Source organism: Rhizobium sp. BG4, assembly GCF_016864575.1.
Taxonomy (GTDB): domain Bacteria; phylum Pseudomonadota; class Alphaproteobacteria; order Rhizobiales; family Rhizobiaceae; genus Rhizobium.
Map to the genome: position 1 here is coordinate 229,661 of NZ_CP044126.1, position 230,686 is coordinate 460,346.

A 230,686-nucleotide genomic window follows, 5' to 3' on the forward strand; every position below is an offset into this window, starting at 1 on the left:
GACGCCGAGGCCGCTCTGAAAAGTGCCGAAGTCAGCGTCGACCAGATATACCGGACGCCCAGGCATAATCACAACGCCATCGAGCTGCATGCCGCGACCGTCGCCTGGGATGGCGAGCATCTGCGAATGCACGATGCCAGCCAGCTCCTGGATCTGACCGCCGGGCAGCTCGCCGACATCTTCGGGATCGACCCGCAGAATGTGCACGTCACATCGCCCTATGTCGGCGGCGGGTTTGGCGGAAAATGCCTGTGGGACCACCAGATCCTTGCCTGTGCGGCAGCGAAGCTCGCCGGGCGGCCGGTGCGCATTGTGCTCTCCCGCGAAGGCGTCTTCCGTCTTGTCGGCGGGCGCACCGTCACCGAGCAGCGTGTCGCGCTCGGCGCCAAGGTGGATGGGACGCTCGACGCCCTGATCCACACCGGCATCGTCGCGATGACGCTACACAATTCCTGTCCCGAGCAGTTCACCTTCCCGGCCCGTCATATGTATGCGGCCGGATCCTTCCGGCTCGCGCAGGAAGTGGCCGACATGGATATGCTCGCCAACACCTTCATGCGCGCGCCCGGCGAATCCGTCGGCACCTTCGCGCTGGAATCGGCAATCGACGAGCTGGCAGAGAAGCTGAAGCTCGACCCGATCGAACTCCGCCGCCGCATCGAGCCCAAAAGGGACCCGACCAGCGGCAAGCCCTTTTCATCGCGGCGCCTCATTGAATGCTATGAGAAGGGTGCCGAGAAATTCGGCTGGAGCGGGCGCAGTATGGTGCCGCGCCAGAAGCGCGACGGCGAATGGCTGATCGGCATGGGATGCGCAACCGCGACCTATCCCTATCACCGCTTCCCCGGCGGCGCCGTGAGGATGCGGCTGACGGCCGAGGGCAAGGTGACGGTTTCCACTGCTGTCCACGATATGGGCATGGGCACGGCAACCGCCCAGGCCGAGCATATCGCGCTCCGCCTCGGCATCCCATTCGAGGACGTGACCTTCGACTATGGCGACAGCACCCTGCCGCGCGGCGTGATCGCTGGCGGCTCGACGCAGACGGCGTCGATCGCAGGCGCGGTGATCGCGGCCACGGAAATCTTCGTCGACGAACTGCTGAAGCTCGCCGGAAACGACTCGCCGCTTGCCGGCCTTTCGCTTGCCGAGGTCGAGCCGAGAGACGGTGGTATCGGCCATCGCGACGAGAAAGGACGCTTCGAATCCTATCCGTCGATCCTGCGACGCGCGGGGAGGGACGAGCTTGTCGTTCAGGGTGAAGCACCGCCACCGGCGGAAATGGAGGCCTTCTCCATGCACTCCTACGGCGCGCAATTCTGCGAAGTCAGGGTCAGCGAAATCACCGGCGAAACCCGCATATCGCGCTTCCTGGGCTCCTTCGACGCCGGAGTGATCCTCAACGCCAAGACGGCGATCAGCCAGTTCAAGGGCGGCATCATCATGGGGATTGGACTGGCGCTGACCGAAGAGACCAATTTCGACGAACGCTACGGCCGCGTCGTCAACGCATCGCTCGCCGAATATCACGTGCCGGTGCAGATGGACGTCCCCGAGATCGACATCATCTACACGAACGAGCCCGACCCGCAGGCGCCGATGGGCGCCCGCGGCATCGGCGAAATCGGCATCACCGGCGTCGCCGCCGCCGTCGCAAATGCCGTCTACAACGCCACCGGAAAGCGCATCCGCGATCTGCCGATCACCCTGGACAAGCTGCTGTAGGCAGCTTGTCCAGGCTTTTTAAAGTATCTGACAGTTCCGCTGCGGCAGTTGCCGGGGAGGGGTGTGAGACGCTAATGATATCTGCATGTTGGATAATATCGATGAGCGTCTCGGCGCACGGGTGAGAATTGAGCGGGAACTGCGCGGCTGGTCTTTGACGGAGCTGGCGAAGCGGTCGAGCGTGTCGCGGGCGATGATCCATAAGGTCGAGCGTGGCGAGGCGAGCCCGACAGCGATGCTTCTGGCGCGGCTTGCGGGTGCGTTCGAGATGAGCATGTCGACGCTGATGGTGCGTGCCGAGATGCAGGAGGGGATGCTGCTGCGCAAGGGCGAGCAGCCCGTCTGGATCGATCCCGTGACCGGCTATGCGCGTCGCCATGTCTCGCCGCGGTCGGCGACGCCGATCGATGTCATCAATATCGATTTCCCGCCCGGCAAGGAATCGTCCTTCCCTGCGGCGTCCTATATCAATCGCAAGCACATCATCTGGGTGCTCGATGGCGAACTGGTCTTCCTCGAAGGCGAGGCGCGCCATGAGATGAAGGAAGGCGACTGCCTGGAACTCGGGCCGCCGAACGACTGCACTTTCCGCAACGAGAGCGACCGGCCCTGCCGCTACGCGGTGATCGTGCTACGCGATTCCTGATCGAGCGGTCCTGATTTTCCAGGCCGCCTGAAGGCGGAGCATGTCTATCCGCAACTTTCTTGTGTGTTCCGTACTCTTATAGTGGCGGCTTTGCGTCGCCAGGCGAAGCCTTTCTGCCCGCGTTCTGGCGTGCTTGTGCAGTGTTGCCGGCGTTCTGCGGCGTGATCACACTTTTCAGAAAATTCCTTGACATAGATCAATCGCTCATCATAGTGACACAGAAAGTCCAGTATGGTGGACAGATAGAGCGAACATTTACGAGGGGGAGCCAATAAATGCCTCGCCAAATCCATCTCAACGCATTCGATATGTTTTGCCCGGGTCACATCCAGCAGGGGATGTGGACGCATCCGCGGGATCAGTCGGTGCGCGTCAATGATCTACAATATTGGACGGAATACGCCCGCAAGCTCGAGGCCGGCCTGTTCGACGGCATCTTCTTCGCCGATGTGGTCGGCGTCTATGACGTCTATGGCGGCAGCCCGGACGCGGCGGTGCGCAGCGGCGTGCAACTGCCGGCCAACGATCCGACGATCCTCATCCCGGCGATGGCCGCGGTCACTAAAAACCTCGGCTTCGGCGTCACCTGCAACCTGACCTACGAGCAGCCCTTCCTGTTTGCCCGGCGCATGTCGACGCTCGATCATCTGACCGGTGGGCGCATCGGCTGGAACATCGTCACCGGCTATCTCGACAGCGCGGCGCGCGCCATCGGCCTGCAGGGCCAGGTCGCCCATGACGACCGCTACGATCTCGCCGACGAATATATGTCGCTGGTCTACAAGCTGTGGGAAGGCTCCTGGGATGACGACGCCGTTGTCATGGATCGCGCCAACGCGGTCTTTGCCGATCCGAGCAAGGTGCGCGTCATCCATCACGAGGGGCCGCAATACAAGGTCGATGCGATGCATCTCTGCACGCCGTCGCCGCAGCGTACGCCGGTTCTCTATCAGGCAGGTTCTTCGCCACGCGGCCGCGAATTTGCCGCGGCCCATGCGGAATGTGTCTTCGTCAACGGCCAGAAGAAGGAAGATGTCCGCGGCATCACCGACGACATCAAGGCGCGCGCCGTTGCAAAGGGCCGCTCGGCCGATGACGTTAAGCTGTTCCTCGGCGCCACGCTGGTGCTCGGCAAGACGACAGCCGAAGCGCAGGAGAAATTCGAGGAATACAAGCGCTATGTCAGCTCCGAAGCGGCACTGGTGCATGCCGCCGCCTCGCTCGGCATCGACTTCTCGAAATATGACATCGACGAGCCGATCGAGACCGGCAAGAGCCAGGCGATCACCTCGAATGTCGAGATCATGAACAAGGCTGCGGGTCCGAAATGGACGCGCCGCAAGCTCCTGGAGCAGATGGTGCTCGGCAGCCGCCAGGCGCCCTGGGTTGGCTCGGCTGAGGAAGTGGCGGACACCCTTATCGGCTGGAGCGAGGAAACCGGCGTGGCAGGCTTCAACCTGTCACGCACGGTCGCCCCCGAAAGCATCGACGATGTCGTCAACCTGCTGATCCCGGTGCTGCAGGAGAAGGGCGCCTACAAGACCAGCTATGCCGACGGCACCTATCGCGACAAGCTGTTTGGCCATGCGCGCCTGCCATCGACACATTCGGCCGCGCAATATCGCGGCGGCGTAGCCGCCCGCTAAGGCTTGCAGGGATCTGGAGGAGGATTGAACGTGGTCGACAAATCCGCGTATCGCGATGCCATGGCCGGCCTGGCGGCCGCCGTCAACATCATCACGTCGAATGGCGAAGCCGGTCTCGCGGGTTGCACGGTTTCGGCCGTCTGCTCGGTGACCGATGAGCCGCCGACGCTGCTCGTCTGCATCAACCGTTCGAGCGCCAATAACGAGATCATCCGCAAGAACGGCAATCTCTGCGTCAACGTGCTCTCGGCCGAGCAGAAGACGGTCGCCATGCAGTTTGCGACCAAGGGTCTGTCGATCAGCGAGCGGCTGGCCTGCGCCAGCTGGGGCACTCTCGAAACCGGCGCTCCGGCGCTGGACGGCGCGGTTTGCGCCATCGATTGCGAGGTCGATTCCGTCTCCGAAGTCGGCACGCATACCGTCTTCTACTGCCGCGTGAAGGCGGTCCGCAACCAGCTCGACCGTGACGGGCTGATCTATTTCGGCCGCGACTTCCATCGGGTCGGCAAGCCTGCTCCGGCTGCCGAGGCGAGGGCCTGATCCGATGAGCGGGCGAACGACACCCCCCGGCGCCAACCCGCTCGCCGCGCCAGGCACTGGCAAGGCTCTATCGTTGGCACTGATCCTCGCCGCGCAGGTGGCGGCGATGAGCGTCTGGTTTTCTTCGAGCGCGGCAATCGCCGGCATCAAGCAGCATTATACGATCGGCGCCTCGCAAGAGGCGCTGCTGACGACGGCGGTACAGATCGGCTTTGTCGCCGGGACCATCGTCTCAGCCCTGCTGTCGCTCGCCGACCGTTTCGACCCAAGGCGGCTGTTTGCGCTCTGCGCCGCGATCGCCGCGGTTGCGACCGCCTGCCTGATCTTCCTGCCGCCGACCGGTGGCGCGGTGATCCTGCTGCGCTTTCTGACGGGCGTCTGCATGGCGGGCGTTTATCCCGTCGGCATGCGGATGGCGGCGACCTGGGCCAATCGCGATCTCGGCCTGCTCATCGGCCTGCTGGTCGGGGCGCTGACGCTGGGTTCGGCAAGCCCGCATCTCTTGGCTGCGACCGGCGATGTCGAGTGGCGGGCGATCTATGGTGTTGCCTCAGCTTCTGCTCTGGCAGCAGCGGTGCTGATCGGCTTCGTCAAGCTCGGCCCGAACATTCGCCGTGCCAGCGCGGTCGACATGAGCAAGATCGCCCAGAGCTGGCGCCGCACGTCGCTCAGGCGCGTCAATCTCGGCTATCTCGGCCACATGTGGGAGCTCTACGCCATGTGGGCATGGCTGCCGGTCTTCCTGCACCAGTCCTTCGCCGATCGCGGCATGGAAAATTCGGATGCGAAGGCGGCGTGGCTGACCTTCGCGGCCGTCGCGGTCGGCGCAGTCGGATCCTGGTTCGGCGGCATGCTTGCGGATCGCCGGGGGCGTACCTTCGTGACGATCACGGCCATGGCCGCAAGCGGCATCTGCGCAGCGCTGATCGGCTGGCTCTATGCCGCGCCGCTCGCCGTGCTGATCCCGGTCGCGATCATCTGGGGCATCACCGTGATCGCCGATTCCGCACAGTTTTCGGCATCGATCGCCGAGCTTGCCGAACCAAGCTCGGTCGGAACGCTGCTGACGGCGCAGACCTGCGCGGGATTTTTGCTGACCATGGCCAGCATTCATCTGGTGCCCGAAGTGCGGGATCTCTTCGGCTGGCCCGGCGCCTTCACCATGCTGGCAATCGGCCCCTTCGCCGGCTGTATCGCCATGTGGCGATTGCGGCGGGATCCGGAGGCCAGGCTGCTCGCCGGCGGGCGGCGCTAGAGGCCAAACACGACATCACAAGAATTACCGAACCATCTCTCAGGAGGAGAGGGGTGCGGGAGCAATCCGCCGGAAGAGCGGGACAATCGACCAGTCGCTTCATAGAGGATGGAACATATGCGACCCATACATTTACTTAGTCTGATACCGATCTGCGGGGTTCTCGTTGCCCCGTTCTTTCTGAACCAGGTGAAGCCGTTCATTCTGGGCATGCCCTTCATGCTTGGATGGTATTCGCTGATGCTGGTGGCGACTTCGATCGTCATGGCCTGCATCTATTTCTCCGACAAGGCATCCGGCGCCCATGCCAGCGATGCAGCTGAAGGAGAGCGGAAGTGAACAGCGCCCTTTTCTTCATTTTCGGCATCCTCATCGTCGCCCTGGTGCTCGGCCTTCGTGCCCGCCGCGGCAAGGACATGAACCTCGAGCAGTGGACGGTCGGTGGCCGCGGATTCGGCGCCATGATCATCTTCCTGCTGATGGCAGGCGAGATCTACACCACCTTCGTCTTCCTGGGCGGCAGTGGCTATGCCTATGGCAAGGGCGCGCCGGCCTATTACATGCTGGGCTATGGCAGCCTGTGCTTCGTGCTTTCCTATTGGCTGCTGCCGCCGATCTGGCGCTATGCCAAGGAGCGCAAGCTCATCTCGCAGCCGGATTTCTTCGCGGCCAAGTATGAGAGCCGGTCCTTCGGTGTTCTCGTCGCCGTCGTCGGCGTCGTGGCGCTGATCCCCTATCTCATCCTGCAGCTCAAGGGTCTCGGCATCATCATCAACGTCGCCTCCTATTCGGCGATCTCGTCGACGCAGGGCATCTGGATCGGTGCCGTGATCGTTGCCGCCTATGTCTTCGTCTCCGGCATCCATGGCTCGGCCTGGACCTCCGTCGTCAAGGACATCCTGGTGATGTCAGTCGCCGTGTTCCTCGGCCTTTACCTGCCGTACCACTATTATGGCGGTATCGGCGCGATGTTCGAGGCGATCGATCAGGCAAAGCCCGGCTTCCTGGCGCTGCCGGAAAGTGGCCAGAGCTCGACCTGGCTGGTCTCCACCGTGCTGCTTTCGACCCTTGGCTTCTACATGTGGCCGCATATGTTCACCGCAACCTTCGCTGCGAAGCGGGAAGATGCGCTGCGCAAGAACGCCTATGTCTTGCCGATCTACCAGCTGATGCTGCTGTTCATCTTCTTCGTCGGCTTTGCCACCGTGCTCCAGGTTCCCGGCCTGCAGGGCGGCGATATCGACCTGGCGCTGTTCAAGATCTCGCTGCAGACCTTCGACCCCTGGTTCGTCGGCGTCATCGGCGCTGCCGGCGTGCTGACGGCCCTGGTGCCGGGATCGATGATCCTGGTGACGGCGGCGACGCTGGTGGCCAACAACATCTATCGCCCGCTGCGTCCGCAGGTCAGTGAAGCCCATGTCGGCTTCGTTGCCAAGCTGATGGCGCCCTGCGTCATGCTGGTTGCGGTCTATTTCACGCTTGGCGGTGGCGATACGATCGTCGCGCTGCTGCTGATGGCCTATGCCTTCGTCACGCAGCTCTTCCCGGTCCTGCTGGCGAGCCTGATGCGCAACAACCCGGTGACGCGCACGGCTGCCTTCGCCAGCGTCATCGTCGGTGAGGCGACCGTTGCCTGGGTCACGCTGACGAAGAGCACGGTTGCGGCGCTCTTCCCCTTCCTGCCGACGCCGCTGGCCGATCTCAATGTCGGCATCGTCGCGCTCGTCCTGAACGTCGTCACGCTCGTCGTCGTCACGCTCCTGACCCGCAATCTGCAAGGCAGCCAGACGCCGCGCGTCAAACAGGCCTGATCGAACGGCCGCGGGGTTTGCGCCCCGCGGTCATTTGCCTTTCCGGCGGCCATGCGCCGCCGTCTCTTTTCAGTTCCATTTCCTGACGGTTTTGCCATGACGATTTCCTTCGATCCCGATCGCATCGAACTTCCCCTCGGCCACTGGATCGGCGACAGGCTTGTCTCTGGCGCACCGGAGATCGAACTGCTGCGCCCGTCCGACGCCGTCAGCTATGCGATCTGCCCGATCGCCAGTGCCGATATCGTCGATCAGGCCGTCTCGACGGCAAAGAGCGCACTGAGATCGAGCGGCTGGGCTACATGGCGTCCGCGCCTGCGCGCCGAGGCGCTGCATCGCTGGGCCGATCTGATTATCGCCGAGGGCGAAAAGCTCGGGCGGCTGGAATCCCTTTCCTCGGCGCGTCCGATCGCGCAGTCCGTATCGATCGATGTCGCGGTGACCGCCGAGCAGATCCGCTTCTTCGCCGAAATGGCCGACAAGGAGGGCGGAGACGTCGTGCCGACGGACGGCAACCATCTCGGCATGATCCTCAGCGAGCCCTATGGCGTGGTCGGGGCTATCACCCCCTGGAACGTGCCGCTCTCGATGGCCGGCTGGAAGATGGGACCGGCGCTCGCAGCAGGCAACGCAATCGTGCTGAAACCGTCCGAACTGACGCCATTCTCGACACTCTATCTCGCGGAACTGGCCGTTCGCGCCGGTATACCGGCCGGCATCGTCAATGTCGTGCTCGGGGACGGTCCGACGACCGGCGCCAGCATCGTCGCGCATCCCGATATCGCCAAGGTGAGCTTCACCGGGTCGACCGTTGCGGGTGGCGCGATCATGAAGACGATCGCCTCGTCGCAGATCAAGCCAGTGACGCTGGAGCTTGGCGGCAAGAGCCCGCAAGTGGTCTTCGCGTCTGCCGATCTCAAGAAAGCCGCCGGCTGCATCGCGCGCAGCATTCTCCTGAACGCCGGGCAGACCTGCGTCGCCGGTACGCGGGTGATCGCCGACCGGCGCATCGCGGAGCCACTGCTGGCAGCGCTCACGGAGGCGATGTCCACGCACCGCGCCGGGCCGACCTGGGACGCTGAAAGCGACTATTCGCCGGTCATTTCCGAACGTCAGCTGCAGCGCATCGAAACCATCGTCGATGCCTCGATTACAGGTGGCGCCGAATGCGTCATCGGTGGCAAGCGAATGGAACGGCAGGGCTATTTCTACGAGCCGACGATCCTTGCGAACCTCGCCGCGAATTCGCCGGCGCTCGCCGAGGAGATCTTCGGCCCGGTACTGACGCTGCAGACTTTCGACGACGAAGAGGAAGCCTTCGCGCTCAGCGATCACCCCTCCTACGGCCTTGCCGCCGGTGTCTACACGACGGACCTGTCGCAGGGGTTGAGAGCGGCGAAGCGGATCGAGGCGGGCACTATCTGGGTCAACCGCTACGGCCGCTCGCGCGACCACATCCTGCCGACCGGCGGCTACAAGAGCTCCGGCATCGGCAAGGACCTCGGCAAGCAGGCTTACAAATCGAACCGCCGCCAGAAGAGCGTGCTGATCGAGCTTTAGGGGAGGGGCGAAGATGACGGCGGATGTGCAGGAGATATTGGCCGGGTTGATCGGTTTTCCGTCGGTCGTCGGCACACCCAATGCGGCAATCGTTTCCTATGTCAGGGACTATCTTCAGGCCTTCGGCGCGAGCGTGCATGTCCTTCCCGGACCGGAAGGTGACCGGTCCAACCTGTACGCCAGTTTCGGCCCTGTGGAGCGGCCGGGACTGATCCTGTCGGGCCATATGGACGTCGTTCCGGCAGAAGGTCGGACATGGTCGTCCGATCCCTTCACGCTCCGCGTCGAGCAAAACCGTCTATACGGACGGGGAACGAGCGACATGAAAGGATTTCTCGCGGCAGCGATGTCGATCGTGCCCGAAATAGCCGCCATGCGCCTCGACCGCCCGCTGCATTTCGCCTTCTCTTACGATGAGGAAGCGGGCTGCCGTGGCGTGCCGCATATGATCGCCGCGATACCGTCGCTCTGCGCCTTGCCGTCCGGCTGCATCGTCGGCGAACCGAGCGGTATGGCGCCGATCCTTTCGCATAAGGGCAAGGCGGCGGCGCGCATCTCGATCAGGGGAACGGCAGGCCATTCCTCGCGCCCCGATCTCGGCCGTAATGCGATCCACGCGCTCGCCAGCGTGTTGTCGGAGGCCGTCCGGCAATCGGAGCGGCTGGAACAGGCCGATCAGAACATGTTCTTCGCGCCGCCTTATTCGACACTTCAGGCTGGAATCGTCAGCGGCGGCGTGGCGCTCAACGTCATCCCGGAACATGCGCGGCTCGACATCGAGGTACGCGCCGTACCGGGCATCGAACCCTCCGCGCTTTTACAGCCTGTGCTGGCCGCGGCATGCGAGATCGAGGCGACGGGCTTCGAGGTAGCAACGGAAACGATCTCCGATTATCCGGGCATGGCGCTCCCGGTAGATAGCCCACTCGCCGCGTTGGTCGGCGATGCCTCAGGCGTGGCAGCCGTCCCGGCGGTGAGCTACGGAACCGAGGCCGGCCTCTTCGAGCGCGCCGGCATTCCCGCAATCATCTGCGGCCCCGGCGACATCGCCCGCGCTCATAAGGCCGACGAATTCATTCTGACGTCGGAACTCGAAGACTGCCGCCGCATGCTTCTCAACGTCGCCGCCAGCCTGCAGGGCTGAACGCTTTTTCGCGCCACCATATGGGTCGGCGCGCCATCCCCAATTCATGAACCAATTCTTTCGTCACCGCCCTTGACGGCGAAAGATTCTTACGGAATGCTAAGATGTCAGACCAATTTAAGGTCGACTGCCTGATAAAGAAAAATGGGGAACCATGAAGGCAAATGTGGGCGACAGGCCGGTAATCCGGCCGCTTCCGGCGATCGATCGTGCGCGTCAGGTGACCGAGGCGCTGGCGCATTACGTCGAGGATGCAAAGCTGAAGGCGGGCGACCGGCTTCCGGCCGAGCGCGAGCTGATGTCCGCCCTTGCCGTCGGACGTTCGACCATTCGCGAAGCCATCCGCCACTTCCAGGCGCTCGGTGTCATCGAGACCCGGAAGGGCAGCGGAACCTATCTACTGAAACCGGTTTCGAAGGCGACCATTCACGTTCCGCTCTCGTTCGAGGGCGCCAATCTGCGCGATGCCTTGCTGCAGACGCTGGAAGTGCGCCGCGGCATCGAGTGCGAGGCGGCAATGGTCGCGGCCCGCAAGCGCACGGCCGAGGATGTCGTCAACATCGAGACGAAGCTCAACGAGATGGAGCGCGTCCATATCGCCAAGGGCACATCGGGCCCTGAGGACCTCGCCTTCCACATGGCGGTCTACGATGCCACGCATAATCCGATGTTCGGCCAGCTTCTGGAACAGATGCGCGAGACCTTCGTGCGCTTCTGGTCGCATCCTTTCGACCGGCAGGACTTTGCCCGCCGCTCGTTTCCCTTTCACCGTACGCTTTTCAACGCGATCGCCGCTCAGGACCCCGAAGCGGCGCGCTGCGAAACATTGAAGATCCTCGACGTCGTCGAGGAAGACATCAAGGAAATGTCCAAATGACTGACGGCTCCGAACCGTTCGATTTCGCTTCGCTGATCACCGCTCATGACGACGGCAATTTCGCCGAGGCCGTGGTGCCGCCGATCTTCCAGACGTCGCTGTTCACCTTCTCCGGCTACGACGACATGATCGCCTCCTATCGCGGCGAGAAGGTGCGGCCGATCTATACGCGCGGCCTCAACCCGACGGTGCGCATGTTCGAGGAGATGCTGGCGAAGCTCGAAGGCGCCGAAGACGCGCTCGGTTTTGCAAGCGGCATGGCGGCGATCTCGTCCGCCGTCCTGAGCTTCGTCGAGCCGGGCGATCGCATCGTCGCCGTCAAGCATGTCTATCCCGATGCCTTCCGCCTGTTCGGCACCATCCTGAAGCGCATGAAGGTCGAGGTCACCTATGTCGACGGCCGCGACGAGGAGGAAGTCGCCAAGGCACTTCCGGGCGCCAAGGTCTTCTACATGGAAAGCCCGACGAGCTGGGTGATGGAAGCCCATGATGTCGGCGCACTGGCGGCTCTTGCCAAGAAGCATGGCGTCGTCACGATGATCGACAACAGCTGGGCAAGCCCGATCTTCCAGCGGCCGATCACGCTGGGCGTCGATATCGTCATCCATTCGGCTTCGAAATATCTGGGCGGCCATAGCGATGTCGTCGCCGGCGTCGTTGCCGGTTCGAAGGAGATGATCGCTCGCATCAAGGCCGAGGCCTATCCCTATCTCGGCGGCAAGCTTTCGCCCTTCGATGCCTGGCTGTTGATCCGCGGCCTGCGCACCCTGCCGATCCGCATGAAGGCCCACCAGACGGCGGCGATGACGGTTGCCCAGCGCCTGCAGGCGCTCGATTGCGTCGAGCAGGTCTGCCATCCGGGCCTCGCCAACCGCCTGCCTTCGGGCCTCAACGGCACGTCGGGCCTCTTCTCCTTCATCTTCCGCGAAGGCGTGGACATCCGCACCTTCGCCGATCACCTCAAGCTCTTCAAACTGGGCGTGAGCTGGGGTGGACATGAAAGCTTGATCGTACCGGGCGAGGTCGTGCTTCAGCAGAAGGCACAGCCGAATTCCGCGCATGCCTTTGGCATTCATCCGCGGTCCGTACGCCTCCATGTCGGCCTCGAAGGAACCGAGGCCCTGTGGACGGATATCGAAGAGGCGATCGCCGCCGCTTCGTGACGACAATAGTGAGAGAAACACCTTCAACAAAAGGGGAACTGAGCATGAAAAGACTTATAACCGCTACGCTCTTCGCCACCATGATGGCAGGAACGGCCTTCGCCGACACGACGCTGAAACTCGTCGAAGTCATCACCAGCCCGGAGCGCACCGAGACGCTGAAGTCGATCGTCGGCAAGTTCGAAGCCGCCAATCCGGGCACCAAGGTCGAGATCATCTCGCTGCCCTGGAACGAAGCCTTCCAGAAGTTCGCAACCATGGTTTCGGCCGGCGATACGCCTGACGTCATGGAAATGCCGGACACCTGGCTGTCGCTCTACGGCAATAACGGCATGCTCGAAAGCCTCGAGCCCTATCTCGCCAAGTGGGAACACACCAAGGACCTGACACCCCGCGCCCTCGAACTCGGCCGCGACGTCAAGAACACCGCATACATGCTGCCCTATGGCTTCTATCTGCGCGCCATGTTCTACAACAAGAAGCTGCTCGCCGAAGCCGGCGTCAAGGAACCGCCGAAGACGATGGAGGAGTTCACCAAGGCTTCCGAAGCCGTCTCCAAGATCTCCGGCAAGTACGGCTACTGCATGCGCGGCGGCCCGGGCGGCCTGAACGGCTGGATGATCTTCGCCGCCTCGATGGCCGGCTCCAACAAGTATTTCAACGACGACGGCACCTCGACCATGAACAGCGAAGGCTGGGCCAAGGGTCTGGAATGGATGGTCGATCTCTACAAGAAGGGCTATGCGCCGAAGGATAGCGTCAACTGGGGCTTCAACGAAGTCGTGGCCGGCTTCTACTCCGGCACCTGCGCCTTCCTCGACCAGGATCCGGACGCGCTCATCGCCATTGCCGAGCGCATGAAGGCCGAAGACTTCGGCGTCATCCCGCTGCCGAAGGGCCCGGATGGCAAGTCCTTCCCGACCATCGGCTATGCCGGCTGGTCGATGTTCACGACGAGCCAGAACAAGGATCTGTCCTGGAAGCTGATCGAAACCCTCGAAAGCCCGGATGGTAACATCGAGTGGAACAAGAAGATCGGCGCTCTGCCGGCCTATACGGCAGCCGAGAAGGATCCGTTCTACGCCGGTGACCAGTTCAAGGGCTGGTTCCAGGAACTCGCCGACAAGGACACCGTCCCGACCGTGATGCCGACCTACCTCGAAGAATTCGCCTTCTTCAAGGACTCGCTGGCGATCAAGACCTCGCAGCAGGCCCTCCTCGGCGACATCTCGCCGAAGGACCTTGCCGACCAGTGGGCTGATTACCTGACCAAGGCTCAGCAGAAGCATCTGGCGAAGTAAATCGGGTGGGCTCCGAACCCGGAGCCCCCTCATCCGCTTGCCGGCACCTTCTCCCCGCCGGGGAGAAGGGGTTTTGCGGGAACCTCTCCGTTCCCTTCTCCCCTCGGGGAGAAGGTGGCCCATCGGGCCGGATGAGGGGCCGCGTGCGCAGCAGGTTAATGGTGTAAACACACGGAAAGCCGACCACCGATGACTATGACCGCCGATACGCTCGATAGGCGCCGCGACCGCAGGCCGTGGCTGAAGCGTCTCGCCGATGCCTCGGAACCCTATCTCTATAGCGCCCCTTCGCTGATCCTCATCATCGGCGTGATGATGGTGCCGCTGGTGATCGGGATCTCCTATGCGTTCCGCGACATCCAGCTCCTCAATCCGTTCTCCGGCGGCTTCATCGGGCTCGAGCATTTCCGCGACCTTTCCAAGGACGCCGCCTTCTACGGCGCGCTCAAGAATACGCTGTGGTGGACCGGTGCTTCCGTCATCCTGCAGTTCGTCTTCGGCCTGATCCTCGCCTTGCTGCTCGACAAGCCGTTCTGGGGCAGGGGCATCGTCCAGGCGCTGGTCTTCCTCCCCTGGGCTGTGCCGTCCTTCCTCGCCGGCCTCAACTGGGCCTGGCTCTTCAATCCGGTCATCGGCCCGATCCCGCACTGGCTCTATGCGATGGGCCTGATGAGCGAGCCGGGCAATATCCTCTCCGACCCGCAATATGCGATGTGGGGGCCGATCATCGCCAATGTCTGGTGGGGCATTCCGTTCTTCGCGATCACGCTGCTTGCCGCCCTTCAGGCGATCCCGCGCGATCTCTACGAGGCCGCCTCGATCGATGGCGCCGGCTGGTTCCAGCGTTTCGGCTCGATCACGCTACCGTTCCTGGCGCCGACGATCGCCATCACCGTGCTGCTGCGCACCGTCTGGATCTCGAATTTCGCCGACCTGATCGTCGTCATGACCGGCGGCGGCCCGGCGGACCGCACCCAGATCGTCGCGAGCTACATCTTCACCCAGGCCTTCAAGCGGCTGGATTTCGGCTATGCCTCAGCGATCGCGCTCGTCCTGCTCGCGCTTCTACTTGCCTATTCCATGCTGATCATCCTGCTGCGGCAGACCCTGCTGAACAAGGATTGAGACCATGAAGCGATCCGTCATCCCCACTATCGCGCATCGTCTGGCAATCCTTTGCTACATCCTCTTTGCGCTCTTCCCGCTTTTCTGGCTGCTGAAGGTTTCGGTGACGCCGAATGATCTTCTCTATTCCGAGGGCGTTCGCATGTGGCCGTCGCGCACGACCTGGGAGCACTATTCCTTCGTCCTGCAGCACAGCGCTTTTCCGACCTTCTTCAAGAACAGCCTGATCGTGTCGGCCTCGACGGCGATCACGGTTACGATCTGCGCTTCGCTCTCAGGCTATGCGCTGTCGCGCTTCAACTTCCGGGCCAAATACTGGATCGTGGCGCTGATGCTGCTGACCCAGATGTTCCCGCTCGTCATGCTCGTCGCGCCGATCTTCAAGATCCTGACGCCGCTGCATCTGACGAACAGCCTGACGGGTCTGGTGATCGTTTACACCGCCTTCAACGTGCCCTTCGCCACCTTCCTGATGCAGTCCTTCTTCGACGGCATTCCGAAGGATCTGGAGGAGGCGGCGATGATCGACGGCGCGACGCAGTTCACGGCGTTTCGGCAGATCATCCTGCCGCTGACGCTGCCCGGCATAGCGGCCACGCTCGGCTTCGTCTTCACCGCGGCATGGAGCGAGCTGCTCTTCGCGCTGATGCTGATCAACGGCAATGATGCGGCGACTTTCCCGGTCGGGCTTCTCACCTTCGTTTCGAAATTCTCCGTGGATTTCGGGCAGATGATGGCGGCAGGCGTCATGGCGCTCATTCCGGCCGGTCTCTTCTTCCTGCTCATCCAACGTTATCTTGTGCAGGGCCTGACGGCCGGCGCGGTCAAGGGTTAAACACATGGCATCGATCGATATCCAGAACGTCAAGAAGGCCTATGGCCACGTGCAGGTCCTGCACGATGTCGACCTCAAGATCGGCGACGGCGAATTCGTCGTCCTCGTCGGCCCATCCGGCTGCGGCAAGTCCACGCTGCTGCGCATGATCGCCGGCCTCGAGGACATTTCCGGCGGTGAAATCCGCATCGGCGGCAATCGCGTCAACGAGCTGCATCCGAAGGACCGCGACATCGCCATGGTGTTCCAGTCCTACGCGCTTTACCCGCACATGAACGTCGCGGGCAACATGAGCTACAGCCTGAAGCTCCGGAAGACGGCCAAGGAGAAAATCGCCAGCGCCGTGGGTTCGGCCGCGTCGAAGCTCGGCCTCGATCCGCTGCTGGAGCGCCGCCCAAAGGCATTGTCCGGCGGCCAGCGCCAGCGCGTCGCCATGGGCCGCGCAATCGTGCGCCAGCCGAAGGCCTTCCTGTTCGACGAACCGCTGTCGAACCTCGACGCGCGCCTGCGCGAACAGATGCGCGCCGAAATCAAGAAGCTGCATGGCGATCTGAAGGCAACCTCAATCTACGTCACCCACGACCAGATCGAAGCGATGACGCTCGCCGACCGCATCGTCGCCATGCATGGCGGCGTCGTGCAGCAGGTCGGCAGCCCGCTGGAACTTTACGACCGCCCAGCAAATCTGTTCGTCGCCGGCTTCATCGGCTCTCCGGGCATGAACTTCCTCGACGCGACCTATGAGAATGGCGGCGTGAAGCTGAAGGACAGCACGATCGTCCCGCTTTCTGCACCGCTATCCGTTGCCAACGGCGCAAAGGTCACGCTCGGCATCCGCCCCGAGCATGTCGTCATGTCATCCGATGGCAACGGCATGAGTGCCGATGTCGAACTCATCGAACCGACCGGCTTCGGCATCATCCTGCACCTGTCGCTGCACGGCCTGCCGTTCAAGGTCTTCACGCTGAACCGCGAGGCGCTCTCGGCCGGCCCGAAGGTCAACGTCACCTTCCCGGCGCAGCACCTGCATGTTTTCGACGAGGCAGGCAACCGGGCGAGCTAACTCGCCCGGGACACTTTAGCTCCGTAGACCCGGCGCTTCCTGGCCGGTGCGCTCGACATATTCCGTATAGCCGCCGCCATACTGGTGGATGCCGTCAGGGGTCAGTTCCAGGACGCGGTTGGAAAGCGCTGCGAGGAAGTGGCGGTCGTGCGAGACGAAGAGCATGGTGCCTTCGTAATCGGCGAGCGCCTTGATCAGCATTTCCTTGGTGTCGAGGTCGAGGTGGTTGGTCGGTTCGTCGAGGACGAGCAGGTTCGGCGGGTCGAACAGCATCTTGGCCATGACCAGGCGGGCCTTTTCGCCGCCGGAGAGAACGCGGCACTTCTTCTCGACGTCGTCACCCGAGAAGCCGAAGCAGCCGGCCAGCGCGCGAAGCGGTGCCTGGCCGGCGAGCGGGAAGGAATCCTCCAGCCATTCGAGGACGGTGCGCTCGCCATCGAGCAGGTCCATGGCGTGCTGGGCGAAATAGCCCATCTTGACGCTGGCGCCGAGCGCGACGCTGCCCTGATCGGGGTCAGTCGAACCGGCAACGAGCTTCAGGAGCGTCGACTTGCCGGCGCCGTTGACGCCCATGATGCACCAGCGTTCCTTGCGGCGGACCATGAAATCCAGGCCTTCGTAGATGCTGCGGCTGCCGTATTTCTTATGGACGTTCTTGATGTTGATGACGTCTTCGCCCGAGCGCGGAGCCGGCAGGAATTCGAAGGCGACCGTCTGGCGGCGGCGCGGCGGCTCGACGCGTTCGATCTTGTCGAGCTTCTTGACGCGGCTCTGTACCTGCGCGGCATGCGAGGCGCGGGCCTTGAAGCGCTCGATGAACTTGATTTCCTTGGCAAGCATCGCCTGCTGGCGCTCGAACTGCGCCTGCTGCTGCTTCTCGTTCTGCGCCCGCTGGTTTTCGTAGAAGGCGTAGTCGCCCGAGTAGCTGTTGAGCGAACCGGCGTCGATCTCGATGATCTTGGTGACGATGCGGTTGAGGAATTCGCGGTCGTGCGAGGTCATCAGCAGCGCGCCGTCGAAATTCTTCAGGAAATCTTCGAGCCAGATCAGGCTTTCGAGGTCGAGATGGTTCGACGGTTCGTCGAGCAGCATCACGTCGGGACGCATCAGCAGGATGCGGGCGAGCGCCACGCGCATCTTCCAGCCGCCGGACAATTTGCCGACATCGCCGTCCATCATTTCCTGCGTGAAGCTCAGACCGTCGAGCACTTCGCGGGCGCGGCCTTCCAGCGCGTAACCGTCGAGCTCTTCGTAGCGGGCCTGCACTTCGCCGTAGCGCTCGATGATCGCGTCCATCTCGTCCATGCGGTCGGGGTCAGACATGGCGGCTTCGAGATCGCGCAGTTCGGCGGCGACTTCGCTGACGGGGCCGGCGCCTTCCATGACTTCCGCAACGGCGCTGCGGCCGGACATCTCGCCGACATCCTGGTTGAAATAGCCGACGGTCATGCCCTTCTCGACGGAGATCTGACCTTCATCCGGCGTCTCGTCGCCGGTGATCATGCGGAACAGCGTCGTCTTGCCGGCGCCGTTCGGTCCGACGAGGCCGATCTTCTCGCCCTTGTTGAGCGCGGCGGATGCCTCGAGATAGAGAATGCGGTGGCTGTTCTGCTTGCTGATATTTTCGATGCGGATCATGGGAAAGCGGGTACCTGATAAGAAGCTGCGGCGCGCTTATCATGCGCCGCAGCATTTGTCGCGGTTTTCCTTCGTCAGGAGCCTTAGAAGACCTGGCGAAGGATGATGAAAAGCACGAAGGCGATGGCGATCGAAGCCGGCAGCGTCACCACCCAGGCCATCAGCATGTTGCGGACCGTCGACCATTGGAGCCCCGAGCCATTGGCGGCCATGGTGCCCGCAACGCCTGACGATAGAACGTGCGTCGTCGAGACAGGCAGGCCAAAATGGTCGGCCGCGCCAATCGTCGCCATGGCGACGATTTCGGCGGCAGCACCCTGACCGTAGGTGAGATGCGTCTTGCCGATCTTCTCGCCGACGGTCACGACAATGCGCTTCCAACCAACCATGGTGCCTAGCCCAAGCGCCAGCGCCACGGCGACCTTCACCCAGAGCGGGATGAACTTCGTCGCGTTGTCGACGGCCTTGTGGTAGTTGGTGACAGCCTGCAGGTCCGTTGCGTCCATCGGCAGGAGCTTCTGCTTGTCGATCAGCTTCAGCGATTCACCGATGAGATAGATGTCGTTGCGCACATTGCCGACGAGATTGGTCGGAACCGCTTCCAGCGTCGGGAAGGCGGCGACTTCGGCGCTCGTCTGGTGGATATATTGCTGCAGGGCAGGCGTCGTCGCGTCCGTCCAGGTCTTTGTCTTCACCGCATTGCTGACCTCGGCCTTGTAGTCGGTCACGGTCACGCCCGGCTTTACATATTTGCCGAGCGCGGTTTCGACCTGGGCTGAGGCCTGCTTGTAGGCTTCTAGGTAGTTGACGTCAGGCGTGCGGTTCAGCGCGAAGGCCGTCGGAACCAGACCGATCAGGATGAGCATGATCAGGCCCATGCCCTTCTGGCCGTCGTTGGAGCCATGGGCGAAGCTGACGCCCGTGCAGGTGAAGATCAGGATTGCCCGGATCCAGAGCGGCGGTGGCTGGTTGCCTTTCGGCTCCTCATAGAGCTCCTTCTTGCGTACAAGGAACTTCATGACGAGGAGAAGCACGGCCGAGAGAGCGAAGCCGATCAGCGGAGAAATCAGCAGCGACAGGCCGATATTGGTTGCCTGCGACCAGTCGACACCGCTGGTGGCGCTTCCCGCCGGGGCGAGAAACTGGTTGGCGAGGCCGACGCCGATGATCGAGCCGACGAGCGTGTGCGAGCTGGAGGAGGGCAGGCCGAGATACCAGGTGCCGAGGTTCCAGAAGATCGCCGCGATCAACAGCGCGAAGACCATCGCAAGGCCCGATCCCGAGCCGACCTGCAGGATGAGCTCCACCGGCAGAAGTGCCAGAATGCCGAAGGCGACGGCGCCCGTCGATGTCAGCACGCCGAGGAAGTTGAAGAAGCCGGACCAGATGACGGCGAGCTCGGCGGGCATCGAGCGCGTGTAGATGACGGTGGCGACGGCGTTAGCCGTATCATGGAAGCCGTTGACGAACTCGAAGCCGAGCGCGATCAGCAGCGCAAGGCCAAGCAGGATCCACGGAACCGCGGAGGCTTCGGTCAGATCGCGGCCGAGCGCATAGGCGACATATCCAAGGCCGCAAAGAAGAATGACGAGAAAGACCGGCACGAACCACTTGCCTGCACTCGACGAATGCAGCGGGTGCTTACCGGACTCAGGCAACAGGTGATCGGGGGCAATATCAGCCATGTCCTTGTCCTTTCATGGAAAAGCAACCAAAACTACGTCCGCCCCGTGAACCTTGCGTGACACAACTTTGCGGCATCTCCGGCGGCCTTCCTCGCGCGGCTCGCATTGTCACATTACTGTCGTCAAACCCTGTTGATGTGGCGCCGATCAGAGGGACAGGACCATGACTCAGGAAGAAATCGACCAGCTCCGCCGCATCAAGGATGAGATTGCAGACAGTTTCGACGAGGAACTGGAAATGCAGATGGAGGAGGACCGGCTCGACGAGCTGGTCGCCGAAAACATGCCTGGCGGCCTTGAGGATGTGCTCGACCGCAAGACCTATTTCCGCGAGCTCTTCCGTCTCCAGCACGAGCTGGTGAAGCTGCAGGACTGGGTGCAGCACAAGAAGCTGAAGGTCGTCGTGCTTTTCGAAGGCCGCGATTCAGCCGGCAAGGGCGGTGCCATCAAGCGTGTCACGCAGCGTCTGAACCCGCGCGTCTGCCGCGTCGTCGCACTTCCAGCGCCGACCGAGCGTGAGCGGAACCAGTGGTATTTCCAGCGCTATGTCCCGCATCTGCCGTCGGCAGGCGAAATGGCGCTCTTCGACCGCAGCTGGTACAACCGTGCCGGCGTCGAGCGTGTGATGGGTTTCTGCACTAAGGATGAACTCGACGAGTTCTTCCGTTCGGTTCCGGAATTCGAGCGCATGCTGGTGCGCTCCGGCATCATCCTCGTCAAATACTGGTTCTCGATCACCGACGAGGAGCAGGAGTTCCGCTTCCGCATGCGCATCCAGGATCCGCTGAAGCAGTGGAAGCTGTCGCCGATGGACCTCGAAAGCCGCGTGCATTGGGAAGAATACACCAAGGCCAAGGAAGAGATGCTGGAATATACCCACATCCCCGAGGCGCCGTGGTGGGTCGTTCAGGCCGTCGACAAGAAGCGCGCCCGCCTCAACATGATCAACCACCTCTTGAAGCAGATCCCCTATGAGGACGTGCCGAAGGATCACATCGTCCTGCCGCCGCGCGTACGTCACGACGATTACTCGCGCGTTCCGGTTCCGCCGGACATGTATGTTCCGGAAGTCTATTGAATGTGAGAGCGGGCGGTCTTGCCGCCCGCAGCCGTTGCGGATGCTCGCGACAAGCCCGAGCATGACGGCGTAGAGGGGTCAGTCCTTCCGGAACAGCTTCCAGCGCGTCGGCCGGAAAGCGATATGCTTGCTGTCGAGGACCTCGGTGTGCGAGGGCGGAACTTCCAGCTCGATATGCTGATGCGCGGTACCGATATCGATTTCGATATGCCGTGTTCCGGCAACGCGGCGGCTGGAGGCCAGCTTGCCGGGAATGCCGCCGCGATTTGCGTCCAGCAGTTCGATGTCGTGCGGGCGGAAGTAGAGCTGGGCCTCGCCATCAGGCTCCCCATCCGCCTTCAGGCCGAGCGTGCGGCCCTCGAACAGAATGTCGCCATTGGCGATCTTTACGTTCAGACAGTTGGACTGGCCGACGAAGCCGAAGACGAAGGGTGAGTTTGGCCGGTCGTAGACTTCATCCGGCGTGCCGACCTGCTCGATCGCACCCTGGCTCATGACGACGACGCGGTCGGCGAGTTCCATCGCCTCGTCCTGGTCGTGGGTGACGAAGACGGTCGTATGGCCGGTGCGGTCATGGATTTCGCGAAGCCATTTGCGCAGGTCCTTGCGAACCTGGGCGTCGAGCGCGCCGAAGGGCTCGTCGAGCAGCAGCACGTTCGGCTCGACCGCCATGGCGCGGGCGAGCGCTACGCGCTGGCGCTGGCCGCCGGATAGCTGCGCCGGATAACGCTTCTCAAGGCCGGAAAGCTGCACGAGGTCGAGCAGCTCGAGCGCCCGCTTGCGGATCTCGGCCTTCGGCGGACGGCGCGCGCCGCTGCGGACCTTGAGGCCGAAGGCGACATTGTCGAGCACCGTCATGTGGCGGAACAGCGCGTAATGCTGGAAGACGAACCCAATATTGCGCTGCTGTACCGTCTTCTTCGAGGCATCTTCGTCGCCGAAGAACACCTTGCCGTCGGTCGGGCTTTCGAGGCCTGCGATCAGGCGAAGCAATGTCGTCTTGCCGGAACCGGAAGGGCCGAGCAGCGCGATCAGCTCGCCCGAGCGGATATCGAGCGAAACGTCATGCAGGGCCGGAAACCGGTCGAATTCCTTGCGTATGTTTTGAACGCGAACTTCCATTCTCAATCCTTCAGTGCCGCCGGCTGGCGGCGATTTCCGCGCTGTATCGCATTTCGAGCAGCGTCTTCAAAACAAGGGTCACAAGGGCAAGCAGGGCAAGCAAGGTCGCGACGGCGAATGCGCCGGTGAAATTATACTCGTTGTAGAGGATTTCCACCTGCAGCGGCATGGTGTTGGTCTGGCCGCGGATGTGGCCGGAGACGACCGAGACGGCGCCGAATTCGCCCATGGCGCGCGCGTTGCAGAGCAGCACGCCGTAGAGCAGACCCCATTTGATGTTCGGCAGCGTCACATGCCAGAAGGTCTGCCAGCCGCTGGCGCCGAGCGACAGCGCCGCCTCTTCATCCGCTGTCCCCTGTTCCTGCATCAGCGGGATCAGCTCGCGGGCAACGAAGGGGAAGGTGACGAACATGGTGGCGAGCACCAGACCCGGAACGGCGAAGAGGATCTTGATGCTGTGGGCATCGAGCCACTTGCCGAGATAGGTATTGGCGCCGAACAGCAGCACGAAGACCAGGCCCGAAATAACCGGCGAGACCGAGAAGGGCAGGTCGATCAGTGTCGTCAGGAACGCCTTGCCCTTGAACTCGAATTTGGCGATCGCCCAGGCGGCGGCAACGCCGAAGACCAGGTTCAGCGGCACGCTGATACCGGCGACGATCAGCGTCAGCCGGATCGCCGAGAAGGTTTCCGCATCCTGCAGCGCCTCGAAAAAGGCGACGACGCCCTTGCGGAAGGCTTCGACGAAGACTGCCGCCAGCGGCAGGAAGACCATCAGCAGCAGGAAGAGCAGCGACAGGACGATCAGGCTCCAGCGCGCCAACCGGCTTTCGGTGACGACGGAGCGGACTTTGGGAGCGGCGTTGGCCGTATCAAGCGCCATGTCCGTACCTCCGTCTGCGCCAGCTCTGGATCAGGTTGATGACGAGCAGCATGGTGAACGAGATGATGAGCATGACGGCGGCGATCGCCGTGGCGGCCGCGTAATTATACTCTTCGAGCTTGATGACGATCAGAAGCGGCGCGATCTCGGACTTGAACGGCAGGTTGCCGGCAATGAAGATGACCGAGCCGTACTCGCCGACGCCACGGGCAAAGGCGAGCGCAAAGCCCGTCAGCACTGCCGGCGCAAGGCCGGGCAGCAGGACGCGGGTGATCGTCTGGAAACGGTTGGCGCCGAGCGTCGCCGCGGCTTCCTCCACTTCCCTGTCGATTTCTTCCATGACCGGCTGGACTGTGCGCACCACGAAGGGCAGGCCGACGAAGATGAGGGCGACGACGATACCGGCGGGGGTGAACGCGATCTTAATACCGAGCGGCGTCAGGAACTGGCCGATCCAGCCGTTCGGCGCATAGAGCGTCGTCAGCGCGATACCGGCCACTGCCGTCGGCAGCGCGAAGGGAAGATCGACCATGGCGTCGATGATGCGCTTGCCGGGAAAGCGGTAGCGTACCAGAACCCAGGCGAGGATGACGCCGAACACGGCATTGATGCAGGCGGCGATGAAGGCGCCGCCGAAGCTGATGCGAAGCGCATTGACCGTACGCGGATCGAGCGCGATCGACAGGAATTTCTCCCAGCCGAGCTCGCTCGAGCGCCATGCAAGGCCCGATAGCGGGATAAGGATCAGAAGGGTGAGCCAGGTCAAGGTTAAGCCGAGCGCCATTCCGAAACCCGGAATGACACTCGGCCGCTTGAACCGCCACCGCGCGTGGCTATGTGCGTTCATGAACTCTATTATTGGGCCGGCTTGTAGATCTGGTCAAATACCCCGCCGTCGGCGAAGAACTTGGGCTGAGCTTCCTTCCAGCCGCCGAAGTCGTCGATGGTGGCGAGCTTCAGGTCGGGGAACCGGGCGATGTCGGCCTTGTCGGCGGCTTCCGGCTTGATCGGACGGTAATAGTGCTTGGCCGCAATCTTCTGGCCTTCGTCCGAATAGAGATAATTGAGGTAAGCTTCGGCAACCTTGCGGGTGCCCTTCTTGTCGACATTGCCGTCAACGATCGCGACCGGCGGATCGGCGCGGATGGAGAAGCTCGGGGTGACGATCTCGAACTGGTCGGGGCCGAGTTCTTCGAGCGAGAGATAGGCTTCGTTTTCCCAGGCAAGCAGAACATCGCCGAGACCGCGCTGGACGAAGGTGGTGGTGGCGCCGCGCGCACCGGTATCGAGAACCGGAACATGCTGCAGAAGCTTCGTCACATATTCCTGTGCCTTGCCTTCATCGCCGCCATTTGCCTGCTTGGCCCATGCCCAGGCCGCCAGGAAGTTCCAGCGGGCGCCGCCCGAGGTCTTCGGGTTCGGGGTGATGACCTGGACGTCGTCCTTGACGAGATCGCCCCAGTCCTTGATGCCCTTCGGATTGCCCTTGCGCACCAGGAAGACGATCGTCGATGTGTAGGGCGTCGAGTTGTTCGGGAACTTGGTCTTCCAGTCGGTCGGGATCTTGCCGGTCGCCTTGGCGATGGCGTCGATATCGCCTTCGAGAGCGAGCGTCACGACATCGGCTTCGAGACCGTCGATAACCGAGCGGGCCTGTGCGCCGGAGCCGCCGTGGGAGGCTTGGATGGTGACCGCTTCACCGGTATCCTTCTGCCACTTGGCAGCGAAGGCGGCGTTGAAATCCTTGTACAATTCACGCGTCGGGTCGTAGGACACATTGAGAAGCTGCTGGTCGGCGAATGCCGGCGCAACGGCGCCGATTGCTACGCTGCCGGCGAAGACCGCGGCGGCGAGAAGCCGTGTGATCCGAGTTGACTGCATGAAAACCTCCTTCGTTTCTGCGTAAACTCTATCAACTTGGTCGTATAATGAAACGAAAGTTCTTCCGTTTAAAGAGCTGCTTTCTGGAATGTCGTTTCATTTACATTCAGTTTCTGAAACGGACGTACCGGGCTTGACCTGCAGACCGGCCATACCTCGCGGTGTGCCAATAATGGCACACGGTATGAGATAGATGTCAGGGAAATGAAACAAATACGGTCACTCGCCCGATCGCTTCCTACATGAGGCCTTGCCGACTGCAACTGCGGCATTGCCCCACCCTGTCGAAGGGATCGATCGACATGCATATCAAGACCGTCCTGTTTGCCTCCGCCGCGGCCCTTGCTGCTGTTTCCGGCGCCCATGCTGCCGACGCCATCGTCGCGGCAGAACCCGAGCCCGTGGAATATGTCCGCGTCTGCGATGCCTATGGCAGCGGGTATTTCTACATTCCGGGTACCGAGACCTGCCTCGCGATCGGCGGTTACCTCAGAAGCGAAGTCCGCTTCGGCGATGCGGCCAACAATGACGAGGACTGGAGCTTCTTCAACCGCGCCCAGGTGACCTTCAGCTCGAAGAGCGACACGGAATATGGCACGCTGACCGGTGTCATCACCTACCGCATCGAATATCAGGGTGGTGAAAGCGATCCGACGCTCGACGAAGGCTATATCGAGCTCGCGGGCTTCCGCTTCGGCAAGCAATATAGCTGGTGGGATGACGATGCGACCGGCGAGACCGACATTCTCGCCAGCAACGAGACGACGATGAACTCGATCCGCTATCAGTATGAGAGCGGCGACTTTGCTGCCGGCATCTCGCTCGACGAGATCGGTACCAACTACATCCACTCGGAACCCGGTTCTTTCGGCGGCAACGATCTCGGCATCGCCAGCCAGGTCTCCGGCAAGTTCGGCGCCGTGACCGGCTACCTGCTCGCAGGCTATGACACCGATGAGAACAACGTCGCGATCCGCGCCATCGCCTATGCCGATCTCGGCCCCGGCACGCTCGGCCTCTATGGCGTCTGGACGAGCGGCATCAACTATTACTACGAAGCATCCGAATGGACCGTCGGCGCCCAGTACGAATACAAGCTGACCGACAAATGGGCGGTGACGCCGGGGTTCCAGTATTTCGGCAATGTGATTGCCGATGCCGATGACGACGGCGTTGCCGATGGCGGCGGATACAGCAACCGCGATGCCTGGGCGGCCGGCGTGACCGTCGACTACAAGGTTGTCGAGGATCTGAAGGCCAAGCTCAGCCTGCAATATCGCGATGAAGACGACGGCGATGACGGCATCTTCGGCTTTATGCGTCTGCAGCGGGACTTCTAACTAGGGCCGCGAGTCCGCGATGAAATCGGAATAAAGCTCGTCGGCGCTGCGCGCCTTGCGCATCGATTCCAGCACGCCCGGCGCTTGCAGGCGCCGGGCGATGGCGGCCAGCACATTGAGATATTCGCCGCGATTGTTCTCGCCGAAGAGCAGCATGAAGGCGATATCGGTCTTGATGTCGTCGATCGCCTCGAAATCGAGGGGATGGGCGAAGCGGATGAGCAGTCCGCGCGGGCTCGTCATGCCGGGGATCGCCGCATGCGGAACGGCGATACCGTTGCCGATCCCCGTCGAGCCGAGGCTTTCGCGGCTTTCGAGCGCGCGGATGATCGGCTGCTCCTCGATAGCGAAGGCCTTGCCGGCCTTTTCCGCCATGGCCTGCAGAGCGCGCCACTTGGTTGCTGCGGAAACGCCGATGAAGGTGTGTTCCGGCAGGATGATATCAGCGAGATTCATGTCATTTCCATAGATGTTCGCAGAAGCGGCGGGACCACTCAGTCCGGTTCCCGAAGCCGGTAGCCGACCCCGGTCTCCGTCGTAATATAGTGCGGCTGGTCCGGAACCTGCTCGACCTTTTGCCGCAGCTGCCGGACATAGACGCGCAGGTACTGCACATCGGCCGCCGGCCCCCAGACCTGCTTCAGCAGGAACTGGTGGGTCAGCACCTTGCCGGCATGCTGGGCGAGCACGCGCAGAATGTCATACTCCTTCGGCGACAGCTTGATCTCCTTGCCGTCAACCTTGACGATGCGCTTGACGATATCGATCGACAGCCCGCCGGTCTGGAAGATCGCCTTTTCGCCCTGCTGCTGCAGCCGGTGGCGGAGCGCGACGCGGATGCGGGCACCGAGTTCGGCAATGCCGAAAGGCTTGGTGACATAGTCGTCGGCGCCGGTTTCCAGCGCCTTGACGATCCCGGCTTCGTCGGTGCGGCTGGAGAGGATGACGACGGGCATGGTCAGGCCGTCATCGCGCCATTCCTGCAGCAGGTCGTGGCCCGGCGTATCCGGCAGGCCGAGATCGAGAACGACGAGGTCGGGGAGATCATCGACCACGGATTGCCGCGCCGCAAGGGCGTTTGCCGCTTCCTGCACTTCGTAGCCCTGTGCCGTCAGACCGACGCGCAGCAGCTTGCGGATGGGAGGCTCGTCGTCGACGACGAGGATCTTGATGGGCGAACCGCTCATTTGAGTTCATCCAGTTTGAGACTATCGGTTGGTCTTGGAAGCCGGATGGTGAAGACCGCGCCTGAGCGGTCCTTCCGGTTTCCGGCAGTGATGGCGCCGCCCATCGCCTCGATGAAGCCGCGGCAGATGGAAAGCCCGAGCCCGGTTCCGGCGCGCACCTGGTCGCCTTTGCGGACACGGTAGAAGGTGTCGAAGATGCGGTCGAGATCGCCTTCGGGAATGCCGGGGCCTTCGTCGGAGATTTCGAGCGCAACGCTGAAGGCATCCGCGGAGCCGCGGATGCGGATCGTCGAGCCCTCGGGGGCATATTTGGCGGCGTTGTCGAGCAGATTGAAGAGCACCTGCTCGAAAAGCACGGGATCGACCTTCACCATGGGAAGATCGCCGGGGATGTTCATCTCCGTTCGGTGCCGCTCGAGGATCTTGGCGGCGCGACGCAGCGCGCTTCCGGCGATATCGCCGGCATAGTGGAGCGCGTAATTCGGCTCCATGGCGCCGGATTCGATCTTGGTCATGTCAAGCAGGTTGGCGATGAAGCGGTTGAGGCGCTCCGATTCATCAACCACGGTGGAGAGGAGATCGTTGCGGTCCTCCTCCGGCATCGAGCTCAGATAGTCGCGAAGTGTTCCGGCCGCGCCGAGAATGGCGGCCAATGGCGTTTTCAGGTCGTGCGAGATCGAGGTCAGCAGCGCCGAGCGCAGCCGGTCGGCTTCCGCGGCCAGCTTCGCGCGGTCGACATCGGCGACGAGCTGGACGCGCTCGATGGCGAGTGCCGCCTGATCGGCGAGCGCATCGAGCAGCCGCTGCTGCTCCGGCGTCAGCAGCGGGCCGTCGCGGCGGTCGCTGTCGAGGCCGATGACGCCGACGGCGGTGCGGCCGGTCCGCAACGGCACGTAGAGACGCCTTGCGCCGGGCAGGGTATCGGCGCCGCGGCCGGCCGCGTGATTGTGCTCCCAGGCCCAGCGCGCAGCGGCGATATCGGCATCGTCGAGCGTATCGTCTGGCGGATAGCCGGCCTTGACGGCAATGCCGCCGTCTTCCGGCAGCAGCAGGACGACGCGGACCTTCAGCATCGATGCGATCTGGAAGGCGGTCGCCCAGAGCACGTCGTCAAGCGTGCCGGTTCCGGCAAGCTTCTTGGAGAAGAGATAGAGGTCCTCTGTCGTGCGCGCTCTCTGGCGGGCAGCGGCTGCCTGGCGCTGCACTGTTGCCGTCAGGTTCGAGGCGATGATGGCGACACCGAGGAAGAAGAACAGCGCCAGCACGCTTTCGGGGTCGCTGATCGTCAGCGTATAGCGCGGCGGCAGGAAGAAGAAATTGAAGGCGAGGGCGCTGATGATGCAGGTGTAGAGCGCCGGGCGCAGGCCATGGAGAACCGCCGAGGTCAGTACCGCCATCAGGAAGACGAGGGCGAGGTTGCGGACATCGAGCACCTGATCGAGCACGACGCCGACGCCAAGCGCGATCGCTACATAGGCCGTCGCCAGCACATAGGCGCGCAGATCGAACAGCGGCGCCGTCGGGGCGGCCTTGATGCCGCGTTGGGCGGTCTGCTCCTTCTCGTTGCCCGATATGACATGGACGCTGATATCGCCCGCCTGACGGATCAGCTGGTCGGTCGCCGAAGGCTGCAGCCATTCGCGCCATGTCGGCTTCTTCGGCGAGCCGATGACGATGTGGGTGACATTGTTGGCGCTGGCATGACGCAGCAGCTCTTCGGTGACTTCGCGTCCGGGCAGCGTCAGTGCCTCGCCGCCGAGCTGTCCGGCAAGCCGCAAAGTGGCGGCGATATTGTCGCGCTGCTCTTCCGAAAGGCTGATCGAGCGGTTGGTCTCGATATAGACGGCCGACCAGGGCGCGCGCAGCCGCGAAGCCATGCGGGCGGCATAGCGCACCAGCGAGGCCGAGCGCGGATGATGATCGATCGAGACGAGCACCCGCTCGCCTGCAGCCCACGGGCCGGGAATCGCATGCGCCTGCATATGGGTCAGTAGCTGGTCGTCGACGCGCTGGGCCGTCTTGCGCAAGGCGAGCTCGCGTAGCGCCGTCAGGTTGCCCGGCGTGAAATAGTTGGTGAGCGCCCGCTCAGCGGTGCGCGCCACGTAGACCTTGCCGTCATGCAGCCGCTTGATCAGGTCATCAGGCGTCAGGTCGATGATCTCGATATCGTCGGCCATGTCGATCACCGAGTCGGGCACCGTCTCACGCACGCGGATGCGGGTGATCTGCGAGACGACGTCGTTCAGGCTCTCGACATGCTGGATATTGAGTGTCGTATAGACATCGACGCCGCGGTCGAGCAGCTCCTTGACGTCGAGATAACGTTTCGGATGGCGGCTGCCCTGGGCATTGGTATGCGCCAGTTCATCGACGAGAACGAGATCGGGTTTTCGCGCCAGGATGCCGTCAAGATCCATCTCCTCCAGTTCCTGACCGCGATAGGCGACCTTGACGCGGGGGATGATTTCGAAACCGGCCAGCAGCGCCTGGGTTTCCTTGCGCCCATGCGTCTCGACGACACCGATCACCACATCCATGCCGTCGGCGATCTTGGCGCGGCCGGAGACCAGCATCTCGTAGGTCTTGCCGACGCCGGGGGCGGCGCCGAGGAAGATTTTCAGACGGCCGCGCGTTTCCCGTTCGGCGCGCTCAAGGAGAGCGTCGGGGGAGGGTCTGGCATCGGTGTCACGACTGTTGTCGGGCATGCGGGCGGTCTTTCTTTGCTGTCCGCGCAAGCGGCCCCTCATCCGACCCTTCGGGCCACCTTCTCCCCGTGGGGGAGAAGGGAAGTCCGCGCCGTTGCCGCTCCTCCTCTCCCCTCAGGGAGAGGGTGGCCGAGCGTAGCGGAGGCCGGGTGAGGGGGCTGCTCGCGCCGACATTCATCGTGTCATAGGTGCATCAAGCGCCATATTCAACGCAAGCACATTGACAACAGGCTCACCCAGGAACCCGAGCTCACGCGCCTCAACGGCCGCATCCACCAGCGCCTTGACCTTGGCCTCATCCATCCCCCGCGCCTTCGCGACGCGCGCCACCTGGAAATAGGCGGCCTCCGGCGAGATATGCGGGTCGAGACCGCTGCCCGAAGCCGTCACGAGATCGATCGGAACGTCGGCGGCGGGATTGCTGGCCTTGGCGGCCTCATAGTCGGTCTTGACGCGGTCGATCAGCTTCTGGCTGGTCGGGCCGAGGTTGGAGCCGGAGGAGGCGGCGGCGTTGTAGCCGTCGCCGGCGGCCGAGGGGCGGCCGTGGAAATATTTGTCGCTCGTGAAGGCCTGGCCGATCAGCGAGGAGCCGATCACGGTGCCGTCCTTCTCGATCAGGCTGCCATTCGCCTGTTTCGGGAAAAGCGCCTGGGCGGCACCCGTCATGGCGATCGGGTAGAGAAGGCCGGTGATCGCGGTGGTAGCGACGATCATGACGATTGCGGGACGAAGTTCTTTCAACATGGATTGTACTCCTTAAGCGAGACCGATGGCCGTGATGACCATGTCGATCGCCTTGATGCCGATGAACGGCACGACGATGCCGCCGAGGCCGTAGATCAAGAGATTGCGGGACAGCAGCGCGCCGGCGCCGATCGCCCGGTATTTGACGCCCTTCAGCGACAGCGGGATCAGCGCGACGATGATCAGCGCGTTGAAGATGATCGCCGAGAGAATTGCGCTCTGCGGGGTTGCGAGGCCCATGATGTTCAGGACGCCGAGCTGCGGGTAGAAGGTCAGGAACATCGCCGGGATGATGGCGAAATACTTGGCGATGTCGTTGGCGATCGAGAAGGTCGTCAGCGCCCCGCGGGTCATCAGCAGCTGCTTGCCGATCTCGACGATCTCGATGAGCTTCGTCGGATCGCTATCGAGGTCGACCATGTTGCCGGCCTCGCGAGCCGCGACCGTACCGGTGTTCATGGCGACGCCGACATCGGCCTGGGCGAGCGCCGGGGCGTCGTTGGTGCCGTCGCCGCACATGGCGACGAGCTTGCCCTTGGCCTGCTCCTCGCGGATCAGCGACAGCTTGTTCTCCGGCGTTGCCTGGGCGAGGAAATCGTCGACACCGGCTTCGGCGGCGATGGCGGCAGCGGTCATCGGGTTGTCGCCGGTGATCATGACGGTGCGGATGCCCATGCGGCGCAGTTCGGCGAAACGTTCGCGGATGCCGCCCTTGACGATATCCTTGAGCTGGATGACGCCGAGCAGCTTGCCGTCACGGGCAACGGCGAGCGGAGTGCCGCCGGCCTTGGCGATCTCGTCGGCGATCGCCTGAAGCTCGCGGATGACATCGGTTTCCGGTCGCAGCGCGATCGCGGCATTGCCGTTCGACGGCGCATTGTTGGCACCGACATAGGCGAGCACCGCCTCGACGGCGCCCTTCCGGATCGAGGAACCGCCGACATCGACGCCGCTCATGCGGGTCTGCGCTGTGAAGGGCACAAAGGTTGCCTGCAGGCTACCCATATCACGGCCGCGGATCGCATATTTCTCCTTGGCGAGAACGACGATCGAGCGGCCTTCCGGCGTCTCGTCGGCAAGCGAAGCGAGCTGGGCCGCATCGGCCAGTTCCTGTTCTGTAATGCCACGGACCGGGCGGAAGCTGGTGGCCTGGCGGTTGCCGAGGGTGATCGTGCCGGTCTTGTCGAGGAGCAGCGTATCGACGTCACCGGCAGCTTCGACGGCGCGGCCGGACATGGCGAGCACGTTGAAGCGGACAAGACGGTCCATGCCGGCAATACCGATCGCCGAAAGCAGCGCGCCGATCGTGGTCGGGATCAGTGTTACGAAGAGCGCGACCAGCACGATGATCGGGATCGAGCCACCGGCATAGGCCGCAAAGCTCGGTATCGTCGCGGTGGCAAGAACGAAGATCAGCGTCATGCCTGCGAGCAGGATGTTGAGGGCGATCTCGTTCGGCGTCTTCTGGCGCTCGGCACCTTCGACCAGTGCGATCATCCGGTCGATGAAGGTGGAGCCGGCAGCCGCGGTGATGCGGACGCGGATCACATCCGACAGAACCTGCGTGCCGCCGGTGACGGCCGAGCGGTCGCCGCCGGATTCACGGATCACGGGAGCGGATTCACCGGTGATCGCGGCCTCGTTGACGGAGGCTACGCCTTCGACAACTTCGCCGTCCGACGGAATGATGTCGCCGGCTTCGACGAGAACGAGATCGCCGACCTTCAGGCTGGTGCCCGGCACCATGCGGTAGCCGGAGCCGTTATTGGCCGTCAGGAGCTTTGCCTGCGTTTCGGTGCGGGCCTTGCGCAGCGAATCCGCCTGCGCCTTGCCGCGGCCCTCGGCGACGGCTTCGGCGAAGTTGGCGAAGAGCACGGTGAACCAGAGCCAGAGATTGATCTGGAAAGAGAAGCCGAGATTGCCGCCGCCGGTCGCGACGTCGCGGAGGAAGAGAACGGTGGTCAGCGCTGAAACCGTCGCCACCACGAACATCACCGGGTTCTTGGCCAGGGTGCGCGGGTTGAGCTTGGTAAAGGCGGCGCCGATCGCCGGGATGAGAATGCGACTATCGAGGATACTCGCGGATTTTGCCTGGCTCATAAGAGACTCCAGCTTGAAAGAGTAAGGCGGAACCGGTCTGTCCGGTCAGCCATGAAACAGTCTGAGAACGGCGGCCACGACGAGGATGGCCGCCAGCAGCACAAGGATCGCGTCGGTCGCGCGCAGGGTCTTGCGTGCCCCACGCTCCGGTTGCCCGAAGCGTGGGTGGATCGACTTACGGAAGGCGTGACGGATGATCATCGGCGCGCCTCAGAAGGTCTGGCCCGCGGTCATCAACAGATGCTCGACGACAGGACCGAGTGCCAGTGCCGGCATGAAGGTCAAGCCGCCGACGATCAGGATGGTGCCGACGAGCAGGCCGACGAACAGCGGACCGTCGGTCGGGAAGGTGCCGGCGGAGGCCGGAACGGTCTTCTTGGCGACCAGCGAGCCCGCGATCGCAAGGGCAGGGATGATGACCAGGAAGCGGCCCATCAGCATGCCGATGCCGAGTGTCACATTGTACCAGGGCGTATTGCCGGTCAGGCCGCCGAAGGCGGAGCCGTTATTGGCCGCAGCCGAGGTATAGGCGTAGAGGATCTCCGAGAAGCCATGCGGACCTGCCGTGCCGACGGAAGCGACCGCCGAGGGCAGCACGCTGGCGATGGCGACGAAGACCAGCATGGCGAGCGGCAGGCAGAGAATGGCGAGCACGGCCATCTTCATCTCCTTCGCCTCGATCTTCTTGCCGAGATATTCAGGCGTACGGCCGACCATCAGGCCCGCCACGAAGATGGCGATGATGATGAAGAGAATGATGCCGTAGAAGCCCGCGCCGACACCGCCGACGATGACCTCGCCGAGCTGCATGTTGATCAGCGGGATCAGGCCGCCGAGCGCCGTGAAGGAGCCATGCATGGCATTGACCGCGCCGCAGGAGGCCGCCGTGGTGATGACCGCGAAGAGCGAGGACATGGCGATGCCGAAGCGGACTTCCTTGCCTTCCATGTTGCCGCCGCCGAGACCGAAGGCGTGCATCAGCGGGTTGCCCGCAGCTTCCGCCCAATAAGTGATGGCAACGCCGACGATAAACAGCAGGCCCATCGAAGCGAGGATCGCCCAGCCCTGGCGCTGGTTGCCGACCATGCGGCCGAAGACGTTGGTAAAGGCCGCGCCGATCGCGAAGATCGACAGCATCTGGATCATGTTCGAGATGTTGTCGGGGTTCTCGAAGGGATGGGCCGAGTTGGCATTGAAGAAGCCGCCGCCATTGGTGCCGAGCATCTTGATGGCAAGCTGCGAGGCGACCGGGCCGAGCGCGATCGTCTGCTTGGCGCCTTCGAGCGTCGCCGCATCGACATAGGGGCCAAGCGTTTGCGGCACGCCGAGCCAGACATAGATGAGCGTCAGCACGATGCAGAACGGCAGCAGGACGTAGAGCGTGGCGCGGATCATATCGACCCAGAAATTGCCGATCGCCTTGCCCGAAGCGCGCGAGAAGGCGCGGATCAGGCCCATGGCAATCGCCATGCCGGTTGCCGCGGACACGAAGTTCTGCACCGTGAAGCCCATCATCTGGGTCAGATACGACATGGTGCTTTCACCGCCGTAGTTCTGCCAGTTGGTGTTGGTGACGAAGCTGACGGCGCTGTTGAAGGACAGTTCCGGCCCGACGGCCGCCATGCCGGCGGGATTATAAGGCAGGACCGCCTGCAGTCGCATCAGCGCATAGAGGACGAAAACGCCGAAGAGGTTGAAGAGCAGCATCGCGAATGCATAGGAGGTCCAATGCTGTTCTTCGCGCTCGCTGGTGCCGGCAAGCGCGTAAAGTCCCCGTTCCACCGGAACGAGGACCGGCGAGAGAAGCGTGCGCTCGCCCGAGAAGACGCGGGTCATGTAGCCGCCGAGCGGTTTGACGAGCGCAATGAGGATCCCGCAGAAGACGAGGATCTGTAGCCATCCGTTGAGTGTCATGGGAGGAACTTTCGAGTACCCGGCAGCTGATCAGAAGCGCTCGGGTCGGATAAGGGCGTAGGTGAGATAGACGGTGAGGAACACGGTCACGGCGCCGCTCAGGATATAGTCGAGGGTCATAGCCATCTCTCCTGTCACAGCCGGTCGCAGACGCGCGTATAGGCAAAGCACAGTCCAAAAAAGACGATCGCAGTGCCGAGCAAAATGAGATCCATCATCGATGTTGACTCCTGATGTTCTGGTTGGAGTCAGACAAGACAAGGGCGCCAATCCGGGGGATCGGCACCTTTAGACTTTCTGGCATGGAGACGATCTTGCGATCTCTCGGGCCTGAATATCTGCCGATGCGCATAAAGGTTCGAGACGCGCGAGAAGGCGCCGATATAAAAATCTTATAAATGCCTTTATACGGTGAGACGTGAGCATTTCATCGATTGATGAGCAAAAGCTGAATTGCGGCGATTGAAATCCGCACGGCCGCAGTCTTATAGTCTGCACCAACGGCGCGGCTGAATCGTAAGCGCCACAGGGAAGGAAACTGCCATGACCAAAGTCCGTGCTCTCGTTCTGGAGCGCCAGCATGAGCTTGCGCTTCGCGATATCGATCTGCCGATGGACACCGGCCCCGGTCAGGTGAAGATCAAGATCCATACGGTCGGCGTCTGCGGTTCCGACGTCCACTATTATACGCATGGCAAGATCGGCCCCTTCGTCGTCAACGAGCCGATGGTGCTTGGCCACGAGGCGGCCGGTACGGTCATCGAGGTCGGCGAAGGCGTCACGCATCTGAAGGTCGGCGACCGCGTCTGCATGGAGCCCGGCATTCCCGATCCGAACTCCAAGGCTAGCCGCCTCGGCATGTATAATGTCGACCCGGCCGTGAGCTTCTGGGCGACGCCACCGGTTCATGGCGTGCTGACGCCCGAAGTCGTTCACCCCGCGAACTATACGTTCAAGCTCCCTGACAATGTCAGCTTCGCCGAAGGCGCAATGGTCGAGCCTTTCGCCGTCGGCATGCAGGCGGCCTCGAAGGCGAAGATTGCGCCGGGCGACACCGCTGTCGTCCTCGGCGCCGGACCGATCGGCACGATGGTGGCGATTGCGGCACTCGCCGGCGGTTGCTCGCGCGCCATCGTCGCCGATCTGGCGCAGCCGAAACTCGATATCGCCGCGCAGTATCAGGGCGTCATCCCGGTCAATATCCGCGAGAAGAACCTGGCTCAGGAAGTCGCGCGACTGACGGATGGCTGGGGTGCCGATGTGATCTTTGAATGCTCCGGCTCGCCGAAGGCCTGGGAAACGATCATGGACTTGCCACGCCCGGGCGGCGTCATCGTCGCTGTCGGTCTGCCGGTCAATCCGGTGGGTTTCGACATTTCGACCGCCTCGACCAAGGAAATTCGCATCGAGACCGTCTTCCGCTACGCGCACCAGTATGAGCGCTCCATCGCGCTGCTCGGCTCCGGCCGTGTCGACCTGAAGCCGCTGATCTCGGAAACCTTCACCTTCGAAGATTCCATCAAGGCCTTCGACCGCGCCGTCGAGGCGCGCCCTGATGATGTGAAGCTGCAGATCGTTCTCGGCTGAACGTGAAGCCGGCGGATTGCTCAGCCGTTCGCTGGAAACTCCACGATCGCCGTGCCATAGGGCGCGAGCACAATAGCGACGCCTTCGGCGACGGTCGCGGAGATATCGACGCTCAATTCCTGAGGCGTGATGTTCACGAGGCAAAGGGCGTTGCCCGCGGCCTTCTCGACGGTGAAGCCGAGAACCTGTGATGGTGCTGATGACTGGCATTCATGCCAGCGAAGCCCGGCCATGCCGGCAAGTGCCTTGACCGTGTGAAACAGCGAACGAACGGCGCCCGGTTCCGAAGGCTCGTTCTCGCCGGCGATCAGGCCGAAAGGCCCGGTGAGCGCCGAGAGCGTCAGGCATTCGAGATCCGCATCAATCACCTGCGCCGCATAGGCAAGCGCGAAGGCTTCGGCGAAGCGGCCGTTGTGGCGCGGATCGGTATTGGCCATCGGAATGCGCTTGCCGCCGGGATTGTCCATCGTCCGGCTGCCATAGGGGTTCTGGCGCATCGGGATGGTCGAGGGGCCGATGCGATAGGGTTTGTCGTCATAGATCGCACGCACCGAGCGGGTGATGAAGGGCAGCGCTTCCAGCGTCTGCATGACGCTGAGATCGTCGGCCGCATGGACGATCGGGTTGGTACAATGGGTAATGAAATCGAGATTTTCGGGCGGCACGCGCTTGCGGTTCAGCTCGGTGAAATAGCTGAGCATGCCGCCGCCGAGCCGGGCATTCGGGAAGGCGGCGAGCGCTGCGGCATAGACCTCTTCCAGCGGCGGGCATTCCGGCCACGTGCTGCCGGGCGGCGTCGATTGGCGGTCGACGGCGGGCGAGACGACGACGGCATCGGGGGAGAAGCCGGCCGCCGCCATCTCAGCCGCAATCGTGGCGGCTTCCTCTGCCGGTGACGCCGTGCAGGGCAGGGCGATTTCCAGCGTCGTGCTGCCGCGATGGATCTTTGCCAGCGCCGCAAAATCGGCGAAGGCCGCAGGGCCGTGGCCCGCGAGCGGATCGAAATGAAATAGCAGTTCCTGCGGGCCGATTTCGGCAAGGCGCGCGGCGGCCGCGAGTGTCGCCTTGGCCTCTCCGGGTGTTACGATCAGGCCGATCGAGGGCATCACTCCGGTCTTTTCGCCCTTGGCAATGGTCACCGGCTTCGCCTCGGCCGCCTGCGCTACGGCGGCTGGCCTGCTGTCGCTGATCGACAGGACGATCCGCTGGGTCTGCCGCTCGTTGGCAGGGATCTGATAGGGCCAGGGAAGGGCGAGCGGACGAACATAGGTCTTGTAGGAGGCATCGGACCAGTTGCGCTGGTCTTCCATCTCGAACGTGTCGCCCTCCATCAGGCACCTGGCGCTGACGCCGGAGGTCGCGCTATGGCTGATCGCCCGCATGTCCTTGAAAGGCTGCCAGGGGTCGATCTGATCGGGGAAGCGGGTCTCGACGATACGGCCGTCGACATGTTCGACACTTGCCGGCGTGCCCGCGATACCGACGATCGGATGGAGGATGCAGAAGCCGCAGCGGTTGGTTTCGAAGCCGGTTGGTGAGAGGGCCTCGGCGGCGAAGGTCAGCTCGCTCTCGCTTGCGTCGATCCGCACGGCAATCGCCAGCCTGCTGGCATCGGCGCCATCGCAATGGGCGGTGTAGCCGACCGAGAAGCTGTCGGCAACCTGCTTGATCGCGAGACCTTCTATCAGCGGGCTGTAGGTGCCCCAGTCGCGGTCGCGCACCAGATAGGAGATCGCCCGGAGCACCTCGATACCGTCATAGCGGATGGAGCGCAGATGGCCGTTTGCTAGGTCGGCGGTGAGCCGCCCGGCCGTCAGCGTGACGGGACGCTCTTCGGCCTCATGCGTGCCATAGAGGGCGAAGGCGTCGGTCGTCATTTCAGCATGGCCTCCACATCGACGGTCTTGCCGGTCGCAGCACTTTCATAGGCCGCCTCGACAAGCGCGAAGGTCTTGAGATTGTCGGCGCCCGATGTTGCGGGTTCGCCGCCATTCTTCAGCCGCTCGACCCAATGATCCTGGATCGCGTAGACGCTTTCCTGAATGTTGTGCCAGGGCCGAGAAGCCCAGGAGAGCAGCTGCGGTGAAGCGTCGGAAACGATGGTGCCCGCTGCATTGGTCACCTCGAGACGGTAACCGGTGGAAAGACGGATCGTACCGTCGCTGCCGTCGAGCTCAATTAGCGTCTCGGGAAAGGGCTCGGTGCCGAGCTTGGTCGCGTAGCTGACGTCTACGACCGAGGTCGCGCCGCTCTCGTGATCGAGCAGGATCGTCGCGACGTCCTCGCCCTTGATCTTCGGATTGACCCGCTTGGTGCGGGCCGTTAGCGTCTTGACGTCGCCGAGGATGAAGCGGGCGATATCCAGCGTATGGATGCCGAGATCCTCGATGATAAAGCGCTCGCCTTCGGCCAGATAGGGCTGACCGGAGAAGACGTCATAGCCCGAGCGGAAGGAGAAGCGGCCCCAGAAGGGCGTGCCGATCGCCTTGCTGTCGAGGAGGCGGCGCACCGCCTGGATCGGCGTCTGCCAGCGGAAATTCTCATGCACCATCAGCGGAATGCCGGCTTCGCGGCAGGCCGCCACCATCGCCTTGGCGTCCGCCAGCGAAAGCGCAAACGGCTTCTGGCAGATGACGGGTACCTTGTGCCTTGCGGCCATCTCGACCAGCGGACGGTGGCTCGGAACCGTGGTTGCGATATCGACGAAATCGAAGCCGCCGGCGGCGAAAAGCTCGCTGGCGTCGGAGTAGCGACGCTCTATACCGAACTGGTCGCCGACGGCCTTCAGCCGGGCCGGATCGCGGTCGCAGATCGCCACAATCCCGGCTCCTTCGACATCGCGCCATGCATGCATCTGGTTGACAGCGAAAAAGCCGCAGCCGATCAGGGCACCCTTCAATCCGGTCATATCAACCTGCCTTTGCCATCTGCATGAGGGTAACACGCTGCTGCAGGCGGCGCTGCGCCTGGTCGACGACGACGGCGATGATGATGACGAGGCCCTTGATGACCATCTGCCAGAAGGACGATACGCCCATCATCACCAGTCCGTCCGAGAGAATACCGATGACGAAGGCGCCGATGATGGTGCCGCCGATGGTGCCGCGTCCGCCCGACATCGAGGTGCCACCGAGAACGGCTGCCGCGATGGCGTTCAATTCGAAGCTTTCGCCGGTCGCCGGATGCGCCGCCATCAGTTCGGAGGAGATGACCACCCCGACGATCGCGGCGCACAGGCCGGAGAACATGTAGACGAAGATCTTCACGAGATCGACCCGGATGCCCGACATGCGCGCCGCCCGCTCATTGCCGCCGACCGCGAAGATATGGCGGCCGATCGGCGTGGAGCGCGCGACATAGGAGGCCACGAGCGCCAGCACGATCAAGATCCAGATCGACACTGGCAGGCCGAGAATGCGGCCGGCGCCGAAGAAATCGAATCCTGTCGTCGCATATTCGGGACGTCCGACGAGGTTCGGGAAGGTCTGGCCGTCGGAGGAGAGCAGCGCCAGGCCGCGGGCGATATAAAGTGTGCCGAGCGTCGCGATGAACGGCGCGACATTGAGCTTGGTGATCAGCAGGCCGTTGATCAGGCCGATGATGAGGCCGACCGCGAGGGTGATCAGCACGATCTCGAAAAGATTGAAGAAGATCGTGTAACCGATCGGCAGTTCGATGCCATAAAGGATCAGGCCGCCGGCGACCATGCCGCAGAGGCCGACGATCGAGCCGACGGAGAGATCGATGCCGCCGGTGATGATGACGAAGGTCATGCCCATCGCCAGGAAGGCGTTCAGCGCCACATGCTTCGACATCAGGATCATGTTCGCGGTCGAGGTGAAGTTCGGCGCGAAGATTGCAAAGAAGATGATGACGGCAAAGAGCGCGATGAAGGTTCTGAGCTTCATCAGCGTCAGAAGTGCGGAGCCGTTGGCGCCCTTTGGCGCGAGTGTCGTTGTTGCCGCCGTCATGACGCGATTTTCCCCTGGTGTCCGTGTCCCTTGGCCGAAGCCGCGATAATGGCATCTTCCGTCGCTTCGTCGCGGTCGAAGACCGCGATCAGCCGGCCGTTGCTCAAGACGGCGATGCGATCGGAAAGCGCCATGACCTCTTCGAGGTCAGAAGTCGAAAACAGGATGGCGAGCCCGTTGGCTGCCAGCCGCCGCATGGTTCTGAAGACATCGGCCTTGGCGCCGACATCGATACCGCGGCTCGGCTCGTCCATTAAGAGAACCCTCGGATTGGTCATCAGCGCCTTGCCGATCACCACCTTCTGCTGGTTGCCGCCGGACATCGAGGTAACCTCGAAATCCGGATTGGGTGCCTTGATCGAGAGATCCTTGATCGCCTCGGCAATGGCATTCTTCTCTGCCGTAGCGCTGATATGGAAGAAGCGGGCGAAGCGGCCCAGACTTGCGAGCGTGAGATTGCTGGCGATGGAGAGAACCTGCACCAGGCCCTCGCGCTGGCGATCCTCAGGGATCAGCGCAAGGCCGCGGCGGATGCGGCGGGTCGTATCGCGGGCGCGCACTTCCTCGCCGTCGATGAAGATCTTGCCGGTCGAATGCATGTGGCGGCCGATGACGCATTCGAAGAATTCGCTGCGTCCGGCGCCCATCAGGCCGTAGATTCCGAGAATTTCGCCTGATTTGACCGAGAGCGAGACGTGATCGACCGCAAGGCCGCCCGTCGGGCGCGGCAGCGAGATATCCTCGGCGCGGAACATCTCCTTGCCGACGGTGTGATTGACCGACTTGGCGAAATCCTTGGCATCCGAACCGATCATCGAGCGGACGATCCATCGGGTGTCGATATCCTTGACCATCGCCTGGCCGGTGATCTGGCCGTCGCGCAGAACGGTGATGTAGTCGCCGATCCGCATCAGCTCTTCGAGGCGGTGGGAGATGTAGACGATCGCCACACCCTGCGCTTTCAGCTCGGCGATGACCTTGAAGAGGATCTCGACTTCGGCCGCCGAAAGCGCCGAGGTCGGCTCGTCCATGATCAGGATGCGAGCGTCGAGCGACATCGCCTTGGCGATCTCGACCAGCTGCTGCTGGCCGATCGGCAAGTCTTCGACCATGGTTTCGGCGTCGATCCCGGCGTCGAGGCGCTTCAGGAAGCCGTTGGCCTTCTCCACCTGCGCCTTGTGATCGATGCCGAGTACGCCGCGGGTGATCTCGCGGGTCGCAAAGATGTTTTCGGCAACCGTCATGTTGGCGAAGAGGTTCAGCTCCTGGAAGATCATGCCGATGCCATGCGCCTGCGCATCGGCCGGGCTGTCGAAGGAGACCTGTTCGCCATCGAGGATGATCTTGCCGAGCGTCGGGCGCTCGACACCGGCGATGATCTTCATCAGCGTCGACTTGCCGGCGCCGTTTTCACCGACGAGCACATTGACCGCACCACGGCGCAATTCGAGATTGGCGCGCTTGACGGCGACGATACCCGAATAGACCTTCGAGACGTCGTCGAGGCGCAGGATGATATCGTTCTTGGCGGCGTCATCCGTCATGGGGCCACCGTCAGTTCCGAGGGAGTGACCAGCGGCAGGTCGCTGCCGGATGGCAACGGGAAGGCGCCGACAACGGTCACGGTCTTGCCGGTGATTCCGTCACGCGGAATGGCCGAGAGGAAGGCGGTATTGGCCTTCTCGTTGAAGGCCTTGCCGAACTGGGCCCATTCGATCTGGTTTTTGAATTCATTGAAATTGACGAAGTCCAGCGTGTCACGGAGTGCAGTGCCGCGCAGCGCCGGGCCGATCTGCACTTTTGCATCCGCCTTGCCGTCGCCATCCGCGTCGACGTCGAGTGTCGCGGCGCGCGACTGCGTGTCGGCGGCCACGACCTTGCCGGTGAATTTCACCGCATAGGTCCAAGGAGAGCTCGCCTGCTTCTTCGGGTTACCGTATTTCTCGCCGGCCTGATCGGCACCGGCAGCGACCGCCGCCACGACATCCTTCAGCTCACCGGCGCGCTTTTCGAAATAGGGCACTGCCTGCGACTGCCAGATCGCCTCGACCTTGGCATTCGGATCGAATGCATCCTTTGCAGCCGCCGCGGCCTTTTCCTCGGCAGTCGGCGTCTTGATGATCTTGCAGCCAGGCAAAGCCGCCGCCACGAGAGCGGCGATCAGGGCGCCCCTGATCCTCAACATGCTGTGAACCTCGAAATGATGTGAAATAGACCGCAGAGGGTCCGGTCTCCCGAACCCTCTGCCGCTGTTTTATGCCGATTACTTCGCCAGAGCGAAGGTTTCGAGCTTGGAAGCGTTGTCAGCGTTGATGAGAACGCAATCCATCAGCTGCTTTTCTTCCTTCGGCGTCGTCTTGTTCTTGATGTAGGCGTCAGCCTGCTCGACGGCCATCTGCGCCTGCGCGTATGCCGGCTGCAGAACGGTGGCCTTGATGCCGCCTGCCTTGATGGAGTCGCGAACGTCGTTCGAACCGTCGAAGCCGACGACGATCACGTCCTTGCGGCCGGCAGCCTGCAGAGCGGCAATCGCGCCCATGGCCATCGTGTCATTGCCGGAGATGACGCCCTTGATGTCCGGGTTGGCCTGAAGGATGGTTTCCATCTTGGCGTAGGCTTCGGTCTGGCTCCAGTTGGCCGACTGCTTGGCAACCGACTTCAGATCCGGATAGTCGTCGATGACGTCATGATATCCCTGCGAGCGGATGCCGGCATTGGTGTCGGATTCCTTGCCGACGAGCTCGACATAGTTGCCCTTCTCGCCCATCAGCTTGACGAATTCCTGCGCGCCGAGCTGCGCACCCTGATAGTTGTTGGACACGATCTGGGCGACGGCAACGCCGGTGGCGTTGATTTCCCGGTCGATGAGGAAGGACGGGATACCGGCGTCCTTGGCCTTCTTGACGGCAGCAACCGAGGCGTCGGCACCGGCGTTGTCGAGGATGATGGCCTTGGCACCGCGGCCGATCGCCGTGTCGATCATTTCCGACTGCTTGTTGGCATCGTCGTCATGGGTCATGACGAGCGCTTCGTAGCCGAGTTCCTTGGCCTTGGCTTCGGCGCCGACGGCCTCAGCCTTGAAGAACGGGTTGTCATGGGCCGGCGTGATGATGGCGATCAGATCAGCCGAAAATGCCGGCATGGCAACGCCGAGCGAAAGGGCGCCGGCGAAGGCAGCAAGGGTCAGTCTACGTGTAAAAGTCATGGTTTCTCCTCCCGAGTTTGACGCATGGGCCGGACCACCCCGGCCCGACCAGAATTCATGCGATATTCCATTGCCGGACCGTCTCTTGGACTCCCCACCGGGCCGGCGATGCGGCAAGACCTGAGCCTTGCCGCGGCATTGTCAGGTGATGCGCCGGATGCTTTCGGCGATCTCCTGAGGTTCGAAGACCTTCTTCCAGTCGTCGCGCATCAGCGCGGGGATGCCGAACTCGATCGCCTTGTTGCAGGCATCCGAGAACACGCCGTCGACTTCCTTGAAGATGACGGCGCCGAGCACGTTCATGTGGCCGAGCAGGAAGTCGCGGGCGGCTTCAGCCGGAACGCCGCGGGCAACGCATTCGTCCATCGCCTGGCGCATGACGACGAGCAGCGAGGCGCAGACGGTTTCCGAAAGGCCCGGCTCCAGCATCGCCATCTGATCGACGGTGACACGGTGCGAGCGCATGACCGGCGCCCAGATGACCTTGGCGATTTCCTCGCCGAGCGCGTAGGCGCCTTCCGGCCCCTGCATCAGCGCCGAGACGATGTGCTGCTTGGCGAACAGACCGCCGAAGTGATCCTTCTTCGCCTGCATGTCCGTCTCGTCGTTGAAGATCGGCGGATGGCAGGGATGGGTGACGAAATAGGTGAGATCGGCGCGCTCCGGCAGATGTCCGGCGAAGGGGGCGGCGGCGTCGAGAGCGACGACCATCGTGCCCGGCTTCAGCTTGTCGACGATACCGGCTGCGACCTTGCCGATCGCCGTATCGGGCACCGCGAGAATGACGACCTCTGCACCGGCAAGACCTTCATCGGGACCGACGCAATCGATACCGAGATCGTTCTTGAGGCGTGCCTTGCCGGCGTCGCTGACCTCCACATGGCGGACATCGAAGCGGGAACCTTTGAGATTTTTGGCGAGCCGGTAGCCCATTTTGCCACCAGCGCCGAAGAGGGCAATTGCAGTCATGTTTCCTCGCCTTTCGATTTTTCTATCAGCTAGCTCAACTGGTATGATGAGTCAATCACTATAGCAGTTTATATCAACATTTCAGTGGCCGTCAGGCCCTGCGTCCATCGCGAATCTGCGCGAAATAACCGTCCGAGCCGACCTGGCCGCCCTTGAGGGCGATCTGCAGGCCGTTGGTCGGTTCGTGCGCGCCGTGCGCCGTGCAGAGCGGCGAGCCCGGCGTCTGCGGCAGAGGCAGCAGCGTCGTCAGCGCCTCGACACGCAACTCACTCAGTGCGTGGCTGGACGTATCGCCGCCGGCGATGACGGCGCGCGTCAGCTTCTCGGCTTCGACAAGACGGCGCAGAATGATGCCGAGGCGGATGCCCAGGCGGTGGCGCGCTTCGGGGATGCGGTCGATCTCGGTGCCGCGATCGGCTGAGGGGCCGAGGGCGGTATGCAAGATGACGCTGCGGCCGGATTTCAGCGCCGACAGGCCCGAGGCAACGGCGCTTTCGATCGCCGCATCGCCGCTTTCGCCGACCAGCGCCAGGGGATCGACGGGAATGGCGTCGAAGCCGCTCTCCGTTGCATTGCGGATCTGCCGTTCCGTCGTCGGCGAGACACTGCCGGAGACGACGGCAAGACGCTCCACCGCGCCGGGCAGGGGAAACTCAACCTTGCCCGATGTCAGCCCTTCGCGTTCCCAGGCATGGAGCAGGGCGTATTGAATGCCCGACGATCCCGCAACGAAGAGGCCGCGATCGCCGCGCAGGCGCCAGACCTGCTCTCCGGCAATCGCCTGCGAAGCCGGTCCATCGACATCGACAAGCAGGATGCCGGGTTTGTCGGCGAGCAGCGCGTCGATACCTGCTGTTGCGTCTCCGGCGGTCATCGCCAGATCGGCAAGCCGGATCGGCAGGCTGGTCTGGGCGGCAAGATGTACGGTCAGGTCAGCCTCGGCCATCGGCGTCACCGGATGGCGGCTCATCACCGGGTGGCGGTCGATGCGGTAGACCTTGCCCTGATAGGCGGCGAAGAGATGCCCGAAGGCCGTGTAGCGCTTCAGCTGCGGCGCGCCGACGATCACGGGCACGCAGTCCTGTTCGAAGGTTTCCCGACCGATCTCGATCGCCTTGCCGATATTGCCGATTTCGGGGCTGGAATCGAAGGTCGAGCAGACCTTGTAATGGCAGATCGCCGCCTCGAGGCTCTTCAGCCAGGCGAAAGCAGGGCCGAGATTAGCGGACATCCATTGCGGCGTCTGGCTGCGGCTGGTCCCGGCGATGCCGATCGCCTGGCAATCGGCGAATTTGGCGAGCATTTCGGCACTCGGGACGCCGAGGAACAGAGCCGTCTTCACGCCATTCGAGGCGAGCGCCTCCATGACATCGGTGGAGCCGGTGAAATCGTCGCCGTAATAGCTGAGGAGCAGCTTGCTCATGACTCTCACGCGCCCTTGCCGTCAGCGAATTTGGCAATCGATGCGGCGAGTTCGGGGTGGTCCTTGGCATAGACATCGAGCGGGATATCGGCGACCGCCGCCTGCCATGCCTGCTGCACGGCGCGCACGCCGGCTGCCGGTCCGCCCGGATGGCTGACGATGCCGCCGCCGCAGAGATAGAGAAGGTCGGTCGTGCGGCCCGTCCGCTGATAGGTCTCCGGCGCCTGACCGCCCCACTGGCCGGAACCGGCGACAGGAAGCGGGCAATCGGCGGCGTCGAAAAGCGGCGTGCTGACGGCCTTGAAGGAGGCGACGAAGCTTTCGTCCGGCTCCCAATATTTGACGCGAATGCCGTTTATCTGGAACTGGTCGACGCCGAGCAGGCGCCAGAACTGCTGGTAAACCCTGAAATCCATGCCGGTCGCCGGGTTGCGGGTCAGGATATCCCAGCCGTTGCGATGCGCATGCAACACCAGACCGGAGCGCTTGCGCAGGAAGCTCATGCCGCCGAAGCCGATCGAGTTGATATTGACGACAGCGCAATTGCCGCCGGCCTTCAGGACGAGGTCGTGATTGCGCATCATCTCGTCCGGATCGGCATGCGAGATGCCGAACGCATACATCACCTTCTTGCCGGTCTTCTGCTCGTGATCGAGGATCAGCGGCATGATCGCCTCGACGCGATCCTTGAGCGGCGAGTAGGCCGGGCTCATCAGCTTCTCGTCGTCCTTGATGAAATCGACGCCAGATTGGATCAGCTCGCCGACGAGCTCTGCCGTCTCGTGTGGACGCAGACCCAGCGCCGGCTTGACGATGGTGCCGATGATCGGGCGTCCCTCGACGCCGGTCAGCCTGCGGCTGCCGGGAATGCCGAATTGCGGGCCGGGATGCGCGCCCTTGAATTCCGGGGGAAGCTTCAGATCGACGATGCGGATGCCGGTCATGCCCTTGATCGAATAGACGCCGCCGATGGCGATCGTCATCAGCGCCGAGAGATCGGTGCCGATCGCATCGAGCGGAAAGGCGATATCGACATCGGCGCGCTTGAGCGGCCCGTGCCCTTCGGCAACCTCCGGCCAGCCCGGCGCCTTCGCATCCTGAAGCGGGCGAATCGCCAGCACCCGGGCCGCGACCCGCGCCTTCAGCTCCTCCGTCTCGCCGGGAACCGGAACGAAGGTGCCCGTGGACTGGTCGCTGGCGATCTTCTCCGCCATGGCCTCGATGCTGCCAGGGGTTTCGATGCGATAGGTAAGGGTGATCATGCTCACGTCGGTAATGCTCCTCGGGCCAAGACCGGCATCTTGGCGTCACTCATTAACTGGTATAATGAGTATTCCAATTTGCGCAATCGGAAAGTTTCGATCCGAGCGCAAATGAGCCCATCGCGGCCTTTGTCGCGGCGGCGCAAAATGCTAAAGGGAGGGGAGTTTGAGCCAGCGAGACATCATGACCCAACCAATCGAGCAAATCGTTCGCCGGAAGCTTTCCGACGAGGTTTTCGACAGGCTCGAACGCATGATCACCTCGGGCGAACTGAAGCCCGGTGATGAAATGCCCTCCGAGCGCGTGCTGATGGAGCGTTTCGGCGTCGGCCGTCCGGCGATCCGCGAAGCGATGCAGTCGCTGGCGGGGATGGGGCTCGTCAACATTTCCCACGGCGAGCGCGCCAAGGTTTTGAAGCTGACGGCGAAATCGATCTTCCAACAGGTCGATCTGACGGCGAAGATCATGCTGTCGCAATCGGCGGACAGTCTGGAAAACCTGAAGAGCGCCCGTATCTTCTTCGAGCGCGGCATGGCGCGAGAGGCCGCCCAGCGGGCGAGCGAGGCCGATATCGCCGAATTGAAGCGGATCATCGAGCGCCAGCGCGAATCGCTCGGAAATGCGGAGGATTTCATCTCCGCCGACATGCAGTTCCACACCCGCATCGCGCAGATATCGGGCAACCCGATCTTCGGCGCCGTCAGCGAGGCGATGCTTGCGTGGCTGCGCGAATATCACACGGAAATGCTGATCTGGACCGGCAAGGAGAAATTCACGCTGGTCGAGCACGAAGAGATCGTCGAACGGCTTGCGGCCCACGATGCCGACGGTGCAGAATCGGCGGTGCTGAAACATCTCGAACGCTCGAGGGCGCTCTACACGAAATAGGCAGCCGTCCGCCTGGGAAGAGGGGCGGCGGCATGCATCGAAGGAGGATCGATGACGGTCAAGAAGATCATCAACAACGGCGCCGATGCCGTTGACGAAATGCTGGCGGGCATTCTCGCCGCCCATCCCAATCACCTGAAGCGCGTCGAAGGCACGGCCCGTTCGGTCGTCGCCGTCGATGGCCCGCGCCAGGGCAAGGTCGGCCTGGTGATCGGTGGGGGCTCCGGCCACGAGCCGAGCTTCGTCGGCTTCGTCGGCCGCGGCCTCGCCGATGGCGCGGCGATCGGCAATGTCTTCGCCTCGCCGCCGCCGGATCCGGTCCTCGAATGCGCCAAGGCCGTCAATGGCGGCGCCGGCGTGCTCTTCATGTACGGCAACTATGCCGGCGACGTGATGAATTTCGACATGGCGGCCGAAATGGCGGCGATGGAAGATATCGAAGTCCGCACCGTGCTGACGACCGACGACGTCGCCTCGGCTCCGCGCGACCGGAGAGCGGATCGCCGTGGCGTGGCGGGCAATGTCTTCGTCTTCAAGATCGCAGGTGCTGCCGCCGACCGGATGATGGATATCGATGCCTGCGAGGCGGCAGCCCGCAAGGCCAACGACCGCACCTTCACCATGGGCGTGGCGCTCGGCCCCTGCTCCCTGCCGCAGACGCGCAAGCCGAATTTCGAACTCGGCGAAAACGAAATGGAAATCGGCATGGGCATCCATGGCGAACCCGGCGTCGAGCGCGGTCCGTTGAAAAGCGCCAACGAGATCACCGACCAGCTGCTCGACAAGATCCTGCCGGAAATGAATGCCGCGCGTGGCGATCGCGTTGCCGTGCTGGTCAACGGCCTCGGCGCGACGCCACTGATGGAACTCTACATCATGACGGCCCGCGTCAAGGAGCGGCTGGATGGCGAAGGTCTGAGGATCCACTCGACGCTGGTCGGCAACTATTGCAGCTCGCTCGACATGATGGGCGCCTCGGTGACACTGATGCATCTCGACGACGAGCTGCAGACCCTTCTCGACCACCCCTGCGATTGCGCCATGTTCCGGAGCGGCCGCTGATGGCTGAAATCACCGCACAGGACCTGCGCGCCATGTTCTCGGCGATCGCCGTGACCATCGCCGAAAACCGCGATCGCCTCAGCGAACTCGACGGCGTCATCGGCGATGCGGACCACGGCATCACCATGGAACTCGGCTTCTCGACAGTGAAGACGGCCCTCGCCGCCAACGAGGCCGAAACCGATCTCGGCGCCATCTTCAACCTCGCCGCCAAATCCTTCCTCAACGCCGTCGGGGCCTCCTCCGGCCCGCTCTACGCGACCGCCTTCATGCGCGCCGGAGCGGTGCTGAAGGGCAAGACGGCGGCCGGCGACGAGGACATGGTCAAGACCTTCGGGGCGATGGCCAAGGGCATCGAGGACCGCGGCAAGGCGGTGCCGGGCGAGAAAACCATGGTCGACGCCTGGCGGCCTGCGGCAGATGCGGCGGAAGCCGAGTTTGCGAAGGGCGCGACGCTGGCGGCCTGCCTCAAGGCCGCGGCGGATGCGGCAAGCGCCGGGGCGGAGGCGACGAAGTCGATGCTGGCGACCAAGGGTAGGGCGTCGCGACTGGGCGAGCGGGTGCTCGGGCATGCCGACCCCGGTGCGGTTTCGGCGGCGCTGGTTGTTGCGACGATGGCGGAGAGTTTGGGGTAATGGTTCCGGGCGTGTGCCCGTGTGCCTAATGCTGCCGACGTTTGCTCCAGGCGCGCAACCGCCAACTCCTCCCTCATTCCTGTGCTTATCATAGGAAACCAGCCACGGCGCGTCTGCGCCGTGAATGAATCCATAGAGTGAGACGAGTCTTCTGCCGCGCCAACGCGCGGCTGGTGGATCCCTGTGACGGGGACAGGGATAAGGGAAGAACTGCACCCGGAGCCCCCTCATCCGGCCCCGCGGGCCACCTTCTCCCCGCCGGGGAGAAGGGAAGATGAGGGTCGGCCCACGCCAGCTTCCCCTCTCCCCTCGGGGAGAGGGTAGGGTGAGGGGGCTCCGGGCACAGCAGTCCTTTCAATTCCCGCATGGGGCCTTCGGCTTGACGATAAGCGCACGCGTCACAGGCGCGGGTGCCTCATCGCGAAGGCGCCCACCCAAAAAACTCACCGCGCGTTATACTTCGCGTCCAGCTCGTCCATCGCCTTCACATTCCCGGCAGACCGGCCGTTCTCATCGAACGTCTGGGCCAGAAACGCATCGGCAATCGACTTCGCCAGCTCGGTACCAATGACCCGGGCGCCCATGGTGATGATCTGGGCGTTGTTGGAGAGGGCCGCGCGCTCGGCCGAATAGGTGTCGTGGGTGAGTGCGGCGCGGATGCCCGGGACCTTGTTGGCCGAGATGCAGACGCCGATGCCGGTGCCGCAGACGAGGATTGCCTTGTCGTAGGTGCCGTCGAGAACGCCCGACGCGACACGGTCCGAGAGATTGGCGTAGAAGGGGTCGGCGCCGCCGTTGGTGCGCGATACTTCGTGCACCTCGAAACGGTCCTTCAGATGATCGGCCAGAACCTTGGCGAGACCTTCGCCGGCGCTGTCTCCTGCAATGGCAAGCTTCATTGTCGTTCTCCTAGAGTTTGGCGGCGCATTTTGCGAGAATGTCGAGGTAGCCTTCGACATTCCAGGCCGAACGGCCGATGAAGAGCCCGTCGATATGCGGGCTCGAGATCAGTTCTTCGCAGTTTCCGGGGTTGACCGATCCGCCGTAGAGGCAGGGGATCTTGCGGCCGAGGGCCTCTTCGGCGACCGCGATGATTTCCGCCTGACGGGCGTCGGCATAGTCGGCCGTTGCCGGGATGCCCTTTTCGCCGATCGCCCAGACGGGCTCGTAGGCGAGCAGGATCTCGGCGGATTTCTGGTCGCCCGAGAGCTTCGAAAGCGCGCCGCGCACCTGTGTGGCGAGAATGTCGGCGGCCTTGCCGCTTTCGCGGTCTGCCAGGGTTTCGCCGATGCAGATCAGCGGGATCAGGCCGTGGCGGACGGCGGCTTCGGTCTTCAGGCCGACGGTCTCGTCGGTCTCGCCGAAATGTTCGCGGCGCTCGGAATGGCCGAGTTCGACGATATCGAGGTTGCAATCCTTCAGCATCACCGGCGAGACCTCACCGGTCCAGGCGCCCTGGTCGGCCCAATGCATGTTCTGGGCGCCGACCTTGACGGAGGTCTCGGCGAGCATCGCCTTGACCTCGCGCACGGCCGTGAAGGGCGGAATGACGAAGCGCTGGATGCGCGGATCGCGGGCGGCATCGGCAGCTTCCAGGCCGCGGGCAAACTGCTGCGCCTCGGCGAGCGTCTTGTTCATCTTCCAGCTGGTGCCAACCCAGAAGCGCGGTTTTTCGGTCATGTCGGGTCCTGTTCCGATGCAATGGTGAGCGTTATGCCCGCCTGTACGAATTCCTCGATGACAGCAGCGTCCGGCGCGCTGTCGGTGATCACGGCGTCGAAATCGGCAAGATCAGCCATGACATGCAGCGCCGTGTGGCCGATGCGCTGGTGATTGACCAGCAGGCAGGACCTTGCCGAAGACGTCATCATCGCCCGCTTGGTGCGGACCACGTTGTCGTCCATGTGATAGGCGCGCCTGCCGCTGACGGCGGGCGTCGAGATGAAGGCGATATCGGCCCTGAGCTTCGACAGCGCCTCTTCGGTGACGACGCCGAGATAGGCGTTGAACTTCGCCGAATAGATGCCGCCGAGCGCGATCAGCGTGATGCCCGTTTCTGCCTTCAGCCGCTCCATGATCGCCGCGTTGTTGGTGATCACGGTCAAAGGCCGCTTCTGCAGCAGCATTTCGCCGAGCACCGCAGCCATCGATCCGTCATTGACCATCACGGTCATGCCGGGTTCGACGAGCTCCAGCGCGCTCTTGGCCATCGCAACCTTGGCCTCGTGGCCCTGGCGCTCGCGGATGCGGAAGTCGCTTTCGAACTGCGTTCCGGCGTCGATCGTCGCGCCGCCTCGCACCTTTCGAAGCACGCCCGCCTGCTCGAGATCGTCGAGGTCACGATGGATCGTCATCTTCGAGACGATGAAGCGGTCGGCAAGATCGTCGAGATCGACGGTCTTGTTCTCGACGAGCAGATTGACAATCAGCTGCTGCCGTTCCTCGCGCTTCATTCCGGTCTCCACCCATCTCCTGATGTTAAGATAACGGATAAATCGTGATAATCAACATTATTTGTGTTATTTTGCGATCAACTCTTGTTGCCAATCACATCATTTCAACAGTGTCTGCGCTGTGCGTTCATCGGTGATCAGGCCGTAAAGGCGGTGGCTTTTCAGGATGGCGCGGATGGCCGGAACCTTCGACTGCCCGCCGGCAAGCGCCACGAGCCGCTCGTCTTTGGTTTTCGGGAAGGAGGCGGAGAGCGTGCGCGCCGTCAGCGCCGTATCCAACATGTCGCCATCGGCATTGAAGAAATGCCCGAGGATTTCGCCGACGCCGCCGGCAGTCGCGATATCGTCGATCTCGCTCGGCTCGACCATACCCGAGAGCACCAGCTGCGCATCGGCATCGACAGTGCCGAGGCCGACGAGCTTCAGGTCGGCATTGTTGGCGAGGTCGAAGACCTCCTTGACGGCGCGCTGCGCTTTCAGCACCTCGCGGTCGTCGCCTGTGTTGGCGAAGAAGGGGACGGGCATGACATAGGCCTGCGTTCCCGTCTTCTCGGCGATGCGGTGCATCACGTCATAGGGATTGGCGCCGTAGTTGCGCGTCAGGCCTCCCAGCAGCGAGACGAAGCGCAGGTTCTTGGCGCCGACTCGCGGCATGTACTGGACGGCGGCCGACAGGGTGCGGCCGTGGCCAAGGCCGATTACCTTGTTGTCGCCGCGCTCGATCTCGCGCTTCAGATAGCCGGCACCGGCATGGCCAAGCGCGCGCAGCGGCAGGCCTTCCTCGCCGAGATCGGGGGCCACTTCGCAATATTGCAGGCCGTAGCGCTCCGAAAGGCGGGCCTCCAGCTCGACGCATTCGACGATGTCGCCGTCGATCGTCACCTTGACGACGCCGTCGGCGACCGCGCGGGCAATCAGCCGGTGCGCCTTGACCGAGGGCACGCCGAGACGGCGGGCGACATCGGATTGCGTCAGGCCTCCGGCGTAGTGCAGCCAGGCAGCGCGTACCGCAAGCGTATCATCGGCGTCCGTCATTGCGGCTCCCTTTGAAACAAGTCCCTGCAACTGTCACGTTGCGATATCTCCAGCCTTTTACGGATCTCTGCCTCAGATGTTCAAGTCGTCTATGCCGGTGTCGATGTAAGGCGCCCAGAAGGCGACGCTCTCGGCGATCTGCGGGATCACTTCGCGGTCGTTCGGCTCGCGTTCCTTGAAGGAAAGCTCGAGGCAGATCTCGTTGTTGACGGCCCCACCTTCTGCGAAAGCCTTCAGCAGCGGCGCCGGCTGGATCCGGCCCTTGGCGTTGAATTCGGCGGTGAACGGCCGGTGGCCGCCCTTGTCCATCAGGCTCTGCTTGATGTGGATGATCGGCGAGACCGGCGGGACGGCGCGCGCCCATGCATAGGGATCGAAATCATCAGGGTTGGCAGAGGTGACGTCGCCGTGGTCGATATCGGCCATCATCCACATCGGGATCGCCATATTGGCCGCCGTCAGCCGCTGCTGCAGCGAGAGACATGCGGCGATCGTCTCGCCGAACTCGCGGCCGATGCTCATCGGCTCCCAGAAAACATAGGAAAGACCGGCGGCGCGGCCATGGTCCGCGACTTCGGCCCAGCTGTTGATGGCGATCTTGATCAGCTCCTCGCGCTTGGCGGGATCGTCGAAATCCCGGTAGGTGAAGATCGCGAATTGCGTGCCGACGGAATCGCCGCCGAGATCGGCGGTGATATCGGCGAAGGTCTTGAACCAGTCGATGTAGTAGCGGCGGACATCGGCGTCCGGATGGCCAAAATGATTGAGGCGGCCATAGGGGCCGGTCATGCCGGAAGTGACGCGAACGCCGGTGCGCCGCAGCGCCGAATTCATGCTCCGCGTCAGGCGGCGGATGACGGGCGCCTGCCAGCTCGGATTGATGAATTCATGGGTCAGCTGCAGGTCGCGGATCTTCAGGTCGCGCGCGACGGTATCGATCAGATCGTCGGGGTCAGCGAAGCGGTTGACCAGCGGATTGGTGTTGAGCGAAAGCGTCAGCGGCATCTTGACCTCCCTCAGGCAGCGGCAAGGCGGGAGGAGGCGAACCAGTCGGCAAAGGCTGCGCGTTCCGCTTCGCTCATATGCAGGTAATGCTTGGTGCGGCGATAGAGAATGTCTTCGGCCGTTTCCGCCCATTCGGTCGCCACGAGATAGCGCGCTTCCGCCTCGTAGAACTGCCCGCCGAAATGGCGGCCAAGGCCTTCGAGGCCCGTCGCGCCGGCGACGACGTTCTTCGTCCGGGCGCCGTAGAGGCGGCCATAGTGATGGACGAGCTTGCGCGGCATCCAGGGGTAGGTATCGCGCAGGCTGTTGGCGAAGGTTTCGTAATCTGCATTGGGGATTTCGCCGCCGGGGAGCGGCGCCGACTGGGTCCAGTCCCCGCCCATGTTCGGAAAGATATGCTTGAGGCGATGCAGGCCGCGCTCGGCAAGCTCGCGGAAGGTGGTGATCTTGCCGCCGAAGACATTGAGCAGCGGCGCGCCGCCGGTTTCATCGAGATCGAAGACATAGTCGCGGGTCACGGCGGATGGATTGCCCTTGCCGTCGTCGAAGAGCGGGCGCACGCCGGAGAAGCTGTGCAGCACGTCCTGACGGCGGAGCTTCTCCTTGAAGTAGCGGTTCACGGCCTTCAGCAGGTAATCGATCTCTGTTTCGTCGGCGGAGACGTCCTCGGCGCGGCCCTCATAGGCGATATCGGTCGTGCCGATCAGCGCCTTATCGCCCTCGTAGGGGTTGATGAAGATGACGCGCTTGTCGTGGTTCTGAACGAGATAGGCATTCGAGCCGGCCCAGAATTTCGGGACGATGATGTGGCTGCCCTTGACGAGGCGCACGTTGCGGGCCGAGTTCGATCCGGCGACACGGTTGATGATGTCGGTGACCCAGGGACCGGCGCAATTGACCAGACATTTGGCCCTGAAAGTGCGCGTCTCGCCTGTCGTGCTGTTCTTGGTGACGACAGTCCACGCACCATTCTCGCGCCAGGCGGAGACGGCAGGCGAACGGGTCAGCACGATCGCACCTTTTTCGGCGGCGCTGACGGCGTTCAGAACGACGAGGCGGGCGTCATCGACCCAGCAGTCGGAATATTCGAAGCCGCGCTTGTATTGATCGAGGATCGGCGTTCCCTCGGGATCGCGCAGTAGGTTGAGGGTGCGCGTGCCCGGCAGCTTCTTGCGGCCGCCGAGGTGGTCGTAGAGGAAAAGGCCGAGCCGCACGAGCCACGCCGGGCGATCCTGCGGGCTGTGGGGCAGCACGAAGCGCATCGGCCAGATGATGTGAGGCGCGGCATTCAGCAGAACCTCGCGCTCGATCAGCGCTTCGCGCACCAGGCGGAACTCGTAATATTCGAGATAGCGCAAGCCGCCATGCACGAGCTTGCCGGAGCGCGACGACGTGCCCTGCGCCAGGTCGTCCTTTTCGCAGAGCGCCACCTTCAGTCCGCGGCCGGCCGCATCGCGGGCGATGCCCGCGCCATTGATGCCGCCGCCGATGACGAAGAGGTCGAGGGTTTCCGGTTCGGTCATGTCATGCTCCTTCGATGCTTCTGCATCAGAACTTGAGTTACGCGCCTGGCCTCGCAGCAGTGGCGAGCTTGTCCCAGGCGGGCGCCATGGCCTGGCGCACGTCCGTGTAGGCGGAGAAAAGGCGATCGAAGCGCGCGGCTTCGGCGGCATCCGGGATTTCGGGCTCGCCGAGCAGCGGCGTCACCCAGTCGGCAATGCAATCGTCCATCGTGGCGTAGACGCCGACCGCGACCGCAGCCATCATCGCCACACCGGCTGCACCGGTCTCTTCGCGCCGGGACTGGCGGATCGGCGCGTTGACGGCAGCAGAAAGCGAGCGGCGCAGTCCGAGCGAGCGGGTTGCGCCACCGGTGATGCGCAGTTCTTCAGGCATCGCCCCCATCGCCGCGTAGCAATCGCGGGTCGCAAGGCCGAGGCCCTCGACGACCGAGCGGACGAGATCCGGAAAGCCGTGACGGGTGGAAAGGCCCGTGAAGCCTGCCCGGGCATTGGCGTTGACGAAAGGCCCGCGCTCGCCGGCCTCCGAAATATAGGGGTGGTATAGCACCGACCCCGGCTTGCTTTCGGCAAACCAGCCGTCGATCCGGGCGATCAGGTCAGAGTGCGAAACGGTCTTCCCGGCGTCTGCCATCAGGTAAGCGGCAATCTCCAGAATCCAGTCGATATTGATCGTCGAGCCCATATTCGTCTGTACCTGGGTGACAATGCCGGGGATCGGCAGGGCGATGACATAGCCCGTGCCTTCGCTGTTGAGATGAACGTCGGCCACCGCCTTGGCGCGCATGTGGACGCCGGTGGAGCCGATCGTCGAGCAGGCGGCATTGCGCCCGCTGCTGCGCACACCGGCGCCAAGCGCCGTCATCACCATATCGACATAGCCGAGGCAGACGGGCGTTCCCGCAAGCAGACCGCAGGCCTTGGCGGCTTCCGCCGTCAGGGGATGGCTGACTTCCGTGCCGTCGATGATCTCAGGCAGAAGATTGCGGCGGCGCTCGAGGCCGAGCGCATCGATCACGACGCTGTCGTATTGGCGCGTCCGGAAATTGCCGAAGGTGAAGCTCGCCTCGGAGGGATCGGTGGCGCGGATGCCGGTGAGATTGAGATAGAGCCAGTCCTTGCAGTGCAGGGCGGCTTCGCTTCGGTCGAGGAGTTCAGGCGCGACCTTGTCCATATGGGCGAGCTGCGCGCCCTGCTGGCAAGTGTTGAGGCCGGTGCCGGTCGCTTCGAAGCGGGCGCGGTTGTTTACTCCGCCGGCAAGCCGGGTCACCGTCGAGGCGGCGCGGGCATCGAGCCACAGCCAGGCGTCAGCAACAGGCGCATTGTCGCGGCCGACGAGCCAGGTGCCGTCGCCCTGTCCGGTCACGGCGATCGCGGCAGTGCGCGCGGCGAGATCGGCGACCTTTTCACCTAGGCCGCGCAATGCGCTGGCGCAGTCCGTCCAGGTCTGGGCGAGGGATTGCGTCGCCGAGCCATCGTCGCCGGTCGCGTACTTGTTGCGCACGGAAGCGGTTGCGATCTGCCGGCCTGCGAGATCGAACGCCACCGCCTTGATCACGGATGTTCCGGCGTCGATCCCGATGATGATGTTCTGGGTCGATGTCATTGCAGACTATCTCGCCAATGCTGCGAACGCCGCGACGGGCAATACGCGCGTCCAATCCATCTCAAGTCCTCCCGATCGGCCTTTCACGAGGGAACAATCCCCCAGCCGCATCATTTGATCCGCATGCCGCCAGCGGCAAGCCGCGGCCTCTGCAAATGCCGGATCGAATATTTGCCGAAACCTCCCATAGGCCTCATCGCAAAACATAACATAAAGATATCACTTTGCCAGCAAGATTTTTCTGGTCATGAAAAATTTTTCAGATAAAATGGATGACATAGGAATTTAGAGCGTCGGCTCCGGCCAAGTCTCGATGAGCGCACGATCAGCCAGTACACAGCTGATGGAAATTCTTATTTTTCATTTCTATACAGATACTTACTGAACGTAACGACTTTGGGCTTTTTGTGCGCCTGCCACATCAGTTTGCTGCGATGCAGCGCGATAAAAACCATGTGAGAGTCTGGTTAGGCAAGCATGTGCTGATAAAATGGCCGTTGACATCTGTTAAAATTCATAACATTGTTTCCGGCATAAATAACACAGTTCTATCACGGAAGCTCACTTCCGGATGGAGATTGCAGGTTCCGGCGGCTGGAGGAGACAAGCGCCGGCTCTCTGTCGAGGAGGCTTCCAATGCTGATTTTCATCGCGCCCTGCGTCGTCGCAGACTGCCCGCCGGTTCTTCAGCCGGCCAGCCGTCCTGCCGCGGCACGGCTCCGATCGTAATCGCACCCAGCCCCTCCGCTTCACCATCTCCTGGACAAAGGCCGTCACGACATGAGTACACAGCCCGATTATGCAGCCCCCAAGCCCGGCAGCGGCAATCTGAAGCTCATCGTCAGCGCCGCATTCGCGGTCGTCGTCATCGGCGCCATGGCGCTCGACACCACGGTCGTGAAGATCGGCTCGGCAAACGATGTCCGGCAGCAGGCCTTTTCGCCTGAGACCTTCGGTAGCGCGCAGTTCCCGAAGATCCAGGCTAATGTCGAGCAGCGCGCTGTCGCAGCCGCCGAACTGGCAACCGCGATCGCCGCCGACAAGAAGGCCGCGAGCGAGAAATACGGCACAGCGACAAGCACCGGTCCGGTCATTCCGGTGACCCTGACCGGCACCTTCGGCGCCCGCAAGTCGAACACCAATGAAATGAAGATCGACGGATTGCCTCCCGAGACGGTGGTCCGTGTCCAGACCGGTCCCGCGGTCAACGGCACGGACCTCCGCGATGCCACCGGCGAGATCGAATTCGGCCAGTTCACCAACCAGATCCAGTATCAGGATGCCGGATCGGCCATCAACAACGAGATGAAGAAGACCGTGCTTTCCGGTCTCGATCCGGATCAGCTGGACGGTAAAACCGCGACCGTCGTCGGCGTCTTCAAGCTCATCAACCCGAAGAACTGGCTGATCACGCCGGTGAAGGTCGAGGTCAAATGAGCCAGCCGCTGCGCAATCCCGGAACCCAGGGCGAGGTCGTGCTCGCCGCCCGAAACATCGCTAAGTCCTATGGCAATGTTCACGCGCTCAAGGGCGTGAACTTCGATATCCATCGCGGCCAGGTGACGACGCTGTTCGGTGAGAACGGTGCCGGCAAGTCGACGCTGATGAAGATCCTTTCGGGCGTGGTGCAACCGACCTCCGGCGAGATCGTACTCGACGGTTCGCCGATCAGCTTCGCGTCCTCGACCCATGCCCGCGAATGCGGCATCTCGATCATCCACCAGGAACTGAGCCTGGCGCCTAATCTCAGCGTCCGCGACAACATCTTCATGGGCCGCGAGATCATCAAGGGCGGTGTCGTCGATTTCGCCGAGGAAGAGCGCCAGACCCGGGCGCTGATGGAAGAACTCGAAGAGGATATCGATCCGCTGACGCGCGTCGAGGACCTCCGCCTCGGCCAGCAGCAGATCGTTGAGATCGCCCGCGCGCTCTCGGTCAATTCCCGCATCCTGATCATGGACGAGCCGACATCTGCGCTGAGCGCCACCGAAGTCGAAGTTCTCTTCAAGGTCATCCATGACCTGACGGGCCGCGGCGTCTCGATCGTCTATATCTCGCACCACCTCGAAGAGGCGCTGCAGATCACCAATCACGCCGTCGTCCTGCGCGACGGCACGATGACTGCCTATGCCGAGCGCAAGGATATCGACCTCGAATGGATCGTCCGCAACATGGTGGGCGAGAACTTCGACCTCGGCAGCCCGCCTGAAGGACACCAGTTCGGCGAAGTGGCGCTGTCGATCGAAGGCCTGACCGTTCCCGGTCCCTCGGGCGCCGCCTATAACGCTGTCGATCGCATGTCGCTGAAGGTGCGGGCCGGCGAGGTCGTCTGCATCTACGGACTGATGGGGGCAGGGCGCACCGAGCTTCTGGAATGCGTCGCCGGACGGCTGCGCTCCAGCGGCGGCCGCGTTCTGCTCGAAGGGCAGGATGTCGGCGCCCTCAGCATTGCCGGGCGCATCGAAAGCGGCCTCGTCCTCGTTCCCGAAGACCGCCAGCGCGACGGCCTAGTGCAGACCATGACCGTCGGCTCCAATCTGTCGCTTGCCAGCATTGGCGCCTTCACCAAGGGCCTTTTCACATCCGGCCGCCGCGAGCGCGATCTCGTCACCGAGTCGATCCGACGCGTACACGTCAAGACCGACGGCGGCGAGGCGGCAATCGGCTCGCTCTCCGGCGGTAACCAGCAGAAGGTCGTCATCGGCAAGATGCTGGCGACGGAACCCAAGGTCATCCTGCTCGACGAACCGAGCCGCGGCATCGATATCGGCGCCAAGGCCGAAGTCTTCAAGCTGCTCGCCGAGCGCGCCAAGCAGGGCCTCGCGGTCATCTACTCGACGTCGGAAGTCAACGAGTGCCTGAGCATCGCGCATCGCATCATCGTCATGCACCGCGGCCGCATTTCGGCAGAGTTCGGCTCTGACGTCACCAAGGAAAAGATCATGGCCGCCTCCGGCGAGTCCATGGTCGCGCACTAGCCCGGAATTATGGAGCACTGATTATGTCAGTCACAAACGTCACCGAGAAGAAGTCAGTTTCGAACGGGCAGAAGCGGAACACCAATATCGTGCGCCTGATCCTGGAAGGACGCGCGTTCTTCGCGCTGATCGTCATCATCGCGGTCTTCTCCTTCCTGTCGCCCTACTATTTCAGCCTCAACAACTTCCTGATCATGGCCTCGCATGTGGCTATCTTCGGGATCCTGGCGATCGGCATGCTGCTGGTCATCCTGAACGGCGGCATCGACCTTTCGGTCGGCTCGACGCTCGGCCTTGCAGGCTGTATCGCCGGCTTCCTGATGCAGGGCGTCACACTCAGCTATTTCGGCGTCATTCTCTATCCGCCGGTCTGGGCCGTCGTGGTGCTGACCTGCGCGCTCGGCGCGGTGGTCGGCGCGGTCAACGGCGTGCTTGTCGCCTATCTCAAGGTGCCTGCCTTCGTCGCCTCGCTCGGTGTCCTCTATGTCGCCCGCGGCATCGCCCTCCTCATGACCAACGGCCTGACCTACAACAATCTCGGCGGCCGTCCCGAACTCGGCAATACCGGCTTCGACTGGCTCGGCTTCAACCGCCTTGGCGGTGTGCCGATCGGCGTCATCGTTCTTGCGGTCCTCGCCATCGTCTGCGGCATTGTGCTCAGCCGCACCGCCTTCGGCCGCTGGCTCTATGCATCGGGCGGCAACGAGCGCGCTGCCGACCTTTCGGGTGTTCCGGTCAAGCGCGTCAAGATCATCGTCTATGTGCTCTCGGGCGTCTGCGCCGCGATCGCCGGCCTGGTGCTGTCCTCGCAGTTGACCTCCGCCGGTCCGACGGCGGGCACCACCTACGAACTGACGGCGATCGCAGCCGTCGTCATCGGTGGCGCGGCACTGACGGGCGGACGCGGCACGGTGCGCGGCACCATGCTCGGCGCCTTCGTCATTGGCTTCCTGTCGGATGGCCTCGTGATCATCGGCGTCTCCGCCTACTGGCAGACCGTCTTTACCGGTGCGGTGATCGTTCTCGCCGTCCTGATGAACAGCATCCAATACGGCCGCCGGGTCAAATCGTCCTAACGGCTGAAACCGAACTTATCCACGACGGCAGGCCTCTGGCGCAAAGGCCGATTGGGGAAAGCACCGCCGGATCATCGGCACCAACTGAGCTCACTAATGGGAGAGAGACTATGTTTAAGAAAGGCATGCGCATTCTTCTGGCCGCCGCGGCTGTCGCACCGATCCTCGTCAGCAGCGCCTGGGCAGCAGGCCAGATGACGATCATCGTCAACGACCCGTCCAACCCCTACTGGCTGACGGAAGGCAACGTTGCCAAGGCAACCGCTGAAAAGCTCGGCTACACGGCTTCCGTCAGCGCCCACAAGGGTGACACCAACACCGAGAGCAACCTGATCGACACGGCTATCACCAACAAGTCGGTCGCGATCATTCTCGACCCGGCAAACGCTGACGGCTCCGTCGGCGCGGTGAAGAAGGCCGTTGCCGCCGGCATCCCGGTCATCCTTGTCAACGCTGAAATCAACCAAGAAGGCCTGGCGAAGGCGCAGCTCGTTTCCAACAACGCCCAGGGTGCCGCCCTTGGTGCGCAGCAGTGGGTCGAAGCTGTCGGCGACAAGGGCAACTATGCCGAACTCTTCGGCGCCCCCTCCGACAACAATGCCGCAACGCGCTCGAACGGCTATGAAACCGTGCTGTCGCAGTACCCGGACCTGAAGAAGGTTGCCAAGGAAGTTGCCGATTGGGACCGCACCAAGGGTCACAACAAGATGCAGTCCATGCTGCAGGCAAATCCTGACATTGTCGGCGTCATCTCCGGCAACGACGAAATGGCCCTCGGCGCCATCGCAGCGCTGAAGGAAGCCGGCAAGCTCGCCAACATCAAGGTCGGTGGCTTCGACGGTTCGCCGGATGCTGTTGCCGCGATCAAGGCAGGCGAACTGCAATACACCGTCCTCCAGCCGGTTGCGATCTTCTCCGAAGAAGCCGTCAAGCAGGCCGACAACGTCATCAAGAACGGCAGCACCGGCGCCAAGAGCGAAAAGCAGCTCTTCGATTGCCTGCTGATCACCAAGGACAATGTCGATAAGTACACCGGTCCGTTCGTTCTCGAGCCGTAATCGGTCGGGCGCCCGCAAGGGCGCTCTCCAAGCCGGGCGGCATCCACCCGCCCGGCTCCCCGCATGCCTGAAACGGTTGCCCGCGGGATAAGCCGCCCGTTCCGTTTCGCCATTTTGCCTTGGCACGGCAATCACTGTACGAAGCTGGTATCCAGAATTCAGCGACAGGGGTGACCCGTGACACAGAAGACCAGCCAGGGCGAAGATCTGTTGGAGCAGCTTACGAGCGACAGCCGGCAGACGCGCCAGATCGCGCGCCGCCGCATGATCGCAGAGGCCGTGATGAGTGAAGGCTCGATGCGGATTGAAGACCTGACCGACCGTTTCGGCATCAGCCTGATGACGGCGCATCGCGATGTCGATGAGCTCGTCAGCCGCGGGCTGTTTCGCAAGACGCGCGGCATCGTGACGGCCGCCGCCACCAATCTCATCGAATCCAGCGACGTCTATCGCTCCAACCGCCAGGCGAGCGAAAAGAAGCTGATCGCCGAGGCAGCAATGCAATTCGTCGAGCCCGGCCAGGCGATCTTCTTCGACGATTCCACCACCGTCCTGCAGATGGCAACGCATCTGCCGTCCAGGGTTCCCGTCACCGCGATCACCAATTCGCTGACGCTGATGAATGCGCTGACCGGCATGCACGACGTGACGCTGCTGGCGCTGGGCGGGCAATATTACAACTGGTGCAACGCCTTCATGGGCCGCATGACGATCAGCGAAATCAAAGGCTTGCGCGCGGACGTTGCCTTCATTTCGATGTCGGCGATCAGTGACGGCACCGTGCTGCACCAGTCGCCGGAGACCGTCGATACCAAGCGCGCCATGTTCGACTGTTCCGTCAAACGCATCCTGCTTGCCGATCACACCAAGTTCGAACGGCGGGCACTTCACAGTTTCGCAGCACTGGACGAGTTCGATGTCGTCATTGTCGACGACAAGACCAATCCCGTGCATATCGACCGCATGCGGTCCAAGGATATCAACGTGGTGGTTGCCCGGGGTGCCCAGGGGCGCTCGTAAGGTGGCTTGCCCGTTGCACAAACGAGGTAAGGGCGAATGCCGAGTCTGCTCGGGATCGATAGTGGCCTGACGGTCACCAAGGCCGTCATTTTCGACATCGACGGCACGCCGCTCGCAGTCAGCAGGCGCCGCGTCACCCAGTTCATGCCGAAGGCGCGCCATATCGAGCGCGATATGGAGGAGCTCTGGACGGCGACCGCCGATGCCATCCGCGAGGCGATCGCGCTGAGCGGCCGGCCGGCGAACGACATCCAGGCGATTTCCGCCACGGCGCATGGCGATGGCATCTATCTCCTCGATCACGACCAGAAGCCGCTCGGCCGCGCCATCCTCTCGCTCGACAGCCGGGCAGGAGAGATCGTCGATCGGTGGGAAGGCGAGCTGGCGGATGCCTCGATAGAGCTGACCGGCCAGATTCCGCATGTCTCGGCACCCTCGGCACTGCTCGCCTGGATTCGTGAAAACGAGCAGGAGCGGTTTCAGCAGATCGGCCACTTCATCAGCTGCAAGGACTGGCTGCGCTTCTGCCTCACCGAGATCATCGGCACCGACCGTACCGAGGCCAGCACCTCCTTCACCAATGTGCGCACGCAGGATTATAGCCAGGACGCGCTGAAGCTCTTCGGTCTCGAAGCGCTCGTTCACGCCCTGCCGCCGGCCTCCCGCTCCGACCAGATCGTCGGGCGGGTAACACGCGAGGCGGCGCTACGGACCGGCCTTGCCGAATGCACGCCGGTCGTCGCCGGATTGCATGATGTCACCGCCTCGGCGCTAGGCGCTGGGGGATACGGGCAGGGCGTCGTCGCCGTCATCGCCGGGACCTATTCGATCAACGAGACGCTGTCTTCCGAGCCGCGCGTCGACAGGCGGTGGTTCTGCCGCAACGGCATTGCGCCCGGCATCTGGAACAGCATGTCGATCTCGCCGGCCTCGACCGCGAATTACGACTGGTTTCTCGATACGCTCTGCGCCGGCGAGCGGGCACAGGGCGGCGCGATCCACGCGCTGCTGGCGCCGGAAATCGACGCGGCCTTCGAGCGCCCGTCGACCGCGCTCTTCCACCCCTATCTCTTCGGTTCGCCCTATGGCGCCGCAGCCAGCGCGAGCTTCTTCGGTCTTGGCGGCTGGCACGATCGCGGCGACATGCTGCGCGCCGTCCTCGAAGGTATCGCCTTCAATCACCGTATCCATGTCGATGCGCTGCGCGATGGTTTTTCCTTCGATCGGGCGCGGCTCGCAGGCGGCGTGTCGCGCAATCCGACCGTGGTGCAGATGTTTGCCGACGTGCTCGGCATGCCCGTGACTGTGACCGAGACCGATGAGGCAGCGGCCTGGGGTGCGGCGCTTTGCGCCGGATCGGGCGCCGGAATCTATGCCGATCCGCAAGCCGATCCCCGTGACATAGCAAGCATCGCCAGGACCTGCGAACCGGATGCGGTACGCAGCGCCGATTACGAGAAGCGCTACCAGGTATTCCGCGAAATCGCCGAGGCGATGACGCCGCTCTGGCCGAAGATTGCCGGCCTCGCACCCGCCAACTTGGCAAACTGACAAGACGAATGCCGGCGCTCCCAACCGGCGATTTAGGATACGACCATGACAGCCGACATGCAGCAGCGCTTCTCGCACCTAGGAGAGGGCGATATCGACGTCCTGATCATCGGGGCGGGTATCAATGGCGCCGGACTTTTCCGCGATCTCTCGGCGCAGGGCATCAACTGCCTGATCATCGACAAGGGCGATTTCGGATCCGGCACCAGCGCCGCGCCCTCGCGCCTTATCCACGGCGGCCTGAAATATCTCGAGACAGGCGAATTCGGCCTCGTGGCGCAATCGACGCTGGAGCGCAATCTCCTTCTCAAGAACGCGCCGCATTGCGTCGAGCCGCTGCCGACCTTCATCCCGGTCTTCTCCTGGACGCGCGGCATCTGGGCGGCCTTGCGGACGCTGTTCGGCTCGAAGACGGCGCCGCGCAGCCGCGGGGCCGTGCTGATCAAGATCGGCCTCGGCCTTTACGATTTCTTCGGCTCGCGCGACCGTGTCATGCCCAAGCACCGGCTGATCCTCAAGAGGCAGGCGCGCAAGGAAATGCCGCATGTCACACCGGCGATCGTCGCGGGCGGCATCTATTACGACGCCAAGATCAGCCGCCCGGAGCGGCTTGTCTATGAACTGGTCAAGGATGGCTGCGATGCCAATCCGAAGAGCCTGGCCGCCAATTTCGCGATACTGGATTCCGTCGAGGAGGGCCGGCTGACATTCCGGCAGGCTGACGGGTCGAGCTTCGCCGTGAAGCCGAAGCTTGTGGTCAATGCGGCTGGCCCCTGGATCGATCACGTCAATACCGCGCTCGGGGCGCCGTCACACCTGATCGGCGGCACCAAGGGCTCGCATATCCTGCTCGATCAACCCGAACTGGTACGCAGCCTGAACGGCCACATGATCTATTTCGAGGCCGACGACGGCCGCATCTGCCTCGTCTACAGCTATCTCGGTCTGGCGCTGGTCGGCTCGACCGATATCCCGGCCGATGACCCTGACAATGTCCTCTGCGAGGAGCCGGAGACGGATTATTTCCTCGAAAGCGTCCGCTCGCTGCTGCCGACGCTGCGCTTCGACCGCGACCAGATCGTTTACAGCTATAGCGGCATCCGCCCGCTGCCCGCCTCCGATGCGACGGCACCGGGCCTGATCAGCCGCGATCATTCCGCGCCGGTGAAGGAGCCGGAAGGCAACCGCCCGTTCCCGATCGTCTCGCTGGTCGGCGGCAAGTGGACGACGTTCCGCGGCTTTGCCGAAGAAGTCGCCGATACCGTTCTCTCCCGGCTGCAGCGCGACCGCCGGGAATCGACGCGCTATCTGGCGATCGGCGGCGGCAAGGGCTTTCCTGCCGATGGTGAGAAGCGCGGACACTGGATCAAGGATTTGGCCGCGAAGGGCGGCGTGACGATCGAACGCGCCGACGAATTGCTGAGCCGCTACGGCACGACGGCTGCGCCGATCCTCACATTCGCTTCGGTTCAGTCTGACGACACGAGACTGACCGGCGCGCCGCGCCACAGCTTCAGGGAGATCGACTGGATCGCCAGAAGCGAGCTTGTCGTCCACCTCGCCGATATCGTGCTTCGCCGCACGACGCTGGCGATCGAGGGGCGGCTGACGATCGAGGGGCTGAGAGAAATCGCCGGTATTGCCGCCGCAGCTCTCGGCTGGGATGCGGCGCGGACGGAAAGCGAGATCGCCGACGTCACCGGTCAATTGAGCCGCTTCCACGGCCAGACGCTGACGAGCACCGCGCCGGCTGCCGGCCGCGAGAAAACCCCGCGCCCGGCTTCAGGCTGACTTTGCTCAAGAGCCAACGCGCCGGTGCCATTTCCGGCGCGCTAGCTTGTTTCATGCGATCAGAGAGCTGTGACCGCCAGGTTGCTGCGTGCCTCGAGGATTGCCCGGCAGGCATTGGCAGCCTCCTGGCCCTTGATCACGAAGTGGTTCATGAAGAACTCGATATGGGCTTCGCTTTCCTGGAAGTGATGCGGCGTCAGAACTGCGGAGAGAACCGGGATGCTGGTGTCCAGCTGGACACGCATCAGGCCGTCGAGAACGGTGCCCGCGACGAAATCGTGCCTATAGATGCCGCCATCGACGACGAAGGCGCAGCCGAGGACTGCGGCATATTTGCCGGTGCGGGCGAGCGTCTGCGCGTGAAGCGGGATTTCAAGGGCGCCGGGAACGTCGAAAATCTCGACATCGGCGGCGTTGCCGCCTTGCGCCTGCCACGTCGAAACGAAGGAATTCACACACTGGTCGACGATACCGGCATGCCAGCGGGCACGCACGACGGCGATCTTGATGCGCTGGGGTTTGGTTGCGATAGTCATGTCTCTGCCTTTCAAGGGTGCCATTTCTGGCGGTTGCGTCGAGCCGCGAAGCGGCCCAATTCTCCCTTGGGCGAACAGCACTGCACACCTCTCGCGCGGAAAGGTGCTGCCTGCATGCTCTCTTCCATCCGGACTATACCGTCGGCTCCGGCCTCTCACCGGATCTGCTGACCTTCCATTTGCGGAAGCGCTCGCGGGCTCCGGGTTTCCCCGATACCGCCGGTGGGGAATTTCACCCCGCCCTGAGAACAGCGCGAGATAAATCCAAATCTGGCATGGATGCAAGTCCGGAAACGGCGTCAGATGACCTGTTTGGTCAAACAGGCTTGAGATCGCCGATGATGGTCGGAATGAGCTCCGACACGGTCGGATGGATCGGCACCGACCATTGCAGGACCGGGAAGGTGGTTCCGGCATTCATGGCGTCGATGATCCCGTGAATCGCCTCGTCGCCCTCGATGCCGAGGAAGGCGGCACCCAGGATTTCCTGCGTCTCCGCATCGGCGACGATCTTCATGAAGCCCTTGGTCTCGCCCCGCTCATTGGCGCGTCCCACGCGGCTCATCGGCCGTTTCGAGACGGCGATCTTGCGGCCGGAAGCACGCGCCTGCTTCTCCGTCATCCCGGCCCGGCCAAGCGGCGGGTCGATATAGAGTGCATAGGCCGGAATGCGGCTCGACACCTTGCGGTCGCCGCCATCAAGCAGATTGGCGGCTGCGATCTCGAAGTCGTTATAGGACGTATGCGTGAAGGCGCCGTGGCCGTTGCAGTCGCCGAGCGCATAGATGCCCTCGACATTGGTCATCAGCCGCTCATCGACAGTGATGAAGCCGCGTTTGTCGGTCGCGACACCTGCCTTGTCGAGACCGAGATCACCGGTATTCGGCGTGCGGCCGGTGGCGACGAGCACATGGCTTGCCTTGATATCCGGCTTGCCGGAAATCGAGACGGTGATGCCGTCACCCGCCTTGGCGAAAGCGATGTTCTCCGCTCCGGTATGAACGGCGATGCCTTCGGAAGCGATGATCTCCTCGATCGCATCGGAGACATCCTCGTCCTCGCGCGAGGCGAGTTTCGGGCCGCGCTCGATGACCGTCACCTCGGCCCCGAAGCGGCGATACATCTGTGCGAATTCGAGGCCGATATAGCTGCCGCCGATCACCACGAGATGGCGGGGCAGGGTATCGAGCTGGATGATCGAGGTGCTTGTCAGATAGTCGACATCGGCGAGGCCCGGAAAATCCGGAATGGTCGGCCGGGCGCCGACATTCAGGAAGATCTGCGGCGCAGTCAGCACCTCGCCATTGACCTCGACGGTCCTGGCGCCGGTGAATGTCGCGTGGCCATAGATCACCTCCATGCTCTTCATGCCGGAGAACCAGCCGGTCAGCCCGTTGCGGGCGTTCATCGTCACGGTTTCGGCGCGCTTGCGCACCACCTTCATGTCGATCCCGATCGGACCCGAAATCTTGACGCCATAGTCGCCGCCGGTGCGCGCCACATGTGCGGCGCGGGCGCTGGCAACCAGCGTCTTCGTCGGCATGCAGCCCGCATTGACGCAGGTGCCGCCGAGATATTTGCGCTCGATCAGCGCCACTTTCATGCCCTTCTCGGCCATGCGGGCAGCGAGGAAGGGGCCGGCCTGACCGGCCCCGATGAAGATGGCGTCGTAGGTCTTCATGCGACGGCCGATACGATGAGGACGGCGCCGACGATGGCGACTGCGTCTTCGATGAGGGCCGCCGGTGTATCCCTGCCGAAAATGGCCGCGAGCTTGCCGCGGGCAGCAGCACCGCCCAGCGTGCCCACGACCGCGCCGACCACACCGGCAATCAGGCCGCCGACGAGCGAACCGCCGGAGGCGCCGATCGTGGCGCCGGTCAGCGCCCCATGATGAGGCGGGCGCCGAACTGCATCGGCACCTTGCGGCTCGGCGTCGTCGGCAGCTGGTCGGTGATCAGCTCGACGGCGGCGAGCACCGTGAATATCCACGGCGTCCACTTGTAGCCCATGAAGGCAAGCGGGGTCTGCGATACGTCGAACCAGCCGAGAGCCGCGCCCCAGGCAACGGCGGCGGGTGCAGTCATGGCCCGAAGGCCGGCAATGATCCCAATCAAAAATGCAAGAAATAGAAGCATGCGAGGGTCCCCTTCCTCTGCGACTGCCGAAACGGCAAAGCCAGCGTGGCACAAAGCTCTACCGGTTGCAATTGGGGGTGGACGGCTCTACCGGCCGAGTGCCTGCAGCGCCTCTTCGGCGGCGCGAAGCCCGCTTTGATAGGCGCCGTGGGCCGTCGAAAAATCCGTCTGGTGCGTTGCTTCGCCGGCAAAAAATACCCTGCCGTCATAGGGCTTTGCCAGCTCGAGGCGGGCATCGGCCTGGCCGGGCAGGGCGTGGCTATAGCCGCCGCGGATCGAGGGCGTATTCGCCCATTCCGAAGCTGCGAGCGGGCGCAGCTCGTTGCGGATACCGGAGCCGAAGATCGCAGCCAGTTCATCCATCGCATGCGGGAAGGCACCGTCCGGATCGGTTGCGACGGCGCGTGCTCCGGCTCCGCCGAGAAAGACCTCGATGACGGGTTTGCCGAAGGGGCGGATATAATAGGTGCCCGTCTTCGGATCGCGCGGATTGCCGAGGACATGGCTCTCGGCTTCGAAGCTGTTGCCGCCGGTTATTTCGAAATAGAGCTTCTCGTTATTGCCGAGCGGCAGTTTTCCTGCTGCCTCGCGCCACGGATCGAGCGGCGAAGGCATCCGAATAAAGCCGTCCGCAAGCACATTGGTGGATACTGCGACGATGACCGCCTTCGGCCTCACGGCGCCCTGCGCTGTCTGCAGCGTGACACGGCTTCCATCGAGCGCAATCGACTGTACCGGTGTGCCGACATGCAGCTCCACCGACGCCGGCATGGTCGAGGCGACAAGCGCGCCGTAGCCGGTCTCGACCCGCCAGTTATACTCCGTCGAGGCCTCGTCATAGGCGGCATAGTCTTTAGTGGAAATCCGCTCCAGCTCGTCGCCGCTGATATAGCCGCTCAGCGCCTGCAGATAGGCGAGCCAGGGTTCGCCGGGCTCCACCGCGTCGATGGCGCAATCGCTTGGCGGCGGCGCATCGGCGACACGCTCGCTCCAGCGGGCAAAAGCGGCGCGGGCAGCCTCACGCTCGGCCTGCGGAAAGCCGAAGTCGCGATCCTGCCGGTGCCAGGCGCTCGGCTTGCGATCGACTGAAATCCCGGCTTCCTCGGCAATCCGCGTCCAGGGATTGCGGTCGCCGGAATGCAGCCAGCCGCAGCCGAGATCGAGCGCTGCAACAGGCGTCTGCAACGTCCAGGCACGGCCGCCGATGCGGGGCAGGGCTTCGAAGACGGAAACCGAGAGGCCGCTTGCCACAAGCCTTCTTGCTGCGCCGACGCCCGCGGCGCCCGCTCCGATGATGGCAATATCCGGTTCTGAATTCATGGGGCAAATAGACTCGAACGATGTCGCATCATGCGCCTTCTGTCAGGCAGCAGGCAAGCCGCCTGACGGCCTCGCCGGTACGCCAAACTATCAGCCGCTCTTGCGCCCGGCCTGCACGGCAAAGGGCGGAATGAATCGGGCATCCGGCCAGATGACGGCTTCGCGCAGGAAATCGATGACGGCGCGCACGCGCGGCGCCTGCTTCAGGTCCTGATGGCAGGTGATCCAGTAGCTGCGGGTCAGATCCACCTCCTCGGGCAGCACGCGCTCAAGCTCCGGATAGCGGCTGGCGAAGAAATAGGGCAGCACGCACAGCCCCAGCCCGTTACGCGTCGCCGTCAGCTGCGCGAAAATGCTGGAGCTCTGAAATTGCGGCCGGATGCGTGGATGGACATCGCCAAGATAATCCAGGCCCGGGGCAAAGATCATCTCCTCGATATAGCTGATGAACGGATGCGACAGCAGATCCTCGCGGCTGAAGACCGGGGCGCTGGCGGCGAGATAATCCCGCGATCCATAGACCTGCAGATGATAGTCGGTCAGCTTCTCGGCATAGTAGGGGCCGCCCTTCGGTTCATCGAGCACGACGCTGATATCTGCCTCCTTGCGCGACAGCGACATGATCTGCTGGATCGTGACAAGCTCGAGCGACAGATGCGGATGCCGCTCCGCAAACTGCGGCAGCACGGTCGCAAAAAAGAAATTGGCGAAGCCCTCCGGCGCGCTGAGGCGCACGACACCGCGCTGCGCCATCGCGCCAGTGGCGAGGTCGGCGCGCAGCCGCTCCGTCTCCTGCTCCATCTTTTCGGCGGTCTCGACGAACCGGTTGCCCATCGCCGTCAGCACATAGCCGCGCGGATTGCGCTCGAAGAGCTTCACCTTCAGCGCAAATTCCAGCCGGTCGATCCGCCGCGACACCGTCGCGTGACTGGTCCGCAACTGCCGCGCCGCCGTCGACAGCTGCCCGGTTCTGGCCACCGCTAGAAAAAACTGCAGGTCGTCCCAAGTAAACTGCGAGGAATTGGTCATTGGGCTCCGTGTCGGTCTTAGCCTTTGGTCTAATGCCGGTTGCTGCGGCGTGCCGCCGCGAGGCCGGATTCAGTGCTTTTGGTACGGTTCTGTGCAAAAATGAACAGATACTGTTTGGAATTATTTGTAAACGCTTGGTTGCCTCATCGGAAAAATTCCGTGATCGTGGGCGTTGAGTGGCTGTCTTGAGGAGGACGGCTCGTCAAATTTGAACAGACTCGCAATCTGCCAATCTCTGGGAGGAGAGACATATGCGAAAGAGCTTCATTGCATCCGTTGCATTTCTTCTGGCAAGCAGCACGGCCGTCTTCGCGCAGAGCGCGACGGTTTCCGACGGCAAGGTCAAGATCGGCATCCTGAACGATCAGTCCGGCGTCTATGCGGACTTCGGCGGCAAATCGTCGGTCGAGGCCGCCAAGATGGCGGTCGAGGATTTCGGCGGCAAGGTTCTCGACATGCCGATCGAGATCGTCGATGCCGACCACCAGAACAAGCCCGACGTCGCATCGAACATTGCCCGCCAGTGGTACGACACCGAGCAGGTGGATGCGATCATGGAGCTGACGACATCCTCGGTGGCGCTCGCCGTGCAGGCCGTCGCCAAGGAAAAGAAGAAGATCGATATCGTCACCGGTGCTGCGACCACCGACCTCACCGGCAAGGCCTGCAGCCCCTACGGTTTTCATTGGGCCTATGACACGCATGCTCTCGCAGTCGGCACCGGCGGTGCGCTCGTCAAGCAGGGCGGCGACAGCTGGTTCTTCCTGACGGCCGACTATGCCTTCGGCTATTCGCTGGAGCAGCAGACCGGCGATTTCGTCAAGGCGAATGGCGGCACGATCGTCGGTTCGGTGCGCCACCCGCTTTCGAGCCAGGATTTCTCGTCCTTCCTGCTGCAGGCGCAGTCTTCGGGCGCCAAGGTCATCGGCCTTGCCAATGCCGGCCTCGATACCGCAAACGCCATCAAACAGGCGGCCGAGTTCGGCATCGTCCAGGGCGGCCAGCGCCTTGCGGCTCTGCTCTTCACCCTCGCCGAAGTCCACGGCCTTGGCCTCGAAGCAGCGCAGGGCCTGACGCTGACCGAAGGCTATTACTGGAACCTCGACGACAAGAGCCGCGAATTCGGCAAGAAGTTCTTCGACCGCACCGGCAAGATGCCGAACATGATCCATACCGGCACCTATTCGGCCGTGCTGCAATATCTGAAGGCCGTGCAGAAGGCCGGCACCGACGAGACGGAAGCGGTCGCCAAGCAGCTGCATGAAATGCCCGTTGACGACGTCTTCGGCCGCGGCGGCACAGTCGGCGCCAACGGCCGCATGATCCACGACATGTATCTCCTGCAGGTCAAGAAGCCTGACGAGAGCAAGGAGCCGTGGGACTACTTCAACGTGCTCGCCACCATTCCCGGCAAGGAAGCCTATATCGATCCCGCCAAGAGCGGCTGTGATCTGGTGAAGTGATCCATGGCGGTTTCCGCACCAGTGACTGACACGAAGCCGCGGGTGGTTCTTTCCGCCCGCGGCCTGAGACGGGATTTCGGCGGCTTCACTGCGGTGAAGAATGTCGATCTCGATATCCATGATGCCAGCGTCCATGCGCTGATCGGCCCGAACGGGGCGGGCAAGACGACCGTCTTCAACCTGCTCACCAAGTTCCTGCAGCCGACGGCGGGTACGATCACGCTGATGGGCACCGATATCACCAAGACGCCGCCCGACCGGGTGGCGCGCATGGGGCTCGTGCGGTCCTTCCAGATTTCAGCGGTCTTTCCGCATCTTTCCGTGCTCGACAATGTGCGGGTCGCGCTGCAGCGGCCGAACAATCTGTCGACGCAGTTCTGGCGGCCGCTCTCGGCCCTCGATCAGCTGACCGGACGGGCCGAGCAGCTCTTGGCGAGCGTCGGCCTCTCCAAGGAGCGCGATGCGATCGCCGCCGATCTTTCCTATGGCCGCAAGCGCGTGCTGGAGATCGCCACGACGCTGGCGCTCGATCCCAAGGTGCTGCTGCTCGACGAGCCGATGGCCGGCATGGGGCAGGAGGATGTCAGCGTCGTTTCCGCCATCATCCGCGACGTCGCCCGCGATCGCGCCGTGCTGATGGTCGAGCACAATCTCTCCGTGGTCGCCAATATCTGCCAGCACGTCACCGTGCTGCAGCGGGGCGAGATCCTGGCCGAGGGCGATTACGCAACGGTCAGCCAGGATCCGCGTGTGCGCCAGGCCTATATGGGCTCGGAGGAGGGCTGATGGCGGCACTGCTCGAAATTCAGGGGCTGAACGCCTGGTATGGCGAAAGCCACATCCTTCATGGCATCGACATGACCGTCGGCGAGGGCGAGACGATCACCATCCTCGGCCGCAACGGCGTCGGCAAGACGACGACGCTGCGGACGATCACCGGCATCGTGCGCGCCCGAAAGGGAAAGATCAGCTTCGCCGGGACCGACATGATGCAGGTGCCGCTGCACAAGACGGCGCATAAGGGGATCGGCTTCGTTCCCGAGGAACGCGGCATCTTCTCGACACTGACGGTCTCGGAAAATCTGCTGCTGCCGCCCGTCGTTGCCGAAGGCGGGATGACTGTTGACGAGATCTACGAGCTCTTCCCGAACCTCTACGAGCGGCGGGCAAGCTCCGGCACCAAGCTTTCCGGCGGCGAACAGCAGATGCTGGCGATCGCCCGCGTGCTGCGCACCGGCGTGAAGATGCTGCTGCTCGATGAGCCGACGGAAGGATTGGCGCCCGTCATCGTCCAGCGCATCGGCGAGGTGCTGAAGACGCTGAAGCAACGCGGCATGACGATCCTGCTCGTCGAGCAGAACTTCCGCTTCGCCAGCCGCATCGCCGACCGCTTCTATCTGATGGATCATGGGCAGGTGGTCTCCGAATTCCCGGTCGGCGAACTGCCGCAGCGGATGGATACACTGCACAAGGTTTTGGGGGTTTAGGTTATGGTTGCGTTCCTGATCAAGACCCCTCCCCAACCCCTCCCCATCAGGGGGAGGGGCTTACTTTGCCTCACCGCTGAGATTAGATTGAGTCGAGCGTGTGCCACACGTCTTCTCCCCCTTGTGGGGGAGATGGCCGGCAGGCCAGAGAGGGCATTTCATCCCGCAGGAATGAGGAGATCGCCCCATGACCATGATCTTCGGCATCCCCCTACAGGCATTTCTCGGCCAGCTGCTGATCGGCCTGATCAACGGCTCCTTCTACGCTCTCCTGAGCCTCGGCCTCGCCATCATTTTCGGCCTGTTGCGCGTCATCAACTTTGCCCATGGCGCGCAATATATGCTCGGCGCCTTCGTCGCCTATCTCATGCTTGCCTATGGCGGTATCGGCTATTGGCCGGCGCTGATCCTGGCGCCTGTCGTCGTCGGTTTGTTCGGCGCCGTCATCGAGCGGTTGTTCCTGCGGCGGCTCTATGATCTCGATCCGCTCTATGGCCTGCTCTTCACCTTCGGCATGGCGCTGGCGATCGAGGGGACGTTTCGCTATCTCTACGGCTCCTCCGGCCAGCCCTATGCGACGCCCGCAGCACTCGCCGGCGGCACCAATCTCGGCTTCATGTTCCTGCCGATCTATCGCGGCTGGGTGGTCATCGTCTCGCTGGTGATCTGCATCGGCACTTGGCTGCTGATCGAGAAGACCAAGCTCGGCGCCTATCTGCGTGCCGCCACCGAAAACACGACGCTGGTGCAGGTCTTCGGCGTCAACGTTCCGCTGCTGCTGACGCTGACCTACGCGCTCGGCGCCGGTCTTGCGGCCTTCGCGGGCGTCTTGGCGGCGCCGATCTATCAGGTCTCGCCGCTGATGGGATCGAACATCATCATCGTCGTCTTTGCCGTCGTGGTCGTCGGCGGCATGGGCTCGATCATGGGGGCGATCGTCACGGGCTACGTGCTCGGCATTGCCGAGGGCCTCACCAAGGTGTTCTATCCTGAGGCGTCGAACATCGTGATCTTCGTGATCATGGCGATCGTGCTTCTCATCCGGCCTGCGGGCCTCTTTGGCCGGGATGCGTGACATGACTGACATCACCGAAACCATCCGCACGGAAAAGAGCCGGACCGCACTATCGGTTCAGGCCGGGTTCCTAGTCATCGGCCTGCTGCTTCTGCTACTCGCGCCGTTCTTCTTCTATCCGATCTTCCTGATGAAGCTCCTGTGCTTCGCGCTCTTTGCCTGTGCCTTCAACCTGCTGCTCGGCTATACCGGGCTGCTCTCCTTCGGCCACGCGACCTTCTTCGGCGGCGCGGCCTATTTCACCGCCTATACGGTGAAGGAATGGGGCCTGCCGCCGGAGCTCGGCATTCTCGTCGGCGTCGCGGGCGCGGCGTTCCTCGGGCTGATCATGGGCTATATCGCGATCCGCCGGCAGGGCATCTATTTCGCAATGATCACGCTGGCGCTTTCGCAGATGTTCTTCTTCTTCTGCCTGCAGGCGGAGTTCACCGAGGGCGAGGACGGCATCCAGTCCGTGCCGCGCGGCCATCTTCTCGGCTTCATCGACCTGAACGACTCCACGAACATGTATTTCTTCGTCCTCGCCGTCTTCATCATCGGTCTCCTCATCATCTGGCGCTTCATCAACTCGCCCTTCGGCATGATCCTGAAATCGATCCGCGAAAACGAGCAGCGAGCGGTATCGCTCGGCTATTCCGTCGCTCGCTACAAGCTCGGCGCCTTCGTCATGTCGGCGGCGCTTGCCGGGCTTGCGGGGGCGGTCAAATCGCTGGTCTTCCAGTTCGCGACGCTGACCGATGTCGCTTGGCAGATGTCGGGCGAAGTGATCCTGATGACGCTGCTCGGCGGCATCGGCACGCTGATCGGGCCGATCTTCGGGGCCGGGCTCGTGGTGACGCTGCAGAACTATCTCGCGACCTCGGAATTTCCTGTGACGATCATCACCGGCGTCGTCTTCATGGTCTGCGTGCTGATTTTTCGGCGTGGTATCATCGGCGAGTTCTACGCGTCGCGGATCGGCCGCAGGCTGGGCTTTGTCTATCGCCGCTGAGCGGCCGGTGCTGAAGATGGATCGCTACGACTATATCATCATCGGCGCCGGCAGCGCGGGCTGCGTGCTGGCCAACCGGCTGTCTGAGGACCGCAACAATCGCGTCCTGCTGTTGGAGGCCGGTGGCAACGACAACTACCACTGGATCCACATTCCGGTCGGCTATCTCTACTGCATCAACAACCCGCGCACCGACTGGTGCTTCACGACGGCGCCCGAGGACGGGCTGAATGGCCGGGCGCTCAACTATCCGCGCGGTAAGGTGCTCGGCGGCTGCTCGTCGATCAACGGCATGATCTATATGCGCGGCCAGGCCCGCGACTACGATCTTTGGCGGCAGATGGGATGCCCGGGCTGGAGCTGGGACGACGTGCTGCCCTTCTTCCGCAAGTCGGAGGATCACTATCGCGGCAAGGACGAGATGCACGGCGCCGGCGGCGAATGGCGGGTCGAGAAGGCGCGGGTCAAATGGGCGGTTCTCGATGCCTTCCAGCAGGCCGCGAAGGAAGCAGGCATTCCCGTCACCGAGGATTTCAATCGCGGAACGAACGAAGGCTCCGGCTATTTCGACGTCAACCAGCGCTCCGGCATCCGCTGGAATGCCACCAAGGCTTTTCTCCGCCCGGCGATGAAGCGCGGCAATCTCAAGGTCATGACCAAAGCGCAGGTGCGCCGGCTGCTGATCGAAGAGGGCGTGGTCACCGGCGTAGAGTTCCAGCATGGCGGCACGGCCAGGCAGGCCTATGCCTCGAAGGAAACGATCCTTTCGGCCGGATCGATCGGTACGCCACATATACTGGAACTGTCGGGCATCGGCCGGGGCGACGTGTTGCAGAATGCAGGCATCGACGTTGTCAGCGAAGTGAGGGGCGTCGGCGAGAACCTGCAGGATCACCTGCAGCTGCGGCTGGCCTACAAGGTAACCGGCGTTCCGACGCTGAACGAGAAGGCGACGAAGCTGATCGGCAAGGCGGCGATCGGGCTCGAATATTTGGTGCGCCGCTCCGGCCCGATGGCGATGGCACCGAGCCAGCTCGGCATCTTCACCCGCTCGGGACCGGACAAGGAGACGCCCGATCTGCAATATCATGTGCAGCCGGTCTCGCTCGACAAGTTCGGCGATCCCGTCCACGCCTTCCCGGCGATCACGGCGAGCGTCTGCAATCTGCGGCCCGAGAGCCGCGGTTCGGTGCACCTGTCGAGCCCGGATTTCGCCATGCAGCCGACGATCGCGCCAAAATACCTCTCGACGGAACGCGATCGCGACATAGCTGTCAGATCGATAAAGCTGACGCGGCGGATCGTGGCACAGCCTTCTTTCGCTCGCTTCCACCCGGAAGAGTTCAAGCCCGGCCCGTCCTACCGGAGCGATGAGGAACTGGCGCAGGCGGCGGGCGATATCGGCACGACGATCTTCCACCCCGTCGGCACCTGCCGGATGGGTGGCGATCGCGAGAGCGTCGTCGATCCGCGACTGAAGATGCGGGCGCTCGGGCGGCTCCGGATCGCCGATGCCTCGATCATGCCGTCGATCACCTCGGGAAACACCAATTCGCCTGTGATCATGATCGCCGAAAAGGCGGCGGCCATGATCCTCGAAGACAACAGATAGGAGACACCAATGGCACGGATCGCGTTCATCGGCCTCGGTAATATGGGCGGCCCGATGGCTGCCAATCTCGTCAAGGCCGGCCATCAGGTGACCGGCTTCGACCTCGCGGCAACGGTGCTGAAGGCGGCGGAAGAGAGCGGCGTGAAGCCTGCCAGCCATGCCAGCCAGGCCGTCAAGGATGCCGAGATCATCGTCACCATGCTGCCGCAGGGCAAGCATGTGCTGACCGCCTGGGCCGATATCCTGCAATCGGCGGCACAGGGTTCGCTGGTCATCGACTGCTCGACCATCGATGTCGAGAGTTCGCGCAAGGCGCATGATCTTGCGAAGGCAGCCGGCTGCCTGTCGCTCGATGCGCCGGTCTCCGGCGGCACCGGCGGAGCGACGGCGGGGACGCTGACGTTTATGGCAGGCGGATCAGATGAGAGCTTCGCCAAGGCAAAACCGATCCTTGAGGCGATGGGCAAAAAGATCGTCCATTGCGGCGAGGCGGGAGCCGGGCAGGCCGCCAAGATCTGCAACAACATGATCCTCGGCATTTCGATGATCGGCGTCTGCGAGGCCTTCGTGCTTGCCGAAAAGCTCGGTCTCTCGCATCAGGCGCTGTTCGATGTCGCATCGACGTCATCGGGCCAGTGCTGGTCGATCAATACCTATTGCCCGGTTCCGGGGCCGGTGCCGACATCGCCCGCCAACAACGAGTACAAGCCGGGCTTTGCCGCCGCTCTGATGCTCAAGGACCTGCGGCTGTCGCAGGAGGCAGCGCTCTCGAGCGGGGCATCGACACCGCTCGGCGCCGAGGCAGCGCAGCTTTATGCCTTGTTTGAAAAGCTCGGCAATGGCGGAAAGGACTTTTCCGCCATCATCGAGATGTTCCGCAACAGGGACTGATTACTGCGTCAGCGACAGGTGCATCCTGGCATCGCCGAGTGTCGTGTCGAGCTCGCCGCCCGAGGCAAGCTCGATCGCGCCGCAGAGCGAACCGGTGGTGATGACTGCGCCGGAACGCAGCGAGCTGTCCGGCCGGAACGTATCGTTGGCATAATCGACCAGCCAGGTGAGCACATCGACCTTCACATGCTGGGCCGTCGCATCATAGATCGGCTGGCCGTTCAGCGTCACCTTCAGCGGCGTGCCGGTGCAGGTATCGAGGATCGATCGCGGCAGCACCGGACCGAGCACGTAGCCGAGATTGGCAAGGCGGTCTGCGAGGAAGAGCAGCGGAGAAATCTTGTTGCCCTCGGCGACCGCCGTCCACGACAGCTCGACACCGAGATAGGCATCGGCAACGGCATCGGCGATCTCGGCGCGGGTGTATTTGCCGCCGCTGCGGATCGGCAGATCCTTGCCGAGGCGCACCGCGATCTCCGCTTCGTACTTCATGCCCGCGACCCAGGGGAGCTTCGCGCCCGATACGGCTTCGACATAGGGATGCAGCGGCGCCGTTACCGGCTGATTGTCCGCCGGCATCGCGACCTTCCAGGCATTGCTGCGAATGCCTTCCTCGGCCGAAAGAAAATTCTGCGCATCCATGGCCTGGCGATGGTCGCCGGGCAGCGGGAACTCCGCGGTGGAGGCCTGCTTGCCGGCGTTGCGAAGGCTGCGAAGCTTGGCCGCAAGGGCGCGCGGATCAAAGGCTGAATCTGTCATGGTATTTCCTCCACCTGATGTGTGCGCGCAAACTAAACGCCTGAGATAGATGGGGTAAAGCGCGCCCTTGGAAAGACTGTTATTCCGTCAGCGCATACCAGGCGGTGCGATAAACCGCGAGCCCGGCGATATCGGACGGCGCGAAACGCGTTTCCTTGGTCGGCGCCGGCTTGACGCCCGTCAGCAGCGAAGCGCCCTGACTGGTGCCGGTCGAGCCGGGAAGTGCGATGACTACGCGCTGCGTCAATGCTGCCACGAGCTTGAGATAAAGACCGTTCGTCGAGAACGGTCCCTCGACGATCACGGGCCCTTTTGCGCCGATCAGATCGAGGCAGGCTTGGCTCATCAGCGCGAGATAGAGACACGCGGCCGCGTTGCGCTCGGCAGGGCTCGCCGCATCGGCATTGATCCATTGCCTTTCGCGACCAGGGAAGGGACCGGAACCTGGCGCGACATTGGGAAGCAGCATGATCTTGCCGGAGACGACGGATGGCAGGGCAGCGATCGCGTCTTCCTCGGAAACCTTGCCGATCTCGGCCGAAAGTATCTCGAACTCACGCCCGCCCATGAAGCGGGAGGAGGGGACGGCGCGGCCATACGCATCGACATTGGCCAGCGCATCGCGCTTTGCATCGAGATGTTCCAGATCACCACCGACGCCGAAATTGACCACCCAGGTGCCGGTCGAGACGACGGCGAAGGGCGCTTCGCGGGCGACCAGATGCGGCAGCAGCGAGGCGTTGGAATCGTGGATGCCGCAATAGACCGGGACGGAGATACCGATCTCCTCGGCAATCTCCGGCAGCAGCAGGCCGAGCGCATCGAAGGCCGAGCGGATCGGCGCCATCAGATCGCGAATGCCGAGTGTATCGACAAGCGTCGAATATTGCCCGGTCTTCGGGTTCCACAGATCGGTATGGCAGCCGAGCGACGTCGCCTCGTTGGCGGCAACGCCGGTCAGCCGCGCTGCCCAATATTGCGGGTAGGTGACGATGGCGGCGACCTTTGCGAACTCCTCCGGAAAGGCCGTCTTCTGATAATGCAACTGCGCGCCGATATTCAGGCCCATCGTCTGGCGCGGCGAATAGGTCTCGGCGAAGGGCGGGCGGAGCGCGGTATAGGCGTCGCGGATTGCGGCGGGATATTCGTGTTCGTAGTCGAGCACCGGCATGGCCAGATTGCCACCGGCATCGAGAAGGGCCGCCGATGCACCATGGGTGGTGATCGAGATTGCCTCGAAACCCGGCTCCCTGGCGAAGCGCCGGAAGGCATCGAGCATGAAGGACCAGAGCGCTTCGACATCGTAATGCGGATAGACCCCGTCCTTCAGAACGGTATTCGCCATCTTGGCGGAGGCGATCTCGGCGCCGGTTTCGGCGTCGAGGACGACGACCTTGGCGTTGGTCTTGCCGATATCGAGAACGGCGATGCGGCGGTAGCTGCTCATGGCATATGGAAGACGGTGACGAGATCGCTTTGGACGGGCGAATTGTCGGGGTTACTAGCCATGATGTCGGCCATATGCGCCCACCACTTCTTCATCACCGGATGCTCCGGCAGGCTCGCCATCGTGTGATCGGCCGGGCGCGTCAGCACGCCGAACAGCGTGTTGGTCTCGCGGTCGAGATGGATCGAGTAATCGCTCGCGCCGGATTTATGCAGGAGATCAACCAGTTCCGGCCAAATCTCGTCATGCCGCTTGATGTATTCGGCTTCCATGCCCGGATTGAGCTTCATCTTGAAGGCGTGTTTCTGCATGGTCATTTGGAGCTCATCAGCTTGATGCGGCGGGCGATGATCGGGATGGCGATGGTGATGATCAGGAGCAGGCCGATGAAGATCGACATGACGATGCCGGGAACATTGAGCAAGCCAAGGCCGAAGGTCACCAGACCCATGACGAAGGCGGCGATAACGACGCCGCCGATCGTGCCGGAGCCGCCGAGGATCGATACGCCGCCGAGCACCACCATGGTCACCACTTCGAGCTCCCATCCCTGGGCGATCGAGGGGCGCGTCGAGCCGAGGCGCGAGGTCAGGCAGACGGCTGCGATGCCGCTCATCACGCCTGTCAGCACGAAAAGGATGAACTTGATGCGCTCGACCGGGATGCCGGAGAAGCGGGCGGCGAACTCGTTATTGCCGATCGTGTAGATCTGGCGGCCGAAATTCGTGGCATGCAGCAGGATCGCGAAGGCAATCGCCAGCACGATGAACAGCACGAATTCGAACGAAAACACCCAGAAGACATAGCCCTGGCCGAAATAGGCGAAATCGGCCGGATACTTGCCGTAGGCCTGGTCGCCGAGCACGATATAGGAAATGCCGCGGAACAGGCTCATCGTGCCGATGGTCACGACGATCGACGGCAGTTTCATTACCGAAACGAGGAAGCCGTTGAAGATGCCGCAGAGGAGGCCGGTTCCGATGCCGATCAGCACGATGACGGGCGTTCCGAAGCCTGCCTGAACGGCTGCGCCCATCGCCGTCGAGGCAAGCGCGATGATGGCGGCGACGGAGAGGTCGATTTCACCGGCGATGACGAGCAGCGCCATGGCAAAGGCGATCATCGCCTTTTCGGTGAAGTTGAAGGTCGCATCCGAGAGGTTCCAGGCATCGAGGAAATAGGGTGACGCCACGGAATTGAAGATGAAGATCAGCACGGCGACGCCGAAGAGCAGGACTTCCCAGCTCGACATGATGCGGCGCAATGGCGTGCCCAGACGATCGGGAATGACGCGCTTTTCAGGCGCTGCTGACGAAACGGTGCTCATGCTGCCACCTCTGCTGCTGCCTTGTCCCGCAGGATGATGCGACCGCGATTGCGTTCGCGGCGGGCGTTGAAGACGACGGCGAGGATGATGACCGTCCCCGAGATCGCCATCTGCGTGAAGGGCGAGATGCCGATAACGGGAAGGGCGTTCTTGATGACGCCGAGGAACAGCGCGCCGAGCACCGTGCCGATGACCGAGCCGACGCCACCAGCAATCGAGATGCCGCCGATGACGCAGGCCGCGACGCTGTCGAGCTCGAAACCGTTGGCGATATCGACATAGGCTACGGCATAGCGCGAGACCCAGAGATAGCTGGAAAGGCCCGCCAGCGCGCCCGAGAGCACGAAGGCGAGGAACTTCGTCCAGCCGGTATCGATCCCGGCATAGACGGCAGCCGTCGGATTGCCGCCGGTCGCATAGGCCGAGCGGCCGAACTGCGTGTATTTCAGGAGCATGTACATCAAGAGCACGATGATGATGCCGACCCAGCTCAAGACCGGCAGGCCGAGGATCGGCTCGCGCGGGACGGAGAGGAAAGTCGGCGTCATCTGATGGGCGTTCACCCAGGCGCCGCCGGAGAGGACGAAGGCCATGCCGCGATAGATCGTCAGCGTACCCAGCGTCACCACGATCGGCGGTATTTCGAGCGCCCAGACGAGGAAGCCGTTGATGGCGCCGAGTGCGGCGCCGATCGCGATCGCCGCGACGATCAGCACAATCAATGGGATGCCGGGATAGGCGGCGTTCAGCATGGCGATCGCCATGCCGGTAAAGGCAAGGTTGGCGGCGACCGAGAGGTCGATCGATTTCGTCAGGATGACGGTCATCTGCGCCAGCGCCAGGATGATCAGGATCGAAGTATCGTTGAAGATGCCGGCGAGGTTCGACGGCGTCGCGAAATCGGACGCGCGCGTCGAGAAGATGCCGATCATCACGACTATGATGACGAAAAGCAGGGTTTCGCGTTTTCTGATCAGTCTTGCCATGCTTTTACCTCACGCATTTCCGGTCGCCGCGCGCACCAGCACTTCCGGCGAGAGTTTGTCGCGGTCGTAGAGACCGGCCGAAAGGCCTTCCTTCATCACCAGCACACGATCGGACATGCCGATAATCTCCGGCAGTTCCGAAGAGATCATGATGATCGACAGGCCCTCGGCCGCAAGCTCGCTGATGAAGCCATGGACGGCGGCCTTGGAGCCGATATCGATGCCCTTGGTCGGCTCGTCGAGAATGATGACCTTCGGCATGGTGGCCAGCCACTTGCCGATGACGACCTTCTGCTGGTTGCCGCCCGAAAGCGTGCCGACGGGCACTGAGAGCGCGGCCGCGCGGAGATCCAGCCGCTCGGCATATTTGCGGGCGAGGGCGAATTCTTCCGCGGCCTTCAGGAAGCCCTTGCGCGAGGTTCGCGTCAGCGACGGCAGGGTCATGTTCTGATAGATCGGCATCGGCAGCGCCAGGCCATGGCGGCCGCGTTCTTCGGGCACATAGACGATACCGGCGCGGATCGCATCGAGCGGCGAATTGATCGACAGTTCCTTGCCTTCCAGTGTCAGGCGGCCGGAGAGCGGCTTGGTGATGCCGAACAGCGATTGGCTGAGCTCCGAGCGGCCGGCGCCGATCAGGCCGTAGACGCCGAGGATTTCGCCCTTGCGGAGCGTGAAGGAAATGTCGCGGAATTCTGTACGGTGACAGTATTTCTCGACGCTCATGACCGGAGCGCCGATCGCCACGTCGATCTTCGGGAAGGCGTTCTCGACGTCGCGGCCGACCATCATCTTGACGATCGTATCCTGCGGCGTCTCCTTGAGACGCCCGGCACCGACCGCCTTGCCGTCGCGGAAGACGGCGAAATTGTCAGCGATCTCGTAGAGCTCGTCGAATTTGTGGCTGATGAAGAGGATCGCCTTGCCCTTGGCCTTCAGGCCCTGGACGATACGGAAGAGATCGTCGATTTCCTTGCGCGAAAGGGCGGCCGTCGGCTCGTCCATGATGACGATCCGGGCCTCGATCGACAGCGCACGGGCGATCGCCACCAGATGGCGCTGCGCGATCGAGAGGTCCTTGAGGCGGATCGTCGGATCGATATTGCTTTCCAGCGAGATCAGCAGCTCCTTCGAGCGCTCGTTCATCGCCTTCCAGTCGATGGTGCGGAAGCGGGTTTTCGGCGCATGGCCGAGAAAGATGTTTTCGGCAACCGTCAGCTCGTCGAAGAGCACGGTTTCCTGGTGGATGGCGGTGACGCCTGCGTCGATCGCGGCCTGCGCGCTCGTAAAGCTGACAGTCTGCCCATCGACGATAATCTCGCCTTCGTTCGGGCGATAGATGCCGGTGAGGATCTTGACGAGCGTCGACTTGCCGGCGCCGTTTTCGCCGATCAGCGCCGTGACCTTGCCCGGATAGAGCGCAATACTGACATTATCGAGCGCCTTCACGCCCGGGAATATCTGCGAAATGCCGCGCATTTCGAGAATGGCGGGCGCGTCATCGGGCCTTGTGGCCTGGACTGGTTCTTGAAGGGCAGTCGTCATCAGCAAAACCATGAAGAAAGAGAAGCCCGGCGGCATGGAGCCGCCGGGTGTCCGGATGTTTTCGTAGGATCAGAAGACCTTGGAGAACTGGTCGATGTTCGAAGCGTTGTAGACGAACGGATCGGACATGGCGGCTTCGCCCTTGTCGTCGATCTTGATCTTGCCCATGCGGCCGGCTTCGATTTCCGTGCCCGGCTTGCCATCGGCATCACCCTTCACGAGGTGATAGGCGATCTGCGTTGCGGAGTAGCCGAGATCGATCGGGTTCCAGATCGCGAATTCCTTGGTCGCGCCAGACTTGATCGCGCCGGCCATTTCGGACGGCAGGCCGAGACCCGTCACGTAGACCTTGCCGACGAGGCCCTTGTCTTCGACAACCTTGGAAGCGGCGAGAACGCCGACCGTCGTCGGAGCGACGATGACCTTGACGTTCGGGTTGGACTTCAGGAGACCTTCAGCTTCGCGGTAGGACTTGTCCGAGAGGTCGTCGCCGTACACGGTGGTGACGAGGTTCAGACCGGCGAAGTCCTTCAGCTGCTTCTTCATCTGGTCGATCCAGATGTTCTGGTTCGTCGAGGTCGTCGTTGCCGACAGGATGGCGAAATCGCCCTTGCCGCCTTCGAGGTGATCCTTGACGAGCGTCAGGCACATCTTGCCGATCAACTCGTTGGACGACGGGTTCAGCTGGAGGATACGGCCTTCAGGTGCAACGCCGGAGTCCCAGGAGATGACCTTGATGCCGCGCTGCGCGGCCTTCTTGAGGGCCGGAACGACAGCGTCCGGATCGTTTGCCGAGATGGCGATCGCATCGACGCCCTGGGCGATCAGCGAGTTGATGACTTCGATCTGGCCTTCTGCCGTCGTCGAGGTCGGGCCGGTGTAAATCACTTCCACGCCGCCGAGTTCCTTGGCTGCTTCCTGCGCGCCCTTGTTGGCGGCGTCGAAGAAGCCGTTGCCCAGCGACTTCACGACGAGACCGATCTTGATGTCCTTGGCGCTGGCCGAGCCGGCCATCACGGCGACGGCAAATGCCACGCCGATTGCAAGTTTCTTTGCTAGTTTCATGCTTTCATCCTCCCACGTTGATTAAGTCTAACGACATCCGGCCGGCGCCCCTCAGGCGACCGACGAGGAATCCTCCCTTGCCGCCTGTGCGGCTGCGCTCGCGATCACGAGCTTGATACCTGCATCCTCGATCATGCGGACGGCCTCCTCCGGGATGCCATCGTCCGTGATGATCGTCGAAACGCGCTCGAGCGGGCACAGAATGAGGCTCGAGCGGCGGCGAAACTTGCTTGAGTCGACCATGACGACGAGCTCGTCGGCTTGATGCATCAGCTTCTGTTCGCTCTGAATGATCTGCGCATCGGCTTCCATGATGCCGTGCGGGCCGACGCCCTGGGCACCGAAGAAGAAGCGGCGTGCATAGAAATGACGGATCGCGTCATTGTCGAAAGGCGACAGGATCAGGCTCTGCTCGCGATAGATCACGCCGCCCGGAACCGTCACCGTATTCTTCGAGTGCTTTACCAGATGTTCGGCGATCGCGAAGGAATTGGTCATCACCTGCATCCGGTGGCCGGACATGAAGTGAACCATCTGGAATGTCGTCGTGCCGCCATTGATGATGATGGCGTCGCCGGGATCGCAGAGATCGACGGCTGCGCGGGCAATTGCGCGCTTCTTATCGATATTGACTGATTCTGACACCCGGAACGGACGGCCGGCAAGATTGCCCAGCTGCGGCGGGTGAACGGCCTCGGCGCCGCCGCGAACGCGACGGATCTTACCCTGCACGTGAAGGGCCGCAATGTCACGACGGATCGTGGCCTCGGAAGCCTCGGTCAGTTCAGCGATATCCTGAATCGTGACGACAGACTTTTCCTGTACCGCGCTCATGATGATGCGATGGCGTTCGCGTTCGTGCATTGGGTCCTCCGTGTCATATTTATTTCGTATCGGTTAAAAGCTGTCAATCAAAAACGATCACGAATTTTCATATTGCGCTGCACAATAATTGTTTTTGATCGTTTTCGATTGACAGCGCGCATTTTCATGAGCGATATCGGTCACGACAACAGCGTGGATTTCTCCGCGCAGAAGAACTCATATGGGAGGATGACATGGCGGCCAACGTCCGGCTTCTTGATAACCGTTGGGATGACAGCTACGCGGCGAAACTCGATGAGCCGGGCAAGCTGCTCTACCGCTCGAACCTCCTTGGCGCCGACAAGCGCATCACCAATTACGGCGGCGGCAATACCTCTGCAAAGGTGATGGAAACCGATCCGCTGAACGGCGAAAAGGTCAAGATTCTCTGGGTCAAGGGCTCCGGCGGCGACGTCGGCACCATCAAGCTCGATGGCTTCGCGACGCTTTATCAGGACAAGCTCGACTCGCTGAAGAGCATCTACAAGGGTGTCGAGGACGAAGACCGCATGGTCGGCTTCCTGCCGCATTGCACCTTCAACCTGAACTCCCGCGCCGCGTCGATCGATACGCCGCTGCACGGCTTCGTGCCGTTCACCCATGTCGACCACATGCATCCTGACGCGATCATCGCGATTGCCGCCTCCAAGAATTCCAGGGAATTGACGCAGCAGATCTTCGGCGCCGACATCGGCTGGCTGCCCTGGCGCCGCCCGGGCTTCCAGCTCGGCCTCGATCTCGAAGCCTTCGTCAAGGCCAACCCGAATGCCAAGGGCGTCGTTCTCGAAAGCCACGGCCTGTTCACCTGGGCGAACGATGCCAAGGCCTGCTACGAGCTGACGCTCGATATCATCAACAAGGCGATCGAGTGGTTCGCGCAGCAGACCGAAGGCAAGACGATCTTCGGCGGTGCAGCGACCGAGAGCCTGCCGGTTGCCGAGCGCCGCGCCATTGCCGCCCGACTGATGCCGGAAATCCGCGGCCGCATCGGCAAGCAGGAGCGCAAGCTCGGCCATTTCGACGATCAGGATGCCGTGCTCGAGTTCGTCAATTCGAAGAACCTGCGCCCGCTCGGCGCGCTCGGCACCAGCTGCCCCGACCATTTCCTGCGCACCAAGATCCGCCCGCTGATCGTCGACTTCGATCCGTCCAAGCCGGATGTCGATGCCATCATTTCCGGTCTCGATGCGGCGCTCGAAGCCTACCGCGCCGATTACGCCCGCTATTACAATGACTGCAAGCATGACAATTCGCCCGCCATGCGCGATGCGAACCCGGTCATCTTCCTGGTGCCCGGCGTCGGCATGCTCTCGTTTGCCCGCGACAAGGCGACGGCCCGCATCGCCAGCGAGTTCTACGTCAACGCCATCAACGTCATGCGCGGCGCTTCGACGGTTTCCGAATATCAGGGCCTGCCGGAGCAGGAAGCCTTCGATATCGAATATTGGCTGCTTGAAGAAGCCAAGCTGCAGCGCATGCCGAAGCCGAAGAGCCTGGCCGGCAAGGTTGCCTTCGTCACCGGCGGCGCCGGTGGCATCGGCCGTGCAACGGCCGCCCGCCTGATGGGCGAGGGTGCCTGTGTGGTGCTCGCCGATATCGATGCCGAAGCGCTCTCTGCCGCCGAAGCCGATTTCGCCAAGAAGTACAGCGCCGACGCGGTTCGCAGCGTCAAGCTCGATGTCACCCGGGAAGATGCGGTCATCTCGGCCTTCGCCGAATCCTGCGTCGAATTCGGCGGCATCGACATTCTCGTATCCAACGCCGGTATCGCATCCTCGGCGCCGATCGAAAGCACCGAGCTTTCGATGTGGAACAAGAACATCGACATCTTGGCGACCGGTTACTTCCTCGTTTCGCGCGAGGCCTTCCGCCTGTTCCGCAAGCAAAATCTCGGCGGCAACGTCGTCTTCGTCGCCTCGAAGAACGGCCTTGCCTCGTCGCCGAATGCCGCAGCCTATTGCACGGCAAAGGCTGCGGAAATCCATCTCGCACGCTGCCTGGCGCTCGAAGGCGCGGAAGCCGGCATTCGCGTCAACACGGTCAACCCGGATGCCGTTCTGCGCGGCTCGAAGATCTGGAATGGCGAGTGGCGCGAACAGCGCGCGGCCTCCTCGAAGATCGAGGTGGACGATCTCGAGGAACATTACCGCAAGCGTTCGATGCTGAAGCTCAACGTCTTCCCGGAAGACATCGCCGAAGCCATCTACTTCCTGGCGTCCGATCTCTCGGCCAAATCGACCGGCAACATCATCAACGTTGACGCCGGCAACGCGCAGAGCTTCCCGCGGTAAGGCGTGAGGTTCCCTTCTCCCCAGCGGGAGAAGATGCCCGTCAGGGCAGATGAGGGGGATGCCGAGCAACGCGAGGCGTGCCTTGAGCGAATTGCGAAAGGCCAGAAGTGACGGTGCGGGTAGCCCCCTCATCCGACCCTTCGGGCCACCTTCTCCCCGAGGGGAGAAGGGAGGAATCGAGATCGGGAGGAAATCATGACTGAACAGAAGATCGCGCGGGATGTAATCGCGCAGCAGAACGACAAGCGCGCGACCGCGCTCAAAGAAGACTACGACGCGCTCGGCGCCACGCTTTCGCGCCGCGGCATCGATATCGAAAACGTCACCCGCAAGGTGTCCGAATTCTTCGTCGCCGTTCCCTCCTGGGGCGTCGGCACGGGCGGCACGCGCTTTGCACGCTTCCCCGGAACCGGTGAGCCGCGCGGCATCTTCGACAAGCTCGACGATTGCTCAGTCATCAACGAGCTGACGCGGGCGACGCCGAATGTCTCGCTGCATATTCCGTGGGACAAGGCCGATGCCAAGGAGCTGCGCGCCAAGGGCGATGCGCTCGGCCTCGGTTTCGATGCCATGAACTCCAACACCTTCTCGGACGCGCCCGGCCAGAAGCATTCCTACAAGTACGGCTCGCTCAGCCACACCGACGCGGCAACCCGTGCTCAGGCCGTCGAGCACAATCTCGAATGCATCGAGATTGGCAAGTCGATCGGATCCAAGGCGCTGACCGTCTGGATCGGCGACGGCTCGAACTTCCCGGGCCAGAGCAACTTCACCAAGGCTTTCGAGCGCTATCTCGCTTCGATGGGCGACATCTACAAGGCGCTGCCCGACGACTGGAAGCTGTTCTCCGAGCACAAGATGTACGAGCCGGCCTTCTACTCGACCATAGTGCAGGATTGGGGCACCAACTACCTGATTGCCCAGACGCTCGGCCCCAAGGCGCAGTGCCTCGTCGACCTCGGCCACCACGCGCCGAACACCAATATCGAGATGATCGTCGCCCGGCTGATCCAGTTCGGCAAGCTCGGCGGCTTCCATTTCAACGACTCGAAATACGGCGACGACGATCTCGATGCCGGTTCGATCGAGCCCTACCGCCTGTTCCTCGTCTTCAACGAGCTCGTCGATGCCGAACAGCGCGGCGTCAACGACTTCAATCCGGCCCATATGATCGACCAGTCGCATAACGTCACCGACCCGATCGAGAGCTTGATCAACAGCGCCAACGAAATCCGACGCGCCTATGCGCAGGCTCTGCTCGTCGACCGCAAGGCGCTCGCCGGTTATCAGGATGAGAACGACGCGCTAATGGCAACCGAAACGCTAAAGCGCGCCTACCGCGCCGATGTCGAGCCGATCCTCGCCGAAGCCCGCCGCCGCGCCGGCGGCGCCATCGACCCGGTCGCAACCTACCGCGCCAGCGGCTACCGCAAGAAGGTCTCGGCCGAGCGCCCGGCTTCGGCTGCCGGTGGTGGCGGCATCATCTAAGAAAGACTGGCCTCCCAAGGCTCGGCCGCCGCAGATCGATGCGGCGGCCGGAAGATTTCTAGAGAATAAGCTCAACATATCCGTCTAAGCCATTGAATATATTTCAACAAAACTGACAAGCCTAAAGCGAATAATTTTAAACCACTCTATCAGAAACGATCGTTAAGAAGCTGTTTTTGAAAAGATTTACGCACCACCAATGGCGTACGCACTTACCCGACAGGCTGCGCCTGCGGGCAATCTTCGGGAGCGTCGCGATCTCCTGCCAGATTGCGCTGGCCGAGGCCGACGGTTGCCGCGGCTTCCAAGGCCTGCCGGCGATAGGCGATCAGTCCGGACAGGTAATGCTCGACATCGTCGATGCGCACCCGGAAGGCGTGATGGCGGATGAAGAATGAGCCTGCGATCCGTGCAGGGTTCTTCATGAACATTGCCAGTTCCGGCCAGAAGTGACCGTTCAGCAGATAGAGGGCCCGGCGTTCGAGGGCCGCGCCGAAACGACTCCGGTCGATATGTCCAAGCAGATGCGCGTGTTCTCGGTCACCCTCCAGCCGGGTCAGCACCTGCCGAGACGCCATCATCAGCTCCAGCAGAGTAGGGAAGGTGGTGACCCGGTTGGCGACGAAATCCAAGTGACCGGCGACATTGGCAATCGCGAAGCGGTAGTAGTCCTCCCGCGGGCAATGGCGGGTGAGTTCGTTGGCGGCATAAGCCAGCCAGTGATCGTGATGCCTCTCATAGCCGGCTGCGATGAAATGCGAGAAGGACCGCTGGACCGCTGCCAACAACGCCCCGTTTCCGGTGAGATCATAAAGGCGCATCAACGCGAAGGCAGCCTCGCCCTCGTAATAGATCGTCCGGAACGCATCCTTGGTGGCGACTGATGGGAAATCGAGAACGTGACGGAATGCGCCGCTCTCCGCGTCCTGCATAAAGGAGATGCCGGCTGCGAGCCGCGACATCAGCCCGTGATCAGCATCGCCGCCTTCCACCTCAGCCAGCTTGGCGAGCGCAAGGATCGCCAGCGCATTGCCACCAAGCTTGATCTCGGAATTCGCCTCGACCAGAAACGCGGCAGGGCGCCCATCCGGCAAATCCGTGCGGACGATGAAATCGTCTCTCATGCGGGTCAGAGAACGCTCGATCGCGTCGCGCAACGACTGGCTGCGCGTGACTTCGTAGGCCTCGATCATCGCGTAGGTCGCGCTGGCGTGTCTGAGCGTATTGTAGCTATCGATGCTCCGGTCGAAGCATGGATGCAGGCCGTAGACGAAACACCCGTCCGCACCGACCTGATCGGCGAGAAAATCGGATCCGGCCGCAATCAGCGAATTGAGCAACGGTATGCTCAGCGCATCGATGATCCGCCGGCCGGCATTGCGGCCCGTCGGATAGAGATCGTGCAAGGTATCGCCATCGAAGAACGCGCCCTTGCTGGTGAAGAGATGCACTCGCGTATCGTCCCCAAAGGCTGGCAGAGGAGTGATCGGGAAGCGGCTTTGAAAATAGGCGCGGAAGTTGCCCTCGTTGAATTCGGCCGTCGGGTTATGATTGCCGCCGTAGAGCATCGCATTGGCGTTCAGCTCCTGCTCAAGGAGGGCATGCTCGAAATTCTCATCGAAGCTGATGCCGAGCCGGAAATAGTTTCGCTTGGTGCCCGCGAGCATGCGGTGAAGCTCAGCGAAAGTCGTCGCCTCGACGGCCATCGGCCAATCGATGCGGAGCCAGAAGTTCTCACCCGTTTGCTGCTCCGCAAGCTCGCGTATCGCCGCGACCCCGGCCTGCCAAACGGCGTTGTACGTTGCGCCGCGCACCATCCGGACCGCCGCGCGCTCCTTGCCGGAGGAGAAGGAGATGAACAGCACGAAGGCAGGGTAGGGGTGTTGAAGCTCCTGGCAGCCTCGCCGCACCTGCTCGCGCAGCGCCGCGAGATCGGCGTCGGAGATGAACCCCATCATGCCTCAGCGCTCTCTCATCGCTTCACGCGCCTTGTTGAAGGGCTTGATCAGATAGTCGAGCACGCTCTTCTCGCCTGTATGGATGTCGACGGTTGCGATCATGCCCGGCGAAATCGGGAATTGCTTGCCGGCCGCGTTGCTCAGCGCATCCTTCTCGGTCTTCACGAAGACGCGGTAATAGTAGATTTCGGGATCCACCTCGTCCTGGATCGTATCCGGCGAGATCGTCACGACCTTGCCCTCCAGGCCGCCATAGATCGCGTAGTCATAGGCGGTGATTTTCACCGTCGCCCGCTGATCCGGGTGCACGAAGGCGATATCGCGCGGTGACATGCGCGCTTCGATCATCAACTGATCGCCGAGCGGTATGATATCCATCAGCTTGCCGTTCGGCGGCACGACGCCGCCGATTGTCGAGACCTCGATATTCTTGACGATGCCGCGCACCGGCGAGCGCAGCGTCAGGCGCGCTAGGCTGTCGGAACGGCCCTTGATCACCGAGCGCAGCGAGGCGACGTCGGCATTGGCCTTTGAAAGCTGCTCGCGGGCCTCGACGACATATTGCGTCGTCGCCTCGACCTTCTTGAGCTCGAGTTCAGCCTGCTCGCGTTTCAGCCGGATGATCTCGACGCTGCTTGCCGCTCCCATCTCGCTCAGGCCTTCGTTAACGCTGAGCTCCTGGCGGCTGAGCGCCAGGGACTCGTCCAGCCATTTCAGCGTCTGTTTCAGGTTTCCAAGCCGCGCATCGTAGAGCTTGGTTTCGGTGGCGATCAGATCGGGATCGCTTTTCAGCTCGTCGGGAAAGACAAGCGGGGTCTGATTGACCTCTGCCGTCAGCCGCGCCGAGCTTGCCAGCGCTGCACGATATTTGGCCGTCGATTCACCGACATCGGATTCGGTCAGCGTCGGGTCGAGCTGCGCCAGCAGCTGCCCGGCCTCGACGATCTGGTTCTCCTGAACCTTCAGCGTCGAGACGATACCGCCCTCCAGCGACTGGATGACCTGCTCGCGGCGGATCGGGACAACCTTGCCGTCGCCGGTCGAGACCTCGTCGAGAACAGCGAAACTCGCCCAGCCGATCGCCACGATGAGGAGCAGCAGGAAGAGCTTGACGACGCGCGTTGCCTTGGAGAGGCGGACGGCATCTTCGCCGCCGAAATGCCAGCTATCGTCGATGGCGCGGGAAAAAGAGGTGCTCATGGGCTGCTCCGCTCCTGAACAGGACGTTGCTCGAAGGCTCGCTCGAGGCGCTCGCGCTGGGCGATCGCCGTCTCCGGTGTCTGCGGCGCCGGTTCGCCTCTGAGAGCCCGCAACGCCTGCTCCTTCGGCGCGTCGAGCACGATCCGGCCCTGATCGAGCGCCACAACACGCTCGATCAGATCGAGAACCCGCATCCGGTGCGTGGCGATCACCACCGTCTTGCCGCGGCACCAGACGGAAAACCGCCGGATGAAAAGCCGCTCGGTCGCTTCGTCCATCGAGGCCGTCGGCTCGTCGAGCAGCACGACGGATGGATTACGGATCAGCAGCCGCGACAGGAGCAACGCCTGCTGCTGGCCGCCGGAAAGACCTCGCCCGCCTTCATCGATCAGGTGATCAAGGCCCTTCGGCATGATGCGGATGAAGTCGTCGGCGCCGGTCATCTGGAGGGCGTCAAGCAGCGCTTGTTGAGAGGCGCTCTGCGCACCGAGCAGGATGTTTTCGCGTATGGTGCCGTGAAACAGCCGCGAGTTCTGCGTCAGCAAACCGACTTCGCGGCGGAGATCGTTGGGATCGATCTGCTCCATGGCGAGATTGTCGATCAGCACCTCGCCGGAGGCAGGTTCGATCTGCCCTGACAAGGCCTGAAGCAGGGTCGATTTTCCCGCGCCATTCTTGCCGAGCAGGGCAATCGTCTCGCCGGCATCGATCTTCAGTTCCGCCACCGAAAGCGCCGGTTTGCCGACGGGCTGGCCGTAATAATAGAGCGTATTGCTGAGCTGGTACTGCCCGAGCAACGAGCCGACCGAGAGCCGCGTTTCCGCCGGCGGATGATCAACCGGCATCTTCATGATCGTATTGAGGCTGTGCAGACCGAGCTTGGCATGCTGAAACCGGCTCAAGACCTGCGTCAGCTGCGCCATCGGCGCCATCATCCGCGAACCGAGGATCGAGCAGGCGACCAGCGAGCCAGTGCTCATGTCGCCCTTCATGACGATCGGCGCGCCGCAGAAGACGATGACCGCAAAGACGCTGGTCTGGATGCTGTGGCCCCAGCCGGTGAGGATGCTGGTGATGTAGCGCAGCCGGACTTGGGCATCAGCGCTTGCCGTATTGAACGTATTCCACTTTTCCTGAAACACGCTTTCGGCCTGCAGCGCCTTGATATCCTCGATGCCCTGAACCGCCTCGACCAGCATCGCATTGCGCAGCGACGCCTCGCGCATCGCCTGGCCGGCGCATGCCCGCAGGCGGCGCTGGGCGAGCAATCCGGGAGCGATCATCAGCAGCAGCGCCACCGCGGGGATGACCGCAAGCCATCCGCCGATCAGCGCCATCAACGCCAGGAAGAGGAAGAAGAAGGGGAGATCGGCGATCGCCGCGACGGTCGTCGAGGTGAAGAGATCACGGACCTGCTCGAGATCGCGCAGCTGCGCGATGAAGGTTCCGGTCGCCTTCGGCCGGTTCTGGTTGCGCACCCGTAGCGCATGACCGAAGACCACGTCCGAAATCTTGATATCGGCGCGTTTTCCGAGCACGTCGATGATCAGCGTCCTGATCTTCCGCATGATGAAATCGAAGACCACGGCGAGCATGACGCCGATGAACAGCACGACCAGCGTGCTCATCGAATTGGCGGGCACGACGCGGTCATAGACCTGCATCGAGAAGATCACGCCGGTCACCGACAACGCGTTGGCGATCAGCGAGGCAAGCAGCACATAGCCGTAGGGGCGAAGATCATTGAGCGCCAGCTTGCGGAACCAGCCATGCGTATCGGGCGCGATATAGGCATCCACCCGTTCGTCGGTCCGTGTGCGGGCGTCTCGCGCGATCAGCAGATGGGCAATGCCATCCTGCAGATAGGATGTCTCGATCCATGTCCACTGGCCGTTATCCTCGGCAAAGGTGATCTTGGCCTCACCATCCCTGATCTCCGTGATCAGGCCAACCGCGCCGTCCTTCAATTCCAAAAGCAGCGGCAGGCGCCGGCCGGTGATGCCGCTGACCACCGGTTCAACCGGCTTCACATCCAGGCCGAAGCGGCGAGCGAGCTTCTCGATGCGGCGCAACGGCGACGCCGTCTCCTGCATGATCGGCAGGTAGCTGTTGGCAGACCGGGAATGCGTGATGCCGTAGTGCTGCGCGAGCCTGCCGACGATCTCGATCCAGCGCAGGCCACGCGGATCATCTGCTGTGTTCGATGCGACTGCGGCCGTGGCCCCGCTTCGCTGTTCGAATGCTGCGGGAGTGTCGTCTGCAAGAGCCATCGGCAATCTCCTAACCGTCACACGACAGGAAGCTTATGCGTGGTCAGATCGTCATCCGGCTTGATCGGCTCGAACGGATCGATCGTCACAGTCGCAGCAGTCTCGACGGGAGCCGCGACCTCGTGCGTCTCCACAGCTACCGGGGCCGCCGATCCCGTGTCCGTTGCCGGGGCATCGTGCGAGATGGCCGAAAGACCACTGAGATCGATCTCCTGGCCACCTTGATCCGGCACCAGCCCCGCCGTCTCGTCGCCGGTGGCATGGCTGGCTGAATCGCCGGTATCATGGGTGGAGCTATCAGTGCGTTCGGCCGTCGCATGCGTCGTCGCGCTGCTTGCGTCCACCGCATCGGTCTCGGCAAAAGCAAGGGTCGAGATGCTGGATGCCGCAGCCGTGGCGGACGAGGCGTCATGGATATCGACATCGATGCTCAGATCGGCGGTCAGCGCATTGCCGGTATCGGGGTCGAAGACCGTCACCGCGAAATGATCCGTACCGCCCGCCGCGACGCCGGTATCCGGCGTGTAGGTGTAGCTGCCGTCGGCATGGATCAGCAGTGTGCCGAAATCGCCGGTGACGCTGACGCTGCCATTGACCATCGCGTGCGCATGGCCGTCGAAATTGACCGAGCCGACCTGGAGGTCATCGACGCTGCCGGTCGCGGAGCTGGCGATGAAATTGCCGGTCGCCTTTTCTCCGACGCTGACATTGACCTGTTCCGTCAGATCCGTTGCCACCACGGATATGTCGCGTGTCAGGGCAACACCAATATTGACCCCGGCGTCGGGAACCAGCGTTGCGCGGTAGGTGCCGGCCGGTATGTCGTCGAGGCTGATCACGGCATGGGTGCTGCCCAGACCGAGCAGATCGAGATCGAGGATGCCGTTATGCACCTGATTGCCGAGATCGCCCGGACGCACCCAGGCGCCATTCTGGAAGCGCTCGATGATGACTGTGTAGCTGCTCAGCAGGCCGATCTGCAGCGCGCCCGATATCCCGAGATCGAGGGCGACATGGTTGTTTGCCCCACCGAGATTGAAGTTTACGACCGGCTGGTTTGCCGAGCCGAGGTTGACGCTTGCAAGATTTCCAATGTTGAGCCCGAGTAGATCGAACTGCGTATCGGATGCAGTGGAGGGCCTCGCTTCGGGGATATCCGTCACGGTGCGATCGAGCGTCGCCGTGGCGCTGGCATCGGTGAGCTGGAAGTCGAGCCCTGGCGCGAGAATGCTGCCGGGAAGCGAGATGTTGCCGGCGGTATCCCTGAGCTCGATCTCCAGAGCGCCGCCATCGACCTGCGCCGGCGACAGGCCGATACTAAAGGTGCCGTCGGCGTGAACCACGCCGGTACCGACGACATTGCCATCGGTATCAACGACGGTGACCGTGGTTCCAGCCTCGCCCGTGCCCGTCAGCTCGGTGCCCGATGCATTGACGGCAAGGCCTGTCGGCGCATCCGGTGGCAGCAGGTCCGGTGTCAGGATCGATCCGGGATCGGAGATATTGTGTGCGGCATCTTCGAGCACCACCGTCAGCGCGCCGCCATTGGCTTGTGCCGGGGACAGAGTGACGCTGAAGGCACCGCCTGCGGCCACGATCGCCGTGCCGACGGCGATGCCAAGGGCGTTATAGACCGTCGCCGTCGCACCTGCTTCGCCCTGGCCGGTGAGCAGGGTGCCGGTAGCGTTGACCGTAAGCCCGGTGGGCGCGGCCGGATCGACGAGATCGGGGTAGCCGCGGTGCCGGGATCGGAGATGTTTCCAGCGATATCCTTCTGCACCACCTGCAGGTCACCGCCATCGATCTGCGCCGGGGAGAGGCCGATCGTGAAGGCGCCACTGGCGCCGACAACGCCGGTGCCAACGACAGTGCCGGCGGCATTGGTCACGGTAACCGTTGCACCGACTTCGCCTTCGCCGGTCAGCGACGTCCCGGTCCCGTTGACGCCGAGCTCGGTCGGCGCGTCCGGGGCAGTGGTATCGGTGGTGGCTGTGCTTGCCGGATCGGAGTCGTTTCCGGCCGCATCCGAAAGCACGACGGAAAGGTTGCCGCCATCGGCCTGCGCGGGCGAGAGCGCCACATTGAAGACGCCGTTGGCGCCGACCGTGCCGGTGCCGACTTCGATACCGGCAGCATTGGTGACGGTGACGAGCGCGCCGGGCTCGCCTCTGCCCATCAGCGTTGCCCCGCCATCGTCGACGGAGAGATTGGTCGCCGCATCGGGCGGCGTCAGGTCGGGCGTCTCGGCAAAGCCCGGCTGCGATGTTCCGCCGGCTCCGGTCAGCACCACCTTGAGGTCGCTGCCATCGACCTGTGCCGGATCAAGCGGGATATTGAAGGTGCCATTGCCGCCGACCGTGCCCGTGGCGATGACCGTGCCGTCGGCACGCGAAACCGTGACCGTGCTGCCGGCGAGGCCGTCGCCAGTCAAGGCAGTTCCCTCGGCATTGACGATCAGATTGTCCGGTGCGGGCGGGGCATCAGGATCGGGCGCGAGCACCGTAGCCGCCGTGGAATCATTCCCTGCGGCATCCTCCTGCGTGACACTGAGTGTCTGCCCGTCGAGCTGTGCCTGCGAGAGCGCAACGCTGAAGGCGCCGTTGGCACCGACGAGGGCAGTGCCCAGCACGGTGCCGGAACCATTGGTCACTGTGACCGTGGCACCAACTTCGCCGACACCGGTGAGCTGCAGCCCACTGGCGCTGACCAGCAAACTGGTCGGCGGCTCCGGCGGCTGAATATCCGTCAAGGGCAAGGCCGTCGCCTGCGAGGCATTGCCCGCTGCGTCGGCCTGCACGATCTGCAGGGTGCCGCCCGCGGTTTGCGCCGGGCTGAGATTGATCGAGAAGCTGCCATCAGGCGCAACGAGCCCGGTGCCAACGGTAACCCCGTCGGCATCCTTGACGGTGATGGTCGCGCCGGCCTCGCCGTCGCCGGTCAGCACCGTCCGGGCGCCGTTGATCGCGACGTCGAGAGGAGCATCGGGAGCCGCGAGATCAGGTGTCGTTATCGAGGCTGTCTCGGACTGGTTGCCGGCGGGGTCGTCGAGCCTGACGGTGAGGTCGTCGCCATTGGCTTGCGCCGGATTGAGCGGGATTGTGAAGGTACCGTCGGTACCGACCGTACCGGTCGCCACCTCAGTGCCGGCTTCATTGGTGACGATCACCGTCGCCCCAGCTTCGCCGCGGCCAGTGAGCACAGTGCCGGTGGGATTCAGCGAGAGATTGGTCGGGGCGTCGGGCTCCAGCAGGTCGGTCGACGGCACCTGTTCGGGCGCCGAGGCATTGCCATCGGCGTCGGTCAGCGTGACGTTGAGATTGCCGCCATCCGTCTGCGGCGGCGCTAGTGCGACGGTGAAATTGCCGTCGGTGCCAACTGTTGCCGTGCCGATGGGATCACCACCGGCGTTGGTGACCGTAACGGTCGAGCCGGGCTCCCCCTTGCCGGTGAGACTGCCGCCATCGGCCGCGACGGCGAGATCGGTCGGCGCGTCAGGAGCGAGGAGATCGGGCGATGCGACGGTGGCTGCGGCGGATTGATTGCCCTGAGCATCCGTCAAACGGACTTCCAGGTCGCCGCCATCGGTCTGCGCCGGGGAGAGGCCGATCGTGAAGGATCCATCCGGCCCAACCGTCGCGGTGCCGATCACGGTACCCGCGGCATTGGTCACAGCCGCCGTTGCTCCGGGTTCGCCCTGGCCGGTGAGCACCGTGCCGGCATCATTGACATCGAGTCCGGCGACGGCTGCAGGCGGCGTTGCATCCACCGTCGCGGCAGTGCCAGGCTCTGACGTGTTGCCGGCCGTATCCTGAAGGGTGACCTCCAGTGGCCGCCCGTCGGCCTGCTGCGGGCTCAGCGGAACGGTGAAAGTGCCGCCCGCGCCGACAAGCGCGGTGCCGACGAGGACGCCGTCAGCGGTCGTGACCTTGACCGTCGTTCCGGCCTCGCCGCGGCCGGTGAGCACGGAGCCGGCGGGATTGACGACGAGATCGATCGGCGCATCGGGGGCGAGGTGATCCTGCGTCGGCGTCGAGGCGGCTGCCGACATATGGCCGGCAGCATCCGAGAGAGTGACCTGCAGATTGCCGCCATCCGCTTGGGCGGGTGCCAGCGCTATGTTGAAGGACCCATCCGGCGCCACAGTGCCGGTGCCGACGACATCACCGGCAGCATTCCTGACGCTGACAGTCGCGCCGGGCTCGCCACGGCCGGTCAGGGAGACGCCGGTGTCATCGACATGCAGATTGGTCGGAGCATCGGGCGCGATCAGATCGGGCGAGAAGACGATGCCGGGCTGCGACGTGCCATTGGCATCGGTCAGCACGACATGCAGCTCCCCGCCATTCGTCTGCGCGGGATTGAGCGTCACCGAGAAAGTGCCGTCTCCAAGAACGGTACCGGTACCGACCGTATCACCGGCGGCATTGGTCACCTTGACCTGAGCGCCCCCAGTGCCTTCGCCGGTCAAACCCGTCCCTTGCGCGTTGATGACGAGGCCGGTCGGAGCGGCCGGGGCATCCGGATCAGGTGCGAGGACCGAGCCCGGATCGGATGTGTTGCCCGCAGCATCCTTCAACACGACGCTCAGGGGCACGCCGTCGCTTTGCGCCGGGTCGATGGTCACGCTGAAGGTGCCGTCGGGATTGACCGTATTGGTACCGAGCACCGTGCCGGCGGCGTTGGTGACCGTGACGGTCGTCCCAGCCTCGCCGTGGCCGGTCACGACCGTTCCGGCATCGTTGACGAGCAGACTGGTCGGCGTACCCGGCGCCTCGGTGTCGGTGATCGTCAGGCCCTGCGGTGTGGAGGAATTGCCGGCCGCATCCTTCAGCACGACGTCGATCTCGCCACCATTTGCCTGCGGCGGCGCCAGCGATACCGTGAATGTCCCATTGTTTCCGACCGTTGCCGTGCCGATCGTGACGCCATTCGCATCGGTGACCGTGACGGTAGCGCCGGCTTCGCCGCGGCCGGTGAGCGTTGCGCCGCCATTGCTGACGGCAAGCTCGGTCGCGGCTTCCGGCGCCGCGAGATCGGGCGTCGTGACGTTTGCCGCCACCGAGACGTTATGCGCCGCATCCTCCAGGGTGACGGAGAGCGCGCTGCCATCTGTTTGCGCCGGATCGAGAGCGATGGAGAAGGCGCCGTTCGGGCCGACTGTGCCCGTCCCGACCACATCGCCATTCGCATCCTTCACCGTGACGGTGGCACCGGCTTCACCCAGCCCGCTCAGCAGCAATCCGGATGCGTTGACCGTCAGATTGGTTGCGGCTGAAGGCGGATCGGTATCCGCATCGGAGTCGGAATCTGCGTCGGCATCCGCATCCGCGTCCGCATCGGCATCAGCGTCCGCATCGGCGTCTGCGTCAGCATCCGCGTCGGCATCCGCATCTGCATCAGAATCCGCGTCGGAATCGGTGTCGTCATCCGAGCTGCCGCCACCACCACCCCCGCCGGCGGCGAGCGCGACACCGCCCGCGGCAAGAGCAAGAGGCAGCGCGATGCCGAGGAGGGATCCCGCGCCGGCACCACCAGCCGCCGCCCCGGCGCCGACGAGCTGGTCGACTGCGCCTGCGGGCGTGAAGGTGATATCGCCGGCTGCATCCGCATAGTCGCCCATCCAGACGTTTCCGGAGGAATCCTCGAGAACGAGTTCGCTCTGCTCGCCACCCTGGCTGTGATAGAAGCCCTGGACGTCGACTTCCTGGCCGTTCTGCAGATGGATGATGAGGTCGTCGCCGACGCGCGCGGTGGAGGCGATGTCACTGGGCGACAGGGCGAGCTTTACTGTGCTTGGCCCCTCGAGGACAATCTTGTCCTCCGCCACGGTTTCTGTCTTACCGCTCACCTTGTCCGAGACGATTGCGACCATCGATAGGCTCCTCAACAGCTTGGCGCCGCGTCATGCGGCCCCGATCCACCACCGCCTTGGCGGATGATGGCGTTCAAACATGTTGCCCTTGAGCGTTTTGCAGCCGCCTCCCACAGCGACGGACACCTGCTGCTCCATCGCCGCGTTGATGTCCACGTATGGTCAAAAACTGCCACAACCAGCGGAAGCTTCAACCGCGAGTCGGTGCCGGATTTCACTTAAAATTTAGGATCGGTGAAAGTTGCTGCTCAGTTTGAGAGCATTCCGTACCAAAATGGTACAATCTGCAGCCGTGTCTGCGGCGATTGTCTTGCCGCAACGACCCGCTTTGAGCCACTTTCGCCCTTGATATCAAGGCGATCGGCCGTCCGGAGCCGGATTGTTTCAAAAAAATTCGCAGGGAATTTCAATACGTCAGCTCAGATCGGCTTGGCGGAAGCGACTTTCTTAATGTTAGCGCTTTCATCACTCACTCCCGGTGGCGTGAGCCCAAAGACCTCTCTTAGTCGGCCTGATGCATAAGCACATTCTACATTCAACTTATAGAGGTCGAAACGCGTGTTGATTTCATCGAAGCGCGCCGAGTGAAGTTCCTGATCGGCATTCAGCACATCGAGCAATGTACGGGTGCCGAGATCGAGGAACTGCTTCTGATAGAGATCGCGTGTTTCGCGCATCATCGGCTGGCGCGACGCCAGCGATTTCTGCAGCGCCTCGAGGCTGATGACCTGGGCACTCGATTCATTCCAGCTCTTCTGCACATCGAAGAGCGCGGCGGCGACCGCCGCTTCCGATGACTGCGCCGCATATTTCGCGGCGTTCTGGCGGGCCTGGAACGAGCCGCCGTTATAGAGGTCGCCCTTGATCTTCAGACCGACGACGTAGTCGGGATCCTCGTTGCTGTCCCACATGTTGAATTCGCCGGATGCCTCGAGCGCCAGCGTCGGCAGCATCTCGGCACGGGCGAGCTTGACGCGGGCATCGGCCTCGCGCTTGCGGGATTTGGCAGCGACGACGGCCGGAACGATCTCGAAGATCGGCGTCGCCCCGGCGCAGGCCGTCTGCAGCTTCGAGGGCATCGATGCGCCGAGCTGCACGGGCGAGGTGGCGCCCACCAGTGCATTCAGGGCGCTGGCCCAACGCTGCTTCTGCGCGCCGATCTCGATCGCCCGCGATTCAGCCGATTGCACCCGGGCCTCGGCCTGCAGCTTGTCGGAGCGCGTGCTTGCGCCCTGATCGGTGCGTGCGGCCACAAGCTTCCCGATCGCCTGGACGTCGCCGATCTGATCGTTGGCGACGACAGCGAGCTTTTCGGCCCGTAGCACCTCGACGGATGCCAGCGCCGTTTCCCGGATGACATCGTCGACGCTCGCCAGGAACTCGGCCTTGCGCGCATCCTCAAGCGCCGATTCCGCCTCGACGCGCCCGGAGACCTTGCCGAAATCGTAGATCATCTGCGTCGCCGTCAGATTGAAGCGCGGCGCCCAGTCTCCGCGATCGTTGTTCTCGGCTCCGAGATTCACGCCGCCGCCGACCGAAGGCAGATAGCCGGACTTCGCATCGGCGATCAGCTCGCCCTGTTCCTTGATCTTGCCCGCAGCCTCGCGAATTGCAGGATGCCAGTTGATTGCGCGCCGAACAGCCGATTCCACATCCGTCACCGGCTCCAGCGAACGGCCGGTCGTGGCTGGCGGCGGCGATGACACCGTGCTGTTGCCACTCGAGATAGACCCGGTCGTACGCGGGTCCGTTGCCGGCGGCTTCTGGGCGCAGGAGGCTTGGGTAAGGGCAATCGCAGCGAGGAGGCTGAGGGCCAGCGGCCGGCGACCTGAATGCATTCCGGGAGCTCCATCAACTGGAGATCAAAATTGCAACCGGCCCACGCATTACCAACGGCTGGCGATGAATCCACGCACTTGGATGACGCAACTATAGGTGATTCGTCAATTTCTGCAAAAGCTTAGCGAAGGCCTCGTTCTGCGATCGAGCGCAACTGGCGGGCGACTGGAGCGTGCGGACCGATTTTATCCATCCGCTATCGCGCATTTTCTAATGAAACTTCCAGTCGCCGCGCCCCTATCAGAGCCAGACGGCGCGGTGCTTGTCGACGAATTCTGCGAGCGTCATCGGCGCCCGGCCGGTTATCCGCTCGACAAAATCGCTGGTGCCCGCCATCAGCCCGTCACGATGCATTTCGGCAATCGCCTTGATGTGCTGCGTCAGGAACGGGATGTCCTGGCCGGCGACTTCGAGGACCCATTGCTCGCCGGTAATTGTCTCGTAGCGCACCGTCTTGCCGAGCGTATTGCCGACGGTCTCGGCGATCTCGGGCGGCGTCAGCTCAACAGGACCGGTCAGCGGATAGGTCTTGCCAGCGTGACCGGTGGGATCGGCAAGAATGGCGGCGATGACGGCGCCCTGATCTTCGGCGGCGATCGGTGCGAAGCGGCCCGTTGGCTGGAAGGCGACGGCGTAGCGGCCCTCGCGGATCATCTTGCGCATGTAGAGCAGCCATTCGCAGAAGGCGGTCGGATGCAGGTGGGCGACCGGCGTTCCCGCCCGATCGAAGATGCGTTCCGCCAGCCAGTGCTGCTGCGCCGAGTCGCTCGGCGCGTCGGAGCGCGCAGTCTTCTGTGACATGTTGACGATGAATTCCGCGCTGGCTTCCAACGCGGCCTGTGCGAAATGCGCCGTGGCCTGCACCAGGCCCGGCCGCATCGGATAGACGAAATAGGCACGCTTGATCCCGTCAAAAGCCCGGCGGACAGCACGGAAATCCAGAAGATCAGCGACGAAGACTTCAGCGCCAAGAGCCTTGAGCTGCCCAGATCGGCCATCTTCCTTGTGCGCCAAGGCCCTGACGCCGAAGCCTTTCTCCAGGAGGATTTTCGCGGCGGCGCTGCCCGTCGCGCCGGTAGCACCGCCGATCAGGATGGTGGGTTGCATGAAATTGATCTCCGTAAGTGAAATGATGCCGGCTCGTCTGCCTGCGCACCAACCTAACTCCTGGCGAACACGTGGCTATGGGCGTAAATGCCAACTTTGATATGATTCACGCCAATGCGCCTCGGCGATCGTGCCAGTCGGGCAGGGGAGGGTTGCGCGGCCTCTAGCCATTTCCAGCGAAAGCGCATAGTGTCGTAAAAGATAGTATCGAGGTCATTCACGCCATGCGCATTGCCGTCCTCGCCCTGGAAGGGCTGTTCGATTCCGGGCTCACGGTCACGCTCGACGCCTTTGCCACCGCAAACTCGCTGTCGGGAAAGCTGCTCGGCGGGACGCCGCGTTTCGATGTCACCGTCGTCGGCGTACGCAAGAAGGTCACCTCGGCGCAGGGGCTGATCATTCCGGTGAAGCCGATCACACCGGATCTGAAACCCGACTGGATCATCGTGCCCGCCCTCAGGGCAACGACGCCCGAGACATTGCTGCCATCGCTGCAGCGGCCGGACGTTCGCCAGGCCAAGGCCCAACTTCTGCAATGGCATCAGGAAGGTGCGCAGGTCGGCTCGTCCTGCATCGGAACGTTCCTGATTGCGGATGCCGGTCTTCTCGACGGGCGGGAAGCGACGACATCGTGGTCGCTCGCGCCGTTCTTTCGCCAGCGCTATCCGAAGGTTCTGCTCGATGAGACCCGTATGCTCGTTCCCTCGGCAATCGGCGTCACGGCCGGTGCCGCCATGGGGCATCTCGATCTCGCCCTTTGGCTGATCCGCAAGGCCAGCCCGGAATTGGCGTCGCTGGTATCGCGCTATCTTCTCGCAGATATCCGCTCGTCACAGGCCTTCTACATCATTCCCAATCATCTGGCGCAGGCCGACCCGCTGATTTCGCATTTCGAGCGATGGTCGCGCGATCACCTACAGGAAGGCTTCTCGCTGCAGGAGGCCGCCAAGGCGCTCGGCACCAGCACCCGTTCGCTTCAGCGGCGCTGCCAGGCGGTGCTCGGCAAGTCGCCGCTCGCCTATTTCCAGGATCTCCGGGTCGAGCGGGCACAGGCGCTCCTTCATGGCAGCGGTATGGATGTGGAAGCCATCGCCACCGAGGTCGGCTATGTCGACGGCGCTACGTTGCGTACACTGCTGCGAGACCGGTTGGGGCGAGGGGTCCGTGAACTCCGGGCCGATCTGCGCTGAGTTTGCGGCTCACATTTAAAGCCGGAAAAGGCAACGATTGGCCGGGCCCAGCTCAACAATCACGAAATGCTTATCGGCAAAGATGCGCCCGCCCGGTTGCGAAAAAGCCATAATTGTTCCACCTACATCATTGTTTCGAAACGCGGCACCCAGAGTTGGATCAGAGCGGAATGCGCATACACTACGGAATATTCGGTCTTTTCCTTGCAGTTGCGCCGTCCGCGTATGCCCTGGAAGCTGCCCCGCCTGTCCTTGAGCCGCTGAAGCAGCAGGGCCAGGCAGCCCAGATGAGCGCGCAATTTCTGACGCGCTACAGCTACCGGCCGGTTCCGCTCGACGATGATCTCTCGGCCAAGATCATGGATAGCTACATCAAGGCGCTCGATCCCGACCGGACGATTTTCCTGCAGACGGACATCGATAAATTCATGGCCGACAAGGGCAAGATCGATGATGCGATCGCCCAGCAGAACCTGCAGATCCCGTTCTCGATCTTCAATACCTATGAGAAGCGGGTCGTCGACCGCATGAATTATGCGCGCGGCCTCCTCAAGCAGAATTTCGATTTCAACGCGCACGAGGATTTCGCCGTGCTGCGCGACAAGGCGCCGTGGCCGAAATCCGAGGCGGAGGCCGATGATCTCTGGCGCAAGCGCGTCAAGAGCGACTGGCTGCGCCTTAAGCTCGGCGGCAAGGATGACGCGGCGATCCGCGATACGCTCGACAAGCGCTACGAGAATACGCTGGAGCGCGCCTACAAATACAAGAGCGAAGACGTCTTCCAGACGTTCATGGACGCCTATGCGACCTCGGTCGATCCGCACACCGATTATTTCGGCGCGGCGGCTTCCGCCGATTTCGATATTTCGATGAAGCTTTCCCTGGTCGGCATCGGCGCCGTGCTGCAGGAGCGCGACGACTATACGACGATCCGCGAGCTCGTTCCCGGCGGTCCGGCACAACTGTCCGGCAAGCTTGCCGTCGGCGACCGTATCGTCGGCGTAGGGCAGGGGGAAAAGGGTCCGATCAAGGACGTGATGGGCACGCGCCTCGACGAGGTCGTGCAGATGATCCGCGGCGAGAAGGATTCCGTCGTGCGGCTCGATATCCTGCCGGCTGAGGCCGGCGCGGAGGGCAGCCATCACATCATCAGCCTGGTGCGCGACAAGATCAGTCTCGAAAAGCAGGCTGCCCGCAAGGACATTCTCACAGTCAAGGACGGCGACGCCACGCGCAAGGTCGGCGTCATCACGCTGCCGGCCTTCTATGAGGATTTCGAAGCGCGCCGGAAGGGCGACAAGGATTACAAGAGCGCCAGCCGCGATGTCGCGAAGCTTCTGCTTGAGCTGAAGCAGGAGGGCGTCGACAGCGTCCTGCTCGACATCCGCAACAATGGCGGCGGCTCGCTCAGCGAAGCGATCGACCTGACGGGCCTGTTCATCGGCAACGGCCCGGTCGTGCAGCAGCGCGGCAGCGACGGCAAGGTGGCCGTGCAGAAGGCAGACTTCAAGGCTCCGGTCTGGAGCGGCCCGCTTGGCGTGCTGATCAATCGCGGCTCGGCTTCGGCTTCCGAAATCTTTGCAGCGGCCATCCAGGATTACGGCCGTGGCGTGATCATCGGCGAGCAGAGCTTCGGCAAGGGCACGGTGCAGACCGTCGTCGACCTCGACGAAATGGCCAATAACAGCAAGCCGAAGTTCGGCGAACTGAAGGTCACCATCGCGCAGTTCTTCCGCATCAATGGCGGCACGACGCAGCTGCGTGGCGTAACCCCCGATATCAGCCTGCCTGGTCTTTCGGACCCGTCGACCTTCGGCGAGACGAGCTATGACAACGCGCTGCCCTGGACGCAGATCAAGGCCGCGAAATATTCGCCGGAAGGCGACGTCACGGCGATGCTGCCGGAATTGCTGAGCCGACACGACGCGCGCGTGAAGAACGATCCTGATTACAAGAGCCTGCTGGAAGACATTGCCGACCTGAAGGCGCAGCGCGAGAAGGGCACCATTTCGCTGAACGAGGCCGAGCGCCGCAAGGAGTTGGCAGCCCGTGAGGCCCGGCTGAAGTCCCGCGCAGCGGTGACCGGTGGCGACGACCCCGATGCCGACGACGGCCTGCAGTCGAACGAACGCAGTCTGAGCGCCGATCTCGCGATCGAAAATGCCCGCAAGAAGGCAAAGGACGTGCTCTTGACCGAAGCTGCCGCCATCGTCTCCGACGAAGCGGATCTGCTGCAGGCGTCGCCGAAGGCCGCTCAGAAGTAAATGAAATGGCGCGCCGGTGGAAAGCCACCGGCGCCGCTTCCAACTCAGACGCCGAGCGCCTCGCATGCCACCTTGGCAATCGTCTCGGCGCCGATTCTCAGCGCGGCTTCATCGACCCGGAATTGCGGATGGTGCAGCGGGTATATCGAGCCCTCGGTCTCGTTGCGAATGCCGAGCCTGAAATAAACCGATGGCTGCTTCTCGCTGTAGAAGCCGAAATCATCAGCCGCAGTCCAGCCGGGCGCCGCAATCGACGTGCCCGCCCCGAAAAGCTGATCAGCCGCCGACGAGACGAGCTGCGCCAGCGCCGCGTCATTGACGACAGGCGGCTCTCCCTCGATCAGCTTGAACTCGACCGTTGCGCGGTGGGCGGCGGCAAGCCCCTGCAGGATTTCATGAACCCGCTCGCGGGCCCGAAGCCGGGTAGCCGGGCTGCCGCTGCGGATCGTTCCCTTCAGCCGCACGGTATCGGCAATGACGTTATAGGCGCCACCTCCCTCGATACCGGTGATCGACACCACCAGGGGATCATAGGCATCAGTTTCCCGAGCAACGATCTTCTGCAGTTCCGAGACCATGGCGCAGGCCGCGGCAATCGCATCGACTCCTTCCGCCGGTTTCGCGGCATGCGCGGAGGTGCCCCTGACGATGACATCGAAAATATCGCTCGCCAGCGTATAGGGTCCGCCAGAGACCGAGATCTTGCCGGTCTCGGTATAGGGATCGACATGGATGCCGATCGCCGCGTCGATATCATCAAGCAGGCCTTCCTCCACGATACGCCGCCCGCCGAGCGGCTCGGCTTCCTCAGCCGGCTGGAAGATGAAGCGGACCGTCCCGGCAAAGCTGTCACGATGCCGGTGCAGGTGAGTGGCCGCGGCAAAGACCATCGCCGCATGCGCATCGTGCCCGCAGGCGTGCATGACACCGGATTTCGCCGAAGAGAACGCAACGCCCGAGCGCTCCTCGATCGGCAGCGCGTCGATATCGGCGCGCACCGCGACCTTGCGGTTGGAGAAGCCGCCGGTACCTGCAATGTCGACCGAAAGGCCGTAACCCGCGACATCACGGATATCAGCCAGTCCCTCGGCCTCAAGCTGTGCTCGAAGATAGGCCTGGGTTTCGGCCTCCTCGTTGGAAAGCTCGGGATTGACGTGGAGGTGCCGGCGCACGGCAATCATCCGCGCGACAAGCTCGGCAGCCAGCTGATCAGGCCTTGGCATGGATTTCTCTCGGCAGGTTGGTCAGCGTCTCAGCGCCGGTCGCGGTCACCAGAATGGTCTCGCTGACCTCGATGCCCCATCCATCCATCCACATGCCCAGAATGGAGTGGATGACATTGCCGGGCTGCAGCACGCTCTTGTCGCCGGGGCGAAGGCTGATCGTGTGCTCGCCCCAATCCGGCGGGTAGGCGACGCCAATCGAATAGCCGATGCGCGACTCCTTCTTCAGACCATAGCGCTCGATGACCCCGCGCCAGGCGAGCTCGACATCTTCAGCCAGCACACCCGGCCAGATTGACGCGAGAACGGCTTCCATGCCCTCAAGCACCGCCTTTGCCGTCTCGGTCACCTGAGGAGACGCCTTGCCGAGCTGCATGGTGCGCGCCAGACCCGCCGTATAGCGGCGGCAGACACCGGCAAGCTCAAGCGCAATGGTCTCGTCCTTGCCGAAACGGCGGTCGCTCCACATGATGTGCGGCGCCGAGGCGTTCTCACCGCCGAGGATGGTCGGGGGCAGGGCAGTGATATCGCCTGCATAGTCGGCACTTCCGGCCACCTGCGCGGTCTGGATCTTGGCGATTGCATCGCATTCGCGCACACCCGGCGCAATCGCATCATAGGCCGCCGTCACCGCCGCTTCCGCCAGACGCGATGCCTTCCTGAGATAGCCGATTTCGGCCGGGCTCTTCACCGAGCGTATCCAGTTGACGAGGAGATCGGCATCGACGAACGTCGCGTTCGGCAACCCGGCGACAAGGCGCGCATGCGCCTTCGGCGAATAGTAATAGGCCTCCAGCTCGATGCCGATCCGGCGTCCACCCCAGCCTTTCGAGACGATCCATTGCGCGATCCAGTCCATCGGATGGCGATCGGCCTGTTGCACATAAGGTTCGGGGAAGCCGACGACATTTTCGGGCTTCATCCAGGCCGTCAGCAAGCCGCCCGCCGCATCCATGGCACGCCCGAGCCAGACCGGCTCGGCGCCATCTTCGACCGGCACCAGCACCGTCTGCGGCGTATAAAAAGACCAGCCGTCGTAACCGGTTATGTAATGCTGGTTCGCGACGTCGTTGATCACCAGAAGCTCAAGCTCGCGCCTGCGCATCTCGACGCGGATCTTTGTGAGCCGCTCCTGGTATTCCTGCCGTTCGAACGGTAGCTGGATCATTCTTGCCCCTCTCTATGACTGCCGTTGCGCTGCCTCGCGCACCATACCCGATGACAAGAGCTTGGCACCTGAGCCGCAAACTTTTGGTCTAAAATAGTGGCGCCGCATAGACGATCTCTCTTTTCGCGCCGGCGCTTCTTGAGAAGGCGGAGACCAAAGGCTACCGTTCGAGACCTTCAAGACGCAGAGAGAATCTCCCATGGAAAACCGCTCCTACTATTCCCCGCCAGGCGGACTTCCGCCGCAGACCGATCTGCTCTCCGGCAAGGCCGTGTTCACGACGGCATATGCGGTTATCCCGAAGGGCGTGATGACCGATATCGTCACCAGCTATCTGCCGCACTGGACGAAGACCCGCGCCTGGATCATCGCCCGCCCGATGACCGGTTTCTCCGAGACCTTCTCGCAATATATCATGGAAGTGGAACCCGGCGGCGGCAGCGCAAAGCCGGAATCCGAACCGCGCGCCGAAACGGCAATCTTCGTCGTGGCGGGCACGCTGGCGATCGGCCATGAAGGACGAGTCCATCACCTCAACGCCGGCTCCTTCGCCTTCCTGCCTGCCGGAAGCGCCTGGACGCTGCAGAACAACGGCGCCGATGCCGCGACCTTCCACTGGATCCGCAAGGCCTTCCAACCCGTCGAGGGACTGGAGCCGCCGCCCGCGATCTTTACCCACGAAGACGAACACCCGCCGGGCGCCATGCCGGGCACCGAAGGCAAGTGGGCAACGACCCGCTTCATCGACCCCGCCGATATCCGCTACGACATGCATGTCACCATCGTGACCTTCGAGCCGGGCGCCGTGATACCCTTCATGGAAACCCACGTCATGGAACACGGCCTCTACGTCCTCGAAGGCCGCGCCGTCTACCGCCTCAACCAGGACTGGGTGGAAGTCGAAGCCGGCGACTTCATGTGGCTGCGCGCCTTCTGCCCGCAAGCTTGCTACGCTGGCGGTCCGGGCAAGTTCAGGTACTTGCTCTACAAGGACGTCAACCGGCATGCGCCGCTTTGGTAGGGGTGAAGCTTCAAGGGTTTAGGGCCATTTGATGAGTGAGGTGAATGTGGGCCTCTAAGCACATACCGCAGTTGATGTTTTTGAATATCGGCTCAATCCGTCAGGTGGTTCCATAACGTATATTATGCGACACTACGGAACAAAGCGTGAACACGCTCTACCTTTACGCGAGCTATTGAACGTGTGAGAGCTAAGAGTGGTTTACCCGCGACCACTCAGGAACGAACAACGTCTAGGGACTTTTCTTGTCCTACGGACCGGCAGCCTTAATGCCGCCCCTGCTCTCACGTAACGAGCGATGCACTGATTTGCCCGCTCTTGCCAAGGGGGTACGCAATACTTCCCCTTGGACTTTTTTTGGTGTTTTACCGTTTGCGGTCGCACCACGGTACAAACGACCTACTGCCGCCACTTCCACGATTATGTTCTGGCCTTGGTTTACACGTAGGAGCTTCGCGCACCTTTTCTTCGTTTGGTGACCTTCTTGCGTCGGGCTCAGCGTATTTGTTTTTGGCCGTCACTTTTTGGAGGCTCATAGAGCCTAGATCGCTGAACCGGACCTGATTAGGTCGCGGTTTTTGTGGCGCAGTTACCGCCGCCATATGGGCGTCGTTTAGCCGCCCAAGGGCGTCTCTTTTCCGATCAAGGAATGCATCCATACGGGCTTGCTGTCGCCGCCGCGCTGAATCCTCGACATCGCGAGCTTCCAGCGTCCGCGAAACTCTGTCGAGCTTGATCGTATCCAGACCACCTTTGATCGGTCGAGCCGATCTAGCTCCGATCGCAGTTGCTCCCTTTGCGATCGGGTCATGGGTGGTCTTTCGGTCGGGCCGAGCGGTGTCCGCCACGGCCTTCCCTCGGGTACGGGACCTATGTCTTGCCATCTCGTTTTCTCCTCTTTGCCAAGCATTGACGGGATGCGCACATAGCGCCCCCTGCCCTGATATTCATAGTCGCCGCTTTCCTCACGGAGGCGGCGATCCATACATTCATCCAGCCAGTCGCTTTGCGGCCAGTGTTGTCCCGGCCGTCGCTCATTCCATGTCCGGATGAAATGTTCGCAGAAGATTTCGCCGGTCTTCCCGGCAAGCCGGAACCGCAAAGGCGTTCCGTTCTTCTGCTTTGCTTCGTGGGGGAACTGATAAAATCTGTCCTGGGGGCTTATGCCCTCATGCACGAAGCGCTCCGCTCTACGCATGAAGTAATCCGCGCCAAGCGGCGGGTCCTTTGACATGGTGAGCTTTGATTGCGCCGCAGCGTCATTCACATCCTTATGAATGTACTTGCAGGCGTAGGCGATTGATCCCCGCATATGGCCGGGTTTCACCGGCTCCCAATGGCTGAAGCCATGCGGCCATGCGGGAAAATGAATTCGCTTGTCCCATTCCATGAAACGCTCGACAGGCTTGTCGAGAGGCTTCCAATCCGACCACGAATTGTTGCCGTAATCCATCATGGAAACGGGAACTTTCTTCTTCCAGAAGATTATGCCGTGCCAATGGGTTCTACCCTTTTTCGATCCCATCTCACCGGTAAACAAATACCGGCAGGGAAACCCGGCCTTGCGCAGGCGCTTAAGGAACTTCTGCACGTCAGAGTAAGTCAGGATCGCCGCCCGCGCGTGAGAGACGTTGTCATCCTCATCGCGCCCGTAGGTCAAGGTCACGGCGGTGGCAGCGACACATGTCTTACTTTCAGCAATGCACCGGCCCACCCAATCCATAGTTCGGTGGTCCTTACATTGCTCGCATTTTCGACACGCGACCAATTGCCCGTCGCTAAGCAAATTTGGTGCTGTGCACATATCGAACGCTCCTGTTTTTGGTCGGTGTCAGTAAATGCACTCTTGGACAAGGGAGACCGTGGGCGCGCGCCTACGCACATACGAGAATGTGCGATAGGCGCGCTTGTGCGAGCGCCCAACGAGGATTGGGCGTTCGCTTTGCCTTGAGGCGGGAGTGAACCTTAGCGGTTCTTGCTACCGTAAACGGTTCTGCGCCGCTTTGCAGCAGGCACAGCCGCAGGGTGCGGGGGGCGGCGCTACGCCCCCCTTTGGCTCGCTACGCTCCACGTCCCAGACGCGCAGTGCGGCGTCTGGAACCGTGACGCATGAGCCGCGGACAGGCGCTTGAAGGCGGTCGCTCACAGATCGCTCCTGTTGAGCGCGAACGTGCCGTCAGCGTTTTTGCGCCAATTGCGCCAGCCCGCCATTTCGAAATGAGCGGGATCGTATTTACGAGGCGGGAAATCACCGCCCCATACGATCTTAAGCCCCATCGATATGGCGACCTGTTTACCGACATGGCCGACAACGTCCCATGCGTAGGGAATGGCTGGCTTATCCATCCAGCCTAAAACACCATGGATGAGGTCCACAGCGCCGAAACGATGCGGCCAAAGGCCATCGTCCGGGCTATCCCAAGAGACGCCGCTTTGCACCGCTTGCCGCTGCTCTTCTTCCGTCCTGACAATGCAGTGCGGAAAAAACGGGATGCCAAGCATCCCGAGCCGTTTCACGGTCTTATCAGCGAACTCAAGGATAAAGGGATGCGCCCCTTCCCTGTTCGCGCGGTGCTGTTGCTCCGTGTAGCGCGCGGACTTCAAAAAGCCCGCGTTCTGCATGGCAGCAATCGCCCTGGGGAATTTGGTAGCCGGATCGACATTCGTCAGATCAGGCACCATCATTCTGTTCCCCTGCAGCTCCTGTTCCAGCCGGTGGCGTTGCTGGCGGATCGCCAGCAGGTGCGCCGGTGGACACGCCCGACTGATCGCTTGCCGTTCCACTTGCTGCATCAGTCTTAGGCGCAGTGACATTCGCGGCATACCTCGCTTCCAGTGCTGCCGCATGAGCGGCAAAGTCTTCCATCATTTGGCGCTTAAGCGCCTCCTGATTGTGCCGCGCAGCACGCTCGATCTCGAGGATGCGCGGGTCACGTTCTTCGCGCTCCCAAAGGCGCGCGTAGTTGGTAAAGTCGCTAGGCGTCGTATCCACGAACGCGCTATCGAACGTCGACAACCAAATGTCGCCGCCGAGCAGGTTCAGGGCAAAGGTGCCCTGATAATAAAACTCGACTTCATCGAAGCCCTTCGTGACACACGTCAGAAGCCGCGTATTACGCGGGTTCTCGACCACGCGTGGCTGAATGACCTCACCCGTTTCCGGGTCGATAATCTCCGGCGCGTAGTCCACATCACTAACCTGAAGGACTACGTCCTGCTCAGTGATGATACGAAACTTGACGAGACGCGCCTGCTCGGCGTTATCCGGCGATGCCACGAACACAACGGAGTTGGTTTCTTCAAGATGGCGATACGCCTGAATCATGTTGAGCTTCTGCACATTAAACTCCCTTCGTGAGGCGGCTCTGATCGACCTGCGCAAGAACCTCAACGTACGCGTTGTCGTTCTCCAGCAGACGCGTACCGAACTGCGTGTTGCCTTCAATGATCGCCGTGCCGTGGATTTGGACTTCGCCAACATCCTGATTGGTCACGACGAAGGGAAGCGTGTTGAACGTTTCCGAAATCATGAAGTCCGAGTTGTATGACGGATCGGTAACTTCGACCGTCCAGAAGTGCTGTCGATCTTCGTTGAACGCCGTAGACGGCGCCGACTTGAACCACTTGCCGCCGATACGCGTGTTGGACGCCTGCCACATCCAATTGAGCGGTCGATAGCCAAACAAACCGTTCGGGTCGCTATGCGACGTATCAACCTCGCCCTTGGACATGCGCTCGACCTTCTGCGGATCGAGATCATCACGCAACGCGTTCGGAAGCTTGGCGGGGTCAGTGATAAACAACAGCGGATCGCGCATACGCTCGAACAACTGTTCGGGCATGATCTCAGCCACGATCATGACAATGCCGCCAGTCGGGCAACGTGGGAGAACCATGTCGAGATCAACAAGAGCGGACCCGTTAACAACCGCGTCCGTCAGGTTTGCACCATCAGTTGCCCACCGCTTTTCAATACCAAAGACCTGCGTCTTGTCGGCAATAAGGATCGGCTGCTTCCACATCTGATCGGGAACGTTCACGCCCTGCATCAGCAGGTCGATGACGTAATTATCCGGGATGCCTTCGAACTGCGCTTTCAGTTCCGCATACCACTGCGTCTTCTTGGCAAGCTCAATATTCGCAAGCGAAATCTTGACCCCCGCCGCGGCGAGATTAGCGAAGACTTGCGGGACACCCGCTGCAAGCTCCATAAAATTCGCTGAACTGGCGTCCCGGAACATAGAGGCGCTAGCGTAGGTCCGCGTACCGCCCCCCGTCTCTTTCACGTTCGCGATATTCGCTTGAGCATTCGGCACAGTCGTACCCAAGCCCTTAATAGGGGCAAGCGCGTTAGTGAAGGTCAGATCAACCTGCCCTTCCATGGCGATATCGTCCCAATCAGGAACGACATACTTGAACTGTTCGTGCTGCCAGAACGCGGGCGCAAGAGACGTCGCCGTCTCAAGCCGCTTCTTCGCCTGAAACAGCGTTTCAGAGCGATTGCGAGCGCGGAAATTCCAAATGATGTTATAGGCCTCGATATAGGCCGTATTGATCGTATCCGCCGCACCGGCATGAAAGCCAAGATACTTATGGATCGGGATCGATCCAGCGGCACCCGCTACCTGGCTGTTGAAGAACGGGGTCACCGTCGCACCATCCGCAATATTCTGCTTCATGTACGACCGGTTGAACTCATCCATGCCGCCGTTAAATCGCGCAAACGCGAGGAACGGCACAAAGTACGCCATGACGCGGCACTGGATGGCGTTCTTGATGATTTCCGCGGTTTCCATGAGATCGACCCGAACGGTCATCATGGAATTGCGCAGCGCGTCTTCGCGCAGAAGTGGAAACGCATCGAGCGGAACCATCTTGCCCGCAGGCATCGAGGTAGCCGCATTCTGATTAACCTGCCGCGTGGAACGCGGAATGTTAATCGGTGTCGTATTGGTGCGCGAGATATCCTTGATCTCGCGGGCGCTAAGCTGTCTATTCAACGACGTCTTCCTTTTCTAAACGCTGACTTCACCGAACGCCATGTCTTCACGGCGGTCGCCTTGATATTCTCGGCCCGGCGTTGACAACCGGGGCATTTCACTTTTTTATCGTCGGCCATTAACTGGAGCCTCCTAAATGAACGTGATCTTTACTTCCGCCCTCGCCCTCCTCCTGATCTTCCTCGCAACAGGATTGCTCAGCTACCTACAGGCCTAACGGGCGTACCGCCCCCAACGGCCTGTACCGGACGGCGCAACCGGCTTCCTCGGCCCAATAAATGGCCGATCATATCGACCCTCGCGCCGCGCCTCTGACTTCTCCCGATAAATCAGCTTGTCCTTCTCCTCGTTGAACCTGCCCCCCGCATCCGAGACGGCACCCGCCAATTGCGCGTCGCCGTCCGGGAAATTCGGATTGTAGGTGTACATCAGCGAGTTGTCCGACCGACGCCACGCCACCACGGCGGGCTGTATCTCTCCGTTCGGCCCAGCACCCGGAGGCAGGTTAGGACCAAGCGCACCGACAACATGCGGCGGCTTTTTCGCCGACGGCCCAACCGCTGGCGATGCCTGCCCGTCACTTTCGTGCCGGTGTAGGTGCTCCCGGGATAAAACATACCCGGACCCTGTTTCAGCTGTCGCAGCTGATAATCCACAAGAGCAGTATCAAGCTCCCGCTGCTTCTTTTTCAGCGGGTCGATCTTGTTTTCGAGGGCGTCACCAAGGACGCCCCCGAGACTGCCGAGAGCTTCCGGCAGATTCGAGAGAGTCGGGCCGGTGGTTGTTGTGAAACCAGCCGACCCGCCATTGCGAAGAGCGGTCAGCGGATTGAACCCTGCCGCCGTCGCGTCTTTTACCATCCGCCCGTAATCAACACGGGTGGTGGTAGTCTGCTTCTTCTTGCTCCCGAAAAGGGAGCCAAGCAGACCCGCGCCAGCCGTGATCAGTTCCCCGATCATAGCGGCGCTCCGTTACGCTCCGCCCACGAGGGCGGATCGCTGTTGCGGAGACCCTTTACTATAGCCGCTGGCTTCTCGCCGTCCGCCACCAACGCCCGAAGAAACTCGGACGTATAAGAGGGCGTTATCTGATCAAGGATCAGCTTCGCGCCCTTCTCTTCCGCCTTCTTACGGTCGACCAACTCCCAACCGATGTTGAAGGCTACCACGCCGAGCGCGCCACAGGCTGCAACAGCCTGTTCAAGCGCGTCGGCGGGTGCACCCTTGCTAGCAAGGTACCCCACGAGAGCCGACAGCGCGGCCCGTGCGAGGGGCGTAACGACCATCAAGACAAGCTTGCGGTCGATCATTCCCTTCAGCGTCATTTCGCCCCCTTTCGTGCTCAAAGAGCACTTGCAGAAGCTCGCCTAAAGGTTTGTTCCATACCGTATATTATGCGATCCTTGGATGGACGTTGGTACATTCTATTTCGTAAAGCGACAGGTGTGCCAGTTAGAGATGCGACAGTCTCGCTCGGCCGCCGTACTCTCCGCAGTATCACCGTCCATGTCGGCCGTCGACGATACCGGCGCCTGTTGCCGGCGGCTAAAGGAAGCGTTGCGGATGGAATGGTTTGGGGTCCGCAAAGGTTTCTCCGCCAACCATCTGCTCCGCGAGGAGCCGCCCGCCGGCAGGCCCGAGCGTGAGGCCGTGATGCGCATGGCCGAAACTGAACCAGAGGCCCGCATGGCGCGGCGCCGGGCCGATGACCGGGCGCATGTCCGGGAGGCACGGACGAAGGCCGAGCCAGGGCGTTGCCTCCACCTGATCACCAAGCGGAAAGAGTGCGCGTGCCATCGTCTCGGCCCGGCCGAGCTGGATTGTGTTGACCGGCGCATCGGGTGCAGCGAACTCGATACCGGTCGTCAAGCGAATGCCCCGGGCCATCGGTGCCAGAACGTAGCCGGCTTCTTCGTCAACGACCGAATGGCCGAGTGGCTGGCCGCCGCTCTGGGCGTAGTGCCGGTGATAGCCCCGCTTGACGGCCATCGGCAGAGCGTAGCCGAACTTTCGAAAGATCAGGCCGGATTGCGGGCCGAGGGCAACGACGACCTCCCTCGCCTCCAGGATCGAGCCGTCTTCTGCCGCCAGTGACCAGCCGTTCTTCTCCTCGCACAGCATCGCCGCGTCAGCGCGGACGATCCTGCCGCCCGAGGCAGTGAAGGCTCCCGCATAGGCGGCTGTCAGCGCTTGCGGATCGATCACTGTTTTCGGATCGAGCCAGTGAATGGCGCCGGCGATTTCCGTGTCTGTTGCCGCGAAAGCCGGTTCGAGCGCCTGAAACGCCGGACCATCAAGGATCCTGATCGCCAATCCATATTTCGATAGACTTGCGGCCTCCGCCCGGGCGGCATCAAACCGCCGGGTGTCCTTGTAAAAAGAGATCCAGCCGTCAGAGCGGATCAGGCGAGACGCCCCTGCCCGCTCGATCAGCTTGTCATGTTCGCTGATACTGGCCTCGACCAGAGGAAGAAGCGCGCGGGTCGATATCTCCAGATTGGCAGGTGAGGAATGCCACCAGTAACGTGCTAGCCAGGGCGCGATCCGGGGCAGATAGAAAGGGTCGTAGCGGACGTCGGACGCGCGGTTCAGCGCGTATTTTGCGATCGTCTTAAATTGCCGCGGAAAGGCGTAAGGGATGACCGAGGAGCGCTCGATCAGCCCCGCGTTGCCGTAGCTGGTCCCGCCCCCCGGCTCACCGCGGTCGGCAAGCACGACCGAGCGGCCGCGATCCTGGAGATGTATGGCCGCACTCACGCCGACGATGCCGGCACCGAGAACGAGGATGTCTGTTTTCATCGGATAGCTGACAGGGTTGGCGCAGAGGCTTTTGGACCTCTGCGCGACTGGATCGCCCGGCGATCAGTAGATGTCGAAGGGGAAATACTTCCTGGTGATTTCCTGGTACTTGCCGTTGGCGACGAGCGCATCGATCGCCTTGTTGAAGCGCTCCTTCAGCTCGGTGTCGCCCTGGCGAATGCCGATGCCGGCTTGCGTTTCGGTACCGGGAACGTCGCCAAGCAGCTTGCAGCAATCCTTGCCGGCCTTGTTCAGCCAGTCCACGACAACGAATTTGTCGGAAATCAAAGCGTCCATGCGGCCATTCTGCAGATCGGCGACCGCTTCGTCCTGGGTCGGATACATCTTCGCTTCGGCTCCACCCTTGGCATAGTGGTCGTTGAGATAGTCAGCCTGCGTCGTCGATGCCTGGGCGCCGACGATCTTGCCCTTCATGTCCTCGATAGAAACGCCTTTGAGGTCGCTATCCTTAGGCACCGCAACGGCAAGCGGCGTCGTATAGTATTTGTTGGTGAAGTCGATCTGCTTCTTGCGTTCGTCGGTGATGCTCATTGATGCGATGATGGCGTCGTATTTCTTCGCGAGAAGTCCCGGGATGATGCCATCCCAGTCCTGGGCGACAATCTTGCACTTGGCTTTCATTTCCTGGCAAAGCGCATTCGCCATGTCGACATCGAGACCTTCGAGGCTGCCATCCGATTTGACATAGTTGAACGGAGGATAGGCGCCCTCGGTTGCAATGCGGATCGTGTCGTCCGCGCAGGCAAGATGTGTTGCCGCCAGCAAGGCTGCGGCAGCCAGGAGGATGGTCTTTTTCATTGCTGTTCCCTTTTTGGAATTATTCGCCTGCTGAGTGTAGCAATTCCGACCTGCTTCACAACCCTGAACAGGCCACGGCGTGCGCCGCCGGGCGCAGCCGCGCTTCGGCTACGGCTGCCAAGTCCGATATACGGCTACTCCTGAAGATGAGACTTGATTCAGCGCTCCGCGATGCGCTCCTCAAGCGCGAGCAGGCCCAGAAAGACGGCGATCGAAAGCAGCAGGCCAAGCGTTGCATCGGACGCGTAATGCGCGCCGACGGCCACCCGAAGTCCGGCTGTCGCAAGCGAAGCCAGGATGACGGGAGGTGCCATCCACATGCGGTAGCGGGGTGGCAACACAAAGAGAACGCATATCAGCCAGCCTGCGCCGGATGCTTCTCCCGATACGAACGAGCAGTTTCGTTCGCAGGCTCCATTGAACGATCCCGCCGGCATGAATTGGAGCTTGCCGCCGAAGAGATCCGTATCAAACGGACGCGGCCGGCCGGAATGCGCCTTGAGGAACAGATTGGTGATCAACCCAGTTCCGATGCCGAGGCTGAGGAGCGATATCCAAAGCCGCTGTACCGGCATCCGATAGCGAAGCCTCGGCGAGTATCCCGCAACCAGCAACGCAATCACGACCGCCGCGGCAGCCAGATAGGGCAGCGCATAGAGAAGCCACCGAAGGGTCGTGATCCACGCAACCTTGCTGAGTGTGAAATGTCCGCATTGCGGCACCGTGGCTCGGTCCATACAGAGCGCAGAACTGAAGAAACTCTGCGAAATCCTGACATCGATCATCGGCCATGCATGGAATATCGCCAGCAACAGAAACCAGAACGCCGTCAGAACGAGGAAGGAATCGAGATAGGTCCGTTGGCGGGAGACAGCATGTAGGGTGGTCATCGCGGCGCTCTTCATGGAAATGAGACGTCGCCGCCATTTTCCGGTTGCGCCTGACAGGAACCTGAACGGATCCCGCTGAATTCTTTACGGATCCGTAAAAAATCCAAACCCTGCGAGCGGGACCTGTTTCGAGCGTAGCAATGTTGATGCCGCGGACCGAAGCACTTCCAGGCTCCAACCTCCCATTTGCGCCAGGACTTCCTCGAAGCCGAGCGGATCGGCTTGGAGCCGAGATCGCGCCCGGTACGAAGGCTGCCTCTCGTTCAGCGGGAAAGCCCGGTTGTTTCACGCTGATCCTGGTTGGCCGTCATGTAGATGACGATCAGGATTATCGCTCCAAGAAAAGCGAAGCTTGTGTAGATCGTCCCGAAACCAAGGCCACCATATTCACTCGGCTGCGATAGCAGATCGCCGAACGAAGCGCCGAGCGGGCGGGTGAAGATATATGCCAGCCAGAACGCCGCGATGCCGTTCACCTTGACGATGAAGTACGCCGCAGCAATCGGCACGATCAGTGCCAGAAAGATCAATGCGGTCGCCAGATACCCGAAGTCGAACTTCTCGGCCACCAGATCGCCCGCGGCCGTTCCGAGCGCGAATGTGAACAGGATTGCCAGCCAATAGAAGCCTTCGCGGCGGTTGGTGAAAATCGTGTGGATCGAAAGCGTTCGCTCCGTCAGATGCCATCCGAGGAACGTGGCGCCGAGCGCGACCGTGAAGAAGATCGTCGATGCCTCCAGTGAAACGCCGAAATTGTCCGTGAGGTTGTCGGTCACCAACGTCCCGACGACGCTGATAAGAACCACGGCGGCCCAGTAGGCGGCAGGCACATAGCGCTTCTGCGCAAATTGTGCTCCGACCACGACGACGAGGACGATGGTCATGATGATGGACGTCAGCGTCAGGCCGAGGCCGAGATTGACGGCCAGGTAGTCGGCTGCGGTCTCTCCCATGGTGACCGCCATGAGTTTGATGAGCCAGAAATCGACGGTCACCTCGGGCACGCGGTTTTCCGGCCCGGCAAGCTGCTGGTTTGCCATGGTCATGGTCTATCCTCCGCTCACTTGCCGATGATCTGCATGGCTTCGGTGAGGAACTTGTCCGCGCGCGCGTCGTCGTCGGCATTGCACCTTTCGACCGCCTTGGTCTCGAGTTCCTCGACCTTTTTCATGTCGGCGCCTGAAAGCTTTGCGGACGCTTTCGCAGCACGCATGTCCTTCAGCATGTCTTCGCAAGGTACGGCAGCCTGAACGGGCACGGCGATTGCGATGAGCCCGAGAGCCACGACGGAGTTCAAAGCGGCGGCGGCTACAATTGTCTTCATGATTTTGGTCCTCTCGCTGGAGCGGTTTTGATGCAGCAGGATTGCAGCGAGGGGGACGATATTGACCGGGACATACAAGCGCCTTGCCGGAACCATACCATTTGGTAAGGCCGCGACTTTACGAAACCGTATGTTGTAGGATGCGCATCATCGCGGTTACATTTTCGCTCGAACATCAATCTGGTGAAAACCTCAAATGCGCCTTCTCCTGGTCGAGGACGATCGCAAGACGTCGGAATACGTGGCCAAGGGCTTCGCAGAGGCAGGGCATGTCTGCGATGTCCTCGCCGATGGACGCGACGGGCTCTTCCAGGCTCAGCGCGAAGCCTATGACGTGATCGTCGTCGACCGGATGCTGCCCGGCCTCGACGGCCTGTCGCTCGTGCGGTCTCTGCGCGCAGCCCGCGTCGGCACCCCTGCCCTGTTCCTGACCTCCATCGGCGGCGTCGACGATCGCGTCGAGGGACTGGAGGCAGGCGGCGATGACTATCTGGTCAAGCCATTTGCATTCTCCGAGCTGCTTGCTCGGGTAAACGCGCTCGCCCGGCGCCCGCCGGTTCAGGAGCAGAAGACAGTTCTGAGGGTCGCAGATCTCGAACTGGATCTGATCCGCCGCGAGGCCCGCCGCGCCGGTCAGGCGATTGAGCTTCAGCCGCGGGAATTCACCCTCCTGGAAGTGCTGATGCGCGGCGAAGGACGGGTGTTGACCAAGACCATGCTGCTCGAACGCGTCTGGGATTTTCATTTCGATCCCAAGACCAGCGTCGTCGAGACCCATGTCAGCCGGCTGCGCGCCAAGATCGACAAGCCGTTCCAGACGCAGCTCCTCCATACGGTGAGGAACACCGGATATAGCCTGCATGCGCCTCGCTAGCCTGCGCCGTAGCACGCCCTTCCGACTGGCCATGACCTTTGGGGTGCTGTTCATCCTGACGTTCGTCGTCAGCGGCGCTGTCATGTATCACATGCTGCGCACGGGCCTCGCCCATGAGATGGATGCGTCTCTTCAGGAGATGAATTCCGTCATTGCGTCGACCTATGCGCCCGATGACATGGAAGATCTGATCGCGACGCTGAACAGCTACGTCAATCTGCAGACGACCAAGGACGGGCTCTATTCGCTTGTCGATGCGAGGGGGAACAGGCTCGCGGGCAACTTCACAGCGATCAAGATGCCGCCGGGCGTCTACACCATCAATCCGGAAGACATCGGCCAGCCCGGTTCCGGCAGATTCAGGATCCAAGTCACCGAACTTGGACCGAACCTCCTGGTGGTCGGAGAAAGTTTCTCCGACATGGATGACCTCTTGAAGATCGTGCTGGTGAGCCTTGGCTGGGCTGCCCTTCTGGTTGTCGTCGCGGCGCTGGGGGGCGGCATCTTTCTGGCAGCCAGAGCCCAACACCGCCTTGATGCGGTCGCCCGCACGATGCTCGACGTTTCCAACGGCCGGCTCGAAAGCCGGATTCCGCTCAAGAGAAAAAGCGATGATCTCGATCTCGTGGCGATGCAGATCAACAGCGCTCTCGACCGCCTTTCGGGCTTGGTCAAGGGGATGCGCCAAGTCAGTGCCGATATCGCCCATGAACTCAAGACGCCGCTCAATCGCCTGAAGATGACGCTCGGCGATGCGATTGAGGGTGCCGCCGGCGGTCGCGATGTCCGCTCGCTTTTGGCCGATGCGCGCGCCGAAAGCGACCAGATCAATGCGACTTTCGAGGCCCTGCTGCGCATCTCGCAGATCGAAGCCGGCGCGCGCCGGCAGCGCTTCCAGAAAGTCGACCTTGCCGGGATCCTGACCTTCGTCGAGGAGGTCTATGCCAGCGTGGCCGAAGACAATGGCCAGGTACTCGAGTTGCTCCCCTCGCCTTCGGTCGAGATTATGGGTGACAGAGAACTCCTCACCCAGATGGTGGTCAATCTCGTCGAGAATGCCATCACCCATTGTCCCGAAGGGACACGGATCGTTATGGCTCTGCTGCAGGCCGACGGTGAGACGGTTCTTCGCGTGGTCGATAACGGAGCGGGTATCCCTTCGGACGAACGAGACAATGTGTTCAGGCGCCTCTACCGCATGGACAAGAGCCGAACGACATCAGGAAGCGGACTTGGCCTCACCCTCGTAAGGGCCATTGCGGATCTACATTTTGCGCATATCGAGCTTGGCGACAATCGCCCGGGACTGGCAGTTGCCGTGTCGTTTCCAGATCCGCCGCCATCGGCCGGATAGAAGGTTGCTGGCCCCTCGGCAGTCACAAATCTGACATTCAGGTGGCCGTCAGGAAATCACATCATCAGCTTCGCAACACGCCATGCTGCGAGACACGATGAAGAACCACGCCAAGCTATCCATTGCCGTCGGAACCGTTCTCTCCATCGGGGGAGCTCTCGGCGGCTATGCTGCATACCTGCAGGCCGTTGGAAATTTCCATACTGTCATCAAGGGGCAGCTTTACCGTTCGGCGCAGCCGACCCCGGCGCAGCTCGACACCTATGTCAAAGATCACGGCATCAAAACGATCATCAATCTGCGTGGTGAAAAGCAGAATGCCGCCTGGTACCAGGCGGAAATCAGAACCGCCGCCGAACTCGGCGTCGAGCATATCGATTTTGCAATGTCGGCCTCCCGGAAGCTGACACCGGACCGCGCCGACGAGATCGTGGCGATCATGGCGGCAGCGCCCAAGCCGATCCTTGTCCACTGCCAGTCGGGATCCGACCGCACCGGGCTCGTCTCGGCGATCTATACCGACAGGATCGCTGGTGAAGGTGAGGACAGAGCCGAAAGGCAACTTTCCTTCTACTATGGCCACGTCGCGCTCCCCTTGATTTCGGCTGCCTGGCCGATGGATGCAAGCTGGGAAGATCTCGAAGCGCATTTCGAGCGCAAGGGCTGACCAGCGGATCGCTTTCCGGATGAAAGCGCCAGCAAAGCGCGGTTCTTTCAGCGTCCCGGCCAAAGATTGCGCAAAAGGAGACTTGAGCGCGCGATAAAACGCGACACCTCATAAAACGCCCGCCACAGCAAGACGGTCAGGTAGTGGTCAGCGGGCAGCTTGAAGCGCTTGAGACCGTTCTGGATCAGGGAGCCGCGTTCCGCGCTCTGGCGTATCGGCTGCGGATCGACAAACAGGCCCCGCAGGCCAGAAAGATGCTCGAGATCGAAGGCCAGATCATAGGGCAGCCGCATCGGAACGAGTTCGTCGACGATCCATCTCGCCGCCTTGCGATTGATGAGATAGGCACCGGATCCCTTTTCCCTCGTCAAAGACACGGCAAGCCTACGGCAGCGGGTGAGGTGCTGAAGTTTGAACTTCTTTCCGTGATTGACGGTCGACAGCCGGAGGATGTCCCATTTCCGCTGTTCGTCGAGCGCGGCACCGAGCACCTCCACGATATCCTCCTCGAATATCAGGTCGTCCTCGAGGATCAGTGCGTGTCCGGCGTCCGACCGGAGCATTCGCCGCGCACATTCGACGTGGCTGAGAAAGCAGCCGATCTCGTAGGGATTCGGCATGCGCCCGTGACGCAGGCGATATCCCGCCTCGTCGAAACCTGGCACCGGAAACGCAAGGTCGCGGCCGTCGATTGCAGAGACGCGTTCGAACTCCAGTCCCTTGGTGTGGATCCGCGCTTCCATCCGCAGACGCCGCTCCGGCGAGCGATCCAGGTTGATCAGATAGACTGAAAGCCTAGCGTTAAGTGTGGCGCTCAGGTCGCCGCGGTCTGCCGTGGCGGCGGTGTGCATGTTCATGGGAAGCCTCGAAGTGCAATGATCAGGCCCGAACGTTGCGCTTCGAATTTCACCGGCTGCTGACCGCAGCCATACGGATTTGTAAGGTCAGGGCACTCGGTCTTACCGATCCGTAAAGTTCGGGACAGGAAACCCCAAACTTAACGTTGCAGCCTCCTCACCGGCCCAATAACGGGCACTAGAAGGAGAAGAAAATGAACCGTTATCGCTCATTCAAGACCGCCATGGCGGCGATGATTGCTGCTGGCGCCATCGGGTTTGCCGTCCCGACGCCCGGCCAGGCAGCCGACCAGCAGAACGGCAAGGACGATCGCGCCGAATATTCCAAACTGTTGACGGCGAAGATCAGCCTCTCCCAGGCCATTGATGCTGCGGAAAAGAAGTTCGGCGGTAAGGCCGTCAACGCCGCGCTCGACAACGAGCAGGCGAACGCTGCCTTCGAGGTCGAACTCATGACGGCCAACGGCTCTCAGACCGTTGCAGTCGATGGCATCAGCGGCGCGGCGACCGCCGCGCCCGACCAGCAGGACAACGGCGGCGAAGACGTCGAATAACTCCCCTCCTTGCGGCTGCGGGGCGATGGCACCGTGGCCGCTCATCAGCTTGCCCGGACCCCGCAATGACACTTCCCATGTTTCCGCTACTCCTCGAAATCCACTATCGATGCGCCGATAGCCCCGACAACCAGTGGATCGTTCTGGACGCGGCGTTCGCCGAGGCTGAGTTGGAGCTTCTGCAGACCGGCATCGAACAAGGTTTCATCGCGTGCGATACCAAGACCGATGTCGCCGATTACTACCGGCTATCCCTCACCGAGCGGGCCAGAAGGCAATTTGGTCTTCCGAAGCCAGCTGTTCAAACCGGTCTCCTGCGCCAGCTGGCACGTCGTCTCTTTGCGCGATCTGACAAGCTTGGAGGCTGACGCTATTGCCCTTGAGGCGTGCGGCGCTCAGCATGCAGAGGCGCCATTCGTCCGACTTGCCTTTCGAGACCTATCGCATGCCGGCTTTGCGCGCAGCGCGCCAAAGGCTTTCCAACAAGATCAGGATGCAGCCGATCAGGAGGATGACCCCACCTGCTAGAGCATCGAGATGAGCATACTTGACGGCCGCGGTGATGATGAGGATGAGACCGAGCGCCAAGATGGCAAGGGCGCCGTCGTCGACGAACATGCCGGCGACTTCCTCGAAGGCGATCTTGAAAAGGTGCTTCATCGCACAGCCCCTTCGTCCGCGATGCGATGCTGGCGAAGGCCTTTCACGGCGAGCCAGGAGAAAGCAGCAAGCGCAGCAAAGATCGGGATCAGCGACAGATCGGCACCGGGCCACCGAGCGCCGATCCCCTCTCCGGTCCAGAAGATGCCGAAGGCGCTGATAAGCAGGCCAACGACAAACTTCAGGCTGTTTTCCGGAACCGACGACAACGGCTTATGGACGAACAGCCCGACGATCAGGACCAGAATACAGGCTGCGGCAGCGCCGATGCTGGCATACCCCATCATTCCCTGCCCTGCTCCGGTGGCGATCACGATGAAGACGACCTCGATGCCTTCAAGCAGGACAGCCTTGAAGGCGGCAATACCTGCAAGCAGATTGGCTCGCTGGTCGGCCGAGTGCCGGCGAAGGCTCTCGCTCTCCTTTGCAAAGGCCTTTTCCTCGTCATGACGCGCAATGTAGCCGGAGGCTCGAAGAATAGCTTTGCGGAGCCAGCGCAGGCCGAAAAGGATCAGAAGCGTGCCAATGGTAAACTGCAGCGCCTCGATCGGGATGAGGCCGAGTAACGGCCCAGAGTTATCGTCAAAAGGCCGAGGACGACAAGGGCAGCACCGCTCCCGATGAACGCCGGTTTCCAACTCTGCGTCACACCGACGGCCAGAATTATCGTGAATGCTTCGACCACCTCGACCAGCGAGCCGAGGAATGCAGCACTGATCGTTGAGGCAATGCTTGTGAGGGATGTCATTTCAACTTCTGCCTGGTGTAATCTCGAAGACCGGCGTCTGCACTTCGGCGCTGCCGATGCGCGCTACAGCGCACCTATTCACGAAGGCTGACGATCACCTGAACGTGCTCGCGATGATCGCCGCGACGGGCGCTGTTTGTCTCCTGCCGATCAGTTTGATCCCTCAGCAAACGCCGACGCCGGCAAACTCGATCCTCCCTTGAGGGCCTGAACTCACAAATCGAGCTCTCTGCGCAGCGTCTCCAGCCGCTCCATCGCGATCACACCGTCCGCAATGCTTGGCGCCGGAGTTGTTGCACCGGCCAGTGCAGGAACGACGTCTGCCAGCAGTGAGTGGTAGCCTTTCGGGTCCTCGTTGGCGGCGGCCGTAAAATTCGGCTTCCACGTCAGAGTGTCGCTATCGTCCTTGAGCGTCGCAGCCAGATCGTCGATCTTGAATGGAGGATTCCTGTGCCATTTGATCTCGATCACGTCGTCGACCTCGATGCGCTGGTGATCGCTCATCAGCTCGATGCGCTCCACCGGCGTTCCGCGGGACTGAATGGTTCCCATCGCGATGTTGCCGATCGCGCCGCATTCGAATTCGAAGCCGACATGGAAGAGTACGCGGCCGGGCGTCTTTTCGACCTTTCGCGCCGAGATCGTCCGTACGGGCGACACCAGGAATGACACGAGGTCCATATAGTGGACGCAGTGGTGCAGGAAGAAGCCGGTGTAATCGACGTTCCCGGCAAAATATCCGGGCGCCGTCATATAATAGCCGGTCAGTCCCATCACCTCGCCGAAACGGCCGGACCTGACGATGTTCGCGGCCATCCGGTTGCCGATCGAGTATCGCTTCATGAACCCCAGCAGAAGCGGCTTCTTCGCCTTCTCGGAGGCGGCCAGCAGTTCGCGTGCGCCTGCGGCACTTCCGGATGGCGGCTTTTCCATGAAGACGGGCAGGCCCCTCTCAAGTGCCGCCTTGCCGAAGGCCAGATGCTGGTCCGGGCCGACCGCCATGCCGATGGCGTCGAGGCCAGGCGTGCGCAGCAGATCTTCGACGTCGGTCACGAGATTGGTGACACCGAACTGGCGGCCAGCGCTCTTCAGGCGCGCGCCGTCGATATCGCACAGTCCGACCAGCTGGACGTCATGACGGACGAGCTGCGGGAGAAGCATTTGGGTTGCGTGGATGCCGCAACCGATCCAACCGATTTTCATAGTCATCGACGATATTCCGTAAGCAGGAGGTGGGATTTCATGAAGGCGCTCGACGCCGAGAGGCGATCGCTCTCGTCTTCGTGCGGCGCGCGCCACTGGGCAAAGGGCACGCCGAAGCGGTCGTCGGTGCGCCGGAAAGGCTCGAGCGATATCGGGCCGGTATAGCCAACCTCGTGCAGCGCCCGGCAGACTTCGACCCAGTCGGTCATGCCGGTGCCGGGGAAGCCGCGATGATTTTCGTTCGCCTGGAAATGCACGATGCGATCGCCACCGAGCCGGATAGCCTCGGCCAGAGAGCTCTCCTCCATGTGCATGTGGAACGTGTCCAGCATAAGCTTCACGGCAGGATGATCGACAGCGTCGAGCAATTCCATCGCCTGCTGCGTCGTGCAAAGGACGTCGCTTTCGAACCGGTTGAGCGGCTCGACCGCCAGGGTAACGCCGGCATTCCGGGCATACTCCCCTGCTTCCTTCAAACCTCTGACGCAGCGATCCTTGCGCGCCAGCCGCTCGGTTTCGTCGACAGGCTGCGGCGGCCGGCCGGCGAAGACCAGCGGGTTGCCGGTCAGCGGGCCGCCGACGATCTTCGCGCCGAGCCCCGCGGCGCAATCGACCGTGTATTTGAGATATTCGACCCCGGACCGATGAGCCTGGATTTCGGCTGATGCGAGATTGCGCTGAAGGTTGACGCGGGCTGCGAGCACTACGCCGAGCCCGGCATCATCAAGAGCCTTGCGCGTCTCCTTGATGTCGAGCTCGCCGACCTCGGGAACGAGAAGCTCAACGAAATCACAACCGTGTTCCCGCATCTTCGCAAACAGCGGAAAGTGCTCGGCTGTAAAGGGCCGCGCATATTGCATCGAAATCAACCCGATCGGGTTCATCTGCCATTCCTTTTTAAGAGCGAGGTTCGAACTGCCGAACCCGATTGAAAATCGATAGACGTCAGCCTTTGACCGCCCCCTGGGTCAGCCCGCCGATGAGGCGCCGTTGCACGAGAAGGAAGAGGATGGTCGCCGGCATGGCGCCGACGACGGCACCCGCCGCGAGCAGACCCCATTCGATCTGGTATTCTCCGATCAGGGTCTGGATCGCCACGGTGACTGGGCGCACGTTGCGGCCGCCGAGCGTCAGGGCGTAGAGATATTCGTTCCAGGCGGTGATGAAGATATAGATGCCGGTCGAGATGATCCCCGGCATGGTCAGCGGCAGCACCACCTTCCGCAACGCCGTCAGCCGCGAGGCGCCATCGGTCATCGCCGCTTCGTCGAGGCTCTTCGGGATCGCCCCGATGTAGCTCGTCAGCATCCAGACGGCAAAAGGAATGGCGACGGTCGCGTTGGCGAGGATCAGGCCAAGATGCGTGTCCAATATTCCGAACTTTCTCATCAGCACGAATAGCGGAAGAATGAGGAGCACGATCGGGAACATGTTGATCAGTAGGAACTGAAGCATCAACAGTTTCCGGCCGGGAAAGCGAAACCGCGAAAAGGCATAGGCCGCGGTGACCGAGACGATCAGGCCGACGACGACGGTCCCGCCGGCGATGATCAGGCTGTCCATCATGTTCTTCAGGAACGACGTCTGCTCGAAAAGCCTGACGTAGTTGTCGGCACTCCATCCGGCCGGCGAAAGCGACACTCCGCTGGCGTTGAGCGCCGCGGTAGGTGTCAGGGACGTCAGGATCATCCAGGCGAAGGGTGCCATTGCGAAGATCGCCAGCAACGCGACCGGCAGGTCGGTCGTCAGGATACGCTGAAGGGTTCCGGGCTTTTTCACTTCTGCACCTCCCGCATCGTCCGGGCCAGATAGACGGCGACGAATGCGCCGAGGAAAATGGTGAAGGTCACGGCGATCGACGTTCCGTAGCCGAAATCAAGATTCTGGCGCGCCTTGATGAAGGCATAGAGAGGCAGCGTATACGTCGCGTAGCCCGGGCCGCCGCCGGTCATGACGAAGATCACGTCCATCGAATTGGCAACCCAGATCACCCGGAGCAACCCGGCAGTCGCCAGAACCGGCGCGATACCGGGCAAGGTAATGTGCAGGAACTGACGCCAGGGCGACGCGCCGTCGATCGACGCGGCCTCGTATTGGCTTTTCGGAATGCCCTGCAGGCCAGCGAGGATCATCACCGCGAAGAACGGAAATCCCTGCCAGGTCAAAGTGGCGATGATCGCGTAGATCGCAACATTGGGGTCGGCAAGCCACGGAACCGCTGCCTTGACGATCGAGAGATAGATCAGGATGTCATTGAGAACGCCGGTATTCGGATCGTAGATCCAGCGCCACATGAGCGCGATGACGACACTCGGCAGAGCCCAGGGAATGATGATCAAAGCGCGCGCGAGACCACGCCACGGAAATTCGCGATTGAGCAGCAGCGCCGTCAGCAGGCCGAGCCCCATCTGCAGCGGCACCGTCAGACCGATCCAGATGATCGTGTTCCAGAGCGCCGCCCAGAAGACCGGGTCGTTGAACAGCTTCACATAGTTTGCGAAGCCGACGAACTTGCTGGCATTCGGCCTGAAGAGCACGAGATCGTAGAAGCTCGTCCACACCGCCTGGATCATCGGCATGAAGACGATGACGATCGTGACGAAGACGGCCGGCGCCAGGAGCATGTAGGGAAGGATGCGTTCCGAACGCCATTGAATTCGGCTTCGGCGCATCGGGGTAGAGGTCGTCGATAAAGACATGATCGGCTCCGGGGACGAACTGCGGTGGACGGCCCCGGAATAAACCGGAGCCGTCGCCCATGGACTACTCGGCAAAAAGCGTCTGCAACTGTTCCATCATCTGCTTTGCAGTGATCTGTCCGGTGAGAGCCTGCTGCATGTTGGTCTGCCACGCCGTGTTGACGAACTCGGTCACGGCGGACGTCTGCGGCAGCACCTTGGCGAAGGGCAGCGACTGCACCGTCGCATCGACAAAGCGGCGCTCATGCAGTTTCCAGTTCGCCGAACCACTCTTGGTCACGGTCATCTGGCCGGTCGCACTGTTGAACGCCACATTGTTTTCGCCCTCGGCGAGGAAGGAGATCCACTTCCATGCCGCATCCTTCACGGCCGATGATGAGAAGATCGCCAGGGATTCGTCGCCATAGGATGTCCACTGTCCCTTGCCGCACTTCGGCACCGGCACGGCCGATACCTTGTCACCCAGCGCCGCCACGAGATCCTTGGAGGAGCCGATGTGATGGATGGTCATTGCCGTCTTGCCGGATTTGAAGGCCGCGATGATTTCCTGGAAGCCGTCGTTCGGTGCCGAGGGCGGAATGACCTTGTCCTTCTGGAAGAGATCGACGAGCCACTGGTTGGCAGCGATCGCTTCAGGGGTCGTCAGACCGCCCGGCTTCAGCTCGGCGCCCTGCGACATGACGAACGAGCCCCACTGGTCCCATCCACCCTTACCGCCACGCAGCCCAAAGCCATAGGTATCCGGTGCCTTCGTCAGCTTGATCGCGTCGTCCCTGAATTCCTCGCAGGTGGTCGGCGGCTTCAGGCCTGCGGCCTGAAAGAGATCCGTGCGATAATAAAGATAGAGAACGACATACTGGATCGGCAGGTAATACTGCTGGCCGTCAGGTCCCTTGTTCAGCTCGAGCAGGTTGTCGAGCAGATCGGCCTTGCCCTTCCAGGCATCGATCCGATCGCCGAGCGGCTCCAGCGCGCCCATCTCGACGAGCCGCGGCTGCGCAAACAGCTTCACCATCGCGGCGTCAGGCGCGTTGCCGCCCACGATCGACGTGTAGAGATTGTCGTAATAGCTGTTCCACGGAACGTTTTCCGCTTCGATCTTGATATCCGGGTTTGCCGTTTCGAACTTCTTCACCAGGTCCGACATAGGGTTGGCGGGATTGTCGAAATGGTACCAGAAGCGGACGGTCTCCGCCGCCATGGCGTGACTAAAGGCGGCCGAAGCTGCCAGGGCGGCGCCGAGCGCCAAAGTCTTCAGAATTTTCATGCCTTCCTCCTCTTATTTTAACGCTATTGGCGGCCAGTCAGCCGCCTTGCTGCATTGCCCGCCGCATGAAGCGCCTCCCGCGCCGCGGCCAGTTCACGAGTGTTCTGCAAGAACCCGTGCATGACGCCCGGGACGACTTGCAGTTCGTCGTCACGGCCGAGCGCCCGAAGGCGCCGGCCAAGCTCAAGTGTGTCGGAGAGCAGCGGATCGACGGCCGCCGCCATGAGATAAAGCGGAGGCAACGACGCCAAGGCGGCATCGTCAGCCATCAGCGGGCAAGCCAGGGGATTGCCGTCAATCGCCTGCTCGCCGGCATAAAAGCTCCAGTAGCGCTGCATCTTCGGCCGCGTCAGGCCTGGACCATTCTCGAACCGGATATAGGATGGGGTCTCGAACGATCGGGCGTAATTTCCATAGAACAACAGGGCGCCATCGGCCTTGGCTCCGCCGGCTGCCTGCTCGTGAAGCATCGCGGCCAATGCGAGGTTCGCCCCGCCGAGTCACCCGAGATCAGAACCGGCCCGCTCCTGACGCCTGCCTCCTTCGTCGCGGCAAAGACGCTTCGCAGCGCCGAGATGACATCCTTGAGCCCGGCAGGAAACGGATCTTCCGGCGCCAGCCGGTAATCCGGCAGAACAACAGGCATCCCGCTCTCAACAGCAAGCACCCGTGCGCAACGTTCGTGCGTCTCGGGTGAACAGAAGGCAAAGCCGCCACCGTGGACAAAAAGAATGACACCGGGGCGAGCGCCTTGCGGCACCAGCACCTTGAGACGGGTGCGTGCCGCTCCCAGGGCGGGGTCTTCGTCCACCCAGACATCGCCGACGAAATCCATTGCAGGCATCTCGGTGTTGCATCGCGCGTTGGCGGCAAGCGATTGAGCGCGCCCTTCCGCGGGCGGCAGCGTCGTCGGATCGGGCAGAGCACCGAGTTCGCGATAGACCGCCTCGATCAAGGCGATCGATTCCTCGGACAGTTCTCCCGACATATCCACGGACGAGCTCACTGCGTCGCCTCCGGAAAAACCTCGGGGCCGAGATCGACAATCGTCGCGATGTGATGCTGCATTGCCTTGGTGGCGCGAAGCGCATCGCCGCTTTCGATGCAGTCGATGATGCTGCGATGGCGCCCTGCCGTTGCCTCAAGGTCCCGGGCTGCCGGGCTGCGGGATATCTTGAAGCGGTGATTGTGAACGAGGCAGCGATGCAAGATCGGGTCGAGGGCCGGAAGGTTTGCATCTTCGAAAATACGGCGATGGAAATCTCTGTCGAAGGCGGCAAGCTCCAGTTCATCACCGGCTTTTGCGGCCGACATCATCTTGTCGAACAGCTCGTTCAGATCCCGGATCAAAGTCCGGCTCGGCGCCCGCATCACGCGCGCCATGCCGTTTCCTTCGATCTGCTGGCGAAGGCGAAACATTTCGATCGCCTCGTCTTCGGTGCATTCCGAGACCTGCGTACCCCGCCGCCCCTTTCGCAACACGAGACCTTCTTCCTGAAGCTGCAGCAGCGCTTCGCGAACGGTGCCCTGGCTGCATTGGAAGTGCGCGGCCAGATCCAGTTCGGTGAGCCCTGTGCCGGGCTCCAGCACGCCGAGCATGATGTCGCGCTTCAGAGCATCGAAGGCCGCCCCCGCCTTTGCGGGCCTGCTCGCTGTCTGCCTGGGAGGAAAATATGCCATGTGCCGGTCCGAACGGTTGCCAATCCAATCAAGTATCATTATCGATATTGATCTCGATAATGAGCGTCAAGTCAGAAATTTCGATCTGGGAGGAACATGTGGCCGGAATCGAACTGAAAAGAATCCAGAAGTCGTACGGCTCGCTGAAGGTCATTCACGACATCGACGTGGACATCAGAAGCGGAGAATTCCTTGTGCTGGTCGGGCCGTCCGGTTGCGGGAAATCCACGCTGCTGCGGATGATCGCCGGCCTCGAGGAGATATCCGGAGGCGACCTGATCATCGATGGCGCACGCGTGAACGAGCTGGCGCCGGCCGAGCGGAATATCGCCATGGTGTTCCAGGACTACGCGCTCTATCCGCATATGACGGTCCGCGAAAACATGTCCTTCGGCCTGAAAATGCGGGGCGAAAAGGACGATCAGATATCGGGTCGGGTGGGACAGGCAGCCGATGTGCTGAAGATCGCCGATTATCTCGAGCGGCGTCCTGGCCAGCTCTCCGGAGGGCAGCGCCAGCGCGTTGCCATGGGCCGGGCGATCGTCAGGGAGCCCGCCGCGTTTCTGTTCGACGAGCCGCTATCCAACCTCGACGCAGCGCTTCGTGTCGAAATGCGGCTCGAAATCGCAAAGCTGCACAACCGCATGAAAGCAACGACCGTCTATGTCACGCATGACCAGGTCGAGGCGATGACACTGGCGGATCGCATCGTCGTCATGAACGGCGGGGTCGTCGAGCAGATCGGCAGGCCGCTCGATCTCTATCACAAGCCCTCCAGCCTGTTCGTCGCCCGCTTCATCGGCAGCCCGACCATGAATACGATACCTGCGACGCTCACAGCCGACAGCGCCGGCATCCAAATCCTCGGCCGGCATCTGCCGCTTCAGACTCCCATTGCGTCGGGCGCCTCGACCCGGGACATCGTGCTCGGCGTTCGGCCCGAAGATCTCACCCAATGTTCCTCGGATGACGCTTGGTTCAGCGGCGAGCTTATGGTTGCCGAGCGACTGGGCAGCCAGACTTACGGCTACGTCGAAATTGGCCACTCGAAAATGTTGAGCGTCGAATTTCCGAGAAACAGCGACCTGACTGTCGGCGACACGATGCATTTCCGCTGCACAAGCGGGAACATTCATCTCTTCGATGCGAGCAGCGGCAGGAGATTGTCCTGATCGGATGCGTGAAGGGATGGCAATCAACCCACGGCCGCAGAAAGGTCAACCAGGATCGCCGGAGGCAACTCGCTGGCCAAATGGTTGAAATTTGCGCCAGATGAACAGCCTCAACCACCCAGCCACTAGCTGCCGCTATCTCGCGCCAAGACGAAATCGTGCTCGACATCCCAGAATTTGTCGGCGAATTCGAGAACCCTGGCCCTGCCGGCGTCCTCCTTCAGGCGAAATTCCGCCAGCAGGCTTTCTTTGACCCCGAACACCGCATCCGAGTGGATGTAGGGATCGTCTGGATCGAAGATGTGGGTCGTCAGGGTTTCGAAGCCATCGGCCTTGATGATGTAGTGAAGATGTGCCGGGCGATAGGGATGGCGGCCGAGTTGAGCGAGCAGTTGCCCCACGGGTCCGTCATCCGGAATCGGGTAGAACTTCGGCTTCACGGCGCGGAACCAGTAATGACCGTCAGCGCCCGTGCGGAAGATGCCCCGGAGATTGAAATCCGGCTGGATGCCCTTCTGCTGGACGTCGTAGAAACCCTCGTCATTCGCCTGCCAGACGTCGATCACGGCATTCTCGATCGGCTTTCCATCCGTGTCGAGGATACGGCCGCTGATGACCATGTCCTCGCCCTTCTGATCGAGGCAGATATTGGCGCCCATCGGTAGTTCCGGTGCGTCAGCGACATGGAAAGGCCCGAGCACAGTGCTTTCCGAAGCGCCTGAAGGCTTGCGGTTGTTGATGGCGTCCACAAGCATCGAAACGCCGAGCACGTCCGACAGCAGGATGAACTCCTGGCGCCAGTCGGTGCAGGTGTGGCCAGTGCGGGTGAGGAACATGATCGCCTCCATCCACTCGTCCTGCGTCGGCTCCAGTTCCTTGACCGCCTCGTGAAGCTTGCGCGTCACGACCTCCATCACCTGCTTCAGCCGCTCGCTCTTGGCGTTGACGTTCCGGCTGGTGACGACCTCGACCGAGCTTGCCTCGGTGAAATATCCTCTTTCGTCGCTGCTCATTTCTACCTCACCGGTCCAGAACGGTCTTGAGAACGCGGCGCAATTCGCCTTCGGCATCGGGTACCGCCGCCTCGGCGCGCCACGCGACATGGTGATCGGGGCGAACCAGAAGCGCGCCGGCATCACGGATTTCCCGGGCCCGCGCCCAGTCGCCGGTCAGATCTTGCCAGACCTGCCGCGGTCCGATCTTGTGTACGTTGATCTGGATACCGAATTCCTTGGCAACGGCCTTTGCCGCAGCCTGCCATCCGTCCCCGCCGATGCCGGTCAGGATGGTAAACACCCCATGCCCCGCCAGGTCGAGGCTCGATATCTTCTCGCCGTTCTGGCCGAACAGCCAGACATGCGGCAGGCGGGCGCCCGGCCAGGATGTCGGCTGGAAATGAAGCTCGGCGTCCTTCTCGAATTTCGGTTCGGGCTGATCGTCTTTGACTACGGCATTCGAGGCATAGCGGTGGTTCATTTCGACGCCATGCGCATCAAATTCATAAACCTTGGAGGCGATCGCTTCGCGGATGGCGGCGCGCTGGCGCTCGGCGTCTTCGGTGTCGTTGCAGCGCGCATCCATATTCTGCTGCATCTTGACCGGGTCGACGGAATCCAGAAGGCCGAGAGATTTGAAGATCGGGCCGAATTCCTCGATCGACTTGTTAGCGCGCGTGACGATCTGCTTAGCGATCGGCGCGCGCTCGGCCTGATAGCTGTCGAGCAGCCCTGCTCCGGCCTGCCCCTTGAGCACCATCGCAAGCTTCCAGGCAAGGTTGAAACCGTCCTGGATCGAGGTGTTGGACCCGAGCCCGTTCGACGGCGGATGGCGGTGCACGGCATCGCCCATGCAAAAGACCCGCCCGTTCGACATCGTCGTCGCGTACATGTTGTTGACCGTCCAGGTCGAGACCGATTTGATCTTGGGTGTCAGATCGGGAACGCCGACGAGTTCGCGCACCACCTTGGTTGCGAATGCGTCATCGACCTGTGGCGCCGGCTGGTTGATGTCGTAGCCCCAGACGATCAGCCATTCATTCCAAGGGCGGACCATGCGCACGAGGCCCATGCCGATGCCGCCGACATCGGCGCCCGGCTGCAGCACCCAGTAAAGAACCGATGGGCGATGCGCGACATAACGCGAAAGGTCGGCTTCGAAGAGGATGTTCATCGAACCGGCAACACCCATCTTGCCCTCGAAGGTCAAGCCAGCATGTTCCGCAACCTTGGAATTGCCGCCATCGGCGCCGATCAGAAACTTGGAACGGATCGTCAGTTCCTTGCCGGTCAGGCGGTCGAGGCAGGTGGTCGTGACGCCCTCCCCGTCCTGAACATGGCTCAGATATTCCGTCGACATGCGCGACTGGGCGCCGCGCGAGCATGCCGTCTTGAAGAGCAGCGGCTCCATATAGGTCTGCGGCAGGTCGTTCATGCGCCCCGGCGAGGTCAGGATGTGCTCGGCCTGCGACAGCGGGTGGTTGCCCCAGCTCTGCATGCGGCCGATCTCCTCGCCCGCAACCGCCGTACAGAAGACGTTCTGGCCCATCAGCTCCTGCTCGGTCGCAAAGAGATAGGCCTCGTCCTCCACGTCACGGCCGAGATCGCGCAGGACCTCCATTGTCCGCTGGTTGGTGATATGCGCGCGCGGCGTGGTCGCCAGCCAGCGATAGCGGTTGATGACCAGGGGCTCGACACCGTAGGTCGCAAGCAGAGCGGCCGTTGCAGAACCCGCAGGTCCGGTTCCGATGATCAAGACGTCGGTGGTTATATCAGCCATTCGGCCCTCCCATTGTGTCGAATGATGCAGGTCCGCCCTTCAGCAGGCGGCGGACCGGAAATAGCTCCCAGCCGGTACGCCGGGAAATAAGCCCCCAGAGCCCCTGGGGTGCGAAAAGCATGGTGACGATCGCCAGTGCTCCGAGCGCCAGCAGATACCAGGAGCCGTAGCTCGAGAAGGCATTCTGCAGCGCAAAGAAGACGAGAACGCCGAGAAGCGGCCCCTCGATCGTGCCGATGCCGCCGATCACGACGATGAAGACGACGTAGGCCGTCCAGTCGGTCAGCGAGAAGGCCGCGTCCGGGGATATCCGTGCTTTCTGAAGATAGATCAGAGCGCCGACCATGCCTGTGACGAATGCGGTCAGCAGATAGATCGCCGACTTCAACCGGAGCGCATCGACGCCGAGTGCACGGGCAGCGGTTTCGTTGTCGCGGACCGCGGCAAGGCCAAGCCCGTGCTTGCTGCGCAACAGCTTGTAGATCAGCGTGATGGTGGCGACGGCGAGCGCCAGTGCCAGCCAATAGGCGAGCGCATCTGCGGCCGCGGCGGGCCGCATGCCGAACCAGTCGCCGAGGGCGGAAAGTCCCAGCATATCGCGTGTGGCATCGCGCGGCAGCGAGGTGCCGGTTCCACCCCAAGCGCCTTCCACTGCGCAAGCAGCAACCGCCCGACTTCGGCAATCACCCAGGTGCCGATCGCGAAATAGGGGCCGTAGAGGCGGAAGGAGAAGAAGGCAGTCGGAATGGCAACCAGTGCTGCCAGCAGGCCGGCAAGCGGGATGGCGATCAGGGGATCGACGCCCGCCAGGATGACCAGACCGAACAGGGCGTAGGCGCCGCATCCGACGAAGAGCTGTTGCCCGACCGAAATGAGACCCGCATAGCCGGCCAGCAAATTCCAGCTCTGCGCCAGCGTCAGCATCGTCAGGATGAAGAAGAGGTCCTGGACAACACCGCGCGATACGGCAAAAGGCGCAGCCGCCATCAGCACGACCACGGCGATGGCTGCGATGGAAAAGAGGCCAGACAGCTTCGTCCGCGTCTCGATCCTCCATGCGCCCTTTGCGTTGATGTCATCTGTCATCGTGTTGAAACCTGTCGTCATGACGCGCCTCAATCCACTGCTCTCGGGAAAAGGCCGCGTGGCCGGAAGAGAAGCACGAGAAGGAAGGCGATATGCCCGGAAAGGATCTGCCATTCGGGATTGATCGAAGCGCCGACCGTCTGCGCCACGCCGAGGATGACGCCGCCCGCCAGCGTTCCCCAGAGCGATCCGAGGCCGCCGATGATCACCGCTTCGAAGGCGTAGATGAGCCGGGACGGGCCGGAGGTCGGGTCGAAATTGGCGCGCGTCCCGAGATAGAGCGCAGCGACGGTGACGATCATCATCGCGAGACCTGTGGCGATCGAGAAGATCGAGTTCGGCCGGATCCCCATCAAGCGGGCGGTGACGACGTCATCGGAGGTCGCCCGGAAGGCGCGTCCGAGAGCCGTGCGGTAGATCAGCTGATTGAGCGCCACGATGACGGCGACGGCCGACGCGAAGGTCAGCAGCGGCATGAGGCCGGCGTTTATTCCGGCAAGCTGGATCGACGCGGTTTCGAGCGCGCCTGTCGAAACACGCTTGCTGTCGGCAGTGAATGTTTCCAAAAGCCCGTTCTGGATAACGATCGAGAGACCGAAAGTGACGAGCAGCGGCGGCAGGATATCCTTGCCCAGCGTACGGTTCAGCAGATGATATTGCAGCAGCCAGCCGAGCCCGAACATCAGCGGAGCAGCAATGACCGCCGCCACGAACGGATCGAGCCCCAGCGTCGAGACGATCAGCAGGATCAGAAAGGCGGCCAGCACGATCAGATCGCCATGGGCGAGATTGACGAGGCGCATGATTCCGAAGACCAGGCTGAGGCCGGCGGCAAACAGCGCGTAAAGGCCGCCGAGCAGCACGCCTTGCAGGAGCGTATCAAGCCAGTTCATGGATACCAGCTCCAAAATAGGCGGCGTGGATAGCGGCCCGGTCGAGTTCCGCGGGGTGTCCGGTGAGAGTGATGCGGCCCTCCATCATGCAGTAGACACGGTCGGCGACCTTCAGCGCCTGCGCGATATCCTGCTCGACGATGACGATCGCCGCGCCCGATGCGCGGATCTTCGAGAAGGCGCCGTAGATGTCCTTGATGACGACAGGCGCAAGACCGAGGCTGAGTTCGTCGCAAAGCAGCACTTCCGGATTTGACATCAAGGCACGGCCGATCGCCACCATCTGCTGCTGCCCACCGGAAAGCGCAGTTGCCGGATTACGCCTTCTCTCCTTCAGAATCGGGAAAAGCGCATAGATCGTTTCCAGCGACCAGTAGCCGGGCGCTCTTTTGCCATAGCTGCCGATCTGCAGATTTTCTTCAACGCTCAGGGATGGAAACAACTTGCGGCCCTCGGGCACCAAGGCGATCCCGCGGCGGACGACATCGGCGGCATCGAGTGCACCGATCGGCTCCCGCGATGATGGATCATCGCCGGCGCATTGGAAATCACGCCTGCAATCGAGCGCATCAAAGTCGATTTTCCGGCACCATTGGCGCCGATCACGGCAATGGTCTCGCCGGCCTGGAGTTCGAGATCGACACCGAAGATCGCCTGGAAATCGCCGTAGAAGGCCGTGAGCCCTCTGGTTTCAAGAAGGTTCGGCATCACACCTCCATTCCGAGATAGATCTCACGCACTTCGCGGGATGCCATGATCGCATCGGGTTCACCGATGCCGATCACCCGGCCGAAATTGAGGACCAGCAGACGCTCGGCGACTGCCGTCAGCGCGTGCAGAACATGTTCGATCCAGATGATCGTCACGCCGCGGCCATGGACCCGCTTGATCGTTGCGACCAGCTGCTGGCACTCACCGTCGGTCAGGCCACCGGCAATCTCGTCGAGCAATAGAAGCTTCGGCTTGGTGGCAAGCGCCCGGGCAAGCTCAAGACGTTTACGCTCCAGAAGCGTCAGAGACGCCGCAAGCGCGTTGGCTTTTCCGATCAAGCCTGTTTCCACGAGAATATCGGCGCAAAATGCCGCCACGTCGCCCTCGCTGGCGCGGGAGCCGAAGGCGCCGGCGACGAGCAGATTTTCATAGACGGTGAGCCTCTCGAAAGGCTGCGGGATCTGGAAGGTGCGGCCCATGCCCGCAAGGCAACGCTGCATGGGCGGAACGGTTGTCACATCCTTTCCGTCAAAGACGATCGACCCTGAGGCGACCGGAAGGTTGCCGTTGATCAGGTTGAACAGCGTCGATTTCCCGGCGCCGTTCGGCCCGATGACGCCGAGCGCCTCGCCCTCTTTCACCGAGAATCCGATGTCTTCGGCAACGACGAGCGCGCCGAAGGACTTCGAGACACCTTTGAGTTCCAGTATGGACATGGATCACCTCCACTCGCCCCATCCGGCAGATCCGCCAGGTGGGTCGAGCCAGTTACGCCAGCGCTTCGAGCTTGCCGCCGAGCGGCACGTTGGGCGAAAGGCTGTTCTCGACGACCACCAGCTCGTAGCCGCCACCGGATTTGAGACGCCACTGGCCGCCGACAAGCGGTGTCTTCGCGACGTTCTTCTGCGCAAAGGGCGGAAGCTTGTCGCTGCCCCAGGCGACTGGACCGACAATCGTATCAAGCTTGGTTTCGCCGATCGCCTTGGCAACGGCATCGCCGTCAGCGGTATCTTCAGCCCGCTTCATGACGTCGACTGCGAGCTCGAACAGCGCATGTGCAAAGCCGATCGGCTGCGTCCACGGCCGGCCGGTCGCCTTGGTAAAGGCGTCTGCAACGGCAGCAGCGCTATCGCCCGTCAGCGATGACTTGAAAGGATGGCTCGGCGTCCACCAGACTTCGGTCGACAGGTTGTGACCCGCGTCACCCAGCGCTTCCACGGTCTGCGGGAAAAGCAGCGCCTTGCCGATCGAGGCGATCTTCGGCTTGAGGCCCTGCTGCTTTGCCTGGTTCCAGAATGTCGTCAGATCCGGCGGGATCATGACGCCGGTCAGAATATCGGTATTCGCCTGCTTGAAGGCGTTGATCTGCGCCGAGAAGTCGTCGGTCAGGTTCTGGTAGCGGCCGGTATCCGTCAGGCCGTAGCCCAGTTTTTCGAGAACCGGCGGGAAGCCGACAACCTTGTCACCCCAGGCGTTGCCGTCTCCATCATTGGGGAAGAGGCCGCCGATCTTCTTGTTTGTCTCGATCTGTCCCCACATGCCGGTAAAGACGGCAATGATATCCTCGAGGCCCCAGAAGAAGTGATAGGCATAGTCGAACGGCTTCCATGATGCCGGGTCGCCTGGATTGCCTTGCTGGCCGATGAACCACGGCTGCCAGGGCGCGACGGTCGAGATGCAGGGCATCTGCTCGCCTTCGCAGGTTGTCGAAACCGGGTTGGTGGTCTCCGGCGTCGACGAGACCAGCATCAGGTTGATCTCGTCGTTGACGATCAGCTCCTTGGCAACCTCGGCTGCACGGTTCGGGTTGGACTGGCTGTCCTTGACGACGACCTCGTAGTTCAGCCCCTGCTTCTTCGTCGTCGCCAGAAAGGCGTCGATGACGAACTTGTCTGCTTCGCCGAAAGCCGCAAGCGGCCCTGTCTGCGGGCTGACATAGCCGAGCTTGATCGCCTTGTCCTGAGCGATGGCCGGTGCTGCTAGCCCCGACGTCGCGATGATCGCACCGCCGGCTGCCGTGGTCTTCAGAAAATCGCGTCTCGTAAACATGTGACCTCCCATAGTCCCCTCTCCTCCCAAAGAGCGCGCTCCACTGCGCGATAAAATTCACTCGGCTGGCCGGCGGCCCTCCCAGGCATTCTGCAAAAGCTGCCTGATGGAACCGCGATCGATTGGCCGCGGGTTCCAATAGGGGTTCTCGACCGCGATCCCCGCCGCCTTGTCGAGATCGGCCTCCGTCAAACCTAAATCCCGCAGCGAGAGCGGCGCGCCGATGGATTTGGCGAAATCCCAGAGCCCGCCGCCGACGGACCCTCCGAAAATCTCGGCAACGGGGGCAAGCTCATTGGCTGCCGCCTTTGCATTGAAGCTCGCGGTATGCGGCAGCATGATCGCATGCGTCTCGGCATGCGGCGTATCGAAGGAGCCGCCGAGCGTGTGGCAGATCTTGTGATGCAGCGCCATCCCGACTGCCCCAAGCACGGTTCCGCACAACCATGCGCCATAGAGAGCGTCGCTGCGCGCTTGCGCATTTCCGGGCGCCTTGACGATTTCAGGGAGACTGCGCGCGAAGGCTCGCAATCCCTCGACCGCCATCAGACTGGAGATCGGGTTGCGATCCTGTGCATAGAGGCCCTCGACAGCATGTGCCATCGCGTTCAGGCCGCTCGTGACACTCATCGCAACGGGCAATCCATGGGTCAGCAGCGGATCGTAGATCACCACTTCCGGCAGGATTTTCGCGTCCTTCACCGTCGTCTTCCGGCCGCCTTCGGTCTGGCCGAGAATGGATGTGACCTCGGACCCGGCATAGGTCGTCGGCACGACAATCTGCAGAAGGTCGCTCCGGTAGGCGATTGCCTTGCCAAGGCCCGTGGTCGAGCCGCCGCCGAGCGAGACGACGCAGTCAGCGCGCGTCTCCGCCACAACTTTCATCGCCGCCTCGGTCACCTCGACCGGCGTATGCATGACGGCGCCGGCGAAGACACCGCAGGCGAGATCACCGATATCATGGGCGAGCGCCTCGGCATCCGGCTTCTGATGCGGAGTGGAGAGAACCAGCGCACGCGTCGCGCCCGACTTCATGATCCAATCCCGCACGCTGTCCCGGCTTCCGTCTCCGAAGACGATGCGGGCGGGGCTGCCTGCATAGGAAAACCTCGTGTTCATGCCGCTCTCCCCGGCTTGGAACGCACCATCACGAATGTCAGCGCGACGGCCTTTCCCCTCCGGCCATCGATATCGGCCGGATCGAAACTATGAACGAGCTCGGGACGAACACCGAAAAGCGCATCTTCCGCCAGCAACGGATCGCTCGCGTCATAAACATGCGTCGTGATCGTCTCGAAGCCTTCGGCGCGGATCACGAAGTGGAGGTTGGCAGGCCGATGCAGTGGAAACCCCGCCGCCGACAGCAAGCGGCCGACAGGGCCATCTCCCGGCACGCCGTAACCCGAGGGCACGACGGAGCGATAGGCAACCCGTCCGTCACTGCCGGTGCGAAACAGTCCGCGAAGGTTATGTTCGGGCTGCAGGTCCGGCTGCTGGTTTTCGTAAAAGCCTTGGTCATTCGCCTGCCAGGTGACGACCGCCGCGCCTGGGATCGGCAAGCCATCGAGATCCTCGACACGAACCGAGACAGCCAGGGGCTCGCCGATACCGTCAAGCGATATCGAGGCTCCGGCCCGGCGCTCCGGCGCATCGTCGCGGAAAAAGGGGCCGCGAATTGTATTGGGCGTCGCCCCTTTCGGCCTGCGGGAATTGATCGCTTCGACCAGCGCCGAAGCGCCCGTCAGATCCGACAGCAGCACCCACTCCTGGCGGCGCTCGTCGGAGGCGTGTCCGACATCCGTCAGGAACGCGATGACCTTGCGCCAGTCTTCCTGCGTCGGCCTGAATTGCTTGATGAGGTCGTGGACATGGGCAACGGCGGCGGCGAGCAGCTGCGCGATGTCAGCATCTTTCTGACCGGCCAGCCGCTCGGCAAACACCTCTGACGATGTCGCCTCGCTGAAGGTCAGCGTCGGAATATGGCCCGCCATGCTTTTCCTCCTCATCGCCTGTGGGTGAAGAGAACATTAACAGCGCTTCCTGGGCGGTTGATGATTTTGTTGCCGATCATTATAACAGATCGTTATGAAGATAGATGAAAGACACCTGATCCAGCTTGCGGCAGTCGTGAAAACCGGAGGCGTTACGGAGGGGGCAGCGCTGCTGGGGCTGGCGCAGTCGGCGGTATCGAGAACGCTCTCGATGCTCGAAAAGCGCGTCGGCGAGCCCCTGTTCATCAAGGGCCGGCGCCCGTTGCAGCCAACGGCCTTTGGCCTGGCGCTGGCCGAGCACGGCTTCGTCATGCTTGCCGCATCCCGCAAGGCCTCAGACCTCGTGGAAAGCTTCCGGATCGGCAATAGCGGCGTCGTTCGGGTTGGCGGCACGCCCTTCTTCATGGACTCTCTGATCGCCGGGCTTTGCGCCGAGTTCCAGGCCACCCATCCCGATGTCCGCATCGATCAGAGCTACGGCTATTTCCCGGATTTGCGCGCCGGATTGAAGGCCGACCAGATCGACATCGCCATCTGCCCGATCGATATTCTCGACGAAGGTTCAGGGCTGGAATTCCAGCAGATTCTGCCCGGCCGCAACGTCATCGCCTGCGGTCTCACGCATCCACTGCTTCTGAAGAGAAAACTGCAGCCGAGCCAGCTTCTGAGCTATCCTTGGGTCGCACCGCCTCCGGGCAGCCCGCTGCTCGCCGACCTCCGCGCACTGCTCCTGTCCTTCGGCGGCACTGAAATCAAGGTGCGCTACTCCGGTGGCTCCTTGATGGGCGTCATCAACTATCTCAAAGCCTCGGATGCGCTGACCGTCATGCCGCACAGCGTCGTCTTCGCCCAGCGCAAGGAAAGATCGATCACCGCGCTGCCGATCAACATCCCGCATCCGGAACGAGCACTTGCCATCCTCAAGCGCGTCGATGCCCCGCGCACACCGGCCGTCGAACAATTCGCCACCTATATCCGCTCTGGCTTCCAGACGCTTCGCCACTTGATCAAGCGCCACGAGGAGGCGGTTATTTGGGGGCAATAGCAACGGGAAATTTGATCGCGTCAACTAGACGCCGCATCACCAACCTAGCCACCTAGCGAGCGCCTGAGATCGACATCCCTTGGCTCCAAGGCAGACAGCGATACCTCGATGCTGCGATCATCTACGATAACACTCACTTCGGCATCACGCTTGCCAACCAGCCTGACATGCGTGGGCTGCCCATCCTCCCAAGACAAGTCGATGACGATACCATCGCGGATTCTGAGACCGGAGACCGATCCGCTCTGCCACTCGCTGGGCAATGCCGGCAGCAGCCTCAGCTGCCCCGGTTTTGATTGAACCAACATCTCAAGGATGCCGGCTGCGCCGCCGAAATTGCCGTCGATCTGGAAAGGCGGGTGGGCGTCGAAGAGGTTGGTGTAGGTTCTCTCGGGGCTGAGGAGAAGCTTGACGACGTCGAGGGCGTGTTTGCCGTCGCGCAGCCGCGCCCAGAGATTGATGCGCCAGCCGATGCCCCAGCCGGTGGCGTCGTCGCCGCGGATTTCCAGCGAGCGGCGGGCGGCGGCGGCCAGGTCCTGGGTCCTGTCCATGTCGATCTGCCAGCTCGGATAGAGGCCGTAGAGATGCGAGACATGGCGGTGGTGGATCTCCGGGACGTCCATATCCCAGTCCTCGAGCCATTCCTGTAGCTGGCCGGCGGCGCCGATACGGTCGGGCGCCAGGCGCGGCAGAATATCGTCGATCTCCGATACGAGAGCCGCCTCGCCGCCGGTAGAGACGGCGAGCGGACGCAGGAGCGTCAGGAAATCGCGGATCAGCTGGTTGTCCATTGCCGGACCGGCGCAGATCGAAGCGCCGTGCGGGTGGATATTCTCCGGCGAAAGCGATGGGTTGGTGACGAGATAGTCCGTGCCGGGCAGCGGCACGAGCACGTCGAAGATGAATTGGGCGGCCCCTTTCGCTGCGGCGAACAGGCGCTTTCGGGTGGTCTCGGGATCATCGAGGTAATCACAGGCATCGAGAAGCTGTGCCATCAGCCAGATGCCGCCGGTCGGCCAGAGGCCCCATTGCGCGCCGTCGATCGGGCCTGTGGCACGCCAGAGATCGGTGTTGTGATGCATCACCCAGCCGCGGGCGCGGTAATGCACGTTCGCCATCTCCCGGCCGGTTTCGGCGAGATCTTCTGCCATGGCGATCAGCGGCTCGATGCATTCGGTCAGATTGGCGGGCGCCGCCAGCCAGTAATTCATCTGCAGATTGATGTTGGCGGTGTATTTGCTGCCCCAGGGCGGATCGGTCTGATCGTTCCAGATGCCCTGAAGATTGGCGGGCTGGGTGCCCGGCCGCGACGAGGCGATCATCAGGTAGCGGCCGAACTGGACATAGAGCGCCGCCAGAGCCGGATCATGCCCATTGGCGAATTCGGCGACGCGCTGATCGGTCGGCAGGCCTGCGGCAGGCGAAGAGCCGAGATCGATGGAGAAGCCGCCATAAAGCCGCTGATGCTCGGCGACATGGTCGCGATGAAGATCGGCGTAAGCGCGGCGGGATGCCCGGTCGAGCCTCTCTTCGATATCCCGGTCCGGATTGCCGGAGACGTCGTCATAGCGCCTGAAATTCGTGGCGGCGTCGAGCAGGATAATAAGCTCGTCCACTGCCTCGAAATCGATGCCTCCGGGCGCTGCTTTAAGCTCGCCGCCGCTATTGATCACCCTGATGCCGAAAGTTAAGCGCAAGGCAGAGGCTATGCCGGATTCCGACTTGCCGGTGCCGGACAGTATCAGCTGCTGCGGTTCGATCTTGCTCAGCGCGCTGCGCTGCGGGCTGTCGATCAAGATCCTTCCGTTGATCGCACCTTTCCTGTCGGCGGAAATTCGCATCACCAGGATATCATCCACCGGAGAAACGAAGGTCTCGTGTAGGAAGCTGACGCCATCGACCGTGTAGGACGCCACCGAGGTCGCCGTTGCGAGATCGAGGCTTCGGCGGTAGCCGGAGACATCTTGCCCATGGGAGAGCTCGATCCGGAGATCGCCGACCGGCTGATAGGACATCTGCTTGATCGGCCGCGCCATCAGATGCGCCTCGGCCATGGCCTCGGCCTCGGCATAGCGCCCCGCAAAGATCAATTCCCTCACCTGCTGCAGATAAGCGTAGGCGTCAGGATTGACCGGTTGATACGGGCCGCCGGCCCAGAAGGTCGATTCGTTGATCTGCAGCCGCTCGTGATGCGGGTCGCCGAAGACCATGGCGCCGAGCCTGCCATTGCCGAGTGGCAGCGCGTCCGTCCAGAGGCTGGCCGGCCTGTCGTACCAGAGAATATCGTCGCTCATGATCACTCCGCCGGAATGGCGTTTGCAGGTTTCAGATCGCGGATGCGCTGGCCGTCTGCGCCGAACAGCAGCGCCTTGCGCGCCGGGAAGGCCGCGGTCACCGTCTCGCCGGGGCGGCGCGATGTTTCGGAGCGATCCTCGACGATGACGGATTGCCCTGAGGACAGCGTCCCATAGATGAAGCGCGTCCCGCCGAGATTTTCGACGACATCGACTTTCACGTCGATCGCGCCGCCGGCGCTCTCCTGCCCGGTGAAATGTTCCGGCCGGATGCCGACCTTGACGGGAACGTCGCGGCCGCCAGCATGCATCAGATCCGGGCGGAAGCTCGCGCCGCAATCGAGCCTGACGAGCCCGTCCGCCCCAGCGTTCCCTCCAGGAAGTTCATGCGCGGCGAACCGATGAAACCGGCGACGAAGAGGTTGTCCGGATCGGCATAGAGCATGTCCGGCGTCCCCATCTGCTCGATCTTGCCGGAGCGCATGACGACGATCTTGTCGGCAAGCGTCATCGCTTCCGTCTGGTCATGGGTGACATAGATCATCGTTGCGCCGATGCGGCGATGCAGCTTGGCGATCTCGACGCGCATCGAGACCCTGAGTTCCGCGTCGAGGTTGGAGAGCGGCTCATCGAACAGGAAGACTTCGGGATTGCGAACGATCGCGCGGCCGATCGCCACGCGCTGGCGCTGGCCGCCGGAAAGCTGGGCAGGCTTGCGTTTCATCAGCGGCTCGATCTGCAGCGTTGCGGCCGCCGCGGCGACGCTCCGCGCAATCTCGTCCTTCGCCATGCCGGCCATGCGGAGCGAAAAGCCGATATTCTGCTCGACGGTCATATGCGGATAGAGCGCGTAGTTCTGGAAGACCATGGCGACGCCGCGTTCGATCGGGTCGGCCTCGTTCATCCGCCGCCCATTGATCTTGAGGTCGCCGCCGGTGATTTTTTCGAGACCGGCGATCATCCGCAGCAGCGTCGATTTTCCGCATCCGGACGGGCCGACGAAAACGGTGAACGAGCCGTCGTCGATACTCAGGTTCAGGCCGCCGATGGCTTCGAAACTGCCATAGGACTTGTCGATATTCTGCAGTTCAACGCTGGCCAAAGCTTCCTCCCTTTAACCGCTTGGCGGGCAGCGCGCGTCAGGTCACCCTGCGCGTCGAGCCTCGCAGGATGATGTCGCATTCCAGAACGACGCTGCGCGTCGCCCCGCCCGCCGGTTCCGCCAGACGCTCGACGAGAATGTCGGTAATCGTTTCGGCAATGCTGGCGACCGGCTGCGCCACGGCGGTGATGCCCGCCTCGTAGAGCCGGAAAACGGCGACGTCGTCGAAGCTCGCCAGCGACACGTCCTCCGGCACATGGCGGCCGTTTTCCTTCAGCCAGCTGAGCGCGCCGACGGCCATGCCGTAGTTGGCGGAAAAGATCGCGGTCGGAGGGGTCTCCACCGACATCAGCCGCTTGGTCGCCTCATAGCCGCCGTCCATCCGCCAGTTGCCGCGTACGGCAAGCGCCGGATCGGGCGCGATCCCCCGTTCGCGCAGCGCCTGCTCGTAGCCTGCCAGGCGCTCGATGCCGGACGAATTGCGCGGATCGCCAGTCAGGATGCCGATGCGTCGGTGGCCGAGATCGACCAGGTGGCTGACCAGCCGGTAGCTCGCCTTGTGGTTCTCGACCATCACCCGGTCTGCCGCGAGGCCCCGGACGTCGTTGTTGTAAAAGATGATCGGGATATCATGATTGATGAGATCGTCGACGCGGTCATAGACCTCGGCCGTGCCGTCCATGATGAGCGCATCGACGCGTTGGGCGGCAAAGAAATCGAGCGCTTCGGCCACGACGCGCGGATCGCCGCCGTGGCAATAGGTCAGGAGCGCCCGCCCCGTCCGGCGCACGGAATTTGCCAGATGCTCCAGCATGCGCGCATGGAACTCGTCGAAGGTCGGCACCAAGAAGCCGATCATGTGCGTCAGGTCGGTGCGGATCGACGCAGCGGCGGCATTGCGCTTGTAGCCGAGATCCTGGATCGCCCGTTCGATCTGTTCGCGGTTCGAGCGGCGGATCGTCTGGCCGTTGAGATAACGCGACACGGTGCCGACCGCGACATCTGCCACCTTGGCAACGTCGATGATCGTCGCTCCGCGCTTTCTCCCAGCTGTGTGATCCGTCTCGTCCATTTCAAGCAAACCCCTGCACGTCTATCGCCAAAACGGCGCCCCAATAACGCCATTTCGTCATATAACCCAGCGCCTTGCCGCCCACCAGCGCAAGCGGCAGAGGCACCGGGTGCGGCCGTCCGGCGACGGCCGCCTCAATCAGGCGCCTTCGAAAACCACGGCGCTGTGGATATGGAGGCGCGGCACGGTGATGCTGACGGCGCCATCGGCGTCAGCATGCCAGGCGAGCTCCTCGCCGGTCATCGCGTCGAACACCCGCTTCGGCTTCTCAGGCAGGCGCACCGTCGCATTGACCGGGCCGATCGCCGGAATGTCCTCAATCATCTCCATCACCCGCGTCGAACCGTCGTCACCGCGCACAGCCTTGCCGCGGATCTGCGGCGGTCCGTAGAGAAGATGCAGGACATGACGGTTGTGCTCGACCTGGCGTGTCAGCGTTGCGCGGCCCGAAGACGGAAGATCGGTGACCATGGCCGGGTTCGGAACGAGGCGGTCGAGAAGACCGCGCACGACATATTTGTAGAGCGGCTGCCCCATGGCCCGGTAGAGCCGGAAGATCGGATAGGCGATATAGGCCGCACCGCGATGTTCGGTGACGGCAGCACCCAGCATATCGGCATCCGGATTGTCGGGCGCGTGCTGATGCGAGCAGAAGTGCTTGTAGGAGCGATTGAAATAGGACGGGTAGATGCCGGCAAGCACGGTCGCGTCGGTGGAGCGCACGGTCTCCGCCTCGTCGTAGAAGACGAAGGCTGTCTCGGGCATCGACGTGTCGAGCACCTTGTCAGCCTTTACGTAGCTCGGCTTGAAGGACACCGGTTCAGGCTGGCGCTCGATGCCGAAATCGACGGCAAAGCGGCCGTCTTCGCCAAGACCCGAGCGCCAGGAGGCGATGAGTTTGCCGCCATTGGAAAGGTAGGTCTTCAGCCGGGCTGCGAGGGCGGAATCGACAGTAATTTCGTCGGGCAGGATCAGCAGCCGATACTGTTCAAAGCGGGCTGAGATATCAATAACGTCGAAGGGGCGCTTCAACTCCTGCAGCATCTGCGCGGTGCCATCGTCGCTCGGATGGTTACGAGCACCCTCCGGGTTCATATGCTCGGCAGAAAGGATCGCGATCTCGGAGATTTGCCTGGCGCCTTCCAGAAAAGGCTCCATCTTCTCGACGCGCCGGTAGGCGGGCGCGATCGAAGCATAGGTATCCGGGTTGATCGCACCGTTCGGATGCAGCTGGTCGCCGACCAGGCATTTGGAACCGAGCGCGATCATCTGGGCGCATTCATATTCCAGGGCGTCCGGATGCTTGAAGCCGCCGAACTCGCCCCAGGATGTGTGGAATTTTCCGGTATGGGCGAGAAAATCCATGCCGAGCGTCGCCGCATAGCGCGCGCTCGAGGGGAAGTGGTCGTAGCCCCAGCCACCCGTCGGCAGGCTTTCGAGTTCGAGATGCGAATAGGTTCCGAAGCGCTCCGGCCCCTGCTTGTGAATGTGGCCGCAATTGTAGAACACCCGCAGGCCGGGGAATTCTTCGAATAGCGCCTTGCTCGTCTCGCGGCGGAACTGTTCGTTGACGGCCTCATCATTCTTCAGCCGATCGGCAGGATTTTCGGGATCGAGGCCCTCGCATTGCATGCGCTCGACACAGGCGGCGCAGACGCAATCGGGCGTCAGGATGATGTCAAAGAACAGGCCCTGCGTCGGATAGATTTGGGCGACTTCGCGTGCCTGATCGAGAATGTATTTCCTCAGGCCCTCGTGGTTGAGGCAGAGGGTATGCCAGGCCGGGCTCAGCTGCTTGCCGGCAGAGGGATCGCCGGGCAGAGCGTGCTGGTAGCGGTTGGATGCGCTCATCGCCCGCCACTCCGGATGCTCGCGCGCCGTCAGCTCATCCCACTGAACCGAGATATAGATCGGGCTTTCGATATCGGCGGCCGAAAGAGCTTTGACCATATCGCCGAGCAGATCCGGCCGCGCCAGATGCGGATGCGGCTTGCCGACCTTGGTCGGATAATAGGACCAGCCGTGATGGCACTTGGCGAAGATCGTGATCGAATCCACATGTGCCGCCTTCAGCGTCGAGACGAAAGCCTCCGGATCGAAATCCGAGCCGATGCCCGGAATATGCTCCGAGGTGTGGAAATCGAGATGGATCTGGCGGTAGCGGAGCGGCTTGTTGGTGAGTTTCGGCATGGTTCTATTCCTTTGCGCCGGTGCGGGTCTGCGAGCCGGCGGCGAACTGACGTTGGAAGACGAGGAAGACGACAAGCGGGACGATGGTGGTGATGATGGCGGCCACTGATCTCTGGTCCCAGTTGATTTCGTAGCTGCCCGAAATGCGGGCGAGCAGCACCGGAAGTGGAACATCGCTGCGCAGGAAGAGCATCGGCAAAAGCAGCGCATTCCATGTCCAGAGGAACTGCAGGATGCCGACCGCAAAGATCGGCGACAGGCTGTTCGGCAGCACCACATGGCGGAAGGTGGCGAGCGGTCCGCAGCCGTCGATCCGGGCGGCCTCGACGAGCTCCCGCGGAAAGTCCTCGAAGAAGTTTTTGACGAGGAAGATCGACCAGGCAAAGGACAGGCCGACATAGGGGATCAGCACCGAGAAGATGCTGTCGATCAGCCCAAGATCGCGCCACAGCGTGAAGAGCGGGATGATCACCACCTGCTGCGGCAGCACGAAGGCATTGATGATCAGGATCAGCAGCAGACGCCTGAACGGGAAGTTCAGGAAGTGGAAGGCGTAGGCGGCTGCCGGCGTCAGAAGCATCGTCAGCGCCGTTGCGATCGCCGCGGTCTTCATCGTTACCCACATCGAGGGTGCCAGCGGATATTTGTCCCAGACCTTGCGCCAGGCATCGAGCGTGAAATCGAAGCTCTCGAAATGCCACCATCCGAGCGACACGCCTTGCGGCGGTCGCAGCGAGGTGACGACAATGCCAAGGATAGGGATCACCCAGATGCAGGCGACGATGCCGACGGCGATAATGATCCAGCGGGGTGCTTTGCCAATCATCGCGCACCTGCCGTCCGCTGGATGATCGCGGGAATGGAGACGATGAGAACGGCGAGCAGCAAAATGACCGTGGCGGCCGCCCCATAGCCCAGTTTGAACTGGGTCATGGACTCGCGGTACATGAAGTAGCCGACCGTCTCCGTGGAGCGCACGGGCCCGCCGCCGGTCAGGATGTAGATGATATCGAAAGCGCGCAGCGCGCCGAGCAGATTGATGAAAATGGCAACGCGCACGCCCGGCATCGACAGCGGCATCATGATGTGGCGCATGGTCGAGACCGGCTTGGCGCCATCCATATAGGCCGCCTCCAGCACCGATTTCGGGATCGCCTGGATGGCGGCAAAGATCAGCATCAGCGGTAGACCGACACCACTCCAGGAGGCGGCGATAATCAGTGCCCAGAGCGCCGTATTGGCGTCTCCGAGCCAGGCGTGCGCAAAACCCTGAAAGCCAAGAAGCTGGATCAGCGAATTGAGCAGCCCCCCGGCATCCGGCCGGTAGATGCCGAGCCACATATAGCCGGAAACGGCTTCCGATATGCCGAAAGCCGCAAAGATCATCACCCGGAAGGGCAAGGTTTCGCGCGGCGCAAAGGCGCACATCATCGCCAGAACCCAGCCGATCCCCACCGAGATCACCGTCGTCCCGATCGTGAAGATCAGCGTCGTCAGCAGCGTATGGCGGAAGGCCGCGTCAGCAAACAGCTTGGCGTAGTTTCCGAAGCCGATGAAGGCCGGCTTTCTGAGCCCCTGGATATCCCAGAAGCTCAGCCGGATCGTTTCCGCCAGCGGATAGACGACGGCGATCGCAAAAAGCACGATCACCGGTGCGATCAGGATGAGTGCGGCGGGCGTGTCCCTGAGCAGACGCCGGCGGCCCTGGATGCCAGCCAGCGGAGAACCCTGCATCACGCCCGCCGCTCCCCGGACAGGGGAAGCGGAGGAGCCCAGCATCAGTAAGACCCTTGGGCCTTGGCCTCGATGGCGGCGAGCACCGTGTCGATATTCGCTTCCGACGGATCCTGCAGGAATTTCTGCAGCTGGACGCGATATTCGTCGACGAGATCGCCGGGCAGCAGATCGCCGAGCACGAATTGCAGCTTTGAGCTCGCGACCGCTTCCGTCGCCACCTTCTGGGCTTCGCCATAGAGCGACTTGTCGACATTGCTGCTCGGGGAGGCGTAGCCCGCCTTGGCGAGAATATTGGCGGCTTCTGCGCTGGTCCAATAGTCGAGGAATACGTCCGCAGCCTTCGGGTTGGCGCCGTTTGCCGTGACCAAGAGTTCCTTGGCATCGACACTCGAGGTGTCGTCATGGCCCATGCCGAGTGCCGGGAACTGGAAGAGACTGTAATCCTTGCCTTCGACGAGCTTGTAGTCGTTCTTGGCGCGGTTGTTCATCCACATGCCTATCAGCAGGTAGTTCTTGGCATTGGCCTGGAAGATCTGGTCGGCTTCACCGTCCCAGTCGTTGGCGAGCATGCCGTTGGTGGCGCCGCAGCAGCCAGCCTGCAGCATCTGGCTGTATTTCGTCAGCGCCGTCTTCACCACCGGATCGGTCCAGGGGATCTGATGCGCGGCAAGCTTCGCCGCCGCCTCGACGCCGGCCGTCCTCAGGAGCAGTGTTTCGAACCACTCGGCATGCGCCCAGTATTTGCCGGGGATGGCGACCGGGGCCGAGAAACCGGCTGCCGTCAGCTTCGCGAAGGTGGCGACGAACTCGTCCCAGGTCTTCGGCGGCGCGGTGATGCCGGCCTTGGCGAGATGTTCCTTCTTGTACCAGATGCCGGAACGGTCGCCGAACGTGTAAGTCAGGCCGTAGGTCTTGCCATCGATGGCGCCGAGATCCTTCCAGGACTGGCTAATGACCTTGTCCCAGCCGAAGCTCTTCCACTGGTCGTCGACGGGCCGGAGCATGCCGGCATCCAGCAGCTCCTTGCGGAAGGCGGGCCAGGTGTTGATCAGCACATCGACCACCTCGCCGCCCATCAGCGCCGTGCGGATACCGCCACGCATGTCGCCCTGGCCGGTGATCAGCACCTCGCGGATCTTCACATCGGGATATTTCTTCAGGAACCCGGCCTGAACCGCCTTCATCATGTCGGCTTCGGAACCGCCGAGCCAGTTGAGCACGACAAGCTCGCCGCTGACGGCCTCCTGCGCCCGGGCACCCCCGGCCATCGCCACAAGCGCCGCACTCCCTGCCCCTGCGAGCAGGGTACGGCGGCTGATTTCGGGCATAAATCTACTGCTGCTGGTCATGTCACGTCCTCCCAAACGTTGACTGTCGCATTCGGCATTCAATTTAGTTGAAACGTTATCATCTAAATCGATGGTCGCAAGTGTTTTTTGTCGATAATCAAACGATTCACCGTAGGTAATTGGAAAGATTGGAAAAATTTGCGGGATTGCGGGGAGTGGCATCGGCTAGGACGATGGCAGCACTAGCTCCCCTGCCCCAACGACATCAGCGTGGCGGCCGAAATTCTTCTGGTCGCGAGAGCCTACTGGGCCAGACAAAAAGTGTGCGGCTCAGCTGAGCCGCCGCACGGATCCAAATTCAGTCATAAATCTTGCTGACGAGGCGCTGGCAGGCAGCAATGACACCACCAGGATCCACAAGCAGCGCACCGCCGACAAGATACATGATGTCGTTACCATAGGCCGCGCGCATTTCGGCGACACGGTCGAGCGTCATGCCACCACCCGGAGCCGGCGCGATGGCTTTCAGGCCACCCATTTCTGCCGAGCAGGCAGCCGAGATCGACAGGCACTCCTCACGGCTGAAGCCGAAACGGCCACCGAAATTCGGATAGATGACGGCATCTGCCCCCATCAGCCTGTGCAGGGTTCCGAAGAAGGTACGATGCGTGAAGCCGCAATCGGGTGACACGACGTTGGCGCCCGAGAAGGCCGGATGAGAGACGACAGGCAGCGTGAAATCCTGATCGGCGGCGAGTGTGCGGATGATATCGTATCCGGCAAGAGCAGGTGCGATCATGACGCCGCCCGCCCCCGCTTCCTGCGCCTCTTTGGCTCGCTCGACAATTGCCGTCGCGGGTCCCGTGATATTCGGAACGAAGCTCGTCCTGCCGCCGGTCTTGGCATTGGCCTCGCCGACAGCCGCGACACAGGCCCTCAGGCGTTCACTGAATGGAGAGGTCCGTTGGTCGACAAGACCGTGATCGTCCTTGACGAAATGCACACCGCCAATCGCGAAGTCACGGGCCAGACTGGCCAGCTCCTTTGTCGACAAACCGACCGGCTTGATCGCCGACATGAGCAGAGGCGTCTGGCCTATTCCGGCGCGCGCCCGCAAGCCGGCAATGCCGTGGCGCGGTCCCCGGCAGAGATCGAGAATGCCGGATGAAAGACCGATATCTTCCACCTTCAGACCCGGCTTGATGGAACTGTTGCCGAAGACGATGTTGAGGAACTGCAGGAAATCGCCGCCGACATCATCCTCGGAATAGGAGATGGTCGCCAGAAAGCCCGACCGCCCGTCTCTCACCTGTTCGAGGCCCTCCAGGCGGCCGAGGATCACATCCTCGACATAGCCCTTCGGGACCGCAGCACGAGGGATCTCGACGGTTTGCTCAAGCGCGATGTCGAGCGCCCGGGCTTTCGCCTCCGCAGCGTCTGCCCCACGGATGAAATAGGTGACGGTAAAGCGCTGAGCCATCAAAGCGCCTCTGCCTTTTGCGCCGAATGAACGTGATCGAGGCGCACCTCCATCAGCTCTTGCTCGCCGATATCGAGCTTCTTGCCGAGAAGCTCCTCTATGGCGGAGACGAGGGCGCCGGCGTCGAGACCATATTTCTTCATGAGATACGGCTTGGAGGCGCCATGTGCAAAGGTGTCGTTCAGACCAAGCCGTCTCAGCCGGATGCCAAGTCCTTCCTCGGCGAGGATCTCGGCCACCAGTGAGCCGAGGCCGCCTGTCACCAGGTGATTTTCCAGCGTGACGATGCCCTTCTTGCCGCGCGCAGCCTTGAGCAGCCCTGCCCTGTCGAAAGGTTTCAATGTCGAGACATGCAGATGATGAACGCCGATCTTGCGATCGGTCAGCGGTCCAATCGCGCGGAGTGCTTCTTCGGTGCAGACACCGGAGCTCACCACGAGAATGTCATCTCCCTCGGAAAGCGTGCGCAGCTTGTTGAATTCGAACGGCGTGGAGAAGAGCCTCGGCACTTCCCCGCGCAGCACGCGCACATAGACCGGGCCATCGATGGCGTCAGCGACGTCGAGCACGGTTTCGACTTCGGTCGCGTCGCCAGTTTCCAGCACGGTCATGTTCGGCACGGCGCGCATCACCGAAATGTCTTCGATCGCCTGATGGGTGATGCCGCCGGGCGTCGTGATCCCCGGAAGGAAGCCCATGAGGCGCACCTTGCGATTGGAATAGGCGATGGAATTGATCAGCTGGTCGTAGGGACGGCGATAGAGAAACACCGAAAACGTATGAAGAAACGGGCGATGGCCCTGCATGGCGAGGCCGGCGGCGAACGACAACATGTTCTGTTCGGCCATGCCAAGCGAGAGAAACTGCTCGGGGTGCCGGTCTCTGAAACCATCGACCTCACAGGAAGAGGTCAGGTCCGCCGAAAGGCATAGCACCTCGGGTCGCGTGACGGCGAAGGCCTCGAACGCCTTGGCATAAGGACGATTGACAATCTCGACCATGGTCAGGCCCTCTCTGCTGCGTTCATGTCGATGCCGAGTTCGGCGGCAAGGGCTGTCTGCATTTCCAACCGCTCGTCCGCACTCTTGAACCGCACGTAATGCAGGCGCGGGAAGCGCTTCTTCAGGAAGTTCATGCCCTGATAGGGTGACGTGTTGGCGAGGATCACCAGCGGCTTCCCGGTTTCGGCACTGGCCGCCGCTTCCCGAAGCGCATTGAGGTCGTGGCCATCGACCGAACGGCATGTGACGCCGAAGGAGCCCACTCGCGTGGCGAGATCGCCGAGATCGAGCACGGAGGACATCGCACCGTCGCATTGCTGCCGGTTCACGTCGACGATCACCCGGATATTGTCGATCTGGTGATAAGACATGGCCGCGAGGCACTCCCAGGTCTGTCCCTCCTGGAATTCCCCGTCCGACATATAGACCCAGACCTTACCGGGTTCGCCCTTTTTCGACCGCGCCCAAGCGACACCCGAGGCCATGGAAAGCCCCTGTGCCAGCGAGCCGGTCGTTACTTCCATCCCGGGGCTATGTTCGGCGCCGATCATCTCCACCGACCCGCCGTCCTTGTTGAAATGGTCGAGCGCATGCTCGTCCATGCGGCCTGTCTCGATCAGGGCCGAGTAGATGACCAGCGCATAATGCGCGGGCGAAATGAAAAGCCGATCGAACTCGGGCGCGAACGGGCCGTGGTAGCCAGCACCGGTGAACGCGTCGGGATTATGCGCCGATGGTACGCCTGCGAATGGCAGTGGCACCTTGGGAAGCGTGGGCGCGCCGAGCGTCAGAAATTCGTTATAGAGCAGCGCAAGGCTTTCCGCGGCAGAGCAGGCCTGGCTCAGATAGCCGCCATTGTTTGCCATCGTATGGAAGAATACCCGGCGCCGGATTCCGAGCGCGATGTCTTCCGTGGATTTGTGGTTGGATAGGGTCATCGTCTCAGTTCCGTTCGGGGAAAAGTTCTTTCAGACCTTCCGGCGAAGGCGTTGCGATGCCGCGCTCGGTTATCAGGCCGGTGATCAGACGAGCAGGCGTAACGTCGAAGGCCGGATTGGCGGCGGGGCTTCCTTCAGGTGAAATGCGCACGCTCGCGATCGAGCCGTCCGCCGCCTTTCCCTGAACGAAGCTGACTTCGTCGGCAGAGCGCTCCTCGATCGGGATTTCCTTGATGCCATCATGCACCGTCCAATCGATCGTCGGCGACGGCAGGGCGACATAGAAGGGCACGCCGTTGTCGCGCGCCGCAAGCGCCTTGAGGTAGGTTCCGACCTTGTTGCAGACATCTCCGTTCGCCGTCGTGCGGTCGGTGCCGACGATGACCATGTCGACATCGCCGTGCTGCATCAGATGGCCGCCGGCATTGTCGACGATCAGCGTATGCGGCACGCCATGGCCATTCATTTCCCAGGCCGTGAGATAGGCGCCCTGGTTCCGCGGCCGGGTTTCGTCGACATAGACGTGAACCGGAATGCCTTCCTCAACGGCCATATAGATCGGCGCGGTCGCTGTACCGTAGTCGACGGTCGCAAGCCAGCCAGCATTACAGTGGGTGAGGACGCGCACCGGTTCGCCGGGCTTCTTGCCTGCTGCGATCTTCCGAATGATATCCAGGCCATTGGCGCCGATCGCGCGATTGAGCTGAACATCCTCTTCCGCAATTTCGGCAGCGCGCTTGTAGGCGGCCTCGGCCCGTTCGCTTTCCGGCAAGGGCCGCAGGTGATCGCGCATCGCATTCAGCGCCCAGCGCAGATTTATGGCGGTCGGGCGCGTTTCGTTGAGCTCTTCCCAGACAGCGTCGAGATGCTTGTCCGAGGGGTCAACCGCCATGGCGATCGCAACGCCGTAGGCGGCCGTCACGCCGATCAACGGCGCGCCGCGAACCCACATGTCGCGTATGGCGACCGCGACCTCGGCGACGGTCTTCAGCGTAACGACCCGAAACTCGTGCGGCAGCCAGCGCTGGTCGATGATATCGACGGCGCGGCCGTCGTCGTTGAGCCATATAGTGTGGTAATGGCGTTCTCCGACTTTCACGCGATAGTCTCCTTTTCTAGCCGCTCCACCGTCTCGCGAATGTCGCGGAGACTGTGGATACGTTGCCGGTTGACGGCGATGTGGCGCCCGAACGTCAGCGCCTTGCTTTCGCAATGCGCGCGGCGGTCGGGGTCGGCGATGGTTTCAAAATCTGCGTTGTGGGCAAGGCCGAGGATGCGGCGGTGGATTTCGATGCCGGCAAAGCCCAGCATCTCACCCCATATTTCGTTGATGACGAGGTTCAACGCCTGCTCGGAAGCGAGCGCATCGTTGCGACTCTCGAAGAGGCTCGCCTGATAGAGGATACCCTTGCGCTCGGTGCGCCACAGGTTCGAAAACTCGGCGCGGAATGTTTCCCAGAGCGTGTCGATCGTATCGAGCAGGTAAGCGCGCATACCGTCACGCGCGCCCGGCGCGGTCTCGTGACCGGACTGTGAAAAATAGCTCATCCAGAAATTGGCGATCAGCATGCCGACATCGAAGCTGATCGGTCCGTAGAAAGCGAATTCCGGATCGATGACGCGTGTTTCGTCATCGGTCACCATGACGGAACCGGTATGCAGGTCGCCGTGGCAGAGCGTTTCCGCCTTGGCCGAGAAGATGTGCTTCAGGCGTTGCGCCTCCACCTTCAGGTCGCGGTCGGCGCGAAGCTCGGCAACAAGGGGATCGAGCTGTGGCGTCGTGTGACGATTGAGCGCCGCCTCGAAGTAAGGGTCCGAGAACACGAGGTTCTCCGTGATGTCGCAAAGCTCGACATTGTCACTGAACAGCGCGACGTCAGCCTTCTTGTCGCGCGTCGGCATATGGAGATCCGAGCCGCGGAAAAGCGTGCGGGCGACGAACAGCCCGAGATCGCGGCCGATCTTCGGCAGCTCGCGCCCATCGATCAGCGCGCGGCGCAGGATGACGTGGGGCGTCAGGAACTCCATGACGATGATGGCCTGCGCCTCGTCGAAGAGAAGGACTTCCGGCACCATGCCGGGATCACGCGCGCCCTGGCGTTTCAGCGCATGATATTCGAAGAACGAGCGCTTGAGCGGCAGCGGCCAGCTCTCGCCGACCAGGCGCACATAGGGCAACGCCTGCTTGACGATTACCGTGCCTCTCGCGCCGGTGACGATGAACACCAGGTTGAGGTTGCCGTCACCGACCTCATGGACCTGCCAACGGCCGCAATCGTCCCCGATTCTTTGCGTGATCGCAGCGTTGCCGCCGAGCCGTACCGGCAATGACTCTATACTCAACGCCTCAAAGACGTGGCTATCCATAGGTTCTCCTCCTCAACATGGGGCCGCCTCCTCTGCCTGCCGCCATGTCCTCTTTGCCCACAGCTAAGGCATCATTCTGTCAAATGTCAACCGCCTTGACATTTGACGAGATGCTGTCCTAACTTGGGATCAATGGGAGGAGAAAATGGGCGAACAGGCATTGTTTCGCATTGAGGGCGTGCGCAAATCCTTCGGTCCGGTACCGGTCCTGCAGGGTGTGGACTTCGACCTCAAGGCAGGCGCGGTGACGGTATTGATGGGCGCCAACGGCGCCGGCAAATCCACGCTCGTCCGCATCCTTTCCGGGGTCTACATGCGAGACGCGGGCACGATCACGCTGGCTGCGACCGCTTTCGATCCGGCGACGCCGGCTGAAGCGATCCGCGCTGGCGTCGTCACCGTTCACCAGAACATCAATGACGGCGTCGTTGCCGATCTCGATGTGGCGACCAACCTCACGCTCGACCGGCTGAACGGACGCGGGGCGCGGCTGTTCTTCAATCCGCGCAGGGTGCGGCGCGAGGCTGCCGTGGTCGCGTCCCGCATGGGGCTCGCGATCGATCTGGGCGCCAATATCAACGACCTGACGCTTGCCGACCGGCAGATGGTGGCAATCGCGCGCGCCATGGCGCACGAGCCAAAAGTGCTGATCCTTGACGAGCCGACGTCGTCACTCTCCAGCGCTGAGGCGAACCGGCTGTTTGATCTCGTCGATCGCCTGAAGGCGCGCGGCGTCGCTATTCTCTACATCTCGCATCGCATGTCGGATATCCGCCGCCTAGCAGACAGCATCGTGACGCTGCGCGATGGCCGCATCACCGGCCGCTTCGAGGGGCCGGAGCTTGATTATGAAAGCGCGGTCAACGCCATGCTTGGCCGCAAGGTTTCCGCCGGCGCCGTCGCCGTGCGCGATGCCGGCGCGCCGGTGTTCAGCGCTCGCGGCCTCAAGCTTTCCGACCAGACGCGGCCGTTCGACTTCGATCTGGGTGATGGCGAGATCGTTGCGGTCACCGGCCTTGTCGGCGTCGGCAAGACGGCGCTCGCCGAAACGCTGTTTGGCGAGCGTGCGCCGTCAGCCGGTGAAATGACGCTGGACGGGGTGCGCTATGCGCCGAAGACGACGGGACAGGCGATCGCCCGGGGCGTCTTCCTTGTCGCCAAGGACCGCGCGATGAGCGGCATCGTGCCGGATTTCAACATCTACGAAAATATCAGCCTGCCCTTCCTGCGCCGCCTCTCGTTCCTCGGCATCGCCAGCCGGCGGGCGGAAAGGGCGAAGGCACGCCAGCAGATTTCGTCGCTCGGTGTCGTCTGCCGCAGCGAACGTGACGAGATGCACACCCTGTCGGGCGGAAACCAGCAGAAGGTGATGGTCGGGCGCTGGCTCTCCGAGGCCTCCCGCCTGCTCATTCTCGACGAGCCTTTCCAGGGGGTCGATATCGCAGCTCGCCGCGATATCGGCGAGAAACTCAGGGCGTCGGCAGCCGGACGGGCCACCATTCTTTTTCTGACAGAACTCGACGAAGCCTTCGAAGTCGCCGACCGCATTTTCGTGATGTCGGAACAAACCATCGTCGGCGAGCATCGCAATGCCGACATCGATGTCGATCGGCTGCTCTCCGAGTTCGCCGGGCAATTCTATCAACAGGTCAGCGCATGATGATGAGTGAAGAGAGCAAATCCACCGGCGCCGTTGCTCCGCCAGCCCTGAACATCCGTGAGGCCGCAATCAAATACGGCTTCCTCGTGCTGCTCGCCGGCATGGTGCTCTATTTCTCGCTGGTCACCGGCGGTTTCGCCTCACCGCAAAGCGCGGTCTTCATTCTGCAATCCGTGTCGATCACGGGCATCCTGGCGCTGGGCGTTACCGCGACGCTTGTCGTCGGCGGCTTCGACCTCTCGATCGGCTCGGTCGCCACTACAGCAATGATGGCGTCGTCCTACGTGATGGTCGTCATGGGCGGCGATGCGGTGACCGCGACACTCGCGTGCCTCGCCGTCGGCGTTCTCGTCGGCCTGATCAATGGTATCATCATCGTCTACATGCGCGTTCCCGATCTTCTCGCGACGCTCGGCATGATGTTCCTGCTGCTCGGCCTCCAGCGAATCCCGACCGAGGGACGCTCGATCGCGACAGGCATGACGCTGCCGGACGGCTCGACGGCGACCGGCGCTTTCAGCCCCGGCTTCCTGGCGCTCGGCCGCCACCGTTTCGATCTGATCCTGCCCAATCTCGTGCCGGTCTCCGTGGTGGTGCTGATCGTACTCGCGATCGTGATCTGGTTCTTTCTTCAATACACGCGCTTCGGCCGCATGATGTACGCGGTCGGTTCCAACGAGCGCGCCGCAAGCCTCGCCGGTGCGCCGGTCAATGCCTACAAGATTTGGGCCTACATCATCTCCGGCGTCTTCGCTTCCATCGGCGGCATCCTGCTTGCAGCCCGCCTCGGCCGCGGCGACATCGCCTCGGGCAACAATCTGCTCCTGGACGCGGTCGCCGCAGCCCTGATCGGCTTTGCCGTGCTTGGCGCGGCCAAACCGAATGCCTTCGGCACTGCCGTCGGCGCGCTCTTCGTCGGCATCCTGCTGCAGGGCCTGACGATGATGAATGCCCCCTATTACACCCAGGACTTCGTCAAGGGCGCCGTCCTCGTCATCGCCCTGATTTTCACCTTTGCGCTCTCGAAAAGAGGCAAACGCTGAGGCGGGAGGCCTCAGCGGATAACCAAAGTTCACCAGTGGAGGAGACTGACATGAATTTTACACGCAGAACCCTGGGCAAGCTGACGCTCGGGCTGATGGCCGCGGCCTCGTTTGCCGCGCCGTCCTTTGCAGCTGACATGCCGAAGCCGTTCGACAAGCCGGGCGACGTGAAGATCGCGCTCGTGCGCTATCTCTCGACCGGCGACTTCTTCCAGTCCTATCTCGCCGGCGTCGAAGCGCAGGCCAAGGCGCTCGGCGTCCAGCTTCAGGTCTTCGACAGCCGCCAGGATGCTGCCCTCCAGGCCGATATGGTCGACCAGGCGATTGCACTCGGCGTGCAGGGCATCATCATTCAGCACGGCCTGACGGAATCCATGAAGGAAGCCGCCCAGCGTGCCGTCGACGCCGGCATCAAGGTCGTCGCCTTTGACGTCAACGTCGAGAACCCGAAGATCCCGCAGGTCGAACAGTCCGACCGTGACCTCGCCCGCCTCGCGCTTGAGCAGGCGATCAAGGATAACGGCGAGAGCTTCAAGGCGGGTTACGTCTATGTCGCCGGCATCGCGCCGCTCGACCGCCGCGACGAGACCTGGAAGGAATTCAAGGGCAAGTATTCGGGCATCAACGAAGCTGCCCAGTTCGGCACGATGGACAACCCGATTGCAAACTCGGTCGCCAATCAGGCACGCTCGGTAATTTCTGCCAATCCTGACATCACCGTGATGTTCGCCCCTTACGACGAATTCGCCAAGGGCGTGAAGATCGCCGTCGATGAAGCCGGCCTCTCTTCCAACGTGAAGATCTATTCGGCCGATATCTCAACCTCCGACATCGCCGCCATGCGCGAGCCGGGCTCCGCCTGGGCGGCGACAGCGGCGACCAACCCGGCCGTGGTCGGCCAGGTCTCGGTGCGCTCGCTCGCCATGCTGCTGGCCGGCGAAGATCCGGGCAAGCAGGTCATCGTCCCGCCGACGCTGATCACCCAGAAGGATCTCAACGACCAGGACATCAAGAACATGGAAGAGCTCGGCACTAAACTGCCGCAGTTCGCCCATGCCGATGTCGCCATGCCGGCCTGGATGCCGAAGCCCTGACTTTCTGAAGGGTAGAATGGAAAGGGGCGGCTCACTGAGCCGCCCCTTTTTCTTGCCCCGCAGAGAAAGCGGGGCCGCGGGTGATATGAAAGATCAGCGCATCGCCGCAGCGATATTACCGCCGTCGACAGTGGTCACATCGGCGGTCGTGCGCTCGGCGAGTGCCTGATGGACAAAAGCACGGGCGACGTCTTCTGCCGTCACTTCGAGGCCGAGCAGGTTGCCACCCATGTAGTCCTTGACGGAGACGCCGCGTGCTGCAGCCCGGTTGGCGATCATCTCATCGTTGAGCAGGCCGGAGCGGATACGATCGGCATTGACGGCGTTGACGCGGATGTTGTCGACGCCATGCTCCAGTGCATATTGCCGGGAGAGGAACAGCGTCGCTGCCTTCGGCAGCCCGTACGCGCCGAACTTGGCACCGGGGTTGACCGCCTGTTTGGAGGCATTGAACAACAGCACGCCGCCTGTTCCCTGCTCCTTCATGATCCGCACCGCATTCTGTGCCACGGTCTGGTGGGCGAAGAAGTTCAATTCGAAGCTCTTGCGCAGGACGGCGTCGTCCATCGTGGCAATCGGGCTTTCCCAGGCGGCACCGGCGTTGGAGACGACGATATCGACGCCGCCGAAGGTGGCGACGGCCTTGTCGAAGGCTGCCCGCACGGAACTGGAATCGGTGATATCGCAGGCGATGCCGATCGAATTATTGCCGGCGGCTTTGGCGACCGCCGCGGCCTTTTCGCCATCGAGATCAAGCGCCACGACATGGGCGCCCTCCGCCGCGAAAGCCTTGACGACAGCCGCACCGATAGCACCCGCCCCACCGGTGACGATGGCGACCTGCCCCGTGAACGGCTTCGGCTTGGCACCGGCAAGTTTGGCCTGCTCAAGCGACCAATATTCGAGATCGAAGAGATCCGGGCGGCTTACCGGTTCGAAGCGTCCCACGGATTCGGCATCGCGCGCAGCCTCGATCCACATCTCGCCGACATCAACGGCAATCGTCGCGTCCTTGAAGGTCCGCCCATGACCGAACATGCCGAGGCCTGGCACCAGCGTCAGACGTGGCATAGGGTCGAGCATGATGCGCTTGACGTCGTCGCGCGCATCGTTGCTGCGGAAGTATTCCGTATAGTCGGCAGCAAAAGCGGCAACGTGGCTGTCGATGACATCGCGATAGCTTGCGAGGTCGTCCCTGGCAGGCGCCGGCAGTACCATCGGGCCGGTCTTGATGCGGATCGAAAGATCGGGGGTCGAGACACCGCGCGCCGCCATATCCAATAGTTCAGCGGCGTTGACGAAAGCGAGAATGGCCGGCGATGTGCGGAAGACGCTCACCATCCGGTCATAACGCCCCTCGCCCCGGTCGACAGCGACAGCGCCGCGCAGCATGGGGGCGATGTCGTCAGGGCTTGCGAGAGAAGACGGCAGGGCGGCCGGCGTGAAGACGTTGCGGCCGTTGTCCTTCACGTAATCCTCGGCGACCGTGACGTAATGGATCATCCGGTCATAGGCTTCCTTCGCGCTCTCGCCGAAGGTGAAGATGCCGTGCTTGTCGAGGATCAGGCCTTCGACCGTCGGGTCCCGCTCAAACACTTCGACGGCCGCCTTGGCGAGCGCGAAACCGGGCATGATATAGGGCACGAAGCCCATCTTCTTGCCGAAGAGCTCAGCGCTCATCTCCCGGCTCCTTGCCTGGTCGGCAATGGCGAGGATGGCAGTCGAATGGGTGTGATCGACGAACTTGTGCGGCAGGAAGGCATGAAGCAGCGCTTCCACCGACGGGTTGGGCGCTCCGGGATCGATGAGATTGGCACGCAGCAGCGTCACCATGTCCTCGTCGCCGAGACTGGCGAGCTTGCGGCTCTTCAGCAGCGCGCCGATCTTGACGGCCGGCAGGCCAGCCGGCTCGATCGTACCCATGTCCCAGCCGCTGCCCTTGACGCAGAGCACGGCATGGGTGTCGCCGACGAGATCGGTCATTTCCGTTTTCACGGAGGTGTTTCCACCGCCATGCAGAACCAGCCGCGGCTCACCGCCGAGCAGACGTGTCGTATAGGTGCGCAGCGCCAGATCGCGGTTCACGCCCTTGGCCGCATAGTCTGAAACGACCTTTTCGGCGTCATCGTCGCGCCAGAGATTTTCCATTATGTCATCCTCCCGATAAACCGGCCCAGCCGGCATCGGCGGACCCGAACCTGTGGGCGTCAAGGCGTGCCCGAACCACCCTTGCCAAGCCCCTCGCGGCTCCAATGCTCCAGCACGCGACGCGCCATCGATGTCGTGACGATGAGGTGCGAGGCGAAGCCGCCCTTCAGGGCCGCGACCAGCGATTCAAACTTGTTGTCTTCCTGAACGACGAGCATGCGCTTCTTGATCGAGCGGATGGATGTCAGATCGGCGGACATGCAGCGCCGGTTATGGGAGCAATCCATCCAGCGGCCGTCCCGATCGATGAGCTGCCCGGCAATGACCCCGGCCGCACCCTTGGCGCCCATCTCATCCATTTCGCCAGCCGAAAGCGCGCCGCATTTGACGAGATGACTGTCCTTCTCGATGCCACCCACCGAATAGAGCGCCAGATCGCAATCGGAAATCGTTGCGAGCTGCTCGCGAATTACTGGCTCAGCGCGAAGCTCCTCGGCAAGCCTTTCCGAGGAGAGCACGAGCGGCGCATAGAGATTGATCCCTTCGGCATTGAGCCTGCGGGCGATTTCCGTCGTGCACTGGTCGGGCCGATAGGAATAGGGCGCACCGAGATTGCCGCAGAGTTGAACGACGGTCACGCCGCGCAGATCGGCAAAGGGCATGACGTCCGCGATATGATAGACAGTGCGGCCCCAGGCAACGCCGATGCGGTCACCCTTGTTGATCAGTTCGAGAAATACGGATGCCGCGACGACCGGCATCTCGGCCTCCGCATTCATGGCCTGGCGGTCCTCCGGCACGATCCAGACCGTATTCAGGCCGACCGCATCTTCCAGTTCCCGCGCAAGCACGTCGTCTGTAAAGAGTTCGGAGGAGGTGGTGATCGTGACGATCCCCATCTCGCGCGCTCGCCTCAGGTACGTAGCGATCGATGCGCGGGAGATTTCCAGGCGCTGGGCAACCTCGTCCTGACGCAGGCCATGCGTATAGTAGAGCCAAGCGGCCTTATGGATTATTGGATCGGTAGATCGAACTGGCATTTTTCATCTCAGGAAACGATATCTGACATTAGTCATCAGCACTGACAAAAGTCAACGCTGGAGTGAAACCCTTGCAAAGTTGATGCAAGAGCGCCCTCTATCATCGCATTTTTATGGCGGAAATTCAGGCAGCAGCGATCGGCGCCGCGAGGCCGATAGGTCGGCCAAACATCAAGCCAGCAGAATCAAATCGATATTCATCGCATAGGACGCCGCTGCATCGGCCATCAACAGACCGCCGGCGTCGGCGAGCAGTGGCAGAAGATCGACCGGCAGGTCATCGGCCTGCTTTCCGAGCGGCCAGATCCAGGGGCATGTGCCGGCGTCGACGAGGGCGCCTGCGGAGTGATAGCGGTGTTCGCGGTGGCCTGTCGTGCCGCTGAGAAAAATCCAGGGGCGGTGGAGGCGCGCTTTTGCGGCGGCGAGCGCAAAGCTCAGCGCGAGGCGGTTGTTGCATGGGCCTTTCTGGATGCGCCCGTTGACGATCGCCACGGCTCCGTCGATGGTGCCTGCGCCTTCGGCAAGTTCGAGCAGTTTCGATGCCGAAAATGATGCGTCTTCAGCTATGGTCGAATGCGTTACCAACACGGTCTGGAAATACTGGAAGGCGGCGCTGCGGACGGCGTCGAGGCAGGCGAGCTGCGCCATTCTGGGGTGGAAGTGGACGTTGCCCGATCCGGCAAGGCTCAATGCATTGATGCCGGTGGCAAAGAGGTCCTTCGCCAGCGATCGCATTTCGATGATCAGGCGGGCCGAGTTTTGAGCGGTCGTCATGGCACTCCCCTTCCCGCATATTGATCATTCGGACGGCTGGATCAGGATCGCCCTGAAGTCGTTGACGTTGGTGCCGGTTGGTCCGGGGACGAAGAGATCGCCGAGCGCATTGAAGGCGGACCAGCTGTCGTTGTTGGCCAGCAGATCGGCGGCATCCATCTGCCGGCTGAGAAGACGGTCGATGGTGGTCCCATCGGCGAAGGCACCCGCATTGTCTTCCGAGCCATCGATGCCGTCGGTATCGGCGGCCAGCGCCGCGATGCCGTTCAATCCGGCAATGCCGCGGGCGAAGGAGAGCAGGAACTCGCCATTGCGCCCGCCCCTCCCCGTCCCCTTGATCGTCACCGTCGTCTCGCCGCCCGAAAGCAGCACGACGGGCTTGGAAAACGGCCGGTCGCGGCGGGCGATTTCGGCGGCAATGGCCGCATGCATGCGGCCGATTTCGGACGCCTCTCCCTCGATTGCATCGGAGAGGATCACCGCTTCGATACCGGCGTTGCAGGCAGCCTTTGCTGCCGCTTCCAGGGAAACGCAGGCGGACGCTACCAGATGCACTTCGTTTCCTGCGAAGCAGGCGCTGTCCGGCTCTGGCGCCGGGTCCCTGCCCTCGCGGATATGGCGCATCACCGCTTCGGGGAGATCGAGCCCGTAGCGATCGATCAGCCGCAAGGCATCGGCGGCTGTGCTTCTATCCGGGATGGTCGGCCCCGAAGCGACGAGGGCGAGGTTGTCGCCGGGAATGTCGGAAACGACGAGAGAGACGACGCGGGCCGGATGGGCGAGTGCCGCCAGCCTGCCGCCCTTGATGCGCGAGACCTGCTTGCGGACGGCGTTCATCGCATCGATCGGTGCACCTGAGGCCAGCAGCGCCTTGTTGACGGCGATTTCGTCGGCGAGCGTCAGGTCTCTGGCGGGTGCCGGAAGCAGTGCCGAGCCGCCGCCGCAGATGAGGGCGACGACGAGATCGTCCCCAGTCAGGCCGCTGACCGCCGCCATCAGCCTGGCGGAAGCGGCAAGGCCGTTCTCGTCCGGTACTGGATGGGCGGCTTCGAGGATTTCGATGCGTTCACAGTCCACGGCGTAGCCGTAGCGGGTGACGACGACGCCGGAGAGCGGGCCATCCCACAGCCGTTCGAAGGCGCGGGCCATCTGTGCTGCGCCCTTGCCGGCGCCGATGACCACAGTGCGGCCTTTCGGCTTGTCAGGCAGGCAACCGGCCAGCGCCTTGTCCGGATCGGCCGCTGCGACGGCGGCGTGGAAGAGGCCTTCCAGAAAAGCGCGGGGATCAGCGATCGGCGGCATGTGGGGCTCTCCTGATGTTGGGAGGGCTGGCCGGAATTGTCGTCCGGCCGGCCCCATTCTCATGCGACGGCGTGGTTGGCCATCCGCTCCAGCGCGGTGACCAGACCGGAATGGTCGAGGCCACTGTCGCCATTGGCGGCGCACTGGTTGAAGAGTTCCTGCGTCGCCGCGGTATTGGGCAGCGAGATGCCGAGCGTCTTGGCGCCCTGCAGCGCGAGGTTCAGGTCCTTCTGGTGCAGCGAGATGCGGAATCCCGGCTCGAAGGTGCGGTTGATCATCCGCTCGCCGTGAACCTCGAGGATGCGCGAGGAAGCAAAGCCACCCATCAGCGCCGAACGCACGCGGGCCGGATCGGCGCCGGCTTTCGAAGCGAAGACCAACGCTTCGGAGACAGCCTCGATCGTCAGCGCGACAATGATCTGGTTGGCGACCTTGGTCACCTGGCCGTCGCCGCAGTCGCCGACCAGCGTGATGTTCTTGCCCATCAGCTGCAGGAGCGGCAGCGCGCGGTCGAAGCTTTCCTGCGAACCGCCGGCCATGATCGACAGCGATGCGTTTCGCGCGCCGACCTCGCCGCCCGAGACCGGCGCATCAATATATTCCGCGCCGGTCTCGCGCACCTTGCGGGCGAACTCCTTGGTCTCGATCGGCGAGATCGAGCTCATGTCGATGACGAGCTTGCCAGCCGATAGGCCGTAGGAAACGCCGTTCTCGCCGAAGAGAACGTCCTTCACTTCAGGCGTATCGGGCAGCATCAGGATGATGGTGTCGACGCTTTCAGCGAGCGCCTTCGGCGTCTCGACGAATTGCAGGCCGTTCTCGAGCAGTTCCTGGCGCGGCGGAATGGCGAATTTCGAGGTGACGATGGTGTGGCCGGCATTCTGCAGGTGGCGCGCCATGGGCGTACCCATGATGCCGAGGCCGATAAATCCGATTGTTGCCATGGTGTTAGCTCCTGATCTTGAGAATGTCTGCGCTGGCGGGCGCTCGCGAGGTGGCGGCGAACCAGCCGAGCCCGGCCTCGGTCGTCGTGCGCGGCTTGTATTCGCAGCCGATCCAGCCGTCATAGCCGAGGGCGTCCAGCTGTTCGAAAACGAAGGGATAGGCGATCTCGCCGGTGCCCGGTTCGTGCCGGCCGGGATTATCGGCGAGCTGGATATGGGCGATCTTCGGCTGATGCTTCGTGAAGGTGCCGATCAGTTCTCCCTGGGTCCGCTGCTGGTGATAGAGGTCGTACTGGATGAACAGGTTGTCGCTGCCGACTTCGGCGATCAGCGCGGCAGCCTGATCCGGCGTATTGAGATAGAAGCCCGGGATATCGAAGCGGTTGATCGGCTCGATGAGCAGCCGGATCCCGTGCTTGCCGAGTTCTGCGGCAGCGTATTTCAGGTTGGCGACGAAGGTCGTCCGCAGCACCTCGTGCGGCAGGCCGACGGGCGCGATGCCCGAGAGGCAATTGACCTGCGAGCAGCCGAGCGTCGTGGCATAGTCGATGGCTTCGGCAACGCCGCGGCGGAACTCGTCGATCCTGTCAGGCAGAATGGCGATGCCACGCTCGCCGCCCGCCCAGTTGCCGGCCGGCAGATTGTGCAGCACCTGCGTCAGGCCGTGGAGATCGAGCGCAGCGCGCAGTGCGGCTTTGTCGAACTCGTAGGGGAACAGGTATTCAACGCCCTCGAAGCCGGCCTTGGCGGCCAGTGCGAAGCGCTCCATGAAGGGCACCTCGTTGAAGAGCATGGTCAGATTGGCGGCAAATTTCGGCATGGTATTCTCCTCCTAGTCCAGCAGCGCCAGCGTCGCGGTCGGGGCGTCCTCGCCGCGCTCGGCAAGGTCCTCGAACTCAATGACTGCATCGATATCGACGCCCATGGCAATATTGGTGACGCGCTCGAGGATGAACTCGATGACGACGGGCACCTGGTGCTCATCCATCAGCCGCTTGGCGGTCGCGAATGCCTCCTGGAATTCGTTGGGACTGCGGACGCGGAGCGCCTTGCAGCCGAGGCCTTCGGCAACAGCGACATGATCGACGCCGTAACCGGGTTCGGCCGTCCCGGAGGCATTGATATTCTCGAAGGCCAGGCTGACCTCGAAATCCATATTGAAGCCGCGCTGCGCCTGGCGGATAAGGCCCAGATAGGAATTGTTCACGACCACATGCAGATAGGGCAGCTTGTGCTGCGCGCCGACGGCGAGTTCCTCGATCATGAACTGGAAATCGTAGTCGCCGGAGAGCGCAACGATCGACCGGTCAGGATCTGCGGCGCGCACGCCAAGGGCTGCCGGAAGCGTCCAGCCGAGCGGTCCGGCCTGGCCGCAATTGATCCAGTTGCGAGGCTTGTAGACATGCAGGAACTGGGCGCCGGCGATCTGGCTGAGCCCGATCGTCGAGACGTAGCAGGTATCGCGGCCGAAGGCCTTGTTCATCTCTTCGTAGACGCGCTGCGGCTTCAGCGGCGTCTGGTCGAAATGCGTCTTGCGCAGCATCGTGCGCTTGCGGTCGCGGCACTCGTCAGCCCATGCCGACCAGTCGGCGAGCTTGCCGGCGGCCTTCCATTCGGTGGCAACATCGAGCAGCAGCTTGAGCGCCGCACCGGCATCCGAGACAATGCCGAAGTCGGGGGCGAAGACGCGGCCGATCTGCGTCGGCTCGATATCGACATGCACGAAGGTGCGGTCCTTGGTGTAGGTCGCAACATTGCCGGTGTGGCGGTTGGCCCAGCGGTTGCCGATGCCGAGCACGAAGTCGGAGGCGAGCAGCGAGGCATTGCCGTAGCGGTGCGAGGTCTGCAGGCCGCACATGCCGGCCATCAGGGGATGATCGTCGGGGATCGTGCCCCAGCCCATCAGTGTCGGGATAACGGGGACGCCGGTGATCTCGGCGAATTCGATCAGCAGATCGGAGGCATCGGCGTTGATGATGCCGCCGCCAGCGACGATCAGCGGGCGGTGGGCCTCGTTCAGCATCGTCAGGGCCTTCTCGGCCTGGGCGCGGGTGGCCTGCGGCTTGTAGGCGCCGAGCGAGGCATAGGTGTCGATGTCGAACTCGATCTCGGCCAGCTGAACGTCAACCGGCAGATCGATCAGAACAGGCCCGGGGCGGCCGGAGCGCATGATATGGAACGCCTTCTGGAAGACGAAGGGAACCAGCGCCGGCTCCATGACCGTGACTGCCCATTTGGTGACGGGGGCAGCGATCTTGGAGATATCAACCGCCTGGAAATCCTCCTTGTCGAGGCGGGCGCGCGGCGCCTGGCCGGTGATGCAGAGGATCGGGATCGAGTCGGCAGAAGCCGAGTAGAGGCCGGTGATCATGTCGGTTCCGGCCGGACCCGACGTGCCGATGCAGACGCCGATATTGCCGGCGCTGGCGCGGGTGTAACCTTCCGCCATATGGCTTGCGCCCTCGACATGCCGCGCCAGGATGTGGCGGACCGAGCCGCGTGCCTTCAGCGCCGAATAGAATGGGTTGATCGCAGCGCCCGGAACGCCGAAGGCGCAATCGACGCCTTCCTTCTCCAGAACCAGTACCGCTGCATCGACAGCTCGCATTCTTGCCATTGGGTAATCCTCCGTGTCTGGAAGATGAGGCTAGCGCATCCTGCACACGGCGCAATTCAAAAATGGAAATCAATACCATCATGTGGAAATAAACATTTTCAATGAATCTGGAACAATCGCTCGCGTCCGGCTATGTCATGACCACCAAGGGGCAGGAGACGACGGCATGGCGGAGCATCAGGAAAAAGGGAGAGGCAGACCGGGACGCAAGCCGTCCGAGAACGCTGCTCCCTCCTCGGTCCAGGTGCTCGACCGCAGCCTTAAGCTTCTGGAACTGGTGGCAGAAGCTGAAGGCGCTGTCCTCACCGATCTTGCGGAGCAATCCGGCATGGCGCCCTCTACCGTACACCGGCTGCTGACGTCACTCGCGCAGCACGGCATGGTCACGCATGATGGCGAGACCGGTGCGTGGACGATCGGCGTCAAGGCTTTCGAGATCGGCACGGCCTATCTCCGCTTCCGCAAGCTCGGCACGATCAGCCGTCCGTTCCTCAAGCAGCTGATGGATGAATGCGGCGAGACCGCCAATATCGCGATCGAGGATGACGGCGACGTGGTCTTCATCTCGCAAGTGGAAAGCCACGCGCCGATGCGCGCCTTCTTCCGGCCGGGACGGCGCGGGCCGATCCATGCCTCAGGGATCGGCAAGGCCATCCTCTCGACATGGACGGATGAGCGGATCGGGACGCTGTTGGCCGGCCGGCCGCTGCAGCACTTCACCGGCAAGACGCGCGACAGCCTGCCGAAGCTGCTTGGCGATATCGCGGAGATCCGCGCCCGCGGCTGGTCCATCGACGATGAGGAGCACACCCTCGGCATGCGCTGCGTCGCCGCGCCGATCTTCGACGAATATGGCGAGGCCGTTGCCGGCATATCCATCTCGGGTCCGGCCGTGCGGCTGCCCGATGAGAAGATCGCGGCGATTGGCCCATTGGTACAGACCGTGGCCGAAGCCCTGACCAAGGCGATGGGCGGACGCTCGAAACGGCCCTGAGCTTAAATGCAAAGCGCCGGCATCACGGAGAGGCCGGCGGCAGGATTCTGATCGAGAGATCAGGCGGTTTCGAGTTGCCTATCGGCCGTCGCGCGCCGCGGCTTCTTCATCGCCTTACCGGCAACATAGACCTCGGCGATGCAGCGGTCGTCGCCCATCGTCTGCAGGATAAAGAGTTCCTCGATCAGCGACCGCGCCGTCCGCATCCGGTATTCCATCGCCGACTTAGCGCGGGAATCGAGGATGACGATATCGGCCGTCACACCCGGTTCCAGCGAACCGATCTCCTGCTCGAGACCAAGCGCCACGGCATTGCCGCGCGTCATCCGGTAGAAGGAGTTGAGCGGCGTCAGCCGCTGGCCCTGCAGATGCAGCACTTTGTAGGCCTCATCCATCGTCTCCAGCATCGAGAAGCTGGTACCGGCGCCGACATCGGTCGCGACCGACCACCGGGCGCCGAGCTTGTCGAAACGGGCGCTGTCGAACAGGCCGGACCCCAGGAAAAGGTTCGATGTCGGGCAGAAGACGCCGACCGCACCACTCTCGGCAAGCACCGAGATTTCCCGGTCGCTCATGTGGATGCAGTGGCCGAGCAGTGTGCGCTCGTTCAGCAGGCCGTAGCGCGCATAGATATCCGTATAGTCCTTTGCCGCGGGATAGAGCGAGGTGGCGAAGGCGATCTCGTCGAGGTTCTCGGAGAGATGAGTCTGCACGTAGCAATCCGGATGCTCGGAAACCAGCGCCTTGCCCATCTCCATCTGTTCCGGCGTCGAGGTGATGGCGAAGCGCGGGCTGATCGCGTAACGGGCGCGGCCGCGCCCGTGCCATTTTTCGATCAGCCGCTTGGTTTCGTCATATCCACGCTCAGGCGTATCGCGCAGCGCTTCCGGCGCGTTGCGGTCCATCATCACCTTGCCGCCGATGACACCCATGCCGCGCTGCTCGGCGGCGGAGAAATAGGCATCGACGCTCTCTGGATGAACCGAGCAATAGGCGACGGCGGTCGTCGTGCCGTTCGACAGAAGCTCGTCCATGAAGCGGCCGGCGACTTCGGCGGCATGCGCGGGGCGGGCAAACTTCTGCTCCTCCACGAAAATATAGGTGTTCAGCCATTCCAGCAGCTGCGCGCCATAGGAGGCAATCGCCTGCGTCTGCGGGAAATGCAGATGCGTGTCGATGAAGCCCGGCAGGATCAGGTTCGGGCGGTGATCCTCGACCTTGATATCGGCGGCGGCGAGTTTCCTGACATCGCCATAGACGCCCGAAGTGACGATCCTGCCTCCGCGTACCAGAACCGCACCATCTTCGAAATAGCGATAGGAGGCATCGTCATCGATGCCCTGCGGCTCGGAGATGAAAGTCAGCACGCGGCCGCGGATCAGGATATCGGTCATTGGGTCTTCTCTCCGTTGATGGCGCTCTCGTACCAGGACACAAGCAGGCGCCGTTCGTCGTCGGTGATCTGAGTGACATTCGCGGGCGGCATGGCATGCGAGCGGCCCGCCTGCAGGTAGATCTCGCGGGCATGGGCCGCGATGTCGCGGTCAGTTTCCAGGGTCACGCCCTTCGGCGGCTTGATGATACCCTCCCACCCCGGCTCCTGCGCATGGCACATGGAACAGCGCCCGAGCACCGTATCGCGCACCTTCGGAAAGGCCTCGGCGGTGACGAAGGGCTGCTGGGCTGCCGAAATCTTCGCCTCCGCCGCATCGCCGGTCAGGATTTTAGGCACCGTCGACAGCCACATGATGCAGATGAAGATGATGACGGTGACGATCCAGGTCCATGTCGGATTGCCGGCATCGGCATGGCGGGTGTTGAAGTAGTGGCGGATGGTGACGCCCATCAGAAACACCAGCGAGGCGATGATCCAGTTGAACTCGGTGCCGAAGGCCAGCGGATAGTGGTTCGACAGCATCAGGAACAGGACGGGCAGCGTCAGGTAATTGTTATGCGTCGAGCGCTGCTTGGCGATCTTGCCGTATTTCGGATCGGGGGTACGGCCGGCCAGAAGGTCGGCGACGACGATCTTCTGGTTCGGAATGATGATGAAGAAGACGTTGGCCGACATGATCGTCGCCGTGAAGGCGCCGAGATGCAGGAAGGCGGCGCGGCCTGTGAACAGATGGGTATAGCCCCAGGCGACGAAAACCAGGATGAAATAGAGCGCAACCATCAGCCGCGTATTGTAGTTGCCGAATGGCGACTTGCAGATCAGGTCGTAGATGATCCAGCCTCCGGCGATCGTTCCGAGCGAGATGGCAATGGCCACCGGCTTGGAAACGTCGAGCACGTGAGGATCGATCATGTAGAGATCCGCTCCGGCATAATAGACGAGACAGAGCATGCCGAACCCCGAAAGCCAGGTGACGTAGCTCTCCCATTTGAACCAGACGAGGTGGTCGGGCATGTTGGCCGGCGCCACCAGATATTTCTGGATATGGTAGAAGCCGCCGCCGTGGACCTGCCATTCCTCACCGAAGGCACCGGGCGGCAGGTCGGGGCGTTTCTTCAGACCGAGATCGAGCGCCACGAAATAGAAGGAAGAGCCGATCCAGGCGATTGCCGTTATCACATGCAGCCAGCGGACGGCGAAAGTCACCCAATCCCAGGCGATGGCATATTCATACATGGAGACCTCCCAGTTATCGGGAACGGTTCTGCCATCGCGCGACTTCCCCGGAAATCCCGTGAAATCCTCGAACACTTTCAAAAAAATCTATAAGATCGCGGCCGCTGTCCCATGAAATGATGTGGTAGAAAGCGCTATGTCCTATCTCGATAACATCCGCGTCTTCGTTCGCGTGATCGAACTCGGTACGCTTTCCGCTGCGGGGCGCGACCAGCGCGTCACGCCTGCTGTCGCCAGCAACCGCATCAAGGAGCTGGAAAGCCATCTCGGCGTCCGGCTCTTCAACCGGACGACACGAAAGCTGTCGCCGACGGAGCATGGCCGCGTCTTCTATGACGGGGCGGTGAAGATCATCGAAGCCGTCAACGAGGCAGAAGGCGCCATTGCCGACCTGTCCCGCAATCCGAAGGGGTCGCTGCGCATTACCGCGCCGCTCGGTATCGGCCGCCGGCTGATTGCCTCGGGAATCCCGAGTTCCACGACAAATATCCCGATATCGAAGTGCGGGTGCGCCTCTCGGACCATAATGTCGACATCCTCGCCGAAGGCGTCGATGTCGCCTTCAAACTCGGCGTGCTCGAGGATTCGAACCTGCGCATGCGCGGCATCCTCAATTGCCAGCGCGTGCTCTGTGCGTCGCCCGACTATATCGAGCGCCGCGGCATGCCCGGGAATGCGGATGCGCTGATCTCGGACAAACACGACTGTCTGCTGCTGCGCTATCCGGGCTCGAAGGAATATTTCTGGACGCTCCTGACGGCCGAAGGCCTGCGCAAGTTCGAAGTCGGCGGCCCTTATGACAGCGATGATGGCGACGTGCTTACGCAATGGGCGCTCGAGGGACGCGGCATCATCAACAAGCCGCTCTTCGAGGTGAAGGCCTATCTGAGAGAAGGTAAGCTGGTGGAGATCCTGAAGGACAGTCCGCCCGCCTCCGTGCAGCTTGCCGCTCTCTATCCGCACAAGCGCTTCCAGGATCCGAAGGTGCGGCTGATGATCGACTTCATGGCCGACCGCTGTCAGCGGCTGATCGGCAAGCTCCTGGACGACGAACCCGCCGTTGCCGAAGCCGACTGATCGCGTTTCGCCGACCAGTTCAGCGCCGCCGTCATGATCTCCGCCGCCGCCAGTGTGGCGATGACGGCCGGGCGCTTGTCCTTAACGACGGTTCCGCCGATCGGGCAGACGAGCTTGTCGAACAGTTCGGGATGACCAACCTCGCGCGACAGCCAGCTGCGGAAGGTCGCCCGCTTGGTCGATGAGCCGATCATGCCGACATAGGCGGCATCCGGGCGGCTGAGCGCTTCGGCGGTGATCAGGAAATCCAGCGCATGATCATGGGTCAGGATCACGAAACTGCTGCCGGCCGGGGCGTCATGGACGACCGCCTCCGGTATCGCCGTCAGGCAGGTCTCGATCCGCGGCACGGAGGAGGCCGCCAGCTCATCTTCGCGGGTGTCGACGAGAATGACGCGCAGGGGCGCGAGCGATAGCGCCATAGCCAGCGCATCGCCGACATGGCCCGCTCCGAACACATAGACGTGCGGGCGCGCAGCAATCTCCCGGTCGCTGCGCGCAACGAGATCACGCGCAAGGCGGGCATCGACCGCCGTCAGCGCAAGGTTGACCCGGCCGCCGCAGCACTGGCCTATCTCCGGGCCGAGCGGCACATTCATCGTGCCTGCGGCGGTCTGCAGCCGCAGCGCCCGGCGCGCCTGGTCGATCGCCATGTGCTCAAGCTGGCCGCCGCCGATCGTCGAGAAGATCGCCCGCTCTGAGACCAGCATCCAGGCATCGGTATCGCGCGGCGTCGAACCCGCGGCCCCAACGACCTCGATCAGGATCGAAGCCGGTTCGCGGCGCAGGAAATCCCGGATGTCTTCACGCGCGGCAGGCATGCGCTCACTCCCTGTTCGCCGCTTTGAGCCGCTCGATCGCCATCAGCACCCGTTCGGGCGTTGCCGGCGCGTCGAGGCGCGGGCAGATCCTGTGATCCGCAACGCTCGCAACCGCGTCCGAGAGAGCATGCAGCACGGAAAGGCCAAGCGGAAGGGGCGGTTCGCCGACGGCCTTCGAGCGATGGACGGTCGGCTCGTAGGCCTGCGACCAGTCCGTCAGCGCGACGTTGAAAATCTTCGGCCGGTCGGAGGCGAGCGGAATCTTGTAGGTCGATGGCGCGTGAGTGCGAAGCCGCCCCTTGCCGTCCCACCACAGTTCCTCGGTCGTCAGCCAGCCCATGCCCTGAACAAAACCGCCCTCGATCTGGCCGATATCGATGATCGGGTTCAGCGAGCGGCCGGTATCGTGGAGGATATCGGTGCGCTCGACGACATATTCGCCGGTCAGCGTATCGATCGACACTTCCGAGCAGGCAGCGCCATAGGCATAGTAATAGAAGGCATGGCCGCGGCCCTTGGCGCGGTCCCAATGGATTTTCGGGGTCTTGTAGAAGCCTGCGGCGGAGAGCTGGACGCGGGCCATATAGGCCTTCTTGACCAGATCGTTGAAGGCGATCTCGTTCGCACCAATGCGCACCCGGTTCGGCAGGAAGATCACCTGTTCGGCTGGCACTTGGTAGGTTTCGGCGGCGAACGCAATCAGCCGGTCCTTGATCTGCCGTGCCGCATTCTGCGCCGCCATGCCGTTCAGGTCGGCACCGGAGGAAGCAGCGGTCGGCGACGTGTTCGGCACCTTGGCCGTCGTTGTCGCGGTGATCTTCACCCGGTCGAGATCGATTTGGAACTCCTCGGCCACGACCTGTGCGACCTTCAGATGAAGCCCCTGCCCCATCTCCGTGCCGCCATGGTTCATATGCACGGAACCATCGGTATAGACGTGCACCAGTGCACCGGCCTGGTTCGATTCCGTCTTGGTGAAGGAGATACCGAACTTGACGGGCGTCAGCGCGATGCCGCGCTTGACCACGCGGTTCCGGGCATTGAACTCCTGGATCGCCTGGCGGCGGCCGGCATAGTCGGCGCTCTCCTCAAGTTCAGCGACGATCCGCTGGATGATGCAATCCTCGACCTTCTGGTGATAGGGCGTGAGATTGCGCTCACCCTCGACACCCATGGCGTCGTAGAAATTCAGCTTGCGGATGTCGAGCGGATCCTTGCCGACGGCAAAGGCCACCTCATCGATGACGCGCTCGGCGCCGACCATGCCCTGCGGTCCGCCGAAGCCGCGGAAGGCGGTGTTGGAGACCGTATTCGTATAGAGCGGCGCGGATTTCGCATGAACCGCCGGGAAGAAATAGGCGTTGTCGCAGTGGAACAGCGCGCGGTCGCCGACCGGGCCAGAGAGATCGGCGGAGAAACCGGCACGCAGCGCGAAAGTATAGTCAATCGCCAGGATCCGGCCTTCGTCGTCGAAGCCGACATCGTAGTCGATCGCGAAGTCGTGCCGCTTTCCCGTCGCGGTCATGTCCTCGTCGCGGTCGAGGCGGAGCTTGACCGGACGGCCGAGCTTCTTCGCCGCGATCGCGGCGAGCGCCGCACACTGGTTGGCCTGCGTTTCCTTGCCGCCGAAGCCGCCGCCCATGCGGCGCACCTCGATCGTCACGGCGTTGCTCGGCACGCCGAGCGCATGGGCAACCATGTGCTGGGTTTCGCTCGGCCCCTGTGTCGAGCAATAGACGATGATCTCGTCATCCTCGCCGGGCAGCGCCAGCGACACCTGCCCCTCGAGATAGAAATGATCCTGCCCGCCAAGGCGCATGCGGCCCTTGACGCGGCGCGGCGCGCTTTCGAGCCCGGCCGCAGCATCGCCGCGCTTCAGCGTCAGCGGTGTGACGACCTGGCGATGGGTTGATACGTCGAGGTCCCATATGTCGATCTCGGCCGGCAGCTCCTCATAGGTGATCTTTGCCAGGCGTGCTGCCCGGCGCGCCTGCTCGCGCGTCTCGGCAATGACACAGAAGATCGGCTGGCCGTGAAACTCGACCTTGCCAACGGCAAGTACCGGATCGTCGTTCATATAGGACGGCGAGATGTCGTTGACCCCCGGCACATCCTCATGGGTCAGCACCGCGACGACGCCGGGTGCGGCAGCGACGGCCGAGAGATCGACCTCCTTCAGGATGCCATGAGCAGCATTCGACAGGCCGAGCCCGGCATGCAGCGTGCCCGCGGGTTCGGCGATGTCGTCGATGTAGATCGCTGTACCGGCAACGTGCTTGTGCGCGGAATCATGGCGCGGGCTGGTATGGACGCCGCCGGTGATCGTTTCGGCTTTGATGTCGGCAGTGTGCTTGTTCATGGCTCACGCAGCCTCATATCTGGACACCTGCGCCAGTTCGGCGCCCGATGTCGTTTCCAGGTAGAATCTGAGAAGAAGGTTTTTTGCGACCAGTGCCCGGTATTCGGCGGTGGCGCGCATGTCGCTCAGCGGCGCATAATCCTCCGCATAGCGTTCCATCGCGCGTTCGACGGTGGCCTCTGTCCAGGGCTGCCCGAGCAGCGCCTCCTCTACGGCAAAGGCTCGTTTCGGCGTCGCGGCCATGCCGCCATAGGCGATGCGGATTTCAGCCACCACGCCATCAGCCGAAAGCTTGAGAGAGAACGCCCCAAGCGTCGCCGTGATATCCTCGTCGCGGCGCTTGGTGACCTTGTAGACGGCGAATGTCTCATCGGCCGCAGGCACCGGCACATGCACGGCCTCGACGAATTCGCCGGGCTGGCGGTCCTGCTTGCCATAGGCGATGAAGAAGTCCTGCAGCGGGATCGTGCGGCGCTCGGCGCCCTTTCGCAGGGTGAGTGTCGCACCCAGCGCAATCAGCGGCGGCGGCGTGTCGCCGATCGGCGAGCCGTTGGCGATGTTCCCGCCGATCGTTCCCATGTTGCGCACCTGCTGGCCGCCGATGCGGTTCACCAGTTCGCCCAGCGCCGGAATATGCTGCAACAGCGTCTCGATCGCCTCGGAATAGGTGACCCCGGCGCCGATCGAGATGATGCCGTCCTTCACCGAGACTGTCTTCAGTTCCTGAAGCCCGGCAATGAAGATAACCGGAGAAATCCGGCGCATATGCTTGGTGACCCAGAGCCCCACATCCGTAGAACCTGCTACGACAGTGGCAGCAGGCGACGTCTCGAAAATCGCGGCAAAATCGTCGAGATCGGCCGGCACGATCAGCTTTCCGCCGCCATTCTCGATTTCGACGCGCGCACCGTCCCGCAGCACCTGCAATCGCGAGATCATCGCCGTGCGTTCGACGAGCAGTGGATCCCTGGCAGTCCCGCCATAGCTGGAGATGGCACGCGCGGCGCGAAGGATCGGTTCGTAGCCGGTGCAGCGACAGAGGTTGCCCTGAAGGGCGATTTCGATCTGGCGGTCGGACGGCTCCGGCGTCTGCATCCAGAGCCCGTAGAGCGACATGACGAAGCCCGGCGTGCAGAAGCCGCATTGCGAGCCGTGATAGTCGACCATCGCCTGCTGCACCGGATGCAATCGTCCGTCACGGCCGGAGAGATGCTCGACCGTCACCACATGGCAGCCATCAAGCGATCCCAGGAAGCGGATGCAGGCATTAACGCTCTCATAGACAAGCCGGCCCGCCGGCGTAAGCCGCCCGACGAGCACGGTGCAGGCGCCACAATCGCCCTCGGCACAGCCTTCCTTTGTACCTTTCAGCGAGCGCGACAGGCGCAGCCAGTCGAGCAGCGTCTGATCCGGCGCGACATCGGAGAGAGCGATGTTCTGCCCATTAAGAATGAAGCGCAACTCTTGGCGGATGGCGACAGTCATCACTAGCTCCCGCGGTAGGTGGAATAGCTGAAGGGCGAGACGAGCAGCGGCACATGGTAGTGGACACGCTCGTCGGCGATGGCAAAACGGATCGGGATGATATCGAGGAACTCGGCCGTACCCGCTGTGCCGCGGAAATAGTCACCGGCATGGAAGCGCAGCTCGTAGGTCCCGGCCCGCATCGCTTCGTCCGACAGCAGCGGCTGATCGCAGCGCCCATCGTCGTTGGTATTGACTGACTTCAGCCGATGCGCCCTCTCGTCCTCGATGCGGTAGAGGTCGATGCGCAGCCTGTCGGCGGGCTTTCCGCGCACCGTATCCAGAACATGGGTCGTGAGCCGGCCGGCTCCTGTTGCATGAGACTGCATGATTTCTCCCAAGCGTAGCACTCCTGTCTCCAATATCGGACAGGGCCATTCCTCTGAAAAGCAGCGAGATCCTTCGAGACTTTCAAGTTTTAGAGGGGGAATGGCGGGCAAGTTTTGAGTTTACAAAGCCGCGATCTGCAAAATCTGGAATGAGAAAAGCCGGGCCGCTCTCTCGAACGGCCCGGCTTTCTCGCGTTATTCCTTACTAAGCGAAGAAGGCGAAGCGCACCACGAAGAGCGCCGCGACGATCTGCGTCGCTGGATGCAGAACCGACCAGCGGCCGGTGCCGACCTTCAGCACGACATAGCTGATGAAGCCGAAAGCGAGACCATTGGCGATCGAGTAGGTGAAGGGCATGGCAAGCGCCGTCAGGGCTGCCGGTGCGGCTTCCGTCAGGTCGTCCCAGTCGATTTCGGTGAGCTCGCGCATCATCAGGCCGGCGACATAGAGCAGAGCCGGGGCCGTCGCGTAGCTCGGCACCGAAGCGGCGAGCGGCGAGATGAAGAGCGCGGCCAGGAACAACACGGCGATAGCCAGCGCCGTGAGGCCGGTGCGGCCGCCAGCCTGCACGCCGGAGGCGCTTTCGACATAGGCGGTCGTGCTGCTGGTGCCCATCAGCGAACCGGCAACGATTGCGGCACTGTCGGCGAGCAGCGCCCGGCTCAGGCGGTTCGGCCTGCCCTCTTCGATCAGCTTCGCGCGCTTGGCAACGCCGATCAGCGTGCCGGTGGCATCGAACACCTCTACGAGCACGAAGACGAGGATGACGTGCACCAGGCCACCATGCAGTGCACCGACGATATCGAGCTGCATGAATGTCGGCAGCATCGACGGCGGCATCGAGACGATGCCCTTGAACTCGCTGACGCCGAAGATCCAGGAGAGGACGGTAACGGCGAGAATGCCGATCAAGATCGCGCCGCGCACCTTCAACGCATCGAGCACGGCAATCACGAAGAAGCCGAAGATCGCCAGCAGCGGACCGGTTTCGCGCAGATTGCCGAGACCAACGAGTGTCGCGGGATTATCAACGACGATATTGGCGCTCTTCAGCGCGATGATCGCCAGGAACAGACCGATACCGGCGGCGATCGCGCTTCTCAGCGAATGCGGAATGCCATCGATCAGCCACCGCCGCACGCCTGTGACGGTGAGGAGCACGAAGATCATGCCCGAGATGAAGACGGCGCCGAGCGCCTGCTGCCAGGTAAAGCCGAGGGCGGCGACGACGGTGAAGGCGAAGAAGGCATTGAGCCCCATGCCCGGCGCCATACCGATCGGCCAGTTGGCGACCAGCGCCATGACGATCGAGCCGAGTGCAGCTGCCAGACAGGTGGCAACGAAGATCGCATCGCGATCCATGCCGGTGCTCGACAGGATATCGGGGTTGACGAAGATGATATAGGACATCGTCAGGAACGTCGTGACGCCCGCGATGAGTTCGGTGCGCACGGTCGTACCGTGCTCCTGCAATTTGAAAAGCCGTTCGAACATAATTCCTCCCGAGGCGAGCGCTCCCGGCGCTGCCCTATGTCATGGGGCCGCCTGCATCTCCTCCGGATACAGGCGCAAGAAACCCGAAATCCGGAATTTTCCTGCTGAGAGGGATTGTGCTTTGCCTGAAAGCGCGGCGCTAGATCAGGATTTCCCCGAAAAAATGCAAAAGACTTTCAAATTTTAGCAACTGTTTCGGCGCGCTTTATTCTGCTCTTCAAGGTCGCAGAGCGGCCGGCCAGACCGCCTGAAACGGCCGTCTGCAACGCTGCTCGGCCCGTTTCTGCCCCGATATCGTCGGGCACCCATCGATATATGCACAATAGTTCGCGGAGTGCAAAGTGACCAACCCTACCTACTTCTCGCCGCGTGGCGGCAACCCTGCCCAGACAGAGCTCCTGTCCGGCCGCGCCGTCTTCACGGAAGCCTACGCAGTCATCCCCAAGGGCGTGATGATGGATATCGTCACCAGTTACCTGCCCTTCTGGGAGAAGACGCGCCTTTGGGTGATTGCGCGCCCGCTTTCCGGCTTCGCTGAAACTTTCTCGCAATATATCATGGAAGTCGCCCCCGGAGGCGGCAGCGACCAGCCAGAGGCCGATCCGATGGCCGAAGGCGTGCTGTTCGTCGTCGAGGGGGAGATCAGCGTAGAGCTTGCGGGAGCAACTCATGTGCTCCGTCCCGGCGGATATGCCTTCCTGCCGCCCTCCTGCGGCTGGCGGCTGCGAAACCGTGGCGAGGAAACCGCACGCTTCCACTGGATCCGCAAAACCTATGAGAAGGTGGAAGGTCTCAGCATTCCCGAACCCATCTTCACCAACGAACAGGATATCGCGCCCTCGCCGATGGCGGGCACCGAGGGACGGTGGGCGACCACGCGTTTCGTCGATCCGCTCGATCTGCGCCACGACATGCACGTGACGATCGTCACATTCGAGCCGGGTGCGATCATTCCCTTCATGGAGACCCATGTCATGGAGCACGGCCTTTATGTGCTTGAAGGCAAGGCGGTCTACCGGCTCAATCAGGACTGGGTGGAGGTCGAAGCCGGAGACTTCATGTGGCTGCGCGCCTTCTGCCCGCAGGCCTGCTATGCCGGCGGACCCGGTAAGTTCCGCTACCTCCTCTACAAGGATGTGAACCGGCACATGAAGCTCGGGCGGTAACAATCAACCAGCAGATCGTTGCCCGGCTGTTAAAACTTATTAAACCATCATCTATAAGCTAGGTGGGATCGACCAACCCGCGCCGAACGAATAGTGCCGCGAAACTGCCAGGAGAATGCGCCGTGTCCAGAAGGTTTTCACTCCTTGGGTTTTCCGGTCTGGCGCTTCTCTCGATCGCGGCTTCCGCACAGGCGGCGCCGTCCGGCTCCACGATGCCGATCCCGAACTGGCTGATGGTACATGTCGGCGTCGACGACGGGCAGATCGCCCTGCCCGTCCTCCAGCGCGCGCGCAGTCTCTATTTCTCGAAGGTGGCCGAAGGCAAAGTCCGGAACGGCTGCTATTTCGCGATGGACGCTACGCGGCCGAACGACCCGGGCGACCAGTCGAGCGGCCGGTTCTATGTGATCTGCGAGGGCGACATGTCGTTCAGCGTCATCTCTTCCGGTCACGGTGGGGGGCGCAATCTCCAGGGTGTGGCGAATTTCTCCAATGGCCGGGAATGCGCCAAGAATTTCGGCAACGCGCTGGATTCCAACCTGACCGCGGGGGGCGCCTATCTGACGAGCGAGATCAAGACCTCCTTCAAAGGCTATTACCGCACCAGTGCCGACCGCCAGGCGGCCTTCATCCGCTCCTTCGTGCAGTTCGACGGGATTGGCGAGACCGCCAATGCCAGACAGCGGGCGATCGGCGGCCATGCGGCAGCCCTCGTTTCCGGCATCTGCATGCAGAAGAAGCCCGACAGCCCCTATGCCAACAGCCAGGGCTATACGCCGCTCGGCAAACTCGTGACCTATGCGGGCGGTCGCAGCGACGGCTGCACCAGCTGGTCGCCATCCGATGCGCCGAAGGTTCTGTCCATGGTCGATGGCAACCCGACGACGCTCTACATCTACCCGGATTCAGGCGACATCAAAGCCGTGGCGCAAGCCGTCGCAGCCGGCCAATCGCCGGTCACCAACGGCAGCTACTGGAACGCCTCCTGCCTGAAAGCGATCGGCTCTCCGAAGTTCTGGCCGAAGGAAAAGCTCGAGCCGATCATCGCCCAGTACAAGGCCGATCATCCGCCGCAGCCGTCGCGCCCCGTGCCGATGTGCGACAGCACGACCAACTGATCCGAAGCGCGATCATTCGCAGAGAATAGCCTCTTCGAAAAAAAAGAGGGCGCTCGACCAGAAGGGAGCGCCCGTACCAAATCTTCGGCGTCAGTTGCGGCGGAGGCCGAAGCTTGGTTGAGGACAATGTGACCCGAGTCGCAGGCCGAGCGCAAGCCGCAACGGAACAAGAAGAGAACACTTCGGCTTTGCCGGCCTGATGGCTGCACAGGTTTTCCACCACTTGTCCACAGGCCAAGCCCTTGAAATAGCGCTATTCTCCGTTGCCGCAGGAACGTTTTGCTGCGGCTCTTCGGCCACGCGCCGTCAGACTTTCATCGGATTGATACCGTCATGTGCCTTGGAGGCGTATCATGTCCTCCTCCTTGAGCGCCAGGCGGCGGGTCGCTCGGAGACAGGGAGCGGCCGGCGCCATCGTTGGCCGCTCCCCGCAATTGCCGCCAACGGCGCTTCATATGCCACTCTTTCATCTGGCGTAAATGACCTCAAGATTGGCATTTATGCCGATAGGCCTCGGCCTCACGCCCGGCTATAAATCGGCATCCTGGCCGATGTTTGGCTCCTCGCCAGCACGGCCGCATGATGGCGACAGGAAGATCAGGCGATGGCCGAAAACCAATCCATTCAGCAATATTACGATCGCGGCAGCCTCAGGGAGCGTCTGGAAGCAGCGCTTGCGGCCGATGGCCTTGCTCGCCGCGTGCTGGCGCCTGAGGATCTCGCGCCGCTCGACCAGTTTCATTCCCGCGGCCTGGCGGCGACGGTCGAGCTTGCCGATGCTCTCGATATCGACGGCTCGGCAGCGGTGCTCGATATCGGTTCGGGCCTCGGCGGACCGTCGCGCTATCTAGCGGCGCGGTTCGGCTGCAAGGTGACGGGCATCGATCTCAGCCAGTCTTTCGTCGATGCGGCAAGCTTCCTGGCGGAGCGGACCGGCCTTTCCGGAAAGGTTGCCTACAAGCAGGCAAATGCGCTTGCCCTGCCGTTCGACGACGGCATGTTCGATCTCGCCTGGACGCAGCATGTCGCGATGAACATCGCGGATCGCGCCGGCTTCTACCGTGAGGCGTTCCGCGTCCTGCGACCCGGCGGGAAGCTGGCGATCTATGACGTCGTCGCCGGCGAAGTCACTCCCATGCATTTCCCGGTACCATGGGCCGAGCAACCGGCGATGAGTTTTGTCGTGACCGCCGATGAGATGCGAGACGTGCTCGTTTCACAGGGCTTCCGCATCACGTCGTGGACGGATTGCACGGAAGCCGGTGCGGACTGGTTCGAGGCGCGCCAGCGCGCGCAGGCAGCAGCGGCGAAAGCTCCAGCGCTCGGCCTTCACGTCGTCATGGGCAGCGAGTTCGGCATTGCCGGCCGCAATCTCGGGCGCAATCTGCGCGAAGGCAGGGCCGGCCTCATTCAGGCGATTGCGCAAAAGCCCTGATCGCATTACCGGCAAGAATGAAGAATATCGACGGAGACAATTTCATGTCAGATCGCATCACCGGGGCCGCCTTGATCGGCAATAGCGACGTGGCTCCCGGCCAGAAGACGCTGATCGCGTATAATCCCGCGACATCGGCAACCCTTACGCCCGAATTCCGCAATTCCTCCGAGGAAGACGTCGCCCGCGCCTGCGACCTCGCCTGGAATGCGTTCGACCGCTACCGCCAGCTGCCGATCGAAACACGCGCCGCTTTCCTGGACGCAATCGCCGAAGAGATCGACGCCTCCCAGGCGGCCATCATCGAACGCGCAGGTGCGGAAAGCGGCCTGCCGGAGGGGCGGCTCAAAGGCGAATTTGCACGCACACTGAACCAGTTGCGCCTCTTTGCTCAGACCGTGCGCGATGGCGCATGGCTCGATCTACGCATCGATAGCGCCCTGCCGGATCGCCAGCCGCTGGCACGCCCGGATCTGCGCATGCGCCAGATCCCGCTTGGCCCCGTGGCGGTTTTCGGATCGAGCAACTTTCCGCTCGCCTTCTCGGTTGCGGGCGGAGACACCGCGTCGGCGCTGGCGGCTGGATGCCCTGTCGTCGTCAAGGGACATCCCGCACATCTCGGCACCGGCGAACTTGTCGCCCGCGCCATCCGCAGCGCCGCAGAACGGACGGGAATGCCGGAAGGCGTGTTCTCCTATCTCCCCGGCGAAATCGCCACCGGCACGGCACTGGTCAAGAACCCGAAGATCAAGGCGGTCGGTTTCACCGGATCACGGCGCGGCGGCCTTGCTCTGGTGGCGCTGGCTTCGGCCCGCCCCGAGCCAATCCCCGTCTATGCCGAAATGAGCAGCGTCAATCCCGTCTTCGTCATGCCACAGGCGATCGAAAAGCGCGCTGCAGCGATCGCCAAGGGCTATGCCGCATCGCTAACGCTCGGCGCCGGCCAATATTGCACCAGCCCGGGCCTGATGTTCGTGCAGCAGAGCGCAGGGCTTTCGGCTTTCCTCCAGACGCTCGAAGCCGAGCTCGGCGCGCACCAGCCGGCACCGATGCTGACGAGCGGCATTCATGCAGCCTACGAAGCCGGGCGAGATGCGCTTGCTGCTCACGACGGCGTGTCGGCGGCTGCCGAAAGCCAGCCGCCCGCAGGGCCGAACCGCGGCCGCGCGGCGGTGTTCAAGACCGATGTGAAGAGCTTCCTCGCCAATCCGGAGCTGAGCCAGGAAATCTTCGGATCAGCCTCGCTGCTGATCGTCTGCGACAGCGTCGATGAAATGCGGGACGCCGCCGAACAGCTCGAGGGACAGCTGACCGCAACGCTGCATCTCGAGCCCGAGGACGTCGCCGCAGCCGGACCGCTCATTCCGGTTCTCGAGCGGCGCGCCGGGCGCATCCTTGCCAATGGCTGGCCGACGGGCGTCGAAGTCTCTCATGCCATGGTCCACGGTGGCCCCTTCCCGGCGACATCGGACAGCAGCACGACCTCGGTCGGCACGCTCGCGATCCGCCGCTTCCTGCGGCCGGTCTGCTACCAGGATATGCCGCAGGCGCTCCTCCCCGCCGAGTTGCAGCCCGGCACGCTCGAAGCCCTTCCGCATCTCGTCGACGGGAAGCGCGACGATCTGCGCTAATGTGCGAGACTAGGAGGTGCCGGTTGCGAAGATCGGCATCTCCCGACAGTCGGCTTACATTAAAAAACAACGATAGATCGTATTTTAGCAGTTCCGGAAACGAGATTTGTGGTCTCTGCGCCTACCCTGAGTATTCCAACCTCATTGGCGCCGATATGCTCGAACTGCAAAACAAAGTTCTCGAACGGATTGCCAAGGGCGAGCCGCTCACCGAAACATTGGAAACATTGTGCCGTCTGGTGGAAGCCCGCCTGCCGGGCATTCAATGTTCGGTGCTTCGTGTTGAAAACGGCGTGCTGCACCCGCTCGCAGCCCCCTCCCTGCCGAAGCATTACAGCGATGCACTCGACAATCTGGAGATCGGCCCGCTTGCCGGTTCCTGTGGCACCGCCGCCTATTATGGCGTCCCCGTCATCGTTACGGATATCGCAAGCGACGCGCGCTGGGCCAAATACAGGGCGCTTGCCCTGCCGCTCGGGCTCCTAGGCTGCTGGTCGACGCCCGTTATCAGCGGCGGCAAGGTCATCGCCACCTTCGCCCTCTATTTCAGCAACGGCCGTCATCCCGAGAGCCATGACAAGGAAGTCATCGAGACCTGCACGCATCTCTGCGCAATCGCGATCGAGCGCGACGAGCGCACCCGGGAAAGGGAGCGCCTCACCTATACGGATGCGCTGACGGGACAGGCCAATCGGGCGCGCTTCAACGAAGTGCTGCACGGCCTGCAGGCCGCAAACAGCGACTTCGGCCTGCTGCTTGCCGATATCGACAACCTCAAACTGGTCAACGACACATTCGGCCATGGCGCGGGCGACGCCCTGATCCAGACGGTGGCGCGGCGCATCGCTGCCGCCGTCCCTAGGGATCGAACCTTCCGGCTCGGCGGCGACGAATTTGCCGTGATCTTCGACGGCATCGGCATCGATGAGCTGACCGAGCACTGCAACGCCATACTCCGTGAAATCAAGCGCCCGGCGCAATGCGACAGGCATGTCGTCTTCCCGTCGGTGACCGCAGGCGGCGCTATCTCCGGCAACGGCGACGCGCGCCAGAACGCCGATATCGCGCTCTATCACGGCAAGTCGCGCTATCGCGGCCAGTTCACCGCCTATTATCCCGGCATGGGCACGGCGCTGACACGCAGGTTCCGCGCAATTCGCGATGTCGGCATTGCGCTCGCCGAAGGACGGATCGAGGCGCATTACCAGCCGATCGTTCGGCTCGACACGAAGGAGATCGTCGGCTTCGAAGCGCTCTGCCGGATGCGGACAGCCTCGGGCGACGTCGTTGCCGCGGCGCATTTCCATGAGGCGATGCTGGATGGCGATATCGCATTGCAGATCACCGAGCTCATGCTCGTCACCGTCGCCGCCGACATGCGCCGCTGGCTCGATCTCGGCCTGCCGCTGCAACACGTCGGCCTGAACCTGTCAGCCGCGGATTTCCACACCGGCAATCTCCAGGCAAAGCTGCAGGAGCATTTCACCGCAAAGGGCGTGCCGCTGGAACATGTGATCCTGGAGGTGACCGAGTCCGTCTATCTCGACCCCCGCGACCACATGATCGGCGAGGAGATCGGCGCCTTCCGGGAGCAGGGTCTGCGCGTCGCGCTCGACGACTTCGGCACGGGCTATGCCTCCCTCACCCACCTGCTCACCGTTCCCGTCGATATCATCAAGATCGACAAATCCTTCGTCGATCGGCTCATCCACGAGGAACCAGGCGCCGCTATCGTCGAGGGTCTGGTCGGCATCGCCGGCAAGCTCGGTATCCGCGTCGTTGCCGAGGGCATCGAGACCGAGAGCCAGGTCTCGGATCTCGTTGCGATGGGATGCGTGCTCGGCCAGGGCTTCCTGTTCTCGCGCGCCGTCGATTTCGATACGGCAACCGAGCTGCTCAAGACAAAAGGGCAGAGACCATCGGCAGAGGCCGGCGCGCTGACGCGCGTCGGTGTTTGATGGGGTCTCGCGCTACCGGCTGACCGCTTATAAGAAATCGTCGCGGCGCGGCGTGAACGTGTCAATCAAAAGGCCGGGCGCTAGCGCCACGACGCCGTGGACGAGGTTGGGAGCGACGATGAAGCTGCTGCCCTGTCCCAGGCGGGTCGTCTTGCCGTCGACGGTGACGTCGAATGCGCCTTCGGCGACATAGCTGACCTGGGTATGCGGATGCGAGTGCGGCGCGCCGACTGCACCTTCCTCGAAGCGGAAGGCGACCAGCATCATTTCGGGTCTCTGGCTCAGGACGGCGCGGCTATTGCCGGGGGCGACCTCGGTCCAGACCGTGTCTTCGGGAAGGGAGAAGAATGACATCATGATCCTTTCATCGGGCAAGCCATCCGCCGTCGACGGGAAGGATGGCGCCATGCACATAATCGGAAGCGGGAGCGGAAAGGAAGATCGCCGCGCCCACCATATCGTCAGGACGCGCCCAGCGGCCCGCCGGAATTCGCTTCAGGATATCGGCGCTGCGTTCGGCATCGGCGCGCAGTGCCTCGGTATTGTTGGTCTCGACATAGCCGGGTGCAATAGCGTTGACGTTGATGCCGCGACCAGCCCATTCGTTCGCCATCAGCCGCGTCAGGCCGGCAAGGCCGCTCTTTGCCGCCGTGTATGAGGGAACGCGGATACCGCCCTGAAAAGACAGGAGCGAGGCTATGTTGATGATCTTCGCACGCCGTCCGGATGCGATCGCGCTCTTGGCGAAGGACTGACTGAGGAAGAAGGCCGATTTCAGATTGGTGTCGATAACGGCATCCCAATCCTCTTCGGTGAAATCCAGTGCGTCGGCACGGCGGATGATGCCGGCATTGTTGACGAGGATATCGGGAGACGCTCCGGCAGCGACGGCCTGATCGACGATGGCGCGTGCGGCCTCTGTCTTTGAGAGATCGGCCGCGATGGCGTGAAAGCCGCGGCCGTGGCCGCGCACCAGCGCCTCCGTTTCCGTCATTGCCGAGCGCCCGACGCCGATGATGTCGGCGCCGGCGCTAGCAAGGCCTGCTGCGATCGCCTGGCCTATGCCGGTATTGGCGCCGGTGACGATGGCGCAGCGGCCGCTCAGATCGAAGCCGGTCACCGCAGCGCGTCCATCGGAACCTTGTCCATATCGGTAAAGCTCATGTTGTCACCGGCCATCGCCCAGATGAAGGCGTAGCGGCCGGTACCGGCGCCCGAATGGATCGACCAACCCGGCGAGAGCACCGCGTCGTGGTTCTTCAGGACGACATGCCGGGTTTCACTCGGCTCTCCCATGAAGTGAAAAATGCGCGTCTGCTCCTGCATGCCGAAATACAGATAGACCTCCATGCGCCTGTCATGGACATGCGCCGGCATCGTGTTCCACACCGAACCCGGTTCGAACATCGTCAACCCCACGAGAAGCTGGCAGCTGTCGCAGACGTCGGGATGCACATACTGGTTGATGGTGCGCGCGTTGGATTCCTCAGCCGAACCAAGCGCCACCTTGCGCGCCATATCGCGGGTGATGAGGACCGTCGGGCAGGCGCGATGCGCCGGCGCGCTCAGCAGATAGAAGAGCGCCGGCTCGCCAGCATCGCGGCTTTCGAAGCGGAGAGCCGATTGCCCCATGCCGACATAGAGCGCCTCCTGGAAGCCAAGTTCGTAGGTCTTGTCCCCAACCGTGACGCTACCGGCACCACCGATATTGACGATCGCCGCCTCGCGGCGTTCGAGAAAGGCATCCGTCCCGGTCTCGGGAACGCGGGAGATTTCGAGGGCCTCCCGGGTCGGCGAAACGCCGCCAACGATCATCCGGTCGAGGTGGCTATAGGTGAGGTTGATCTCGCCGGCGCGGAACAGGTTTTCGATGACGAAGCCTTCACGCAGCCCCTGCGTATTGCGGCGCGCGGCATCCTCAGGCCCGACGACCTGGCGGGTTTTGACAGATAGGGTCATTCATTTGCCTCTTGTCTTGAACATCTGCGTCAGCTCAACACGACATATTCGGTCAATTGCCCGACGGTCGTGTCGGCCTTTTCGACGTCGAATACCTTGGTTCCGTGGCTCATGATCACGAAGCGATCGCAGACCTGGTAGGCATGGTAGAGATTGTGGGTGACGAGTACGCTGGAGACATTTTCGGCCTTCAGCTTCAGCACCTGGTTGAGCAGCGCTTCCGTCTCGCGAACGGAGAGAGCCGAGGTCGGCTCGTCGAGCAGCAGGACGCGCTTCTTGAAATAGACGGCGCGGGCGATCGCCACCGCCTGCTTCTGGCCGCCGGAAAGATTGCCGACGAGTGTGTCGGGCGAGTCGATACCGGCGATATGGACGGCGTTCTTCAGCACCTCCATGGCGATCTCGCGCATCTCTGCCTGCCTGAGAAAACCGAAGCGATCGGTCAATTCGCGGCCCATGAAGATGTTGCGCGTGATCGAGAGGGAATCGACCAGCGCCGTATGCTGGTAGATCGTCTCGATGCCCGCATCGGCCGAATCCGAACGGCAGGTGAAGAGCGTCCGCTTGCCGTCGACGGTCAGATATCCATCGGTCGGCTTGTGGATGCCGGAGATCAGGTTGACCGTCGTCGATTTCCCGGCGCCGTTGTCGCCGAGCAGGCCGACCACTTCGCCTTCGCCGATATGGAAGCTCAGGTTGCTGAGCGCCGTCAGCGCACCGAAGCTCTTGGAGATGTTGTGGAGTTCGAGAAGATTGGGTTTCGACATCACGCAAGCCCCCGCCGCTCGATGAGATGGTTGAAGATTGCCGCCAGCACGATGAGCGTCGCGATGAACATGTCGAGGTAGAAGCCCGGCGCTCTCAGGAGCAGCAGCACATCGGTGATGGTGTGGATGAGGAGCACGCCGAGGAAGATGCCAATGATCGACCCGCGGCCACCGCGCAGCGACAGGCCGCCGATGACGCAGGCGGCGATCGCCTGCAGTTCAAGACCCGCGCCCTGCCCGGGCTGAACGCTGCCGACGCGCGTCGTTGCCAGGATCCCGGCAACAGCCGCCATGCCACCGGCGATCGCAAATCCGATCAGCTTGACGCGGCCGGTATTGATGCCGATCGCCTCGGCTGCGCCGCGATTGCCGCCGGTCGCAAAGACGTGGTTGCCGAAGCGGTGGCTGTGCAGCAGCAGATGGAAGGCTGCGACCAGCAGGATGATCCAGATGAAGGCCGCGTTGATGCCGAAAAGACTGCCCGAAAACAGGCTTGTAAAGGCGACTTCCGGATCGAAGCGGACCTGAACGGCGCCGTTATAAAGAAGCACCGCACCACGCCAGAACAGCAGGCCGCCAAGCGTCACGATGAACGACGGAAGCCCGAAGCGGAGCGTGATCTGGCCGTTCAGAAGTCCGATCATCACGCCCGCCAGAATGCCGATCGGCGCAGCGATGAAGGCGCTGATGCCGAGATTGACGAGGCTTGCCATCAGGATGGCGGTAAAGGTGTAGACGGAGCCGATCGACAGGTCGAACTCACCCGATATCATCAGCACGCCGGCGCCGAGCGCCAGGCAGCCGAGCACCGGGATCGCCTTCATCAGGATCGTCAGGTTCTGCGGCGACAGGTAGCGAAAGTCATCGGGATAGAGCAAGGCGCCAACGATGCAGACGATCTGCAGCGTCATGAAGACGAGGAAGATTGCGCCTGCCGGCTTGCCCATGATCTGTTTGAGGATCGATTGTTTTTGGGTCCGCGACCGGGGCGCGGCACTCTCTGCAAGGATAGGTGTCACGGTCTGCTACTCGATTTTTGGGAGAGCGGGGAACCGGCCACAAAGGCGGTTCCCCTTGTCTGTCGCTTAGCGATAGCTGCCGATCAACGGCTTGACCGAGCTGATGCGCGACTTGTCAAGGAAGGCGCCCTGGCCGGTATCGACGTCGGTCGGCGTCAGGCCGTATTTCTTGGCGAGCGCGATCTGGGCGATCGGATAGTAGCCCTGCAGGTAAGGCTGCTGGTCCATGGTGGCGAACATCGCGCCGGATTCGACCGCGTTGACGATCTCGACCGCGAGGTCGAAGCCGCCGAACGGGATCTTGGCGCCTGCATCCTTGATTGCGCCTGCCCCGACGGTCGAGGTCACCGAACCGGTGCCGAACAGCGCCTTGACGTTAGGATTGGCGACCAGGAACTGGGCGATGATGTTCTGCGCCTCGGCCGGGTCCAGTCCGGCACGCACGGTCTCGACCTTGATGCCGGCTTCCTTCATCGACTTTTCGATGCCGCCGCCGCGGGCGACCGCGAAGCTCGCCTCGGGGATTTCGCGCGGATTGAAGACGACGTCGCCGGACTTCAGGCCGAATTCCTTGATCATGCGGTTGCCGAGTTCATAGCCCGATGCGAACTCATCCATGCCGACATAGGCCTGGCGGCAATTGCCCTTGGCGCCTTCGAGGTCGTCATTGTTGAAGCCGATGACGATGATGCCAGCCTTGACGGCCGCGCAGATGCTGCTGTCGAACGCATCCGAAGAGGAAATCGCCACGGCGATGCCGTCGACGCCGCTTGCCGTCGCGCTCTCGATCAGGTCGTTCTGGCGAACCGGATCGTTGTTGGCATATTGCACGTCGAGATCGACGCCGAACTGTGCCGCTGCATCTTGTGCGCCCTTCACCACGGGGTTAAAGAACTGCACACTCGGATCAAGATAGATGATCATCGTCGCCTTGACGTCTGCGGCAAGCGCCGTCGACGAGGCCATGGCGGCAAAGCCCGCGGCAAGCACCGCGGCTTTAAGATTGGTCAGTTTCATTTGCGTATCCTCCCTTTGGATGTGCAATACGGGTCGAAAGACCCAATTCTCGGCTGGCGAGCTCCGACCAAAGATCGCGCCAGCCGAGATTTCCCCCATCAAGCCCTTCCGCTCTCCTGCCTTGGCGAAAGGACCTGCTTAATCGTCAGGCGAACCAGGGCGCCGGGCGCCCGAGCGTCACGTGGATGCCCTTGAACTGCGAATATTCGTCAAAGCCGTAGCGACCGAGCTCGCGCCCGAGGCCGCTTTTCTTGTATCCGCCGATCGGAAGCTCCGGCGTGCCGTCGATGACGCTGTTGATCCAGCAGCGGCCGGCCCTGATGCGGCGGATGCTCTGCAGCGCGGTTTCGAGATCCTTGGTCCAGACGGAGGCCGAAAGCCCGTAGTCGCTGGCATTCGCCATCGCCACGGCCTCGTCCGCCGTCTTGAAGGTCAGCGTCGAGAGCACAGGCCCGAAGATTTCTTCGCGGGCGATCGACATGTCGGGCGTGACGCCTGCAAAGACCGTCGGCGCATAATAGAGACCGGCCCCCTCGCCTGCGCGTGTGCCGCCGAGTAGCAGTTCGGCCCCTTCCTTGACGCCCGCTTCGACATAGGAGTGGACCTTGGCGGCGTGGGCCTCCGAGATCATCGCGCCGATCTTGGTGCGCTCGTTCAGCGGATCGCCGAAGGTGACCTTGCGCGAGATATCGAGCAGCCGCTCCATCAGCGCATCGCCGATACCTTCCTGGACGAGAAGACGGCTGCCGGAAATGCAGCATTGGCCGGCATTGTGATAGACGCCATAGGCAATGCCATCGGCGGCGGCTTCCAGATCGGCATCGGCAAAGACGATCTGCGGACCCTTGCCGCCAAGCTCCAGGCCGACACGCTTGACGCTGCGCGCTGCAATTTCGCCAAGCTTGGTGCCGACGCGCACCGAGCCGGTGAATGCCACCATATCGGTGCCGGGATCTTCGGCAAGCACCTGACCGGCCGGATCGCCGTAGCCGGTGACGACGTTGAAGACGCCGTCGGGAATGCCGGCTTCGCGGGCCAGTTCCGCCATGCGGATCGAGGTGCCCGAGGTGAATTCCGAGGGCTTCAGGACAACGGTGCAACCGGCGCCGATCGCCCAGGGAACGCGCTCGGAGGCGATGATGAAGGGGAAGTTCCAGGGCGTGATGATGCCGACGACGCCGACCGGTTCGCGAAGCACGAGGCCGAGGCGGTCATCGCCGATATTGTTGTGGGACTGCCCTTCGAGCGCGCGAGCCTGACCCGCCGCATAGGACCAGAGATCGGCGCAGAAGCCGATTTCGCCGCGGGCCTGCGCGATCGGCTTGCCGACCTCCAGGCTTTCGATCAGCGCCAACTCTTCCTGCTTCTGCAGAATGAGATCGGCGACCTTGAACATCAGCCGCGAGCGCTCGGCGCCCGACATCCGCGGCCAGGGGCCGGTATCGAAGGCGCGGTGGGCAGCCGCGATCGCCTGTCTCACGTCATCTGCCGAAGCATCCGGCCAGGTGCCGACCACCACACCCGCATGCCCGGGGCTGACTCGATCGATCGTCTTGCCCGACGATGCGTCGACAGACTTGCCATCGACAAGCATCTGATAGCGGGATTTAATGTGGAGACGCGGATCACTGGAATCGGGCGTGATGAAGTTCGACATTTTAGACAACAATGCTTCCTCAAGGCCGGACGCAAGCTGCCGGCCCCTCCCTATTTGCCCGGCTTTTGCACCGCCGGATTTATGTTGCGTTTGAATTGTATGGTACTGTATGGTGGTTTTAAATGGATGTCAACGCATGACGGCGGCACGAGATATGCACCTCGAAACTTTAAAGGTTGAGACCGGCGAAACCGCCGCGGCACAGGTCGAGCGGGATCTGCGCGAACTGATCATTCAGCTGGAGCTCGCTCCCGGCATGCGGCTTTCGGAACAGGACATCGCCACCCGCATGGGCGTATCGCGCCAGCCGGTGCGCGAAGCCCTGATCGCGCTCGGAAAATCCAAGCTCGTCGACATCCGCCCGAATCGCGGCACCGTCGTCGTCCGCATCTCGGCGCGGCAGATGATGGAAGCCCGCTTCGTGCGTGAGGCGCTGGAGACGGCGGTTGCCCGCCGCGCCAGCGAAAGCTTCGACACCTGGACGCGGCGGCGGATCGATACGATCCTCATGCGCCAGCGCGCCGCCATGGAGGCGCAGGACCACAACGCCTTCCGCCGCGAGGACGAGCAGTTTCACATCGCGATCGCCGAGGGCGCGGGCTGCAGCCTCGCTTGGAACGCCATCTCCGACATCAAGGCGCATATGGACCGCGTCTGCAATCTGCAGCTCCGCCATCCGGATTCCATGCTGCGGCTGATCGCCGAACACGAGGCGATCATCACGGCGATCGATACGCGCAACCCCGACGCCGCCGATGCCGCCATGCGCGCGCATCTGAACGGCATTCTCTCGGACCTGCCGCAGATCGAAGCGGACCATCCGGATCTCTTCGAATAGCGCGGATCCGGCACTCCGCCGTCTCGCCCTTGAGTTAAATCGATATTTATGCGGCAAACCTAATTCGAGCCGCGGTTACCGCTTTTCTTCTCGAATCTCCCTTTGTAGCGTCCTACCACCTTGGGGATGGAGCAGAGATGGGATCGTCGTCGGATTTCAATGCAGAACTACACGCGCGCCCGTCGATCTATTTCGATGGCCCGGCTTTCGTCGAGCACGTCGCCATCATGCCAGGCGAAGGCAGTGCGGCGAGCCATATGGGATTTCACGACACCCTGTCGAATGAAGCGGACGTCGCGGTCCGCGTCGAGCGCCACACCGAATTCGTAACGGTGACGCGGCTTCGCAAGCTCTCAACCGACGCCGCCGAATGGCCCGCGTCGGAGCTGTCGGATGCCGAGGTGCTGGAACTGACCGGCATCGCATCGCCAAAACAGATATGCCGGGTGGCGATCCTGGTCGTCGACGAAACCGCCGAGGACCTCCCGCCGCATCTGGCAAGGTTCGGCTTCGGCGACACCGCGGCCTCCTTCATCGGCGGCGGCTCCGCCCTCGTCTGCTCCGATTTCAAGGTGCGGCAGGATGGGTCGAGCCGCATCCTGCTCTTCAACAGGGATTTGAACGCCCATCGACTCGGGCGGATGGTGCGGCGGATATTCGAGATCGAGACCTATCGGGCGATGGCTCTGCTCGGCCTGCCGGTCGCTCATCGTCTGGCCCCGATGATCGGCGCCTATGACCGGAAGCTGATCGAGCTGACGAACCGCAATCTGCTGATCCCGGCAGACGAACACAAGGAGCTGCTGGCCGATATCACGGTGCTCTCCTCGCAGATCATTTCGGCAGCCGCCGAGACCCGCAACAGGTTCAGCGCCACCGGCGCCTACACGACTATTGTCGAGGAACGCATCGCGCTGCTGCGCGAAACCCATGTGCCCGGCTTCCAGCGCTACGGCACCTTCGTGGCGCGCCGCTTCAAGCCCGCCGTCCGCACCTGCCAGGCGACGGCGCTGCGGCTGGAACAGCTGTCACAGGCGACCACCCATCTGATCGATCTTCTGCAGACGCGCATTCAGGTGGAGATCGAACACCAGAACGCCGTGCAGATCCAGGCCATGGCCGAACGGGCGGCGACACAGGTGAAGATCCAGCGCGCCGTCGAGGGCTTCTCGATCATCGCGATCAGCTATTATCTGCTCAGCCTGCTGAAGGTCGTGTTCGAAACCGCTGATCATGCGGGATATCACATCGATCCCTTGGTGATGCTGGTCTCGATCCCGATCGTCATCGGCACGGTCTGCCTGACGATCCTGCGGGTCAAGCATGCGCTGAGTTCGGAGCATTAGGGAGCAGACTGCCCCTACTCCTTAATCGCCGCCGCGAGATAGCGGGTGAGCTCGGCGGCGGATCTCTCCTTTGCCAGCCCCGCGGCTTGCCCGGACCACATGCTGGAGAAATCGGAGCTGCCCGTCTTTTCGGCCGCCGTGCGCAACGGGATCAGCGCGCCACCGGCTGTCGGGAACGCCGGAGCGATATCCGAGAGCGGGCCGATCTCACGCATCAGACGATTCATGAAGCCGCGGGCCGGCCGCCCCGTGAAGACATTGGTCAGCGCCGTCTTGTCCGCGCCCCCGGCGCGTAGCGCCTGGCGGTGAAACTCCGTAACTTTTGCTTCCGGCGTCAGCAGATAGGCCGTGCCCACCTGGACCGCGGATGCGCCGAGTTCGAAGGCGGCGCGCACACCGCGCTGATCGGCAATTCCGCCGGCAGCGATCACCGGCACCGAGACGGCATCGGCGATCTGCGGAACGAGCGCGAAAGTGCCGACCTGGGTTGCCATATCCATACTCAGGAAGTTGCCGCGATGGCCGCCCGCCTCGTATCCCATGGCGATGACGGCATCGACGCCGCGCTCTTCGAGCCAGCGCGCCTCGGCTACCGTGGTGGCAGAAGCGATGATCCTGGCATTCGTCGCCCTCACCCTTGCAAGCAGCGCGTCGCCCGGAAGGCCGAAATGGAAGCTGACGACCTCGGGACGATACTCCTCGACGATCTCGCAGAAAGCCGCGTCGAACGGCGCGCGATTGGACGATGGAACAGCATCGGCCGGATCGAGACCGAGCTCGACGTAGTAGGCAGACAGCGCCGCCCGCCACAGCATCTGCGCGGACGGATCTGGCTCAGGAGCGGCATGGGCGAAGAAGTTCACGTTGACAGGCTTTCGCGTCGCAGCGCGGATCTGGTCCAGCGCGCTTCGCATCTGTTCGACCGTCAGCATCGCCCCGGGCAGCGAGCCCAGACCACCGGCCTCGCTCGTCGCGATCACCATCTCCGGCGTCGTGGCTCCCGCCATCGGCGCCTGGATGATCGGGAGATCGATGCCGAAGAGATCGGTGATGCGGCTGTCTTTCCGGGATTCCATGGTCACGACTTCCTTTTCTCTGGCGCCCGCCGGCAACCCTATTCGGATTTGGCGTCTTGTTCAGCCTGCTTCCGGCGAAATTCCGGAGTGGTCACCCCGCCGACGCCCCAGTTTTCCAATTCGACCTCGTCGATGACGACAAATGTCGAAGCATGCGGCTTGCCCATCACTTCGAAAAGCAGATCGCTGACGCCCTTGATCAGCGCCTTCTTCTGCTCCGGCGTCGTAGCCTGCGCGCCCGGCGCCGTTCCTTCGCGCGTCACCTTGATATTCACATAAGGCATGGTTCTTACCTTCGCTATGCCGGTGGTCTGATCCGACGCGGCGGTTGATGAATGTGGAGAGCTGCCCGCGCAGAACGCGGGCAAGCGTGAATTACCAGCGTCCAGCGTGCTGGCCGCCATCGACATTGATGGTTTCGCCGGTCAGGAAGCGGGCGCGCTCGAGATAGAGCACGGCATCGACGACATCGCCGATCTCGCCCATCCGGCCGACCGGATGCAGGCCCTTGAAGAATTCGTGGGTTTCGGCGGGATGCATCGGCGTCTTGATGATGCCGGGTGCCACGGCATTCACCCGCACGCCACGCTTTGCATATTCGATCGCCAGACCGCGGGTGACAGCATCAAGGCCGCCCTTTGTCAGCAGGGCGAGACCGGACGGCACGTCGGAGAGAGCCTGATGAACAAGCGTCGTGGTGATCTGAACGATATGCCCGTCGCGATGCTTTTCCAGATGGGGCAGCGCCAGCTGCGTGATATGGAAGAAGCCCTCGATATTGACCTTCAGCACATTGGCGAGCTCGTCCGTCGTATAGTCGACGAAGGGCTTGCCGATGAAGACGCCGGCATTGTTGATCAGCGTGTCGATGCGGCCAAAGCGCTCGATAGCGGTATCGACGAGTGTCTGCGCGACGGCGCGCTCGCCGATATCGCCGGGAACCGCGACGATGCCGGTGTCGGCGGATTGCTTGATGTTGCGGGAATTGGCGACGACGGCATAGCCTGCCTCGCGATAGGCCTTGACGATACCGGCACCCAGGCCCTGCGAGGCGCCGGTGACGATGACGACTTTCTGTTCGCTGCTCATGATGATTTCCTTCCTTGTCCGGCCGCTGACTACAGTCAGCCGGCGCGCTGATTGTCTTGCCCACCAGAGGTAGGCTGGTGACTTCTTGTGTGAAATTGGCTATTGGTTCTCAGTGGCTGAGAAAAAACGCACAGAGCCTGACTGGCAGGACATCCGCGTCTTCCTGGCGCTCGGGCGGCATCGCAGCCTCTCGGCGGCGGCCCGCACCCTATCCGTCAATCACGCGACCATCGCGCGGCGGATCCGCTCGCTCGAGGCGACGCTCGGCGAGAAGCTGGTCGAGAGACGGCCGGATGGTTACGTCCTGACAGCAGCGGGCACGCAGGCGCTCGCGGTTGCCAGCGACATGGAGACGGCAGTTCAGACGCTGGTACGCGGCGGCACCGATGGCGCGCCCAGGGGGCTGGTTCGCATCAATGCCCCTCCGGCGCTTGCGCAGGGTTTCCTCACGGAGCGCCTGGCCGAAATCCCGCTTCAGTTTCCCGGACTGGACATCGATCTCGCTACCGATCTTCGCTCGGTGAGCCTTGAGCGTCATGAAACAGACATTGCCATTCGTCTCGGCCGGCCTCAGGATGGAGACCTGATGGCAAAGCTGCTGCTGCCGATGGCGTTCGGCTTCTACGGCACGCCGGCCATCTGCCAAGAGGTGGAGGAAGGTGCTGCGCCGAAATTCATCGGGTTTGACGAGACGAATTCCTACCTGCCGGAAGCCGCATGGCTTGCCCGGGAGTTCCCGAATGAACGGCTGGTGTTTCGCGCCAACAACCAGGTGGCGCAGGCAACTGCCGCGAGATCGGGCGCCGGATTGGCGCTTCTGCCCCACTATATCGGACGCGCCGAGCGGTCCCTCAGGCTCTGCCGGCTCGAGCCGGTTCCGCCGCCGCGCGAAATCTGGCTGCTCACTCGGCGCCAGGATCGCAAGGAGACGCCGATACGAGCGGTCTGCGATTTCATCGCCCGGAAATTTGCTGAGGAGCGAGCGCTTTTCGAGGCGTGAGGCTGACGAAGATCAACATGGGAGGAAGAAAATGGCCGAACCAGACCGTTGGCGCCACATGGCAAGCGCACCGAGAGACGGCAGCCGGATCCTGGTGACGATCCGCGCGGTCGAACAGGGGCCTGCCGAGGTCGATCTTGCCTATTGGTCGAATGGCGACCGGTTTGGCGCCGAGGGCTGGCGGGCATCCGATTCCTCGCCGGGGCAGATCATCGAATATGCCGAACCGGAACTGAAGTGTTGGATGCCGCTTCCAACGGTGGACGTGAGCCGCGCCGCGATGCCCACACCCTGGGAAGGCGAGGACGAACAGAATCTCGACGGCTCCGGGATCTGAGAGCCAAAAAACAGCGGCGGCGTAACGCTTTGAGTGGTTTTTGCGGGCTGATCGCGATCGGCGGCGCGGGGCGCTTCATCTTTCTGCTCGAAGCGTGCATAATGTCATGAAATTATCGCCTTCAAAACGAGACAATTCATGCGCCGCCAAGCCAATCCTTTCGCCACCGATCCGACTCCCGCGACAAAGCCGGTCGTCTGGCGGCCGAGCGTGGCGAAGCAGAAGGGCGAGACGAAGCATGCGGCTCTGACCGAGCGGATCATCGCCGATATCGATTCCGGCATCCTCAAGCCGATGGACCGGATGCCGACGCATCGCGACCTGGCGCGGGAACTCGGCCTGTCGGTCCAAACCGTCAGCCTTTCCTACAAGGAAGCGGAGAGGCTCGGCTATCTCAGCGGCGAAATCGGCCGCGGCACCTTCGTCAAGGCGCGCGTCACCGATCGCGCGGGCCGGATGATGCTCGATCACAGCCAGAACGAAGTGCTCGACCTCTCGATCATCCGCGCCGTCTATCTCGATGCGCATGAGGACGCTTCCCGCGAAATTTTCCGCGAGCTTGCAGAGAGCGATATTGCGAGCTTCATGCGCCCCTGCCGGCCGATCGCCGGGCTCGACCGGCATCGCGAAGCGGCGCGTCTCTGGCTGCAGCCGATGGGTGTCAGTGCAGGCGCCGAGCGCATTCTCGTGACCAACGGGGCAGCGCACAGCATCTTCCTCGCGCTGAGCTGCATCATCCGCTCCGGCGATGTCGTGCTGTGCGAAAACCTCACCGATCACGGCATCATCGGGCTCTCCAATATCCTCGGCTTCAGCCTGAAGGGATTGCCGACCGATGCTGAGGGTATCTTGCCCGATGCGCTGGAAGCGGCCTGCGCCGTCGGCAGCGTCCGGGCGCTGGTGCTCATTCCGACGCTCAACAACCCCACCAGCCACGTCGCCGGTGCAGAGCGCCGGCGCGCGATCGCCGAAATCGCGCAGCGCTACGGCATCTTCGTCATCGAGGATGAGGTCTACAGGCCGATGATCGAGGAGGACCTGCCTTCCATCACCGAGCTTCTACCCGATCTCGGCTTCTTCGCCACAAGCTTCACCAAGACGGTCCTGACCGGCCTGCGGGTCGGCTACCTCGTTGTCCCACCGGCCTATTCCATCCGGGCTGCCTCTATCCTGCGGGTGTCCAGCTGGAGCGGCACCTATCTGACGGCCGAGATCGCCACGCGCTGGGTCGAGAACGGCACAGCAGAGGAATTGCTGGCGATACAGCGCGATGAGGCGCGCTCGCGCCAAGGCATCGCCGCCGAAATCCTCGGCGATCATTTCGCCTCCAGCCACCCGCTTTCGCTCTGCGCCTGGCTGAAAGTGCCGCAGCACTGGACGGAAGACGGGCTGGTGCGCTCGCTGGCCAACCAGAATGTCGCGGTCACACCGTCCGAGCCTTTCATTGCGGGACCCGGCCATGGCGGCGGCATCCGGATCTGCCTTGGCGGGCGGATGAGCCACGCCACGCTCCGGAAGGCGCTGACGACAGTGCGCCAGGCGTTCGAACAGCTGCCGCCCGTCTACGACGTCGGCTCCATCGGCTGATGTCCGGTTCAGGACAATCATTGAATCATTACAATATAATAATTGACATGATTTTACTTCGCTCTCAACATGACAATCATGAAGAGCGAGCCGAGATCAACAGAAAACGAGACGCTGCCGGTCAGCCTGGCTGACATCGAGCGCGCTGCCGATCGCATCCGCGGACGCGTGACGCGCACGCCGCTCGTTCCTTCCGCTTTCCTCTCCGGGAAGGCTCGCCAACCCGTTCATCTCAAGCTCGAGACCCGCCAGCCGATCGGCGCCTTCAAGCTGCGCGGCGCGACGAATGCCATTCTCGCGCTCGACCCTGCAGCCCGCGAGCGCGGCCTCGTCACCGCCTCGACCGGCAATCACGGCCGCGCCGTTGCCTATGCCGCGCAGGCGCTCGGCATTCCCGCAACGGTCTGCATGTCATCGCTGGTACCGGCCAACAAGGTCGAGGCCATCAGGGCGCTCGGTGCCGAAATCCGCATCGTCGGCGTGTCTCAGGACGATGCGCAGGATGAGGTCGAGCGGCTGGTCAAAAGCCGTGGCCTGACGCCGATCCCGCCGTTTGATCATGCTGACGTCGTTGCCGGTCAGGGCACGATCGGCCTCGAAATCGTCGAGGACCTGCCCGATGTCGCGACGGTTCTCATCCCCCTTTCCGGCGGCGGCTTGGCAGGTGGCATCGCTGTCGCGGTCAAAGCCCTGAAGCCGCAGGCGCGGATCATCGGCATCTCGATGGAGCGCGGCGCAGCCATGTATGCGTCGGTCGCCGCCGGCAGGCCCGTTGCGGTCCGCGAAGAGGAAACGCTGGCGGATTCGCTCGGCGGCGGCATCGGCCTTTCAAACAGTGTGACCTTCCCGCTCTGCCGCGATCTGCTCGATGACATCGTGCTGCTGACCGAAGACGAGATCGCCGCGGGAATCCGTCATGCCTCGCATGAAGAAGGCGAGATCGTCGAGGGCGCCGGAGCGGTCGGCATCGCCGCCATTCTCGCGGGCAAGGTGGAGCTAATCGGCCCCACGGCCGTCATCCTCTCGGGCAGCAATATCGATGCCAGGGTTCACCGGCACATCATCGAGGGAGGTGCTGCATGAGCCGCATTCGCATCCTGACGGAAAGGGATCTGCGCGCCGTCGTCAGCCTTGATATTTCGGCCGTCGACTGCATCGAGCAGGCCTTCCTGGCGCTGGCGACGCAGCCGGTGGCGATGCCGCCGATCCTGCGGCTCGACATTCCCGAATTCCGCGGTGAAGTCGACGTCAAGACGGCCTATGTGCCGGGTTTCGATGGCTTCGCGATCAAGGTCAGCCCCGGCTTCTTCGACAATCCGAAGCTCGGACTGCCGAGCCTCAACGGGCTGATGATCCTGTTCAGCGCCAAGACGGGGCTGGTCGAAGCGCTGCTTCTCGACAACGGCTATCTGACCGATGTGCGCACCGCCGCAGCCGGTGCGGTCGCCGCCCGGCATCTGTCGCGCAACGAGGCTTCCGTCGCCACGATCTTTGGCGCCGGCATGCAGGCGCAGCTGCAGCTCTCGGCACTGATGCTGGTGCGCCCGATCAAATCGGCGCGCATCTGGGCGCGCGATCATGCAAAGGCGGACAAGCTCGCGGCCGAATGCGCGCGGCAATTAGGCATCGACGTTATCGCCTTCTCCGATCCGCGCGAGGCGATACGCGGCAGCGACATCGTCGTCACGACGACACCGGCCGAAAAGCCCATCCTGATGGCCGATTGGCTGGAACCTGGCCAGCACCTGACCGCGATGGGATCGGACTCCGAACACAAGAACGAGATCGATCCGGCCGTTTTCGCCCGCGCCACCTACATTGCCGACCGCCTGTCGCAGACCCGCATTCTCGGCGAACTGCACCACGCCATCAGGACAGGCGCCGCAACGCCGGAGCAGCTGTTCGCCGAGCTCGGCGCGGTGATCGCCGGCACGGCGAAGGGTCGCGTCAGCGCCGGGGACATAACCTTTGCCGACCTGACCGGGACCGGCGTGCAGGACACTGCGATCGCCAATCTGGCCGTCAGCCGCGCAACAGCGGCAGACAGCGGTCAGACAATCGAAAACAAAAGAGAAATGGGAGATGCCGCGTGAGCGTGACGCTGAACTTTACGCGTGAGGAATATGCCGAGCGCCTGTCCAAGACCCGTCATGCCATGGAGAAGGCCGGGATCGATCTGCTTGTTGTCACCGACCCATCCAACATGCATTGGCTCACCGGCTACGATGGCTGGTCCTTCTATGTGCATCAATGCGTGCTGGTGCCACCATCGGGTGAGCCGATCTGGTATGGCCGCAAGCAGGATGCCAACGGCGCCAAGCGTACCGCGTACCTCGACCACGACAATATCATCGGCTATCCGGATCACTATGTGCAGTCGACCGAACGTCATCCGATGGATCTGCTGTCGCAGATCATCGACGAGCGCAAATGGTCCGGCCTCACGGTCGGTGTCGAGATGGACAATTATTATTTCTCGGCGGCAGCCTACGCCTCGCTGCAGAAAAACCTGCCGAACGCCCGCTTCAAGGACGCAGCCGGCCTCGTGAACTGGCAGCGCGCAGTCAAGAGCCCGACCGAACTCGACTATATGCGCAAGGCCGGCAAGATCGTCGAGCTGATGCACAAGCGCATCGTCGAGGTCGTCGAGCCGGGCATGCGCAAATGCGATCTCGTGGCCGAGATTTATGACGCGGGAATCAGGGGAACGCCGGAGTTCGGCGGCGACTATCCGGCAATCGTGCCGCTTCTGCCGTCGGGCGCCGACGCTTCGGCGCCCCACCTCACCTGGGACGACAAGCCGATGCGTATCGGCGAGGGAACGTTCTTCGAGATCGCCGGCGCCTACAAGCGCTATCACTGCCCGCTGTCGCGCACTGTCTTTCTCGGCAAGCCGACGCAGGCCTTTCTTGATGCCGAAAAGGCGACGCTCGAAGGCATGGAAGCCGGGCTTGCCGCAGCCCAACCGGGCAACAGCTGCGAGGACATCGCCAACGCCTTCTTTGCCGTGCTGAAGAAATACGGGATCATCAAGGACAACCGCACGGGTTACCCGATCGGGCTCTCCTATCCGCCGGATTGGGGCGAGCGCACCATGAGCCTGCGCCCCGGCGACCGGACGGAACTGAAGCCCGGCATGACCTTCCATTTCATGACCGGCCTCTGGCTCGAGGATATGGGGCTGGAGATCACCGAGAGCATCGCGATCACCGACACCGGCGTCGAATGCCTGTCGAATGTGCCGCGCCAGCTGTTCGTGAAGGGTTGAGGCAATGCTGACCAGCGCCGCGCTCCGTCCCTCGCCGATCACCCCTTCCGTCGATTTCGACGCGAAGGGCGTGCAGCACGGACATCTGCGCCTGCCCTATAGCCGCGATGACAGCGCCTGGGGCTCGGTGATGATCCCGATCTGCGTCATTGCCAATGGCGAGGGCCCGACCGCGCTTCTGACCGGGGCAAACCATGGCGACGAATATGAGGGGCCGGCGGCACTCTTCGAACTGGCGCAGACGCTTGATCCCGCCGCGATCAACGGACGGGTCATCATCGTTCCGGCGCTCAATTATCCCGCGTTTCGTGCCGGCACGAGGACCTCGCCGATCGATCGCGGAAACCTGAACCGCAGCTTTCCGGGCCGTCCGGATGGCACGGTGACGGAGAAGATCGCCGACTACGTCACACGCCATCTGATACCGCTCGCCGATATCGTCCTCGACTTCCACTCCGGTGGCAGGACACTGGATTTCCTGCCCTATGCCGCAGCCCACGAACTGCCGGACAAGGATCAGGAAGCGCGCTGCTTCGATGCCGTCGCCGCCTTCGCCGCACCCTTCTCGATGAAGATGCTAGAGATCGATGCGGTCGGCATGCTCGATACGACCGTCGAGGAGATGGGCAAGGTCTTCGTGACGACCGAGCTCGGCGGTGCCGGGACCGCCACGGCGCGGTCGATCGAGATCGCCCGCAAAGGCAGCCTCAACCTCCTGCGGCATGCCGGGATCCTTTTGGGTGAACCGAATGCCGCGCCCACTCGTTGGTTGGATATGCCATCGAGCGATTGCTTCACCCTTGCGCAGGATGAGGGACTGATCGCCTTCGCCGCCGATCTCGGCGATCCGGTCAGGACAGGCGAGGTCATCGCCCGTGTCTATCCCGTCGGCAAAACCGGCATTGCGCCAATCGAGTACCGCGCCGCCATGGATGGCGTGCTCGCGGCGCGCCACGTACCCGGTCTGATCAAGGCCGGCGACTGCCTTTCCGTGATCGCCACGATCACGGAGGAGACCTAACCGTAGAGAACCCGCGAGATCCGAAAACGGACAGCAAAACCCTAACCAGAGGAGAATTCGCATGCCAATCAAGACAATCGCCGGCCTTTCCGCCCTTGCACTGATGCTGGGCGTAACGTCTGCCAGCGCACTGACACTCGAGGAGATCAAGCAGCAGGGGTACATCCGTGCCGCGACCGCCAATGAAGTGCCCTATTCCTACATGCAGCCCGATGGCACCTCTGCCGGCATCGGTCCCGATGTCGCCAGCGCCGTGCTGAAATCCATGGGAATCGAAGAGATCAACTGGACGGTCACGCCATTCGGCACGCTGATCCCGGGCCTGAAAGCCAAGCGCTTCGATTTTGCCGCGGCCGAGCAGAACATCTCGCCGGAACGTTGCAAGCAGGTCGCCTTCACCGAGCCGAACTCGTCCTATGGCGAAGGCCTGCTCGTCAAGAAGGGCAATCCGAAGGGCCTGAAGACCTATGCCGACATCGCCAAGGATCCGTCGCTGACGGTGGCCGTCGTCTCCGGCGCCAACAATGTCGACTTCCTGCGCGCCGTCGGCGTCAAGGACGAGCAGATCGTCTTCATTCCGGCCAATGCCGATGCTATCCCGACCGTGCAGAGCCGCACCGACGCCTATGCGGCGACCGAACTGACGGTTGCCGCGCTCGCCAAGGGCCAGGCCCAGGTCGAGCAGGTCGCGCCGTTTACCGACCCGATCGTCAAGGATGCGCCGGTTCGCAACTATGGTGGCTTTGCCTTCCGTCCGGAAGACAAGGAACTGCGCGACGCCTTCAACGCCGCCCTCGTCAAGTTCCGCACGACGGATGAGTACAAGGCGATCCTCACCAAGTACGGCCTGTCCGAACAGAGTATCGCTGCGGCCGCCGACAAGAAGGTCGATGACCTCTGCGCCGGCAAGTAACGGCAGAAGGCGCCCGATCCGATCGGTCGGGCGCCGCTCCTAACGATCAGGAGACTTCCGTATGAACTGGACAGCCTACCTGCCAATGCTCTGGCATGGTGCATTCATCACGATGACGATCACGCTGGCGTCGATTGCCGTCGGCGCGGTGCTCGCGTTCATTTTCGGCATCCTGCGCGTCGAGGGAGGACCGATCCTCTCGACTGTCGCGCTTTGCTACACGGAGGTGTTCCGCGGCACCTCGCTCTTCGTTCAGCTTTTCTGGTTTTACTACGCGCTGCCGCTCGTCGGTCTGAGCTTCGATCCGATCACCACGGGCATCCTGGTGCTGGCGGCCCATGCCGGCGGATATGGCGCCGAGATCGTGCGCGGGGCGCTGTCATCCGTCTCGGTGCAGCAGCTGGAGGCCGCCCGCGCCCTGAATTTCAGCCGCCTCCAGACGCTGTTTCGCATCTCGCTGCCGCAGGCGATCGTCGAGATGATGCCGGCCTTCGGCAACCTGGCGATCGAGACGCTCAAGCTCTCCTCGCTCGTGTCGCTGATATCGATTGCCGATCTCACCTTTGCGGCCCAATCGATCCGCAACATCACGCTGGATAGTGCCAGCATCTATTCGATCACGCTCCTCTGCTACTTCGCCATGTCGCTGGTGCTGATGGTGGCGATCCGGGTGATCGAGCATTTCGTGCGGCGTGGCCACGCCTTCCCGCAGATGCCCCGTTCGTGAGGATATGACCACATGATGTATGGATACGAATGGGATACGACGACCTGGCTCACCTATACGAGTTCGATCCTGCCGATCATCCTGATCGGCCTGACAGTCACCTTGAAGGCTGCGGCGGCAGGCTTTGCCATCGCGCTCGTGCTTGGCCTCGTCTTCGCGCTGCTGCGCCGCAGCAGCGTGATCGCGATCTCCTGGACGACTGCCTTTATCGTCGAATTCTTGCGCGACACGCCGCTTCTGGTGCAGCTCTTCTTTCTCTATTACGTCCTGCCCGACTTCGGCGTCGTGCTTCCGGCCTTCCTCACCGGCGCAATCGCCCTTGGCCTGCAATATGCCGCCTATACATCCGAGGTCTATCGGGGCGGCATCGAGGCCGTGGCCCGCGGCCAGTGGGAAGCGGCAACGGCGCTCAATCTGACGCGCATGCAGGCCTATCGCGACATCATCATCCCGCAGGCCATCCCGCGGATCGTGCCGGCCATGGGCAATTATCTCGTCGCCATGATCAAGGAAACGCCGGTCCTTTCCGTCGTCACCGTCATGGAGATGATGGGCCTTGCCAACATGATCGGCGAACGCACCTTCGAATATCTCGTGCCGCTGACACTCGTCGGCCTGATCTTCCTCCTCCTGACGCTGATCTGCTCGGCCGGTCTCCACCGCCTGCAGAAAGCCCTTCCGAAAGCAGGAATCCCCTTGCGATGACCGAGAACAACAATCCGCCCATCATCGAATTTTCCAACGTCGCCAAGCGCTTCGGCCCGCTGAGGGTGCTCGACGACTTCAATTTCACTGTCCGTAAGGGCGAGAAGGTGACGCTGATCGGCCCGTCCGGGTCAGGAAAATCCACCGTTCTGCGCATCCTGATGACGCTCGAACCGTTTCAGGACGGCAAGCTGACGCTACAGGACATTTCCTATCACGAGCCGAACGGCAAAGGCCCTTTCAAGGCCTCGGAAAACCATCTGCGCCAGATCCGAAACCATGTCGGCATGGTCTTCCAGAGCTTCAATCTGTTCCCGCATATGACGGTGCTGCGCAATATCGTCGAGGCGCCGCTGCGGGTGCTCGGCATTGCGCGCGCCGAAGCCGAGGCGCGCGCGCTGCAACTGCTCGATATGGTGGGTCTCTCAGACAAGAAGGACTTCTATCCATCGCAGCTCTCCGGCGGACAGCAGCAGCGCGTGGCGATCGCCCGGGCGCTGGCGATGCGCCCGCGGGTGCTTCTTTTCGACGAGCCAACCTCGGCGCTTGATCCGCAGCTGGTCGGCGAAGTGCTCTCCGTCATCCGCGGCCTTGCGCATGAGCACGACCTGACCATGCTGCTCGTCACCCATGAAATGCGCTTCGCCCGGGAAGTTTCGGACCGGGTCTGCTTCTTCGACAAGGGCCGGATCTGCGAACAGGGCGCGCCCGAAGAGATATTCGGTGCACCGCGCGAGCAGCGGACGCGGGAATTTCTGTCGTCGGTTCTGGCTTGATGAAAAGGCCCGGAGGCTAAACTCCGGGCCTTTGAAATTGGGTAACCGTCTTTCTAGCGGGTGCGTGTCGTTTCGAAGAGGAACCACACGCGCCTCTCGGTCTCGTCGATCCAATTCTCGATCAGGCTGGTCGTTGCGTGATCATTATGCTCGGAGGTCAGATTGTGCACCTCCCGGAACATCTCGACGAGCCGCTTGTTGTCGTCCCTGAGCTCGGCCAGCATGTCGTCGGGCGTCACGTAATCCGCGTCATTATCCGAAAGCCGCTGCAGGCGGGACACCTGGCCGATCGACTTCAGCGTCGTTCCGCCGATCTTGCGGACCCGCTCGGCGATGTCGTCGGTCATCGCGAAGATCTGCTCGGCCTGCTCATCGAGCATCAGGTGATAGTCGCGGAAATGCGGGCCGGACATGTGCCAGTGGAAGTTCTTGGTCTTTAGATACAGGGTGAAGACATCGGCAAGGATCGCGGTCATCGCCGCCGATATGTCGGTGATGGCATTCGATTTCAGGTCTGAAGGCGTTTTGAGCGACGGCGCAGGACGTTTTTCCACTGTCTAACCCTCCGTGGAGCAGCGAGTAACTCCGCTCAAGGTACCGCTCGCCCCGTTCGCTTCAATAAGTGCGACAAAATTTCGGCCGGTCTGGTCAGCGCCAGCAGATCAGGCGCCCCCGCCGATGCCGATCCGAGCACTGACGCCTCTGGCGTAAACCATGCTAAAGTTGGCGTTTACGCCGATAGTGGTGGATGCCGCGGATCGCTAGTTTCCCTCTCGCAACTCAACGCTTTCTGCGGAGAAAAATCATGAAAGTTCTAGCTATCGGATCGATCATCAAGCCCGTCACCGACGAGCAGCGCCGCGAGATCATGCCGAAGGAAGTGCCGGCAACGCTGCAGCACTATCTCAGTGGCAAGATCGAGCAGTTCTGGGCCCGCCAGGACGCCCCGGGCGTCATCTTCCTGATGAACGTGGATTCCATCGAGCAGGCGAAGGCCGAAGTCGAAGGCCTTCCGCTGGTGACCGGCGGCTTTGCCTCCTACCAGTTCATTCCGGTCGGCCCGCTGGCGCCGCTCGGCCTGCTCATTCAGGGCAAGTAACTGCAGCCTGGTTCCGGCGGCCATTCTCCCACTTGGCCGCCGGCGCCACTGTCTTTCCGTGACATATCTTCAAAACGGATCATTCTTTGATGGACAGACGACTTCTCGTTCTTGCCCTTGGCATGTTTGCGCTCGGTACCGACAGTTTCGTCGTTGCCGGCGTGCTGCCTGAAATCGCCCGCGACTTCAATGTCAGCATCGGCGCTGCCGGGCAGATGACAACGATCTATGCGGCCACGATCGCGGTTCTGGCGCCTGCCATTGCGGCGGCCGCGGCACATATGCCCCGCAACAGGCTGCTGCTTGCCGGCCTCGGCATCTTCGTCATCGCCAATCTCGCAACCGCGCTCTCGCCCAATTTTGAAATGGCGCTTGCCACCCGCGCACTCGCCGGTCTCGGAGCCGCCATGTTCGCCCCGACGGCAACCGGTTCGGCCGCGTCGATCGTGGCACCCGAGAAGCGCGGCTTTGCGCTTTCGGTCGTCGCCACAGGCATGACCGTCTCGACCGCCCTTGGCGCTCCGATCGGCACATTGATCGGCGGTCTCGGTGACTGGCACTGGACGATGGTCTTCGTCTCGGGGCTGGCAGCCATCGCAGGCGCCGGCGTGCTTGTCTTCCTGCCGCATATTCCGATGCCGCCTGCCGTCTCGCTCGGCAAGCGTCTGGCGCCGCTCGCCGATGCCAGGATCGGTCTGGCGCTGACCACGACCTTCCTGTTCTTCAGCGCCGCCTTTACCATCTACACCTATTTCTCGGTCGTCTTCGGCCGCACGATCGGTGGCGACACGGCGATCCTCGCCGGGCTTCTGGTGCTCTGGGGCGCGGCCGGAACGGTCTCCAACCTGCTTGCCGGGCGGCTGATCGACGCGATCGGTTCGCGGAAAGTGCTGATCACGATGCTCGGTATGGTGCTTGTGAACTTCCTGCTTCTGCAGTGGAGCGGCGCCAGCCTCTGGACTGCCGTGCCCGCCGTCCTGCTATGGGGCGCCTGTGGCTGGGGCAGCACCGTGCCGCAGCAGCACCGCATCGTCGGCATCGCGCCGCAGATTGCGCCGATCGTGCTCGGCCTCAACAACTCTGCGGTCTTTCTCGGAACCACCGCGGCTGGCATCATCGGCGCAACGGCCATCGACATCGTCGGCAGCCAAAATCTCGGCTTCGTCGCCGCAGGTCTGGTCGCCGCCGCATTGATTGCCTCGGAGCTCACCGACCGGGCGATTGCCGCTTCGCGTAGCCGCAGCGCACCCGATCAGCGCCAGAAGGCGGCCTGAGGCCAAACCTCTGCAATACAGAAAGGTCTGACAATGCTCGACTTGGTCAAATCCTCCATCGAGGCCCATGGCGGCCTCGACAGGTGGCAGCGCATCCGCAAGATCACCGCGACGATGACGCCGGATGGTCTGGCGCTGAAAGCTCGCGGCCAGGAGGCCTTTGCGAAAAGGCCGACGCGGGTGACAATCGATACGCGCCTGCAGAAGACGACCTTCGATCCATTTCTGGCACCGGAACAGATCGGCATCTACGAACCGTTCCGGACTGCAGTCGAAAGCGCCGCAGGCGCGACGCTCGAATGGCTGGACAATCCGCGCCAGTCATTCACGCCGAATGTGCCATGGAGCGCCTCACAGCTCGTCTATTTCGCCGGATACGCGATGTGGACCTACCTGACACTGCCATTCTCGCTGCTGACCGATGGCGTCAGCTGCGAAGAGATCGAACCGTGGCACGAGGACGGCGAAGTCTGGCGGGCCATAAAAGTCCGGTTCCCGGCTTCCTACGTCACGCATTCCACCGAACAAGTGCTCTACTTCGACAGCAACGCCCTGATCCGGCGCCAGGACTATGCGGTGGAGATCGCGGGCGGCGGTACCGCCGCTCACTATTCCTATGATCACCAGGCGTTCGAAGGACTGGTCTTCCCGACCCGCCGCCGCATCTATCTGCGCGGCGCCGATGGGCAACCCGACAGAAACGTCATCCTGATGGCCGCCGACTTCGAGAATTTCGAGTTCGTCCGCGAGGAACAGGGCGTCCCCCAAGGCTGGAACGCGGTGACCTGTGACTAGCCGGCAGGCACGTTCGCCTAGGCAAGCCCCAGATGGGATCGCAGCGTGCGCCCGGAATAGTTCGTCCTGAACAGCCCGCGGCGCTGCAACTCCGGCACCAGCAGATGGACGATGCGCTCCAGACTGTCGGGCAGGACCGGCGGCATCAGGTTGAATCCGTCTGCGCCGCCGCCCACGAACCAATCCTCAAGCGCGTCTGCCACCTGTTTCGTCGAGCCGACGATCGTCCAGTGCCCACGCGCGCCAGCAATATGCTGGTAGATCTGGCGGAGGTTCAGGTTCTTCTCGCGGGCCAGATCGACGATCAGCTTCTGCCTGCTCTTATTACCGTTGGTTTCGGGCATATCAGGCAGCGGGTCTTCGGGCGAGTATCCGCTGAGATCGAAGCCGACGAGCTGGGACAGCAGCAGCAGTCCGGATTCCGGATGAACCAGGTTCTGCAGCCGTTCGAAGATGTCTTCGGCTTCGGATTGCGTTTCGGCCACCACCGGAAAGGCGCCGGGCATGATCTTCATCTGCTCGGCCGTCCGCCTATAGCGTCCGAGGCGGGATTTTACGTCGGTATAGAATTCCCGGGCAGACAATAGTGTCTGATGAGCCGTGAAGATCGCCTCGCCGGATTGCGCCGCCAGCTCGCGTCCCGCCTCCGACGATCCCGCCTGGAAAATCACCGGCGCGCCTTGTGGCGAACGGCCGACATTGAGCGGTCCCCGCACCTTGAAATGCCTGCCCTCGTGATTGAGCACATGCATCTTCGACGGATCGAAGAAGCGGCCCGCCTCGCGGTCGCGGACGAAGGCACCCTCCTCCCAGCTGCTCCAGAGTCCCTTGGCGACATCGACGAACTCTGCGGCACGGGCATAGCGGTCCGCATGACGAACATGCTCCTCGAGGCCATAATTATAGGCTTCGCTCTCATTGACCGATGTAACGAGGTTCCATCCCGACCGGCCGCCACTAATCAGATCGAGCGAGGCGAATTTCCGCGCCAGGTCGTAGGGCGTGTTGAAGGTGCTGGAGACCGTCGCGACCAGACCGATCTTCTCTGTAACGGCGGCGAGCGCCGAAAGTAGCGTGATCGGTTCGAAGCTGACGTCATGGGAGGAACGCGACGCCGCCTCCACCTCCCCCGAGCCGATGCTGCCCGCGAAATCAGCAAGGAACAGGGCATCCAGCTTACCTGCTTCGGCGATCTGGGCCATGGCCTTGTAATGCGCAAAATCCACACCGGCATCCGAGGCCGAGCGGGGATCCCGCCATGCCGCCGAATGCTGCCCAGCAGGCATGAGGAAGGCGGTAAGGCTCATTTGCCGCGTAGGGCTTGCGTCAGCCATGATCTGTCCTGGGATGCGGGGTCGAGACATTGCGGAGCCGCTGCGGAAGGCAGCGGCTCCGAAACTTTGATGCCTTCAGCGGACCTTCACGCCTTGGCGCGGCGCACGGCGTCGGCGATCGTGACTTTCTTCGGGATGAGCTGGAGTTCGAAGAAGGTGTCGGCGATCGCCTGCTGCTGGGCGACGACCGTATCGTCGAGGCTCTTCACGCCATAGGACTGGCGCTCCAGCGCCTTGACGAGCACCGGTTCGGGAATGCCGACCAGCGGCGAGAGTTCCTTGGCGGCGGCGGAAACGTCGGCCTTGGCCCATTCGTCGATCTCGGCGATCGCGGCAATGACCGTATCGACGGCTTCGGCGTGGCCGTCGACCAGCGTCTTGGTGCCGAGATAGAATTGATGGTTGGGGACGATGCCCTCGCCGTTTCTGAGCTCGCGCGCTTCGATCGCCTCTTCTGCCGCGGCCTGGAACGGATCCCAGATCACCCAGGCATCAACGGCGCCCTGCTCGAAGGCCGCACGGCCGTCGGCCGGGGCGAGGAAGGAGGGCTCGATATCGGCATAGGTGAGGCCTGCTTCCTCAAGCGCCTTGACCAGCAGGTAGTGGACGTTGGAGCCCTTGTTGAAGGCAACCTTCTTGCCCTTCAGATCGGCAACCGCCTTGATCGGGCTGTCCTTCGCAACGAGGATCGCTTCGCCGCGCGGCGCAGGCGGTTCATGGGCCACGTAGACCAGCGGCGCACTGGCCGCTTGGGCGAAGATCGGCGGCGTTTCGCCGGTGGAGCCGAAGTCGACGGCGCCGGCATTCAGCGCCTCGAGCAGCTGAGGCCCGCCGGGAAACTCGGTCCATTCGACCGAATAGCCGATCGCCTGCAGCTTGGATTCCAGGCTGCCCTTCCCCTTCAAGAGCACCAGCGTGCCGTATTTCTGATAGCCGATCCGCACGACCTTGTCGGCTGCGGCGGCCGTACCGGCTTTGATGAATGGCAGGGTAGCGGCAGCGCCTGCGAGTGCAGCCGTAAAAGCGCGTCTTGAAATGTCCATGATAGCCCTCCGAAAGATCTCGTCGAGTAAAGTAATTTATGTCTACAGATTTACTAGAATAACTATGCTGTTCTCATAGGCTCTGAGGAATTTGATTTTCCTGCGGCGTTGTCGAACCGTGTTGCCTATACTCAGGACAGCGAAAATCGGCCGCTGGTGCGGCCTGCGACAGTGAAAGAGTCAGCGCTCCATCTGGCACCAGGCCGCCAGGAGCGGCCGCGCAGTGCAGCGCATGGCGACGGTGTGACCTGCCTGGTTATAGAAAGCGGAGCCCGGCGTAGCCTGCTGCCAGCCGCGGTCGTCGCAGAGGAATTCGCAATCGGAGAGCGCCAGGAACACGCGGGCGCGATACTGCACGTGATCGGGGAAGCGGCTGTAGGGCTCCATGATCGTCAGGCCGAGTGTCACGTCTTCCCGCTCTTCCAGGCCCGATGCCCCGGCGATGATCGCATGCGCATGCGCGGTCTCGATATTCATGCTGGCGAAGGGGCCGGTCTTGCTGGAGACCCAGTCGAGGTTTTTCGCGACGTCGTTGATGGCGGCCGCCACCTCGGCGAAGGCCTTGCCCTTGGACGCGATCTGGCGCAGCGCGAATTGCAGTTGCGGCACCAGCTTCAGCGGTGTTGCGGGACGGGTCGAGACCGCGCCCGGCTGCTGCAGCAGGTGGAAGATCTTGCCGGCGACGAATTTTTCCATCATCGGCGTGCCATCGGCAAGCATCAGGCTGCCGATCGCGCCGATCAGGCGCTGCACCTCGGCCGGCCTGCGGGCGCGGCTCGCCGGGTAGGCCTCCTCGGTTCTGGTTCCTCGGTGCAAGAGGAGATCGGCATCTCTCCTCAGCTTGGATTTCGACATCGGGTATATTCCGGAGCGCTTCGCGCCACCCAAAGGCGGCGCAACCTGAGCGCAAATAGTTTCGCGAAGGCATCGGATCAACACCAATGCGAAAGCGCGGTCAAGACGGCTGACGAAAACTCCTGCGGAGCATCAGCCTTTCGCCGGCGCGCGCCGGCTCGACCGCAGGTCGCCCGCCGTATGCCAGACCACAGCCGCGACGATCACGGCGCCGCCAAGGAGCGTCGCGAGCGGCGGCTGCTCGGCGAAGAACAGCCAGACCCAGAAGGGCGTCAGCACGATTTCCATCGTGCCGATCAGCGCCGCCTCAGCCGGCGGCATGCGCCGGGCGCCAGCCAGGAACAGGACCAGCGCAATCGAGAAATTCGTGGCGCCGAAGGCCGCCAGCACCACCCAGTTATAAGTGTCGATCGAGCCGACCGAACCGAAGGGCGAGAAGATCGCCAGCGTCAGGAAGGCGCTGACGATGGTCGGCGGCAGGCTCGGCACGCCGGGGCTGATGCGCGGGATGACGATGATCAGTGCGAAGGAGGCGGTCATCCCCAGCGCCAGCAGATCGCCAAAGCCGGTTCCGCCGCCGATCGACGAGGCAACGATGATGATGACGCCGAGAAGGCAGGCGCCACCCGCCATCATCGTGCGGCGCGCGACGCGCTCCCTAAGCAGCACCCATCCGAGGAGTGCGGCGATGAAGGGGGCCGTTGCATAGATGACGGCGACATTGGCGACGCTCGTCGTATAGAGCGCGCCGATGAAGCAGGCCTGACAGAAGGTCTGGCAGGCGATCATCGCGATGCCCGACGGATGGAAGATCGAGGCCCATTGTTTTCTCGACAATCCGCCTTCGAGGAAGAAGCTCGGTATCAAGAGAAACAATCCGCCGAACAGCGAACGCCAGGCGATCGTCGTCCATGCGTCGATGGATAAAAGCCGTGAATAGATGCCGCTCGCGCTCCAAGCCAGCGTGGCGGCAACTACCAGAATGACGCCCTTTTCGTGCTCGCTCAGGCCGAGCGGGCGGACGTCCGTATTGAGTGACATTGGTTTTCCCGAACCAGAGGTCTGATTTGCTCTGTTTGCTACCGTTCTTGACATTAAGCAAACGAATAGTTGAGATAGCTGCCATCTGATTTTTTTGTGGCTTGAGAATGCGTCAACCCATCGAAAGCGATCTGCTGCGCACCTTCCTCGTCGTCGTCGAGACGTCGAATTTTTCGGCGGCGGCGCAGGCGATCGGCCGGACGCAATCGGCCGTCAGCGCGCAGATCAAGAAGCTCGAGGAAACGATCGGCGAGACGCTGTTCGAGCGCGGCGCCCGCGGCGTCGTGCCGACGCGCTGGGGGATGCAGCTTCTGCCCTACGCACAGCGCGTCATCGATCTCCTGGATGAGGCGGCGGCGACGATCCGCACCAAGGAGCTGGACGGCCCCGTTCGTATCGGCATCCCCGAGGAATACAGCCAGACGGTACTGCCGGCAGCGCTTGCGGCATTCGCCGTCCGCCACCCGGCCGTCGAGGTGACTGTTTCCTGCGATTACACCGTCAGGAACCTCGCGGCACTGGAGCGAGACGAACTCGATCTCGCCGTCGTCTTCGACTGGGGCAACCAGTCGAGCGGCGAGGTTCTCTGTATCGATCCGACCGTATGGGTGACGTCGCAGGTCCACCGCCTGCACGATCTCGACCCGATGCCGATCGCCATCTACAGGAATTCGAACTGGTGCCGGGATTTCGCCCTGCGATCCCTCGACCAGATGGGGCGGCGCTACCGCATCGCCTTCATCGCCGACACCAGCTCGGGCCTGCAGAATGCCGTCGTGGCCGGGCTTGCGGTGACGACGCTGTCGCGCAGCCATATTCCGCCGGGCTGCCGGGAACTGACGGCCGATGACGGCTTTGCGCCGGTCGATACGTCCAAGGTCGTGCTGCGGCGCAACCCCTATCACTCGACCGAAGCTGTGCGCGAACTGGCCGACATGGTGCGCGACGCCTTCAAGCCGATCGGCTATCAGGCGCTGGTGTAACCGGGCGGCGCAGGCGCCTGCGGGTGTCGGACGGGCTTTCCGAAAAGCTGGCGCGATAGCTGCGGGCAAAGGCGGAGGCCGAGTTGAAGCCGGTGGCGGCGGCGATATCGGCAAAGGAAGCCTTGGTCTCGATGACCTTGCGCCGCGCCGCGTTCAGCCTCAGCGCCAGATAGTGCACATGCGGCGGCGCGCCGATGCTCTCCTGGAACAATCCCTGCAGATGACGGGCGCTGACGCCGACGCGTTTGGCGATGCGGCTGAGCATCACCGGCTGTTCGATATGCTCTTCCATCAGCCGCACGGCCGACGCCACACGCGGATCGCGCATGCTGAGGCCCGCGGCAGAGGGCGAAAGCTGGCTTTCGTTGTGGAACGACACCTGCTCGTAGCTGAACAGACGGCTGACCTCGAGCGCCAGCGAATAGCCCTGCCGCTGGCGGATGATCTCGAGCATCAGGTCGACCGTCGGCAGCGGCCCTGCCGTGGTCAGCCGCTTTCCGTCGATGACGAAGCGGTCCTTCACTGCCTTCACTTGCGGGTAGGCCAGCGAAAAATCCTCGAAATCCTCCCAGTGGATCGTCGCCGTCAGGCGGTCGAGAAGGCTGGATTCGGCGAGCAGCCATGTGCCGGATTCGATCCCGGCGATGACGCTGCGATGGCGCGCCGCCTGCGAGAGCTGCATTTTCAGCGCGGCCGTGGCGCTCTGCCGCCAGTTGTAGCTGGCGAGAACGAAGAGCGGCGCATCCTCCCGCGCGGCGCTGAATGCACCGGCGGCGGGCACCGGAATGCCGCTCGTCGTCCGCACCGGGGCGCCATCAGGCGTCAGCAGCCGCCAGCGATAGAGCTCGCTGCCGGCAATGCGGTTGGCGCCGCGCATCGGCTCGATGACCGAGGCGAGCAGGATGAGGTTCGTCTCCGGCAGGACGAGAAGATCGAGATCGAGGCGGTCGTTCGAGCGGGTGAGCATGAAGTCTCCAGATTGCCGATACTGTATCAATCGCTTCCGTTAATGCAAAGCATGGACGCCCCGATTGCCGCGTAATGCATGCAATACGAGGGAGAACACGATGCCTCTTGCGATGAACCGCGATGTCTTCATCACCTGCGCCGTCACCGGCTCCGGTGACACGGTTTCCAAATCCAGCCACGTTCCCATTACTCCCAAGCAGATCGCGGATTCCGCGATCGACGCCGCCAAGGCTGGGGCGGCCGTTGTTCACTGTCACGTCCGCGATCCGGAGACGGGTGCAGCAAGCCGCCGCAACGATCTCTACCGCGAAGTGACGGACCGCATTCGCTCCGCCGATGTCGATGTCGTGCTGAATCTCACCGCCGGCATGGGCGGCGACCTGATCTTCGGCGACGTCGAAAAGCCGCTGCCGCTCAATCCCGCCGGAACCGACATGGCCGGCGCCAGCGAGCGTGTCAGCCACATCGCCGAGTGCCTGCCGGAGATCTGCACGCTCGACTGCGGCACGATGAATTTCAGTCTCGGCGATTACGTCATGACCAACACGCCCTCGATGCTGCGGGCGATGGCGAAGAAGATGACCGATCTCGGAGTGCGCCCCGAAATCGAGGCCTTCGACACCGGCCATCTGTGGTTCGCAAAGCAGCTTGCCGAAGAGGGTCTGATCGAGGATCCGGTGCTGATCCAGCTCTGCATGGGCATTCCCTGGGGTGCGCCCGACGATCTCAATACCTTCATGGCGATGGTCAACAACGTGCCCAAGAGCTGGACCTTTTCGGCCTTTTCGATCGGCCGCAACGCCATGGCTTACCCGGCAGCGGCTGTCCTGGCGGGCGGCAATGTTCGTGTCGGGCTGGAAGACAATCTCTATGCCGGCAAAGGCCTGCTCGCCACCAACGCGCAGCTGGTCGAGAAGGCCGTGCAGGTTATCGAAGGCATGGGCGCGCGCATCATCGGGCCCGATGCCGTTCGCGAAAAACTGAAGCTCAGGAAGCGTTGAGGGCTGCATGATCAAGATCAACAAGGCAGCCTGTGTCGGCGGCGGCGTCATCGGTGGCGGATGGATCGCCCGCTTCCTGCTGGCCGGGATCGATGTCGATGTCTTCGACCCGCATCCGGAAGCGCAGCGCATCGTCGGCGAGGTGATCGCCAATGCCGAGCGCGCCTATGCGATGCTGACGGGCGCGCCCCTTCCCCCGCGCGGCAAACTCACCTTCTGCAAGACGCTGGAAGAGGCGGTCGTCGATGCCGACTGGATACAGGAGAGTGTGCCGGAAAGGCTCGATCTCAAGCGCAACGTGCTGACCCAGATCGACGCCGCCTGCCGTCCGGACGCGTTGATCGGCTCCTCGACTTCGGGCCTGCTGCCGACAGACCTGCAGCGCGACATGCAGTTTCCCGACCGGCTCTTCGTCGCCCACCCCTATAATCCGGTCTATCTGCTGCCGCTCGTCGAGATCGTCGGCGGCGAAAAGACCAGCCATGCGACGATCAAGGCAGCGATGGAAAAGCTGCCGCCGATCGGCATGAAGGGCGTGCATATTGCCAAGGAGATCGAGGCCTTTGTCGGCGATCGTCTACTGGAAGCGCTGTGGCGCGAGGCGCTCTGGTTGATCCAGGACGATATCTGCACCGTCGAGACGCTCGACGATGTCATCCGCTATTCCTTCGGCCTGCGATGGGCACAGATGGGCCTGTTCCAGACCTATCGCATCGCCGGCGGTGAAGCCGGCATGCGGCACTTCCTGGCGCAGTTCGGGCCTTGCCTGCAGTGGCCGTGGACGAAGCTCACCGATGTCGTCGATCTCGACGACGCGCTCGTCGAAAAGATCGGCCAGCAGTCGGATGAGCAGGCGGGCGATCTTTCGATCCGTGAGCTCGAACGCATCCGGGATGAGAATCTGGCTGGTATCTTCCAGGCGCTGAAGGCCGGTGATGGCGGCAAGGGCTGGGGTGCAGGCAAGCTGCTCAAGGATTTCGAGCATTCGCTCTGGGCTGCCGCCAAGCCGGCCGAACAGACGAAAACTTCGACCCCGCTTCGGCTTGTCGACACCAAGGTCAGCCCCGCCTGGGTCGATTACAACGGCCACATGACCGAGCATCGCTACCTGCAGGTCTTCGGCGATACCACGGATGCGCTGCTACGGCTGATCGGCGCCGGTCTTGCCTATGTCGAGGCCGGGCACAGCTACTACACCGTCGAGACCCATATCCGGCATCTCGGCGAAGCCAAGCTTGGCCAGGCGATCTATGCGACCTGCCAGCTGTTGTCGGTCGACGAAAAGCGGCTCCACGTCTTCCACAGCATCTGCGATGCGACGACGGGTGAGGTGCTCGCAACCGGCGAGCAGATGCTGCTGCATGTCGACTCCAAGGCTGGCAAGGCCGTTCCGGCGCCACGGGAAATCCTGGCGGAAGCAAAGGCGATCGCCGAGGCCCACGCCTCACTCCCTACCCCGGATGGCGCCGGCCGCCATGTCGGGCAGACAAAGCAGGGATGAGACGATGATCTGTCTGCCGAGCTCCATTTCCGAAAGCAGATCCCGCAAGGCTGTGCCTCGCGGGGCTTCGGATTGGGCGGCAAACAGCGGCAGAGAAATCACTCAATACAACCAGAGAGATAGGCGCCCATTCTCATCTGCAGGATCGGCCTCTTGCTATTCCACTTCAGCACGGCTTGTCACCGTCAATGCAAAAACGCCCTTCGGGCGAGCATATGCTCGATATGTCGCAGACGACGTATATGATGTCGTTTCACCGGCCCCCCGGCGGGTCAAAGTGGCCCTTAATTCGATCTCATGCATATTCACTGCCGGGGCAAGTCTGACGGGCTCCCTCGCAGAAACAGCGGAGGTAGCGTAGGTTGAACGGACGTAGCTTGACCACCTTTGAGCTGCTGACTTCCCTGCCCTCTGCCGCAGCCAAGACGCATGCGGCCCGCTGTCGTCTCGCCATCGCTGGCGCCATCCTTACCCACAATTCCAATCTTCAGGAAACAAGCCGGACAAAAACAACCGCCGGCATTCCCGATCGCCGCGCCATCAAGCTGGCGCCCACACCCACGCGCAATCGTCTAGCCGAGAAAGGAAGATAAGGGCGGCACCAACCGCGACGTTTTCCCGAACGAACATGGACCTGGCACCGGAAGAGGAAACCGGTTCTGCGGTCCACTTGCCAATTCTTCAATCGAGACAAGAAGGAACAGGGGAATGAACGACTATACCAAATATCTCGCAAGCCGCGTTACCGCAGGCGGGCTGAACCGCCGCGAATTTCTGGGACGCGCCATGGCTGCCGGCCTGACGCTTGCCGTTGCCGACAAGCTTTTCACTGAAAGCGCCGAAGCCGCCGAACCAAAGCGTGGCGGCCATCTGAAGCTCGGTCTCGAAGGCGGCGCTGCCACCGACTCCAAGGACCCGGCGAAGTTTCTCTCGCAATTCATGTTCTGCGTCGGCCGCTGCTGGGGCGACATGCTGGTGGAATCCGACCCGCTGACGGGTGCTGCCGTTCCCTCGCTGGCCGAATCCTGGGAGCCGTCGAAGGACGCCGCCACCTGGACCTTCAAGATCCGCAAGGGTGTTAAATTCCACAATGGCAAGGAACTGACGATCGACGACGTCGTCGCCACCCTCAAGCGCCACACCGACAAGAAGTCGGAATCCGGCGCGCTCGGCGTTCTCGGCTCCATCAAGGACGTCAAGGCCGACGGCGGCAACCTCGTGCTGACGCTGACCGAAGGCAATGCGGACATGCCGCTGCTGCTGACGGACTATCACCTCGTCATCCAGCCGAATGGCGGCAATGATGATCCGCTGGCCTCCATCGGTACCGGCCCCTACAAGCTCACGAGCTTCGAGCCCGGCGTTCGCGCCACCTTCGAAAAGAATGCCGACGACTGGCGTTCGGACCGCGGCTATGTCGATTCGATCGAAATCATCGGCATGAACGACGCGACCGCCCGTATAGCCGCACTTTCTTCCGGCCAGGTGCACTATATCAACCGCGTCGATCCGAAGACCGTCGATCTCCTTAAGCGCGCGCCGACCGTCGAGATTCTCTCGACCTCCGGCCGTGGCCACTATGTGTTCATCATGCATTGCGACAAGGCGCCGTTCGACAACAACGACCTGCGGCTTGCCCTGAAATATGCCATGGACCGTGAGACGATGGTCAAGAAGATCCTTGGCGGCTACGGCAAGGTCGGCAACGACTTCCCGATCAACAACACCTACGCCCTCTTCCCCGAGGGGATCGAACAGCGCGCCTACGATCCGGACAAGGCCGCCTTCCACTACAAGAAGTCCGGTCACAGCGGCTCCGTGCTGCTGCGCACCTCCGAAGTCGCCTTCCCGGGCGGCGTCGATGCCGCCGTTCTCTACCAGGAAAGCTGCAAGAAGGCGGGCATCGAGATCGAGGTCAAGCGCGAACCGGGCGACGGCTACTGGACCAACGTCTGGAACGTCCAACCCTTCTCGACCTCCTACTGGGGCGGCCGCCCGACGCAGGACCAGATGTATTCCACGGCCTATCTCTCGACGGCCGACTGGAACGACACGCGGTTCAAGCGTCCTGACTTCGACAAGCTACTCCTTGAAGCACGCTCGGAACTCGACGAGACCAAGCGCAAGGACATGTATCGCACCATGGCGATGATGGTGCGTGACGAAGGCGGTCTCATCCTGCCGATGTTCAACGACTTCGTGAACGCCTGCTCCAAGCAGGTGAAGGGATATGTCCACGATATCGGCAACGACATGTCGAACGGCTATGTCGCCACCCGCGTCTGGCTCGATGCCTGACGGCCGGGGGCTTCCCCGCCATCTCTGACTGAACCAGGACCGCAAGCTCAAGGCTTGCGGTCCCCCTGACGTTTCAGCGCGAGGCCTTCGCCATGCCCAGTTCATCGACCGGCAACCCTTTGCCGGGTCTCAGATTCCGACAGCGCTTTCCGCTGCTCGCCCTCATCATCGAGCGCTTCGTGCTCTCGCTCGTCCTGCTCTTTGCCGTATCGATCCTGATTTTCGGCGGCCTCGAAGCGCTGCCCGGCGATTTTGCGACGACCTATCTCGGTCAGTCGGCAACGCCGCAGGCGGTCGCCAATATCCGCCAGGATCTCGGCCTCGATCGGCCGGTGACGACCCGCTATGTCGAGTGGCTCGGCAATGCCGTCCAGGGCGATTTCGGCACCTCATGGGCAAGCAAGAACTCGGTCAGCGAGCAGATCGGCAAACGCTTGGGCAACTCGCTGTTCCTGGCCGGCTTCGCCGCGCTGATCTCTGTGCCGCTCGCCGTGGCGCTCGGTATGCTCTCGGTGCATTTCAGAAACCGGATGCCGGACAAGATCATCAACGTGATCTCGCTTGCGGCCATCTCGCTGCCCGAGTTCTTCATCGGTTACCTGCTGATCATGTTCTTCGCCGTGAAACTCGGCGTCGCGACCTTCCCGGCAACGGTCTATGACAGCATGGGCTTCGTCGAGCGGCTGAAGGCGATCGCGCTGCCGACAGCAACTCTCGTGCTGGTCGTCCTTGCGCACATGATGCGCATGACGCGGGCGGCAATCCTCTCCGTCATGTCGTCGGCCTATATGGAAACCGCCGAACTCAAGGGTCTCGGCGCCTTCCGCTCGATCGTCAAGCATGCCGCACCCAATGCGCTGGCGCCGATCATCAACGTCGTGGCGCTCAACCTTGCCTATCTCGTCGTCGGCGTCGTCGTGGTCGAGGTGGTCTTCGTCTATCCCGGCATGGGTCAGTACATGGTAGACGCGGTGACCGTGCGCGACATGCCGGTCGTCCAGGCCTGCGGCCTGATCTTCGCCGCTGTCTACATCTTCCTGAACATGATTGCCGACATTCTGGCGATCGTCGCCAACCCGAGACTGAGGCATCCGCGATGAGATTGAGAGATATCCCCATCACCGCCTGGATCGGCATCATCGGCATCGTTATTG

The 230,686-nt window shown here is 62.5% G+C and carries 198 protein-coding genes, 8 pseudogenes and 1 riboswitch (2 of these 207 cut by a window edge); of the genes and pseudogenes, 80 read left to right on the forward strand and 126 right to left on the reverse strand.

The window, feature by feature from the left end:
• The 15 genes from F2982_RS21225 to ugpC (F2982_RS21295) all read left to right on the forward strand — a co-directional run.
• On the forward strand, positions 1-1,725 hold the 3' portion of the coding sequence (locus F2982_RS21225; protein WP_246777676.1) for a xanthine dehydrogenase family protein molybdopterin-binding subunit. The gene continues 492 nt to the left of window position 1, outside the view; the window shows 1,725 of its 2,217 coding nt (coding positions 493-2,217); its start codon lies beyond the left edge, outside the window; the stop codon is at positions 1,723-1,725.
• A gap of 85 nt (positions 1,726-1,810) precedes the next feature.
• Positions 1,811-2,371: an XRE family transcriptional regulator gene (locus F2982_RS21230; RefSeq protein ID WP_112711037.1), complete on the forward strand. Its 561-nt coding sequence runs from the start codon at positions 1,811-1,813 to the stop codon at positions 2,369-2,371.
• Positions 2,372-2,646: 275 nt separating this feature from the next.
• Positions 2,647-4,017, forward strand: coding sequence for an LLM class flavin-dependent oxidoreductase (locus tag F2982_RS21235; RefSeq protein WP_203430787.1), 1,371 nt, complete (start codon positions 2,647-2,649; stop codon positions 4,015-4,017).
• Between the two features lie 30 nt (positions 4,018-4,047).
• Complete coding sequence (locus tag F2982_RS21240; protein ID WP_112711317.1) at positions 4,048-4,557, forward strand: flavin reductase; 510 nt, start codon at positions 4,048-4,050, stop codon at positions 4,555-4,557.
• Positions 4,558-4,561: 4 nt separating this feature from the next.
• Positions 4,562-5,812 (forward strand): MFS transporter, encoded by a 1,251-nt coding sequence (locus F2982_RS21245; protein WP_203430788.1) that lies wholly within the window; start codon positions 4,562-4,564, stop codon positions 5,810-5,812.
• 117 nt (positions 5,813-5,929) lie between these two features.
• Positions 5,930-6,151, forward strand: coding sequence for a DUF3311 domain-containing protein (locus tag F2982_RS21250; RefSeq protein ID WP_112711316.1), 222 nt, complete (start codon positions 5,930-5,932; stop codon positions 6,149-6,151).
• Positions 6,148-7,623, forward strand: a complete 1,476-nt coding sequence (locus F2982_RS21255) for a sodium:solute symporter (protein WP_203430789.1) — start codon at positions 6,148-6,150, stop codon at positions 7,621-7,623. The genes F2982_RS21250 and F2982_RS21255 overlap by 4 nt, the downstream gene beginning before the upstream one ends.
• Positions 7,624-7,719: 96 nt before the next feature.
• Positions 7,720-9,183: an aldehyde dehydrogenase family protein gene (locus F2982_RS21260; protein ID WP_203430790.1), complete on the forward strand. Its 1,464-nt coding sequence runs from the start codon at positions 7,720-7,722 to the stop codon at positions 9,181-9,183.
• A 13-nt stretch (positions 9,184-9,196) separates the two neighbouring features.
• Complete coding sequence (gene argE, locus F2982_RS21265) at positions 9,197-10,327, forward strand: acetylornithine deacetylase (RefSeq protein WP_203430791.1); 1,131 nt, start codon at positions 9,197-9,199, stop codon at positions 10,325-10,327.
• Between the two features lie 154 nt (positions 10,328-10,481).
• A complete protein-coding gene (locus F2982_RS21270; RefSeq protein ID WP_199628131.1) occupies positions 10,482-11,204 on the forward strand; it encodes a FadR/GntR family transcriptional regulator in 723 nt (240 codons plus the stop codon).
• Positions 11,201-12,367 carry a PLP-dependent transferase gene (locus F2982_RS21275; protein ID WP_203430792.1) on the forward strand — a complete coding sequence of 389 codons (1,167 nt, stop codon included), beginning with the start codon at positions 11,201-11,203 and terminating at the stop codon, positions 12,365-12,367. Before F2982_RS21270 ends, F2982_RS21275 begins: the two co-directional genes overlap by 4 nt.
• A 44-nt stretch (positions 12,368-12,411) precedes the next feature.
• Positions 12,412-13,668, forward strand: a complete 1,257-nt coding sequence (locus F2982_RS21280; protein ID WP_130281319.1) for a sugar ABC transporter substrate-binding protein — start codon at positions 12,412-12,414, stop codon at positions 13,666-13,668.
• Positions 13,669-13,857: 189 nt separating this feature from the next.
• Positions 13,858-14,793, forward strand: coding sequence for a sugar ABC transporter permease (locus F2982_RS21285; RefSeq protein ID WP_130281315.1), 936 nt, complete (start codon positions 13,858-13,860; stop codon positions 14,791-14,793).
• Positions 14,794-14,797: 4 nt separating this feature from the next.
• Positions 14,798-15,628 (forward strand): carbohydrate ABC transporter permease, encoded by an 831-nt coding sequence (locus F2982_RS21290; RefSeq protein ID WP_112711028.1) that lies wholly within the window; start codon positions 14,798-14,800, stop codon positions 15,626-15,628.
• A 4-nt stretch (positions 15,629-15,632) separates the two neighbouring features.
• The gene (gene ugpC / locus F2982_RS21295; protein ID WP_203430793.1) at positions 15,633-16,691 is read left to right on the forward strand and encodes a sn-glycerol-3-phosphate ABC transporter ATP-binding protein UgpC; all 1,059 of its coding nucleotides are present in this window, start codon (positions 15,633-15,635) and stop codon (positions 16,689-16,691) included.
• 15 nt (positions 16,692-16,706) lie between these two features.
• Here ugpC (F2982_RS21295) and F2982_RS21300 read toward each other — a convergent pair whose 3' ends face one another.
• Positions 16,707-18,329, reverse strand: coding sequence for an ABC-F family ATP-binding cassette domain-containing protein (locus F2982_RS21300; RefSeq protein ID WP_112711314.1), 1,623 nt, complete (start codon positions 18,327-18,329; stop codon positions 16,707-16,709).
• Between the two features lie 83 nt (positions 18,330-18,412).
• The gene (locus F2982_RS21305; RefSeq protein ID WP_203430794.1) at positions 18,413-20,014 is read right to left on the reverse strand and encodes an inorganic phosphate transporter; all 1,602 of its coding nucleotides are present in this window, start codon (positions 20,012-20,014) and stop codon (positions 18,413-18,415) included.
• A 163-nt stretch (positions 20,015-20,177) separates the two neighbouring features.
• On the opposite strand from F2982_RS21305, the gene ppk2 reads away from it, so the two are divergent.
• Positions 20,178-21,092: a polyphosphate kinase 2 gene (gene ppk2, locus F2982_RS21310; RefSeq protein ID WP_203430795.1), complete on the forward strand. Its 915-nt coding sequence runs from the start codon at positions 20,178-20,180 to the stop codon at positions 21,090-21,092.
• A 78-nt stretch (positions 21,093-21,170) separates the two neighbouring features.
• On the opposite strand, the gene F2982_RS21315 is transcribed toward ppk2, so the two are convergent.
• Genes F2982_RS21315 through F2982_RS21330 form a run of 4 tightly spaced genes read right to left on the reverse strand, consistent with a single transcriptional unit; the run spans position 21,171 to position 24,978 of the window.
• On the reverse strand, positions 21,171-22,214 hold the full coding sequence (locus F2982_RS21315; protein WP_203430796.1) for a sulfate/molybdate ABC transporter ATP-binding protein: 1,044 nt from the start codon (positions 22,212-22,214) through the stop codon (positions 21,171-21,173).
• A gap of 10 nt (positions 22,215-22,224) precedes the next feature.
• Positions 22,225-23,097, reverse strand: coding sequence for a sulfate ABC transporter permease subunit CysW (cysW, locus tag F2982_RS21320; protein WP_203430797.1), 873 nt, complete (start codon positions 23,095-23,097; stop codon positions 22,225-22,227).
• Positions 23,087-23,944, reverse strand: coding sequence for a sulfate ABC transporter permease subunit CysT (gene cysT, locus F2982_RS21325; RefSeq protein WP_203430798.1), 858 nt, complete (start codon positions 23,942-23,944; stop codon positions 23,087-23,089). The genes cysW and cysT overlap by 11 nt, the downstream gene beginning before the upstream one ends.
• Positions 23,945-23,952: 8 nt before the next feature.
• The gene (locus tag F2982_RS21330; protein ID WP_203430799.1) at positions 23,953-24,978 is read right to left on the reverse strand and encodes a sulfate ABC transporter substrate-binding protein; all 1,026 of its coding nucleotides are present in this window, start codon (positions 24,976-24,978) and stop codon (positions 23,953-23,955) included.
• Between the two features lie 302 nt (positions 24,979-25,280).
• Between F2982_RS21330 and F2982_RS21335 the strand changes: the two genes are divergently transcribed.
• Positions 25,281-26,318 (forward strand): porin, encoded by a 1,038-nt coding sequence (locus F2982_RS21335; protein ID WP_203430800.1) that lies wholly within the window; start codon positions 25,281-25,283, stop codon positions 26,316-26,318.
• Here the strand turns inward: F2982_RS21335 and F2982_RS21340 are convergent, their stop codons facing one another.
• From F2982_RS21340 to F2982_RS21375, 8 genes are all read right to left on the reverse strand, one after another.
• Positions 26,319-26,774, reverse strand: a complete 456-nt coding sequence (locus F2982_RS21340) for a PTS sugar transporter subunit IIA (RefSeq protein ID WP_130281300.1) — start codon at positions 26,772-26,774, stop codon at positions 26,319-26,321. It abuts the gene before it with no gap.
• Between the two features lie 38 nt (positions 26,775-26,812).
• On the reverse strand, positions 26,813-27,505 hold the full coding sequence (locus F2982_RS21345; RefSeq protein WP_203430801.1) for a response regulator transcription factor: 693 nt from the start codon (positions 27,503-27,505) through the stop codon (positions 26,813-26,815).
• Positions 27,502-30,210: a sensor histidine kinase KdpD gene (locus tag F2982_RS21350; protein ID WP_203430802.1), complete on the reverse strand. Its 2,709-nt coding sequence runs from the start codon at positions 30,208-30,210 to the stop codon at positions 27,502-27,504. Before F2982_RS21350 ends, F2982_RS21345 begins: the two co-directional genes overlap by 4 nt.
• A gap of 174 nt (positions 30,211-30,384) precedes the next feature.
• On the reverse strand, positions 30,385-30,954 hold the full coding sequence (gene kdpC, locus F2982_RS21355) for a potassium-transporting ATPase subunit KdpC (RefSeq protein ID WP_203430803.1): 570 nt from the start codon (positions 30,952-30,954) through the stop codon (positions 30,385-30,387).
• Between the two features lie 12 nt (positions 30,955-30,966).
• Positions 30,967-33,054 (reverse strand): potassium-transporting ATPase subunit KdpB, encoded by a 2,088-nt coding sequence (gene kdpB, locus F2982_RS21360; RefSeq protein WP_203430804.1) that lies wholly within the window; start codon positions 33,052-33,054, stop codon positions 30,967-30,969.
• A gap of 45 nt (positions 33,055-33,099) precedes the next feature.
• Positions 33,100-33,255: a hypothetical protein gene (locus F2982_RS21365; RefSeq protein WP_165402700.1), complete on the reverse strand. Its 156-nt coding sequence runs from the start codon at positions 33,253-33,255 to the stop codon at positions 33,100-33,102.
• A 9-nt stretch (positions 33,256-33,264) separates the two neighbouring features.
• Entirely contained in the window at positions 33,265-34,968 is a 1,704-nt protein-coding gene (gene kdpA, locus F2982_RS21370; RefSeq protein ID WP_203430805.1) for a potassium-transporting ATPase subunit KdpA, read from the reverse strand.
• Between the two features lie 30 nt (positions 34,969-34,998).
• Entirely contained in the window at positions 34,999-35,088 is a 90-nt protein-coding gene (locus F2982_RS21375) for a K(+)-transporting ATPase subunit F (RefSeq protein WP_016556800.1), read from the reverse strand.
• Positions 35,089-35,511: 423 nt separating this feature from the next.
• On the opposite strand from F2982_RS21375, the gene F2982_RS21380 reads away from it, so the two are divergent.
• Positions 35,512-36,555: an NAD(P)-dependent alcohol dehydrogenase gene (locus F2982_RS21380; protein WP_203430806.1), complete on the forward strand. Its 1,044-nt coding sequence runs from the start codon at positions 35,512-35,514 to the stop codon at positions 36,553-36,555.
• 20 nt (positions 36,556-36,575) lie between these two features.
• Here the strand turns inward: F2982_RS21380 and F2982_RS21385 are convergent, their stop codons facing one another.
• From F2982_RS21385 to oiaX, 9 genes are all read right to left on the reverse strand, one after another.
• A complete protein-coding gene (locus F2982_RS21385) occupies positions 36,576-38,432 on the reverse strand; it encodes a hypothetical protein (RefSeq protein WP_203430807.1) in 1,857 nt (618 codons plus the stop codon).
• The gene (locus F2982_RS21390) at positions 38,429-39,463 is read right to left on the reverse strand and encodes a Gfo/Idh/MocA family oxidoreductase (RefSeq protein WP_203430808.1); all 1,035 of its coding nucleotides are present in this window, start codon (positions 39,461-39,463) and stop codon (positions 38,429-38,431) included. Before F2982_RS21390 ends, F2982_RS21385 begins: the two co-directional genes overlap by 4 nt.
• A gap of 1 nt (position 39,464) precedes the next feature.
• The gene (locus tag F2982_RS21395) at positions 39,465-40,526 is read right to left on the reverse strand and encodes an ABC transporter permease (RefSeq protein WP_112711011.1); all 1,062 of its coding nucleotides are present in this window, start codon (positions 40,524-40,526) and stop codon (positions 39,465-39,467) included.
• The gene (locus F2982_RS21400) at positions 40,523-42,070 is read right to left on the reverse strand and encodes a sugar ABC transporter ATP-binding protein (RefSeq protein WP_203430809.1); all 1,548 of its coding nucleotides are present in this window, start codon (positions 42,068-42,070) and stop codon (positions 40,523-40,525) included. The genes F2982_RS21395 and F2982_RS21400 overlap by 4 nt, the downstream gene beginning before the upstream one ends.
• Complete coding sequence (locus F2982_RS21405) at positions 42,067-42,711, reverse strand: DUF2291 domain-containing protein (protein ID WP_203430810.1); 645 nt, start codon at positions 42,709-42,711, stop codon at positions 42,067-42,069. Before F2982_RS21405 ends, F2982_RS21400 begins: the two co-directional genes overlap by 4 nt.
• 78 nt (positions 42,712-42,789) lie before the next feature.
• The gene (locus F2982_RS21410; protein WP_203430811.1) at positions 42,790-43,731 is read right to left on the reverse strand and encodes a D-ribose ABC transporter substrate-binding protein; all 942 of its coding nucleotides are present in this window, start codon (positions 43,729-43,731) and stop codon (positions 42,790-42,792) included.
• 141 nt (positions 43,732-43,872) lie between these two features.
• A complete protein-coding gene (locus F2982_RS21415) occupies positions 43,873-44,700 on the reverse strand; it encodes a phosphogluconate dehydrogenase C-terminal domain-containing protein (RefSeq protein WP_112711007.1) in 828 nt (275 codons plus the stop codon).
• Between the two features lie 91 nt (positions 44,701-44,791).
• Positions 44,792-46,123: a four-carbon acid sugar kinase family protein gene (locus tag F2982_RS21420; RefSeq protein WP_203430812.1), complete on the reverse strand. Its 1,332-nt coding sequence runs from the start codon at positions 46,121-46,123 to the stop codon at positions 44,792-44,794.
• 5 nt (positions 46,124-46,128) lie between these two features.
• Entirely contained in the window at positions 46,129-47,385 is a 1,257-nt protein-coding gene (oiaX, locus tag F2982_RS21425; protein WP_203431145.1) for a 3-oxo-isoapionate-4-phosphate decarboxylase OiaX, read from the reverse strand.
• A 184-nt stretch (positions 47,386-47,569) separates the two neighbouring features.
• Between oiaX and F2982_RS21430 the strand changes: the two genes are divergently transcribed.
• The 3 genes from F2982_RS21430 to dhaL are packed head-to-tail and all read left to right on the forward strand — an operon-like array spanning position 47,570 to position 49,971.
• On the forward strand, positions 47,570-48,274 hold the full coding sequence (locus F2982_RS21430; protein ID WP_203430813.1) for a transcriptional regulator NanR: 705 nt from the start codon (positions 47,570-47,572) through the stop codon (positions 48,272-48,274).
• A gap of 51 nt (positions 48,275-48,325) precedes the next feature.
• Positions 48,326-49,336: a dihydroxyacetone kinase subunit DhaK gene (gene dhaK, locus F2982_RS21435; RefSeq protein ID WP_203430814.1), complete on the forward strand. Its 1,011-nt coding sequence runs from the start codon at positions 48,326-48,328 to the stop codon at positions 49,334-49,336.
• Positions 49,336-49,971: a dihydroxyacetone kinase subunit DhaL gene (gene dhaL, locus F2982_RS21440; RefSeq protein ID WP_203430815.1), complete on the forward strand. Its 636-nt coding sequence runs from the start codon at positions 49,336-49,338 to the stop codon at positions 49,969-49,971. Before dhaK ends, dhaL begins: the two co-directional genes overlap by 1 nt.
• A 443-nt stretch (positions 49,972-50,414) precedes the next feature.
• On the opposite strand, the gene F2982_RS21445 is transcribed toward dhaL, so the two are convergent.
• From F2982_RS21445 to F2982_RS21475, 7 genes are all read right to left on the reverse strand, one after another.
• Positions 50,415-50,870: an RpiB/LacA/LacB family sugar-phosphate isomerase gene (locus F2982_RS21445; RefSeq protein ID WP_130281270.1), complete on the reverse strand. Its 456-nt coding sequence runs from the start codon at positions 50,868-50,870 to the stop codon at positions 50,415-50,417.
• Positions 50,871-50,880: 10 nt separating this feature from the next.
• Positions 50,881-51,651 (reverse strand): triose-phosphate isomerase, encoded by a 771-nt coding sequence (locus tag F2982_RS21450; RefSeq protein ID WP_203430816.1) that lies wholly within the window; start codon positions 51,649-51,651, stop codon positions 50,881-50,883.
• Positions 51,648-52,424 (reverse strand): DeoR/GlpR family DNA-binding transcription regulator, encoded by a 777-nt coding sequence (locus F2982_RS21455; RefSeq protein ID WP_203430817.1) that lies wholly within the window; start codon positions 52,422-52,424, stop codon positions 51,648-51,650. The genes F2982_RS21450 and F2982_RS21455 overlap by 4 nt, the downstream gene beginning before the upstream one ends.
• Before the next feature lie 99 nt (positions 52,425-52,523).
• A complete protein-coding gene (locus F2982_RS21460) occupies positions 52,524-53,459 on the reverse strand; it encodes a sugar-binding transcriptional regulator (RefSeq protein ID WP_203430818.1) in 936 nt (311 codons plus the stop codon).
• Between the two features lie 72 nt (positions 53,460-53,531).
• Positions 53,532-54,464, reverse strand: a complete 933-nt coding sequence (locus F2982_RS21465; RefSeq protein WP_203430819.1) for a TIM barrel protein — start codon at positions 54,462-54,464, stop codon at positions 53,532-53,534.
• Positions 54,465-54,475: 11 nt separating this feature from the next.
• Positions 54,476-55,987 carry a glycerol-3-phosphate dehydrogenase gene (locus F2982_RS21470; protein WP_203430820.1) on the reverse strand — a complete coding sequence of 504 codons (1,512 nt, stop codon included), beginning with the start codon at positions 55,985-55,987 and terminating at the stop codon, positions 54,476-54,478.
• A gap of 37 nt (positions 55,988-56,024) precedes the next feature.
• Positions 56,025-57,590, reverse strand: a complete 1,566-nt coding sequence (locus F2982_RS21475) for an FGGY-family carbohydrate kinase (protein ID WP_203430821.1) — start codon at positions 57,588-57,590, stop codon at positions 56,025-56,027.
• Between the two features lie 780 nt (positions 57,591-58,370).
• Here F2982_RS21475 and F2982_RS21480 point away from each other — a divergent pair.
• From F2982_RS21480 to F2982_RS21510, 7 genes are all read left to right on the forward strand, one after another.
• Positions 58,371-59,027 carry a DUF2291 domain-containing protein gene (locus F2982_RS21480; protein ID WP_203430822.1) on the forward strand — a complete coding sequence of 219 codons (657 nt, stop codon included), beginning with the start codon at positions 58,371-58,373 and terminating at the stop codon, positions 59,025-59,027.
• Positions 59,024-60,568 carry a sugar ABC transporter ATP-binding protein gene (locus F2982_RS21485; RefSeq protein WP_112710993.1) on the forward strand — a complete coding sequence of 515 codons (1,545 nt, stop codon included), beginning with the start codon at positions 59,024-59,026 and terminating at the stop codon, positions 60,566-60,568. The genes F2982_RS21480 and F2982_RS21485 overlap by 4 nt, the downstream gene beginning before the upstream one ends.
• Before the next feature lie 23 nt (positions 60,569-60,591).
• The gene (locus F2982_RS21490; RefSeq protein WP_112710992.1) at positions 60,592-61,644 is read left to right on the forward strand and encodes an ABC transporter permease; all 1,053 of its coding nucleotides are present in this window, start codon (positions 60,592-60,594) and stop codon (positions 61,642-61,644) included.
• A gap of 110 nt (positions 61,645-61,754) precedes the next feature.
• Positions 61,755-62,702: a D-ribose ABC transporter substrate-binding protein gene (locus F2982_RS21495; RefSeq protein ID WP_203430823.1), complete on the forward strand. Its 948-nt coding sequence runs from the start codon at positions 61,755-61,757 to the stop codon at positions 62,700-62,702.
• 177 nt (positions 62,703-62,879) lie between these two features.
• Positions 62,880-63,722, forward strand: coding sequence for a DeoR/GlpR family DNA-binding transcription regulator (locus F2982_RS21500; protein ID WP_130281252.1), 843 nt, complete (start codon positions 62,880-62,882; stop codon positions 63,720-63,722).
• Between the two features lie 36 nt (positions 63,723-63,758).
• Complete coding sequence (locus F2982_RS21505; protein ID WP_203430824.1) at positions 63,759-65,273, forward strand: FGGY-family carbohydrate kinase; 1,515 nt, start codon at positions 63,759-63,761, stop codon at positions 65,271-65,273.
• Positions 65,274-65,318: 45 nt separating this feature from the next.
• Positions 65,319-67,064: a glycerol-3-phosphate dehydrogenase/oxidase gene (locus tag F2982_RS21510; protein ID WP_203430825.1), complete on the forward strand. Its 1,746-nt coding sequence runs from the start codon at positions 65,319-65,321 to the stop codon at positions 67,062-67,064.
• Between the two features lie 59 nt (positions 67,065-67,123).
• Here F2982_RS21510 and F2982_RS21515 read toward each other — a convergent pair whose 3' ends face one another.
• The 5 genes and pseudogenes from F2982_RS21515 to F2982_RS21535 all read right to left on the reverse strand — a co-directional run bounded on the left by F2982_RS21515 (position 67,124) and on the right by F2982_RS21535 (position 72,087).
• Positions 67,124-67,600 carry a 6,7-dimethyl-8-ribityllumazine synthase gene (locus F2982_RS21515; RefSeq protein WP_203430826.1) on the reverse strand — a complete coding sequence of 159 codons (477 nt, stop codon included), beginning with the start codon at positions 67,598-67,600 and terminating at the stop codon, positions 67,124-67,126.
• A gap of 112 nt (positions 67,601-67,712) precedes the next feature.
• Positions 67,713-67,854: riboswitch (FMN riboswitch) on the reverse strand.
• A 62-nt stretch (positions 67,855-67,916) separates the two neighbouring features.
• Positions 67,917-69,281: an FAD-containing oxidoreductase gene (locus tag F2982_RS21520; RefSeq protein ID WP_203430827.1), complete on the reverse strand. Its 1,365-nt coding sequence runs from the start codon at positions 69,279-69,281 to the stop codon at positions 67,917-67,919.
• Positions 69,278-69,738, reverse strand: a pseudogene (locus tag F2982_RS21525) (DUF4126 domain-containing protein). The gene F2982_RS21520 and the pseudogene F2982_RS21525 overlap by 4 nt, the downstream one beginning before the upstream one ends.
• Before the next feature lie 87 nt (positions 69,739-69,825).
• Positions 69,826-71,058 carry an NAD(P)/FAD-dependent oxidoreductase gene (locus F2982_RS21530; RefSeq protein ID WP_203430828.1) on the reverse strand — a complete coding sequence of 411 codons (1,233 nt, stop codon included), beginning with the start codon at positions 71,056-71,058 and terminating at the stop codon, positions 69,826-69,828.
• A 90-nt stretch (positions 71,059-71,148) separates the two neighbouring features.
• Positions 71,149-72,087, reverse strand: a complete 939-nt coding sequence (locus F2982_RS21535) for a LysR family transcriptional regulator (RefSeq protein ID WP_203430829.1) — start codon at positions 72,085-72,087, stop codon at positions 71,149-71,151.
• A 251-nt stretch (positions 72,088-72,338) separates the two neighbouring features.
• On the opposite strand from F2982_RS21535, the gene F2982_RS21540 reads away from it, so the two are divergent.
• From F2982_RS21540 to mmsB, 7 genes are all read left to right on the forward strand, one after another.
• Positions 72,339-73,550, forward strand: coding sequence for an ABC transporter substrate-binding protein (locus F2982_RS21540; RefSeq protein WP_203430830.1), 1,212 nt, complete (start codon positions 72,339-72,341; stop codon positions 73,548-73,550).
• Positions 73,551-73,553: 3 nt separating this feature from the next.
• The gene (locus tag F2982_RS21545; RefSeq protein ID WP_112720571.1) at positions 73,554-74,336 is read left to right on the forward strand and encodes an ABC transporter ATP-binding protein; all 783 of its coding nucleotides are present in this window, start codon (positions 73,554-73,556) and stop codon (positions 74,334-74,336) included.
• A complete protein-coding gene (locus F2982_RS21550) occupies positions 74,336-75,037 on the forward strand; it encodes an ABC transporter ATP-binding protein (RefSeq protein ID WP_203430831.1) in 702 nt (233 codons plus the stop codon). The genes F2982_RS21545 and F2982_RS21550 overlap by 1 nt, the downstream gene beginning before the upstream one ends.
• Positions 75,038-75,224: 187 nt before the next feature.
• Positions 75,225-76,112, forward strand: coding sequence for a branched-chain amino acid ABC transporter permease (locus F2982_RS21555; RefSeq protein ID WP_112720568.1), 888 nt, complete (start codon positions 75,225-75,227; stop codon positions 76,110-76,112).
• A 1-nt stretch (position 76,113) separates the two neighbouring features.
• Positions 76,114-77,103 (forward strand): branched-chain amino acid ABC transporter permease, encoded by a 990-nt coding sequence (locus tag F2982_RS21560; RefSeq protein WP_203430832.1) that lies wholly within the window; start codon positions 76,114-76,116, stop codon positions 77,101-77,103.
• 16 nt (positions 77,104-77,119) lie between these two features.
• Entirely contained in the window at positions 77,120-78,715 is a 1,596-nt protein-coding gene (locus tag F2982_RS21565) for a GMC family oxidoreductase N-terminal domain-containing protein (protein ID WP_203431146.1), read from the forward strand.
• A 9-nt stretch (positions 78,716-78,724) separates the two neighbouring features.
• Positions 78,725-79,606: a 3-hydroxyisobutyrate dehydrogenase gene (gene mmsB, locus F2982_RS21570; RefSeq protein WP_203430833.1), complete on the forward strand. Its 882-nt coding sequence runs from the start codon at positions 78,725-78,727 to the stop codon at positions 79,604-79,606.
• Here mmsB and F2982_RS21575 read toward each other — a convergent pair whose 3' ends face one another.
• The 8 genes from F2982_RS21575 to F2982_RS21610 all read right to left on the reverse strand — a co-directional run bounded on the left by F2982_RS21575 (position 79,607) and on the right by F2982_RS21610 (position 87,599).
• Positions 79,607-80,365, reverse strand: a complete 759-nt coding sequence (locus F2982_RS21575) for a fumarylacetoacetate hydrolase family protein (protein WP_203430834.1) — start codon at positions 80,363-80,365, stop codon at positions 79,607-79,609.
• A gap of 79 nt (positions 80,366-80,444) precedes the next feature.
• A complete protein-coding gene (locus tag F2982_RS21580; RefSeq protein WP_203430835.1) occupies positions 80,445-81,812 on the reverse strand; it encodes an FGGY-family carbohydrate kinase in 1,368 nt (455 codons plus the stop codon).
• Entirely contained in the window at positions 81,809-82,129 is a 321-nt protein-coding gene (gene rhaM / locus F2982_RS21585) for an L-rhamnose mutarotase (protein WP_203430836.1), read from the reverse strand. Before rhaM ends, F2982_RS21580 begins: the two co-directional genes overlap by 4 nt.
• Entirely contained in the window at positions 82,126-83,139 is a 1,014-nt protein-coding gene (locus F2982_RS21590) for an ABC transporter permease (RefSeq protein ID WP_199628087.1), read from the reverse strand. Before F2982_RS21590 ends, rhaM begins: the two co-directional genes overlap by 4 nt.
• Positions 83,136-84,125, reverse strand: coding sequence for an ABC transporter permease (locus F2982_RS21595; RefSeq protein WP_199628086.1), 990 nt, complete (start codon positions 84,123-84,125; stop codon positions 83,136-83,138). The genes F2982_RS21590 and F2982_RS21595 overlap by 4 nt, the downstream gene beginning before the upstream one ends.
• A gap of 9 nt (positions 84,126-84,134) precedes the next feature.
• The gene (locus F2982_RS21600; protein ID WP_112720575.1) at positions 84,135-85,670 is read right to left on the reverse strand and encodes a sugar ABC transporter ATP-binding protein; all 1,536 of its coding nucleotides are present in this window, start codon (positions 85,668-85,670) and stop codon (positions 84,135-84,137) included.
• Between the two features lie 69 nt (positions 85,671-85,739).
• Positions 85,740-86,735: a rhamnose ABC transporter substrate-binding protein gene (rhaS, locus tag F2982_RS21605; RefSeq protein WP_112720560.1), complete on the reverse strand. Its 996-nt coding sequence runs from the start codon at positions 86,733-86,735 to the stop codon at positions 85,740-85,742.
• A gap of 51 nt (positions 86,736-86,786) precedes the next feature.
• Complete coding sequence (locus tag F2982_RS21610) at positions 86,787-87,599, reverse strand: DeoR/GlpR family DNA-binding transcription regulator (RefSeq protein ID WP_112720559.1); 813 nt, start codon at positions 87,597-87,599, stop codon at positions 86,787-86,789.
• Between the two features lie 194 nt (positions 87,600-87,793).
• Between F2982_RS21610 and F2982_RS21615 the strand changes: the two genes are divergently transcribed.
• Both F2982_RS21615 and rhaI read left to right on the forward strand, forming a co-directional pair.
• Positions 87,794-89,890, forward strand: a complete 2,097-nt coding sequence (locus F2982_RS21615) for a bifunctional rhamnulose-1-phosphate aldolase/short-chain dehydrogenase (protein WP_203430837.1) — start codon at positions 87,794-87,796, stop codon at positions 89,888-89,890.
• Positions 89,891-90,085: 195 nt separating this feature from the next.
• Positions 90,086-91,378: an L-rhamnose catabolism isomerase gene (gene rhaI / locus F2982_RS21620; RefSeq protein WP_203430838.1), complete on the forward strand. Its 1,293-nt coding sequence runs from the start codon at positions 90,086-90,088 to the stop codon at positions 91,376-91,378.
• Between the two features lie 212 nt (positions 91,379-91,590).
• Here rhaI and F2982_RS21625 read toward each other — a convergent pair whose 3' ends face one another.
• From F2982_RS21625 to F2982_RS21655, 7 genes and pseudogenes are all read right to left on the reverse strand, one after another.
• Positions 91,591-93,336 (reverse strand): poly(glycerol-phosphate) alpha-glucosyltransferase, encoded by a 1,746-nt coding sequence (locus tag F2982_RS21625; protein ID WP_203430839.1) that lies wholly within the window; start codon positions 93,334-93,336, stop codon positions 91,591-91,593.
• Between the two features lie 3 nt (positions 93,337-93,339).
• Entirely contained in the window at positions 93,340-94,536 is a 1,197-nt protein-coding gene (locus F2982_RS21630; protein ID WP_203430840.1) for an HlyD family type I secretion periplasmic adaptor subunit, read from the reverse strand.
• Positions 94,533-96,806, reverse strand: coding sequence for a type I secretion system permease/ATPase (locus F2982_RS21635; protein ID WP_203430841.1), 2,274 nt, complete (start codon positions 96,804-96,806; stop codon positions 94,533-94,535). Before F2982_RS21635 ends, F2982_RS21630 begins: the two co-directional genes overlap by 4 nt.
• A gap of 17 nt (positions 96,807-96,823) precedes the next feature.
• Positions 96,824-98,479: an Ig-like domain-containing protein gene (locus F2982_RS21640; RefSeq protein WP_246777650.1), complete on the reverse strand. Its 1,656-nt coding sequence runs from the start codon at positions 98,477-98,479 to the stop codon at positions 96,824-96,826.
• 119 nt (positions 98,480-98,598) lie between these two features.
• Positions 98,599-102,678, reverse strand: a pseudogene (locus F2982_RS21645) (Ig-like domain-containing protein); the annotation flags it as partial.
• A 419-nt stretch (positions 102,679-103,097) separates the two neighbouring features.
• Positions 103,098-104,516 (reverse strand): TolC family outer membrane protein, encoded by a 1,419-nt coding sequence (locus F2982_RS21650; RefSeq protein ID WP_203430844.1) that lies wholly within the window; start codon positions 104,514-104,516, stop codon positions 103,098-103,100.
• Between the two features lie 241 nt (positions 104,517-104,757).
• Positions 104,758-105,624, reverse strand: coding sequence for an NmrA family NAD(P)-binding protein (locus F2982_RS21655; RefSeq protein ID WP_203430845.1), 867 nt, complete (start codon positions 105,622-105,624; stop codon positions 104,758-104,760).
• 224 nt (positions 105,625-105,848) lie between these two features.
• On the opposite strand from F2982_RS21655, the gene F2982_RS21660 reads away from it, so the two are divergent.
• Entirely contained in the window at positions 105,849-106,814 is a 966-nt protein-coding gene (locus F2982_RS21660) for a helix-turn-helix domain-containing protein (RefSeq protein ID WP_203430846.1), read from the forward strand.
• Between the two features lie 170 nt (positions 106,815-106,984).
• Entirely contained in the window at positions 106,985-109,078 is a 2,094-nt protein-coding gene (locus F2982_RS21665) for a carboxy terminal-processing peptidase (protein ID WP_203430847.1), read from the forward strand.
• Between the two features lie 44 nt (positions 109,079-109,122).
• Here F2982_RS21665 and F2982_RS21670 read toward each other — a convergent pair whose 3' ends face one another.
• The gene (locus F2982_RS21670; protein ID WP_246777633.1) at positions 109,123-110,301 is read right to left on the reverse strand and encodes an amidohydrolase; all 1,179 of its coding nucleotides are present in this window, start codon (positions 110,299-110,301) and stop codon (positions 109,123-109,125) included.
• Positions 110,288-111,469, reverse strand: a complete 1,182-nt coding sequence (locus F2982_RS21675; protein WP_203430848.1) for a M24 family metallopeptidase — start codon at positions 111,467-111,469, stop codon at positions 110,288-110,290. The genes F2982_RS21670 and F2982_RS21675 overlap by 14 nt, the downstream gene beginning before the upstream one ends.
• A 199-nt stretch (positions 111,470-111,668) precedes the next feature.
• Between F2982_RS21675 and F2982_RS21680 the strand changes: the two genes are divergently transcribed.
• Positions 111,669-112,490: a bifunctional allantoicase/(S)-ureidoglycine aminohydrolase gene (locus F2982_RS21680; RefSeq protein ID WP_203430849.1), complete on the forward strand. Its 822-nt coding sequence runs from the start codon at positions 111,669-111,671 to the stop codon at positions 112,488-112,490.
• 613 nt (positions 112,491-113,103) lie between these two features.
• Here F2982_RS21680 and F2982_RS21685 read toward each other — a convergent pair.
• From F2982_RS21685 to F2982_RS21735, 11 genes are all read right to left on the reverse strand, one after another.
• Positions 113,104-114,156 (reverse strand): hypothetical protein, encoded by a 1,053-nt coding sequence (locus F2982_RS21685; protein ID WP_203430850.1) that lies wholly within the window; start codon positions 114,154-114,156, stop codon positions 113,104-113,106.
• Positions 114,157-114,632: 476 nt separating this feature from the next.
• Positions 114,633-115,175, reverse strand: coding sequence for a hypothetical protein (locus tag F2982_RS21690; protein ID WP_203430851.1), 543 nt, complete (start codon positions 115,173-115,175; stop codon positions 114,633-114,635).
• On the reverse strand, positions 115,162-115,830 hold the full coding sequence (locus F2982_RS21695; protein WP_203430852.1) for a hypothetical protein: 669 nt from the start codon (positions 115,828-115,830) through the stop codon (positions 115,162-115,164). Before F2982_RS21695 ends, F2982_RS21690 begins: the two co-directional genes overlap by 14 nt.
• Before the next feature lies 1 nt (position 115,831).
• The gene (locus F2982_RS21700; protein ID WP_203430853.1) at positions 115,832-117,490 is read right to left on the reverse strand and encodes a hypothetical protein; all 1,659 of its coding nucleotides are present in this window, start codon (positions 117,488-117,490) and stop codon (positions 115,832-115,834) included.
• A gap of 428 nt (positions 117,491-117,918) precedes the next feature.
• Positions 117,919-118,449, reverse strand: a complete 531-nt coding sequence (locus F2982_RS21705; protein ID WP_203430854.1) for a hypothetical protein — start codon at positions 118,447-118,449, stop codon at positions 117,919-117,921.
• Positions 118,446-118,814, reverse strand: coding sequence for a hypothetical protein (locus F2982_RS21710; RefSeq protein WP_203430855.1), 369 nt, complete (start codon positions 118,812-118,814; stop codon positions 118,446-118,448). Before F2982_RS21710 ends, F2982_RS21705 begins: the two co-directional genes overlap by 4 nt.
• A 220-nt stretch (positions 118,815-119,034) precedes the next feature.
• The gene (locus F2982_RS21715) at positions 119,035-120,288 is read right to left on the reverse strand and encodes an FAD-binding oxidoreductase (protein ID WP_203430856.1); all 1,254 of its coding nucleotides are present in this window, start codon (positions 120,286-120,288) and stop codon (positions 119,035-119,037) included.
• Positions 120,289-120,351: 63 nt separating this feature from the next.
• The gene (locus F2982_RS21720) at positions 120,352-121,107 is read right to left on the reverse strand and encodes an ABC transporter substrate-binding protein (RefSeq protein WP_130281191.1); all 756 of its coding nucleotides are present in this window, start codon (positions 121,105-121,107) and stop codon (positions 120,352-120,354) included.
• A gap of 158 nt (positions 121,108-121,265) precedes the next feature.
• A complete protein-coding gene (locus tag F2982_RS21725) occupies positions 121,266-121,997 on the reverse strand; it encodes a phosphatase PAP2 family protein (protein WP_203430857.1) in 732 nt (243 codons plus the stop codon).
• A 263-nt stretch (positions 121,998-122,260) separates the two neighbouring features.
• Entirely contained in the window at positions 122,261-123,037 is a 777-nt protein-coding gene (locus tag F2982_RS21730) for a hypothetical protein (RefSeq protein ID WP_203431148.1), read from the reverse strand.
• A 20-nt stretch (positions 123,038-123,057) separates the two neighbouring features.
• Entirely contained in the window at positions 123,058-123,321 is a 264-nt protein-coding gene (locus F2982_RS21735; protein ID WP_203430858.1) for a hypothetical protein, read from the reverse strand.
• A gap of 196 nt (positions 123,322-123,517) precedes the next feature.
• On the opposite strand from F2982_RS21735, the gene F2982_RS21740 reads away from it, so the two are divergent.
• The 3 genes from F2982_RS21740 (at position 123,518) to F2982_RS21750 (ending at position 126,216) form a co-directional block, all read left to right on the forward strand.
• A complete protein-coding gene (locus F2982_RS21740) occupies positions 123,518-124,195 on the forward strand; it encodes a winged helix-turn-helix domain-containing protein (protein WP_130281187.1) in 678 nt (225 codons plus the stop codon).
• On the forward strand, positions 124,182-125,549 hold the full coding sequence (locus tag F2982_RS21745) for a HAMP domain-containing sensor histidine kinase (protein WP_203430859.1): 1,368 nt from the start codon (positions 124,182-124,184) through the stop codon (positions 125,547-125,549). The genes F2982_RS21740 and F2982_RS21745 overlap by 14 nt, the downstream gene beginning before the upstream one ends.
• Positions 125,550-125,646: 97 nt before the next feature.
• Complete coding sequence (locus tag F2982_RS21750) at positions 125,647-126,216, forward strand: dual specificity protein phosphatase family protein (protein ID WP_203431149.1); 570 nt, start codon at positions 125,647-125,649, stop codon at positions 126,214-126,216.
• 47 nt (positions 126,217-126,263) lie between these two features.
• Here the strand turns inward: F2982_RS21750 and F2982_RS21755 are convergent, their stop codons facing one another.
• Positions 126,264-127,073: a glycosyltransferase family 25 protein gene (locus F2982_RS21755; RefSeq protein ID WP_203430860.1), complete on the reverse strand. Its 810-nt coding sequence runs from the start codon at positions 127,071-127,073 to the stop codon at positions 126,264-126,266.
• A 194-nt stretch (positions 127,074-127,267) separates the two neighbouring features.
• Between F2982_RS21755 and F2982_RS21760 the strand changes: the two genes are divergently transcribed.
• The gene (locus tag F2982_RS21760; RefSeq protein WP_203430861.1) at positions 127,268-127,627 is read left to right on the forward strand and encodes a PepSY domain-containing protein; all 360 of its coding nucleotides are present in this window, start codon (positions 127,268-127,270) and stop codon (positions 127,625-127,627) included.
• A gap of 65 nt (positions 127,628-127,692) precedes the next feature.
• Positions 127,693-127,995, forward strand: a complete 303-nt coding sequence (locus tag F2982_RS21765; protein ID WP_203430862.1) for a hypothetical protein — start codon at positions 127,693-127,695, stop codon at positions 127,993-127,995.
• A 70-nt stretch (positions 127,996-128,065) separates the two neighbouring features.
• Here the strand turns inward: F2982_RS21765 and F2982_RS21770 are convergent, their stop codons facing one another.
• From F2982_RS21770 to F2982_RS21810, 10 genes and pseudogenes are all read right to left on the reverse strand, one after another.
• Positions 128,066-128,287 (reverse strand): hypothetical protein, encoded by a 222-nt coding sequence (locus F2982_RS21770; protein WP_203430863.1) that lies wholly within the window; start codon positions 128,285-128,287, stop codon positions 128,066-128,068.
• Positions 128,284-129,035: pseudogene (locus tag F2982_RS21775) on the reverse strand (COG4280 domain-containing protein). Before F2982_RS21775 ends, F2982_RS21770 begins: the two are co-directional and overlap by 4 nt.
• A 213-nt stretch (positions 129,036-129,248) precedes the next feature.
• Positions 129,249-130,244 carry a Gfo/Idh/MocA family oxidoreductase gene (locus tag F2982_RS21780; protein ID WP_203430864.1) on the reverse strand — a complete coding sequence of 332 codons (996 nt, stop codon included), beginning with the start codon at positions 130,242-130,244 and terminating at the stop codon, positions 129,249-129,251.
• Entirely contained in the window at positions 130,241-131,122 is an 882-nt protein-coding gene (locus F2982_RS21785) for a sugar phosphate isomerase/epimerase family protein (RefSeq protein WP_203430865.1), read from the reverse strand. Before F2982_RS21785 ends, F2982_RS21780 begins: the two co-directional genes overlap by 4 nt.
• Before the next feature lie 61 nt (positions 131,123-131,183).
• Positions 131,184-132,017 (reverse strand): carbohydrate ABC transporter permease, encoded by an 834-nt coding sequence (locus tag F2982_RS21790; protein ID WP_203430866.1) that lies wholly within the window; start codon positions 132,015-132,017, stop codon positions 131,184-131,186.
• On the reverse strand, positions 132,014-132,937 hold the full coding sequence (locus tag F2982_RS21795; RefSeq protein ID WP_203430867.1) for a sugar ABC transporter permease: 924 nt from the start codon (positions 132,935-132,937) through the stop codon (positions 132,014-132,016). The genes F2982_RS21790 and F2982_RS21795 overlap by 4 nt, the downstream gene beginning before the upstream one ends.
• 64 nt (positions 132,938-133,001) lie before the next feature.
• Complete coding sequence (locus F2982_RS21800; protein WP_203430868.1) at positions 133,002-134,204, reverse strand: sugar ABC transporter substrate-binding protein; 1,203 nt, start codon at positions 134,202-134,204, stop codon at positions 133,002-133,004.
• Between the two features lie 23 nt (positions 134,205-134,227).
• Positions 134,228-134,674 (reverse strand): alpha/beta hydrolase fold domain-containing protein, encoded by a 447-nt coding sequence (locus F2982_RS31625; protein WP_246777634.1) that lies wholly within the window; start codon positions 134,672-134,674, stop codon positions 134,228-134,230.
• 80 nt (positions 134,675-134,754) lie between these two features.
• Positions 134,755-135,192, reverse strand: a pseudogene (locus F2982_RS31630) (alpha/beta hydrolase); the annotation flags it as partial.
• A gap of 14 nt (positions 135,193-135,206) precedes the next feature.
• Positions 135,207-135,884 (reverse strand): GntR family transcriptional regulator, encoded by a 678-nt coding sequence (locus tag F2982_RS21810; protein ID WP_112717847.1) that lies wholly within the window; start codon positions 135,882-135,884, stop codon positions 135,207-135,209.
• Positions 135,885-135,982: 98 nt separating this feature from the next.
• Between F2982_RS21810 and ugpC (F2982_RS21815) the strand changes: the two genes are divergently transcribed.
• Positions 135,983-137,056, forward strand: coding sequence for a sn-glycerol-3-phosphate ABC transporter ATP-binding protein UgpC (gene ugpC, locus F2982_RS21815; protein WP_246777635.1), 1,074 nt, complete (start codon positions 135,983-135,985; stop codon positions 137,054-137,056).
• A gap of 125 nt (positions 137,057-137,181) precedes the next feature.
• Here ugpC (F2982_RS21815) and F2982_RS21820 read toward each other — a convergent pair whose 3' ends face one another.
• The 9 genes and pseudogenes from F2982_RS21820 to F2982_RS21860 all read right to left on the reverse strand — a co-directional run bounded on the left by F2982_RS21820 (position 137,182) and on the right by F2982_RS21860 (position 146,561).
• The gene (locus F2982_RS21820) at positions 137,182-138,069 is read right to left on the reverse strand and encodes an intradiol ring-cleavage dioxygenase (RefSeq protein WP_203430870.1); all 888 of its coding nucleotides are present in this window, start codon (positions 138,067-138,069) and stop codon (positions 137,182-137,184) included.
• 7 nt (positions 138,070-138,076) lie between these two features.
• Positions 138,077-139,831 (reverse strand): FAD-dependent monooxygenase, encoded by a 1,755-nt coding sequence (locus F2982_RS21825; RefSeq protein WP_203430871.1) that lies wholly within the window; start codon positions 139,829-139,831, stop codon positions 138,077-138,079.
• Positions 139,824-140,938: pseudogene (locus F2982_RS21830) on the reverse strand (branched-chain amino acid ABC transporter permease). Before F2982_RS21830 ends, F2982_RS21825 begins: the two are co-directional and overlap by 8 nt.
• An 8-nt stretch (positions 140,939-140,946) precedes the next feature.
• Positions 140,947-141,810 carry a branched-chain amino acid ABC transporter permease gene (locus F2982_RS21835; protein WP_203430872.1) on the reverse strand — a complete coding sequence of 288 codons (864 nt, stop codon included), beginning with the start codon at positions 141,808-141,810 and terminating at the stop codon, positions 140,947-140,949.
• Positions 141,797-142,518, reverse strand: a pseudogene (locus tag F2982_RS21840) (ABC transporter ATP-binding protein). Before F2982_RS21840 ends, F2982_RS21835 begins: the two are co-directional and overlap by 14 nt.
• Positions 142,518-143,237, reverse strand: a complete 720-nt coding sequence (locus F2982_RS21845) for an ABC transporter ATP-binding protein (protein ID WP_203430873.1) — start codon at positions 143,235-143,237, stop codon at positions 142,518-142,520. The pseudogene F2982_RS21840 and the gene F2982_RS21845 overlap by 1 nt, the downstream one beginning before the upstream one ends.
• Positions 143,238-143,289: 52 nt before the next feature.
• On the reverse strand, positions 143,290-144,570 hold the full coding sequence (locus F2982_RS21850; protein WP_199625170.1) for an ABC transporter substrate-binding protein: 1,281 nt from the start codon (positions 144,568-144,570) through the stop codon (positions 143,290-143,292).
• A 57-nt stretch (positions 144,571-144,627) separates the two neighbouring features.
• The gene (locus tag F2982_RS21855; protein WP_203430874.1) at positions 144,628-145,689 is read right to left on the reverse strand and encodes a maleylacetate reductase; all 1,062 of its coding nucleotides are present in this window, start codon (positions 145,687-145,689) and stop codon (positions 144,628-144,630) included.
• On the reverse strand, positions 145,686-146,561 hold the full coding sequence (locus tag F2982_RS21860) for a dioxygenase (protein ID WP_130281141.1): 876 nt from the start codon (positions 146,559-146,561) through the stop codon (positions 145,686-145,688). Before F2982_RS21860 ends, F2982_RS21855 begins: the two co-directional genes overlap by 4 nt.
• Positions 146,562-146,655: 94 nt before the next feature.
• On the opposite strand from F2982_RS21860, the gene F2982_RS21865 reads away from it, so the two are divergent.
• Positions 146,656-147,606 (forward strand): LysR family transcriptional regulator, encoded by a 951-nt coding sequence (locus F2982_RS21865; RefSeq protein WP_112717827.1) that lies wholly within the window; start codon positions 146,656-146,658, stop codon positions 147,604-147,606.
• A gap of 44 nt (positions 147,607-147,650) precedes the next feature.
• On the opposite strand, the gene F2982_RS21870 is transcribed toward F2982_RS21865, so the two are convergent.
• From F2982_RS21870 to mtnK, 12 genes and pseudogenes are all read right to left on the reverse strand, one after another.
• A complete protein-coding gene (locus tag F2982_RS21870) occupies positions 147,651-149,900 on the reverse strand; it encodes a glycoside hydrolase family 95 protein (RefSeq protein WP_203430875.1) in 2,250 nt (749 codons plus the stop codon).
• Positions 149,901-149,902: 2 nt separating this feature from the next.
• Positions 149,903-151,002 (reverse strand): annotated as a pseudogene (gene ugpC, locus F2982_RS21875) (sn-glycerol-3-phosphate ABC transporter ATP-binding protein UgpC).
• Between the two features lie 37 nt (positions 151,003-151,039).
• On the reverse strand, positions 151,040-152,074 hold the full coding sequence (locus tag F2982_RS21880) for a LacI family DNA-binding transcriptional regulator (protein ID WP_203430876.1): 1,035 nt from the start codon (positions 152,072-152,074) through the stop codon (positions 151,040-151,042).
• Positions 152,075-152,212: 138 nt separating this feature from the next.
• Complete coding sequence (locus tag F2982_RS21885; protein WP_203430877.1) at positions 152,213-154,264, reverse strand: beta-galactosidase trimerization domain-containing protein; 2,052 nt, start codon at positions 154,262-154,264, stop codon at positions 152,213-152,215.
• Positions 154,265-154,268: 4 nt separating this feature from the next.
• On the reverse strand, positions 154,269-155,090 hold the full coding sequence (locus tag F2982_RS21890) for a carbohydrate ABC transporter permease (protein WP_112717818.1): 822 nt from the start codon (positions 155,088-155,090) through the stop codon (positions 154,269-154,271).
• Entirely contained in the window at positions 155,087-156,043 is a 957-nt protein-coding gene (locus tag F2982_RS21895) for a sugar ABC transporter permease (RefSeq protein ID WP_203430878.1), read from the reverse strand. Before F2982_RS21895 ends, F2982_RS21890 begins: the two co-directional genes overlap by 4 nt.
• A complete protein-coding gene (locus tag F2982_RS21900; protein ID WP_203430879.1) occupies positions 156,043-157,350 on the reverse strand; it encodes an extracellular solute-binding protein in 1,308 nt (435 codons plus the stop codon). The genes F2982_RS21895 and F2982_RS21900 overlap by 1 nt, the downstream gene beginning before the upstream one ends.
• A 298-nt stretch (positions 157,351-157,648) precedes the next feature.
• Positions 157,649-158,770, reverse strand: coding sequence for a RuBisCO large subunit C-terminal-like domain-containing protein (locus F2982_RS21905; RefSeq protein WP_203430880.1), 1,122 nt, complete (start codon positions 158,768-158,770; stop codon positions 157,649-157,651).
• Complete coding sequence (locus F2982_RS21910) at positions 158,770-159,771, reverse strand: transketolase C-terminal domain-containing protein (RefSeq protein WP_130281125.1); 1,002 nt, start codon at positions 159,769-159,771, stop codon at positions 158,770-158,772. The genes F2982_RS21905 and F2982_RS21910 overlap by 1 nt, the downstream gene beginning before the upstream one ends.
• A gap of 2 nt (positions 159,772-159,773) precedes the next feature.
• The gene (locus tag F2982_RS21915) at positions 159,774-160,709 is read right to left on the reverse strand and encodes a 1-deoxy-D-xylulose-5-phosphate synthase N-terminal domain-containing protein (RefSeq protein ID WP_203430881.1); all 936 of its coding nucleotides are present in this window, start codon (positions 160,707-160,709) and stop codon (positions 159,774-159,776) included.
• Positions 160,710-160,713: 4 nt separating this feature from the next.
• Positions 160,714-161,808 (reverse strand): S-methyl-5-thioribose-1-phosphate isomerase, encoded by a 1,095-nt coding sequence (mtnA, locus tag F2982_RS21920; RefSeq protein ID WP_203430882.1) that lies wholly within the window; start codon positions 161,806-161,808, stop codon positions 160,714-160,716.
• Positions 161,805-163,076 (reverse strand): S-methyl-5-thioribose kinase, encoded by a 1,272-nt coding sequence (mtnK, locus tag F2982_RS21925; protein ID WP_203430883.1) that lies wholly within the window; start codon positions 163,074-163,076, stop codon positions 161,805-161,807. The genes mtnA and mtnK overlap by 4 nt, the downstream gene beginning before the upstream one ends.
• A 145-nt stretch (positions 163,077-163,221) precedes the next feature.
• Here mtnK and F2982_RS21930 point away from each other — a divergent pair, with 145 nt between their 5' ends.
• Genes F2982_RS21930 through F2982_RS21940 form a run of 3 tightly spaced genes read left to right on the forward strand, consistent with a single transcriptional unit; the run spans position 163,222 to position 166,873 of the window.
• Entirely contained in the window at positions 163,222-164,736 is a 1,515-nt protein-coding gene (locus tag F2982_RS21930; RefSeq protein ID WP_203430884.1) for a sugar ABC transporter ATP-binding protein, read from the forward strand.
• Positions 164,736-165,779 (forward strand): ABC transporter permease, encoded by a 1,044-nt coding sequence (locus F2982_RS21935; RefSeq protein WP_203431150.1) that lies wholly within the window; start codon positions 164,736-164,738, stop codon positions 165,777-165,779. Before F2982_RS21930 ends, F2982_RS21935 begins: the two co-directional genes overlap by 1 nt.
• Positions 165,780-165,829: 50 nt before the next feature.
• On the forward strand, positions 165,830-166,873 hold the full coding sequence (locus F2982_RS21940) for a substrate-binding domain-containing protein (RefSeq protein WP_112717802.1): 1,044 nt from the start codon (positions 165,830-165,832) through the stop codon (positions 166,871-166,873).
• Positions 166,874-166,966: 93 nt separating this feature from the next.
• On the opposite strand, the gene F2982_RS21945 is transcribed toward F2982_RS21940, so the two are convergent.
• The 7 genes from F2982_RS21945 to gcl form a co-directional block, all read right to left on the reverse strand.
• Positions 166,967-169,021, reverse strand: coding sequence for a bifunctional aldolase/short-chain dehydrogenase (locus F2982_RS21945; protein ID WP_203430885.1), 2,055 nt, complete (start codon positions 169,019-169,021; stop codon positions 166,967-166,969).
• A gap of 59 nt (positions 169,022-169,080) precedes the next feature.
• A complete protein-coding gene (locus F2982_RS21950) occupies positions 169,081-170,061 on the reverse strand; it encodes a sugar-binding transcriptional regulator (protein WP_130281113.1) in 981 nt (326 codons plus the stop codon).
• 171 nt (positions 170,062-170,232) lie between these two features.
• Entirely contained in the window at positions 170,233-170,835 is a 603-nt protein-coding gene (locus F2982_RS21955) for a hypothetical protein (RefSeq protein WP_203430886.1), read from the reverse strand.
• A gap of 24 nt (positions 170,836-170,859) precedes the next feature.
• Positions 170,860-172,137: a glycerate kinase gene (locus tag F2982_RS21960; RefSeq protein ID WP_203430887.1), complete on the reverse strand. Its 1,278-nt coding sequence runs from the start codon at positions 172,135-172,137 to the stop codon at positions 170,860-170,862.
• A 59-nt stretch (positions 172,138-172,196) separates the two neighbouring features.
• A complete protein-coding gene (locus F2982_RS21965; protein ID WP_203430888.1) occupies positions 172,197-173,081 on the reverse strand; it encodes a 2-hydroxy-3-oxopropionate reductase in 885 nt (294 codons plus the stop codon).
• 4 nt (positions 173,082-173,085) lie between these two features.
• Positions 173,086-173,901 (reverse strand): hydroxypyruvate isomerase, encoded by an 816-nt coding sequence (hyi, locus tag F2982_RS21970; protein ID WP_203430889.1) that lies wholly within the window; start codon positions 173,899-173,901, stop codon positions 173,086-173,088.
• Between the two features lie 12 nt (positions 173,902-173,913).
• Positions 173,914-175,698 (reverse strand): glyoxylate carboligase, encoded by a 1,785-nt coding sequence (gene gcl, locus F2982_RS21975; protein WP_203430890.1) that lies wholly within the window; start codon positions 175,696-175,698, stop codon positions 173,914-173,916.
• 166 nt (positions 175,699-175,864) lie between these two features.
• Here gcl and bhcR point away from each other — a divergent pair, with 166 nt between their 5' ends.
• The gene (gene bhcR, locus F2982_RS21980; protein WP_203430891.1) at positions 175,865-176,692 is read left to right on the forward strand and encodes an HTH-type transcriptional regulator BhcR; all 828 of its coding nucleotides are present in this window, start codon (positions 175,865-175,867) and stop codon (positions 176,690-176,692) included.
• 59 nt (positions 176,693-176,751) lie between these two features.
• Here the strand turns inward: bhcR and guaD are convergent, their stop codons facing one another.
• Genes guaD through F2982_RS31635 form a run of 3 tightly spaced genes read right to left on the reverse strand, consistent with a single transcriptional unit; the run spans position 176,752 to position 179,589 of the window.
• Entirely contained in the window at positions 176,752-178,086 is a 1,335-nt protein-coding gene (guaD, locus tag F2982_RS21985) for a guanine deaminase (RefSeq protein ID WP_203430892.1), read from the reverse strand.
• Positions 178,083-179,324 (reverse strand): urate hydroxylase PuuD, encoded by a 1,242-nt coding sequence (locus tag F2982_RS21990; RefSeq protein WP_203430893.1) that lies wholly within the window; start codon positions 179,322-179,324, stop codon positions 178,083-178,085. The genes guaD and F2982_RS21990 overlap by 4 nt, the downstream gene beginning before the upstream one ends.
• A 13-nt stretch (positions 179,325-179,337) precedes the next feature.
• Entirely contained in the window at positions 179,338-179,589 is a 252-nt protein-coding gene (locus tag F2982_RS31635) for a hypothetical protein (protein WP_246777677.1), read from the reverse strand.
• On the opposite strand from F2982_RS31635, the pseudogene F2982_RS21995 reads away from it, so the two are divergent.
• Positions 179,497-180,401, forward strand: a pseudogene (locus F2982_RS21995) (LysR family transcriptional regulator). The gene F2982_RS31635 and the pseudogene F2982_RS21995 sit on opposite strands and share 93 nt — an antisense overlap.
• Here the strand turns inward: F2982_RS21995 and xdhC are convergent.
• The 5 genes from xdhC to F2982_RS22020 all read right to left on the reverse strand — a co-directional run bounded on the left by xdhC (position 180,344) and on the right by F2982_RS22020 (position 186,929).
• The gene (gene xdhC, locus F2982_RS22000) at positions 180,344-181,222 is read right to left on the reverse strand and encodes a xanthine dehydrogenase accessory protein XdhC (RefSeq protein WP_203430894.1); all 879 of its coding nucleotides are present in this window, start codon (positions 181,220-181,222) and stop codon (positions 180,344-180,346) included. The pseudogene F2982_RS21995 and the gene xdhC sit on opposite strands and share 58 nt — an antisense overlap.
• Before the next feature lie 4 nt (positions 181,223-181,226).
• Positions 181,227-183,581, reverse strand: a complete 2,355-nt coding sequence (xdhB, locus tag F2982_RS22005) for a xanthine dehydrogenase molybdopterin binding subunit (protein ID WP_203430895.1) — start codon at positions 183,579-183,581, stop codon at positions 181,227-181,229.
• Between the two features lie 3 nt (positions 183,582-183,584).
• A complete protein-coding gene (xdhA, locus tag F2982_RS22010; protein ID WP_203430896.1) occupies positions 183,585-185,066 on the reverse strand; it encodes a xanthine dehydrogenase small subunit in 1,482 nt (493 codons plus the stop codon).
• Between the two features lie 2 nt (positions 185,067-185,068).
• Entirely contained in the window at positions 185,069-185,434 is a 366-nt protein-coding gene (uraH, locus tag F2982_RS22015; protein WP_203430897.1) for a hydroxyisourate hydrolase, read from the reverse strand.
• 205 nt (positions 185,435-185,639) lie between these two features.
• Positions 185,640-186,929 (reverse strand): NCS2 family permease, encoded by a 1,290-nt coding sequence (locus F2982_RS22020; RefSeq protein ID WP_130281086.1) that lies wholly within the window; start codon positions 186,927-186,929, stop codon positions 185,640-185,642.
• A 341-nt stretch (positions 186,930-187,270) separates the two neighbouring features.
• Between F2982_RS22020 and F2982_RS22025 the strand changes: the two genes are divergently transcribed.
• The 5 genes from F2982_RS22025 to F2982_RS22045 all read left to right on the forward strand — a co-directional run bounded on the left by F2982_RS22025 (position 187,271) and on the right by F2982_RS22045 (position 194,237).
• Positions 187,271-188,095, forward strand: coding sequence for a bifunctional allantoicase/(S)-ureidoglycine aminohydrolase (locus F2982_RS22025; protein WP_203430898.1), 825 nt, complete (start codon positions 187,271-187,273; stop codon positions 188,093-188,095).
• Positions 188,096-188,217: 122 nt separating this feature from the next.
• Entirely contained in the window at positions 188,218-189,213 is a 996-nt protein-coding gene (locus tag F2982_RS22030) for a hypothetical protein (protein ID WP_203430899.1), read from the forward strand.
• A gap of 604 nt (positions 189,214-189,817) precedes the next feature.
• Complete coding sequence (locus F2982_RS22035) at positions 189,818-190,648, forward strand: methyltransferase domain-containing protein (RefSeq protein WP_203430900.1); 831 nt, start codon at positions 189,818-189,820, stop codon at positions 190,646-190,648.
• Positions 190,649-190,692: 44 nt separating this feature from the next.
• Positions 190,693-192,279 carry an aldehyde dehydrogenase (NADP(+)) gene (locus F2982_RS22040; protein WP_203430901.1) on the forward strand — a complete coding sequence of 529 codons (1,587 nt, stop codon included), beginning with the start codon at positions 190,693-190,695 and terminating at the stop codon, positions 192,277-192,279.
• A 155-nt stretch (positions 192,280-192,434) separates the two neighbouring features.
• On the forward strand, positions 192,435-194,237 hold the full coding sequence (locus F2982_RS22045) for a GGDEF domain-containing protein (RefSeq protein WP_203430902.1): 1,803 nt from the start codon (positions 192,435-192,437) through the stop codon (positions 194,235-194,237).
• Positions 194,238-194,264: 27 nt separating this feature from the next.
• Here the strand turns inward: F2982_RS22045 and F2982_RS22050 are convergent, their stop codons facing one another.
• The 7 genes from F2982_RS22050 to F2982_RS22080 form a co-directional block, all read right to left on the reverse strand.
• A complete protein-coding gene (locus tag F2982_RS22050) occupies positions 194,265-194,594 on the reverse strand; it encodes a cupin domain-containing protein (RefSeq protein ID WP_203430903.1) in 330 nt (109 codons plus the stop codon).
• A 7-nt stretch (positions 194,595-194,601) separates the two neighbouring features.
• Positions 194,602-195,357 carry a 2-dehydro-3-deoxy-D-gluconate 5-dehydrogenase KduD gene (kduD, locus tag F2982_RS22055; protein WP_203430904.1) on the reverse strand — a complete coding sequence of 252 codons (756 nt, stop codon included), beginning with the start codon at positions 195,355-195,357 and terminating at the stop codon, positions 194,602-194,604.
• Positions 195,354-196,196, reverse strand: a complete 843-nt coding sequence (gene kduI, locus F2982_RS22060; protein ID WP_203430905.1) for a 5-dehydro-4-deoxy-D-glucuronate isomerase — start codon at positions 196,194-196,196, stop codon at positions 195,354-195,356. The genes kduD and kduI overlap by 4 nt, the downstream gene beginning before the upstream one ends.
• Before the next feature lie 29 nt (positions 196,197-196,225).
• Positions 196,226-196,963: an ATP-binding cassette domain-containing protein gene (locus F2982_RS22065; protein WP_112717754.1), complete on the reverse strand. Its 738-nt coding sequence runs from the start codon at positions 196,961-196,963 to the stop codon at positions 196,226-196,228.
• Positions 196,963-197,982 carry an ABC transporter permease gene (locus tag F2982_RS22070; RefSeq protein ID WP_203430906.1) on the reverse strand — a complete coding sequence of 340 codons (1,020 nt, stop codon included), beginning with the start codon at positions 197,980-197,982 and terminating at the stop codon, positions 196,963-196,965. The genes F2982_RS22065 and F2982_RS22070 overlap by 1 nt, the downstream gene beginning before the upstream one ends.
• 66 nt (positions 197,983-198,048) lie before the next feature.
• The gene (locus tag F2982_RS22075) at positions 198,049-198,999 is read right to left on the reverse strand and encodes a substrate-binding domain-containing protein (RefSeq protein ID WP_112717750.1); all 951 of its coding nucleotides are present in this window, start codon (positions 198,997-198,999) and stop codon (positions 198,049-198,051) included.
• A gap of 145 nt (positions 199,000-199,144) precedes the next feature.
• A complete protein-coding gene (locus F2982_RS22080; RefSeq protein WP_203431151.1) occupies positions 199,145-200,656 on the reverse strand; it encodes an aldehyde dehydrogenase family protein in 1,512 nt (503 codons plus the stop codon).
• A gap of 136 nt (positions 200,657-200,792) precedes the next feature.
• Between F2982_RS22080 and F2982_RS22085 the strand changes: the two genes are divergently transcribed.
• On the forward strand, positions 200,793-201,494 hold the full coding sequence (locus tag F2982_RS22085) for a GntR family transcriptional regulator (RefSeq protein ID WP_203430907.1): 702 nt from the start codon (positions 200,793-200,795) through the stop codon (positions 201,492-201,494).
• 137 nt (positions 201,495-201,631) lie between these two features.
• Positions 201,632-202,840, forward strand: coding sequence for a DUF3422 domain-containing protein (locus F2982_RS22090; protein WP_112717744.1), 1,209 nt, complete (start codon positions 201,632-201,634; stop codon positions 202,838-202,840).
• A 14-nt stretch (positions 202,841-202,854) separates the two neighbouring features.
• Here F2982_RS22090 and F2982_RS22095 read toward each other — a convergent pair whose 3' ends face one another.
• The 3 genes from F2982_RS22095 to F2982_RS22105 form a co-directional block, all read right to left on the reverse strand.
• Positions 202,855-203,916 carry a nitronate monooxygenase gene (locus tag F2982_RS22095; RefSeq protein WP_203430908.1) on the reverse strand — a complete coding sequence of 354 codons (1,062 nt, stop codon included), beginning with the start codon at positions 203,914-203,916 and terminating at the stop codon, positions 202,855-202,857.
• Positions 203,917-203,954: 38 nt separating this feature from the next.
• A complete protein-coding gene (locus F2982_RS22100) occupies positions 203,955-204,200 on the reverse strand; it encodes a 4-oxalocrotonate tautomerase family protein (protein ID WP_112717742.1) in 246 nt (81 codons plus the stop codon).
• Positions 204,201-204,291: 91 nt separating this feature from the next.
• Positions 204,292-205,005 (reverse strand): SDR family oxidoreductase, encoded by a 714-nt coding sequence (locus F2982_RS22105; protein ID WP_203430909.1) that lies wholly within the window; start codon positions 205,003-205,005, stop codon positions 204,292-204,294.
• A 112-nt stretch (positions 205,006-205,117) separates the two neighbouring features.
• Here F2982_RS22105 and F2982_RS22110 point away from each other — a divergent pair, with 112 nt between their 5' ends.
• From F2982_RS22110 to ehuA, 11 genes are all read left to right on the forward strand, one after another.
• Positions 205,118-206,005, forward strand: coding sequence for a LysR family transcriptional regulator (locus F2982_RS22110; protein ID WP_203430910.1), 888 nt, complete (start codon positions 205,118-205,120; stop codon positions 206,003-206,005).
• Positions 206,006-206,036: 31 nt separating this feature from the next.
• Positions 206,037-206,342 carry a hypothetical protein gene (locus F2982_RS22115; protein WP_112717736.1) on the forward strand — a complete coding sequence of 102 codons (306 nt, stop codon included), beginning with the start codon at positions 206,037-206,039 and terminating at the stop codon, positions 206,340-206,342.
• A gap of 138 nt (positions 206,343-206,480) precedes the next feature.
• Positions 206,481-207,929 (forward strand): PLP-dependent aminotransferase family protein, encoded by a 1,449-nt coding sequence (locus F2982_RS22120; RefSeq protein ID WP_203430911.1) that lies wholly within the window; start codon positions 206,481-206,483, stop codon positions 207,927-207,929.
• 69 nt (positions 207,930-207,998) lie between these two features.
• Complete coding sequence (gene eutB / locus F2982_RS22125) at positions 207,999-209,012, forward strand: hydroxyectoine utilization dehydratase EutB (protein WP_203430912.1); 1,014 nt, start codon at positions 207,999-208,001, stop codon at positions 209,010-209,012.
• Positions 209,009-210,022: an ectoine utilization protein EutC gene (gene eutC, locus F2982_RS22130; protein WP_203430913.1), complete on the forward strand. Its 1,014-nt coding sequence runs from the start codon at positions 209,009-209,011 to the stop codon at positions 210,020-210,022. The genes eutB and eutC overlap by 4 nt, the downstream gene beginning before the upstream one ends.
• A complete protein-coding gene (gene doeA, locus F2982_RS22135; protein ID WP_203430914.1) occupies positions 210,019-211,197 on the forward strand; it encodes an ectoine hydrolase DoeA in 1,179 nt (392 codons plus the stop codon). Before eutC ends, doeA begins: the two co-directional genes overlap by 4 nt.
• Before the next feature lie 4 nt (positions 211,198-211,201).
• Positions 211,202-212,218, forward strand: coding sequence for a N(2)-acetyl-L-2,4-diaminobutanoate deacetylase DoeB (doeB, locus tag F2982_RS22140; protein WP_203430915.1), 1,017 nt, complete (start codon positions 211,202-211,204; stop codon positions 212,216-212,218).
• Positions 212,219-212,279: 61 nt separating this feature from the next.
• Positions 212,280-213,131: an ectoine/hydroxyectoine ABC transporter substrate-binding protein EhuB gene (ehuB, locus tag F2982_RS22145; RefSeq protein WP_203430916.1), complete on the forward strand. Its 852-nt coding sequence runs from the start codon at positions 212,280-212,282 to the stop codon at positions 213,129-213,131.
• 61 nt (positions 213,132-213,192) lie between these two features.
• Positions 213,193-213,858: an ectoine/hydroxyectoine ABC transporter permease subunit EhuC gene (gene ehuC / locus F2982_RS22150; RefSeq protein ID WP_203430917.1), complete on the forward strand. Its 666-nt coding sequence runs from the start codon at positions 213,193-213,195 to the stop codon at positions 213,856-213,858.
• A gap of 12 nt (positions 213,859-213,870) precedes the next feature.
• Positions 213,871-214,563: an ectoine/hydroxyectoine ABC transporter permease subunit EhuD gene (ehuD, locus tag F2982_RS22155; RefSeq protein ID WP_112717722.1), complete on the forward strand. Its 693-nt coding sequence runs from the start codon at positions 213,871-213,873 to the stop codon at positions 214,561-214,563.
• Positions 214,560-215,339: an ectoine/hydroxyectoine ABC transporter ATP-binding protein EhuA gene (ehuA, locus tag F2982_RS22160; protein WP_203430918.1), complete on the forward strand. Its 780-nt coding sequence runs from the start codon at positions 214,560-214,562 to the stop codon at positions 215,337-215,339. Before ehuD ends, ehuA begins: the two co-directional genes overlap by 4 nt.
• A gap of 53 nt (positions 215,340-215,392) precedes the next feature.
• On the opposite strand, the gene F2982_RS22165 is transcribed toward ehuA, so the two are convergent.
• Complete coding sequence (locus tag F2982_RS22165) at positions 215,393-215,893, reverse strand: DNA starvation/stationary phase protection protein (protein ID WP_246777637.1); 501 nt, start codon at positions 215,891-215,893, stop codon at positions 215,393-215,395.
• A gap of 251 nt (positions 215,894-216,144) precedes the next feature.
• Between F2982_RS22165 and F2982_RS22170 the strand changes: the two genes are divergently transcribed.
• The 3 genes from F2982_RS22170 (at position 216,145) to F2982_RS22180 (ending at position 218,507) form a co-directional block, all read left to right on the forward strand.
• Positions 216,145-216,438 (forward strand): hypothetical protein, encoded by a 294-nt coding sequence (locus F2982_RS22170; RefSeq protein ID WP_112717718.1) that lies wholly within the window; start codon positions 216,145-216,147, stop codon positions 216,436-216,438.
• Between the two features lie 89 nt (positions 216,439-216,527).
• Positions 216,528-217,712, forward strand: a complete 1,185-nt coding sequence (locus F2982_RS22175) for an MFS transporter (RefSeq protein WP_203430919.1) — start codon at positions 216,528-216,530, stop codon at positions 217,710-217,712.
• Between the two features lie 33 nt (positions 217,713-217,745).
• On the forward strand, positions 217,746-218,507 hold the full coding sequence (locus tag F2982_RS22180) for a hypothetical protein (RefSeq protein WP_130281044.1): 762 nt from the start codon (positions 217,746-217,748) through the stop codon (positions 218,505-218,507).
• Positions 218,508-218,524: 17 nt separating this feature from the next.
• On the opposite strand, the gene F2982_RS22185 is transcribed toward F2982_RS22180, so the two are convergent.
• The 4 genes from F2982_RS22185 to F2982_RS22200 form a co-directional block, all read right to left on the reverse strand.
• Complete coding sequence (locus tag F2982_RS22185) at positions 218,525-219,841, reverse strand: LLM class flavin-dependent oxidoreductase (protein ID WP_130281042.1); 1,317 nt, start codon at positions 219,839-219,841, stop codon at positions 218,525-218,527.
• Between the two features lie 86 nt (positions 219,842-219,927).
• Positions 219,928-220,884, reverse strand: coding sequence for a sulfonate ABC transporter substrate-binding protein (locus F2982_RS22190; RefSeq protein ID WP_203430920.1), 957 nt, complete (start codon positions 220,882-220,884; stop codon positions 219,928-219,930).
• Between the two features lie 180 nt (positions 220,885-221,064).
• A complete protein-coding gene (locus F2982_RS22195; protein ID WP_203430921.1) occupies positions 221,065-221,739 on the reverse strand; it encodes a dimethylsulfonioproprionate lyase family protein in 675 nt (224 codons plus the stop codon).
• 132 nt (positions 221,740-221,871) lie between these two features.
• Complete coding sequence (locus tag F2982_RS22200) at positions 221,872-222,780, reverse strand: DMT family transporter (protein WP_203430922.1); 909 nt, start codon at positions 222,778-222,780, stop codon at positions 221,872-221,874.
• Positions 222,781-222,887: 107 nt separating this feature from the next.
• Here F2982_RS22200 and F2982_RS22205 point away from each other — a divergent pair, with 107 nt between their 5' ends.
• Positions 222,888-223,763, forward strand: coding sequence for a LysR substrate-binding domain-containing protein (locus tag F2982_RS22205; protein ID WP_203430923.1), 876 nt, complete (start codon positions 222,888-222,890; stop codon positions 223,761-223,763).
• Here F2982_RS22205 and F2982_RS22210 read toward each other — a convergent pair.
• Positions 223,732-224,730 (reverse strand): GlxA family transcriptional regulator, encoded by a 999-nt coding sequence (locus tag F2982_RS22210; protein WP_203430924.1) that lies wholly within the window; start codon positions 224,728-224,730, stop codon positions 223,732-223,734. The genes F2982_RS22205 and F2982_RS22210 overlap by 32 nt on opposite strands.
• A gap of 100 nt (positions 224,731-224,830) precedes the next feature.
• Between F2982_RS22210 and F2982_RS22215 the strand changes: the two genes are divergently transcribed.
• From F2982_RS22215 to F2982_RS22240, 6 genes are all read left to right on the forward strand, one after another.
• Positions 224,831-225,733, forward strand: coding sequence for a 3-keto-5-aminohexanoate cleavage protein (locus F2982_RS22215; RefSeq protein WP_203430925.1), 903 nt, complete (start codon positions 224,831-224,833; stop codon positions 225,731-225,733).
• Positions 225,734-225,740: 7 nt separating this feature from the next.
• Positions 225,741-227,234, forward strand: a complete 1,494-nt coding sequence (locus tag F2982_RS22220) for a carnitine 3-dehydrogenase (RefSeq protein ID WP_203430926.1) — start codon at positions 225,741-225,743, stop codon at positions 227,232-227,234.
• A gap of 377 nt (positions 227,235-227,611) precedes the next feature.
• Positions 227,612-227,827 (forward strand): hypothetical protein, encoded by a 216-nt coding sequence (locus F2982_RS22225; protein ID WP_203430927.1) that lies wholly within the window; start codon positions 227,612-227,614, stop codon positions 227,825-227,827.
• A 115-nt stretch (positions 227,828-227,942) separates the two neighbouring features.
• A complete protein-coding gene (locus tag F2982_RS22230; protein ID WP_112717696.1) occupies positions 227,943-229,532 on the forward strand; it encodes an ABC transporter substrate-binding protein in 1,590 nt (529 codons plus the stop codon).
• 92 nt (positions 229,533-229,624) lie between these two features.
• Positions 229,625-230,632 (forward strand): ABC transporter permease, encoded by a 1,008-nt coding sequence (locus tag F2982_RS22235; protein WP_199625249.1) that lies wholly within the window; start codon positions 229,625-229,627, stop codon positions 230,630-230,632.
• Positions 230,629-230,686: the 5' end (the start) of an ABC transporter permease gene (locus F2982_RS22240; RefSeq protein ID WP_112717692.1), read on the forward strand. The gene runs 770 nt beyond the window's last position; the window shows 58 of its 828 coding nt (coding positions 1-58); its start codon is at positions 230,629-230,631; the stop codon falls past the right edge of the window. The genes F2982_RS22235 and F2982_RS22240 overlap by 4 nt, the downstream gene beginning before the upstream one ends.

Bases quoted from the DNA above. Each gene is read 5' to 3' on its own strand.
- F2982_RS22190 (WP_203430920.1), bottom strand. From the start codon at position 220,884: ATGGACATTTCAAGACGCGCTTTTACGGCTGCACTCGCAGGCGCTGCC.
- eutB (WP_203430912.1), top strand. From the start codon at position 207,999: ATGACAATCATGAAGAGCGAGCCGAGATCAACAGAAAACGAGACGCTG.
- cysW (WP_203430797.1), bottom strand. From the start codon at position 23,097: ATGGCGCTTGATACGGCCAACGCCGCTCCCAAAGTCCGCTCCGTCGTC.
- F2982_RS21655 (WP_203430845.1), bottom strand. From the start codon at position 105,624: ATGCAACCCACCATCCTGATCGGCGGTGCTACCGGCGCGACGGGCAGC.
- F2982_RS21935 (WP_203431150.1), top strand. From the start codon at position 164,736: ATGATGAGTGAAGAGAGCAAATCCACCGGCGCCGTTGCTCCGCCAGCC.
- F2982_RS21675 (WP_203430848.1), bottom strand. From the start codon at position 111,469: ATGATCCAGCTACCGTTCGAACGGCAGGAATACCAGGAGCGGCTCACA.
- F2982_RS21945 (WP_203430885.1), bottom strand. From the start codon at position 169,021: ATGGAAAATCTCTGGCGCGACGATGACGCCGAAAAGGTCGTTTCAGAC.
- F2982_RS21715 (WP_203430856.1), bottom strand. From the start codon at position 120,288: ATGAAAACAGACATCCTCGTTCTCGGTGCCGGCATCGTCGGCGTGAGT.
- F2982_RS21465 (WP_203430819.1), bottom strand. From the start codon at position 54,464: ATGCCGCTGACGCTTTCGCTCAACACCAATCCGCTGGTCAACCGCTTC.
- F2982_RS22045 (WP_203430902.1), top strand. From the start codon at position 192,435: ATGCTCGAACTGCAAAACAAAGTTCTCGAACGGATTGCCAAGGGCGAG.
- F2982_RS22115 (WP_112717736.1), top strand. From the start codon at position 206,037: ATGGCCGAACCAGACCGTTGGCGCCACATGGCAAGCGCACCGAGAGAC.
- F2982_RS21280 (WP_130281319.1), top strand. From the start codon at position 12,412: ATGAAAAGACTTATAACCGCTACGCTCTTCGCCACCATGATGGCAGGA.
- F2982_RS21515 (WP_203430826.1), bottom strand. From the start codon at position 67,600: ATGACTATCGCAACCAAACCCCAGCGCATCAAGATCGCCGTCGTGCGT.
- F2982_RS21625 (WP_203430839.1), bottom strand. From the start codon at position 93,336: ATGATGGGGTTCATCTCCGACGCCGATCTCGCGGCGCTGCGCGAGCAG.
- guaD (WP_203430892.1), bottom strand. From the start codon at position 178,086: ATGACCGATATCCTGATCCGCGGCCGCGTGCTGACTTTCATCTCCGAG.
- F2982_RS21545 (WP_112720571.1), top strand. From the start codon at position 73,554: ATGGCGGTTTCCGCACCAGTGACTGACACGAAGCCGCGGGTGGTTCTT.
- F2982_RS22075 (WP_112717750.1), bottom strand. From the start codon at position 198,999: ATGAAACTGACCAATCTTAAAGCCGCGGTGCTTGCCGCGGGCTTTGCC.
- F2982_RS21915 (WP_203430881.1), bottom strand. From the start codon at position 160,709: ATGACCCTATCCAACCACAAATCCACGGAAGACATCGCGCTCGGAATC.
- F2982_RS21690 (WP_203430851.1), bottom strand. From the start codon at position 115,175: ATGATGGTGCCTGATCTGACGAATGTCGATCCGGCTACCAAATTCCCC.
- F2982_RS21230 (WP_112711037.1), top strand. From the start codon at position 1,811: ATGTTGGATAATATCGATGAGCGTCTCGGCGCACGGGTGAGAATTGAG.
- F2982_RS21755 (WP_203430860.1), bottom strand. From the start codon at position 127,073: ATGAACATGCACACCGCCGCCACGGCAGACCGCGGCGACCTGAGCGCC.
- F2982_RS21750 (WP_203431149.1), top strand. From the start codon at position 125,647: ATGAAGAACCACGCCAAGCTATCCATTGCCGTCGGAACCGTTCTCTCC.
- ehuA (WP_203430918.1), top strand. From the start codon at position 214,560: ATGACCGAGAACAACAATCCGCCCATCATCGAATTTTCCAACGTCGCC.
- F2982_RS21810 (WP_112717847.1), bottom strand. From the start codon at position 135,884: ATGGCATATTTTCCTCCCAGGCAGACAGCGAGCAGGCCCGCAAAGGCG.
- F2982_RS21260 (WP_203430790.1), top strand. From the start codon at position 7,720: ATGACGATTTCCTTCGATCCCGATCGCATCGAACTTCCCCTCGGCCAC.
- F2982_RS21955 (WP_203430886.1), bottom strand. From the start codon at position 170,835: ATGACGACCGCTCAAAACTCGGCCCGCCTGATCATCGAAATGCGATCG.
- F2982_RS21345 (WP_203430801.1), bottom strand. From the start codon at position 27,505: ATGAGCGGTTCGCCCATCAAGATCCTCGTCGTCGACGACGAGCCTCCC.
- F2982_RS21900 (WP_203430879.1), bottom strand. From the start codon at position 157,350: ATGACCAGCAGCAGTAGATTTATGCCCGAAATCAGCCGCCGTACCCTG.
- F2982_RS21960 (WP_203430887.1), bottom strand. From the start codon at position 172,137: ATGCCGCCGATCGCTGATCCCCGCGCTTTTCTGGAAGGCCTCTTCCAC.
- F2982_RS22035 (WP_203430900.1), top strand. From the start codon at position 189,818: ATGGCCGAAAACCAATCCATTCAGCAATATTACGATCGCGGCAGCCTC.
- F2982_RS21725 (WP_203430857.1), bottom strand. From the start codon at position 121,997: ATGACCACCCTACATGCTGTCTCCCGCCAACGGACCTATCTCGATTCC.
- F2982_RS21335 (WP_203430800.1), top strand. From the start codon at position 25,281: ATGCATATCAAGACCGTCCTGTTTGCCTCCGCCGCGGCCCTTGCTGCT.
- uraH (WP_203430897.1), bottom strand. From the start codon at position 185,434: ATGCAGTCTCATGCAACAGGAGCCGGCCGGCTCACGACCCATGTTCTG.
- F2982_RS22040 (WP_203430901.1), top strand. From the start codon at position 190,693: ATGTCAGATCGCATCACCGGGGCCGCCTTGATCGGCAATAGCGACGTG.
- F2982_RS21940 (WP_112717802.1), top strand. From the start codon at position 165,830: ATGAATTTTACACGCAGAACCCTGGGCAAGCTGACGCTCGGGCTGATG.
- F2982_RS21630 (WP_203430840.1), bottom strand. From the start codon at position 94,536: ATGAGCACCTCTTTTTCCCGCGCCATCGACGATAGCTGGCATTTCGGC.
- F2982_RS21730 (WP_203431148.1), bottom strand. From the start codon at position 123,037: ATGGCAAACCAGCAGCTTGCCGGGCCGGAAAACCGCGTGCCCGAGGTG.
- F2982_RS21670 (WP_246777633.1), bottom strand. From the start codon at position 110,301: ATGCCAAGGCCTGATCAGCTGGCTGCCGAGCTTGTCGCGCGGATGATT.
- F2982_RS22095 (WP_203430908.1), bottom strand. From the start codon at position 203,916: ATGGAATCCCGGAAAGACAGCCGCATCACCGATCTCTTCGGCATCGAT.
- F2982_RS21540 (WP_203430830.1), top strand. From the start codon at position 72,339: ATGCGAAAGAGCTTCATTGCATCCGTTGCATTTCTTCTGGCAAGCAGC.
- F2982_RS21455 (WP_203430817.1), bottom strand. From the start codon at position 52,424: ATGAAGCGCGAGGAACGGCAGCAGCTGATTGTCAATCTGCTCGTCGAG.
- F2982_RS21300 (WP_112711314.1), bottom strand. From the start codon at position 18,329: ATGATCCGCATCGAAAATATCAGCAAGCAGAACAGCCACCGCATTCTC.
- F2982_RS21880 (WP_203430876.1), bottom strand. From the start codon at position 152,074: ATGGACGAGACGGATCACACAGCTGGGAGAAAGCGCGGAGCGACGATC.
- F2982_RS21305 (WP_203430794.1), bottom strand. From the start codon at position 20,014: ATGGCTGATATTGCCCCCGATCACCTGTTGCCTGAGTCCGGTAAGCAC.
- dhaK (WP_203430814.1), top strand. From the start codon at position 48,326: ATGACGGTCAAGAAGATCATCAACAACGGCGCCGATGCCGTTGACGAA.
- F2982_RS21870 (WP_203430875.1), bottom strand. From the start codon at position 149,900: ATGAGCGACGATATTCTCTGGTACGACAGGCCGGCCAGCCTCTGGACG.
- ppk2 (WP_203430795.1), top strand. From the start codon at position 20,178: ATGACTCAGGAAGAAATCGACCAGCTCCGCCGCATCAAGGATGAGATT.
- rhaI (WP_203430838.1), top strand. From the start codon at position 90,086: ATGACTGAACAGAAGATCGCGCGGGATGTAATCGCGCAGCAGAACGAC.
- F2982_RS21635 (WP_203430841.1), bottom strand. From the start codon at position 96,806: ATGGCTCTTGCAGACGACACTCCCGCAGCATTCGAACAGCGAAGCGGG.
- F2982_RS21600 (WP_112720575.1), bottom strand. From the start codon at position 85,670: ATGACGACTGCCCTTCAAGAACCAGTCCAGGCCACAAGGCCCGATGAC.
- F2982_RS21885 (WP_203430877.1), bottom strand. From the start codon at position 154,264: ATGCCGAAACTCACCAACAAGCCGCTCCGCTACCGCCAGATCCATCTC.
- F2982_RS21565 (WP_203431146.1), top strand. From the start codon at position 77,120: ATGGATCGCTACGACTATATCATCATCGGCGCCGGCAGCGCGGGCTGC.
- F2982_RS21375 (WP_016556800.1), bottom strand. From the start codon at position 35,088: ATGACCCTCGACTATATCCTGAGCGGCGCCGTGACCGTGTTCCTCACC.
- F2982_RS21285 (WP_130281315.1), top strand. From the start codon at position 13,858: ATGACTATGACCGCCGATACGCTCGATAGGCGCCGCGACCGCAGGCCG.
- F2982_RS22210 (WP_203430924.1), bottom strand. From the start codon at position 224,730: ATGCTCACCCGCTCGAACGACCGCCTCGATCTCGATCTTCTCGTCCTG.
- mtnK (WP_203430883.1), bottom strand. From the start codon at position 163,076: ATGGATAGCCACGTCTTTGAGGCGTTGAGTATAGAGTCATTGCCGGTA.
- argE (WP_203430791.1), top strand. From the start codon at position 9,197: ATGACGGCGGATGTGCAGGAGATATTGGCCGGGTTGATCGGTTTTCCG.
- F2982_RS21385 (WP_203430807.1), bottom strand. From the start codon at position 38,432: ATGACGACCGACGCCTTCGCCCTCTATGGCACGCATGAGGCCGAAGAG.
- F2982_RS31625 (WP_246777634.1), bottom strand. From the start codon at position 134,674: ATGCTTCACGAGCAGGCAGCCGGCGGAGCCAAGGCCGATGGCGCCCTG.
- F2982_RS21735 (WP_203430858.1), bottom strand. From the start codon at position 123,321: ATGAAGACAATTGTAGCCGCCGCCGCTTTGAACTCCGTCGTGGCTCTC.
- F2982_RS21860 (WP_130281141.1), bottom strand. From the start codon at position 146,561: ATGGCGGGCCATATTCCGACGCTGACCTTCAGCGAGGCGACATCGTCA.
- F2982_RS21910 (WP_130281125.1), bottom strand. From the start codon at position 159,771: ATGGTCGAGATTGTCAATCGTCCTTATGCCAAGGCGTTCGAGGCCTTC.
- F2982_RS21315 (WP_203430796.1), bottom strand. From the start codon at position 22,214: ATGGAAGTTCGCGTTCAAAACATACGCAAGGAATTCGACCGGTTTCCG.
- F2982_RS21680 (WP_203430849.1), top strand. From the start codon at position 111,669: ATGGAAAACCGCTCCTACTATTCCCCGCCAGGCGGACTTCCGCCGCAG.
- F2982_RS31635 (WP_246777677.1), bottom strand. From the start codon at position 179,589: ATGGCTTTCCAGCTCCTTGATGCGGTTGCTGGCGACAGCAGGCGTGAC.
- F2982_RS21575 (WP_203430834.1), bottom strand. From the start codon at position 80,365: ATGACAGATTCAGCCTTTGATCCGCGCGCCCTTGCGGCCAAGCTTCGC.
- F2982_RS21470 (WP_203430820.1), bottom strand. From the start codon at position 55,987: ATGACCGAACCGGAAACCCTCGACCTCTTCGTCATCGGCGGCGGCATC.
- F2982_RS22020 (WP_130281086.1), bottom strand. From the start codon at position 186,929: ATGTTCGAACGGCTTTTCAAATTGCAGGAGCACGGTACGACCGTGCGC.
- F2982_RS22200 (WP_203430922.1), bottom strand. From the start codon at position 222,780: ATGTCACTCAATACGGACGTCCGCCCGCTCGGCCTGAGCGAGCACGAA.
- F2982_RS22185 (WP_130281042.1), bottom strand. From the start codon at position 219,841: ATGGCTGACGCAAGCCCTACGCGGCAAATGAGCCTTACCGCCTTCCTC.
- F2982_RS21795 (WP_203430867.1), bottom strand. From the start codon at position 132,937: ATGTCTTTATCGACGACCTCTACCCCGATGCGCCGAAGCCGAATTCAA.
- dhaL (WP_203430815.1), top strand. From the start codon at position 49,336: ATGGCTGAAATCACCGCACAGGACCTGCGCGCCATGTTCTCGGCGATC.
- gcl (WP_203430890.1), bottom strand. From the start codon at position 175,698: ATGGCAAGAATGCGAGCTGTCGATGCAGCGGTACTGGTTCTGGAGAAG.
- F2982_RS21380 (WP_203430806.1), top strand. From the start codon at position 35,512: ATGACCAAAGTCCGTGCTCTCGTTCTGGAGCGCCAGCATGAGCTTGCG.
- F2982_RS22085 (WP_203430907.1), top strand. From the start codon at position 200,793: ATGACGGCGGCACGAGATATGCACCTCGAAACTTTAAAGGTTGAGACC.
- F2982_RS21745 (WP_203430859.1), top strand. From the start codon at position 124,182: ATGCGCCTCGCTAGCCTGCGCCGTAGCACGCCCTTCCGACTGGCCATG.
- F2982_RS21475 (WP_203430821.1), bottom strand. From the start codon at position 57,590: ATGACATCGACCCAGAACATCATCATCGGGATCGACGCCGGAACATCC.
- F2982_RS22100 (WP_112717742.1), bottom strand. From the start codon at position 204,200: ATGCCTTATGTGAATATCAAGGTGACGCGCGAAGGAACGGCGCCGGGC.
- cysT (WP_203430798.1), bottom strand. From the start codon at position 23,944: ATGAACGCACATAGCCACGCGCGGTGGCGGTTCAAGCGGCCGAGTGTC.
- F2982_RS21535 (WP_203430829.1), bottom strand. From the start codon at position 72,087: ATGACCAATTCCTCGCAGTTTACTTGGGACGACCTGCAGTTTTTTCTA.
- F2982_RS21615 (WP_203430837.1), top strand. From the start codon at position 87,794: ATGGCGGCCAACGTCCGGCTTCTTGATAACCGTTGGGATGACAGCTAC.
- F2982_RS22065 (WP_112717754.1), bottom strand. From the start codon at position 196,963: ATGTCGAAACCCAATCTTCTCGAACTCCACAACATCTCCAAGAGCTTC.
- F2982_RS21390 (WP_203430808.1), bottom strand. From the start codon at position 39,463: ATGACCGGATTGAAGGGTGCCCTGATCGGCTGCGGCTTTTTCGCTGTC.
- F2982_RS21555 (WP_112720568.1), top strand. From the start codon at position 75,225: ATGACCATGATCTTCGGCATCCCCCTACAGGCATTTCTCGGCCAGCTG.
- F2982_RS21720 (WP_130281191.1), bottom strand. From the start codon at position 121,107: ATGAAAAAGACCATCCTCCTGGCTGCCGCAGCCTTGCTGGCGGCAACA.
- F2982_RS21550 (WP_203430831.1), top strand. From the start codon at position 74,336: ATGGCGGCACTGCTCGAAATTCAGGGGCTGAACGCCTGGTATGGCGAA.
- F2982_RS21610 (WP_112720559.1), bottom strand. From the start codon at position 87,599: ATGCACGAACGCGAACGCCATCGCATCATCATGAGCGCGGTACAGGAA.
- F2982_RS22105 (WP_203430909.1), bottom strand. From the start codon at position 205,005: ATGAGCAGCGAACAGAAAGTCGTCATCGTCACCGGCGCCTCGCAGGGC.
- hyi (WP_203430889.1), bottom strand. From the start codon at position 173,901: ATGCCGAAATTTGCCGCCAATCTGACCATGCTCTTCAACGAGGTGCCC.
- F2982_RS21705 (WP_203430854.1), bottom strand. From the start codon at position 118,449: ATGATCGGGGAACTGATCACGGCTGGCGCGGGTCTGCTTGGCTCCCTT.
- F2982_RS21510 (WP_203430825.1), top strand. From the start codon at position 65,319: ATGACAGCCGACATGCAGCAGCGCTTCTCGCACCTAGGAGAGGGCGAT.
- F2982_RS21590 (WP_199628087.1), bottom strand. From the start codon at position 83,139: ATGAGCACCGTTTCGTCAGCAGCGCCTGAAAAGCGCGTCATTCCCGAT.
- F2982_RS21595 (WP_199628086.1), bottom strand. From the start codon at position 84,125: ATGGCAAGACTGATCAGAAAACGCGAAACCCTGCTTTTCGTCATCATA.
- F2982_RS21505 (WP_203430824.1), top strand. From the start codon at position 63,759: ATGCCGAGTCTGCTCGGGATCGATAGTGGCCTGACGGTCACCAAGGCC.
- F2982_RS21835 (WP_203430872.1), bottom strand. From the start codon at position 141,810: ATGAACTGGCTTGATACGCTCCTGCAAGGCGTGCTGCTCGGCGGCCTT.
- F2982_RS21865 (WP_112717827.1), top strand. From the start codon at position 146,656: ATGAAGATAGATGAAAGACACCTGATCCAGCTTGCGGCAGTCGTGAAA.
- F2982_RS21410 (WP_203430811.1), bottom strand. From the start codon at position 43,731: ATGACTTTTACACGTAGACTGACCCTTGCTGCCTTCGCCGGCGCCCTT.
- eutC (WP_203430913.1), top strand. From the start codon at position 209,009: ATGAGCCGCATTCGCATCCTGACGGAAAGGGATCTGCGCGCCGTCGTC.
- F2982_RS22090 (WP_112717744.1), top strand. From the start codon at position 201,632: ATGGGATCGTCGTCGGATTTCAATGCAGAACTACACGCGCGCCCGTCG.
- F2982_RS22205 (WP_203430923.1), top strand. From the start codon at position 222,888: ATGCGTCAACCCATCGAAAGCGATCTGCTGCGCACCTTCCTCGTCGTC.
- F2982_RS21490 (WP_112710992.1), top strand. From the start codon at position 60,592: ATGTCAGTCACAAACGTCACCGAGAAGAAGTCAGTTTCGAACGGGCAG.
- F2982_RS22170 (WP_112717718.1), top strand. From the start codon at position 216,145: ATGAAAGTTCTAGCTATCGGATCGATCATCAAGCCCGTCACCGACGAG.
- F2982_RS22180 (WP_130281044.1), top strand. From the start codon at position 217,746: ATGCTCGACTTGGTCAAATCCTCCATCGAGGCCCATGGCGGCCTCGAC.
- F2982_RS21270 (WP_199628131.1), top strand. From the start codon at position 10,482: ATGAAGGCAAATGTGGGCGACAGGCCGGTAATCCGGCCGCTTCCGGCG.
- F2982_RS21855 (WP_203430874.1), bottom strand. From the start codon at position 145,689: ATGAACACGAGGTTTTCCTATGCAGGCAGCCCCGCCCGCATCGTCTTC.
- F2982_RS21760 (WP_203430861.1), top strand. From the start codon at position 127,268: ATGAACCGTTATCGCTCATTCAAGACCGCCATGGCGGCGATGATTGCT.
- F2982_RS22235 (WP_199625249.1), top strand. From the start codon at position 229,625: ATGCCCAGTTCATCGACCGGCAACCCTTTGCCGGGTCTCAGATTCCGA.
- F2982_RS21990 (WP_203430893.1), bottom strand. From the start codon at position 179,324: ATGTATGAATATGCCATCGCCTGGGATTGGGTGACTTTCGCCGTCCGC.
- F2982_RS21450 (WP_203430816.1), bottom strand. From the start codon at position 51,651: ATGACCGAAAAACCGCGCTTCTGGGTTGGCACCAGCTGGAAGATGAAC.
- F2982_RS21485 (WP_112710993.1), top strand. From the start codon at position 59,024: ATGAGCCAGCCGCTGCGCAATCCCGGAACCCAGGGCGAGGTCGTGCTC.
- F2982_RS21365 (WP_165402700.1), bottom strand. From the start codon at position 33,255: ATGATCATCCGTCACGCCTTCCGTAAGTCGATCCACCCACGCTTCGGG.
- F2982_RS22230 (WP_112717696.1), top strand. From the start codon at position 227,943: ATGAACGACTATACCAAATATCTCGCAAGCCGCGTTACCGCAGGCGGG.
- F2982_RS21905 (WP_203430880.1), bottom strand. From the start codon at position 158,770: ATGGCTCAGCGCTTTACCGTCACCTATTTCATCCGTGGGGCAGACGCT.
- F2982_RS21820 (WP_203430870.1), bottom strand. From the start codon at position 138,069: ATGAGCAGCGACGAAAGAGGATATTTCACCGAGGCAAGCTCGGTCGAG.
- F2982_RS22220 (WP_203430926.1), top strand. From the start codon at position 225,741: ATGATCAAGATCAACAAGGCAGCCTGTGTCGGCGGCGGCGTCATCGGT.
- F2982_RS21530 (WP_203430828.1), bottom strand. From the start codon at position 71,058: ATGAATTCAGAACCGGATATTGCCATCATCGGAGCGGGCGCCGCGGGC.
- F2982_RS21415 (WP_112711007.1), bottom strand. From the start codon at position 44,700: ATGACTGCAATTGCCCTCTTCGGCGCTGGTGGCAAAATGGGCTACCGG.
- F2982_RS22080 (WP_203431151.1), bottom strand. From the start codon at position 200,656: ATGTCGAACTTCATCACGCCCGATTCCAGTGATCCGCGTCTCCACATT.
- kdpB (WP_203430804.1), bottom strand. From the start codon at position 33,054: ATGAGCCAGGCAAAATCCGCGAGTATCCTCGATAGTCGCATTCTCATC.
- F2982_RS21495 (WP_203430823.1), top strand. From the start codon at position 61,755: ATGTTTAAGAAAGGCATGCGCATTCTTCTGGCCGCCGCGGCTGTCGCA.
- oiaX (WP_203431145.1), bottom strand. From the start codon at position 47,385: ATGATCACCCTTACCTATCGCATCGAAACCCCTGGCAGCATCGAGGCC.
- ehuB (WP_203430916.1), top strand. From the start codon at position 212,280: ATGCCAATCAAGACAATCGCCGGCCTTTCCGCCCTTGCACTGATGCTG.
- F2982_RS21965 (WP_203430888.1), bottom strand. From the start codon at position 173,081: ATGGCAACAATCGGATTTATCGGCCTCGGCATCATGGGTACGCCCATG.
- F2982_RS21330 (WP_203430799.1), bottom strand. From the start codon at position 24,978: ATGCAGTCAACTCGGATCACACGGCTTCTCGCCGCCGCGGTCTTCGCC.
- xdhB (WP_203430895.1), bottom strand. From the start codon at position 183,581: ATGAACAAGCACACTGCCGACATCAAAGCCGAAACGATCACCGGCGGC.
- F2982_RS21395 (WP_112711011.1), bottom strand. From the start codon at position 40,526: ATGACGGCGGCAACAACGACACTCGCGCCAAAGGGCGCCAACGGCTCC.
- bhcR (WP_203430891.1), top strand. From the start codon at position 175,865: ATGGCGGAGCATCAGGAAAAAGGGAGAGGCAGACCGGGACGCAAGCCG.
- F2982_RS21950 (WP_130281113.1), bottom strand. From the start codon at position 170,061: ATGCCAGTTCGATCTACCGATCCAATAATCCATAAGGCCGCTTGGCTC.
- F2982_RS21235 (WP_203430787.1), top strand. From the start codon at position 2,647: ATGCCTCGCCAAATCCATCTCAACGCATTCGATATGTTTTGCCCGGGT.
- F2982_RS21930 (WP_203430884.1), top strand. From the start codon at position 163,222: ATGGGCGAACAGGCATTGTTTCGCATTGAGGGCGTGCGCAAATCCTTC.
- F2982_RS21825 (WP_203430871.1), bottom strand. From the start codon at position 139,831: ATGGCTGATATAACCACCGACGTCTTGATCATCGGAACCGGACCTGCG.
- kdpC (WP_203430803.1), bottom strand. From the start codon at position 30,954: ATGTTGAAAGAACTTCGTCCCGCAATCGTCATGATCGTCGCTACCACC.
- F2982_RS21340 (WP_130281300.1), bottom strand. From the start codon at position 26,774: ATGAATCTCGCTGATATCATCCTGCCGGAACACACCTTCATCGGCGTT.
- F2982_RS21660 (WP_203430846.1), top strand. From the start codon at position 105,849: ATGCGCATTGCCGTCCTCGCCCTGGAAGGGCTGTTCGATTCCGGGCTC.
- F2982_RS21850 (WP_199625170.1), bottom strand. From the start codon at position 144,570: ATGTTTACGAGACGCGATTTTCTGAAGACCACGGCAGCCGGCGGTGCG.
- F2982_RS21895 (WP_203430878.1), bottom strand. From the start codon at position 156,043: ATGCTGGGCTCCTCCGCTTCCCCTGTCCGGGGAGCGGCGGGCGTGATG.
- F2982_RS21400 (WP_203430809.1), bottom strand. From the start codon at position 42,070: ATGACGGATGACGCCGCCAAGAACGATATCATCCTGCGCCTCGACGAC.
- F2982_RS21780 (WP_203430864.1), bottom strand. From the start codon at position 130,244: ATGACTATGAAAATCGGTTGGATCGGTTGCGGCATCCACGCAACCCAA.
- F2982_RS21665 (WP_203430847.1), top strand. From the start codon at position 106,985: ATGCGCATACACTACGGAATATTCGGTCTTTTCCTTGCAGTTGCGCCG.
- F2982_RS21710 (WP_203430855.1), bottom strand. From the start codon at position 118,814: ATGACGCTGAAGGGAATGATCGACCGCAAGCTTGTCTTGATGGTCGTT.
- F2982_RS22195 (WP_203430921.1), bottom strand. From the start codon at position 221,739: ATGTCGAAATCCAAGCTGAGGAGAGATGCCGATCTCCTCTTGCACCGA.
- F2982_RS22215 (WP_203430925.1), top strand. From the start codon at position 224,831: ATGCCTCTTGCGATGAACCGCGATGTCTTCATCACCTGCGCCGTCACC.
- ehuD (WP_112717722.1), top strand. From the start codon at position 213,871: ATGATGTATGGATACGAATGGGATACGACGACCTGGCTCACCTATACG.
- F2982_RS21245 (WP_203430788.1), top strand. From the start codon at position 4,562: ATGAGCGGGCGAACGACACCCCCCGGCGCCAACCCGCTCGCCGCGCCA.
- kdpA (WP_203430805.1), bottom strand. From the start codon at position 34,968: ATGACACTCAACGGATGGCTACAGATCCTCGTCTTCTGCGGGATCCTC.
- F2982_RS21290 (WP_112711028.1), top strand. From the start codon at position 14,798: ATGAAGCGATCCGTCATCCCCACTATCGCGCATCGTCTGGCAATCCTT.
- F2982_RS21650 (WP_203430844.1), bottom strand. From the start codon at position 104,516: ATGCATTCAGGTCGCCGGCCGCTGGCCCTCAGCCTCCTCGCTGCGATT.
- F2982_RS21785 (WP_203430865.1), bottom strand. From the start codon at position 131,122: ATGAACCCGATCGGGTTGATTTCGATGCAATATGCGCGGCCCTTTACA.
- F2982_RS21275 (WP_203430792.1), top strand. From the start codon at position 11,201: ATGACTGACGGCTCCGAACCGTTCGATTTCGCTTCGCTGATCACCGCT.
- F2982_RS21445 (WP_130281270.1), bottom strand. From the start codon at position 50,870: ATGAAGCTTGCCATTGCAGGAGACAGCGCCGGCGAAGGTCTCGCCAAG.
- F2982_RS21350 (WP_203430802.1), bottom strand. From the start codon at position 30,210: ATGCCCGACAACAGTCGTGACACCGATGCCAGACCCTCCCCCGACGCT.
- doeB (WP_203430915.1), top strand. From the start codon at position 211,202: ATGCTGACCAGCGCCGCGCTCCGTCCCTCGCCGATCACCCCTTCCGTC.
- ugpC (WP_203430793.1), top strand. From the start codon at position 15,633: ATGGCATCGATCGATATCCAGAACGTCAAGAAGGCCTATGGCCACGTG.
- ehuC (WP_203430917.1), top strand. From the start codon at position 213,193: ATGAACTGGACAGCCTACCTGCCAATGCTCTGGCATGGTGCATTCATC.
- F2982_RS21800 (WP_203430868.1), bottom strand. From the start codon at position 134,204: ATGAAAATTCTGAAGACTTTGGCGCTCGGCGCCGCCCTGGCAGCTTCG.
- F2982_RS21765 (WP_203430862.1), top strand. From the start codon at position 127,693: ATGACACTTCCCATGTTTCCGCTACTCCTCGAAATCCACTATCGATGC.
- F2982_RS21250 (WP_112711316.1), top strand. From the start codon at position 5,930: ATGCGACCCATACATTTACTTAGTCTGATACCGATCTGCGGGGTTCTC.
- F2982_RS22050 (WP_203430903.1), bottom strand. From the start codon at position 194,594: ATGATGTCATTCTTCTCCCTTCCCGAAGACACGGTCTGGACCGAGGTC.
- mmsB (WP_203430833.1), top strand. From the start codon at position 78,725: ATGGCACGGATCGCGTTCATCGGCCTCGGTAATATGGGCGGCCCGATG.
- F2982_RS21405 (WP_203430810.1), bottom strand. From the start codon at position 42,711: ATGTTGAGGATCAGGGGCGCCCTGATCGCCGCTCTCGTGGCGGCGGCT.
- xdhA (WP_203430896.1), bottom strand. From the start codon at position 185,066: ATGACTGTCGCCATCCGCCAAGAGTTGCGCTTCATTCTTAATGGGCAG.
- F2982_RS21480 (WP_203430822.1), top strand. From the start codon at position 58,371: ATGAGTACACAGCCCGATTATGCAGCCCCCAAGCCCGGCAGCGGCAAT.
- F2982_RS21845 (WP_203430873.1), bottom strand. From the start codon at position 143,237: ATGTCCATACTGGAACTCAAAGGTGTCTCGAAGTCCTTCGGCGCGCTC.
- F2982_RS22175 (WP_203430919.1), top strand. From the start codon at position 216,528: ATGGACAGACGACTTCTCGTTCTTGCCCTTGGCATGTTTGCGCTCGGT.
- rhaM (WP_203430836.1), bottom strand. From the start codon at position 82,129: ATGACCATGCAGAAACACGCCTTCAAGATGAAGCTCAATCCGGGCATG.
- xdhC (WP_203430894.1), bottom strand. From the start codon at position 181,222: ATGCCTGCCGCGCGTGAAGACATCCGGGATTTCCTGCGCCGCGAACCG.
- F2982_RS21520 (WP_203430827.1), bottom strand. From the start codon at position 69,281: ATGAAGACCTACGACGCCATCTTCATCGGGGCCGGTCAGGCCGGCCCC.
- F2982_RS21580 (WP_203430835.1), bottom strand. From the start codon at position 81,812: ATGAGCAGCTACCGCCGCATCGCCGTTCTCGATATCGGCAAGACCAAC.
- F2982_RS21890 (WP_112717818.1), bottom strand. From the start codon at position 155,090: ATGATTGGCAAAGCACCCCGCTGGATCATTATCGCCGTCGGCATCGTC.
- F2982_RS21430 (WP_203430813.1), top strand. From the start codon at position 47,570: ATGACCCAACCAATCGAGCAAATCGTTCGCCGGAAGCTTTCCGACGAG.
- F2982_RS21420 (WP_203430812.1), bottom strand. From the start codon at position 46,123: ATGAGCAAGCTGCTCCTCAGCTATTACGGCGACGATTTCACCGGCTCC.
- kduI (WP_203430905.1), bottom strand. From the start codon at position 196,196: ATGACCCTATCTGTCAAAACCCGCCAGGTCGTCGGGCCTGAGGATGCC.
- F2982_RS21460 (WP_203430818.1), bottom strand. From the start codon at position 53,459: ATGACGGACGCCGATGATACGCTTGCGGTACGCGCTGCCTGGCTGCAC.
- F2982_RS21560 (WP_203430832.1), top strand. From the start codon at position 76,114: ATGACTGACATCACCGAAACCATCCGCACGGAAAAGAGCCGGACCGCA.
- F2982_RS21770 (WP_203430863.1), bottom strand. From the start codon at position 128,287: ATGAAGCACCTTTTCAAGATCGCCTTCGAGGAAGTCGCCGGCATGTTC.
- rhaS (WP_112720560.1), bottom strand. From the start codon at position 86,735: ATGAAACTAGCAAAGAAACTTGCAATCGGCGTGGCATTTGCCGTCGCC.
- F2982_RS21740 (WP_130281187.1), top strand. From the start codon at position 123,518: ATGCGCCTTCTCCTGGTCGAGGACGATCGCAAGACGTCGGAATACGTG.
- F2982_RS22120 (WP_203430911.1), top strand. From the start codon at position 206,481: ATGCGCCGCCAAGCCAATCCTTTCGCCACCGATCCGACTCCCGCGACA.